The sequence below is a fragment of the Stakelama flava genome (genome assembly GCF_019351405.1).
Classification (GTDB): Bacteria; Pseudomonadota; Alphaproteobacteria; order Sphingomonadales; family Sphingomonadaceae; genus Sphingomonas; species Sphingomonas flava_A.
In genome coordinates, this window is the sequence record NZ_JAHWZX010000003.1 from 1 (window position 1) to 226,566 (window position 226,566).

The 226,566-nt window shown below is 63.9% G+C and carries 220 protein-coding genes, 3 tRNA genes, 1 other RNA gene, 2 pseudogenes and 2 riboswitches (1 of these 228 only partly in view); of the genes and pseudogenes, 121 read left to right on the plus strand and 105 right to left on the minus strand.

The features are described 5' to 3' along the window. Positions 1-811 precede the first annotated feature (811 nt). Positions 812-871 (plus strand): annotated as a pseudogene (locus KY084_RS16265) (helix-turn-helix domain-containing protein); the annotation flags it as partial. A 7-nt stretch (positions 872-878) separates the two neighbouring features. On the opposite strand, the gene KY084_RS03730 reads toward KY084_RS16265, so the two are convergent. Together KY084_RS03730 and KY084_RS03735 are read right to left on the minus strand one after the other, a co-directional pair. Then, entirely contained in the window at positions 879-2,144 is a 1,266-nt protein-coding gene (locus KY084_RS03730; protein ID WP_246586861.1) for a tyrosine-type recombinase/integrase, read from the minus strand. Positions 2,145-2,320: 176 nt separating this feature from the next. After that, a tRNA-Leu gene (locus KY084_RS03735) sits at positions 2,321-2,407 on the minus strand. Positions 2,408-2,539: 132 nt separating this feature from the next. Here KY084_RS03735 and KY084_RS03740 point away from each other — a divergent pair. The 7 genes from KY084_RS03740 (at position 2,540) to KY084_RS03770 (ending at position 12,473) form a co-directional block, all read left to right on the plus strand. Beyond that, a complete protein-coding gene (locus tag KY084_RS03740) occupies positions 2,540-3,466 on the plus strand; it encodes a complex I NDUFA9 subunit family protein (protein ID WP_219237378.1) in 927 nt (308 codons plus the stop codon). A 66-nt stretch (positions 3,467-3,532) separates the two neighbouring features. Then, on the plus strand, positions 3,533-4,345 hold the full coding sequence (locus KY084_RS03745; RefSeq protein WP_219237113.1) for an undecaprenyl-diphosphate phosphatase: 813 nt from the start codon (positions 3,533-3,535) through the stop codon (positions 4,343-4,345). Between the two features lie 164 nt (positions 4,346-4,509). Further along, the gene (locus KY084_RS03750; protein ID WP_219237114.1) at positions 4,510-5,973 is read left to right on the plus strand and encodes an NAD(P)-dependent oxidoreductase; all 1,464 of its coding nucleotides are present in this window, start codon (positions 4,510-4,512) and stop codon (positions 5,971-5,973) included. Continuing rightward, on the plus strand, positions 5,970-6,569 hold the full coding sequence (locus KY084_RS03755; RefSeq protein WP_219237115.1) for a DUF2059 domain-containing protein: 600 nt from the start codon (positions 5,970-5,972) through the stop codon (positions 6,567-6,569). The genes KY084_RS03750 and KY084_RS03755 overlap by 4 nt, the downstream gene beginning before the upstream one ends. A gap of 35 nt (positions 6,570-6,604) precedes the next feature. Next, positions 6,605-11,080, plus strand: a complete 4,476-nt coding sequence (gene gltB, locus KY084_RS03760; protein ID WP_219237379.1) for a glutamate synthase large subunit — start codon at positions 6,605-6,607, stop codon at positions 11,078-11,080. Positions 11,081-11,150: 70 nt separating this feature from the next. After that, positions 11,151-11,828: a glutathione S-transferase family protein gene (locus KY084_RS03765; RefSeq protein ID WP_219237116.1), complete on the plus strand. Its 678-nt coding sequence runs from the start codon at positions 11,151-11,153 to the stop codon at positions 11,826-11,828. Positions 11,829-11,849: 21 nt separating this feature from the next. Next, the gene (locus tag KY084_RS03770; protein ID WP_219237117.1) at positions 11,850-12,473 is read left to right on the plus strand and encodes a YbhB/YbcL family Raf kinase inhibitor-like protein; all 624 of its coding nucleotides are present in this window, start codon (positions 11,850-11,852) and stop codon (positions 12,471-12,473) included. Positions 12,474-12,494: 21 nt separating this feature from the next. Here KY084_RS03770 and KY084_RS03775 read toward each other — a convergent pair. From KY084_RS03775 to KY084_RS03790, 4 genes and pseudogenes are all read right to left on the minus strand, one after another. After that, a pseudogene (locus tag KY084_RS03775) lies at positions 12,495-13,351 on the minus strand (SDR family oxidoreductase). Positions 13,352-13,870: 519 nt separating this feature from the next. Beyond that, positions 13,871-14,899 carry a GGDEF domain-containing protein gene (locus KY084_RS03780; RefSeq protein WP_219237118.1) on the minus strand — a complete coding sequence of 343 codons (1,029 nt, stop codon included), beginning with the start codon at positions 14,897-14,899 and terminating at the stop codon, positions 13,871-13,873. A gap of 131 nt (positions 14,900-15,030) precedes the next feature. After that, a complete protein-coding gene (locus KY084_RS03785; protein ID WP_219237119.1) occupies positions 15,031-15,570 on the minus strand; it encodes a peroxiredoxin in 540 nt (179 codons plus the stop codon). Between the two features lie 35 nt (positions 15,571-15,605). Further along, positions 15,606-16,640: a phospholipase A gene (locus KY084_RS03790; RefSeq protein ID WP_219237120.1), complete on the minus strand. Its 1,035-nt coding sequence runs from the start codon at positions 16,638-16,640 to the stop codon at positions 15,606-15,608. A 105-nt stretch (positions 16,641-16,745) separates the two neighbouring features. Between KY084_RS03790 and hisN the strand changes: the two genes are divergently transcribed. Then, positions 16,746-17,528 carry a histidinol-phosphatase gene (gene hisN / locus KY084_RS03795; RefSeq protein ID WP_219237121.1) on the plus strand — a complete coding sequence of 261 codons (783 nt, stop codon included), beginning with the start codon at positions 16,746-16,748 and terminating at the stop codon, positions 17,526-17,528. Between the two features lie 29 nt (positions 17,529-17,557). Here hisN and KY084_RS03800 read toward each other — a convergent pair whose 3' ends face one another. Together KY084_RS03800 and KY084_RS03805 are read right to left on the minus strand one after the other, a co-directional pair. Continuing rightward, positions 17,558-17,845 (minus strand): HNH endonuclease, encoded by a 288-nt coding sequence (locus KY084_RS03800; protein ID WP_219237380.1) that lies wholly within the window; start codon positions 17,843-17,845, stop codon positions 17,558-17,560. A 118-nt stretch (positions 17,846-17,963) separates the two neighbouring features. After that, complete coding sequence (locus KY084_RS03805) at positions 17,964-19,013, minus strand: mannose-1-phosphate guanylyltransferase/mannose-6-phosphate isomerase (protein ID WP_219237122.1); 1,050 nt, start codon at positions 19,011-19,013, stop codon at positions 17,964-17,966. A 155-nt stretch (positions 19,014-19,168) separates the two neighbouring features. On the opposite strand from KY084_RS03805, the gene KY084_RS03810 reads away from it, so the two are divergent. From KY084_RS03810 to KY084_RS03835, 6 genes are all read left to right on the plus strand, one after another. Next, positions 19,169-20,557, plus strand: coding sequence for a TIGR03013 family XrtA/PEP-CTERM system glycosyltransferase (locus KY084_RS03810; protein ID WP_219237123.1), 1,389 nt, complete (start codon positions 19,169-19,171; stop codon positions 20,555-20,557). After that, the gene (prsK, locus tag KY084_RS03815) at positions 20,554-22,599 is read left to right on the plus strand and encodes an XrtA/PEP-CTERM system histidine kinase PrsK (protein WP_343227947.1); all 2,046 of its coding nucleotides are present in this window, start codon (positions 20,554-20,556) and stop codon (positions 22,597-22,599) included. The genes KY084_RS03810 and prsK overlap by 4 nt, the downstream gene beginning before the upstream one ends. Next, complete coding sequence (prsR, locus tag KY084_RS03820) at positions 22,596-23,945, plus strand: PEP-CTERM-box response regulator transcription factor (protein WP_219237125.1); 1,350 nt, start codon at positions 22,596-22,598, stop codon at positions 23,943-23,945. The genes prsK and prsR overlap by 4 nt, the downstream gene beginning before the upstream one ends. Next, positions 23,929-25,998: a tetratricopeptide repeat protein gene (locus KY084_RS03825; RefSeq protein ID WP_219237126.1), complete on the plus strand. Its 2,070-nt coding sequence runs from the start codon at positions 23,929-23,931 to the stop codon at positions 25,996-25,998. The genes prsR and KY084_RS03825 overlap by 17 nt, the downstream gene beginning before the upstream one ends. Positions 25,999-26,029: 31 nt before the next feature. After that, complete coding sequence (locus KY084_RS03830; RefSeq protein ID WP_219237127.1) at positions 26,030-26,836, plus strand: DUF815 domain-containing protein; 807 nt, start codon at positions 26,030-26,032, stop codon at positions 26,834-26,836. An 82-nt stretch (positions 26,837-26,918) separates the two neighbouring features. Beyond that, entirely contained in the window at positions 26,919-27,962 is a 1,044-nt protein-coding gene (locus KY084_RS03835; protein WP_219237128.1) for a sensor histidine kinase, read from the plus strand. An 8-nt stretch (positions 27,963-27,970) separates the two neighbouring features. Here the strand turns inward: KY084_RS03835 and KY084_RS03840 are convergent, their stop codons facing one another. Continuing rightward, entirely contained in the window at positions 27,971-29,755 is a 1,785-nt protein-coding gene (locus KY084_RS03840) for an ABC-F family ATP-binding cassette domain-containing protein (RefSeq protein ID WP_219237381.1), read from the minus strand. 107 nt (positions 29,756-29,862) lie between these two features. Here KY084_RS03840 and KY084_RS03845 point away from each other — a divergent pair, with 107 nt between their 5' ends. From KY084_RS03845 to KY084_RS03860, 4 genes are all read left to right on the plus strand, one after another. Continuing rightward, entirely contained in the window at positions 29,863-30,168 is a 306-nt protein-coding gene (locus tag KY084_RS03845; RefSeq protein WP_219237129.1) for a hypothetical protein, read from the plus strand. Between the two features lie 34 nt (positions 30,169-30,202). Then, on the plus strand, positions 30,203-30,880 hold the full coding sequence (locus tag KY084_RS03850) for a response regulator transcription factor (protein ID WP_219237130.1): 678 nt from the start codon (positions 30,203-30,205) through the stop codon (positions 30,878-30,880). 109 nt (positions 30,881-30,989) lie between these two features. Continuing rightward, positions 30,990-32,297 carry a sensor histidine kinase gene (locus KY084_RS03855; RefSeq protein WP_219237382.1) on the plus strand — a complete coding sequence of 436 codons (1,308 nt, stop codon included), beginning with the start codon at positions 30,990-30,992 and terminating at the stop codon, positions 32,295-32,297. Positions 32,298-32,388: 91 nt separating this feature from the next. Next, complete coding sequence (locus KY084_RS03860) at positions 32,389-32,568, plus strand: hypothetical protein (RefSeq protein WP_219237131.1); 180 nt, start codon at positions 32,389-32,391, stop codon at positions 32,566-32,568. 93 nt (positions 32,569-32,661) lie between these two features. Here the strand turns inward: KY084_RS03860 and KY084_RS03865 are convergent, their stop codons facing one another. Both KY084_RS03865 and KY084_RS03870 read right to left on the minus strand, forming a co-directional pair. Further along, positions 32,662-33,654 (minus strand): LLM class flavin-dependent oxidoreductase, encoded by a 993-nt coding sequence (locus tag KY084_RS03865; RefSeq protein ID WP_219237132.1) that lies wholly within the window; start codon positions 33,652-33,654, stop codon positions 32,662-32,664. A gap of 48 nt (positions 33,655-33,702) precedes the next feature. Continuing rightward, positions 33,703-36,051, minus strand: coding sequence for a S8 family peptidase (locus KY084_RS03870; RefSeq protein ID WP_246586863.1), 2,349 nt, complete (start codon positions 36,049-36,051; stop codon positions 33,703-33,705). Positions 36,052-36,185: 134 nt separating this feature from the next. Between KY084_RS03870 and KY084_RS03875 the strand changes: the two genes are divergently transcribed. The 3 genes from KY084_RS03875 to KY084_RS03885 all read left to right on the plus strand — a co-directional run bounded on the left by KY084_RS03875 (position 36,186) and on the right by KY084_RS03885 (position 40,195). After that, positions 36,186-36,848, plus strand: a complete 663-nt coding sequence (locus KY084_RS03875; RefSeq protein WP_219237133.1) for a pyrimidine 5'-nucleotidase — start codon at positions 36,186-36,188, stop codon at positions 36,846-36,848. Next, positions 36,849-37,673, plus strand: coding sequence for a 2,3,4,5-tetrahydropyridine-2,6-dicarboxylate N-succinyltransferase (gene dapD, locus KY084_RS03880; protein WP_219237134.1), 825 nt, complete (start codon positions 36,849-36,851; stop codon positions 37,671-37,673). Between the two features lie 113 nt (positions 37,674-37,786). Further along, complete coding sequence (locus tag KY084_RS03885; protein ID WP_219237135.1) at positions 37,787-40,195, plus strand: HAD family hydrolase; 2,409 nt, start codon at positions 37,787-37,789, stop codon at positions 40,193-40,195. Between the two features lie 18 nt (positions 40,196-40,213). Here the strand turns inward: KY084_RS03885 and KY084_RS03890 are convergent, their stop codons facing one another. Together KY084_RS03890 and KY084_RS03895 are read right to left on the minus strand one after the other, a co-directional pair. Further along, complete coding sequence (locus tag KY084_RS03890; protein ID WP_219237136.1) at positions 40,214-40,639, minus strand: CoA-binding protein; 426 nt, start codon at positions 40,637-40,639, stop codon at positions 40,214-40,216. Between the two features lie 5 nt (positions 40,640-40,644). Continuing rightward, entirely contained in the window at positions 40,645-41,637 is a 993-nt protein-coding gene (locus KY084_RS03895; RefSeq protein ID WP_425516715.1) for an Mrp/NBP35 family ATP-binding protein, read from the minus strand. 44 nt (positions 41,638-41,681) lie between these two features. Between KY084_RS03895 and hflK the strand changes: the two genes are divergently transcribed. The 3 genes from hflK (at position 41,682) to KY084_RS03910 (ending at position 45,268) form a co-directional block, all read left to right on the plus strand. Continuing rightward, entirely contained in the window at positions 41,682-42,797 is a 1,116-nt protein-coding gene (gene hflK / locus KY084_RS03900; RefSeq protein ID WP_246586864.1) for an FtsH protease activity modulator HflK, read from the plus strand. Then, positions 42,794-43,651: a protease modulator HflC gene (hflC, locus tag KY084_RS03905; RefSeq protein WP_219237137.1), complete on the plus strand. Its 858-nt coding sequence runs from the start codon at positions 42,794-42,796 to the stop codon at positions 43,649-43,651. The genes hflK and hflC overlap by 4 nt, the downstream gene beginning before the upstream one ends. A 96-nt stretch (positions 43,652-43,747) precedes the next feature. Then, entirely contained in the window at positions 43,748-45,268 is a 1,521-nt protein-coding gene (locus tag KY084_RS03910) for a Do family serine endopeptidase (protein ID WP_219237138.1), read from the plus strand. Between the two features lie 63 nt (positions 45,269-45,331). On the opposite strand, the gene dinB is transcribed toward KY084_RS03910, so the two are convergent. Next, on the minus strand, positions 45,332-46,420 hold the full coding sequence (dinB, locus tag KY084_RS03915) for a DNA polymerase IV (protein ID WP_219237139.1): 1,089 nt from the start codon (positions 46,418-46,420) through the stop codon (positions 45,332-45,334). Between the two features lie 85 nt (positions 46,421-46,505). Here dinB and KY084_RS03920 point away from each other — a divergent pair, with 85 nt between their 5' ends. Continuing rightward, positions 46,506-48,476: an OPT family oligopeptide transporter gene (locus KY084_RS03920; protein ID WP_219237140.1), complete on the plus strand. Its 1,971-nt coding sequence runs from the start codon at positions 46,506-46,508 to the stop codon at positions 48,474-48,476. Positions 48,477-48,564: 88 nt separating this feature from the next. Here the strand turns inward: KY084_RS03920 and queF are convergent, their stop codons facing one another. Beyond that, the gene (gene queF / locus KY084_RS03925; RefSeq protein ID WP_219237141.1) at positions 48,565-49,011 is read right to left on the minus strand and encodes a preQ(1) synthase; all 447 of its coding nucleotides are present in this window, start codon (positions 49,009-49,011) and stop codon (positions 48,565-48,567) included. Between the two features lie 38 nt (positions 49,012-49,049). Between queF and KY084_RS03930 the strand changes: the two genes are divergently transcribed. Genes KY084_RS03930 through KY084_RS03950 form a run of 5 tightly spaced genes read left to right on the plus strand, consistent with a single transcriptional unit; the run spans position 49,050 to position 55,157 of the window. Continuing rightward, entirely contained in the window at positions 49,050-50,597 is a 1,548-nt protein-coding gene (locus KY084_RS03930; protein WP_219237142.1) for a cryptochrome/photolyase family protein, read from the plus strand. Between the two features lie 55 nt (positions 50,598-50,652). Further along, the gene (sseA, locus tag KY084_RS03935; RefSeq protein WP_219237143.1) at positions 50,653-51,492 is read left to right on the plus strand and encodes a 3-mercaptopyruvate sulfurtransferase; all 840 of its coding nucleotides are present in this window, start codon (positions 50,653-50,655) and stop codon (positions 51,490-51,492) included. Beyond that, on the plus strand, positions 51,489-52,688 hold the full coding sequence (gene metC / locus KY084_RS03940; protein WP_425516716.1) for a cystathionine beta-lyase: 1,200 nt from the start codon (positions 51,489-51,491) through the stop codon (positions 52,686-52,688). The genes sseA and metC overlap by 4 nt, the downstream gene beginning before the upstream one ends. Further along, positions 52,685-53,980, plus strand: a complete 1,296-nt coding sequence (locus KY084_RS03945) for a mechanosensitive ion channel family protein (RefSeq protein ID WP_219237145.1) — start codon at positions 52,685-52,687, stop codon at positions 53,978-53,980. The genes metC and KY084_RS03945 overlap by 4 nt, the downstream gene beginning before the upstream one ends. Positions 53,981-54,017: 37 nt before the next feature. Then, positions 54,018-55,157, plus strand: coding sequence for a GNAT family N-acetyltransferase (locus KY084_RS03950; RefSeq protein ID WP_219237146.1), 1,140 nt, complete (start codon positions 54,018-54,020; stop codon positions 55,155-55,157). Here KY084_RS03950 and KY084_RS03955 read toward each other — a convergent pair. The 4 genes from KY084_RS03955 to KY084_RS03970 all read right to left on the minus strand — a co-directional run bounded on the left by KY084_RS03955 (position 55,118) and on the right by KY084_RS03970 (position 59,287). After that, positions 55,118-56,866, minus strand: a complete 1,749-nt coding sequence (locus KY084_RS03955; protein WP_219237147.1) for a hypothetical protein — start codon at positions 56,864-56,866, stop codon at positions 55,118-55,120. The two genes, KY084_RS03950 and KY084_RS03955, sit on opposite strands and share 40 nt — an antisense overlap. Positions 56,867-57,220: 354 nt before the next feature. Further along, the gene (locus tag KY084_RS03960) at positions 57,221-58,063 is read right to left on the minus strand and encodes a MipA/OmpV family protein (RefSeq protein WP_343227948.1); all 843 of its coding nucleotides are present in this window, start codon (positions 58,061-58,063) and stop codon (positions 57,221-57,223) included. 86 nt (positions 58,064-58,149) lie between these two features. Further along, on the minus strand, positions 58,150-58,569 hold the full coding sequence (locus KY084_RS03965) for a DUF2141 domain-containing protein (protein ID WP_343227949.1): 420 nt from the start codon (positions 58,567-58,569) through the stop codon (positions 58,150-58,152). After that, positions 58,490-59,287 (minus strand): sterol desaturase family protein, encoded by a 798-nt coding sequence (locus KY084_RS03970; protein ID WP_219237386.1) that lies wholly within the window; start codon positions 59,285-59,287, stop codon positions 58,490-58,492. Before KY084_RS03970 ends, KY084_RS03965 begins: the two co-directional genes overlap by 80 nt. A 166-nt stretch (positions 59,288-59,453) precedes the next feature. Between KY084_RS03970 and KY084_RS03975 the strand changes: the two genes are divergently transcribed. After that, complete coding sequence (locus tag KY084_RS03975) at positions 59,454-59,915, plus strand: hypothetical protein (RefSeq protein ID WP_219237149.1); 462 nt, start codon at positions 59,454-59,456, stop codon at positions 59,913-59,915. 304 nt (positions 59,916-60,219) lie between these two features. Here KY084_RS03975 and KY084_RS03980 read toward each other — a convergent pair whose 3' ends face one another. After that, positions 60,220-61,749, minus strand: a complete 1,530-nt coding sequence (locus KY084_RS03980) for a S10 family peptidase (RefSeq protein WP_219237388.1) — start codon at positions 61,747-61,749, stop codon at positions 60,220-60,222. Between the two features lie 86 nt (positions 61,750-61,835). Here KY084_RS03980 and pip point away from each other — a divergent pair, with 86 nt between their 5' ends. The 3 genes from pip to KY084_RS03995 are packed head-to-tail and all read left to right on the plus strand — an operon-like array spanning position 61,836 to position 64,107. Beyond that, a complete protein-coding gene (pip, locus tag KY084_RS03985; RefSeq protein WP_219237150.1) occupies positions 61,836-62,786 on the plus strand; it encodes a prolyl aminopeptidase in 951 nt (316 codons plus the stop codon). Between the two features lie 36 nt (positions 62,787-62,822). After that, complete coding sequence (locus KY084_RS03990; RefSeq protein WP_219237151.1) at positions 62,823-63,845, plus strand: phospholipase D-like domain-containing protein; 1,023 nt, start codon at positions 62,823-62,825, stop codon at positions 63,843-63,845. A gap of 25 nt (positions 63,846-63,870) precedes the next feature. Further along, positions 63,871-64,107: a winged helix-turn-helix transcriptional regulator gene (locus tag KY084_RS03995; RefSeq protein ID WP_219237152.1), complete on the plus strand. Its 237-nt coding sequence runs from the start codon at positions 63,871-63,873 to the stop codon at positions 64,105-64,107. Here KY084_RS03995 and KY084_RS04000 read toward each other — a convergent pair. Further along, positions 64,064-64,684 carry a TetR family transcriptional regulator gene (locus tag KY084_RS04000; protein ID WP_219237153.1) on the minus strand — a complete coding sequence of 207 codons (621 nt, stop codon included), beginning with the start codon at positions 64,682-64,684 and terminating at the stop codon, positions 64,064-64,066. The genes KY084_RS03995 and KY084_RS04000 overlap by 44 nt on opposite strands. Before the next feature lie 58 nt (positions 64,685-64,742). Between KY084_RS04000 and KY084_RS04005 the strand changes: the two genes are divergently transcribed. Beyond that, positions 64,743-65,561, plus strand: a complete 819-nt coding sequence (locus KY084_RS04005) for an SDR family NAD(P)-dependent oxidoreductase (RefSeq protein ID WP_219237154.1) — start codon at positions 64,743-64,745, stop codon at positions 65,559-65,561. A gap of 250 nt (positions 65,562-65,811) precedes the next feature. After that, the gene (locus KY084_RS04010; RefSeq protein WP_219237155.1) at positions 65,812-67,437 is read left to right on the plus strand and encodes an RNA-directed DNA polymerase; all 1,626 of its coding nucleotides are present in this window, start codon (positions 65,812-65,814) and stop codon (positions 67,435-67,437) included. A gap of 102 nt (positions 67,438-67,539) precedes the next feature. On the opposite strand, the gene KY084_RS04015 is transcribed toward KY084_RS04010, so the two are convergent. The 15 genes from KY084_RS04015 to KY084_RS04085 all read right to left on the minus strand — a co-directional run bounded on the left by KY084_RS04015 (position 67,540) and on the right by KY084_RS04085 (position 76,912). Next, positions 67,540-68,724: a phage major capsid protein gene (locus KY084_RS04015; RefSeq protein WP_219237156.1), complete on the minus strand. Its 1,185-nt coding sequence runs from the start codon at positions 68,722-68,724 to the stop codon at positions 67,540-67,542. Positions 68,725-68,868: 144 nt separating this feature from the next. Continuing rightward, a complete protein-coding gene (locus KY084_RS04020) occupies positions 68,869-69,702 on the minus strand; it encodes a hypothetical protein (RefSeq protein WP_219237157.1) in 834 nt (277 codons plus the stop codon). 42 nt (positions 69,703-69,744) lie between these two features. Further along, positions 69,745-70,179 carry a hypothetical protein gene (locus KY084_RS04025; protein WP_219237158.1) on the minus strand — a complete coding sequence of 145 codons (435 nt, stop codon included), beginning with the start codon at positions 70,177-70,179 and terminating at the stop codon, positions 69,745-69,747. Beyond that, positions 70,176-70,373 carry a hypothetical protein gene (locus tag KY084_RS04030; RefSeq protein WP_219237159.1) on the minus strand — a complete coding sequence of 66 codons (198 nt, stop codon included), beginning with the start codon at positions 70,371-70,373 and terminating at the stop codon, positions 70,176-70,178. The genes KY084_RS04025 and KY084_RS04030 overlap by 4 nt, the downstream gene beginning before the upstream one ends. Then, positions 70,373-70,600: a hypothetical protein gene (locus KY084_RS04035; RefSeq protein WP_219237160.1), complete on the minus strand. Its 228-nt coding sequence runs from the start codon at positions 70,598-70,600 to the stop codon at positions 70,373-70,375. The genes KY084_RS04030 and KY084_RS04035 overlap by 1 nt, the downstream gene beginning before the upstream one ends. A gap of 10 nt (positions 70,601-70,610) precedes the next feature. Then, positions 70,611-71,105: a hypothetical protein gene (locus KY084_RS04040; RefSeq protein ID WP_219237161.1), complete on the minus strand. Its 495-nt coding sequence runs from the start codon at positions 71,103-71,105 to the stop codon at positions 70,611-70,613. 109 nt (positions 71,106-71,214) lie between these two features. Next, positions 71,215-71,550 (minus strand): HNH endonuclease signature motif containing protein, encoded by a 336-nt coding sequence (locus KY084_RS04045; RefSeq protein ID WP_219237162.1) that lies wholly within the window; start codon positions 71,548-71,550, stop codon positions 71,215-71,217. Beyond that, on the minus strand, positions 71,547-71,777 hold the full coding sequence (locus tag KY084_RS04050; RefSeq protein WP_219237163.1) for a hypothetical protein: 231 nt from the start codon (positions 71,775-71,777) through the stop codon (positions 71,547-71,549). The genes KY084_RS04045 and KY084_RS04050 overlap by 4 nt, the downstream gene beginning before the upstream one ends. A gap of 247 nt (positions 71,778-72,024) precedes the next feature. Beyond that, positions 72,025-73,872 carry an AAA family ATPase gene (locus tag KY084_RS04055; RefSeq protein WP_219237164.1) on the minus strand — a complete coding sequence of 616 codons (1,848 nt, stop codon included), beginning with the start codon at positions 73,870-73,872 and terminating at the stop codon, positions 72,025-72,027. Between the two features lie 57 nt (positions 73,873-73,929). Further along, positions 73,930-74,391: a hypothetical protein gene (locus tag KY084_RS04060; RefSeq protein WP_219237165.1), complete on the minus strand. Its 462-nt coding sequence runs from the start codon at positions 74,389-74,391 to the stop codon at positions 73,930-73,932. Between the two features lie 72 nt (positions 74,392-74,463). Further along, positions 74,464-74,718 (minus strand): hypothetical protein, encoded by a 255-nt coding sequence (locus KY084_RS04065; RefSeq protein WP_219237166.1) that lies wholly within the window; start codon positions 74,716-74,718, stop codon positions 74,464-74,466. Then, the gene (locus KY084_RS16560; RefSeq protein ID WP_219237167.1) at positions 74,708-74,935 is read right to left on the minus strand and encodes a helix-turn-helix transcriptional regulator; all 228 of its coding nucleotides are present in this window, start codon (positions 74,933-74,935) and stop codon (positions 74,708-74,710) included. Before KY084_RS16560 ends, KY084_RS04065 begins: the two co-directional genes overlap by 11 nt. 78 nt (positions 74,936-75,013) lie before the next feature. Then, the gene (locus KY084_RS04075) at positions 75,014-75,460 is read right to left on the minus strand and encodes a hypothetical protein (protein ID WP_219237168.1); all 447 of its coding nucleotides are present in this window, start codon (positions 75,458-75,460) and stop codon (positions 75,014-75,016) included. After that, positions 75,457-76,644 carry a tyrosine-type recombinase/integrase gene (locus KY084_RS04080; RefSeq protein WP_219237169.1) on the minus strand — a complete coding sequence of 396 codons (1,188 nt, stop codon included), beginning with the start codon at positions 76,642-76,644 and terminating at the stop codon, positions 75,457-75,459. Before KY084_RS04080 ends, KY084_RS04075 begins: the two co-directional genes overlap by 4 nt. A gap of 177 nt (positions 76,645-76,821) precedes the next feature. After that, positions 76,822-76,912: transfer RNA gene (locus KY084_RS04085), tRNA-Ser, on the minus strand. A 105-nt stretch (positions 76,913-77,017) separates the two neighbouring features. Between KY084_RS04085 and KY084_RS04090 the strand changes: the two genes are divergently transcribed. Then, positions 77,018-77,896 (plus strand): peptidylprolyl isomerase, encoded by an 879-nt coding sequence (locus KY084_RS04090; protein ID WP_219237170.1) that lies wholly within the window; start codon positions 77,018-77,020, stop codon positions 77,894-77,896. Here KY084_RS04090 and KY084_RS04095 read toward each other — a convergent pair whose 3' ends face one another. The 4 genes from KY084_RS04095 to KY084_RS04110 are packed head-to-tail and all read right to left on the minus strand — an operon-like array spanning position 77,897 to position 81,367. Further along, positions 77,897-78,475, minus strand: coding sequence for an ABC-type transport auxiliary lipoprotein family protein (locus tag KY084_RS04095; RefSeq protein ID WP_219237389.1), 579 nt, complete (start codon positions 78,473-78,475; stop codon positions 77,897-77,899). It abuts the gene before it with no gap. A 14-nt stretch (positions 78,476-78,489) separates the two neighbouring features. Then, on the minus strand, positions 78,490-79,476 hold the full coding sequence (locus KY084_RS04100) for an MlaD family protein (RefSeq protein WP_219237171.1): 987 nt from the start codon (positions 79,474-79,476) through the stop codon (positions 78,490-78,492). Between the two features lie 2 nt (positions 79,477-79,478). Continuing rightward, positions 79,479-80,279: an ABC transporter ATP-binding protein gene (locus KY084_RS04105; RefSeq protein ID WP_425516717.1), complete on the minus strand. Its 801-nt coding sequence runs from the start codon at positions 80,277-80,279 to the stop codon at positions 79,479-79,481. Next, positions 80,270-81,367: an ABC transporter permease gene (locus KY084_RS04110; protein ID WP_219237173.1), complete on the minus strand. Its 1,098-nt coding sequence runs from the start codon at positions 81,365-81,367 to the stop codon at positions 80,270-80,272. The genes KY084_RS04105 and KY084_RS04110 overlap by 10 nt, the downstream gene beginning before the upstream one ends. A gap of 61 nt (positions 81,368-81,428) precedes the next feature. Here KY084_RS04110 and KY084_RS04115 point away from each other — a divergent pair, with 61 nt between their 5' ends. Next, positions 81,429-82,103, plus strand: a complete 675-nt coding sequence (locus KY084_RS04115) for an HAD family hydrolase (protein WP_219237174.1) — start codon at positions 81,429-81,431, stop codon at positions 82,101-82,103. A 4-nt stretch (positions 82,104-82,107) separates the two neighbouring features. Here KY084_RS04115 and KY084_RS04120 read toward each other — a convergent pair whose 3' ends face one another. The 3 genes from KY084_RS04120 to KY084_RS04130 all read right to left on the minus strand — a co-directional run bounded on the left by KY084_RS04120 (position 82,108) and on the right by KY084_RS04130 (position 87,791). Beyond that, the gene (locus KY084_RS04120) at positions 82,108-83,310 is read right to left on the minus strand and encodes a DUF445 domain-containing protein (RefSeq protein ID WP_219237175.1); all 1,203 of its coding nucleotides are present in this window, start codon (positions 83,308-83,310) and stop codon (positions 82,108-82,110) included. Between the two features lie 91 nt (positions 83,311-83,401). Beyond that, positions 83,402-86,599: an efflux RND transporter permease subunit gene (locus KY084_RS04125; protein ID WP_219237176.1), complete on the minus strand. Its 3,198-nt coding sequence runs from the start codon at positions 86,597-86,599 to the stop codon at positions 83,402-83,404. A 4-nt stretch (positions 86,600-86,603) separates the two neighbouring features. After that, the gene (locus KY084_RS04130) at positions 86,604-87,791 is read right to left on the minus strand and encodes an efflux RND transporter periplasmic adaptor subunit (protein WP_219237177.1); all 1,188 of its coding nucleotides are present in this window, start codon (positions 87,789-87,791) and stop codon (positions 86,604-86,606) included. Between the two features lie 230 nt (positions 87,792-88,021). Between KY084_RS04130 and KY084_RS04135 the strand changes: the two genes are divergently transcribed. Together KY084_RS04135 and KY084_RS04140 are read left to right on the plus strand one after the other, a co-directional pair. Continuing rightward, the gene (locus KY084_RS04135) at positions 88,022-88,285 is read left to right on the plus strand and encodes a GlsB/YeaQ/YmgE family stress response membrane protein (protein WP_219237178.1); all 264 of its coding nucleotides are present in this window, start codon (positions 88,022-88,024) and stop codon (positions 88,283-88,285) included. Between the two features lie 77 nt (positions 88,286-88,362). After that, a complete protein-coding gene (locus KY084_RS04140) occupies positions 88,363-89,091 on the plus strand; it encodes an SIMPL domain-containing protein (RefSeq protein ID WP_219237179.1) in 729 nt (242 codons plus the stop codon). A 78-nt stretch (positions 89,092-89,169) separates the two neighbouring features. On the opposite strand, the gene KY084_RS04145 is transcribed toward KY084_RS04140, so the two are convergent. The 3 genes from KY084_RS04145 to KY084_RS04155 all read right to left on the minus strand — a co-directional run bounded on the left by KY084_RS04145 (position 89,170) and on the right by KY084_RS04155 (position 90,179). After that, the gene (locus KY084_RS04145) at positions 89,170-89,430 is read right to left on the minus strand and encodes a GlsB/YeaQ/YmgE family stress response membrane protein (protein WP_219237180.1); all 261 of its coding nucleotides are present in this window, start codon (positions 89,428-89,430) and stop codon (positions 89,170-89,172) included. A gap of 121 nt (positions 89,431-89,551) precedes the next feature. After that, complete coding sequence (gene sciP / locus KY084_RS04150; protein WP_219237181.1) at positions 89,552-89,851, minus strand: CtrA inhibitor SciP; 300 nt, start codon at positions 89,849-89,851, stop codon at positions 89,552-89,554. Between the two features lie 100 nt (positions 89,852-89,951). Beyond that, entirely contained in the window at positions 89,952-90,179 is a 228-nt protein-coding gene (locus KY084_RS04155) for a hypothetical protein (protein ID WP_219237182.1), read from the minus strand. Positions 90,180-90,309: 130 nt separating this feature from the next. Here KY084_RS04155 and mnmA point away from each other — a divergent pair, with 130 nt between their 5' ends. After that, positions 90,310-91,422, plus strand: a complete 1,113-nt coding sequence (gene mnmA, locus KY084_RS04160) for a tRNA 2-thiouridine(34) synthase MnmA (protein WP_219237183.1) — start codon at positions 90,310-90,312, stop codon at positions 91,420-91,422. Between the two features lie 228 nt (positions 91,423-91,650). Here mnmA and KY084_RS04165 read toward each other — a convergent pair whose 3' ends face one another. The 4 genes from KY084_RS04165 to pdxH form a co-directional block, all read right to left on the minus strand. Further along, a complete protein-coding gene (locus tag KY084_RS04165) occupies positions 91,651-92,463 on the minus strand; it encodes a PhzF family phenazine biosynthesis protein (protein ID WP_219237184.1) in 813 nt (270 codons plus the stop codon). 81 nt (positions 92,464-92,544) lie between these two features. Beyond that, positions 92,545-93,357, minus strand: coding sequence for a PhzF family phenazine biosynthesis protein (locus KY084_RS04170; RefSeq protein ID WP_219237185.1), 813 nt, complete (start codon positions 93,355-93,357; stop codon positions 92,545-92,547). Then, positions 93,354-94,289 (minus strand): cation diffusion facilitator family transporter, encoded by a 936-nt coding sequence (locus tag KY084_RS04175; protein WP_219237186.1) that lies wholly within the window; start codon positions 94,287-94,289, stop codon positions 93,354-93,356. Before KY084_RS04175 ends, KY084_RS04170 begins: the two co-directional genes overlap by 4 nt. Then, a complete protein-coding gene (gene pdxH, locus KY084_RS04180; RefSeq protein ID WP_246586867.1) occupies positions 94,286-94,864 on the minus strand; it encodes a pyridoxamine 5'-phosphate oxidase in 579 nt (192 codons plus the stop codon). Before pdxH ends, KY084_RS04175 begins: the two co-directional genes overlap by 4 nt. Positions 94,865-94,962: 98 nt before the next feature. On the opposite strand from pdxH, the gene ku reads away from it, so the two are divergent. The 16 genes from ku (at position 94,963) to kdsA (ending at position 111,574) form a co-directional block, all read left to right on the plus strand. Then, a complete protein-coding gene (ku, locus tag KY084_RS04185; RefSeq protein WP_219237188.1) occupies positions 94,963-95,814 on the plus strand; it encodes a non-homologous end joining protein Ku in 852 nt (283 codons plus the stop codon). Next, the gene (gene ligD, locus KY084_RS04190; protein WP_219237189.1) at positions 95,814-98,246 is read left to right on the plus strand and encodes a DNA ligase D; all 2,433 of its coding nucleotides are present in this window, start codon (positions 95,814-95,816) and stop codon (positions 98,244-98,246) included. Before ku ends, ligD begins: the two co-directional genes overlap by 1 nt. A gap of 228 nt (positions 98,247-98,474) precedes the next feature. Continuing rightward, positions 98,475-100,964: a circularly permuted type 2 ATP-grasp protein gene (locus KY084_RS04195; RefSeq protein WP_219237190.1), complete on the plus strand. Its 2,490-nt coding sequence runs from the start codon at positions 98,475-98,477 to the stop codon at positions 100,962-100,964. After that, positions 100,964-101,851, plus strand: coding sequence for a transglutaminase family protein (locus KY084_RS04200; RefSeq protein ID WP_219237390.1), 888 nt, complete (start codon positions 100,964-100,966; stop codon positions 101,849-101,851). Before KY084_RS04195 ends, KY084_RS04200 begins: the two co-directional genes overlap by 1 nt. Positions 101,852-101,922: 71 nt before the next feature. Continuing rightward, complete coding sequence (locus KY084_RS04205) at positions 101,923-102,891, plus strand: DnaJ C-terminal domain-containing protein (RefSeq protein WP_219237191.1); 969 nt, start codon at positions 101,923-101,925, stop codon at positions 102,889-102,891. 9 nt (positions 102,892-102,900) lie between these two features. Further along, the gene (locus tag KY084_RS04210; RefSeq protein ID WP_219237192.1) at positions 102,901-103,851 is read left to right on the plus strand and encodes a YihY/virulence factor BrkB family protein; all 951 of its coding nucleotides are present in this window, start codon (positions 102,901-102,903) and stop codon (positions 103,849-103,851) included. Between the two features lie 17 nt (positions 103,852-103,868). Beyond that, the gene (fabI, locus tag KY084_RS04215; RefSeq protein WP_219237193.1) at positions 103,869-104,672 is read left to right on the plus strand and encodes an enoyl-ACP reductase FabI; all 804 of its coding nucleotides are present in this window, start codon (positions 103,869-103,871) and stop codon (positions 104,670-104,672) included. An 8-nt stretch (positions 104,673-104,680) separates the two neighbouring features. Next, complete coding sequence (locus KY084_RS04220; protein ID WP_219237194.1) at positions 104,681-105,205, plus strand: GNAT family N-acetyltransferase; 525 nt, start codon at positions 104,681-104,683, stop codon at positions 105,203-105,205. Further along, positions 105,205-105,450, plus strand: coding sequence for a hypothetical protein (locus KY084_RS04225; protein ID WP_219237195.1), 246 nt, complete (start codon positions 105,205-105,207; stop codon positions 105,448-105,450). Before KY084_RS04220 ends, KY084_RS04225 begins: the two co-directional genes overlap by 1 nt. Beyond that, positions 105,447-105,734: a DUF4160 domain-containing protein gene (locus tag KY084_RS04230; protein ID WP_246586868.1), complete on the plus strand. Its 288-nt coding sequence runs from the start codon at positions 105,447-105,449 to the stop codon at positions 105,732-105,734. The genes KY084_RS04225 and KY084_RS04230 overlap by 4 nt, the downstream gene beginning before the upstream one ends. A 22-nt stretch (positions 105,735-105,756) precedes the next feature. After that, positions 105,757-105,960, plus strand: coding sequence for a DUF2442 domain-containing protein (locus KY084_RS04235; RefSeq protein ID WP_246586869.1), 204 nt, complete (start codon positions 105,757-105,759; stop codon positions 105,958-105,960). Beyond that, positions 105,957-107,024, plus strand: coding sequence for a chorismate synthase (gene aroC, locus KY084_RS04240; protein ID WP_219237197.1), 1,068 nt, complete (start codon positions 105,957-105,959; stop codon positions 107,022-107,024). The genes KY084_RS04235 and aroC overlap by 4 nt, the downstream gene beginning before the upstream one ends. 190 nt (positions 107,025-107,214) lie before the next feature. Further along, complete coding sequence (locus KY084_RS04245; RefSeq protein WP_219237198.1) at positions 107,215-108,444, plus strand: hypothetical protein; 1,230 nt, start codon at positions 107,215-107,217, stop codon at positions 108,442-108,444. After that, a complete protein-coding gene (locus KY084_RS04250; RefSeq protein ID WP_219237199.1) occupies positions 108,441-109,427 on the plus strand; it encodes a KpsF/GutQ family sugar-phosphate isomerase in 987 nt (328 codons plus the stop codon). Before KY084_RS04245 ends, KY084_RS04250 begins: the two co-directional genes overlap by 4 nt. A gap of 5 nt (positions 109,428-109,432) precedes the next feature. Beyond that, the gene (locus KY084_RS04255; RefSeq protein WP_246586870.1) at positions 109,433-110,743 is read left to right on the plus strand and encodes an RraA family protein; all 1,311 of its coding nucleotides are present in this window, start codon (positions 109,433-109,435) and stop codon (positions 110,741-110,743) included. Between the two features lie 12 nt (positions 110,744-110,755). Continuing rightward, a complete protein-coding gene (gene kdsA, locus KY084_RS04260) occupies positions 110,756-111,574 on the plus strand; it encodes a 3-deoxy-8-phosphooctulonate synthase (protein WP_219237200.1) in 819 nt (272 codons plus the stop codon). A 192-nt stretch (positions 111,575-111,766) separates the two neighbouring features. On the opposite strand, the gene thiC is transcribed toward kdsA, so the two are convergent. From thiC to KY084_RS04275, 3 genes are all read right to left on the minus strand, one after another. Continuing rightward, the gene (thiC, locus tag KY084_RS04265) at positions 111,767-113,647 is read right to left on the minus strand and encodes a phosphomethylpyrimidine synthase ThiC (RefSeq protein WP_219237201.1); all 1,881 of its coding nucleotides are present in this window, start codon (positions 113,645-113,647) and stop codon (positions 111,767-111,769) included. A 46-nt stretch (positions 113,648-113,693) separates the two neighbouring features. Continuing rightward, positions 113,694-113,808: riboswitch (TPP riboswitch) on the minus strand. Positions 113,809-114,039: 231 nt separating this feature from the next. After that, positions 114,040-115,032 (minus strand): NADPH:quinone reductase, encoded by a 993-nt coding sequence (locus KY084_RS04270; protein WP_219237202.1) that lies wholly within the window; start codon positions 115,030-115,032, stop codon positions 114,040-114,042. 1 nt (position 115,033) lies between these two features. Next, entirely contained in the window at positions 115,034-115,936 is a 903-nt protein-coding gene (locus tag KY084_RS04275) for an NAD(P)-dependent oxidoreductase (RefSeq protein ID WP_219237203.1), read from the minus strand. A 96-nt stretch (positions 115,937-116,032) separates the two neighbouring features. Between KY084_RS04275 and KY084_RS04280 the strand changes: the two genes are divergently transcribed. Continuing rightward, positions 116,033-116,842 carry a helix-turn-helix transcriptional regulator gene (locus KY084_RS04280; protein ID WP_219237204.1) on the plus strand — a complete coding sequence of 270 codons (810 nt, stop codon included), beginning with the start codon at positions 116,033-116,035 and terminating at the stop codon, positions 116,840-116,842. A 100-nt stretch (positions 116,843-116,942) separates the two neighbouring features. On the opposite strand, the gene KY084_RS04285 is transcribed toward KY084_RS04280, so the two are convergent. From KY084_RS04285 to KY084_RS04295, 3 genes are all read right to left on the minus strand, one after another. Then, positions 116,943-117,707 carry an SDR family oxidoreductase gene (locus tag KY084_RS04285; protein ID WP_219237205.1) on the minus strand — a complete coding sequence of 255 codons (765 nt, stop codon included), beginning with the start codon at positions 117,705-117,707 and terminating at the stop codon, positions 116,943-116,945. 214 nt (positions 117,708-117,921) lie between these two features. Then, the gene (locus tag KY084_RS04290) at positions 117,922-118,815 is read right to left on the minus strand and encodes an AraC family transcriptional regulator (protein WP_219237206.1); all 894 of its coding nucleotides are present in this window, start codon (positions 118,813-118,815) and stop codon (positions 117,922-117,924) included. Further along, positions 118,812-119,624: a helix-turn-helix transcriptional regulator gene (locus KY084_RS04295; protein ID WP_219237207.1), complete on the minus strand. Its 813-nt coding sequence runs from the start codon at positions 119,622-119,624 to the stop codon at positions 118,812-118,814. The genes KY084_RS04290 and KY084_RS04295 overlap by 4 nt, the downstream gene beginning before the upstream one ends. 103 nt (positions 119,625-119,727) lie before the next feature. Here KY084_RS04295 and KY084_RS04300 point away from each other — a divergent pair, with 103 nt between their 5' ends. Next, the gene (locus KY084_RS04300) at positions 119,728-120,807 is read left to right on the plus strand and encodes a quinone oxidoreductase family protein (protein WP_219237208.1); all 1,080 of its coding nucleotides are present in this window, start codon (positions 119,728-119,730) and stop codon (positions 120,805-120,807) included. A gap of 27 nt (positions 120,808-120,834) precedes the next feature. On the opposite strand, the gene KY084_RS16660 is transcribed toward KY084_RS04300, so the two are convergent. Further along, entirely contained in the window at positions 120,835-121,386 is a 552-nt protein-coding gene (locus tag KY084_RS16660; protein WP_219237209.1) for a winged helix-turn-helix transcriptional regulator, read from the minus strand. Here KY084_RS16660 and KY084_RS04310 point away from each other — a divergent pair. Beyond that, on the plus strand, positions 121,342-122,223 hold the full coding sequence (locus KY084_RS04310; protein WP_219237210.1) for an SDR family oxidoreductase: 882 nt from the start codon (positions 121,342-121,344) through the stop codon (positions 122,221-122,223). The genes KY084_RS16660 and KY084_RS04310 overlap by 45 nt on opposite strands. Positions 122,224-122,266: 43 nt before the next feature. Here KY084_RS04310 and KY084_RS04315 read toward each other — a convergent pair whose 3' ends face one another. Next, a complete protein-coding gene (locus KY084_RS04315; RefSeq protein ID WP_219237211.1) occupies positions 122,267-123,226 on the minus strand; it encodes an AraC family transcriptional regulator in 960 nt (319 codons plus the stop codon). 143 nt (positions 123,227-123,369) lie between these two features. Here KY084_RS04315 and KY084_RS04320 point away from each other — a divergent pair, with 143 nt between their 5' ends. After that, positions 123,370-124,254 carry an NmrA family NAD(P)-binding protein gene (locus KY084_RS04320; protein WP_219237212.1) on the plus strand — a complete coding sequence of 295 codons (885 nt, stop codon included), beginning with the start codon at positions 123,370-123,372 and terminating at the stop codon, positions 124,252-124,254. A gap of 186 nt (positions 124,255-124,440) precedes the next feature. Here KY084_RS04320 and KY084_RS04325 read toward each other — a convergent pair whose 3' ends face one another. Then, a complete protein-coding gene (locus KY084_RS04325; RefSeq protein WP_219237213.1) occupies positions 124,441-125,526 on the minus strand; it encodes an alkene reductase in 1,086 nt (361 codons plus the stop codon). Between the two features lie 201 nt (positions 125,527-125,727). Between KY084_RS04325 and KY084_RS04330 the strand changes: the two genes are divergently transcribed. From KY084_RS04330 to KY084_RS04350, 5 genes are all read left to right on the plus strand, one after another. Next, positions 125,728-126,399, plus strand: a complete 672-nt coding sequence (locus KY084_RS04330) for a COQ9 family protein (protein WP_219237214.1) — start codon at positions 125,728-125,730, stop codon at positions 126,397-126,399. Between the two features lie 102 nt (positions 126,400-126,501). After that, on the plus strand, positions 126,502-126,774 hold the full coding sequence (locus KY084_RS04335; RefSeq protein ID WP_219237215.1) for a FeoA family protein: 273 nt from the start codon (positions 126,502-126,504) through the stop codon (positions 126,772-126,774). A gap of 20 nt (positions 126,775-126,794) precedes the next feature. Further along, on the plus strand, positions 126,795-128,651 hold the full coding sequence (gene feoB, locus KY084_RS04340; protein WP_219237216.1) for a ferrous iron transporter B: 1,857 nt from the start codon (positions 126,795-126,797) through the stop codon (positions 128,649-128,651). A gap of 12 nt (positions 128,652-128,663) precedes the next feature. Then, the gene (ssb, locus tag KY084_RS04345; protein ID WP_219237217.1) at positions 128,664-129,212 is read left to right on the plus strand and encodes a single-stranded DNA-binding protein; all 549 of its coding nucleotides are present in this window, start codon (positions 128,664-128,666) and stop codon (positions 129,210-129,212) included. Between the two features lie 67 nt (positions 129,213-129,279). After that, the gene (locus tag KY084_RS04350; protein ID WP_219237218.1) at positions 129,280-130,068 is read left to right on the plus strand and encodes a DUF1206 domain-containing protein; all 789 of its coding nucleotides are present in this window, start codon (positions 129,280-129,282) and stop codon (positions 130,066-130,068) included. On the opposite strand, the gene metW is transcribed toward KY084_RS04350, so the two are convergent. Beyond that, positions 130,065-130,655, minus strand: coding sequence for a methionine biosynthesis protein MetW (metW, locus tag KY084_RS04355; protein ID WP_219237219.1), 591 nt, complete (start codon positions 130,653-130,655; stop codon positions 130,065-130,067). The two genes, KY084_RS04350 and metW, sit on opposite strands and share 4 nt — an antisense overlap. Further along, positions 130,652-131,770 carry a homoserine O-acetyltransferase MetX gene (gene metX / locus KY084_RS04360; protein ID WP_219237393.1) on the minus strand — a complete coding sequence of 373 codons (1,119 nt, stop codon included), beginning with the start codon at positions 131,768-131,770 and terminating at the stop codon, positions 130,652-130,654. Before metX ends, metW begins: the two co-directional genes overlap by 4 nt. A 124-nt stretch (positions 131,771-131,894) precedes the next feature. Here metX and hisC point away from each other — a divergent pair, with 124 nt between their 5' ends. Together hisC and KY084_RS04370 are read left to right on the plus strand one after the other, a co-directional pair. Continuing rightward, positions 131,895-132,989, plus strand: a complete 1,095-nt coding sequence (gene hisC, locus KY084_RS04365; protein ID WP_219237220.1) for a histidinol-phosphate transaminase — start codon at positions 131,895-131,897, stop codon at positions 132,987-132,989. Then, positions 132,989-133,897 (plus strand): prephenate/arogenate dehydrogenase family protein, encoded by a 909-nt coding sequence (locus KY084_RS04370; protein ID WP_219237221.1) that lies wholly within the window; start codon positions 132,989-132,991, stop codon positions 133,895-133,897. Before hisC ends, KY084_RS04370 begins: the two co-directional genes overlap by 1 nt. A 21-nt stretch (positions 133,898-133,918) precedes the next feature. Here KY084_RS04370 and KY084_RS04375 read toward each other — a convergent pair whose 3' ends face one another. Genes KY084_RS04375 through ftsE form a run of 4 tightly spaced genes read right to left on the minus strand, consistent with a single transcriptional unit; the run spans position 133,919 to position 136,738 of the window. Continuing rightward, on the minus strand, positions 133,919-134,605 hold the full coding sequence (locus KY084_RS04375; protein ID WP_219237222.1) for a lysophospholipid acyltransferase family protein: 687 nt from the start codon (positions 134,603-134,605) through the stop codon (positions 133,919-133,921). Beyond that, positions 134,605-135,138, minus strand: a complete 534-nt coding sequence (locus KY084_RS04380; protein ID WP_219237394.1) for a YdcF family protein — start codon at positions 135,136-135,138, stop codon at positions 134,605-134,607. Before KY084_RS04380 ends, KY084_RS04375 begins: the two co-directional genes overlap by 1 nt. After that, entirely contained in the window at positions 135,138-136,025 is an 888-nt protein-coding gene (locus KY084_RS04385) for a cell division protein FtsX (RefSeq protein ID WP_219237223.1), read from the minus strand. Before KY084_RS04385 ends, KY084_RS04380 begins: the two co-directional genes overlap by 1 nt. Positions 136,026-136,030: 5 nt before the next feature. Then, positions 136,031-136,738 (minus strand): cell division ATP-binding protein FtsE, encoded by a 708-nt coding sequence (ftsE, locus tag KY084_RS04390; protein ID WP_219237224.1) that lies wholly within the window; start codon positions 136,736-136,738, stop codon positions 136,031-136,033. A gap of 174 nt (positions 136,739-136,912) precedes the next feature. Between ftsE and KY084_RS04395 the strand changes: the two genes are divergently transcribed. From KY084_RS04395 to KY084_RS04420, 6 genes are all read left to right on the plus strand, one after another. Next, positions 136,913-137,662, plus strand: a complete 750-nt coding sequence (locus tag KY084_RS04395; RefSeq protein ID WP_219237225.1) for an MJ0042-type zinc finger domain-containing protein — start codon at positions 136,913-136,915, stop codon at positions 137,660-137,662. Between the two features lie 119 nt (positions 137,663-137,781). Then, positions 137,782-138,672, plus strand: coding sequence for an STAS domain-containing protein (locus tag KY084_RS04400; protein ID WP_219237226.1), 891 nt, complete (start codon positions 137,782-137,784; stop codon positions 138,670-138,672). Further along, the gene (locus KY084_RS04405; RefSeq protein WP_219237227.1) at positions 138,669-139,049 is read left to right on the plus strand and encodes an STAS domain-containing protein; all 381 of its coding nucleotides are present in this window, start codon (positions 138,669-138,671) and stop codon (positions 139,047-139,049) included. Before KY084_RS04400 ends, KY084_RS04405 begins: the two co-directional genes overlap by 4 nt. Continuing rightward, positions 139,027-139,446, plus strand: coding sequence for an ATP-binding protein (locus tag KY084_RS04410; protein WP_219237228.1), 420 nt, complete (start codon positions 139,027-139,029; stop codon positions 139,444-139,446). The genes KY084_RS04405 and KY084_RS04410 overlap by 23 nt, the downstream gene beginning before the upstream one ends. Then, the gene (locus KY084_RS04415) at positions 139,443-140,441 is read left to right on the plus strand and encodes a SpoIIE family protein phosphatase (protein ID WP_219237229.1); all 999 of its coding nucleotides are present in this window, start codon (positions 139,443-139,445) and stop codon (positions 140,439-140,441) included. Before KY084_RS04410 ends, KY084_RS04415 begins: the two co-directional genes overlap by 4 nt. Continuing rightward, positions 140,438-141,604: a sensor histidine kinase gene (locus KY084_RS04420; RefSeq protein ID WP_219237230.1), complete on the plus strand. Its 1,167-nt coding sequence runs from the start codon at positions 140,438-140,440 to the stop codon at positions 141,602-141,604. The genes KY084_RS04415 and KY084_RS04420 overlap by 4 nt, the downstream gene beginning before the upstream one ends. Before the next feature lie 70 nt (positions 141,605-141,674). Here the strand turns inward: KY084_RS04420 and KY084_RS04425 are convergent, their stop codons facing one another. From KY084_RS04425 to KY084_RS04450, 6 genes are all read right to left on the minus strand, one after another. Next, positions 141,675-142,643 carry a winged helix DNA-binding protein gene (locus tag KY084_RS04425; protein WP_219237231.1) on the minus strand — a complete coding sequence of 323 codons (969 nt, stop codon included), beginning with the start codon at positions 142,641-142,643 and terminating at the stop codon, positions 141,675-141,677. Between the two features lie 70 nt (positions 142,644-142,713). After that, positions 142,714-143,613: a hypothetical protein gene (locus tag KY084_RS04430; protein WP_219237232.1), complete on the minus strand. Its 900-nt coding sequence runs from the start codon at positions 143,611-143,613 to the stop codon at positions 142,714-142,716. Between the two features lie 83 nt (positions 143,614-143,696). Next, positions 143,697-145,109, minus strand: a complete 1,413-nt coding sequence (locus tag KY084_RS04435; RefSeq protein ID WP_219237233.1) for an NAD(P)(+) transhydrogenase (Re/Si-specific) subunit beta — start codon at positions 145,107-145,109, stop codon at positions 143,697-143,699. A gap of 113 nt (positions 145,110-145,222) precedes the next feature. Next, complete coding sequence (locus KY084_RS04440) at positions 145,223-145,522, minus strand: NAD(P) transhydrogenase subunit alpha part 2 (protein ID WP_219237234.1); 300 nt, start codon at positions 145,520-145,522, stop codon at positions 145,223-145,225. A 13-nt stretch (positions 145,523-145,535) separates the two neighbouring features. Next, on the minus strand, positions 145,536-146,663 hold the full coding sequence (locus KY084_RS04445; protein WP_219237235.1) for a Re/Si-specific NAD(P)(+) transhydrogenase subunit alpha: 1,128 nt from the start codon (positions 146,661-146,663) through the stop codon (positions 145,536-145,538). A 1-nt stretch (position 146,664) separates the two neighbouring features. Further along, a complete protein-coding gene (locus KY084_RS04450; protein WP_219237236.1) occupies positions 146,665-146,787 on the minus strand; it encodes an aa3-type cytochrome c oxidase subunit IV in 123 nt (40 codons plus the stop codon). Positions 146,788-146,936: 149 nt separating this feature from the next. On the opposite strand from KY084_RS04450, the gene KY084_RS04455 reads away from it, so the two are divergent. Next, positions 146,937-148,364, plus strand: a complete 1,428-nt coding sequence (locus tag KY084_RS04455) for a sigma-54-dependent transcriptional regulator (protein ID WP_219237237.1) — start codon at positions 146,937-146,939, stop codon at positions 148,362-148,364. Between the two features lie 56 nt (positions 148,365-148,420). After that, a complete protein-coding gene (locus KY084_RS04460) occupies positions 148,421-149,401 on the plus strand; it encodes a hypothetical protein (protein ID WP_219237238.1) in 981 nt (326 codons plus the stop codon). An 8-nt stretch (positions 149,402-149,409) separates the two neighbouring features. Here KY084_RS04460 and folP read toward each other — a convergent pair whose 3' ends face one another. The 5 genes from folP to glmM form a co-directional block, all read right to left on the minus strand. Further along, positions 149,410-150,537 carry a dihydropteroate synthase gene (gene folP / locus KY084_RS04465; protein ID WP_246586871.1) on the minus strand — a complete coding sequence of 376 codons (1,128 nt, stop codon included), beginning with the start codon at positions 150,535-150,537 and terminating at the stop codon, positions 149,410-149,412. Then, the gene (locus tag KY084_RS04470; protein ID WP_219237239.1) at positions 150,534-151,667 is read right to left on the minus strand and encodes a site-specific DNA-methyltransferase; all 1,134 of its coding nucleotides are present in this window, start codon (positions 151,665-151,667) and stop codon (positions 150,534-150,536) included. Before KY084_RS04470 ends, folP begins: the two co-directional genes overlap by 4 nt. A gap of 260 nt (positions 151,668-151,927) precedes the next feature. Beyond that, positions 151,928-152,536, minus strand: a complete 609-nt coding sequence (locus tag KY084_RS04475) for a ribonuclease HII (RefSeq protein WP_219237240.1) — start codon at positions 152,534-152,536, stop codon at positions 151,928-151,930. Between the two features lie 42 nt (positions 152,537-152,578). Further along, positions 152,579-153,787 (minus strand): bifunctional hydroxymethylpyrimidine kinase/phosphomethylpyrimidine kinase, encoded by a 1,209-nt coding sequence (thiD, locus tag KY084_RS04480; RefSeq protein WP_219237241.1) that lies wholly within the window; start codon positions 153,785-153,787, stop codon positions 152,579-152,581. 94 nt (positions 153,788-153,881) lie between these two features. Next, positions 153,882-155,219, minus strand: coding sequence for a phosphoglucosamine mutase (gene glmM / locus KY084_RS04485; RefSeq protein WP_219237242.1), 1,338 nt, complete (start codon positions 155,217-155,219; stop codon positions 153,882-153,884). Between the two features lie 72 nt (positions 155,220-155,291). On the opposite strand from glmM, the gene KY084_RS04490 reads away from it, so the two are divergent. Both KY084_RS04490 and KY084_RS04495 read left to right on the plus strand, forming a co-directional pair. After that, complete coding sequence (locus KY084_RS04490; protein ID WP_219237243.1) at positions 155,292-156,557, plus strand: dicarboxylate/amino acid:cation symporter; 1,266 nt, start codon at positions 155,292-155,294, stop codon at positions 156,555-156,557. Between the two features lies 1 nt (position 156,558). Further along, positions 156,559-157,611, plus strand: a complete 1,053-nt coding sequence (locus KY084_RS04495; RefSeq protein ID WP_219237244.1) for an AbrB family transcriptional regulator — start codon at positions 156,559-156,561, stop codon at positions 157,609-157,611. A 17-nt stretch (positions 157,612-157,628) separates the two neighbouring features. On the opposite strand, the gene gor is transcribed toward KY084_RS04495, so the two are convergent. Both gor and pgi read right to left on the minus strand, forming a co-directional pair. Continuing rightward, the gene (gor, locus tag KY084_RS04500) at positions 157,629-158,978 is read right to left on the minus strand and encodes a glutathione-disulfide reductase (RefSeq protein WP_219237245.1); all 1,350 of its coding nucleotides are present in this window, start codon (positions 158,976-158,978) and stop codon (positions 157,629-157,631) included. Positions 158,979-159,056: 78 nt separating this feature from the next. Beyond that, positions 159,057-160,556: a glucose-6-phosphate isomerase gene (gene pgi / locus KY084_RS04505; RefSeq protein WP_219237396.1), complete on the minus strand. Its 1,500-nt coding sequence runs from the start codon at positions 160,554-160,556 to the stop codon at positions 159,057-159,059. 121 nt (positions 160,557-160,677) lie between these two features. On the opposite strand from pgi, the gene lepB reads away from it, so the two are divergent. The 5 genes from lepB (at position 160,678) to KY084_RS04530 (ending at position 163,922) form a co-directional block, all read left to right on the plus strand. Beyond that, on the plus strand, positions 160,678-161,535 hold the full coding sequence (gene lepB / locus KY084_RS04510; RefSeq protein WP_219237246.1) for a signal peptidase I: 858 nt from the start codon (positions 160,678-160,680) through the stop codon (positions 161,533-161,535). Then, positions 161,532-162,203 carry a ribonuclease III gene (gene rnc, locus KY084_RS04515; RefSeq protein WP_246586872.1) on the plus strand — a complete coding sequence of 224 codons (672 nt, stop codon included), beginning with the start codon at positions 161,532-161,534 and terminating at the stop codon, positions 162,201-162,203. The genes lepB and rnc overlap by 4 nt, the downstream gene beginning before the upstream one ends. A 96-nt stretch (positions 162,204-162,299) precedes the next feature. Continuing rightward, positions 162,300-162,611 (plus strand): GIY-YIG nuclease family protein, encoded by a 312-nt coding sequence (locus KY084_RS04520; RefSeq protein ID WP_219237247.1) that lies wholly within the window; start codon positions 162,300-162,302, stop codon positions 162,609-162,611. Positions 162,612-162,664: 53 nt separating this feature from the next. After that, positions 162,665-163,570: a GTPase Era gene (gene era, locus KY084_RS04525; protein ID WP_219237248.1), complete on the plus strand. Its 906-nt coding sequence runs from the start codon at positions 162,665-162,667 to the stop codon at positions 163,568-163,570. A 46-nt stretch (positions 163,571-163,616) separates the two neighbouring features. Further along, entirely contained in the window at positions 163,617-163,922 is a 306-nt protein-coding gene (locus KY084_RS04530) for an alkylphosphonate utilization protein (protein ID WP_219237249.1), read from the plus strand. A 55-nt stretch (positions 163,923-163,977) separates the two neighbouring features. Here KY084_RS04530 and KY084_RS04535 read toward each other — a convergent pair whose 3' ends face one another. Together KY084_RS04535 and KY084_RS04540 are read right to left on the minus strand one after the other, a co-directional pair. After that, positions 163,978-165,267 (minus strand): adenylosuccinate synthase, encoded by a 1,290-nt coding sequence (locus tag KY084_RS04535; RefSeq protein WP_219237250.1) that lies wholly within the window; start codon positions 165,265-165,267, stop codon positions 163,978-163,980. Positions 165,268-165,304: 37 nt separating this feature from the next. Further along, the gene (locus KY084_RS04540; RefSeq protein ID WP_246586873.1) at positions 165,305-168,319 is read right to left on the minus strand and encodes a PAS domain-containing protein; all 3,015 of its coding nucleotides are present in this window, start codon (positions 168,317-168,319) and stop codon (positions 165,305-165,307) included. Between the two features lie 106 nt (positions 168,320-168,425). Here KY084_RS04540 and KY084_RS04545 point away from each other — a divergent pair, with 106 nt between their 5' ends. From KY084_RS04545 to KY084_RS04565, 5 genes are all read left to right on the plus strand, one after another. Continuing rightward, positions 168,426-169,433, plus strand: a complete 1,008-nt coding sequence (locus KY084_RS04545) for a fumarylacetoacetate hydrolase family protein (protein WP_219237251.1) — start codon at positions 168,426-168,428, stop codon at positions 169,431-169,433. 147 nt (positions 169,434-169,580) lie between these two features. Continuing rightward, positions 169,581-170,867 carry a 3-methyl-2-oxobutanoate dehydrogenase (2-methylpropanoyl-transferring) subunit alpha gene (locus KY084_RS04550; RefSeq protein WP_219237252.1) on the plus strand — a complete coding sequence of 429 codons (1,287 nt, stop codon included), beginning with the start codon at positions 169,581-169,583 and terminating at the stop codon, positions 170,865-170,867. Between the two features lie 79 nt (positions 170,868-170,946). After that, the gene (locus KY084_RS04555; protein ID WP_219237399.1) at positions 170,947-171,954 is read left to right on the plus strand and encodes an alpha-ketoacid dehydrogenase subunit beta; all 1,008 of its coding nucleotides are present in this window, start codon (positions 170,947-170,949) and stop codon (positions 171,952-171,954) included. A gap of 34 nt (positions 171,955-171,988) precedes the next feature. After that, complete coding sequence (locus tag KY084_RS04560; RefSeq protein ID WP_219237253.1) at positions 171,989-173,344, plus strand: dihydrolipoamide acetyltransferase family protein; 1,356 nt, start codon at positions 171,989-171,991, stop codon at positions 173,342-173,344. Further along, positions 173,344-173,523: a DUF4169 family protein gene (locus KY084_RS04565; RefSeq protein WP_219237254.1), complete on the plus strand. Its 180-nt coding sequence runs from the start codon at positions 173,344-173,346 to the stop codon at positions 173,521-173,523. Before KY084_RS04560 ends, KY084_RS04565 begins: the two co-directional genes overlap by 1 nt. 120 nt (positions 173,524-173,643) lie before the next feature. On the opposite strand, the gene KY084_RS04570 is transcribed toward KY084_RS04565, so the two are convergent. The 8 genes from KY084_RS04570 to KY084_RS16565 form a co-directional block, all read right to left on the minus strand. After that, positions 173,644-174,480: a DUF4163 domain-containing protein gene (locus tag KY084_RS04570; protein WP_219237255.1), complete on the minus strand. Its 837-nt coding sequence runs from the start codon at positions 174,478-174,480 to the stop codon at positions 173,644-173,646. 62 nt (positions 174,481-174,542) lie between these two features. Beyond that, positions 174,543-175,316, minus strand: a complete 774-nt coding sequence (locus KY084_RS04575) for an SDR family NAD(P)-dependent oxidoreductase (RefSeq protein ID WP_219237256.1) — start codon at positions 175,314-175,316, stop codon at positions 174,543-174,545. A gap of 54 nt (positions 175,317-175,370) precedes the next feature. Then, on the minus strand, positions 175,371-176,567 hold the full coding sequence (locus KY084_RS04580; protein ID WP_219237257.1) for an acetyl-CoA C-acyltransferase: 1,197 nt from the start codon (positions 176,565-176,567) through the stop codon (positions 175,371-175,373). 89 nt (positions 176,568-176,656) lie between these two features. Further along, entirely contained in the window at positions 176,657-177,445 is a 789-nt protein-coding gene (locus tag KY084_RS04585) for a crotonase/enoyl-CoA hydratase family protein (RefSeq protein ID WP_219237258.1), read from the minus strand. Between the two features lie 25 nt (positions 177,446-177,470). Then, a complete protein-coding gene (locus KY084_RS04590; protein WP_219237259.1) occupies positions 177,471-178,091 on the minus strand; it encodes a winged helix-turn-helix domain-containing protein in 621 nt (206 codons plus the stop codon). Positions 178,092-178,131: 40 nt separating this feature from the next. Next, complete coding sequence (locus KY084_RS04595; protein ID WP_219237260.1) at positions 178,132-178,989, minus strand: transposase; 858 nt, start codon at positions 178,987-178,989, stop codon at positions 178,132-178,134. After that, entirely contained in the window at positions 178,977-179,819 is an 843-nt protein-coding gene (locus KY084_RS04600; RefSeq protein ID WP_219237261.1) for a hypothetical protein, read from the minus strand. Before KY084_RS04600 ends, KY084_RS04595 begins: the two co-directional genes overlap by 13 nt. Position 179,820: 1 nt before the next feature. Next, positions 179,821-179,952 (minus strand): hypothetical protein, encoded by a 132-nt coding sequence (locus KY084_RS16565; RefSeq protein ID WP_281421879.1) that lies wholly within the window; start codon positions 179,950-179,952, stop codon positions 179,821-179,823. Between the two features lie 181 nt (positions 179,953-180,133). On the opposite strand from KY084_RS16565, the gene KY084_RS04605 reads away from it, so the two are divergent. Both KY084_RS04605 and KY084_RS04610 read left to right on the plus strand, forming a co-directional pair. Further along, entirely contained in the window at positions 180,134-180,571 is a 438-nt protein-coding gene (locus KY084_RS04605; RefSeq protein WP_219237262.1) for a PaaI family thioesterase, read from the plus strand. Then, entirely contained in the window at positions 180,568-180,963 is a 396-nt protein-coding gene (locus KY084_RS04610) for a PaaI family thioesterase (protein ID WP_219237263.1), read from the plus strand. Before KY084_RS04605 ends, KY084_RS04610 begins: the two co-directional genes overlap by 4 nt. A 5-nt stretch (positions 180,964-180,968) precedes the next feature. Here the strand turns inward: KY084_RS04610 and KY084_RS04615 are convergent, their stop codons facing one another. Then, a complete protein-coding gene (locus tag KY084_RS04615; RefSeq protein ID WP_219237264.1) occupies positions 180,969-182,180 on the minus strand; it encodes a PQQ-dependent sugar dehydrogenase in 1,212 nt (403 codons plus the stop codon). A gap of 209 nt (positions 182,181-182,389) precedes the next feature. Between KY084_RS04615 and rimP the strand changes: the two genes are divergently transcribed. From rimP to KY084_RS04675, 12 genes are all read left to right on the plus strand, one after another. Continuing rightward, positions 182,390-182,935, plus strand: coding sequence for a ribosome maturation protein RimP (gene rimP / locus KY084_RS04620; protein WP_219237265.1), 546 nt, complete (start codon positions 182,390-182,392; stop codon positions 182,933-182,935). A 4-nt stretch (positions 182,936-182,939) separates the two neighbouring features. Beyond that, positions 182,940-184,586, plus strand: a complete 1,647-nt coding sequence (gene nusA, locus KY084_RS04625; protein WP_219237266.1) for a transcription termination factor NusA — start codon at positions 182,940-182,942, stop codon at positions 184,584-184,586. Between the two features lie 46 nt (positions 184,587-184,632). Continuing rightward, entirely contained in the window at positions 184,633-185,325 is a 693-nt protein-coding gene (locus KY084_RS04630) for a DUF448 domain-containing protein (protein ID WP_219237267.1), read from the plus strand. An 8-nt stretch (positions 185,326-185,333) separates the two neighbouring features. Further along, entirely contained in the window at positions 185,334-188,018 is a 2,685-nt protein-coding gene (gene infB, locus KY084_RS04635; RefSeq protein WP_219237268.1) for a translation initiation factor IF-2, read from the plus strand. Between the two features lie 154 nt (positions 188,019-188,172). Further along, positions 188,173-188,583 carry a 30S ribosome-binding factor RbfA gene (rbfA, locus tag KY084_RS04640; protein ID WP_219237269.1) on the plus strand — a complete coding sequence of 137 codons (411 nt, stop codon included), beginning with the start codon at positions 188,173-188,175 and terminating at the stop codon, positions 188,581-188,583. Between the two features lie 134 nt (positions 188,584-188,717). After that, positions 188,718-189,347, plus strand: a complete 630-nt coding sequence (locus tag KY084_RS04645; protein ID WP_219237270.1) for a thymidine kinase — start codon at positions 188,718-188,720, stop codon at positions 189,345-189,347. Further along, a complete protein-coding gene (locus tag KY084_RS04650) occupies positions 189,347-189,733 on the plus strand; it encodes a DUF6491 family protein (RefSeq protein ID WP_246586901.1) in 387 nt (128 codons plus the stop codon). The genes KY084_RS04645 and KY084_RS04650 overlap by 1 nt, the downstream gene beginning before the upstream one ends. A gap of 163 nt (positions 189,734-189,896) precedes the next feature. Then, the gene (locus KY084_RS04655) at positions 189,897-190,751 is read left to right on the plus strand and encodes a sulfotransferase (RefSeq protein ID WP_219237272.1); all 855 of its coding nucleotides are present in this window, start codon (positions 189,897-189,899) and stop codon (positions 190,749-190,751) included. A gap of 33 nt (positions 190,752-190,784) precedes the next feature. Further along, positions 190,785-191,681: a tRNA pseudouridine(55) synthase TruB gene (truB, locus tag KY084_RS04660; protein WP_219237273.1), complete on the plus strand. Its 897-nt coding sequence runs from the start codon at positions 190,785-190,787 to the stop codon at positions 191,679-191,681. A 25-nt stretch (positions 191,682-191,706) separates the two neighbouring features. Further along, positions 191,707-191,976, plus strand: a complete 270-nt coding sequence (gene rpsO, locus KY084_RS04665; protein ID WP_219237274.1) for a 30S ribosomal protein S15 — start codon at positions 191,707-191,709, stop codon at positions 191,974-191,976. A gap of 206 nt (positions 191,977-192,182) precedes the next feature. Further along, complete coding sequence (gene pnp, locus KY084_RS04670; RefSeq protein WP_219237275.1) at positions 192,183-194,471, plus strand: polyribonucleotide nucleotidyltransferase; 2,289 nt, start codon at positions 192,183-192,185, stop codon at positions 194,469-194,471. 105 nt (positions 194,472-194,576) lie between these two features. Beyond that, the gene (locus KY084_RS04675; RefSeq protein WP_246586874.1) at positions 194,577-195,671 is read left to right on the plus strand and encodes a sensor histidine kinase; all 1,095 of its coding nucleotides are present in this window, start codon (positions 194,577-194,579) and stop codon (positions 195,669-195,671) included. Between the two features lie 300 nt (positions 195,672-195,971). Here the strand turns inward: KY084_RS04675 and ssrA are convergent. After that, positions 195,972-196,345: a transfer-messenger RNA gene (gene ssrA / locus KY084_RS04680) on the minus strand. Between the two features lie 66 nt (positions 196,346-196,411). Between ssrA and KY084_RS04685 the strand changes: the two genes are divergently transcribed. After that, a complete protein-coding gene (locus KY084_RS04685) occupies positions 196,412-196,843 on the plus strand; it encodes an RrF2 family transcriptional regulator (protein ID WP_219237401.1) in 432 nt (143 codons plus the stop codon). Between the two features lie 6 nt (positions 196,844-196,849). Here the strand turns inward: KY084_RS04685 and mscL are convergent, their stop codons facing one another. Continuing rightward, entirely contained in the window at positions 196,850-197,296 is a 447-nt protein-coding gene (gene mscL, locus KY084_RS04690; RefSeq protein ID WP_219237402.1) for a large conductance mechanosensitive channel protein MscL, read from the minus strand. 117 nt (positions 197,297-197,413) lie between these two features. On the opposite strand from mscL, the gene KY084_RS04695 reads away from it, so the two are divergent. From KY084_RS04695 to KY084_RS04715, 5 genes are all read left to right on the plus strand, one after another. Further along, positions 197,414-198,007 (plus strand): LemA family protein, encoded by a 594-nt coding sequence (locus tag KY084_RS04695; protein WP_219237276.1) that lies wholly within the window; start codon positions 197,414-197,416, stop codon positions 198,005-198,007. A 97-nt stretch (positions 198,008-198,104) separates the two neighbouring features. Beyond that, positions 198,105-198,899, plus strand: coding sequence for a TPM domain-containing protein (locus tag KY084_RS04700; protein ID WP_219237277.1), 795 nt, complete (start codon positions 198,105-198,107; stop codon positions 198,897-198,899). After that, positions 198,899-199,576: a TPM domain-containing protein gene (locus KY084_RS04705; protein ID WP_219237278.1), complete on the plus strand. Its 678-nt coding sequence runs from the start codon at positions 198,899-198,901 to the stop codon at positions 199,574-199,576. Before KY084_RS04700 ends, KY084_RS04705 begins: the two co-directional genes overlap by 1 nt. Then, on the plus strand, positions 199,573-200,112 hold the full coding sequence (locus KY084_RS04710; RefSeq protein WP_219237279.1) for an NUDIX hydrolase: 540 nt from the start codon (positions 199,573-199,575) through the stop codon (positions 200,110-200,112). Before KY084_RS04705 ends, KY084_RS04710 begins: the two co-directional genes overlap by 4 nt. Before the next feature lie 42 nt (positions 200,113-200,154). Beyond that, positions 200,155-200,646, plus strand: coding sequence for a hypothetical protein (locus KY084_RS04715; RefSeq protein WP_219237280.1), 492 nt, complete (start codon positions 200,155-200,157; stop codon positions 200,644-200,646). 37 nt (positions 200,647-200,683) lie between these two features. Here the strand turns inward: KY084_RS04715 and KY084_RS04720 are convergent, their stop codons facing one another. The 3 genes from KY084_RS04720 to KY084_RS04730 form a co-directional block, all read right to left on the minus strand. Next, positions 200,684-200,965 (minus strand): NADH dehydrogenase ubiquinone Fe-S protein 4, encoded by a 282-nt coding sequence (locus tag KY084_RS04720; protein ID WP_219237281.1) that lies wholly within the window; start codon positions 200,963-200,965, stop codon positions 200,684-200,686. Positions 200,966-201,007: 42 nt separating this feature from the next. Beyond that, positions 201,008-203,470 carry an ATP-dependent helicase HrpB gene (hrpB, locus tag KY084_RS04725; protein WP_219237282.1) on the minus strand — a complete coding sequence of 821 codons (2,463 nt, stop codon included), beginning with the start codon at positions 203,468-203,470 and terminating at the stop codon, positions 201,008-201,010. A gap of 99 nt (positions 203,471-203,569) precedes the next feature. After that, the gene (locus KY084_RS04730; RefSeq protein ID WP_219237283.1) at positions 203,570-204,583 is read right to left on the minus strand and encodes a polyprenyl synthetase family protein; all 1,014 of its coding nucleotides are present in this window, start codon (positions 204,581-204,583) and stop codon (positions 203,570-203,572) included. A gap of 100 nt (positions 204,584-204,683) precedes the next feature. Between KY084_RS04730 and KY084_RS04735 the strand changes: the two genes are divergently transcribed. Further along, positions 204,684-204,965, plus strand: a complete 282-nt coding sequence (locus tag KY084_RS04735) for a chorismate mutase (RefSeq protein WP_219237284.1) — start codon at positions 204,684-204,686, stop codon at positions 204,963-204,965. A gap of 24 nt (positions 204,966-204,989) precedes the next feature. Here KY084_RS04735 and smc read toward each other — a convergent pair whose 3' ends face one another. Genes smc through KY084_RS04755 form a run of 4 tightly spaced genes read right to left on the minus strand, consistent with a single transcriptional unit; the run spans position 204,990 to position 210,387 of the window. Then, the gene (gene smc, locus KY084_RS04740; RefSeq protein ID WP_219237285.1) at positions 204,990-208,397 is read right to left on the minus strand and encodes a chromosome segregation protein SMC; all 3,408 of its coding nucleotides are present in this window, start codon (positions 208,395-208,397) and stop codon (positions 204,990-204,992) included. 40 nt (positions 208,398-208,437) lie between these two features. Continuing rightward, the gene (locus KY084_RS04745; RefSeq protein ID WP_219237286.1) at positions 208,438-209,175 is read right to left on the minus strand and encodes a DsbA family protein; all 738 of its coding nucleotides are present in this window, start codon (positions 209,173-209,175) and stop codon (positions 208,438-208,440) included. Positions 209,176-209,188: 13 nt separating this feature from the next. Continuing rightward, positions 209,189-209,851: a DsbA family protein gene (locus KY084_RS04750; RefSeq protein ID WP_219237287.1), complete on the minus strand. Its 663-nt coding sequence runs from the start codon at positions 209,849-209,851 to the stop codon at positions 209,189-209,191. Next, the gene (locus KY084_RS04755; RefSeq protein WP_219237288.1) at positions 209,851-210,387 is read right to left on the minus strand and encodes a DUF721 domain-containing protein; all 537 of its coding nucleotides are present in this window, start codon (positions 210,385-210,387) and stop codon (positions 209,851-209,853) included. Before KY084_RS04755 ends, KY084_RS04750 begins: the two co-directional genes overlap by 1 nt. A gap of 27 nt (positions 210,388-210,414) precedes the next feature. On the opposite strand from KY084_RS04755, the gene KY084_RS04760 reads away from it, so the two are divergent. Genes KY084_RS04760 through nudC form a run of 3 tightly spaced genes read left to right on the plus strand, consistent with a single transcriptional unit; the run spans position 210,415 to position 213,682 of the window. Further along, on the plus strand, positions 210,415-211,467 hold the full coding sequence (locus KY084_RS04760) for an A/G-specific adenine glycosylase (protein ID WP_343227950.1): 1,053 nt from the start codon (positions 210,415-210,417) through the stop codon (positions 211,465-211,467). Continuing rightward, a complete protein-coding gene (locus tag KY084_RS04765; RefSeq protein ID WP_246586875.1) occupies positions 211,461-212,807 on the plus strand; it encodes a serine hydrolase domain-containing protein in 1,347 nt (448 codons plus the stop codon). Before KY084_RS04760 ends, KY084_RS04765 begins: the two co-directional genes overlap by 7 nt. Further along, a complete protein-coding gene (gene nudC / locus KY084_RS04770; RefSeq protein ID WP_219237290.1) occupies positions 212,804-213,682 on the plus strand; it encodes an NAD(+) diphosphatase in 879 nt (292 codons plus the stop codon). Before KY084_RS04765 ends, nudC begins: the two co-directional genes overlap by 4 nt. A gap of 15 nt (positions 213,683-213,697) precedes the next feature. Here nudC and KY084_RS04775 read toward each other — a convergent pair whose 3' ends face one another. After that, a complete protein-coding gene (locus KY084_RS04775; protein ID WP_219237291.1) occupies positions 213,698-214,588 on the minus strand; it encodes a prephenate dehydratase in 891 nt (296 codons plus the stop codon). A gap of 114 nt (positions 214,589-214,702) precedes the next feature. Here KY084_RS04775 and KY084_RS04780 point away from each other — a divergent pair, with 114 nt between their 5' ends. Then, entirely contained in the window at positions 214,703-215,371 is a 669-nt protein-coding gene (locus KY084_RS04780; protein WP_219237292.1) for a c-type cytochrome, read from the plus strand. 53 nt (positions 215,372-215,424) lie between these two features. On the opposite strand, the gene KY084_RS04785 is transcribed toward KY084_RS04780, so the two are convergent. Continuing rightward, the gene (locus KY084_RS04785; RefSeq protein ID WP_219237293.1) at positions 215,425-216,030 is read right to left on the minus strand and encodes a TetR/AcrR family transcriptional regulator; all 606 of its coding nucleotides are present in this window, start codon (positions 216,028-216,030) and stop codon (positions 215,425-215,427) included. Between the two features lie 49 nt (positions 216,031-216,079). Between KY084_RS04785 and KY084_RS04790 the strand changes: the two genes are divergently transcribed. Continuing rightward, a complete protein-coding gene (locus tag KY084_RS04790) occupies positions 216,080-216,925 on the plus strand; it encodes an oxidoreductase (RefSeq protein WP_219237294.1) in 846 nt (281 codons plus the stop codon). 48 nt (positions 216,926-216,973) lie between these two features. Here KY084_RS04790 and KY084_RS04795 read toward each other — a convergent pair whose 3' ends face one another. Continuing rightward, positions 216,974-217,852: an LOG family protein gene (locus tag KY084_RS04795; RefSeq protein WP_219237295.1), complete on the minus strand. Its 879-nt coding sequence runs from the start codon at positions 217,850-217,852 to the stop codon at positions 216,974-216,976. A gap of 56 nt (positions 217,853-217,908) precedes the next feature. Further along, positions 217,909-218,586, minus strand: a complete 678-nt coding sequence (locus KY084_RS04800; protein ID WP_219237296.1) for an extensin-like domain-containing protein — start codon at positions 218,584-218,586, stop codon at positions 217,909-217,911. A gap of 152 nt (positions 218,587-218,738) precedes the next feature. On the opposite strand from KY084_RS04800, the gene KY084_RS04805 reads away from it, so the two are divergent. The 3 genes from KY084_RS04805 to KY084_RS04815 all read left to right on the plus strand — a co-directional run bounded on the left by KY084_RS04805 (position 218,739) and on the right by KY084_RS04815 (position 222,710). Continuing rightward, positions 218,739-219,911, plus strand: coding sequence for a phosphoserine transaminase (locus KY084_RS04805; RefSeq protein ID WP_219237297.1), 1,173 nt, complete (start codon positions 218,739-218,741; stop codon positions 219,909-219,911). Positions 219,912-220,005: 94 nt separating this feature from the next. After that, positions 220,006-221,583, plus strand: a complete 1,578-nt coding sequence (gene serA, locus KY084_RS04810; RefSeq protein WP_219237298.1) for a phosphoglycerate dehydrogenase — start codon at positions 220,006-220,008, stop codon at positions 221,581-221,583. A 29-nt stretch (positions 221,584-221,612) separates the two neighbouring features. Next, complete coding sequence (locus KY084_RS04815) at positions 221,613-222,710, plus strand: ATP phosphoribosyltransferase regulatory subunit (protein ID WP_219237299.1); 1,098 nt, start codon at positions 221,613-221,615, stop codon at positions 222,708-222,710. Between the two features lie 36 nt (positions 222,711-222,746). Here KY084_RS04815 and KY084_RS04820 read toward each other — a convergent pair whose 3' ends face one another. After that, positions 222,747-223,220 (minus strand): DUF6456 domain-containing protein, encoded by a 474-nt coding sequence (locus KY084_RS04820; protein ID WP_219237300.1) that lies wholly within the window; start codon positions 223,218-223,220, stop codon positions 222,747-222,749. Positions 223,221-223,316: 96 nt separating this feature from the next. On the opposite strand from KY084_RS04820, the gene KY084_RS04825 reads away from it, so the two are divergent. After that, positions 223,317-223,880: a helix-turn-helix domain-containing protein gene (locus KY084_RS04825; protein WP_219237301.1), complete on the plus strand. Its 564-nt coding sequence runs from the start codon at positions 223,317-223,319 to the stop codon at positions 223,878-223,880. A gap of 24 nt (positions 223,881-223,904) precedes the next feature. Here the strand turns inward: KY084_RS04825 and KY084_RS04830 are convergent. Both KY084_RS04830 and KY084_RS04835 read right to left on the minus strand, forming a co-directional pair. After that, a tRNA-Val gene (locus KY084_RS04830) sits at positions 223,905-223,980 on the minus strand. A gap of 118 nt (positions 223,981-224,098) precedes the next feature. Beyond that, a complete protein-coding gene (locus KY084_RS04835) occupies positions 224,099-225,187 on the minus strand; it encodes a PLP-dependent cysteine synthase family protein (RefSeq protein ID WP_219237302.1) in 1,089 nt (362 codons plus the stop codon). Between the two features lie 169 nt (positions 225,188-225,356). On the opposite strand from KY084_RS04835, the gene KY084_RS04840 reads away from it, so the two are divergent. Beyond that, entirely contained in the window at positions 225,357-225,812 is a 456-nt protein-coding gene (locus tag KY084_RS04840; protein WP_219237303.1) for an Lrp/AsnC family transcriptional regulator, read from the plus strand. Between the two features lie 92 nt (positions 225,813-225,904). Continuing rightward, positions 225,905-226,111, plus strand: a riboswitch (cobalamin riboswitch). Between the two features lie 113 nt (positions 226,112-226,224). Beyond that, positions 226,225-226,566, plus strand: partial view of a 5-methyltetrahydropteroyltriglutamate--homocysteine S-methyltransferase gene (gene metE / locus KY084_RS04845; protein ID WP_219237304.1) — the 5' portion only. It continues 1,944 nt past the right edge of the window; the window shows 342 of its 2,286 coding nt (coding positions 1-342); the start codon lies at positions 226,225-226,227; its stop codon lies beyond the right edge, outside the window.

Below are 226,566 nucleotides of genomic sequence, written 5' to 3' on the forward strand. Positions count from 1 at the left end.
GGCTGTAGTCCGATACCGCGCCAACAACACCACGCCCCCAAAAAGACCGAAGATGCCCGCCATCAGGAGTTGATCCGCTGGTCCGTTCAGGAGGTCCGGCGCATCGCCGTCAAACTCGCTCAACGCCGGATCGAGCCTGCCTGCATCATCGCCTGGTCATGCTGAAGGCGAGCTCATCAAGCCGCAGCAAAACGGGCTCACCTCAAAACCAAATTGCAACTGTAATGATAGAAGGGAGCGCCGACCAAACCCGCCGTCAGGGAGAGGCCACTCGAACGACGCCGCCGCGTTAGCGGCGTCCACGTGAACGCCACGCGATCGTTACCGTGAGGCCGAGACCTGCGCGCAGCCGGGGTTCGGCGGCGACGTGAAACGAGCCGTATAGCGCGGTCGCGCGTCAGCGCGAGGCGCAGTGAATCACCCTTGCGATCCCGATCAGGCCTCCGCTCTGCCCAATTTCGCAATAGCCTGAGCAACGCCCGGACCCGCAATCCAGCGCGCCCTTTCGAGATGTGACCGCCAGCAGCGCTGGCAATCTTGCTGTTTTGGATCCAGTTGCATTAGTGTTGCGGCCGCTTTTGCCCAATCCACCCCGGCTGCGTCGGCATCTAGCAGAGCGGCATAGAGCGCTAGATGGACGCGGTCGTATTCGGTTGCTGCACCTCTTGGCGCAGATCGCTGCAGGGGAATTTGCGGCGGCATGCATTCGGTCTCCAAGTGGCCGACTATAACGAATAGGAACGATCGTTCCTAGAAGGATCGTTCCGGTCCGCTGACCATCGTCTTGATGGAACTGAAGGATGTCTTGGCAATGAATCTCCGCCTGCTTCGGCAGGAAAGAGAAATTACGCAGGAGGAGCTGGCTGATCGGACCGGCCTCAGCTCGCGCTACGTCGACTCAATCGAGCGCGCCAGGCCCGCGATCTTTTTGCCGCCTGAAAATCTGGCCGCAGCACCGTTCCGCCATCACGTAACTGATCGAGATAGTCGGACCAGCGTTGCATCATCGCCACGCGCTCGTCCCAGTATTCGCCACGCGCATAGGCGCGGCGGACCTGATTGGTGTCAACATGCGCGAGCTGTCGTTCGATAGCGTCGGGGTTCCACTCGCCCATTTCGTTGAGCAGCGTCGCTGCCATCGCCCGGAACCCGTGTGCGGTCATCTGATCGGTCGTGTAGCCGAGCTTGCGCAAACCCTGATTGACGGCATTCTCCGACATCGCCTTGCGCGGCTTGCCGAGGCACGGAAACAGGTACTTCCACCAGTGCGTGTGCTCGTGAAGCTCCTTGAGCATCGCGATCACCTGCCGTGACAGCGGCACCCGGTGCGGGCGCCGCATCTTCATCCGCTCGGCCGGAATGAACCAGATCGCTTCGTCGAAATCGATGTCGGTCCATTCCGCCTGCCGCAGCTCGCCGGGGCGCAACAGCACATGGGGTGAGAGCCGCATGGCCATGACCGTTACCTTATGCCCGCTATAGCCGTCGATCGCCCTCAGCAGCGTGCCAACCTCGGATGGTCGCGTGATGGCCGCGAAATGCTTGACCTTCGGCACGGCGATCGCGCCGCGAAGATCGGCAGCGACATCCTTGTCGCAGCGGACGGTCGCCACGCCGTAGCGGAACACACGGCTCAGGACGCTGCGCATGCGGCGTGCGCTCTCATAGGCGCCCGTCGCCTCGATCTTGCGGAGAACGGCAAGCACCTCATGCGGCGTGATCTGCGCGATCGGGATAGTGCCGATCAACGGATAGGCTTTGCCAAGCAACCAGCGGATCTTATCGACGGTCACGGGCGCGAGACCGCCCCGTTCGCATTTGACGAGCCATTCCTTGGCGACCGCCTCGAAGGTGTTGGCAGCGGCGTACTTTGCGGCGATCCGTGCACGCTTTTTCTCCAGCGCCGGATCGATCCCGTCAGCGATCTTCTTCTTCGCTTCGTCACGCCGCACACGAGCGTCGGCGAGGCTTATCGTTGGCCAGCCGCCGAGGTGAAGGGTCTTCTGCTTGTCCAAGAATCGATATTTGAAGCGCCAGAGCTTCGAGCCGTTAGGTTGTATCTGGAGATGGAGGCCCTGAGAGTCGCTCAGGGTCCAAGCCTTCTCCCTCGGCTTGGCGGCATTGATCTGGATGTAGGTCAGCATGGTCGTTTTCCCAGCAAAGCCGGGTCGATCCGAGAGCCCCAAAAAGAGCAACATTTGTGGCTGCTGCTGGTGCTCTTAGCCGGATTTCGCCGGACGGTGTCTGGCGATTCTCGGTCAAGAAATGCTGTGAAACCAGCCGCTTACTGTATGCTGCTGGACGTTTCCAGAGCCAGTAGTGGTGCCCAGAAGAGGACTCGAACCTCCACGGCCTTGCGACCGCCAGCACCTGAAGCTGGTGCGTCTACCAATTCCGCCATCTGGGCACGCAACGGTAGGGGGCGCGAACTAGGGGAGGTGTCGGGGCTTGTCAATCGCCCCGTGCACTTTTCATGACGCGCTTGCCGTTTGGCTTCGCAACGGGCATTTGCGGCAGTTGCGAAAGGAAGACGGTGATGATGAAGAACAAGCTGGTCACGCTGTTCGGCGGTGGCGGCTTTCTGGGCCGCTATGTCGTACAGGAATTGCTGCGCGCCGGTGCGCGCGTGCGCATCGCGCAGCGCGATCCGCGCGATGCCTGGTATCTGAAACCCCAGGGCGGCGTCGGGCAGACCCAGTTCGTTGCCGCCGACATCACCCGCCCCGACACGGTGAAGCGCGCGGTCGAAGGCGCCGACGCGGCGGTCAACCTTGTCGGTATCCTGTCGGGTAATTTCGAGAAGATCCATGTCGAGGGCGCGCGCAACGTGGCGCAGGCCGCGCGTGAGGCGGGTTGCACGTCAATGGTGCAGATATCCGCGATCGGCGCCGATGCCGATTCGCCGTCGGCCTATGGCCGGTCAAAGGCGCAGGGCGAAGCCGCGGTGAAGGAATCGTTTGGCGAGGCCACGATCCTGCGCCCGTCGATCGTCTTCGGGCGTGAGGACGATTTCGTGAACCGCTTCGCACAGATGGTCGCCAGTGCGCCGATCGTGCCGGTGGTCCGCGCCCGGACCCGGTTTCAGCCGATATATGTCGCTGATGTCGCGGCGGCGGTGCTGGCCGCCCTGGACGATCGCGAGGCGCATGGGGGCAAGGCCTATGCGCTCGGCGGACCTGACATCATCAGCATGGGTGAGCTGATCCACTGGATCGCCAAGACGATCGGGCGCGAACGGACCATTGTCGAACTGCCCGATTCGATCGGATCGATGCTGGCGTCGCTTCCTGGCACGCCGATAACGAGCGATCAGTGGCGGATGCTTCAGCGGGACAATGTGGTCGGGGACCTGCCCGGCATTCGCGATCTGGGGGTCGATCCGACGCCGATGGCGACGATCGCGCCGGGCTGGCTGGTGCAATATCGGCGCAACGGACGATTCGGACGCCGGACCCAGGCGGCCTGAAGCAATAATTAGGCGATACCAGCGTGCCGGCGACAGGATGCCGGCGGCCGAGGACAGGAAAACTGCGTGACCGAACTTTTGACCATTCTCCTGCTCGGCATTGTCGAGGGGGTAACCGAATTCCTGCCGGTGTCCTCAACGGGGCACCTGATCCTTGCCGGCCGCCTGTTCGGATTTGGTGGCGAAGGGTCGGGCACGTTTGACATTGTGATCCAGGTGGGCGCTATTCTGGCTGTGGTGGTGCTGTACTGGCAGCGGTTCTGGCATGTGCTTGAAGGGCTGTTGCGCTGGGATCCGGGAGCGGTAGCCTTTACCCGCAATGTCGCGCTTGGCTTCCTGCCCTCCGCCGTGATCGGTATCTTTGTTTACAAGGGGGTGAAGACGCTGCTGACCAGTCCGACGCTCGGTCCCGTCGTGGTGTCGATCGCGCTGATCGTGGGCGGTGTGATTATCCTGTTGGTCGAAAAGTTCGTAAAGCATCCGCCAGAAGGCAGTGTCGAGGCGATGACGTGGCGCACCGCACTCGGCATCGGTTTCGTCCAGTGCCTTGCGATGATTCCGGGGGTCAGCCGGTCGGGGGCGACCATCATGGGCGCGCTCGGGCTGGGCACCGACCGCAAGACGGCCGCGGAGTTCAGCTTCTTTCTGGCAGTGCCGACCATGCTTGCGGCATCCGGCTATGATCTGCTGAAAAGCCATGAGGGGCTGGGGCAGACCGGCTGGACCGCGATCGGCATCGGTTTTGTCGTTTCCTTCGTGGTGGCATTGCTGGTGATTCGATGGTTTCTGGGGATCGTTACCCGGCACGGCTTTGCGCCGTTTGCCTGGTACAGGATTGCGGCGGGCACCATCGCGCTTATCCTACTTGCTGCGATATAGGTCCGGATCGGACCTTGAGGCTATATCGCAGTAGTGGTCGGGCGCTCCGAAGCGCGGACGTAAAATTTATTTAGTAAGCATTACTGTCATAACCGAGCTTTTCCGCGTGACTCGGTGCGCATGGGACGGTATGTGCGCCCCATCCGGAAAAGATGGGAAGCGCAATGGCGGAAAATCCGATGCTGAAATTCGTGACCCGGGAGCAGGCTTATCCTGCCAAGCGCCCTGCCGACTCGCGCGCTTCGGATTTTCAGGAAATTTCCGAACGCTATGCGGTCGATTCTGCGGAAGATCAGGCAGCGCGTTGCTCGCAATGCGGTGTTCCCTATTGTTCGGTTCACTGCCCGCTGCACAATCATATTCCCGACTGGTTGCGCCTGACCGCCGAAGGAAGGCTGCGCGAGGCGTATGAACTTTCGAACGCGACCTCCACCATGCCCGAAATCTGCGGCCGCATCTGCCCGCAGGACCGGCTGTGCGAAGGCAATTGCGTCATCGAATTTTCGGGGCACGGCGCGGTCACCATCGGATCGGTCGAAAAATTCATCACCGACACCGCCTGGGAAAAGGGCTGGGTGGAGCCTTTGGTGCCTGGGCCGGAACGCGGCCAGTCGGTCGGCGTCATCGGTGCGGGGCCGGCCGGGCTGACCGCGGCCGAATATATGCGCCGCTTCGGCTATGAGGTGCATGTGTATGACCGGCATGATCGCGCGGGCGGCCTGCTGACCTATGGCATCCCCGGCTTTAAGCTGGAAAAGGAAGTCGTGATGCGCCGCGTCCAGCGGCTGAAGGACGGCGGCATCACCTTTCACGAAAGTTTCGAGGTCGGCCGCGACGCCACGATGGGCGAACTGTGCGAACGGCACGACGCGCTGCTGGTTTCGACCGGCGTGTACAAAGCGCGCAATATCAAGGCGCCGGGTGTCGGCAGCCCCGGTGTGGTGGAAGCGCTCGACTATCTGATCACGTCGAACCGCAACGGCTTCGGCGACGACGTTCCCGCCTATCGCGACGGCAGCCTGAACGCGAAGGACAAAAATGTCGTCGTTGTGGGCGGCGGCGACACCGCGATGGACTGTGTTCGCACGGCGATCCGGCAGGGGGCGAAATCGGTAAAGTGCCTGTATCGCCGTGACCGGGCCAACATGCCCGGATCGCAGCGCGAAGTCGAAAATGCCGAAGATGAAGGCGTCGAATTCGTCTGGCTCTCCGGCCCCCAAGGGTTCGATTCCGCCGGTGTGGGCGAGCGGGTGTCGGCGGTGCGCGGCACGCGCATGCGGCTTGGCGCACCCGACGCCAGCGGGCGTCGTGCTCCCGAACCCGAACCGGACGGCGATTTCACGCTAGACGCCGATCTGGTGGTGAAGGCGCTGGGGTTCGAGGCGGAGGACCTGCCCACGCTGTTTGGCGCGCCGGAGCTCGGTGTCACCCGCTGGGGCACGCTTCGCGTCGATCACGCAACGATGATGACGAGCATGGAGGGCGTGTTCGCCGCGGGCGATATCGTTCGCGGGGCGAGCCTGGTCGTCTGGGCGATTCGCGACGGCCGCGATGTTGCAGACAAGATGCATGGCTGGCTGAAGCAAAAGGCGAAGGCGACGCGCAAGGCAGCGATGGAGACGGCATGAAGACAATGAAAATTCTTTTGCCCTTACTGGCGCTTCTGGCGCCGCTTCCGCTGCAGGCGCGGCCCGTCGCGCCGGTCGGTCAGACAGCGCCTTCCGACGTGAAGCCCGAGCGGCTTGCCGCCGCGAAAGCACTGATCGACGAATTGATGCCGCCGGATCGGCGCGATGCGATGATGGAGAGCATGCTGCGGCCCCTGATGGCCAATATTCAGAAGGGCATGCTCGATAATCCTGAAATCGCCGGGCAATTGAAAACGGTGCCGCAGGCGCGGTCGATTATTGAAGAGTTCCTGCGAAACCAGACCGAAAGCACGATGACCTTGATTCGTCAGAACATGCCCGGGATGATCGATGCGATGGCGCATGCCTATGCGCGACGTTTTGACACCAAGCAGCTCGGCGAACTTCAACGTTTCTTCGCAACGCCGACGGGACGGGCATATGTGGAACAGTCCATGCAGATAATGGGCGATCCGGATGTCGCCGCCTGGCAGCGCGATCTGATGCAGCAGTCGATGAAGAAAACGCAGAAGGATGCGCAGGAACTGGCCGACAAGCTTGCGGCCGCCGCGCAGGACAAAGGCAACAGCCAGTGAACGAAGCAGAACGCAACCGCCTTGCCCGTGAGGGCATGTACCGTCCCGAATTCGAAAGCGATGCGTGCGGCGTCGGGCTGGTCGCGGCGACGGACGGGCGTTCATCGCGCCGGGTCGTCGCGTCGGCGATCGATGCGTTGCGCGCGGTGTGGCACCGCGGCGCGGTGGACGCCGATGGCAAGACCGGCGACGGGGCCGGGCTGCATGTCGATCTGCCGCACCGTTTTTTCGACGACGCGATCGACCAGTCGGGGCACAAGGTGCTGCCCAACCGGCTGGCGGTCGGGATGATCTTCCTGCCGCGCACCGATCTGGGCGCGCAGGAAAGCTGCCGCACCATCGTCGAAAGCGAACTGATCAACGCGGGCTACACCATCTATGGCTGGCGGCAGGTGCCGGTCGATGTGTCGGTGATCGGGCGCAAGGCGCAGGAGACCCGGCCCGAAATCGAACAGATCATGATCGCCGGGCCGATGCCGGAGGACATGGACGCGGCCGAGTTCGAAAAGGAATTGTACCTTGTCCGCCGCCGCATCGAACGCCGGGTGATCGAATCGCAGGTTCAGGGCTTTTACATCTGCTCGCTTTCCTGCCGGTCGATCATCTACAAGGGGCTGTTCCTCGCCGAGAGCCTGTCGGACTTCTATCCCGACCTGAACGACGACCGGTTCGAAAGCCGCGTGGCGATCTTTCACCAGCGTTATTCGACCAACACTTTCCCGCAATGGTGGCTGGCCCAGCCGTTCCGTTGCATCGCTCATAATGGCGAGATCAACACGATCCGCGGCAACCGGAACTGGATGAAGAGCCACGAGATCAAGATGGCGAGCCTCGCATTCGGCGAGCATTCGGAGGATATCAAGCCGGTGATCCCGGCGGGCGCGAGCGATACCGCCGCGCTGGACGCGGTGTTCGAGGCGATCTGCCGTTCGGGCAAGGACGCGCCGACCACCAAGCTAATGCTGATCCCGGAAGCCTGGGGCATGAACGACGACATGCCAAAGGCGCATCAGGCGCTGTATACCTATCTCGCCAGCGTCATGGAGCCGTGGGACGGTCCCGCCGCGCTCGCCATGACCGATGGCCGCTGGGCAGTCGCGGGGATGGACCGCAACGCGCTTCGTCCGCTGCGCTACACCCGCACCAATGACGGGCTGCTGATCGTCGGATCGGAAACCGGCATGGTCGTGGTGCCCGAGGCGCAGGTCGCCGAGAAGGGCCGGCTTGGACCGGGGCAGATGATCGCGGTCGATCTCGATCAGGGCGAAGTGTTCCACGATCGCGCGATCAAGGACCGGATCGCGGGCGAGCGCGATTATGGCGCGATGATCGACCAGTTCCTGACGGTGGAGGACCTGCCGCCCGCGCCGTCCTATGCCACGGTGCGGTTCGATCGCGCCGATCTGGTCCGTCGTCAGGTGGCGGCCGGGCAGACGCTTGAGGATATGGAGCTGATCCTCGCGCCGATGGTCGAAGGGGCCAAGGAAGCGATCGGATCGATGGGCGATGATACGCCGCTTGCCGTCATTTCGGACAAGCCGCGCCTGATCAGCCAGTTCTTCCGCCAGAATTTCAGCCAGGTGACGAACCCGCCGATCGACAGCTTGCGCGAACGGCATGTGATGAGCCTGAAGACCCGCTTCGGCAATCTGGCCAACATCCTTGAATCCGAAGCGCGGCCGGGCAAGGTGCTGGTGCTCGATTCGCCGGTGCTTACCGGTGCCGAATGGGTCAGGCTGAAGGCGCATTTCGAAGGCCAGGCGGCGGAAATCGATTGCACCTTTGATGCCGAGGGCGGCCCGGATGCGCTGCGCAGCGCGATCGTGCGCATCCGCAACGCGGCCGAACAGGCGGTTCGCGAAGGGCGCAGCGAACTGTTCCTCACCGACGAACATATCGGCAGCGACCGGATCGCGATTCCCGGCGTTCTGGCGGCGGCGGCGGTCCATACGCACCTCGTCCGACGCGGGCTGCGATCTTACGCCAGCGTCAATGTCCGCACCGCCGAATGCCTCGACACCCATTATTATGCGGTGCTGATCGGTGTCGGCGCGACCACGGTGAACGCCTATCTTGCGGAAGCGGCGATCGTCGACCGGCACGAACGCGGCTTGTTCGGCGATCTTGCGCTTGAAGACTGTTTCGAACGCCATCGCACCGCGATCAACGACGGCCTGTTGAAGATCATGTCGAAGATGGGGATCGCGGTGATCTCCAGCTATCGTGGCGGGTATAATTTCGAAGCCGTCGGCCTCAGCCGGGCGATGGTCGACGAACTTTTCCCCGGTATGCCGGCAAAGATTTCGGGAGAAGGCTATGCCTCGCTCCACGTCAACGCCAGCGACCGGCACGCGCTTGCGTTCGACCAGACGGTCGTAAACCTGCCGATCGGCGGCTTCTATCGCCAGCGCGATGGCGGTGAGGCGCATGCCTATTCGGCACAGCTGATGCATCTGCTGCAAACCGCCGTCGGCACCGACAGCTATTCGAGCTATCTGCAATTTTCGCGCGGGGTGCGCGATCTGCCGCCCGTCTATCTGCGCGACCTGATGGAGTTCAACTATCCCGACGAAGGCGTGCCGATCGATCAGGTCGAAGCGATCACCGCCATCCGCAAGCGCTTCGTCACGCCGGGGATGAGCCTTGGCGCGTTGTCGCCCGAAGCGCATGAAACGCTGTCGATCGCGATGAACCGGATCGGCGCGAAGGCGGTGTCGGGCGAAGGCGGTGAGGACAAGAGCCGCTATCAGCCCTATGAAAATGGCGACAACGCCAATTCGGTGATCAAGCAGATCGCGAGCGGGCGCTTCGGCGTGACGGCCGAATATCTCAACGCCTGCGAAGAGATAGAGATCAAGGTGGCGCAGGGCGCGAAGCCGGGCGAGGGCGGTCAGCTCCCCGGGTTCAAGGTGACCGAATTCATCGCCAAGCTGCGCCACGCGACGCCCGGCGTGATGCTGATTTCGCCGCCGCCGCACCATGACATCTATTCGATCGAGGATCTGGCGCAGCTCATCTATGACCTGAAGCAGATCAATCCAAAGGCGCGGGTCTGCGTGAAGCTGGTGTCCAGCGCGGGTATCGGCACGGTGGCGGCCGGCGTTGCGAAGGCGCATGCCGATGTCATCCTGATTTCGGGCAATACCGGCGGTACGGGCGCAAGTCCGCAGACCAGCATTAAATATGCCGGAACGCCATGGGAAATGGGCCTTTCCGAGGTCAATCAGACGCTTACGCTCAACCATTTGCGCGGGCGGGTGCGGCTGCGCACCGATGGCGGGCTGAAGACGGGGCGCGACATCGTGATCGCGGCGATCCTGGGGGCCGAGGAGTTCGGCATCGGTACGCTAAGCCTGGTGGCGATGGGCTGCATCATGGTGCGGCAATGCCATTCGAACACCTGCCCCGTGGGCGTGTGCGTTCAGGATGAGCGGCTGCGCGCCAAATTCACCGGCACGCCCGAAAAGGTCATCAACCTGATGACCTTCATCGCCGAAGAGGTTCGCGAGATTCTCGCCCGGCTTGGGTGCCGGACGTTGGACGAAGTGGTCGGGCGCACCGAATTGCTGCGTCAGGTCAGCCGCGGCGCCGAACATCTCGACGATCTCGACCTCAACCCGATTCTCGCCAAGGTCGATGCCGAAGAGGGCGAGCGGCGCTTCTCGCTCAACACCTTCCGCAACGAAGTGCCCGACAGCCTGGATGCGCAGATGATCGCCGATGCCGCGATGGTGTTCGATCGCGGCGAAAAGATGCAGCTTACCTATACGGTGCGAAACACGCATCGCGCGGTGGGCACACGCCTTTCCAGCGAGATCACCCGCAAGTTCGGCATGGATAAGCTGGCCGACAACCATGTTCATGTCCGCCTGCGCGGATCGGCGGGCCAGTCGCTGGGCGCGTTCCTGTGCAAGGGCATTACGCTGGAGGTGTTCGGCGACGCCAATGACTATGTCGGCAAGGGGCTGTCGGGCGGGACGATCGTGGTGCGGCCGATGGTATCGAGCCCGCTGGTGTCGAACGAAAACACCATCATCGGCAATACCGTGCTGTACGGCGCGACCGCCGGACGGCTGTATGCCGCCGGACATGCGGGCGAACGCTTCGCGGTGCGCAATTCGGGCGCGCATGTCGTGGTCGAGGGCTGCGGCGCGAACGGATGCGAATATATGACGGGCGGCTATGCCGTTGTGCTGGGCGCTGTCGGCGCCAATTTCGGCGCGGGCATGACCGGCGGCATGGCGTTCGTCTATGACGCGGACGGTGCGTTTGAACGGCGCGCCAACGGCGCATCGATCACGTGGCGGCGACTATCTTCGTTGCACTGGGAATCGGTGCTGAAGAATCTGGTTGCCGATCATGCCCGCGCTACCGACAGCAAATGGTCGAACGGGCTGTTGGAGGATTGGGACCGGATCCGGAACAATTTCTGGCAGGTGGTGCCCAGGGAAATGCTGGACCGCCTCGACCATCCGCTCGACGATGCTGAAGAAATTGTGGCGGCGGAATGATGCGAAGCGGGGTGGAAGTGGGCAGGAGCGCCTTCCACCCCGGCCGCTTGGCGGCTAAGAGCGGCTGACGATGTGGCTGCTTTATCAATTTCCGCTCTGCCCCTTTTCCCGCAAGGTTCGCCTGCTGCTCGGCGAAAAGGGCGTTCCTTACGAACCGGTGCGCGAATCGCCATGGGAACGGCGCGACGAATTTCTCGACATGAATCCGGCGGGTCAGACGCCGGTGATGGTCCATTCGGACCGGGGGCCGCTGCGCCCGCTGATCGATTCGATGGCAATCTGCGAATATTTCGAGGAAACAGTCGAAAAGTCCGCGATGATCAGCGGAACGGCGGCAGACCGTGCGGAAATCCGCCGCCTAGTCACGTGGTTCGACACCCATTTCTATCGCGACATCACCGGGCCGCTATTGTTCGAACGAATGGAAAAGCGGCTCGTCCACAAAATGGCGCCCGATTCGAAATTCCTGCGTGAAGCGATGAAGGCGGTGGTCGCGCATCTCGATTATATCGACTATCTGCTCGACAATCGTTCCTGGCTGGCCGGCTCGACGATGAGCCTTGCCGATCTGGCGGCGGCGGCGCAGATTTCGGTCGCGGATTATCTGGGCGGCATCGACTGGAAGAGCCACGAACAGGCCAAGCGCTGGTATATCGGCATGAAGAGCCGCCCCAGTTTTCGCCCGCTGTTGGCCGAGCGGATGGAAATAATCAGCCCGCCGGGCGATTACGAGAAACTGGACCTGTAACCGCGCACCGGGAGTATCGCTATGCTCGAACATGTTCCCCGCTGGCTGGGCCAGGCGATGAAGGGGCTTCGGGCGGGCGCGGACAAGCTGTCCATCGCTCGGCCCGAACTCGGCAGTTTCGAGGCGGTCCGGCTGGCCAGCCCCGCGTTCGCCAATGGTGCGCGCCTGCCTGAACGATTTACGCAGGATGGCGAGGGCGTGTCGCCGCCGCTGTTCTGGACCGGTGTGCCGGACGGCACGGCGCGTATCGCGCTGATCGTCGAGGATGCCGACGCGCCCGCGCCCAGGCCGCTGGTCCATGCGGTGGTGTGGGACCTGCCGGGTGTCGATGGCGAGCTGAAGGAGGGTGAAATCCGCGCCGATGGCGAAGGCGTCCATGGCGATGTCGGACGCAACAGCTATTTCGGCGAAGGCTGGCTGCCGCCCGACCCGCCGACCGGGCACGGCGTCCACACTTATGCTTTTCAGATTTTCGCACTTGATGACGGACCTGATACCGGAACGAATCCCGGCCGGTCCGGCATTTTAAAAGCGATGGCCGGGCATGTGCTGGCGGCGGGGCTGCTCACCGGCACCTATTCGCGCGGCGAACGCGCACCCGCGGGAACGGTAAAGGCTGCAAATGCCGGACTGGCGCGAAGCTGAAATCGCGCCGCTCACTCGGCGTCAGGCATTCACCACCACGCCGCCATTCGGGTGAAGCACCTGTCCGGCCATATAGCTTGAATCCTCGCAGGCGAGGAACAGGAAAGCCGGCGCGACTTCGTTGGGTTGGCCGGGGCGGCCGATCGGCGTGCTTTCGCCAAAATGCTTCAGCTTTTCTTTCGTCGCACCGCCCGAGGGATTGAGCGGGGTCCAGATCGGCCCGGGCGCGACGGCGTTAACCCGAATGCCGTCCTTGATCAGATTCTGCGACAGGCTGCGCGTAAACGCGGTGATCGCGCCCTTGGTCGAGGAATAATCGAGCAATTCGGGCGAACCCTTGTACATGGTGACCGAAGTGCAATTGACGATCGCCGAACCCTTTTTCAGGTGCGGCCGCACGCCTGAACCAGGAAGAACATCGAATAGATGTTCGTCTGAAACGTGCGGCGAAGCTGTTTCTCAGTAATGTCGGTGATCTCAGGGTCGGGATGCTGTTCGCCGGCATTGTTCACCAATATATCGATCCGGCCGAATTCGCCCAGCGTCCTTTCGACGACCGATTTGCAGAAATCCTCTTCGCCCAGATCGCCGCGAAGCGTGATCGCATTGCGCCCTTCGCCCCGGACGATCTCGGCGGTCTTTTCGGCATCGGCATCCTCGCACAAATATACGATGGCGATATCCGCGCCTTCACGGGCATATAGCGCGGCAACCGCGCGGCCAATGCCGCTGTCGGCGCCGGTGACGATCGCCACCTTGTCCGCCAGCCTGCCCGAACCGGGATAGCGCGGTTCCCATTGCGGTTTGGGATCGAGCGTCCGCTCTTCGCCGGGAAGGCCGTCCTCGTGAATCTGGTCGATGGTGTCGGGGTCGCTCATCGTCATTCTCCTCGCGCGGAGCGGTTTGATGCGATCCAATCGCGCGAGGCGGGGGCGGGTTCCGCCCCGTTTTGCGAACGGGTTGTTCGCGGGCGGCTCGGGGGTAGGGCCGTCAGATCAGCCCCTGCCCCTGGGTTGCACTGGCCAGCACCATGACGGCGGTCAACGTGAACGAAACGGCACCGATCATGAACGAACGAAGCATGGCAAATTCCTTTGGTAAAAATCGCGTGAATGCGGTTCAGGCGATCGGAAGGACCGGGGTGGCGGCGGCAACGAGAAGCGCGGTCATGGCGAACGCGCCGACAAAAGCGGTGACGTTGCGCTGAAAGGTTGCGAACTGCGTGGTCATGATAAACTCCCTGTGGTTTCGGCATTGTTCGGGACCATCCCGACGCCGATGCTTGAGCGATTGCAGGGAGCGTGCCAAACGGCTCGGTCTATATAAATCAGCAGGTTGCAGAAAATTGCGAGCAGCACAGCGTGAGATATGCCATGCAAATATGGCAATATACGCCATCACATGGCGTTTATTTCACTTACTACGCGGTTACGCCCGTCCGATTTTGCGCGATAGAGTAGCCGGTCGGCGCGCTGATAGATGCCGGCCCAGTCCTCCCCCGGCGCGGCGCGCGCCAGCCCTGCGGAAAAGGAGATGATGCCGAGTGGCTGGTCGTTTTCGCGCAACCGATAGCGTTTGGCGGCGACAGCATTGCGGGCGCTGTTCAGGATCGCGAACGCGTCCCCGGCATCCGGCCCGGTGAACATCACTGCGAATTCTTCCCCGCCATAGCGGGCGACAAGGTGTCCGGGGCATTGTTCGGTCAGCGTCATGGCGATTGCTTTCAGAACGCGATCTCCCACCGCATGGCCAAAGCGATCATTGACCGCCTTGAAATAATCGATGTCGCATATGGCCACCCACGGCGCTTCCCCCGCAGCGATCCGCGCATCATAGGCATCTTCCATCGCCCGGCGGTTGGGAAGGCGGGTAAGCGGGTCGTGACGGGCGTCGTTTCGCGCTTCCTCCAGCTTGGATCGAAGCTCGCTCGCCTCCCGCGTCGCCTTTTCAAGCTGCGTTTCGGCCTGCTGCACCCGTTCCAGCATGCCCGCGGTGATCCGCACGATCGCTTCCAGTTCAATCGGCGCGGTGTCGCTTTGCGTGTCGCGCAGCGCCGCGGCGCTGGCTTTCAAATCGCGCCCGAAGCCAGCGGTTTCGACGCGGATCGCCTGCATCATATGTTCGAAGCCCTCGACCTGTCCCCGGGTCTGCGCGATCAGGCCCTGGGGCGCTTGCCGATTCACTTCGGCATCGATGTTTGCGCCGAGCGATTCGACGTCACGCGGGTTCAACCGCCCGCCGCCTTTGGTCAGCGCGTCGACGGCGCGGGCGAGCGGGCCTTCGGGATTGACCAAGATGTGGAAGGCGAGGGCGTAATTGGTCGGGCTGGGTTCCATCAGATGATGGAGAAGAAAATCGCCGATCCGGCGAAACAGCCGATCGTCGACGCGCGATCCCGCCGGATTGTCAGATGCTGCCGCGAACATCCCCTTGCCTACCCCCTTTGCAAGACATTTGCGGAGGGCGCTATCGCAAAACTGCTAATATCGGATGATGATCGGTTTCACTTTACGTAAACGATAACCGGTGCTGGCGTTGCCGGCTTCGGTCGCGTCGATCATCGCCCGAGTTTTTCCACCGCGGCAAGCGTGTTGGCGATATGCGCCGCCGGCTGCATCGCGGTATAGCGATAGGCGATCCGTCCATCGCGCGCGATCACATAGCTGGTGCGGTTGGTGTAGCCTGTGTTTTTCGCATTCTCGCCGGTCAGCGCAACGTCATAGGCTTTTACGATGGCGGGTGTTGCCGCGGCGACCGGGAATTTGCCCGAACAATGTTTGGCCGAAAATTCGATCAGCCGGTCGGTATTGCCCGCCGTCATCCCGATGACGGTTGCGCCCGCCGCATGAAACCTGTCGATCGACTGCGCGAACGCCGCTGCTTCCGCATTGCAGCCCGACGTGAACGCCGCGGGGAAGAAATACAGCACCACCGGCCCCTTTTTCAGCGCGCGCGACAGCGTGATGGTAATCGGTTTGCCCGCCATCGCCCCTTTGGCGGTGAAGTCGGGCGCCCTCGCGCCCTGCTCGAGCGCGGCCGATGCAGGCACGGCCATCGCCACGCCGATAATGGCCGGGACCAGGAAAAAGGGGCGCATGCGGGCTGTCCTTTCATTTGCAGGCCGGGCACGGATCAGCGGGTAAAGGATATGCCAATCCGGGCATGGCTGTCGCTGCGATCATAGTCCTCAAGTGACTCGCCATAGCCGCTATATAGCTGGCCGAACATATATATGCCGATCGAATCGTCGATCCGGGTAAGCGGATAGGAAACGAACAGTTCGCCCGCCGCTTTGCCGGTTCCCGGATTGCCGGTCAGGTGTCCGGCGAATTTGATGCCGTCTTCCTGTCCCACCGCCAGGCGCAGCCCGGTATAGCCCAGATAGCGTTTTATCGATCCGCGCGGATGCTTGGTCGAATAATAAAGCCATGCTTCGGGCGCGACTTCGGCATACCAGTCGTGCCCAATATCGAACCGCTTCGCGGCGCGAACGAAGAAGCGGTTGATGTCGACCGATGTCGCCGGACCGCCGCCGTTCGAATCATGGTGATAGCCCGCCGCAATCCGCACCGTATCTTCGGGCGCGATTTCGTAATAGATTTCGGGGCTGTATGTCGTGCTGCGGAACGGCGCGGACTTGCGGTCGATCGCCCAGAACATGGTCTGGGTATAGCCAAAGCGTAAGCCGTCGAGCACGCCCGCGCCTTCGAACGGGCGCACCGCGAAGCTGAATTGAAGTTTCGCGCCGGCATCGCCCGCCCCCGCGACACCGTAAACCGGATCGTGCGGTTCGAGCCGCGACAGCAGCCCGTCATGATGTCCGGTCGCGCTCATCACGCCGCTCTCCCGGTCGGGCGGCGGCGGTGCGGATGCAACTGCGGGCGGCGGGGTCGCCGGTCCGGCAAGCGTATAGCGCACGCGGACGAAACCGCGCGCCGCGACGCCGGACGGCAAGGCATCGGGCGCGTGGAGCGTCAGCGTTTCGCCGTTCGCCGCGGTGACGGACAGTTCGTCGGGAAGGGTCATCGTCTCATCCGCGTCGCCTTCGTTGACCACAAAAACATCCACGCCGCCACGAGCCGCTTGCGCACTTGCGGGTTGTTCGGGAACGATCCGGGTCTGCGCGAACGCGGTCAGCGGCGCGGCGGAAAGAAGCGTGACCAGCATGGCGGAAAGCCGTGGACGGGACGTGGGGCGATGCATGGCGATGCCGACTCCGAATTGCGTTTTTGCTGCCTAGCGGGCCGCGCGTCCAATCGCTAGGCAGTGCGCATGGGTTTCAAAGCTTCCGACATCGCGCTCGCCGGGCGTCTGGCCGACGCGGCGCGCGCCGCCATTCGTCCCTATTACCGCGCCGAACACGGGCTGGAGATGAAAGGCGACGATTCGCCTGTCACGCTGGCCGACAAGGCGGCCGAAGCGGCGATGCGCGCGCTGATCGTCGCCGAATGCCCGATGGATTCGATTGTCGGCGAGGAGGAGGATGCGCGCGAAGGGAGCAGCGGGCGCACCTGGGTGCTCGATCCAATCGACGGAACGCGGGCCTTCATCGCGGGGCGGCCCATTTTCGGCACGCTGATCGCGCTGCTCGACAATGGCTGGCCGGTGCTTGGCGTGATCGACCAGCCGATCATCGGCGAACGCTGGATCGGCGCGACCGGACGCCCGACCGTGCTGAACGGGAAGCCGGCGACGACCCGGCGGTGCAGAGATATCAGCCACGCTTTGCTCGCCACCACATCGCCCGCGCTGTTCGACGACGACCAGCTTCACGCGTTCGAACATCTCGATGCGAAGGTGCGCAGCACCGTTCTGGGCGGCGACTGCTATAATTACGGATGCCTGGCTTCGGGTCATCTCGACATTGTCGTCGAGGCGCAGTTGAAGCTGCACGATTTCGCCGCGCTGATCCCGGTCGTCGAAGGTGCGGGGGGGCGGATGTGTGACTGGCATGGCGATCCGCTGCACGCCGACAGCGTGGGAGAGGTCGTTGCGGTGGGCGATCCGGCGCGGATCGACGATATATTGGAGGCGCTGGCCTGTCGGGGGGCTTAGCGTTGCGAATAACTGCGCGTGCTGGATATTCAGTGCCTTTGCCGGGTGGGGGCGTGAAAGTCGGGCGGTTTATCGGCCACCCAGTCGAGAAAACGCGCCATCGCCGGATCGGCGCGGACGGCATCCATCCCGGCATGGCTTGTCGCCAGTTCCGCATTGCTGAGCGTCCCGTGGATCGCACGGTGGCAGATCGGATGCACAGGCACGGTTTCGCGACCGCCCCGGCTTTTCGGCACGACATGGTGATATTCAATACGAAGGCCCAACACCCGACCGCAAAGTGCGCAACGTTCGGACGATGCAGGCTGGTCCTGCATGCGCCGCAGTCCTTCCACGGCGGCCAGTTTGCGGCGGACGCGGCCGCTCATCGATAACGTCGACACAGCGCCTGAACGAAGCCGACGCGCGATGCGCCGACTTCGATGCGCTTAGCCGTCACTTGTCCTTCATCGCTTCGATCAGGCGCTTGACCTCTTGCGAACGGCCGCGCGGAAGCACCAATATGTCATTGCCGCTCGCCACCACGATCAGGTCGGTTACGCCCAGCACCGCGATACGCGGGCCGTCCGAATGGACGAGGCTGCCCGCCGTATCCAGCGCGACGACGTCGCCGCGGCATACATTGGCGTTGGTGTCGCATTCGCTGATCGCGTGAAGCGCATCCCAACTGCCGACATCGTTCCACCCCATGCTGACGGGAACCACCGCCACCTGCTCGGCGCGCTCCATCACCGCATAGTCGATCGAATCGGACGGCGAACGTTCGAACGCGGCGGCGTCGGGCATGATTCGCACACCGTCGCGCCGCGCGGCGGCCATGGCGGACCGGGCGGCGCTCAGCATATCGGGCGCATAGCGTTGCAGTTCCTCCAGATAGCGATCGGCGCGAAACAGGAAGATGCCGCCGTTCCACACATGGTCCCCGCTACGCACCATGGCTTCGGCCTTTTCGCGTGGCGGTTTTTCGACAAAGCGCTCGACTCGCGAAACGCCCGGCGCGACCTGGCTGCCGGCCTTGATATAACCATAGCCGGTTTCGGGACCGGTCGGGGTAATACCGAACGTGGCCAGCCAGCCGTCGCGAACCAGCGGCAATGCCGTCGCGATCGCCTTGTGAAATGCCGCCTCGTCGACGATCACATGGTCGGACGGCATCACCAGCAACGGAGTCGCGCCACCGCCCGCCGCCAGCGCGGCGAGCGCGATGGCGGGCGCGGTGTTGCGCGCCGCCGGTTCGAGGATGATCGATCCGGGGCTGCACCCCGCTTCGGCGAGCTGCGCCTCCACCATATCGGCGTGCGCCGCGCTGGCCACGACGATCGGCGCGCCATAGTCCGCGCCACACGTTCGCCGCGCCGTCACCTGAAGCATGGTGCTGTCTTCGGTCAGCGCCAGCATCTGTTTGGGCCGTTCGCCCCGCGACATCGGCCAAAGTCGCGTGCCAGCGCCGCCGGACAGGATGACGGGCGTGATGGTTTCGGTCATTGAGCAGTCTTTCCCTCGCATGATGGCACGGCGCTGACCCTTATCAACCGACAAGCGCCCTGCGCAGTGCCCGCGTTCAGTTTTTATTTGCCAATTTCTGCCACATGCTTGCCGGTGTCGGTAATATTTACACCGAAAGGCCGCCGCGGCGTGTTATGATCAGGCTGTTCAAACATTATGTGCCGAACGCCGTGCTGCTGCTCGGCCTGCTCGACATCGTCTTCCTCCTCGCCGCCGCCGAGGCGGGGTGGGTTATGCGCGCACATCAGATCGGCATGACGGTGGGACCGCTGAACGCCCGTATGCCGCAGCTAGCCAGTTTCGCGCTGTGTATGGAACTGGCGATGATCGCGGTGGGAGTCTATGGATCGGACGCCCTGCAATCGCTGCGCTTCGCCACGGCGCGTCTGATCGTCGCGATATCGCTGGGCACGATTTTCCTGTCGGTCATGTATTTCCTGATTCCCGCGATCGCTTTCTGGCGATCGAACCTGCTGTACGCGATGCTGCTGGGCGTCGCGCTGCTGGTGGTGCTTCGCATCTTGCTGGGCAAGACGCTGGGCAGTCAGGCGTTCAAACGGCGCGTGGTGGTGCTGGGCGCTGGCGCTCGCGCGGCGCGGATCAAGGCGCTGGCCCGGATGCCCGGTTCGGGATTCGCGGTTGTCGGTTATGTATCGATGAGCGAAGCCAACCGGGTCATTCCCGAAGCGATCGCGCGCGATGCGATCTACAACCTTGCCGACCATGTCGTACTCCTGAACGCCAGCGAAGTGGTGCTCGCGCTGGAGGAACGACGCAACGCGCTGCCGCTGAAAGACCTGTTGCGGGTCAAGACAACGGGGGTGCATGTCAATGAAATCTCGACCTTCCTCGAACGCGAAACGGGCCGGGTCGATCTCGACAGCGTCAATCCGAGCTGGCTGATCTTCTCCGACGGATTTTCATCGGGGCGGATGCTTTCCGCCATGTCGAAGCGTCTGTTCGACGTCATCGCCAGCATCTGCCTTCTGATAGTCACGCTGCCGATCATCCTTGTCGCGGCGCTGATCGTAAAGGCCGATAGTCGCGGCCCCGCTTTCTATCGCCAGCGGCGTGTCGGATTATATTCGGTCGGTTTCGACATCATCAAACTGCGTTCGATGAGCATCGACGCCGAAGTCGCGGGCAATGCGGTATGGGCCGAAAAGGACGATCCGCGCATAACGCGCGTGGGCCGGATCATCCGCAAGCTCAGGATCGACGAACTGCCCCAGTGCTGGAGCGTGCTGAAGGGGGAGATGAGCTTTGTCGGCCCGCGTCCCGAACGGCCGCAATTCGTCGACGATCTTGAAACCAAGCTGCCCTATTATGCCGAACGGCACATGGTGAAGCCGGGCATCACCGGCTGGGCGCAGATCAACTATCCCTACGGCGCATCGATCGAGGATGCGCGCCAGAAGCTCGAATATGATCTTTACTACGCAAAGAATTATTCGCCCTTTCTCGACCTGCTGATCCTGCTTCAGACGATCCGGGTGATCCTGTGGCCCGAGGGCGCGCGGTGAGCGCCGAACTGATCCTGGTGAGCCATTCGCTCGCCGCGCTGCTGTTCGCGATGCTCGCCCTGTGGTCGGCGCGCGCGCAAGCTGCGGGCTGGCCGCGCATGCCCTTTGCGGTTGGCTTCGGCGCCACTGCGCTATGGGCGCTTGCGATCGCGGGAATCGGGCAGAATCAGGCGCCCGGCCAGATCGGAGAGGGCGTGCGAAACCTTGCCTGGCTGATCGCGCTCTATTGCTTCCATCGCGGCAATGAGCGGCGGCGTGCGCCCTTGGCGCTGCCGTTGGTATACGGAGTGGTCGCGGCGGTGATCGTCGCCGAATGCGGATTGTATCTCGCCGCCGATTCGGGGCGCGCCGCCTTTCCCGCGGCGCAGGTCGTGAGCATCGCGCTGCTGCTTCGCATGATCGCCGGGCTTGCTTCGCTGGTTCTGCTTCGCGCCGCGCATGAAGCAGCATCCACCGCCGGACGCGGCATGCTGCTCGCGCTGGCGGGGATGTGGGTCGCCGACTGCGTGGTGTTCGCCTATGCCTATCTTGGCGCGACATGGCCCGACGGGCTGGCGGTGCTTCGCGGCGTGGTCGCTGTGGCATCCGCCGGTATCTTCGCGCTTTCGATGTACCGGCAAAACGGCTGGGTGGTGCAGCTTTCGCGCACCGTCGCGTACCAATCGCTATCGCTTGTCGCGATTGGCGCCTATTTCGTCGTCATCGCGGTCGCGATCAGCGCCATCGCGGCGATTGGCGGCGATCATGCGCGCATGTGGCAGACGGCGTTCATCTTCGGCTGTACCACGGCGATGCTGACGCTTGTCTCTTCCTCCTGGCTTCGCGCCTGGATCAAGGTGAAGCTCGCCAAGCACCTGTTCCGGCATCGCTACGATTATCGCGCCGAATGGATGCGTTTTACTGAGACGCTGGGCAAGGCGGGCGGCGATGTCGCGCTCGATGCGCGGCTGGTGAAGGCGCTTGCCGATCTGGTCGATTCGCCCGCCGGCATATTGCTGGTGCCCGAAGGCGAGGGGGTGCGCTGCGAAGGCGCATGGAACTGGGACGGCGCCGATTTCTCCGCGACCGGCGGGGGGGCTGCGCTGATCGATCATCTGACGCAAACGCGCCGCATCGTCGAACTCGATAGCGTGCGCGGCGGCGGCGATCCGCTTATTCCCGAAGCGGTGCCGGGGCCGATACTCGCGTCGCGTGAGGCATGGGCGATCATCCCGCTGATCCATTTCGACCAATTGGCAGGCGCGATCCTGCTTGCGCGGCCGCCGCTCGAACGCGCGCTCGACTGGGAGGATTTCGACCTGTTGAAGGTCGCCGGACGTCAGGCGGCAAGCTATCTTGCCGAAGCGCGCGCGACCGCCGCGCTGATGGAGGCGCAGCGGTTCGACGAATTCAACCGTCGCTTCGCCTTCATCCTGCACGATATCAAGAATCTGGTGAGCCAGATGAGCCTGGTCGCGCGCAATGCCGACCGGCATGGCGACAATCCCGAATTCCGCATCGACATGATTGCCACGGTGAAGGAATCGGCCAACCGGATGAACGACCTGATCCAGCGTCTTTCGCAACGCCCCGTGCGCGCCGATCCGGTCAGTGGCGTCGATGTCGGGACCATTGCCGCCACGGTCGCGCGCGGCATCGAATCGCATCATCCGGTGCGGGTTGCCGGGGAGCAGGGTCTGGTGGCAAGGGCCGATCCGGTCGCGCTCAAACAGATGCTTTACCATCTGGTCCGCAACGCCGCCGACGCCAGCGCTGCCGACGATCCGGTTCGAATCGATCTGGCGCGAAGTGGCCAACAGGTGGTCATCGACATCATCGATCGCGGTTGCGGGATGAGCGCGGCATTCATCCGCGATTCGCTTTTCAAACCCTTTATTTCGACGAAGCCCGGCGGCTTCGGCATTGGCGCGTATGAGGCGCGCCAGCTCGCACTGGCGATGGGCGGTTCGCTCGACGTCACGAGCCGGGAGGGCGAGGGCACGCGCTTTCGGATCGAACTGGCGGCGAGCAGCGCCGAAGCGTTGGTGGAGCAGGCAGCATGAACATCCCCCGCAAATTGTTGATCGTAGAGGATGATACAGGTCTGCAGCGCCAGCTTCGCTGGGCCTATGACGGGTATGACATTCTGGTCGCCGCCGATCGCGAAAGCGCGCTCACCCAGCTTCGCGCCGAAGAGCCGCAGGTGGTGACGCTCGACCTTGGCCTGCCGCCCGATCCCGACGGGGTGAAGGAAGGCTTCGCTGCGCTGGAGGATATCCGCCGGCTTGCCCCCGACACGAAAGTGATCGTGGCGACCGGTCATGGCGAGCGCGACAGCGCGTTGCGCGCGATCGCGCAAGGCGCGTGGGATTTCTATCAGAAGCCGATCGACATCGACGCGCTGGGCGTCATCGTCGAACGCGCTTTTCACGTCCACGCGATAGAGGCGGAAAACCGTCGGCTGGCGGCGCGTGCCGGGATCGAAAATCCGCTGGGCGGCATCGTCACGGCGTCGCCCGAAATGCTGAAGGTGACACGCATGATCGAACGCGTGGCGGGCGCCGATGTCTCGGTTCTGCTGCTGGGCGCGAGCGGGACCGGCAAGGAAGTGCTCGCACGCGGGCTTTACGAAGCGAGTGGCCGGATCGGCGGCTTCGTTGCGATCAATTGCGCCGCGATTCCCGAAACGCTGCTCGAAAGCGAATTGTTCGGTCATGAGAAGGGCGCCTTTACCGGCGCGGTGAAAACCACACCGGGCAAGATCGAAATGGCGCATGGCGGCACGCTGTTCCTCGACGAGATTGGCGATGTGCCCCTGCCGCTTCAGGTGAAGCTGCTGCGCTTTCTTCAGGAGCGGGTGGTCGAACGCATCGGTGGGCGAAAGCCGATTGCGGTAGACACGCGGATCGTGTGCGCCACGCATCAGGATATCGACGCGATGGTCGCCGAGGGAAGTTTTCGCGAAGACCTGTATTACCGGCTGGCGGAGATCGTGGTGACCATCCCATCGCTTGCCGAACGGCCGGGCGATTCGGTGTTGCTCGCCCGCCATTTCCTTCGCCATCATGCCGACCGGATGCGCCGCCCGGTGACCGGCTTTACCGCCGACGCGCTTGCCGCGATCGACGGCTGGGGGTGGCCGGGCAATGTCCGCGAACTCGAAAACCGGGTGAAGCGCGCGGTCATCATGGCTGATGGTAAACAGGTGACGGCAGCCGATCTGGACCTGTCCGATGATGCGCAGGACGATCCGATCAACCTGAAAGCGGTGCGCGAGGCGGCCGATCGCAAGGCGATACGCCACGCCCTTTCGCGCGCGCACGGCAATATCTCCGGCACGGCGCGCCTGCTGGGGATCAGCCGGCCGACGCTTTATGACCTGATGAAAAATTATGACCTGCAACCCTGAGCGCGTGGGGAAGACCCGCCGATCCTTCGTCGCGCTGACGCTGTTGTCGATTCTCGCGTTGCTGTTCGTGCTCGCGGGCAATGGCGGCGTTGCGCGCGCCGAAACGGGCGAAGCGCGCATGGCGCTCGCGCGGTCGCTGGCGCTGCTGAAAAAAGGCGATTCGACCGGCGCACGATCGCAGGCGATGAAGGCGGTCAAGGCCGCCGATGGCTGGGGGCTGGCGCATGGCGTGCTGGCGCGCGCGCAACTCGATCTGGGTGACGGCATCGCGGCCGAAGCGGAACTCGATCGCGCGGTTGCGGCGGGGCTGGATCGGGCGCGTGTGCAGCAACTCTATGCCGACGCCTATCTGTTGCAGGGCGACCCGGCGCGCGCGCTTGCCACGCTGGAAAAGGCCGATTCGCGCTATGCGCGCTACACCCTGGCCGTTCGCGGCAGGGCGCTTCAGGCGCAGGGCGACCTTGCGGGCGCGCGGGCAGCGTTCGAAGACGCCGTGGTACGCTATCCGGCGAGCAGCGATGCGTGGCAGGCGCTGGCGCAATTCCGCTTCGACATCGGCGACATGGTCGGCGCGATCAATGCTGCAGGCGAAGCGCTGTCGCGCAATCCGGACAATATCGACGCATTGATTCTGCGCGGGCAGCTGGTGCGCCAGCAATATGGCCTTACCGCCGCGCTGCCATGGTTTGAAAGCGCGCTCGCGCACGACCAGTGGCGGTTCGACGCGCTGATCGAATATGCCGCCACACTGGGCGATGTCGGCCGGACGCGCGATATGCTGGCGGCGGTGCGCAAGGCGATGCTGGTCCGCCCCGGCGCGCCGCAGGGATATTATCTGCAATCGGTGCTCGCCGCGCGGGCGGGCGATTACGATGTCGCGCGATCGGTGTTGGCGCGTGCGGGCGATGCGCTGTCCCGGATGCCCGGCGCGATGCTGCTGAGTGGTTCGCTCGATCTTCAGCAGGGCGACTATGCGCAGGCCGTAACCAGCCTGAACGACCTTGTTACGGTTCAGCCGATGAACCTCACCGCACGCAAGCTGCTCGCGCTTGCCTTTCTTCGATCGGGCGACACGGCGAGCGCGCGTCGGGTGCTGACGCCCATGGTCGCGCGGGCCGATGCCGATTCCTATACGCTCGCCCTTGCGGCGCGCGCGTATGAACGCGATGGGGATCGGGCGACGGCGGCGCGCTTCCTCGACCGGGCGGCGTTGCCTGCGGTTGCCGGATCGACCAGCTTCACCGCTGATGACGACCTGAAGCTGCTGGATATCGACGCCGCGAACGCGCCCGATGCGCCGGGTGCCGTTGTGCCGCTGATCCGCGGCATGCTGCAAGCCGGGCAAAGCGCGCAGGCGCTCGCCCGCGCGCAAAAAATGGCCGCCGACAATCCAGGCGCGCCCGAAGCGCGGCTGATGATTGGCGATGTGCTGGCCGCGACCGGAAAGTGGGACGATGCCGCCGCCGCCTATCGCGACGCCGCTTCGGTGCGGTTCGACGAAGCGACGATGCTGCGCATGGTCGATGCGCTCGACCGGGACGGGCATCGCGATCGGGCGCAACAGGTGCTCGCGCTGTTCCTGCAGCAAAATCCCGCCAATGTCGCCGCGCTTCGCCTTGCCGGCCACTGGCAGATCGCGGCGGGCGATTTCGCCGCGGCGGTCGTGACGCTGGAAGGGTTGCGGTTTCGGCTCGGCGATCGCGACGCAGCGCTGCTCGCCGAACTGGCGGTCGCGCATTCGGGGCTGGGGGAGGACGACATGGCGATGCAATATGGCGCCGCCGCCTATGCGCTTGCGCCCGGCAATCCGGCGGTCGCCGACGCCTATGGCTGGAGCGCGTTTCAGGCAGGCTTTCAGACGGCTGCGCTTCAGCTCCTTGGCAAGGCGGTTGCGCTCGCGCCCGATCATTCCGGGCTTCGCTGGCACTATGCCCAGGCGCTTGCCGCGGGTGGCGACAAGGCGGCGGCGGCGCGCAATACGAAGGCGGCGCTCGGCGATCCCGGTTTTGCTGATCGCGACGCGGCGAAGGATTTGCTCGCCCGCCTCGTTTGAGAAGCGCTGCGCCCCCGCTATAGCGCGTCCCATGACCGATCCGATGACCCGCATCGCCGAAGCGCTCGAACGGCTGGCGCCGCCGCCGCCCGAAGCGGCGGACCCGCAAGCGCATCCCGCCTATCTGTGGCATGGCGAAGCGCTGGTCGCGGCGCGATCCTTCCGCCCCTTGCCACTCGACCTGCTGCGCGGCGTAGATGGCCAGCGCGATGTGCTGCGCGCAAATCTGGACCGGCTGGCGCATCGACACGCGGCGCAGGATGCGTTGTTATGGGGCGCGCGGGGGACCGGCAAATCGGCGCTGGTCAAAAGCGTTGTCGGTGCGCTGCAGGCACAGGGCCGCTCGATCGCGCTGGTCGAGGTGGTGGCACCGCTCGCGACCTTGCCCGCGCTGTTTTCCACGCTGGCCGGTGTCGATCGCGCCTTTGCGGTATTCGTCGACGATCTCGGCTTTGAAGCGGCAAGCGAAGGGCGCGCGCTGCGTTCGATGCTGGAGGGCGGAGCCGACGCACGACCCGACAATGCGCGGCTGATCGTAACGGCGAACCGGCGGCATCTGCTGCCCCGCGACCTTGCCGAACAGGAAAGCGCGATCAATCCGCGCGATTCGATCGACGACAATCTGGCGCTCGCGGACCGGTTCGGGCTTAGCCTTGGGTTCCATGTCGTCGATCAGGATGCGTATCTGGCGATCGTACGCGGATATGTGCAGGCGCACGACCTTCCCTTCGATGCCGACGACGCATTGCAATGGGCGACGCGGCGCGGCAGCCGGTCGGGCCGGGTGGCCTGGCAATATGTCGTCGACCTGGCCGGACGCGCCGGCAAGCCACTCTGATCGAACCGAAAAAGCAACGCTTTGGCGCAATCGGACCAGTATCCGCCGCGTGGGGGCGATATGGTGCGCAATCGCGCTTGACTTGAAGGCGAAGGCCCAGCCACATCCGATTGTGGAGAATCTGGGGGAGCTGGACCTGTCCGAACGGCTGCGGCCGTTCATGCCGCGCTGGGTGGCGCAACTGGGCATCGGACTTGCTTGTGCGGCGATCGCTGCGCTTGTTCGCATGCTTCTTGACGCGGTGGTCCCCGGCGGCGCCGTTTTCGCGCTGATCTTTCCTGCCGCGATGCTGGCGACGTTCTTCGCACGCTGGCAGGCGGGCGCGGTGGCCGGTTTGGTGCTGATCCTCTACACTTGGTTCTTTCTGTACCCGGTGCGCAGTTCGTTTCGCTTTGCTGAAGCTGCCGGATCGCTCAGCGTTGCGTCGGTGGCGATTTCGGTAATCATCACGGTCGCCATCGCCGAACTGTTCCGCGCGGCGGCGCGACGCGCCACGCGCGAGCGCGACCGCCAGATCGCCGAGCGCGACCTGTTCCTTGCCGAATTCGATCATCGCGTGAAGAATAATTTCGCCGTGGTTGCCAGCCTGCTCGACATGCAGCGTCGCCGCGCGCGCGAACCTGCGACGGCCGATGCGCTGGGCGCGGCGCTCAACCGGGTGGACAGCATCGCTCGCGCACATCGTCATCTGTATCGCGGCGACAGCGGGCCGACAGCGGTCGATATGGCGACCTATCTGGGCGAACTGTGCGATGCGCTGTCAAAGGCGCAGATGCTGTATGGCGCGGTCCATCTTGAATGTCACAGCGATACGATCCGCATGCCGCGCGATCGCGCCGTGTCGATCGGGCTGATCGTCAACGAACTCGTCACCAACGCATCGAAACACGCTTTTTCAGGGCGCGCCAGCGGAACGATCGAGGTTTCGCTGCGCAGCGAGGGGGCGGGCTATGTGCTGACGGTCGCGGACGACGGCATCGGCATGCCTACCGGCCCCGTGCGCACGCGCGCCGATGGCGGGTTGGGACAAAAGCTGATCGAGGCGTTTGCGCGCCAAGCACGCGCGACGATGACGATGCAATCAGGCGCGAACGGCACCAAGGCGGTTTTTCACCTCGACCCGTGATCGTTTGCTCAGCCGAGCGATTCGGCCTGTTCAGCAAGTTCCAGCCAGCGGATTTCGGCCGCTTCCTTTTCGGCGCGAAGTTTTTCCAGACCGGCGGTCAGTGCCTGGAACCGCGCGGGGTCGCTGGTGAACAGATCGGGGTCGGCGAGCGCGGTTTCGTCGCGTTCGATCTCGCGATCGATTTCCTCGATCCTGCCGGGCAAACGGTCGTAATCGCGCTGATCCTTGTAACTTAGCTTCGCCGCCTTGGTTCTGGGCGGGCTACCTGTGCCGCCACCGCCTGCTTTCGCCTTCGCCTTTGGCTGCATCTTGGGTTTGCGCTTGGCTTCCCAATCGGCATAGCCGCCGGCGATCACGTCAACCGTGCCCGATCCATCCAGCCCCAGCGTGATCGTAACCGTGCGGTCGAGAAAGTCGCGATCATGGCTGACGATCAACACCGTCCCTTCATAATCGGCGATCACTTCCTGAAGCAGGTCGAGCGTTTCGAGGTCGAGATCGTTGGTCGGTTCGTCGAGTACCAGAAGGTTGGACGACCGGGCGAATTCGCGCGCCAGCAACAGGCGCGACTGTTCGCCGCCCGAAAGCGTGCCGATCTTCGCCTCGATCAGCGAGGGATCGAACAGAAAATCCTTCAGATAGCCCTGAACATGCTTTCGCGTACCGCGCACATCGACCCAGTCGCCGCCCTCGGCCAGCACGTCGCGCACCAGCTTGTCGGGCTGCATCAGGCTGCGCTGTTGATCGATGAAGATGCCGTCGAGCGTCTTCGCGCGCGTGATGGTGCCCGAATCGGGTTCGATCTCACCGGTCAGCAGCTTCAGTAGCGTCGTCTTGCCCGCGCCGTTCGATCCCACCACGCCGATCCGGTCGCCGCGCTGCACACGAAGCGAGAAATCGCGAATGATGGTGCGGTCGCCATAGCCTTTGGTGATCGTATCGGCGTCGATCACGATCTTCGTCTTGCTGTCGTCGCTCTCTACCGCCAGCTTCGCGGTGCCGGCGGGACCGACCATCGCGGCGCGGGTGGCGCGCATCTGATGCAGCTTTTCCAGCCGCCCCTGGTTGCGCTTGCGCCGTGCGGTGACGCCGCGTTCCAGCCAGTGCGCCTCTATCTTCAGCTTCGCGTCGAGCTTTTCGGCCGCGCGCGCCTCTTCGGCATAGACCTGCTCGGTCCAGGCTTCGAACCCGCCAAAGCCCACTTCGTTGCGCCGGATCGACCCGCGATCGAGCCACAGCGTCTGGCGGGTCAGCCGGGTGAGGAAGGTGCGGTCATGGCTGATGACGACGAATGCGCCGGTAAAACGGCCCAGCCAGTCCTCCAGCCAGTCGATCGCGGCAAGGTCGAGATGGTTGGTTGGTTCGTCGAGCAGCAGCACATCGGGTTCCTGCCCCAGCGCGCGCGCGATCGCGGCGCGCCGCCGTTCGCCGCCGCTGGCGGTTTTCGCGTTTCGCGACAGGTCGATGCCAAGCTGGTCGGCAATCGCTTCGGCGGCGTATTTCTCCGGCGCGTCGTCGCCCGACAGCACGAAATCGAGCAGCGTGTCGTATTTCGCGATGGCCGGTTCCTGTTCCAGCATCACCACTTTCGTGCCGGGGCGAATCGTCCGGCGTCCCGCATCGGCTTCAATCTGCCCGGCGATCAGCTTCATCAGCGTGGTCTTGCCCGCGCCGTTGCGGCCGATCAGTGCCAGCCGGTCGCGTTCGCCGATGAACAGGTTGAGATCGCGAAAGAGCCAGCCAGCGCCTTGCTGGAGCCCCAGATTTTCATACGCCAGAACAGGTGCCGCCATGGCGGGTGGAGGTAGGCGGAGCATGGCCGCTGCGCAAGCGGTGTGCTTGCATTCCCCTAACTGCGTCATTCACAGGCTGTTCAACGCGGGCAAGCTATGCCAACCCGATGCGAATGGTCGTCATCGCCCTTATGGCCGCCTGCGTGGTGTTCACAGGCCAGGCCCCCGCCGACGCGCAGTCGCGTCACAGCGACCAGAATGCGGCGCGTGAGGCGCGGCAGGCCGGGCGAATCCTTCCGTTGCGTGAAATTCAGCGCCGCGTCCTGCCGCAAATGCCGGACGCGCAATATCTGGGCTTCGACTTCGAACCGCCCACCGCCACCTATACGTTGAAGTTCCTGCGCGAAGGCGCGGTGATCTGGGTGGATGTCGACGGCCGGTCGGGCCATATTCTGCGCCGAACCGGCGGATGAACCACCGGTTCGGGCACAAGCACAGGGAAAGCATATGCGCGTTCTGATCGTCGAGGACGAACCCAATCTTCGTCAGCAGCTCCAGTCGACGCTGGAAGGGGCGGGCTATGCCGTCGATGCCGCCGCCGATGGCGAGGAAGGGCATTTTCTGGGTTCCACCGAAAGCTATGATGCAATCGTGCTCGACCTCGGCCTGCCCGAAATCGACGGGCTGACCGTGCTAGACCGCTGGCGCAAGGAGGGCAAGACAATGCCGGTGCTGGTGCTTACCGCGCGCGACAGCTGGTCGGACAAGGTTGCGGGGCTGGACGCCGGCGCCGACGATTATGTCGCCAAACCGTTCCAGACCGAGGAACTGATCGCCCGGCTGCGCGCGCTGATCCGCCGCGCCAGCGGCAATGCCTCGGCGGAGCTGACCGCGGGCGACATCCGCCTCGACACCCGGTCGGGCAAGGTGACCAAGGGCGGCGAGCCGGTGAAGCTGACCGCGCAGGAATACAAGCTGCTTTCCTATCTGCTCCATCACAAGGGCAAGGTGGTCAGCCGCACCGAACTGATCGAACATATCTATGACCAGGATTTCGATCGCGATTCGAACACGATCGAAGTGTTCGTGACCCGCATCCGCAAGAAACTGGGCGCCGATACGATCACCACCATTCGCGGGCTGGGCTACAGCCTGGACGAAGAGGGAGAGGCGGCGGCGCAGTAACGTTTCGCCCACCGACGCCCTGACTTCGCGCCCCGCCTTGGCCGCCGACCCCGCCCCCAGCCCGGCACCGCGCCCGCATGTGCGGATCACCGGTTCGCTCAGCCGCCGGATGATCTTCGTCGCGGCGGCGTGGATCATGCTGCTGCTCGCCGGTGGCGGCTTCGCGCTCGATCGGGTGCTGACCAGCGCGGTGACCAAGAATTTCGACGACCAGCTCGAATATCTGCTCAATTCGATGATGGTTTCGGCGGAGATCGGTCCCGATGGGGAGGTGATGTTCAACCGCCCGCTGGGGGATCAGCGGTTCCTTGAACCCTATTCGGGGCTGTATTGGCAGGTGTCGGGTCAGGGCTATGAACCCTTTCCCTCGCGCTCTTTATGGGATCGCCTGCTAAAGACCGACCGGGCGCATCAGGACATGCGCGTCCACGCCTATGACAGTAACCAGTTTGCCGACCAGAAATTGCGCGTGGTCGAGCGCGATCTCAAACTGCCCGGTTCGGAAGTTCTGTGGCGGTTTCAGGTGGCGCAGGATCGCGAAACGCTCGATGCGCAGATCGCGGCGATGCGCCGGACCATTGTGCGCAGCTTCCTGCTGCTGGGGCTTGGCCTGATCTTCATGGCGACGTTGCAGACCTGGTACGGGCTGATCCCATTGCGCAAGCTGAGGATCGCGATCGCACGGCTTCGCGCCGGCGAACTGACCCGGATCGAGGGCGACATGCCCGGCGAAGTCGCGCCGATGGTGGAGGAATTGAACGCGCTGGTGGCGCATAACGATCGCCAGGCGGAAGAGGCGCGGCGCCATGCGGGCAACCTTGCCCATGCGCTGAAGACGCCGCTTACCGTCATCATGAATGCCGCCAGCGCGCAGTCGGGCGAATTGTCCGAAACCGTGGTCCGCGAAGCGCGCACGATGCGGCGGCAGGTCGATCATCACCTTGCGCGCGCGCGCGCCGTCGGGCGACGCGGGTCGTCGCACAGCCGCTGCGACATCGGTGCGGCGGTCGATGCGGTGGAGCGCGCGGTGTCACGGCTCTATCCGCATGTCCGTATCGACGCGGACGCGAGCGAAGGCCTGATCGGGCATATCGAACGGCAGGACCTTGAGGAAATTCTTGGCAATCTGGTCGAGAACGCAGCCAAATACGGCGGCGGCAGCGTCTTCGTGACGGCGCGCGCCGATTCGGGCTTTGTCGAGATTCTGGTCGAGGATGACGGACCCGGTATCGCCGAAGCGGATCGCCAGCGCCTGTTCGAACGCGGCGTCCGGTTGGATACCGGCAAGCCGGGGACCGGGCTGGGTCTCGCCATCGTCCGCGACGTGGCAGAGATTTACGAAGGTTCGGCAAGCCTGGAAGAGAGCGAGGATCTGGGCGGTCTGCTGGTCCGCCTGCGCCTGCCCGCGGCGGGCTGAACGCTTTTCACTCGCGGCTTTGAGCCGACATTTGCGCGAAACATGCGCTGGTCAAAGGCTCGTTCGGCAGGGGGGAGCAGGAGACCGAATCATGCCCCCATTTTTCGACCTTCCTTCCCTGTCGCGGCGCGCCGAACAGGAAGCGATCATGGCGATCGCCTCTCCCTGTTCGGCCGCCGCTGACGCGCATGACAGCATATGTCGAAGCTATTGCGCCCTGTTTCGCAGCGCGATGCGCGCGCCCGCCGATCCGGTGGACGCGATCGCATGAAGCCGCCACGCGACCTGAAAATCGGGCTGCTTTCCTTTTGCGCCATCTGCGTCGCGATGCTGATCGTGCACGCGCTGTGACGACATTCTTCTATTATCTGTCGAGCGCCGCCATTGCCTCGGCGGCGATGGCGAAAGAGCGTTTGCGCTTTTCGGGATCGTGAATGCCGCCGGTCAGCATCAGTTCGTCGGCCCCGGTGCGCTCGATAAAAGCGGCGAGCCCGCGAGTTACGGTATCGCGCGAACCGATCGCTGAACATTCAAGTACCTGATCCAGAATGGCATTTCCCTGCGCGCCCAGTGTGGCGCGATAGTTTTCGACTGGGCGGGGAAGCGGCATGGGGCGGCCGGTGCGGATCGCGACAAAGGCCTGTTGCTGCGAACTGGCGAGATAGTCGGCCTCTTCATCGGTATCGGCGGCGATGACGTTGAAACCCAGCATCACATGCGGTTTGTCCAGCTGCGCCGATGGTTTGAAGTCGCGCCGATACAGCGCGATCGCCTGATCGAGTGCGGCAGGCGCGAAATGCGAGGCGAAGGCATAAGGAAGGCCAAGCGCCGCGGCGAGCTGCGCGCCGAACAGGCTGGACCCCAATATCCAGATCGGAACATTCGCGCCCGCGCCGGGAACCGCGCTGATGCCCGTTTGCCCGTCATCGGCGAAATAGCTTTGCAGTTCCATCACGTCGCGCGGAAACGCCTGCGGATCGCTTTCCAGCGTCCGGCGAAGCGCGCGGGACACCTTCTGGTCCGATCCCGGTGCCCGGCCAAGCCCAAGATCGATCCGGCCGGGATAAAGCGCATCGAGCGTGCCGAACTGTTCGGCGATCACCAGCGGCGAATGATTGGGCAGCATGATGCCGCCTGCGCCGACGCGAATGCTGCTGGTCCGTCCGGCGACATGGCCGATTACGACCGAGGTTGCGGCGCTGGCGATTCCAGGCATGCCGTGATGTTCCGCCACCCAATAGCGGGTATAGCCGCTTGCCTCCGCCTGGCGGGCAAGGTCGGCGGCGTTGGCAAGGGCGCTCGCCGCATCGCCGCCTTCGACGATGGGGACGAGGTCGAGCATGGAATAGGCAGTCATGCGCGTTCAGATGGTGGCGAGATGGCCCGCCTTCCAGTGCGCCGCCGGTCAGAAGTCCACCGAGAAGCGCAGCGCCATCCCGTAATCATCGGGAAGCGTTGCGATATTTCCAGGATCGCGGCGGTAGAAGAAATTGCTGGAAACGGTGCCGCCGATCCATGGCCGAGTATAGCCAAGCTCGGCGTTGACCTCCCGCCCGCGCGGGGCGAGGTTCAGCCGCTGGGTGCGAAACGCATCGACGCTTTCGCTGTCATAATCCCAGTTCGCGGGCAGGGTGAGGTCGATTCCCCCCGATGATACGCGCAGCGGCTGGCTGAGGCGCAGTGCGATCCGGTCGCCGCGGGTCCAGGCATCGCGCCTGCCGATATCGACCGCAAAGCCGCTGGTGCGGATCGTGCCGTCGCCGGCGATCGCGGCGTTCAGGTGCGCGCGGGTCCAGCCACGTCGCATGCTTGCGCCCGCTGACCAGCCTTCGCCCAGATCGGCACGGGCGGAGAGATCGGCGAACCAGCTTGTCGCGCTTGCCCCGCCCAGCGACCCTTCGAAATGCGCGCCGAGCACGGTGTCGCTTTCGTCTAGGCGGGTGATCGCGGCGCTTGCGCGTACCGGCCCGACCGCACGGTCGATCGCCAGCGTAGTGCGGTTATAGTCATAGCGGTCCCATCGCCCGCGCGCGGCTTCGATCGCTTCGTTCGCGCGGTCCAGCGCCGAACCGCGCTCCGCGGCCGCCGTCACGCCCCATTCGCCGAAAACCTGACGAATTGCAGCGGCGGCATCGATATCGGCGGCAAAACCAGCCACGCGCGTCGGATCGTCGGCGATCAGGAAGGCGGGTTGCGCCTGCCCGGCAAGACCGGCGGCAAGCGCCGTCCCGCTTTGCGATGTGGCGATGGCGAAGGACAGGTGCTTGCCCAGCTGCGTACTGACGCTGGCGGCGATGCCGCGCGCGGCGCGCATGTCGCTTTGCGCAAGGCCCAGTGGTTCATAGCCGCTGTTCGACATGCCCGGCGCGATCGTCACCGCAATGCCGGTGGCTCCGGCATCCACGCCGAGCGTACGCCGCCCGGCACCCAATGCGGCGGCAAGCATGGTTTGCGGTCCCGAATTGCGGATCGTGCCCGCAAGGTCGAGCGTATAGGCGCGATCGTATCGGTCGAGCGCCACCGTCTCCAGCGCGCCGGTCGCCGCATCGCCCATCGGCGCGGAAAGCGTCGCATTTACGTCCATCGACGCCACCGCATCGGTGCCCGCGACCGACATGGTTCCCTGCGGCTGGAATGCCTCTGTCAGGTCGAGGACGCCGTTGCCGTATACGCTGTCGACGCCGCTCTCCCCGGCATCGCGCGCGGTGCGAAAAAGCAGGTCGACGATCTGCTTGCCGGTCAGATTGGGGAAGGCCTGGGCGAGAAGCGCGATTGCGCCCGAAATCTGCGGCGCGGAAAAGGAGGTTCCCGCCCATCGATAGGTGGTGCCGTCAAGCCCGGGGGCGAGCACGCCTTCGCCCACGGCGGTCAGATAATGCGCTGCGCTTGCCCCCGCCCGATTGCTGAAGCTGGAAATGGTGTCGGATGAATTGACCGAACCGGCGATGATGATCAGTCCGTTGGACAGCGACGGATCAAGCGCCGGATCGGTAAAGCCGTTCGGATTGGCCTCGCCGTCATTGCCCGCGCTCATCACCAGAATGATTCCGGCCGCGGTGGCATCGGCGATCGCCTGTTTCATCCGCGCGCCGGGCGCATCGCCGCCAAGCGACAGGTTGACCACGCGCGCACCCGCCGCGCGCGCAGCGTCGAGCCCCTTCGCGATATTGCTGTCGAGGAACGAGCAGTCGCCGCCATCGTCATCGCTTTCCGCGGCGCAGCTGGCGGGGGTGTCCGCGCGCACCACGAGCAGCGAAGCATCGAACGCCACGCCCTGGCCCGGCAGCGTCTGGCCATCGCGCCCGCCGGCAAGCGTGAATGCGACCGCAGTGCCATGGCCGTCTTCATCCTCGATCGTCGATCCGCCCGCCACGTTCAGCGAAGCGGAAAGCACCCGGTTGCCGAACTGCGCGCTGTCGGTGTCGATGCCGGTGTCGATGACCCCTGCGATAACGCCGCTTCCCGTCGCTCCCGCCTGATACGCGGCGAGCGCGTTCATCGAGACGGGGCCGGCCGAGCCGCGATATTCGGCGGTGTCGTAATTGGTGGCGGGCGGCGTCGGGGTCGGAGTCGGGGGGGTCGGAGTCGGGCTGGGCGAAGGCGTCGGGACAGGCGCGCTGCTCGCGGGCGGCGGGGTGGTCGATACGCCGCCACCACCACCGCCCCCGCTGCACGCGGCAGTGGCAAGCGCGATGGCCAGTGCGCCCGTGCGCTGAAGCAATATGGTCGCTTGTCGGGTCATCCTGTCGGTCATTATAGGCCGTCCCCCTGTCTGCGGTTCGCGGCCAGCATAGTTTTTAAGCTATTGAATTGGTCTTAATGGACTTTTCGTACGCGCATATGTCGGCCATTGCCGGGCGCGCGATCGCCGCCTAGAGCGCATGTCGCATGATCGACCGCCTGGCCCATATCGACACCTGGATCTTCGATCTGGACAACACGCTGTATCCGGCAAGCGCGAACCTGTTCGCCCGGATCGACGCGCGAATGACCGATTATGTCGCCCGGTTGCTGGGCTGCGATCGGGACGAAGCATTTCGTGTGCAGAAGGAATATTTTCATGCGCATGGCGCGACGCTGTTCGGCCTGATGGCCGATCACGGCGTCGATCCGCACGATTTCCTTGAGTATGTTCATGACGTCGAAATGGACGTGCTCGAACATGACGCGCCGCTCGCCGCTGCTATCGCGAAGCTGCCGGGAAGGAAGCTGGTCTTCACCAATGGCGATGCCCCTTATGCGCGGCGCGTGCTCGACCGGCTGGGGCTTGGCGAAACATTCGAGGCGATCCACGACATTCATGCGACCGGCTATCGTCCCAAGCCCGATCCGTCGGGGTATCGCGGCTTTTGCGACGCCTATGCGGTCAGGCCGGAAACCGCGCTGTTCGCGGAGGATATGGCGCGCAACCTGAAACCGGCAAAGGCGATCGGCATGGCGACCGTGTGGGTGGACAACGGGTCCGAACAGGGCGTGGAGGCCGAACGCGATTTCATCGATTTCACGACCGGCGATCTGCGCCGATGGCTCGAAGCGATTCAGGAGGCATAATTGAGCGAGCAACTGCAAGCGATCATCGATGCGGGCTGGGAAGACCGCGCGTCGATCGGGCTGGGTACCAAGGGCGAAATCCGTGATGCGGTGGATGCGGCGCTGACCCTGCTCGACACCGGGCGCGCACGCGTCGCCGCGCCAGACGGCGCGGACGGCTGGCAGGTGAACCAATGGCTGAAAAAGGCGGTGCTGCTGTCGTTCCGGCTCAACGACAATGTCGAAATGAGCGGTCCGGGCGGTACAAGCTGGTTCGACAAGGTGCCATCCAAATTCGAAGGCTGGGGCACCGACCGGTTCCGCGAAGCGGGGTTCCGCGCGGTGCCCGGCGCAATCGTCCGGCGCGGATCATTCGTCGGCGAGGGCGCGGTGCTGATGCCCAGTTTCGTCAATATCGGCGCCCATGTCGGTGAAGGCACGATGGTCGACACCTGGGCCACGGTGGGCAGCTGCGCGCAAATCGGCCGGAATGTCCATCTGTCGGGCGGTGCCGGCATTGGCGGCGTGCTCGAACCGCTTCAGGCCGATCCCGTCATCATCGGCGATGGCGCGTTTATCGGTGCGCGATCCGAAGTGGCGGAGGGTGTTCGCGTGGGCGAAGGCGCGGTGCTTTCGATGGGCGTGTATCTGGGAAAATCGACCAAGATCATCGACCGCGAGACCGGCGAGGTCACCCGCGGCGAAGTGCCGCCGTTCGCCGTCGTCGTTCCCGGTTCGACCGGCGGTGGCGAGGGCAGGCCCGCGCTGTATTGCGCCGTCATCATCAAGAAGGTGGATGAGGGCACCCGCGCCAAAACCAGCATCAACGAACTGCTGCGCGACTGACCGCAGGCGTCGCGCGGGCGGCAGGCGGCCCGCGCATCCCCGGACCGACAGTTCGGACGGCGACCGCCTTTGGCCGCGCCATCCTATAAAACTATCGGTCCAGGGGAGCAAAGATGACCGATATGACGATCCTGCCGCATGCCTTGCCCGACGCGCTGGATGCGCATGGCGGCGCGAAAATCCTTTCGCTCGACTGTTTCGACACCTTGTTGTGGCGCGATTGTCACGCGCCGCAGGATCTGTTTCACCTGCTCCCCGGCCTCACCCGGCAACAGCGCATCTGGGCGGAACAGCATGCCCGCCGATCGGCGATCCTGCGCCATGGGCGAAACGAAGCGACGATCGAGGAAATCTACGCGCACGCCTTCCCCAATGCGGATGATGGCGCGCGCGCGGCGGGCGTTCGCGCCGAGATCGATATCGAGGCACGCCATTGTTTCGCCTTCGCCCCCACGGTGGCGCTCATGCGCAAGGCGAAGGCGGCAGGGATGAAGGTGGTGATCGTCAGCGACACCTATTTCAGCGCAAGCCAGCTTCGCGACCTGATCGCACGCGCGGCCGGCGAGGCGGTGACCGACCTGATCGACCGTATCTTCGCTTCGTCCGAGCATGGCAGGTCGAAGGGAGAAGGGCTGCTCGGCATCATGCTGAAAGCGATGAAGAGCAAGCCCGGACGCGTGCTGCACATCGGCGATAACCCCAATGCCGACCTGAAAGCGGCCCAGACGCTGGGCATCCCGGCGCTTCATCTTGTCCAGTTTTCGCCCGCAACGGTGCAGCGGCTTCGCCTGGAAGCGGCATCGGGCGGCATCGTCGAATCTGGGCGCGCGCCGTTCCAGCCGCACCGCGCGACGCTGGCCGCGGGCGAACCCGCGATCGACGATCCCGCGGCGGCGCTGGGCTATTCGGTGCTTGGCCCGGTGTTCGCGCCCTTCGCCCGCTGGGTAAAGGCGGAAGGAGAGACGCTGGCGCAGCGCGGCGGGCGCGTTCATCCTCTTTTCCTGATGCGCGACGGGCATTTGCCGCACCGCGTGTTCGATACGCTTTTCCCCGATACGCAAAGCCATGCGATCGAGATGAGCCGCTTCACCGCCATCGCGGCGAGCCTCGACAGCGAAGCGCGGATACGCCGCCATGTCGAGGCAGAGATCGGCAACGGCACCCCCGCCGAGCTGATGAAGCAGTTGCTGTTCACCGAAGCCGAAATTGGCGAGGCGGAAGCTGGTTTGCCGTCCGGTGCGAAGCCGGTGCGCGCCCTCCATCGCCTTGTCCTGTCGCGAGAGCGGATCGCGACCACGATCGCGCGCGCGCGCGCCTTTGGCGACCGCTTGGAGGCGTATCTTCGCCGCGAAGTCGATCTTGCGCCCGGCGACACGCTGATGCTGATCGACCTTGGCTATAACGGCACGGTGCAGAATCAGGTGGAGCCGGTGCTGCGCGAACGGCTTGGCGTCGATGTGGCGGGCCGGTATCTGGTGCTGCGCGAACAGGATGCCAGCGGTCTCGACAAGGCGGGGCTGATCGATGGATCGACGCATGACGCCGATATGCTCGAATCGCTTGCCGCCAATGTCGCGGTGCTCGAACAGCTATGCACCGTCTCGCAAGGATCGGTGATCGATTATGACGATGACGGCGAACCCGTCCGCCGCGCGGCGAGCATCAAGGGACGCCAGAGCGATACGCGCGAGGCGGCGCAGCGCGGGTGCCTCGACTATGCGCGGTGCGATCGCGACGCGGTGCTGCGCACTGACGACAGCGGTTGCAGCGCGCTCGAACGACGCGCCGCCGCTGCGGTTCTGGCGCGGCTGATGTTCCTGCCGCAGTCCGAGGAACTCGCCGTGCTCGAACGGTTCGAACATGACGTCAATCTGGGCGGCGACGATGTCGTCAGGCTGTTCGACCGGGATGTCGCGGCGAGCGGGCTGAAGGAACAGGGGCTGTTCTATCTGAAGGATGCGGATCGCATGTATCTGCCTGCCGAGCTTCGCGGGCACGGGCTGCCGCTCAATCTGACGCTGTTCGCGCAGCGGCGCTTCGGGCTTGATCTGCGTCAGGCGGATTTCTGCGACAGCGGCGTGGATGTGCCGCTGCTACTCGCCGATGGGCGCGACGTCACCCAGTCGAGCGTTCGCGCAAAGCCGACGCATGACGGCCATTTCGTCGCCACCGTGCCAGTGGGCGCTGGGCAGTTCGCAGTCGGCCTGCAATTCGGCAAGGCATATGAATGGCTTCAGATCGTGTCGGCGCGCTTTCTGCCGGTCGAATATTTCGACAGCGGACGCGACGCAGGGCCGGCAAAGCCGGTCGATGCGGTGCCCACGCTGGAAGGCATGACCCAGGTCGCGCCCTATCTGTTCAGTTGCGAGGCGGAGGGCTTCCTGATGGTTCCGCCGGTCGCAGAGATCGTCGGAGGGTCGCCAATGGTGCTGTGCGTTGCGTTCCGCCCGCTGGTCGAGCGGGAATGCGCGCCAGTGCCGGTCGAGCAGGCAACGCATATATTGGCTACTGAGCGCCGCTAATCCGGCTGCCCCGGCGGTTCAGGCGACGGCGGCGATGCCCAGCCGCGCAATCTCTATCTTGGGGCAGCGGTCCATGACGACTTTAAGGCCCGCCGCCTCGGCGCGTGCGGCGGCGGCTTCGTTGATGACGCCAAGCTGCATCCACACCGATTTCGCGCCATGGGCGATCGCCTGGTCGACCGCTTCGCCGGCGGCGTCCGAATTGCGGAAAATATCGACCATATCCACATTTTCGACCTGATCGAGTTCGCGAAACACGAATTCGCCATGGATATGTTCGCCGGTGATCGACGGGTTGATCGGAATTACGCGATAGCCGTATCCCTGAAGAAATTTCATCACGCCGTTCGATGCCCGGTCGGGCCGGTCGGACGCACCGATCATGGCGATGGTGCGCGTTTCTTCCAGCAGCGTCCTGATATCCTCGTCGCGGGTCAGCGGCATATCCCTTATCCTTTCAGCGTGCCCAGCCAGTCGGCGACCTTTTCGCCTATTTTTCCGAACGCCCGCGCCTGCGGCCCGTTCCCGCTTGCCGGTGGCGTGCCCGCGTCCGACTGGGTGCGAATCGCGATGTCGAGGGGAATGCGGCCAAGAAAAGGGACACCCATTTCCTGCGCCGCCGCTTCGGCACCGCCGCGTCCGAACGGATCGGATATCGCGCCGCATTCGGGACAGGCATAGCCCGCCATATTCTCGACAATGCCGATGATCGGGACATCGGTCTTCGCGAACAGGTCGATCGCACGGCGCGCATCGATCAGCGCAAGGTCCTGCGGCGTGCACACGATCACCGCACCGGCAGGCTTGTGCTTTTGCACCATGGTGAGCTGAACGTCGCCGGTGCCCGGCGGCAGGTCGAGGACAAGCGTATCGATCTCGCCCCAGTCGGCGTCGATCAACTGGCCGAGCGCGCCTCCGGCCATCGGCCCGCGCCAGGCGAGCGCCTTGCCCGGATCGACGAGCTGGCCCATCGACAGCAGCGGCACGTCATAGGCGGTGGGCACCGGGATCAACGTCTTGTCGCGCGCTTGCGGCCGGGTGCCCGCCACGCCCATCAGCACCGGTTGCGAAGGTCCATAGATATCGGCATCGACCAGCCCGGTCGCACGGCCGCCCTTTGCCAGCGCGACCGCCAGATTCGCCGATACGGTCGATTTGCCCACGCCGCCCTTGCCGCTGGCGACCGCGATCAGCTTTCGCCGCACCCGGCTCTGGGTGCGCGCGATGCGCACTTCGGCCACCCCGGCCACGGCGGCAGCCGCCGAGCGGACATCTTGTTCCAGCGCGTCGCGCGTGGCTTCGGGCAGGCCGGTCACATCGAGAATGATATCGACGCGCCCTTCCTTGGCCCGCGTGCTCGCCCGACCCGCCGCCACGGGGGCGAGCGCGGCGTCCAGATGCTTGGTATCGATCATGCCGGGCCAGATAGGAGGAAATCGCATTCTCGCCACTATAAATCGGCGCGCATCTGCCTATAAAGGCATGCATGGCCTATTGGACGGGGTGGATGACGCGCATCGGCGCGATCCTGAAGAGCGACAGCAAGGGTCCCTGGGGAAACGGGGGCAATGGTGACGGCGGCGAATCCGGCGGCAACGGGGGCGGTCCGCGCAATCCGTGGCAATTCCCGCCGGAGGGGCGCAGGCGCGGCGGCGGCAGCGTCACCTCGCTTGACGACTTCCTGAAACGCGCGCGGCGCGGCGGCGGCGGTCCCGGCGATACCGGCGGCGGCGGCGGATTTCAGGCGCCGGGCGGGCGCGGAATCTGGCTGATCGGGATCGGGCTGATCCTGCTCGTCTGGCTGGTTTTCACCAGCTTTCACGTCATCGGTCCGCAGCAGCGCGGCGTGGTGACCATGTTCGGCAATTATTCGCGCACGCTCAGCCCCGGCATCCAGCCCACGCTGCCCGCCCCGATCAATTCGGTCCAGAAGGTCGATGTCGAAAAGATTCGCGAAGACAGCTTCCCGCAGGGCGGTGGCGAGAATCTGGTGCTCACGGGCGATCAGAATATCGTCGATCTGAGCTATCAGGTCCGCTGGAACGTTTCCAATCCGCAGAATTTCGTGTTTCAGATTCGTAATCCCGAAGACACGGTGCGCGCCGTGGCGGAAAGCGCCATGCGCGAGGTGCTGGCCGAAGTGACGCTGGATGAGGCGATCGGTGCCGGCCGTTCGGAGATTGAGGGCCGTGTCGCGCAGCGCATGCAGCAATTGCTGAACGAATATCAGGCCGGCGTCGCCATTCAGGGCGTGGCGATCAAGAATTCGTCGCCCCCCAGCGAAGTGGACGAAGCGTTCAAGAAGGTGACCGCGGCGCAGCAGGATGCACAGGCAAACATCAATCAGGCGCGCGCCTATGCCCAGCAGATTCTCGCCGGTGCGCAGGGCGAGGCGGCCGAGTTCGACAAGATATACGCCCAGTACAAGCTGGCCCCCGATGTGACCCGGCGGCGGCTTTATTATGAAACGATGGAGAAGGTTCTGGCGAAGTCCGACAAGACGATCGTCGAACCCAAGGGCGTTGTTCCCTATCTCCCGATGGCGCAGGGCGGGAAAGCCAATACCGCCCCCGCGACCCAGGCGCAGGGAGACGGCCAATGAACCGAGGTTTCTGGCGTAATCCGATGACCCTTGCCGTCGCGGCGCTGGTCGTCGTGATCATCCTGCTCAACACCTTCACGATCGTCCCCGAATACCGGCAGGCGGTGGTGTTCCGTTTCCAGCAGCCGATCAAGACGGTGAACCGCTGGAAGCCCAATACGCCGCTGGGACGCAGCGGTGCGGGCGTGATCGCCAAAATTCCGTTCGTCGATCGCGTGGTATGGGTGGACAAGCGAGTCCTCGACCTCGAACTCGACAATCAGCCGGTGCTCTCGACCGACCAGCTCCGGCTGGAAGTCGACGCGTTCGCGCGGTTTCGAATCACCGATCCGCTGCGCATGGTCGTGACCGCCGGTTCGGAAGACGCGGTGCGAACCGCGCTTTCACCGCTCCTTGGTTCGGCGCTTCGCAACGAACTGGGCAAGCGCGAATTCGCGGCACTGCTCAGCCCCGAACGCGGCCAGGTGATGGAAAATATCCAGGTCGGACTGAACCGGGTCGCCAGGCAATATGGCGTCCAGATCGTCGATGTGCGGATCAAGCATGCCGATCTGCCGTCAGGAAGTCCGCTCGACAGCGCGTTCCAGCGGATGCGCACCGCGCGTGAGCAGGAGGCGCTGACGATTCGCGCGCAGGGGCTGAAAACGGCACAGATCATTCGCGCCGATGCCGATGCGCAGGCGGCGAAAATCTATGCCGACAGTTTCGGAAAAGACCCGAAATTCTATGACTTCTGGCGTGCGATGCAGTCCTATCGCCATACCTTCGGCGTGGACGGCACGAACCCGGAAGGCAAATCGACGATCATCCTTTCCCCTGATAATGAGTATCTGAAAGAATTCATGGGGCAGTAAGGCGCTGTCGTTTCGTTCATATTCAATCGAGGTTCAGCATTTTTGCGGCATAGGGCGGCATCAATGCTCCCCATGTAACTGAGAGGACCGATATCCGTGCGCTACGCTTACGCGATCACCACCGCACTTCTCCTCGGCGGCGCTGCCGCGTCCATGACGCTTCAGCAGCCCGCGGGCGCCCAGACGGCGCAGAATGACGACAGCAATATGGCGCAGGTCGCGCCTCGCAACGGCGCGCCCTCCAGCTTCGCCGACATGGTAGAAAAGCTGCAGCCCGCCGTGGTGAACATCTCTACCACGCAAAAGGTGAAGGTGCAGGCCAACCCGTTCGCAGGCACGCCGTTCGAACAGTTTTTCGGTCAGCAGGGCGGGGGCGGGCGTCCGATCACGCGCGAAGCCGAATCGCTCGGATCGGGCTTCCTGATCTCGCCCGATGGCTATGTCGTCACCAATAACCATGTCATCGCGGCGGGAAGCGCCAACGCGGTCGTTCAGACGATCACCGTGACGCTGACCAATGGCAAGGAATACAAGGCGAAGCTGATCGGAAACGATCAGGCGTCCGACCTTGCGGTGCTGAAGATCGAGGGCAACAACCTGCCCTTCGTGAAGTTCGGCAATTCCGATTCGGCGCGGGTGGGCGACTGGATCATCGCGATCGGTCAGCCCTTCGGCATCGGCTCTTCGGTCACCGCCGGTATCATCTCCGCTGTGCACCGCGTCACCGGTGGTGGCCCCTATGACCGCTTCATTCAGACCGATGCCGCGATCAATCGCGGCAATTCGGGCGGCCCGATGTTCGACATGCAGGGCAATGTGATCGGCATCAATTCGCAGATTCTCTCGCCGTCGGGCGGCAATGTCGGAATCGGTTTCGCGATTCCCGCGACCGAGGCGAAGCCGATCGTCGACACGCTGATGAAGGGCGGCACCGTCAAGCGCGGCTATCTGGGCGTCCAGATTCAGCCGATGACCGACGATATCTACGATGCGCTTGGCGTCGAAAAGGGCAAGGGCGAACTGCTCGCCGCCGTCGAACCGGGCGGCGCCGCCGCCAAGGCGGGCATGAAGCAGGGCGACCTGGTCCTGAAGGTCGATGGCAAGGACGTCACCCCCGACCAGTCGCTCAGCTATCTGGTCGCCAATGTGAAGCCGGGCCAGACGGTTCCGTTCGAACTGCTTCGCGACGGCAAGCATATGACGGTGCGCGCGACGCTGGATCAGCGGCCGCCCGAGGACGAGCTGACCCCGCTCAATCAGGACGATGACAGCGGCATTCCTCAGGGTCCCGATTCGCAGGCCGAAAGCCCGACCGCGTCGCTGGGCATCAGCGTGACCCAGCTGACCCCGCGCATTGCGCGCCAGCTTGGTGTTTCGGCCGATACCAAGGCGGTTGTCGTCCTGGGCGCCGACCCTTCGAGCGACGCGGCGCAAAAGGGCCTTAGCCGCGGTGACCTGATCTATTCGGCCAATCGTCAGCCGGTCACGTCTGCCGAGGAACTCGGCCGCGTAGTGGCGCAGGCCAAGGTCGCAGGGCGTAGCCAGGTGCTGCTGTACGTGCGGCACGATACGGTCAGCCGCTACATCGCGATCGGCATCGATAACGACGACGAATAAGAAGCGTTTTTTCAGCGCTTCGCATCGAAAAACTCCCGTCCGGATGACCGGGCGGGAGTTTTTTTACAGCGGCAAGCCGGGTTGAACCTCTGCTTCCCCCTCGCCGGGACGGAAGATTCCCGACAGCGTCAGTCCGAGCAGACGGATGCCGAGCCGGGTAGGCAGGAACTGGTCGAGAAGCTGTTCGCCGATCGCCAGAAAGGTCGCGCTGCCGTCCACTTCCTGCGCGAAGCTGATCGCGCGGGTGCGGGTGGTGAAATCGGCGAAACGGATTTTCAGCGTCACCGTGCGTCCGCGCGTATCGCTGCGTTCGACCCGTTCCCATGCCGCGTCCGCCACCCGTGCCAATGCGTCGCGCAGCGCCGCACGGTCGCGCAAATCCTCTCCGAACGTGCGCTCGGCACCCACCGACTTTCGCGGCCGGTCCGGACGCACGGGCCGGTGGTCCTCCCCCCGCGCCGCGCCATACAGATAGTCCGCGCTTGAACGGAAATGGGCTTTCAGAAAATCCAGGCTCTTGCCCGCAAGGTCCGCGCCGGTACGGATGCCCAGCCGCTCCATCTTCGTCGCGGTCACCGGCCCGACGCCATGGAAGCGTCGGATCGGCAGCGTGGCGACGAAAGCAGCGCCCTTTGCGGGCGGAATGATGCACATGCCATCGGGCTTGTTCTGGTCGGACGCCAGCTTCGCGATGAACTTGTTGTACGACACCCCGGCCGAAGCGGTGAGGTGCGTTTCTTCGCGGATGCGGGCACGGATCTGCTGCGCGATCGCGCTTGCCGAACCAAGGCTGTGCCGGTCCTCCGTCACGTCCAGATACGCTTCGTCGAGCGAGAGCGGTTCGATCAGGTCGGTATAGTCAGCGAAGATATCGCGAATCTGCTGCGACACCGCGCGATAGACGTCGAAGCGCGAGGAAACGAAGATCAGGCCGGGACAGCGGCGCTGTGCGGTGACCGACGGCATCGCCGACTTCACCCCGTATTTGCGCGCTTCGTAACTCGCCGCCGCCACCACGCCGCGCGCCTTTGCGCTGCCCACCGCCACCGGGCGCCCGCGAAGCGCGGGATTGTCGCGTTGTTCGACGCTGGCGAAAAACGCATCCATATCGACATGGATGATTTTGCGGATGGGGGGCGGATCGTCGGCCATGCTGCTATATGTTTCCGCCATAGCGCGGCTAGCGCGAACATGCCATGAACGCCTGCAGGATTGCGGCAGTAAAGCGGGGAACGGGATGAGCGACACGAAGCGGGCCGGGACGGCCAGCGGATCACCGGCGGAACTGACGCTACGCGGTATCTTGCTGGGCGGGGTCATCACGCTGCTGTTCACCGCCGCCAATGTCTATCTGGGGCTGAAGGTCGGGCTGACCTTCGCCACGTCGATCCCCGCCGCCGTCATTTCGATGGCGATCCTGCGCGGGTTCAAGGATTCGACCATCTGGGAAAACAATATCGTCCAGACGGTGGCGAGCGCCGCCGGAACGCTCGCCGCGATCATCTTCGTGCTCCCCGGCCTCGTCATGATCGGCTGGTGGCAGGGCTTTCCCTATTGGACGACCGCGGCGATCACGGGCACCGGCGGCATATTGGGGGTGCTGTTCTCGGTGCCGCTTCGCCGCGCGCTCGTCGTCGATACCGACCTTCCCTATCCCGAAGGCAAGGCGGCGGCAGAGGTGCTGAAAGTCGGGTCCGAATCGCGTGAGGGCGCTGCGGAAAGCGCCAAGGGATTGTCGGTGCTGCTGTGGAACGGGCTTGCCAGCGCCGGCTATGCGATATTGACGCAAACGCGGCTGTTCGCAGGCGAAGCGGCGACCTGGTTCCGCGTCGGTGGCGGCGCGACGGGGGGTGGATTCACGCTATCCTTCGCGCTGCTGGGCGTAGGCCATCTGGTCGGTATTTCGGTTGGCCTCGCCATGTTCGTCGGCGTGATCGTCAGTTCGGGTATCCTGCTTCCCATCCTCACTGCACAGAACCCGCTTCCCGGCGGTCCCGAAGCCTGGGCGGGGCAGATTTTCGGCGACGATGTCCGCTTTTTCGGCGCAGGGGTTATCGGCGTCGCCGCGATCTGGACGCTGCTTCGGATCGCAGGGCCGGTAATCGGCGGGGTGCGCTCCGCGATGGCAGCAAGCCGCGCGCGCCATGCGGGCGAAGCGCTGTCGGTCGAGGAGCGTGATCTGCCGATCGCGATCGTGGGCGCGGGGTCGCTTGTCATGCTGCTGGCGATCGGGTGGCTGCTCTATTCGGTGATCGCGTCGGGACCGCTTGCCGGGTCGGAGGTGTCGCTGATCGCGGGCGCAGTCATTTTCGTGGGCGTCATCGGCCTGCTGATCGCGGCGGTTACCGGTTATATGGCGGGGCTGATCGGCGCATCAAATTCGCCGGTTTCGGGAATCGGCATCCTGTCGGTGGTTGCCGCCGCGCTGATGCTCGCCGGGATGTTCGGCCGTGACACTGGCCCCGACACCACCGCCGCGCTGGTCGCCTATGCGCTGATCGTCACAGGCGTGGTGTTCGGCGTTGCGACGATTTCGAACGATAATCTTCAGGATCTGAAGACCGGGCAACTGGTTGGCGCGACGCCATGGAAGCAGCAGGTGGCGCTGGTGATCGGGGTGGTGTTCGGTTCGATCATCATCCCGCCCGTGCTCGACCTGCTCAACACCGCGTTCGGGTTTGCAGGCGCACCGGGGGCGGGGCCGAATGCGCTGCCCGCCCCGCAGGCCGCGCTGATTTCGGCACTGGCCAAGGGCGTGCTGGGCGGCGACCTCAACTGGGCGATGATCGGCTGGGGCGCGGTCGCAGGCGTGATCTTCGTGATGCTGGACGAAGTGCTTGGCGCGGCGGGGCGGATGCGCCTGCCGCCGCTCGCGGTTGGGATCGGCGTGTACCTACCGATGTCGCTGATGCTGCCGGTATCAACCGGCGCGCTGATCGGCTGGTTCTACGATCGCTGGGCGGAGAAGCGGCGCGACAGCGAATTCGCGCTTCGCATGGGCGTGCTCACCGCGACCGGCATGATCGTTGGCGAAAGCCTGTGGGGCGTGGTGTTTGCCGGGATTGTAGCGGGGTCGGGTAGCAGCGGCGCGATGGCGCTGGCGGGCGATGGCTTCCAAACCCCCGCGCTGCTGCTCGGCGTCCTGCTTTTCGCGGGCCTTCTCGCCTTCCTCTACCGCCGCACCCGGCGATTGGTGGTGAGCGACTGAGCCACCGTTGTTCTCTCTTGTTGTCAGAAAGAAAGACCACCCTTCGACAAGCTCAGGGTGAACGGGGGTAAGAAATGACAGTGTCGGCTTACCCCCGCCCGCGATATCCCGGCACGCCCTGATCGGGCAGCCATAGCCCCTCGGGCGGCGGGCCGCTCTGCCAGAACACGTCGATCGGGATGCCGCCGCGCGGATACCAATACCCGCCGATGCGCAGCCAGTGCGGCGCCATTTCGGAGAACAGCCGCTCACCGATGCCGACCGTGCAATCCTCGTGAAATGCCGCATGGTTGCGGAATGCGCCGAGGAACAGCTTGAGCGACTTCGATTCGACGATCGTTTCCTTCGGCGCGTAATCGATCACCAGATGCGCGAAATCGGGCTGTCCCGTCACCGGGCAGAGCGAGGTGAATTCGGGCGCGGTGAAGCGCACCAGATACGGCTTTCCGGTGCGCGGATTGGGAACATAATCGAGCTCCGCCGCTTCGGGAGAGGCGGGTAGCGGGCTTTCCTTGCCAAGATGCTTGGGTGTCATGTCCCGCGATGTAGGGATGAAAGGCGGCCAAGGGAATAATGACGACAACGCTCATCCCCATTCTTGGCGACCAGCTTACCCCTGATATCTCCTCGCTCGACGGCGCTGACCCCGATACCAGCGTCGTGCTGATGATGGAGGTTGCGGACGAAACGACGTATGTCAGTCATCACAAGGCGAAGATCGCGTTCATCCTGTCCGCCATGCGCCACCATGCCGCGCGGCTTCGCCAACTCGGCTGGACGGTCGAATATGTGAAGCTCGACGATCCCGACAATTCGGGCAGCTTCACCGGCGAAGTCGCGCGCGCGGTGGAACGCCATTCACCGGACCGCATCGTCGTGACGGAAGCCGGCGAATGGCGGGTCGCCGCAATGCTCGACCAATGGGAAACGCGGTTCGAGGCGGAGGTGGAGATACGGCCCGACACCCGCTTCATCGCCACCCATGCCGATTTCGACGACTGGGCAGAGGGGCGCAGTCAGCTTCGCATGGAATATTTCTACCGCGAGATGCGGCGCAAGACCGGGCTGCTGATGGATGGCGACAAGCCTGAAGGCGACAAATGGAATTATGACAAGGCGAACCGCAAGCCGCCGCCGGGCGGCACGCTCGACATGCCGCGCCCGATCGAGTTCCAGCCAGATGACGTGACGCGTGAGGTGATAGACATGGTCGCGAAACGTTTCGCCGACCATCCCGGAAGCCTCGATTCCTTCCATTTCGCGGTCACGCATGAAGAGGCGATGCGCGCCAAACGTCAGTTTCTCGATCACGCGCTGCCGTGTTTCGGCGACTATCAGGATGCGATGCTGACCGGCGAACCGTTTCTGTGGCACTCGATCCTGTCGCCCTATATCAACTGCGGCCTGCTCGATCCGCTCGACCTGTGCCGCGACGTTGCCGAGCGATATGCCGACGGCAAGGTGCCGCTCAATTCAGCCGAAGGGTTCATCCGACAGATCATCGGATGGCGTGAATATGTGCGCGGCATCTATTGGCGCGAAGGCCCCGATTATGTGGCCCGCAACTTCCTGAACGCGAAGCGCGACCTGCCCGGTGTCTATTGGACCGGCGACACCGACATGCACTGCCTGTCCCAGGCGATCGGCCAGACGCTCGATCACGCCTATGCCCACCATATCCAGCGGCTGATGATCACCGGCAATTTCGCGCTGCTGATCGGTGCGGACCCCAAACAGGTGCATGAATGGTATCTGGAAGTGTATGCCGACGCCTATGAATGGGTCGAGCTTCCCAACACGCTGGGCATGACGCAGTTTGGCGATGGCGGGCTTCTCGCATCCAAACCCTATGCGTCGTCGGGCAGCTATATCGACCGGATGTCGGACTATTGCACGCACTGCCGCTATGACGTGAAGCAGCGCACGGGCGAGGATGCCTGCCCGTTCAACGCGCTGTACTGGGATTTCCTTGCGCGCAACGAGGACAAGCTGGGCGACAATCGTCGCCTTTCCATGCCCTATCGCAGCTGGGAAAAAATGGATGCCGACACGAAACGCAGCTTGCGGGCTTCGGCGCGCGCGTTTCTCGACCGGCTCGACGGCGCGTCCGGCGCAGATTAGAACTGTTCCCGACTGCGGCGGGGCGAACGGGTTTCACAGCATGGAGGAAGCGGTCATGGAATCACTTGTGTCGCCGCAATGGCTTGCGGACGAAACGGGCGCAGCGGATCTGCGCATCGTCGATGCCAGCTGGTTCCTGCCCGATATGGGCCGCGATGCGCGCGCTGAATATGAGCGGCGGCATATTCCCGGTGCGGTGTTCCTGAACCTTGCCGATGTCAGCGACAGCGAAAGCAGCCTGCCGATGATGCTGTCGTCCGCCGATATGTTCGCGGATCGCATGAGCGCGCTTGGGCTGGGCGATGGCTGCCGGATCGTGGTCTATGACAATTCGCCCTTGCATACTGCGGCGCGCGCATGGTGGATGCTTCGCCTGTACGGCGCGCAGCGGGTCGCGATCCTCGACGGTGGCCTTGCCCGATGGGAGGCGGAGGGCCGCCCGCTGGAAAGCGGAGCCGATACCCTGCCGCCGCGCCGCTTCGCCGGGGCGAGGGACGATCGCGGCGTTCGCGATCTGGCCGCGATGAAAGCCAATCTTTCCAGCGGGGCGGAGCAAGTGGTCGATGCCCGCTCGCCCGCGCGGTTTGCCGGAGCCGAAGCGGAAAGCCGCCCCGGCGTCGAACCGGGTCACATACCGGGCGCGAAAAATGTCTATTACGCCGATCTGTTCCGCGAAGACGGCACATGGAAGCGCGGCGCGGACCTGCGCCAGGCGTTTGAAGATGCGGGGGTGGAAATTGATCGGCCGGTCGTCACCACCTGCGGTTCGGGCGTGACGGCGGCGGTGCTGCTTTTCGGCCTGCACCTGCTTGGCAACGAAGCGGCGCTGTACGATGGAAGCTGGACCGAATGGGGTGCGGACCCCGACACGCCCAAACAGACGGGGATCATGTGAGCAGCGAACACGCGAAGAATATCGAAACGGCGACGCGGCTGGTAACGGCGGGGCGGCGCAAGGAATGGACGCAGGGTATCGTCAATCCGCCGGTCTGGCGCGCATCGACGATCCTGTACGACAGCGTCGCCGATATGCGTGCCAACGCCGCGCGCGACACCCATCATCGCCTGTTCTACGGCCGGCGCGGAACGCCCACCCAATGGGCGCTTGCCGACGCGCTGACCGAGCTGGAACCCGGCGCGGAGGCGACGTTCCTGTATCCCAGCGGCGTTGCGGCGATTTCAGCGGCGCTGCTGTCGGTGCTGTCGCCCGGCGACGAATTGCTGCTTCCCGACAGCGTGTATGATCCCACCCGCGGCTTCGCGACCGGCATGCTGAAGCGGTTCGGGATCGAAACGCGTTTCTACGACCCGCTGATCGGGGCGGGCATCGCCGATATGATCGGGGAAAATACCCGCGCCATCTTTATGGAAAGCCCGGGCAGCCTGACGTTCGAGGTGCAGGACATTCCAGCGATCGTCGCGGCCGCGAAGGCGCGGGGGATCGTGACGCTGCTCGACAATACCTGGGCGACGCCGCTTTATTTTCCGGCGATCGAAAAGGGCATCGACCTGACCATCCTTGCCTGCACCAAATATGTCGTGGGCCATTCCGACGCGATGCTGGGTTCGGTGACGACGACCGCGCAATATTGGCACCAGCTTCGTTCGACCAGCTTCGCGCTGGGGCAGGTGGTGAGCGCCGACGACGCCTATCTCGGCTCGCGCGGGTTGCGCACCATGGGGGTGCGGCTCGCGCATCACGGCAAAAGCGCGCTGGAAATCGCCCAATGGCTGAAAACCCGGCCGGAGGTTGCGCGCGTCCTTCACCCCGCGCTCGACGATTGTCCGGGAAGCGATATCTTCCATCGCGATTTCAAGGGCGCGTCGGGGCTGTTCGCGTTCGTGCTGAACGGCGGCGACGATGCCGGGCGGGTGGCGTTGCTCGACGGGCTGGAATTGTTCGGAATGGGATATAGCTGGGGCGGTTTCGAAAGCCTTGCCACGCCAATGGATCCCGACCGCATCCGCACCGCCACGACATGGCAGGCCGAAGGGCCGGCGATCCGGCTGCAGATCGGGCTGGAGGACACCGGCGATCTGATCGCGGACCTTGCCGCCGGGCTGGACCGGTTCGCGGCGGCCGGCGGATGACGCGCCAGGCGCTCGACTGGCTGGCGCAATACGGCATCACCCTGCCGCCGACGCCGTATCTGATCGAGGCAGGGGTCGCCTGCATCTTCGCGATCGCCGGACTGGTCGCCGGGTGGTATATCGGTCGCCGCTTCGGCCCGCGTCTCAGCGAATTCTGGAAGGAGCGCGTGGGCGGTGCCGAAGGGCTGGGCGACCGGATGGGCGTCATCCTTCGTCACGGGTCGGCGGCGCTGATCCTGTCGTTCGTTTCAGCACTCTGGCCCTGGCACCTGCTGGCGGCGACAGGCGTGGGACTGGCGCTGGGTGCGGCGACGGCGCTGGTCGCGATAGAGGTGCTGCGCGGGCTCAGCCTGCCGCGCTGGGCGGCGTGGATCGTCGGCGCGGTGTTGTTCGTCGCGATCTTCTCCAACGCCATTGGCGGGCTGGAGGTCATTACCGCGGCGATGGAGCGGATCGGCTTCGCGGTCGGATCACGCCGCTTCACGCTGATGTCGCTGGTGACGATCATTCTGGTTTCGACACTGCTGTTCGCCGGTGTCCGTCTTGCCAACCGGGTCATCGGCCATTCGGTGCAACGGACGAAAGGGTTCGATCCGGCGCAAAAGCTGCTGGTGCAGAAATTGTCGGGCATCGCGGTACTGGTCGCAGCGTTCTTTATCGGCGTCGATTTCCTCGACATCGACCTCACTACCTTCGCGGTGTTTTCGGGCGGCCTCGGCCTCGCCATCGGTTTCGGGTTGCAGAAGACGGTGGGCAATCTGTTCGCCGGAATCATCCTGCTGATGGACCGTTCGATAAAGCCGGGCGACGTGATCGTAGTGGGCGACAGCTTCGGCTGGGTGAACAAGATCGGCGTGCGCGCGGTCAGCGTCATCACCCGCGATGGCAAGGAGCATCTGATCCCGAACGAAAACCTGATGACGCAGGAGGTGGAGAACTGGTCCTACTCCGATCGCAACGTGCGCGTGCGCATCCCGGTGGGGGTTTCGTATAACGCCGACCTTAAACTGGCGCAGGAACTGATGCTGAAAGCGGCGCAGGACAGTCCCCGCGTGCTGAAGACGCCGAAACCCAATGTGTGGCTGGCCGGCTATGGCGAAAGCTCGGTCGATCATGAAATCCTCGCCTGGATCAACGATCCCGAAGGCGGGGTGGGCAATGTCCGTTCGGATGTTCTCAACCGGCTGTGGCATTTGTTCAAGGAAAACGGCATTGAAATCCCGTTCCCGCAGCGCGACGTGCATGTGAAGAGCTGGGCGGACGCGGCGAAGCCGGGAATGGATCGCGCCTGACCTTTCCCCCGGCCAGATCGCGTCCTACATTGCCCGGGTGAATTCGCAGCCGATCACTGCCCGCATCGCCGAGGGCGTCCAGTCCGTCCCCGCCGCCGACTGGGACGCGTGCGCCGGGCCGGACAATCCGTTTTTGTCGCACGCCTTTCTTTCGATCCTTGAAAAATCGGGATCGGCGAACGCGCAAACCGGGTGGCAGCCGCTTCCGGTGATCGTCGACGGACCGGATGGAAAGCCGGCGGGAATCGCGCCCGCCTATGCCAAGGGGCACAGCCAGGGCGAATATGTGTTCGACCATGCCTGGGCGGATGCATGGGAGCGGGCAGGCGGCGACTATTATCCCAAATTGCAGGTCGCGGTCCCCTTCACCCCGGTGCCGGGACCGCGCCTGTTGCTGCGCGAGCGCGATTCGGCACCCGCGCTGATCGCCGCGCTGGAGGCGGTGACCGATAATAACGGGCTATCCTCTGCGCATGCCACGTTTATCGCCCCCGATCAGGTCGGCGCGTTTCGAGATGCCGGCTGGCTGATCCGCCGTGGCAACCAGTTTCACTGGGCGAATGACGGCTATTCCTGCTTCGACGATTTCCTCGGCGCGCTCGCGAGCCGCAAGCGCAAGGCGATCCGCAAGGAACGTGCGCGCGCCGTAGAGGGGCTGACCATCCGGCATTTGACGGGCACGGCTATTACCGAGGCGCATTGGGACGCCTTCTGGCAATTCTATCAGGATACGGGCGCGCGCAAATGGGGGCGGCCCTATCTGACCCGGCCTTTCTTCTCGATGCTGGGCGAAGCGATGGCCGACAAGGTGCTGCTGCTCTTTGCCGAGCGCGACGGCGCGCCGATCGCGGGCGCGCTCAACCTGATCGGCGCCGACGCGCTATATGGCCGCTATTGGGGCTGTATTGAGGACGTGCCGTTCCTGCATTTCGAACTGTGCTATTATCAAGCGATCGATGCTGCGATCGAACGCGGGCTGGCGCGGGTTGAGGCGGGCGCGCAGGGGGAGCACAAGCTGGCGCGCGGCTATGTCCCGGTGCCCACCTGGTCGGCGCATTACATCCCCGACCCTGGCTTTCGCCGCGCGGTTGCCGACTATCTGGTTCGCGAGCGCGAGGCGGTCGAGCAGGAACAGGATTATCTGGGCGAACTAGCGCCCTTCAAACGTTCGGGCTGAGGCGCGTCGCCGACAAGCATGGCAGCGCTCTTCACGCCGTCGCCGGGAAGCGGGTTGCCATATCCCGCCAGCATGCGCGCGATCCGGCGGCTGTGCCGGGCGCGGGCGAACATTTCGGGGCCATAGGGGCCAAGGTCCTTCATCCGGATGCGCGGCGCTGCGGCGTCATGATCTACGCGGAACAGCGCGCTGGTGCCGCTGCGCCAAACCGGCGTCAGCCCCTGTTCCAGATGGTGGTCGTATTTCGGCGGGTCGACGATCCACACATAATCGAACGCCGAGCGCGGGAAACCGGCCAGCGCGCCGGCGATCGGCCGCCACCATTCGCGCGGGCATTTGACGTCGCTGACGATCTGCGACGGATCGTGGCGATAGCCGCGTCCTTCGGGAAAGCGCACGGTGAGCAACTGACCGCCCTCCATCGACCATTGGTCGTTGGCGAAGGCGAGGCGGCGTTCCAGTGCGATGCCCGGCAGATGCTGAAGCCGCGTCATCTTCCATTCGTTATAGCAGGTTTCGCCGATAAAGGTGACGAGCCGCGCGCCCACCGGCACATGGTCGAGCGCGGCGAGATTGCGGTCATATGTCTTGTCGTAGAGGTAGAAGCTGGCCGTTGTCGCGGCCATGCGCACGCCGAAAAAGGCAAGGCCGATTGCCGCGATCACGCCCGCCCGGCGGATTGGAAGTCCGGGGCGCGGCCGGATCGCGATCAGCGCGATCATGAAGATGAACGGCACGAGCCGCATATCGGCATAGGCGGAGCCGAACACCACGCGCGGCAGCAGCAGATAGACCGCGAGCAGCAGCAGGGCCGAAAGCGTCAGGTTGCGCGAATATTGAATGTTGGGATCGCGAACGCCCTTGAACAATATCAGGTACAGCACCGCCAGACAGGCAAGATCGAACAGCTGCCAGCGGTCGCGAAAGACCTGGGTCACCCACAGCATCTTCGCGCGAAAATTGAACCAGTCAAAGGTCTGTCCCGAAACATGGCCGGTTCGCCACGCCACCATCAATATCGCCGGCGCGGCGAGCACCAGACAGTGAAGACCGGCGTAGATCGCAGCGAGAAGCCAGTTGTACCACGAGCCGCCCAGACGGTCGCGCTGGCGCACCAGTTCGCCCGAAAAGGCGAGCAGGCCAAGCAGTCCCCAGCCATAGGTGTGCGTTACCCATATAATGAAAGATAGCGGCACGAAGATCGCGGCGCGCAGGCCGATGCGTTCCAGCCGCCCAAGCCGCAGCCACAGCGCGAAGGCGTTGAGCGCCAGCGCCATGGCGAGCGCGAAATTGACAAAGCCGAAATGAAACGGGAAGCTGTAGACCAGCGGCAACGCGAACAGCGCGGTTGCGGGGATTTTTCCGTGCACCTCGCGCGCAATCCACAACAGGCCGATCGCGGTGAGCATCGGGATCGCGATGACGATCAGCTTTACTGCCGCTTCCAGCCCCAGCAGCGCGCCAAGCGGGATGATGAGCAGATCGATGCCGAGATTGCCGATCAGGCTCCAGTGAAAATCGTACCAGTCCTTGAGCCAGGGAACGCTGCCATAGGCCTGTTGCACGCGATACCGGCCCATATGCCCCGGCAGGTCGACCAGCGGCGGAATATCGGGCCAGATCAGCGGCACAATGGCCAGCAGGGCCATGGCAAGCACAAACCAGCGCGTTTGCCACCAGAATTTTTGGTTCGATCGGTCGTCCTGCATCGAACCGCGTTTAGAATGGCGTTGCCGCAGCGCACAAGTCGATAATGGCGAAGCGACCTGAACTCAGGCGATGGCCGGTCGTAGCCCCTTTACGATGAAGACGGGACGTTCCATCCTGGTCGCGATCCTCCCCGCGACATGCCACAGACCGATCTCTGCGGCCTGCCGCTCGCCATCGCTTTGTGCATCGCGCTTTGCCCTGCGCGGCCATCAGGTCCTGGACGAGCGCGTCACGGCGATCGGGCGAGAGCGCAGGATTGCTCATCCGCCACAACCGGCCACGCACGACGAAATAGCGTCCGTCGGGCGTGACCGGGTGGCCGCCGGCGGTGCCGGTCGGCGCGGTTTGCGGCATCAGAAGGTGTAGGTAAGTCCGGCGCCTACCGTAAACTGATCGGCATCGCCGACGTCCGAAACGATCGGGCTGTCCTTATATTTGCCCAGCATGCGCGTGTAGAACACACCGCCACCAATGCCGAACCCGTGGAGCAGGTCGCCGCTGATGCTCTGTATACCGTACAGGCCGAACGAAGCGCTTTTGAACCCGCTGTCGCTAATGTCGTACGTGCGCAGGCCGCTCACCACCGAACCCTCCGGCGTCACCGAGAAATAGGTGCGGCCATAGCCCTTGCCCACATAATCGGCTGAAGCCGACAGGCCGACCAGTGTTTGGCGCGAAAGCGGCGTGGTGTAGCTGATCTGCGGCGTGACAACATAGCTGTCATACGCCCCTGCGACATCGGCCACGACGGCGACGCGCGCCGAAAGCGTGTCGTAATCGCTCGTGATCACGCCGGTGCGCGAAATGCCGACGAACCCGCCCAGTTCATACGCGGTGTCGAGCTTGCCCAGTGCCGCAACCTGCGGATTGTCGATATCGCCGGTACGGTTCAGGCGAACGCCGGCGATCGGTCCGGCGCTGAAATTGGTGCCCGGTCCGGGCGCGTCGGGGACGAGGTCGACATAAAGTTGCGTGCCGCGCGACCAGAAATCAATCCCGCTGACCTTCCCGTTGACGAGCGCCGCCGGATTCCAGTTGTTGGTATCCGCGCCTTCATAATCGGGAACCGACGCAGCCCCGATCCCGACGGTCACCCGGTCGCCCGCAAGACTGTCCGCCGGATCGGCGGTTTGCGCGAGCGCCGGGTGAAGGGTCGCCGCGGCAAGTCCGGCAGCGCAGAAAAGACGAATCAGCACGAAATTAAACCTTTCGGTATGGAGATTGGCGGCCCAACGCACCGGTGACATTTCGGGTCCCGCAATATCGCAGCAACATGGCGTTGTCACAGAATATATTGGATCTTTATGTCCTGATTTGCCGTATCCGCACCGAGCACGAACCGGACGGCGGCGAAACGCGGCGGGCCGAAATGCACCGCCGGATTGCGCGAAAATCCAAAGCCTTCGCGCGGAATGCCGGCAAAGGTATCGAGCCGCGAATTGCCGTTTTCGTCATGGATTACCGACACTGCATAGGTGCCGGGGGCGAGCGCGTCGAACCGGATGACGTGCTGCGCCGCGGGGACCGAGCGCCGGATCGCATTCGGATCATCCGCACAATCGGGGAAATGCGCGGCGCTTGCGGTCAGGCACAGCAGCACCTGTCCTTTTTGCGAACGAAGATTATCGATCCGAACCGTTAGCGGCGAAGGGGCGGACGGTGCCGCCGCGCCGGTCAGCGCCGCCACCACGATCAGCGCCACCCCCAGCCGCCGCAGAAACCGTTGGACCGGCCCGGCGCTGGAAACTTCCAAGGCCATCGTCCGTGCGGCATAGGCGATCCCAGAACCGGAAATAGAGGCCATAATTGCATCCATAGCGTTCGTGATGGCGTTGATGGTGGCTGGCAGTGATTAGCCAGCGCCCCAATGGCCCGTCCCAGATGAACCGCGGGAAAACCTCCCACCCCATATGGTTGGTGACCCCCATAACCGTCATCACGGCAAGCACAAAGCCGAGCGCGCCGATATGGATCGGAAGGATGAAAACCAGCGCCGGGATGACGATCGCGCCGGTAAGCGCCTCGATCGGGTGAAAGCTCATCGCCGCCCATGCGGTCGGCGGGCGGCTGGCATGATGGACGGCGTGTGCGATGCGAAACCATCTGGGGACATGCATCCAGCGATGCGTCCAGTAGAACCAGGTGTCGTGCGCGAAGAGATAGGCGAAGACGCTGACGGGAATGTACCAGATCGGCATGGCGTGGATATCGGCATAGATCCGCGTCCAGCCGCGATTATGCCACCCCCATGCGACGATCCCGGCAGGCACGCCATAGATCGCGGCCGAATACAGGCTCCAGCGGATTTCGCGCAGCATCTGTTTGTCGAGCCCGGCATATAGCCCCGGATGCCTGATCCGCGTGGCAAGCGCGAACCCGCCGCTGGCGATCAGATAGCGCACGCCCACGATCAGCGTCATGGCGATGGCCGAGACAAGAATGGCAAGCGCAATGGTCACGGTCCGGGTTTAGCGGATCGCGCGGGCGGTGGCGAGATGGGTTACGGGGCGGGTATAGGGGAGACGGTATCGTCAGGTATTGGCGATAGCCGGTTTCTTGTCTGCAAATAAAGCGGAGTTGCGGATAGTGATCAGCGAACCTTTGGCAATTTCGGTTCGAGCGGCGGGCAATATGATGCGCGCTGCGCACGAACCGTGGTGGATTATCGCTGGTGCCGCGGTTGCGCTGCACGGGGCGGATGCGGGGCAAGTTTCGGATGTTGATGTCCTGTTAAGCGTTGGCGATGCCGAGCGCCTTTTCCCGACTTTCGGATTGGAGCTCCGGCGCGGACCAAGCCATGCGAATTTCCGATCGGGTATTTTCGGGACTTTTACCGAGGCACCGCTCCAAATCGAATTTATGGCGAATTTTCGCTATCGCGTCGGCGGCAATTGGTTGCCGGCCAACCCGCGGACCCGGGAAGCCGTCGAATTTGGCGAGACAACTGTTTTCGTTCCCGGTTGTATAGAGTTGCAACAGATGCTGCGCGGCTTCGGCAGGCCGAAGGATATCGAACGCGCTGAACAACTCTCTGTGCTTCAGAGCTAAACCCTTCAGCTTTGCGGCGACCATGTTTAAAGCCCCCCCCCCCGGCAAGTCGTCATCCCAGCGAAAGTTGGGATCGGCTTCCGTTGAACGAGACATCGAATATCAAATAGCCGCAAGTGTGACTCGCTCACTGTATCGTCATCGCGAGGAGCGCAGCGGCGCGGCGATCCAGCAGTCATCGGCATGATGCGCACATCTGCATCGTCGCGCCCTGCGGGGCTCGCAATGACGATATTGCCATGGGTTCCGATGACGCGGGGCTGGGGCGACCGAAACGGTCGTCCTTTAACGCTGGGCCGCCCCGTCAGCGGTGGAACAGCGCCCTTGCGTCTGCCTTGAAGCTCGCGCCGCTGTCGGAGCGCGAATAGAACATATGGCCGCCGGGATAGACGTCGAGCTTCACCCGGTCGGCCATGCCGAAATCGGGCATTTGATCGACGATCAGGCGCGATGCCATGAATGGGCAGGACAGATCGTCCCAGCCATGCGCGATCATCACCGCCATGTTGGGATCGTTCGCAATCGCCTTGCGCAAATCCTGCACCGGGGTGTCGTCGGGCTTTCCCCGGTCCCATGCCTGATTCACTTCATAGGACAGCGCGTGATAGCGCGCGGTCGTCTTCCACCCCACGGTGCGGGTGACGAAATCGACCATCGCGCTGGTCGTCGGCGCGATCAGCGCGTCGAGGATCGGATCGTTCGACTGGCGCTCGGCCGACCAGGGAAAGGGATCATAGGCGGTGACATTGCTGTCATAGACGCTGCCGATCTTTCCTTCGGCGCGGTGCACTTCGCGCAAATAGGTGCCGGCATCGACCCGCCCGCCCAGCTTCGCGACCAGATCGCGGTCAAGTCCGGTAAGTTCGGTCACATGATCGACCAGTCGGTTGACCGCCGCCGGGTCCGACCGCCCCTGAAGCAGATCGGTCGCGAACTGGCCGCGCGTATAGGCGACGACGTCCTGCATCGCCTGCGGGGTCAGCCGCCCTTGGCGTTCCATATGCGCCGCCGCCATCGAGGGCAGGTCGATCATCCAGGGAAGCGGCGAAAGCGCGGTCGACCCCGCGCCCGACGCCGGGTCGAGATAGGGCGAGACGAGCACGATGCCGCTGACGCCAACGCCGATTTGCGACTGAAGCTCGTACGCGATGCGCGGCACGCGATACCCGCCATAGCTTTCGCCGACCAGATATTTGGGCGAGCGCAGCCGCCCTTCCTTCACCAGCCAGTCGAACACCACCTTCGACAGATATTCGATGTCGGGATCGTTGGCATAGAAATGCTTCTTCGTTTCGTCGGGATCGACAAGGCTGCGCGAAAAGCCGGTTCCGACGGGATCGATGAACACCAGATCGGTGAAGTCGAGCCAGCTATTGGCATTGTCGGTGGTGACCGGCGAATCGGACGGCGCATTGCCCTGCGCGCCGAACTGAACGCGCTTCGGCCCGATCGCGCCCATGTTGAGATAGACCGACGAAGCGCCGGGGCCGCCGTTGAAGGCAAAGGTTACCGGCCGGTCCGTCCCGCCGCCGGGCACGGTATAGGCGGTATAGACGACCTGGCCGATCTCCTTGCCCTTGTCGTCGCGCACGGAAATGGTTCCGACCGTTGCCTTGTACCGGATGGTGCGGCCGCCGATATTTGCGCTCTGATCGATGCTTTTGTCGTCGGGCAGTGGGGGAAACTTGCTGTCATCCTCGCTCTTCTTCTCGCTGGTCGTCGTGGTGACCTGCTTGTCCTGCGCGATGGCTGGCGTGGCGGCGAGTGCGATGGCGAACGCGGCGAACAGCGGTTTCAGCTGCAAGAATATTCCCCCGATGATATGTTGCCACATCAGCCTTAGGGTGGCGGGCAGGTGCGCGCAATAGCGCTTGTCCGCCATGCTCGACCCGCGACCTTGCAAGGCGTAAGGCGGTGCGCATGACGACGTATCGCACCCTCTATCCGTCCATCGAACCCTATGACAGCGGCATGCTGGACACCGGCGAGGGGCACAGCGTCTATTGGGAGCGGGCGGGCACGCCCGGCGCGAAACCTGCGGTTTTCCTGCATGGCGGCCCCGGCGGCGGATGTTCCCCCGCGCACCGGCAATTGTTCGACCCGGATCGGTACGACGTCCTGCTGTTCGATCAGCGCGGGTGCGGGCGTTCAACGCCGCATGCCTCGCTGGAGGCCAACACCACCTGGCATCTGGTCGCCGATATCGAAGCGCTGCGCGAAATGGCGGGCGTCGAACGATGGCAGGTGTTCGGCGGGTCGTGGGGATCGACACTGGCGCTCGCTTATGCCCAGACGCATCCCCGCCGGGTGAGTGAACTGGTGCTGCGCGGTATCTATACGCTGACGAAGCGCGAAATGGACTGGTATTATCAGTTCGGGGTGAGCGAGATGTTTCCCGAAAAGTTCGCGCGGTTCCTGGCGCCGATCGCCCCGGAAGCGCGCGGCGACATGATCGCGGCGTATCACGCGCTGCTGACCGGCGATGACGAGGCGGCGAAGCTGGAAGCGGCAAAGGCATGGTCTGTCTGGGAGGGTGAAACGATCACCCTGCTCCCCGAACCGGGAACGTCGGACCAGTTCCATGACGGCCATTTCGCGCTCGCCTTTGCCCGCATCGAAAACCATTTCTTTTATAACAAGGGCTGGCTGGAAGAGGGGCAGCTGCTCCGCGACGCGCCGAAGCTGAACGGGATTCCCGGCGTAATCGTGCATGGCCGGTACGACATGCCCTGCCCGGCGCGCACCGCGTTCGAGTTGAACGAGCGCTGGGCGGACGGCGAATTGATGCTGATCGACGGCGCTGGCCATGCCTATAGCGAGCCGGGCATTCTGGATGCGCTGATTCGCGCAACGGACCGTTTCGCACAATGACCGGAACCGCCGGGTGCATCCGGCGATTTTGTCCCCATGACAGGCGAATCCGCGTGCCCGCCAGTGCTTTTCGGCGGACCTGACCGACCCGAACGTTTCCTTCGCGACACATTGGCGATGCTGGTGGACCAGGCTCCGGCCGGTTCCTCAATCGCGTGGGCGACCTATTATTTCCGCGATCTCGACCTTGCAGAGGCGTTGATCCGCGCATCGGATCGCGGCGTCGATGTGCGGTTGGTGCTGGAAGGCGACACGCGAAGACCCCATGTCAATGACGCGGTGATCGCGCGGCTGGGCGCGCATGGCTTGAACGGCGGGCTGACGGTGCGCCGCCGGGGGCATGGGTTGGGCCATCTGCACGCCAAAATCTATGCTTTCAGTTCGCCCGGTGTTGCGCTGGTCGGATCGTTCAACCCGTCGGGGAATGATCCTGAGGACCCGGAGGTAATCGCAGAGATCGGCGATCAGGATCGCGGCTATAACCTGCTATATCCCATTCGCGACAGGGCGGCGGTAAAAGCGCTGGGACGCCATGTCCGGCGGCTGGCATCGACGCGGCCGTCGCTGCTCGACCGCTTCCGGCGCGGGTTTCGCACGCCGGTCCTGTCGGGCAATGTGGGGCTGTGGTTCTTTCCGCGCACCGATACGCTGCTGGTCGAGCACGACCTTGCCGGGGTTGGGCGCGGGGACGAGGTTCTGGCAGCGGTATCGCATCTCAAATCCGGCACGTTCCTGTCTGCGCTGGAAGGCGCGGCGACGCGCGGAGCCGACGTGCATCTGTTGTTGAGCGCGACCGAACGGCGGGTTCCGCAACGGGTTGTCGACCGGCTTGCCGCGCATGGCGTCGATGCCCGGCGGATCGGCGATGGCGGCGGGGTGCCGATGCACAACAAATTCACCGTGGTGCGCGGCGGCGAAGGGCCACATGCGTGGTTGGGAAGTTACAACCACAATCTGAAATCGCGCCTGCTGAACGATGAAATACTGGTGCGCACCGGCGAAGCTGCGGCGGTGGAAGCGCTGGCCGGGCGGTTTCATGCGATGCAGGCCGCCGCCTGAAGAGTAAGGCGGGGTCGCCTGTAAAATGGCCGCGAAGCCACGGGACGTCGATCGCTTCGATATCCGCCGGCGAAATACTTGCCTGTGCGGAAGGCCTTTGCGCGAACTTGAGGAAGAGGGGCCGGTCGTACGCAAGGTCTACGCTCAGGTCCCCCCAAAGGTCGAATACAGCGGGTCTCCGCTTGAGCGCTCGCTTGCGCCGAGCCTTGCCGCCCTGATCAATCGCACATTCCCAGGTCCAGGCGATCGAAGCTCAGATTGATACAGGTAGCGAGCGATGATCCGCCCTCGCCTGCCCTCCAGTCGTCTAAGGCCAGCCGGACTGCGCCCATGGCGACCATTGCGGCGGTTCGTAAGACACCTGTCTTCTCCAAGTCGGGCCACAGCTCTGCCATGGCATCCGCCAGCGCCTTTTCCATTTCGACGAACAGAGCCGCCTTTCGCAGCCGAAGAGCTTCGGTCGATCGCAAGAGCCGGTCGGCGGCTATGGCGTCAGGCCCCTCGTATTGAGGCGCCAGTTCCAGAATGCATTTCCGGACGGCCATCAACGGCGGTTGTCCTGGCGACTGGCGAAGCATTGCGGGCCGCAATGCCTTGGCGAAGTCACCACCTTCATGTGCAAGAAGCACATCTTCCTTTGACTCGAAATAGTAGAAGAACGTCCTGCGCGAGATGCCCGCTGCCTCGGCGATCTCGTCCAAGGTCGTCGCGTCAAAGCCTTTTTCGATGAAAAGCCGCAATCCGACTTTTGCGATGCGCTTCAGTGTCTCACGGCGCTTTACCGCGCGCTTGCCATCCGATGGGCCGACGTCTGGGGATTCGTCTGCTGCGCTTGTCAATTTACACCGAGTGTAATAAATATTTTGCACTGAGTGTGATTTTACAGGACAGAATGCAATGTCTCAAGACCGGGTTTGGTTCATCACAGGAGCGTCGCGGGGTTTCGGGCGCATCTGGACCGAGGCCGCGCTCAAGCGCGGCGAGAGGGTGGCGGCGACAGTACGAGACCCGAGCAGCATGAAAGATCTCGCTTCGGCCTATCCGGACACGTTGCTGGTCCTGACGCTCGACGTCACCGACCGAAAGGCCGTGTTCGAAGCGGTTGGCCGGGCTCACGATCATTTCGGTCGACTGGATGTCGTCATATGCAATGCAGGCTACGCCTATATGGGGGCGGTTGAAGAACTGGATTTCGCAGCAGCGAAGGCGAATTTCGAGACCAATGTCTTTGGCACGCTTTCCGTCATCCAAGCCGTGCTGCCCCTGCTTCGGGCGCAGGGGAGCGGTCATATTATTACATTGTCCAGCATTGGCGGCGTGGTCGGCTTTCCTACCGGCGGAAGCTATGTCGCTAGCAAGTTCGCGGTTGAAGCCTTCACCGAGGCGCTGGCCGGTGAAGTTGGGAGTTTTGGTATCAAGGTGACGATGCTTGAACCTGGCAGCTATGCAACCAGCTTTCGCTCATCGACGACCGCAGCGCCCGCCATGGTGGAATACGATACGCTGCGCCAGTCCATGCGCGCCGGTTTCAAGCCCGAAGACACGGGTAATCCGCTGGCGACGGCCGACGTGATCGCCCGTCTTGTTGATACTCCGGAACCGCCGCTTCGCCTGGTGCTCGGTTCAACCACGATCCCGGTCTTCCGATCCGCTTACGAACAACGGCTGAAGGATTGGGATGAATGGACGGAACTTTCCAACGCCGCCCAAGGATAGCGCAATTTGTTTGCAAGGCCGCGACTGCGGCCCGCCCTTTCAGCCGCCCCATGGGAGCCGTGAGGGAAGCAAACCGGCGTGAGATCAAAAAATGGCGGAGCGGGAGGGAGGCAAACTAGCACGCAAAACATGGGTTAAATGGCCAAAGTCGGGTGAAGGCTGCGGTTTATCCCCCGAGACGACAGCCTAGGCCCTCCATCAACGCATCACAACGGTGGCGCTCGATTTGAGAGGACGATACACAACGAGAATGAGCACGGCTGCAATAAAGAAGCGCGCCGCAGAGATGCGGCTACGTAAACTGCTACGTCGCGGTTATCTGCCAGCCGAGTTGCCACCACCATTCACTTCGGACGATTTCGCTGCTTCGGCTGTATCGTTTGCAGGGAAATGGGATGCGGTTCAAATACGCAAATATTGGACCGCGCCCGAGGCTTATAGCATTCCTCGCTACGGAGACGCTCGACGAAAGCTTGCGCTAGTTAACCCAGTAAACCAGCTCTACGTTTCTCATATAATCGCTGAAAACTGGCGCGATATTCGCGCTCGCGTAGCACGTTCTAAAACAAGCGAATTCAAACCAGAATTCTCAACGCATAGCGGTGGACGAGCTATCACTGGGGTTGATTTCGACGGTGTCGCGCGCCGTCGCGCCCGCCTGCTCTCGACCTTCGGGCGATATGTGAAGACCGACATCACCCGTTTCTATCCTTCGATCTATACGCATTCGATTGCTTGGGCGATCTTGGGAAAGGCTCACGTCAAGACGAATCATCACTCCATGGCATTCAAATCCCACTTCGCTAACCATTTGGACAAGGCTGTGGGAGCCGGACAAGAAGGTCAAACGATAGGAATTCCCATCGGACCAGACACCTCCCGGATTATTGCGGAATTGATCGCTGTAGAGGTCGAGGAGATAGCGAAGCTTCACATCCCGGATTTTGAGAACCGCGCCGTCCGTTATGTTGATGACATGCTAATCGGTCTGGACGAACACGAAACATCTGCAGCCGTTCTGTCCGGTCTGTCGCTCGCCTTATACGAATATCAGCTTGAACTGAATGCAGACAAGACTGGCACATTCGGCTTGGGGTGTCCGCATACGCCCGAATGGATCCATTTTGTGCGGACGTTCTCGCTTACGACTCGCGCAAGTCAGCAGCGGGATGATTTGGACTCGTTTTTTGAGCATGCGATCTTTTTAGCGGATCAGAACAAACGAGAGAATGCACTACTATTTGCTGTCAAACGCGCAGCAAGCTTCAACTTACAGTCTCAGAACACCGAGCACCTGGTGAGGTGGATGCTTTACTGCGCGCGTCGATCCGCAACATGTCTCAGCTTCGTCGCGGAGCATTTGGCGGCGGTTCATGGCTCAACACCCCTACCTGACGCGGAAATTCATGCCTACATTCTGCAACAAATTCCGATCAAGGCAGCAGCGGGCCATACCAACGAACTAGCGTGGCTGCTTTTTTGGGCGCGAGAGATCAGTCTTACCGTGCCCGCTTCGGCCATGACCCATGTGATGGCGCTGCGAAGCTCGGTCGTTGGTATGCTTACTCTAGACCTGTGGCACAAGAGCCTAATCAGTGGTGCATTGGATTTCTCATTCTGGCAGGGTTTTGCCAATGAAGCAGGGCTGAAATCGGAGATGTGGCTGATAGCCTATGAAGCCACGCGCAAGGGGTGGTGGCCGAAGTCGCAAAATACGGACTTCATAACGACGCACCAGTTCTTTGCCGATCTCTGGAATGCGAATGTGGAATTCTACGATCCGAGTAAGAAGGCTAGGAAGCGTGTCACTCCGTCTGTGCTCGCGGCAAGTTTCGATCAAGGGCAGAGCCTAGGATCGTCCGAATACCCTTTCTGATTGCCTCCCTGCCACCAGCGCTGGCCAACGGCCACAATAAGAAGGGCGAGCGTCCGTTGATGCTGGACGCCCGCCCTCACGCTTCTCTGGCCACCGTAGCCGTTAGGCGGCGACCCGCATCAGCCGGATGGCGAACGGGTCGAGCACACCCGCGCCCACCCGCTTCGTCGCGTAGAACATGATGAACGGCTTATTGGTGTAGGGATCACGAAGGATGCGCGTCCCGATGCGGTCATTGATGAGGTAGCCCGCCTTGAAATCACCGAAGGCGATTGCGGTGTTGCCAGCCACCGGCGTCGGCATCCCCTCGTCAATCTCCACCGGACGCCCCAGCAGCGTGGGCGGCTGATCCGCGATCAACGCTTCGCGCCACAAAGGACGCCCATCGGCATCCTTGAGCTTGGCGATAACGGCGGCGGTGAGGCTCGACATCAGCCAAGACGAATTCTGGCGATAGGGCGCGTCGAGCGAATAGAGGAAATCGACCAGCCCGTCATAGTCGATGTCGCCTTCCACCACGGTCAGCGGCCCGCCGGGATGCCGCGTCTCGTTCACCGCGCCGGGAGCGTAGGTGAGGAGGCCGTGCGGCTTCGATACGCCGTTGCCCGAAAGGAAGGCGATGTTTTCCTGCCGGTTGAACTCGCGTTCCAGCGACTCAGCAAGCCACTGGTCGATGTTGACGGCGGAGTCATCGAGCAGGCGCTGCGTGATCGCCGCGTTGGCGTAAATTTCGCCCGAAGCGAACGGCACCTGTGCCAGCGTCGGCGTGGTGGTCTGCGGACGGGCGGCGGTTTCGCCCACCCAGCCGGTGCCCCATTCGTCGCCGTTCCAGACAGTCGTGTATTCGCCCACCGACGTAACCTGCACCGTCGCGAGGCGACGCATGGGCGACGTGAGGCGCTGCCGCTGGTGCAGCTTGCGATCCCATTCGACCGGCGCGAGATAGCCGCCGTCCGTGGCCGATCCGCTCGACATGGCCGCCTGAACCGTGGCCCGCTCACCCGTCGCGTTCGCGCCCTTGAGCACATCGACCGCATCGCCGCGCCGCGCGTAGGAGGCGAAGGCGCGAGTGTATTCAGCGTCCACCGGCAGCGGCATGGCGCGATCCTGGGTGATGCCACCGTCCACCTGCCGCTGGATGGCGTCCACCGACGCAGTGAGGTTGCCGATCGTCTCGTTGATGTCGGCCACGCGGCGGTCCTGCCGCTCGGTGAAGCCCGCGAATTCCGAATGCACCTTGCGGATGAGCGCATTGGTGTCGTCGTCGCCCGCGTTGCGGAGCGGCAAACCGGCGCGTTCCAGCGCGCGCGGAGTGGCGGCGAATACCGTGCCAGCGAGGGCGCGGGGGAAAGTGGTATGCTTCATAGGGAACCTCCTTATTGACGGAGGGAGGTTCGCGCTTCCTGACTGCCCGTTACCGGGTTTAGAACATCAGAAAGAAAAAAGATGGCGGATGAGCGCCGCTAGATCGTCTGCAATGCCCAATGCGAAGGCGGCAACGGTTCCCCAAGCAGTCGCCCTTACCGTCGCCTTGATTGTTTCATCGACCGCCAAGTCTAGCTTTGCGCCGATCCATTTCGCGATTGCGGTGCCGACGCGACGAAAGGCGCTTTCTGCTTCGGCTAGAACAGGTTCGCTAGGCTCGGTTTTGCCGACCTCCGCGCGGGTTTGCCGGATGGCAACTTCAAGTTCTTGCCTACTTTCATTATCATATGGCGGCAGCCCCACGTCATCGGGAGGACTGTTGTGGCCAATAGACGCGGGGGCAGAAGGCAGATCAGCTAAGCGTGCTTCGAGATCATCCAGTCGTTGCAGAATTCTGCTGGAAATTTCCTCTTTTGAGAAATCTGACGGATTAGCATGCTCTTCGTCGCGCTCCGGGTGTTCGTAGTAGTCGCTACCCGTTCTAGGGGCCCATTCAAAAATTCCGGTCGCTTGAAGCTGCTCCACCGCAGCCTCGATCCACTCCTGCTTGTAGTCCGAGCTGAACTGATCGCCTAGTACTTCACCTGCGTCAAACGGCCCTCCAAAAACATACACATATTCCCCATCCTCTGAATCGAATGGGGTTTCATTCTGTGGGTCTTCGAATTGTTCTTCGAACCAGGTGACCATGCTCTCGATAGCATCTTCACGGTTGGAGGCTTCCTCTTCTTCAGCCTGCCGCTGCCGATATTCATCCTCCGCATACCACGCCTCTTCCTCTTGGGCGGCAAGCGCCGCCCTTCGGCGGCTTTCCTTTTCGTCGTCAGTGAGTTCAGCCATCAATCGATTATGATTGGTTATGCAAGCAGAGTGAATATTAAATCAGCGCAACGCTTTGAGGTAGCGGCGCCAAAGAGTTTTCTGCACCCCGGCCCATAGCTCGCCGCATTCCGCTTCATCATCTTGAGACGGGATCATCCGGCCCTGCCGCGCCTGCAAGCGTTGGACGCGCGCCGCGACGAAAAGGCCCAATGTATCAATCGTCGCGTCGGTCGCGAGCGTGTCGAAGGGGCACCCTTCCAACCGCCGCTGCGCCTCTTTGAGCGCCGCCACGAATGGATCCATTTCCTCATCGAGATAGGCTCGCGCCGCTTCCACCACGCGCCGCGCGATGATCGAGGCGACCGGATCGGCGGCGGTGAGGCCGGTTTCGGCGCGCACCGCGTCCGCCGCCTCTCGAACCGCCGCCGTCTCCTCGCGGGGGCGAGCCGGTCGCGCCATCGCCATGACGGGGGAGCGGAGAGCGCGGGGGATCATTTCCGCACCAGCGCCACGACATACAGGTGCTTGAGCGCAAGCGTCATGCGCCGCGCCTGCGACCGGGTGAAGCCTTCGCCCTGAAAGGCGCTGTCCAGCTCACGCGCGTTCATGGGACTGCTGATCTCGTCCAGAAGCTCCAGCACGTGCGCGCGCACTGGCGGCGCGGCGGCGAGGCGTTCCTGCGCGGTCATTACATGGTCTCCATGATGCGCGCTTCCATCTGGTCGAGATGGGTGCGGAGGAATTCGATGGCGTTCGCGCCGTTGCCCGTCACACCCTCGGCAATGTCGAAGGCGCTGTAGATCGCGGCGGTGGCGATCTGTTCGGCGGGGACGCCCTGTTCGGCGTATTTGATCGCCGCCGAACGGTTGATCTGGCGGCACAGGTCGATTGCAGTGGTGCGCGGATCGTCGGTCATGTCAGCCTCCTCAATGGATTTGGGGCTTGGCAATCAGCCCCTCGTCATCGTCCAGCCCATTGCCTTCGTTCTCGCGCTGGATTTCGCGGCGGCGGGACAGGACGCGGTTGTCCATGCCCGCCTTCGCCCGGCAGTGGATCGACAGCGAGCGCCGGGTGGCGAGGATGCGGCGCAATAGTGCGCTGGTGATGGTGACGCGGGGGTTCTGGACGGGACCGCCGCCCGCGCCAGACACCACGCCCCCTTCGTCGCACAGGCTCGCCATTTCGCGGGCGTAGGCTTCCATGTCGCGCGCCAGCCCCGCCGCGACGCGGATCATGTGTGGAGTCCATTCGCCGCGCGGAAGCTCGATGACGATTTCATCGAACGCGACAAGCTCCGCCGCCGTGAGCATGAAGTCGGCGGGCGGGTGAATATCACGCTCGGCATTGAGCATGTCCTGTACCGCTGCCTCCTTGCTGTCGGCACGGCGACGGCGCGGCTTTTTCATTTCATCAGTGGCCATAACTGCCTCCAAAATGGGTGTTTGCATTTTTATTCGATGCCGCCGCCGATCTGGGAGGGTGGGCCACAAATACTTTTTCACCCCCCGTCCGAGTCATTGGCTATCCTGCTCAAGAAGTGTTCCACGGATGATTGGGATCGACCGGGAAGCCGTCACCGTCGCAGCCCCGGATGCGCCCGCCTTTCTCTTGCGATTGCTTGAGGCTGTTGTGGTGGTGGTCGCACAACGTCTGTAGCTCGCTACCGAAGAACAGGGTTTCGTCGCCGCCATGAGGCTTGACGTGATCGGCCACGCGACCGGATCGCGTCTTTCCTTCACCCAGGCACATCACGCACAGCGGGTTCGCGGCGATGTGGGCGGCGCGATGCTTCTGCCAGCGGTGCGTCTTGTAGAGCTTCTGCGACGCTCGCCCGGTGGCGCTGCGGCTGTCGGCGCGGCGGGTCATAGCGCATCGCCCTGAGAGCGCTTGCGCCGACGATAGCAGTGATTGTCGGCGTCCCATTCGAGCGCCGGGTCAACGGCTGCGGCCTGCCGATCCTCGCGGCTGAGCTGCACAGCGGGGCGGGAAGTGACGAAGTAACGGAACTGCGCCACGGCGTTGATCGGCCCGGTGTTCGCCATGAAGCCGCGCGGGTAGTGGCGCTGTCCTGCGGGATGGTCGGGGTATCTCACGTGAAACTCCTTCGGTTCGGGAAGGAGGGGCGGCGGGCCTACGGGCCGCCCCTACCTTTCTTTAGAAAGGGGGAGGTCTGAGGCGAGGCTCGGGCGAAGCGAAATCAATAACTTAGCCCCCTCTCGGGCGACCTCGGGCGAAGCTGAGGCGAGGGGTCTCGGGCTAAGCGTTTTCAATGACTTAGCTGGAACTCCGGGGGTCTCGGGCGAAGCTGGGGCGAGGCTGAGGCGAGTGTGAATACCGCGATCAGAAAGGCTCATCGCTGACCTCCACCGTTCCGATTTTTGCCAGCCCTTCGGCCTTGTGACCGGGTGAATTCGGCTTGTCGTATGGCAACCCGACTTGCCCGATCACCCCTGCCGCCAGCAGGCGCTCCATCGCTTCCTCAAATTGGTCTTTGGTCATCCCCTTCGCCTGCGGCATTTTGGCGAAAGCGAGCGGTGCATAGGTGGCGCGAGCTTGCGTGTGCATCGACACCGGACGCTCGGCCTCATTCCGCGCATCGAGGCACGCAAGGAAGCGTTGATCTTCAAGCTGCGCACGACCGCTTGCCTCGCGATCTTCTTCCGGCACCATCGCGTCGAGGCGGAAAGCGCCCCGGTGCCAGCGCAACCGCAATGGTTCCTCCAGCCGCGCATAATTGGCCTTCGCTAAGGTGAGTTCTCTCGCGTCGGGATCGTTCGAGTCGGTTTCCAGATGGATGTGGGACCGAACCTGGTTCTGAAAGGCAGTCGAGCCGGAATAGCTGTCGCCATTCTTGTTCGGGTGGCTGATGAGGATAATCGCGCAGGCGGTTTCGAGCGCGAGCGCGTTCAGCAACCCGAGGAAAGCGGCCACGTGTGCGCGGATATTCTCGTTGCCCTCGAACAGATGCGCGACGTTGTCGAGCACCACGAAGCGCGCGCCGACTTGCAGGATGCTCGCCCGAAGTTCGTGGAACAGCGGCAGCACGACCATCTTATTCGTGTTCAGGTCAATGCGGACCAGCCCCTTGTCGCGCCGGTCAACGAGAGACACTAAATAGAGCTTTCTCCCGAATGCTTCGAGGCCAACGCCGTGCGCGTTCGCAACCCCGATGAGGCGGCGATGATTTTCGGCATCATTGTCCTCTGCCGTCGCGTAGATCGCCGGAGCCTGCGTCGTGGCGAAGCCGTAGGCCCGCGCACCCAGCGCAACACTGGCAGCCATCGAAAGCGAGATGTAGGACTTACCGCCGCCGCCCCGCGCCGTGAACAGCGTCACGAGATTGGCGGGTGCGAGCTTGGCGATGGCGAACTCCATCGGTTCGACCGCCTTGCCCGCGAGCGTTCCCGCGTCGATCAGTGCGAGACCAGCCGCTTCCGTGGCCGCCTGTGGCCCAGGAGCGCAATCAGCGCCGTCGCCAGCGTTAGACCCTGCGCCGTAGTCCTCCGCCTCCCGCACTGCCGCTAGAAGATCGTCGCGTGTGTGTCCCGCTTCGAGGTAATCGGTGACGTCGCCATTTTCCGGCAGGTTCGGGAGCATGACCGCCTTGACCGTCGCGTATCGCGACAGCGCGGCGCGAACGATACCGGCGCGAGCACGTCCGTTCGGATCGTTGTCGAGCAGCGCGACGACATTGCGGCGCGTGAAATAGCGGGCGATTTCGGACGGGAAGTGCTTCGCGCCGTTCGCGGCGGTTGTCGCGATCAGGCCGAGCGCACGGAGGCTTTCAGTGTCCTTCTCGCCTTCCGTCAGAAAAACCGGATCGTCGGGCCGCGCCGCCATGTCGGCGAGCAATTCGGGCAGTCGGTAGGGAACGTGGGGCGCGTTGCCTTTGCCTTTCCGATAGAACTTGAGCGGCTCCCAGCCGTAGAACTCGTGCGGGTTGTCGCGTCGGTCGCGGTCGATCAGGTCTAGGCTTCCTTCGGGTTGATGCCCGAGGACGAAAGTCTTGCGATTGTCGGCCCGCCTACCTTTGATGACGGTGAATAGCGTGCGACCCCGTTCGTCCTGATAGTCATATTCGGCTTCGATGCGCGTGGACGCATCCCAAACCGGGCGGTCGGGATCGTCCTCGCTAGAAGAGCCTAGGTTTTGGATTGGATCGGTCCCAGACGGGGGAAGCTGACTCATCGGTATCTCCGGCACCGGTCACGATCCTTCCGCGACCGGTGCTTTTGTTTTCTGGGATCAGTCGGCGATCACGCGCGGCGCGTCGGCAATCGCTCGCTCCACCCGCTCGGCATACAACCGCAGGTCGATCACCAGCGCGAACGCGAGACGCGCACCGCTGATGAAGCCCGAACGAAGCTCGGTGCTGTTGTAGGGGAGCGTGGAGACGTTGCCGTTTTCCAGCACGACGATGGACCACTGTTCGACGCTGGCGTCACGATGGTGGGCGTCCATGACCCGGCGCGCGATCCTCGCGGCCAGCGGCCCCTTCACCCCCGAACCCATAAGGTCCGCCAGAAGGCAGAACATGCCGAACTGGAGGCCGCTGAACAGGCGCGGCTTTCCGGTATGCTCCGGCTTCTCCGGCAAGATCGCGAGCGTGTGTTCGTCGGTGCGGTGATAAATGTCGGTGACTTGATTGTCGCTCAAGCGCGCTTCGGCAGCGACGATCTTGGTTGGCACAAGAATATTTTGAAACATTGGGCTTCTCCTTTACTGGCGAAGCGTCTTCTCCTCTGCGCTTCCTTCACTAGAAACAGGAAAGCGCGCGGCTTATTCTTCGGCGAATTTCTTGGCGTTGTGGTTGCCGAAGTGGCCTTCGGTTTCGTCGCGAAAGGGCAAGCGCAGGTCCGTCCACAGCGCGCGAGCCGCGCCCCAGCCGCTATCCTTGTCGCTATAGGTGCCGGAACGATCCGCGCCGTCCGCTAGAGGCGGCTCCACCGTGACGAGATAGGCGAGGCCGACAGGGCGCAGCACGACGAAGCTGCCGGCGTTGGGTGGCCCATAGTCGTGCGGATCAGGCCGCATCTCGCGCGGCCTTGCGCTGCTCGACCCAATCCTCAATCTCGCTGACCAACCAGCCGCGAGCCTTCGGCCCCAGCGGGATCGGCTTGGGGAATGTCCCGGCGCGCATCGCATCTTCGCGAGCCTTTCGCGAAAGGCTCGTAACGGCTTGAAGATGGCGCTCGCGATAGATCAGCGGCTTGGGAAGCTCGCGGCGCGGTTCAACATTCGGGCTGGCCACTTTCGTCTCCTGTGCGTTGTTCGACGCACGCAAGGAGACTGGAAAAAGCGAATAGGATCGCCGCCCGAATATCAGCGACTATTGGGCGGCTTTTCTGTCCATGCGGCGCTCATTGGAACGCTTCATCTGCTCATCAAGCACTTGGCGGCTCACGCCGTGCCGTTCGGCAGCGATTTGGTGCGGGTGGAGTGGAGGGCGGGAGCGGGGGGTGTCGGTGTGGTTATCGCGCCACCAATCCTTGATTCGATCGGCATCTTTTGCGGCTTTCCACAACGGTTCGGCTGCGCGTGTAGTAACGGATCGCTTCGGCCTACCCCGTTGCCCCTGTCGGCTTCGCTTTGCCTCAAGCTGGCCAAACTCCTCCCACGTCATGCCGGGGAATGCTTCTCGCGCATGGAGCCAGCGGACGTGGGCCGCCGCAAACCATTCGGCATCAGGTTGTTCGCGCGCCCATTGTTCTATGTCGCGCTCGTCGCACTGTTCAAGATGCGCGGGCGCAGCAGCTTTGAATTCGTCCTCCGTCACTCGCCTGCACTCCGACAATAGTCAGCCCACCGCTCCATGAGCGACCGGCGAATGTTGAAGTAGTCGCCGCGCTGATATGCGCCTTCGACGCCGCCAACCGTATGCGCCAGCGCCGCTTCGGCAATTTCGCGCGGAACGTCCAAACACTTCTCCGCAACCCAGGTACGGAAGGTTGAGCGGAAACCGTGGATGGTGGCGCCTTCTTTCCGGCCCATGCGCTTGAGCACGGCGGTCATCGCCATGTTGGACATCGGCTCGCCGCTACGCCCACCAATGAACACGAACCCATCATCGCGGTCGCGCGGCATCGCTTTCAAGATCGCGACTGCATCCGGCGATAGGGGGACGCGGTGCGGGCGACCGGCCTTCATGATTTCCTCCGGGGCGTTCCACACGCTTTCGTCCAGATCCATTTGATCCCACTTCGCCATGCAGACTTCTTGCTGACGGGCGGCGGTGAGGATGAGAAAATCGAGCGCGGCGGCAGCTGTGCCTTCGCGCTGACGAAGCTCCGGCACGAACTCGGGTATCTGCTGGAACGGCATCGAGTCATGCCCCTTCACAACGTGCACACGCTTCGCCTTTGGCAAGAGCTTGTCGAGCTTCCCTCCGGTTCGCGTGAGGTCCACATCAGGGCGCAGATCGAGTGCGGCGGCGTAGGCGAGCACAGCGCCGATCCGCCATCTGATCTTCTTGGCGGTCGGATGCTTGCTCAACCAGATCGGACTGAGGACGGCATGAACGTCCTTCACGTCGATGTCCTTCACATCCTTTTCGCCAATGATCGTATAGGCGTGGTCCCGAAGGCTGTTGCGCCAGAGGCTTTCGGCCTTGGCCGGGTTGCGCCAACTATCCTTGTGCTCGGCTAGATAACGTTCATTGAGCTGCGCAAACGTCCGGCCTTCGTCCTTCTTTTTCACCGCCCCACGACTCACTGGCGGCTCGATCCCTTGACGGAGCATCGCGCGAAACTCTGCGGCCTTCTCCCGCGCTTCATCGAGGCTCACGTGCCGATAGGAGCCTAGCCCACGCATCTTGTCCTTGCCCAAGCGCCGGTAGATGAACAGCCAACTTTTCGAGCCGTTTGCCCCCACATGGAGATACAGATTGCGCCCGTCGCTGTATTTTCCCGGCTCCTTTAGCCGGTCGATCATCTTGACGTTCAGGCCATCACGCTTCGCCATCGCCGTTCCTCACTCATCTATCACCCGAGTATCCCCCGAGATGGACAAAAAAGGAACAGAAATCTCACAGGAGCGAATAGGGGCCATCGAGCCTGCTTAGTCGGCCCGTAACACCAGCATTTCTGCCGTTTTGAAGAAGCGCGAAGGCACGCAAAAAAGCCGGTCAGAAAGGTGTGGTGGCGGAGCGGGAGGGATTCGAACCCTCGATACGGTTTTGCCGTATACTCACTTTCCAGGCGAGCGCCTTCGACCACTCGGCCACCGCTCCGCATATCCTGGCAAGGGGCGATCCCCTAAGCCGGAATGCATGGCTTAGCAAGCCGTTGCGCGACAAAGCATTGCCACCCCCATTGCACTGTGCCAGCTTGCGGCGATGTCGATCCTGTTTTCGCTGGCACTCGCGCTTGCCCAGACATCGCCTGCTCCGGCGGCACCGGCGGTGCACGCGGAACCTTCGGACGCGATTGCCGCCGACTGGAAAGCGATACCGGCGGACGAATTGCTGGTGATGCGGCTTGCCGATGGCGGAAGCGTGGTCATCCGGCTCGCGCCGCAATATGCGCCGCGCCACGTCGCGAATATCCGCGCGCTGGCACAGACGCACTGGTGGGACGGGACCAGCGTCTACCGGGTGCAGGACGGCTATGTCACCCAATGGGGGGATGTCAGCGAGAAAAAGCCGTTGCCGCACGGTGTCGCCGATGATCTGCCGCCGGAATATGAATGGCGAGCGACACCATTGGCGGCGACGCTCTCGCGCGGCGATCCGTATGCGCGCGTTGCCGGCTTCAGCGCGGATGGCTGGCCGCTGGCAAGCGACGGGACCGCGCAATGGCTGCCGCATTGCTATGCCATGGTCGGCGTCGCGCGCGACCTTGCGCCGAGCACGGGCAGCGGTGCCGAACTCTATACGGTCATCGGGCACGCTCCGCGCCATCTTGATCGCAACATCGCGCTGGTCGGACGCGTGATCGACGGGATGGAATATCTTTCGTCGCTGCCGCGCGGGCGTGGGGAAATGGGCTTTTACACCGATGCGCAGCATCCCACCGGCATCGTCAGCGTTCGGCTGGCTTCGGACATGCCGGCGGGCGAACGGCCGGCATATCAGTATCGCGCGACCGACAATGCCCGTTTCGCCGCCTATATCAGCGCGAAGGAGAACCGGCAGCCGCCCTTCTTCACCGTTCCCGCGGATGGCGCCGATATCTGCAACGTCCCGGCGCCGGTGCGAAAGACGCCGGGCAAATAATTATCGGCCCACCCAATCGGCGACCTGCGTCGCGACCTGATTTGCCGCCTGGTTGAGCGCGGGGCCGACACTGTCGCTGGCGATCGCCGACACCGGCACGCGCGCTTCGAAACGGCGGGTCTCCACCGTTTGCGTATCGCCGCGGATCAGCGATGCGTCATAGGTCACCACCGCTTCCATCGTGGCGGCGTCAATGGTGAAGTTGCGCAAATTTCCGGCCAGCATCGCACCGGGATTTATCGCCGCCTGACCGCCCAGCACCACACGCCCGGTGCGCGCGGCGATCGTATCGCCCAGCAGCCGGGCGAACAGATTTGCCGGCGGTTCGACCCATTGCGCGTCCTTTACATAGGCGATCGAGGTATCGCTGGAGCGGACAGGAACGCGCTGCACAGCTATTTCCTGGCTCGCAAGCGGTGTCGCGACCGCGATCGTCGGACTGGTCGCAGAGCTTTGCGTGTCGCCGACTGTTACCGCAGCGCTACTGTCGAGTACCAGCAGCGACGGCGGCGGTTTGCTTCCGAAGCTGACGCACCCGGCCAGAAGGGCAGCGGCGGCGATGGCGGGCAGGGTCTTCATGGCGCGCACTGGCCTTACTCCTTGGGTTTCGCTGAACGGTCGGGATTGTAATCGGGCAGTTTCTGCCCGCCGATAATCGATCCGGCACCCTGCCGGTCGACCTTTTGCGCGACCGAACTGAGCGCCTCTGTCATGTTGCGAAGATCATGGACCAGCTGGTTGACCTGCGGCACCGTCTGCTTCGAAAAGGTCTTCAGCCCCGGACGCGCATCGCCGATCGCGTCGTCCAGTGTATTCATGCTGTGCTTGGCCGAATCGATTGCCTGGTTCAGGTTGGCCATCGCCGGCTGGACATCCTTGTCAATCACCCGATTGGTGGTGTCGGCCAGTTCGCCGATCTGCTGCGCCGCGGTGCCCGCCTTTTCGATGGCGATGCGCGTTTCGGCCAGCGTCGCGGCGATTTCAGGCCCGCGATCGGCCAGCGCATCGGTCAGCCGGTTGGTGTTTTCCAGGATGCCGGCGATCGAGGCCTGGTTCTTGTCCGACAGCAATTCGGTCAACCGCTCGGTAAGCGTCGTCAGCCGTTCGAGCAGCTTCGGCGCGGAACTCAGCAGCGCACCCAGCCCACCCTGTTTGGTGGGGATAACCGGGACGCCCAGGGGACAGGCGCTTCGCGAATTCTGTTCGGGGCAGGTGATCGGCGGCGCGCCCTTGACCGCGCCGTCAAGCTGGATCTGGCTGACCCCGGTGAACCCGATCCCCTCGATCGTGGCGGTCGTGCCCTGCAATACGGGGACGTCGTTCTTTACCGTCACGCGCACCCGGACGAATTCGGGATCGGGCTTGAACAGCGCGATTTCGCTTACCTGTCCGACCGGAACGCCCGCAAAGGCCACGGGCGAACCTTTGTTCACCCCGTCGACCGCTTCCTTGAAAAAGATGTCATACTGCTTTTCCGACCCGCCGTTCAGGCGTGCCAGCCACACGGTGAACAGCGCGAGTACGGCAAGCAGGATCAGCACGACGGCGCCTACCAGCACATGGTTTGATCTGGTTTCCATCGTTAGACCTTCATTTCCTTGTTCGCGTTGGCGGTTGCCACCGCCGCCCGCCCGCGCGGTCCGTTGAAATATTCCTGTATCCACGGATGATCCGTGGCGAGCAATTCATCGATCGTGCCCACTGCGGTAACCTTTTTGTCGGCAAGCACCGCCACCCGGTCGCAGATCGCGTATAGCGTATCGAGGTCGTGGGTGATCAGAAATACCGTGAGGCCAAGCGTTCGCTGCAGCGATTTGATCAGTTCGTCGAATGCCGCGGCACCGACGGGATCGAGCCCTGCGGTCGGTTCGTCAAGAAACAGCAGATCGGGATCGAGCGCCAGCGCGCGCGCCAGCCCGGCGCGCTTTTTCATGCCGCCCGACAATTCGGCGGGATATTTGGGGCCTGCGTCGGGCGACAGGCCCGTCATCACGACCTTGTAATTGGCGATTTCGTCCATCAGGTTCAGGTCGAGATCGGGATAGAATTCGCGCAGCGGAACCTGAACATTTTCGGCGACGGTCAGCGTGGAAAACAGCGCGCCGCCCTGAAACAATACGCCCCAGCGTTTGCGGATATCGACCGTATCGTCCTCCGAACGGCCAAGGACATGCTCGCCGAAAACCTCGACCTCCCCCTCGGTCGGCGGCTGGAGGCCAATGATGGAGCGCATCAGCACCGATTTGCCCGTGCCCGAACCGCCGACGACGCCCAGAATCTCACCACGGCGCACATCAAGGTCGAGGTCTTCGTGCACCACCTGTTCGCCGAAAGCGTTCTTCAGTCCGCGGACCTGAATGATCGGACTATCGCTCATATCCATCCGATCCATGTGAAGAAGACCGCGAAAAAGGCATCGAGCACGATGACGAGGAAAATCGCCTGAACCACCGCCGCCGTGGTGCGCAGGCCCACCTGTTCGGCATCGCTTTCCACCAGCATTCCCTGAAAACAGCCGGCGATCGCGATGATCGCGCCGAATACCGGCGCCTTTACCAGCCCGACATACAGATCGGTCAGCGGGACGACTTCGTGCAGCCGCTGGATGAAGGTGACGGGCGGAATGTCGAGCGACACCCAACATAGCAGGCCGCCGCCGATGATGGCGATGATCGAAGCGTAAAAACCCAATAGCGGCATCAGCATCACCGCGGCGAACACGCGCGGCAGCACCAGCGCCTCCATCGGCGATACGCCGATCGTGCGCATCGCATCGATTTCCTCGGTCAGTTTCATCGTGCCGAGCTGCGCGGCAAAGGCGCTGCCCGAACGGCCCGCGACCATGATCGCGGTCATCAGCACGCCCAGTTCGCGCAAGGTGATTCGGCCGACCAGATTGATCGTGAAGACTTCGGCGCCGAACTGGCGAAGCTGCACCGCGCCCTGTTGTGCGATGACGATTCCGATCAGGAAGCTCATCAGCCCGATAATGGCGAGCGCCGACACGCCGACCACTTCGAAACGGTGCACGGTGGCATTGAAGCGAAACCGGCTTGGGTGGCGAAGCACCTTCAGAAAGGCCAGCGTCGTACCGCCCAGAAAGCCGAGCAGGCCAAGCAGGGTGGTGCCCGCCGCCGCGGTGGCTTCGCCGATTTCGGCCAGTACCCGCGTAAAGGCCGATCCGGGACGCGGCGGCTTGGCCACCGGGCGGTCGGCTTCGCGTACCTGACCGAACAGGCGTTGCTGATCTTCGTTCAGGCCAGTGATTTCAGCGTCATGTTTGTCGGCGAAACGGTAGACGACCCATGCGCCGATCGTGTCCATTCGATCGACATCGCTCAAATCGATGGTGCGCACACCGTCTTCCACCGCATCCAGCGAATCGGGAAGATCGCCGAGATGCGCCAGGACCAGTGCGCCAGTCAGGTGAAGCGTATCCCCTTGACGGGAAAAGTCGGCCGCGTCGTTCATCACATACGCCCATCCCGCATTTGGACTGGAACAGCAAGGGTGTTGGCGATTAGATGCTTCAATGCGTTACCTCGCCATTTACGACATGGACCGCACGATCACGCGCGAGCCCACCTGGACACCGTTTCTGATTCATGCCGCCCGGCGAATCGCGCCGTGGCGGCTTGCCCTGGCGCCGTTCGTCGTCGGTGGAGGAATCGCCTATAAGCTGAACCTGATCAGTCGCGGACAATTGAAGCAATTCACCCAGCGGCTGATTCTGGGAACCTCGATCGAACCGGGAACGCGAACCCGGCTTGCCGAGGCGTTCGCCGACACGATCGACGAAAGCGGAATCCTGAAAGGCGCGCGCGAGAGGATCGCCGAGGATCGGCAGGCTGGCTATGAACTCGTCCTCGCAACAGCCTCGTACCGTTTCTACGCCTCTGCGATCGCCGGAAAGCTGGGTTTCGACGCGGTTATCGCCACCGAATCGCGCTTTGCCGAGGATGGCGACCTGCTTCCCAAGATCGAGGGAGAGAATTGCTACGGGGAAGCGAAGCTGACCATGATCAAGGCATGGATGGCGCGCGAAGACATTCGGCGTGAAGAGGCGCATGTCCGCTTTTACAGCGACCATGTGTCGGATGCGCCTGCACTGGAATGGGCGGACGAACCGTTTGCGGCGAACCCGCATGATGCGCTTCGGCGGCTGGCGGCGCGGCGCGAATGGCCGGTGCTCGACTGGCGCGGATAGTGCGTCACAACAGCCGGTCGACCAGGTGGATGGCAAGTCCCACCATGCCGCCGACCAGTGTGCCGTTGATCCGGATATATTGCAGATCGCGCCCGACCGCGTTTTCCAGCCGCCGGGTGATCGTATCGGCGTCCCACCCCTTTACCGTATCGGACACCAGCCGGACGATGCCGTCGCCATAATCGGCGGCCGCCCCCACGGCGGTTCTGCGCGCGAACCGGTTGATCGTCCGCTTCAATGACGGGTCGCGCTGCAACGTGTCGCCAAGCTGGCGCAGGGCTTCGCCAAATTGCCCGGCCAGCGCATCGCCTGGATCGCGCACCAGCCGCAGCATCCCGCGCCGCATCTGTTCCCACACGCCCATCCACCAATGTTCGATCGCGGGATTGTCGAGTAATTCTGCCTTTAGCGCGAATACCCGCGCGCGCATTTCCGGATCGTTCTGCAGATCGTCGGCCAGCCGCTCCAGCCCCTCCTCCGCACGCAGACGAAGCGGGTGGTCGGGCTGGTCTATCATATCGACGAGCAGCCGGTGAAGGCCGTCGATGATCTTGTTGGCCAGCGTTTCGTCGAGGCCCGTCCAGCGCATCAGCTTGCCCGCCCGGTCGTGGATCATCTGCCGCATCAGTGGTTCGTTCGACGCCAGCGTGGCGCTTGCCCAGCGGATCGCCGAATCGAGCAGTGGCGCGTGTCGTCCCTCGGCAAGCGCGGCGCGCAACGCCTGACCCAGCATCGGCGCGATGTCCAGGTCGCGCAGCCGCTTCGCCAGCGCACCCTTCACCATGCCGCCCAGCCGGTCCTGATCGAGCGATTCGAGCATGTCGGCGGCAAGGCGCGAGGCACCGCGCCACAACCGGCCGCGTTCGGGCGGATTGGCGAGGAAGTGGCCCATTGCGCCCGCGACATCGACGCGCGCCATGCGCCGGGCGACCACGGCGGGTATAAGGAAATTGTCGCGCAGGAAGTTGGCCAGGGTGGTGCCGATCCGGTCCTTGTTGCGCGGAATGATCGCGGTGTGGGGGATGGGCAGGGCAAGCGGATGGCGGAACAGCGCCGTTACCGCGAACCAGTCGGCCAGCCCGCCGACCATCGCGGCTTCCGCGAATGCTTGCACATAGCCCCAGCCGGGATGCGCCGGGGCCATTACGCGCGCGACGAGGAAGAGCGCCGCCATCGCGAGCAGCAGCCCGGTCGCAAACCTGCGCATCCGGCGAAGCGCTTCGGGAACGGCGTCACCCGTTGGGGATTGCCGGGCAAATGGGTTCATAGCCGGAACAATCCGCGAGCGCTGCGAAGGTTCACTCCGCCGGCTGCGCCGAATCTCCGTCGGGATCGTATCCGATACGGCCGCCGTGCTGATGCTCGATCGCCGCGGTGTCGTCGCCGGGACGATAGGTCAGCAGGCGGCGCGACAGCCGCGGCCCGATCCAGCGTTCCAGACCGACCGCAAGGCTGAACCCGGCCGGTACGATCAGCAGGGTAAGCGCGGTCGAAAGGATCAGGCCTCCGATCACCACGATGCCCATTGGTGCGCGCCACGACGAATCGCCGCCGCTCAGCGACAATGCGGTCGGCACCATGCCCGCCACCATCGCGATGGTGGTCATCAGGATCGGTTGCGCGCGCTTGTGGCCGGCATCGATGATCGCGACCGTTTTCTCGACACCGTTGGCCATTTCCTCCAGCGCGAAATCGACCAGCAGGATCGAGTTCTTGGCAACGATGCCGAGCAGCATCAGCAGGCCGATGAATACGGGCAGCGAGAGTGGATTGCCGGTGACGAGCAGCGCCAGCCCGCCGCCCAGCGGCGCAAGCGCCAACGAGCCGAGATTGACGAAGGGCGGCATCACCCGCTTGTACAGCAGCACCAGCACCGCGAAGACCAGCATGATCCCCGATGCCACGGCGATGAAGAAATTCTGAAGCATTTCGGCCTGCCATTTGGCTTGGCCCAGCGTCATTTCATGCACGCCCAGCGGCAGGTTCTTCATCGCGGGCAGGTTGTGGATCTGCTCCATCGCCTGGCTGGAAACTACCCCTTCGGCAAGGTCGGCGCCAAGCGACAGCTTGCGTTCCAGATTGGTGCGCTCGATCTTGGTCGGCCCCGCGCCGAAGCTGATCTTCGCGACCACGCCCAGCGGCACCGATCCGCCGCTCTGGGTAGGGACGGGAAGGTTCTCGATGGTCGAAAGGCTGCTGCGCGAACTTTCGGCCAGCGCCACCCGGATCGGAATCTGGCGATCGCTCAGCGAAAAGCGCGCGCTGTTCTGATCGATATCGCCCAGCGTCGCGACGCGGATTGCACTGGACAGCGCGGCGGTCGTCACGCCCAGATCGGCGGCAAGGTCCATATTGGGCTGGATGACGATTTCGGGGCGCTGCAAATCGCCGCTGATCCGCGGCGCTACCAGCGATTTCAGGCCCTGCATCTGTTCGATGATCTTGAACGCGGTACTTTGCAGCAATGCGGGGTCTTCGCCGCCCAGCGTGATGGTAAGGTCACGTCCGCTCGACCCCCAGCCCTGATTGCTGTTGAACGATACGCGCGCGTCCGGGATTTTATTGAGTTCGCCTGCCATCGACCGCTGGAACGTGTTGCTGTCGACTTTGCGGTCATCTTTCAGCATCGCGACGACGCGACCATTGCCGACATAGGTGCGAGCATAGGTGTTTTCGACGATCGGCTGCGCGCTCAGAATCTTGTCGACCCGGTCGACCACCGCCTGCGTCTGTTGCAGCGTGGTACCCGGCACCATGTCGATCGACGCGGTGACCGAATCCGAATCATTCTCGGGCGAAAAGGTCATGTTCAGGCTGCCGAACGTCACCACCGTCGCCACCATCGCCAGGACGCCGCACCCCATGATCCACATGCGGTGATCGAGAAATTTCGCCACCACGCGGCGCCAGCCGCCCTTCGCCGCAACCGTCTTCGCGCGGCGATTGTCGAGCGACCAGTGCAGCAGGCGAAGATACAGGTTCATCGCCCGGCCGCCGCCATGTTCGGCATGGCCCTTCGCTTCCAGAAAATAGGCGGCGATCATCGGCGTGATAAGGCGCGCCACGGCAAGGCTCATCAGCACCGCCGCAACCACGGTCAGCCCGAAATTCTTGAAGAATTCGCCCGAAATGCCCGGCATCAGCCCGACCGGCAGGAATACCGCAACGATCGACATGGTGGTGGCCAGCACCGCCACGCCGATTTCGTCAGCGGCGTCGATCGCTGCCTGATAGGCGGATTTGCCCATCCGCATATGGCGAACGATATTTTCGATCTCCACGATGGCATCATCCACGAGCACGCCCGCGACGAGGCTCAATGCCAGCAGCGTCATCTGGTTCAGCGTGAACCCCATCATGTCCATGAACCAGAAGCTGGGAATCGCCGATAACGGGATCGCGAGCGACGAAATGATCGTCGCACGCCAGTCACGCAGGAAGAAGAAGACGACCACCACCGCCAGGAACGCACCCTCGATCATCGCGTCGATCGCGGTATGATACTGTTCCTCTGCATATTTGGACCGGTTGACCAGCAGTTCGAAATGCACCTTCGGATTGCGTTTTTCGAGCTTCTCCAACTCATCCTTTGCGGCGTGATATACGGTGACGTCCGACGCGCCTTTCGTCCGCTTGATGTCGAACGAAAGCACTTCGCGGCCGTTATATTTCGCCGAAGAGCGTTTCTCGGCATAGAGGTCCTTCACCGTCGCGATGGAGTCGAGCCGGACGGTGCGGCCGTTGCCGATCGCGATCTGCTGTGCGCCGAGATCGCGTGCGCTCGCCGCGTTGCCCAGCACGCGGACCGCCTGTTCGGAACCGGCGATTTCCGCCCGCCCGCCCGCGGCGTTCAGATTCACCTGGCGAAGCTGCTGGTTCACTGCGCTTGCTGTCAGGCCATAGGCCTGCAGCTTGGCGGGGTTCAGGATCACGCGGATTTCGCGATCGACGCCGCCGCCGCGATCGACCGAGGAAAGCCCCGGAATCGTCAGCAGGTCCTTGGCAACGGTATTGTCGACATACCAGCTGAGATCCTCCAGCGTCATGTCGCTGCCGATCGCGGTGAAGCTGGCTATATCGCTGTCGGACGTGTTGGCGCGGCCGACCTGCGGCTCCAGAATGCCGTCCGGAAGGTCGCCCCTGATCTGGCTCACCGCCTCGCGCACGTCGTTTACCGCGCGGTCGATCGGCGTGCCTAGGTCAAGCTGCACGATCGTCTGCGAATTGCCCTCGGTCACCGTGGAATCGATCTGGTCGATCCCCTGAATATCGCGCACGGCCGCTTCGACCCGGCGGGTGATCTGGGTTTCCAGTTCGCTGGGCGCTGCGCCCGGCTGCGTGATCGAAACCCAGACGATCGGGAATTCGATGTCCGGGTCCTGATTGACGTCCATCCGCGAAAAGCTCACCAGCCCGGCGATGGTCAGCGCCAGGAACAGGACAATCGGCGGCACCGGGTTGCGGATCGCCCAGGCGGAGATTCTGCGGAAGCTCATCGCGTCATTTTCCTAACGTCTTGAGGACGGGATCGACCTTCTGTCCCGGGTTGAGGAACGCGCCCGCGCTCAACACCACCCGCTCGCTGCCATTCAGGCCATTTGCGATCGAAACGCCTTCGTCGGACACGTCGCCGACCTTCACATTGCGGCGCACCGCCTCGTTCTTGTCGTTGAGGACATATACGAAGTTACCGGTATTGTCGCTCATCACCGCTGATTCGGGAAGCAGCGGCAGGCTGTTCGCCCCGGCCATGATCCGCGCCGAGGCAAATCCGCCCGGCCGCAGCGCCGCGTTGTAGGACAGCGCGATACGCGCAATGCCCTGGCGCGTCTGTGGATCGATCACGGGTGAAACCTGCCACACCTCACCCTTGAAGCTCTCATCGCTGCCGACGGGCGTCACCTGTGCCGGCACGCCGACCGAAACCTTGTCGAGATCGCCCTCGCCCATTTGCGCCAGCATTTCCATCTCGCCGCCCTTGGCGATGCGGAACAGCACGCCGCTTCCCGAACTGATGATTTGTCCCGGTTCGACGCCGCGGGTCAGCACCAGACCCGCCTCGGGCGCCTGAATGTCCAGCCGTGCGTTGCGCGCGCGGGTTTCCTGAAGCTGTGCCTGCGCCACGCGGACGCGGGCCTGCGCCGATTCGGCGGCGGAGCGTTTCTGTTCGATATCCGCCTTTGAAATGAACCCGCGATCGACAAGCTGTTCGGCACGGTCGAGTTGCGATTTCGCCAGGTCGGCATCGGCCTGCGCCGCGCGGACCTGCGCCGCCAGCGATTCCGCCGTCTGCTGCTGCACCGAATTGTCGACGGCGGCGAGCACCTGCCCCTTTTTGACCCAGTCGCCCGGTTCGACCAGCACCCGCGTAACCCGGCCGCCCTCTCCGGCAACGCCGACCGGCATTTCGCGACGTGCGGCGAGCGATCCGGTGGCGCTGATCACGTCGCGCACCGTGCCGCGCCCCGGTACGGCGACCGAAACAGTCGGTATCTGAGAACCGGACTGGGCGGCCGCCTGTTCCGGCGCAGGATTGTGGCCACCCCTGAAGAACCAGAGCGCGATTGCGATCGCGCCGGCAATCACCAGTGCGGCGATGATCCAGCGCCGGCGCGATGAACGCGGCTCGCTGCCATCTTCCAGCAAATAGGTATCGCCGCGGTCCGCGCCGCCGGGTTCGTAGTTCATGTTCGGCACTTTCGGTCCTGGCCCCTGTAAAGAGCAGCGTTGCTTTCGCTGTGTTATAGGAATAACTCACCTGCGGCAAGCTATCCTTTTCTTTGAACTTCCTGCCCGTTTTGGCCGGGGCGGGCAAGCAAGGCTGTGCGGTTTGCGTGCGCGATGCAAAGACTTGTAATCGGACGATTTCGCAGCGACGGTCGCGTCGCGCTGTGCTTCATGTTCGACAGGAGAGACCGATGCCCGAACGCTCCATTCTCGGCTGGCTGCTTATCGGCCTCGTCGCCGGCGTGCTGGGCAAGGTCATCATGCCGGGTCGCGATCCCGGCGGGGTGATCGTCACCATGCTGATCGGTATCGCGGGCGCACTGCTGGCAGGATTCGTCGCGCGATCGATGGGTTTTGCCATGGAAAGCGCCTGGGCAAGCTATGGCGCGGCGACTCTGGGCGCGGTGGTCCTGCTGGCGCTGTACCGGGTGGTGGTCGCGCGCCGCATCGGTTGAACGCCGCTCGTTCATTTCGCGTTCGCATCGGTGCTGCTACGGCAGGTGGCACCGTTCACCAGCCAGGGAGAGGCTGAATGCGAAACATTCTGATTACCGCCGGCGCGGCCGCCGCACTTGCCGCGATTGCACCGGCCATGCCCGCTTGCGCGCAGGAACTGACGACGCCGGTGCCGCTGCCGGCGGGAGCAACCATCCTCGATATCAGTGCGCAGGGCAGCGTCACACGCACGCCGGACATCGCAACGATCCGCGCGGGCGTCGTGACCGAAGCGAACGACGCGGCGGGCGCGCTGTCGGCCAATGCCACGCGGATGAACGCGGTGCTGGCTGCACTGAAGAAAGCGGGGATTGCCGAGCGCGATATTCAGACGGCTGCGATCTCGCTCAACCCCAAATATCAGCATGATGACGACCAGCCGCCCCGCATCACCGGCTATCAGGCGACCAACACGGTCACGATCCGGTTTCGCGATATAAAGCGCAGCGGGGCCATACTCGATGCGCTGGTGGGCGAGGGCGCGAATCAGATTCAGGGGCCTGACCTGTCGGTCGACGATATGGAAGCGGCGCAGGACGAAGCGCGAAGCGATGCCGTGAAAAAGGCGCGGGCGCGCGCAGAGCTATACGCCAGGGCCGCCGGCCTTTCGGTCGACCGGATCGTATGGATTCGCGAAAGCGGTGTCGTCAGCGCACCGCGCCCGGTGATGGCGATGCGCACGATGGCGGTAAGTGATTCCACCCAGATTCGGCCCGGCGAACAGGATGTCAGCATCAACGTGGATGTACGCTTCCTGCTGAAATAGGCTGGTCCGGCATTGCACATGAAAAAGGGGCCGTCCTTGCGGGCGGCCCCTTTTTTAATGTCTGGCATCAATGGGGCGTTAACGCACCGAACCGCGCCGCACCAGATTAACGATCGCGAGCAGAATGATCGCGCCGACCAGCGAGGTGATGAAGGTCATCACGGTAATGCCGTTGTTGATCGATCCGCCGAACAACAGGCCGCCGATAAAGGCGCCGACGATACCCACGACGATGTTTAGGAGAATACCCTGCTGCGCATCGGTGCGCATGACGAGGCTGGCAAGCCAGCCGACGATGCCGCCGACGATGAGCCAGATGATGAAACCGACAATGCCCATTATTACGTCCCTCCGTTGACTGGACCCGTCTGCTGGGCCGTGCCGGAAAGACTCGCGAGAGGCGGAGTTTGTTCCGCCTGCGATGCGATCGGCGCGGCTGCATCAGCCGCGCCTCGCGGTGTCAATAGCGCTGCTGGCGTTCGTACAGCGAACGATAATGCTGAATGCGGGTCACGCGCAGGCCCGGCATGCCCGACCGGTCGATCGCGCGCTGCCACCCGGCGAATTCCTCCACGGTAAGGCCGTAGCGTTCGCACACTTCCTCGATTGTGAGCAATCCGCCGTTGACGGCAGCGACGACTTCCGCCTTGCGCCGGACGACCCAGCGCGTGGTATCGGGCGGAGGGAGGGTATCCAGCGTGAGCGGCTCTCCCAACGGGCCGATCACCTTTTCAGGGCGGATTTTCTGGTTCTCAATCATTGCCATCCTCGATCGGGGCGCGGCCCCCCTCTCAAACACTGTCCCGGCAAATGGCAGCGGGGGTTGAACATCCTATAAAATGGGAGGGTAAACATCCCGTTCACTCCCCCAGCCATGCGGTCAGCGCAGCCGCGACGCCGCCGTTGAACGCGCCGTCGGCGGGCGTGGTCAGCGCATCGCCCGCGTCGGTCCTGATCAGAAGCGCGTTGATTTGCGCGGTGCGGCTGGCGGCCTGGCGCGCCACGAACACCGCCATTAGCACCGCCAATGCGGTCGGCAGTGCGGTAACGACCGCGCCGTGTTCCTGCGATGCGTAACTCAGGTCCAAAATACACGCCCTTGCGTCAATGCGAACTTGCTTCAGATCAATGACGCTAGAGGGTAAAGTTGAAGGCGCGGTAAAGGCGGCGGGGATTTTTTGCATCGCGCGCGCAAAGCCACTATCTGCGCGTACGATCATGAACGAAGCCGATTTTCAACTTCGCGCGCCGATCGGGCAGCGCCGGATCGTCGTTGCCATGTCGGGCGGCGTCGACAGTTCCGTGGTGGCCGCGCTTGCCGCACGCAGCGGCGCGGAGGTTATCGGCGTTACGCTTCAGCTATACGATCATGGCGAAGCGGTGGGCCGCGCGGGTGCATGCTGCGCGGGACGCGACATTCGTGACGCGCGCGCGGTGTGCGACCGGCTGGGCATCGCGCATTATGTTTTCGACCATGAAAGCCGGTTTCGCGACAGCGTAATCGACGATTTCGCCGACGAATATATGGCGGGACGAACCCCGATCCCTTGCGTCAAATGCAATATGGGGGTGAAATTCACCGATCTGTTTCGACTCGCCCGCGAACTGGGCGCCGATTGTCTGGCGACCGGTCATTATGTCCGCCGGGTAGAGGGGGCGGGCGGTCCCGAACTGCACCGCGCCGCCGACCCCGCGCGCGACCAGAGCTATTTCCTGTTCGCGACAACCGACGAGCAGCTGGCGTTCCTGCGCTTTCCATTGGGCGGGATGCCCAAAACGCGGGTCCGCGAAATCGCGAAGGAACTGGGCCTGATCGTTGCGGGCAAGCCCGACAGTCAGGATATCTGCTTCGTGCCCGACGGGGATTATGCGTCGCTGGTGAAGAAGCTGCGCCCCGAAGCCGGAACGGTCGGCGACATCGTCGATGAAGCGGGCGCCAAGCTGGGCGAGCATAAAGGCCTGATCCATTTCACCGTGGGCCAGCGGCGCGGGCTGGAAATCGGCGGGCAGGCCGAGCCGCTTTACGTCATCCGGCTCGATCCCGAACGGCAGCAGGTGGTGGTCGGCCCAAAGCGGGCGCTTGCCGTGAAAGCGGCACGGATCGAGGGGCTGAATCGAATCGGCGTCGCGTATTCGGGACCGCTGACCGCGAAGGTGCGCTCGCTTGCCAGGCCGGTCCCCGCGCGGCTGGAGGGCGACCGGGTAGTGTTCGAAACGCCTGAATATGGCGTCGCGCCGGGGCAGGCGGCGGTGCTGTATGCGGGTGACCGCGTGCTGGGCGGCGGCTGGATCGCCGAGACGGAGCGCGCCGAAACTGCGCTTGCCGCCTGATTCGCTGCGAATCGGCGGATCGGCCGAACCTGCTTAGGTTCGCACGTTTCGCGTAAATCGCGAAAGAAAGTTTCGTGTCCGCGTATCGATAATACGCGAAATGTGTGACGGCGGACGATGCGAAAAAGCGGCTCGGATCATGGCAGGGCAGCCCGGCGTAGGACAGCGTTTTTTGCTTGCGCCCGGTGTTCCGGTGCTCGCCCGCGATGTGCGAAATCGTCGCCGCGATCAGTCCGGCAATAGCAACGCACCCTCGATCACGGTGATGCAGTTCCCGGTCAGCACGACGTGCCCGCCATCGAGTCGGCAGCCCAGAAAGCCGCCCCGCTTGCTCGCCTGATACGCAGTCAGCGTTTCGCGGCCCAGCCGCTTTGCCCAGTAAGTGACGAGCAGCGAATGCGCCGATCCGGTCACCGGGTCTTCGGTGATTCCCGCCCCGACGGCGAAAACGCGGCTAATGATGTCGGTTTCGGTGCCCGGCGCGGTGACGATGGTAATAATCTCACCGGTGGCGGCGAGCGCGCGGAAGCTGGGGTCGAGGGCGGTGACGATCGCGGGGTTCTCCACCACGACCAGCGCATAGCCGCTCGAATGGCGCAAGGTAGCAGTGACATCCGCCGGCGACAGGCCAAGCGCCTCAACGGTATCGGTTATCGCGGCATGCTCCCCCCACCATGCAGGCAACGTCATGGCGTATCCCGCGCCGCTGCGCGCGACCGTCAGCACGCCAGCGCGGCGAGTGCGGAAGCGGACTTCCTGCCGGTCCGGTTGGCGCGACAGGATGTAATGCCCGGTCGCCATCGTGGCGTAGCCGCACAGTTCGACCTCGACTGTAGGACTGAACCAGCGCAGTTCGAAATCCGCATCGTCACCGCTGTCGGATACGAAAAAGGCGGTTTCCGACAGATGATTTTCCATTGCGATATTCTGAAGCAGCGAATCGTCGGGCCACCCGCTCAGCGGCACCACCGCCGCCGGGTTGCCGCTAAAGGGCCGGCGAGCGAAAGCATCGATCTGAATGATCGGAATGCGTCGTGCCATCGGCGGTGTCCTTTTATACCTGTTCGATACCAGCGGAGCGGGCGGCGGTGGTTGGTTCAAACGAGTTCATCGGCAAATCGATCAATCCGGCAGCAGGAAATCACCCTTCAGCACTGTAATGCAGCCGCCGGAGAGCGTCACCGATTCACCGTCGATCCGGCAGTCCAGATACCCGCCGCGCTCGCTCGCCTGATAGGCGGAGAAGGCGTCGCGGCCCAGCAGTTCGGCCCAATAGGGGGCGAGCACGGCATGGGCCGAACCGGTCACCGGATCCTCCTCCAGCCCCGCCCCCGTCGCGAAAACGCGGCTGACGATGTCGGTTTCGCCGCCCGGTGCGGTGACGATGGTCACTATGTCACCGGTTTCGCGGAGCGCGCGGAAGTCGGGGGCAAGCCCGGTGACGAGCGAGGCATCCTCCACCACGACCATGGTATAGCCGCTGGCATGGCCGAACCCGGCCGAAACCTGATCGGGCGACAGGCCCAGCGCGGCAAGGCATGGCGTCATGTCCTTCGGCTCGGCGCGCCATGCGGGAAGCGTCATGGCGTAGCGATCGCCATCGCGCGCAACCCGAAGCACGCCCGCGCGGCGGGTGCGAAACGTCACCGCGTCCAGCGCGGGATCGCGCGACAACAGATAATGACCGGTCGCCAGCGTGGCATGTCCGCACAGTTCAACCTCGCTTGCGGGGGTGAACCAGCGCAGTTCATAGTCCGCCTCGCCGCTGTCGTCGGGAAGGAAAAAGGCGGTTTCGGAAAGGTTGTTCTCCTTCGCGATGCTTTGAAGCAGCGAATCGTCGGGCCATGCGTCGAGCGCGACCACTGCCGCCGGATTGCCGGTGAACGGTGCGTGCGCAAAGGCATCGATCTGTGCGAAGGGGCAGGGGCGGGTCATTGGCGGTTTTCCTTGAACTGTTCGATCAAGTCGGTCTCGACCATCGGATTGTCGGGCTGATCCACCTGTCCTTCGGGGTCGATATGGATCAGGATGTCGGCACCGGGAAATTCGCGGCGAAGCTCGTCTTCAAGCCGTTCGACCACGTCATGCGCCTGCGCTACCGTCATCGCCGGGTCCATCCAGATATGGAACTGGACGAAATCGTTCGCGCCACTGGTTCGTGTGCGAAGATCGTGCAGGCTTTTTAGTTCGGGATGGCGGCTGGCGACCTCGACAAAGCGCATGCGCTTTTCCTCCGGCCATTCCTTGTCCATCAACTGATCGATCGCGGCGATCGAGGCGCGCCACGCGCCGAAGAGCAGCCACAACGCGATTCCGACGCCGAGCACCGGATCGGCCCCCGCCAGCCCGACATATTGTTCGAGCGCGAGCGCGACGATCACCGCGGCGTTGAGCAGCAGGTCGGACTGGTAATGCACGCGGTCCGCGCCGATCGCTACCGATCGCGTGCGTTCGACCACGAAGCGCTGATAGCGGGTGAGTGCGAATGTAACCGCGATGGCAACGCCCGATATGGCGATTCCGTATTCGGCATTGGCGCTGACATCGCCGACAGTGAGTCGGCGTATCGCCTGCACCAGAATGGCGATTGCCGATGCGGTGATGACCGCGACCTGGAACAGCGCGGCGAGCGATTCCGCCTTGCCGTGTCCGAACCTATGATCCTCATCTGCCGGTTGCGCCGCGATATAGACGCCGAACAGCGTGACCAGCGATGCGACGAGATCGAGAATGCTGTCGGCGAGCGACCCCAGCATCGCGACCGAGCCGGTTTTCCACGCGGCATAGCCCTTCAACGCGCCGAGCAGCAGCGCGGTGGAAACGCCGGCGATCGCGGCGTTGCGGGTCAGCCGGGCGGCGCGGTTCACGGGTACAGCATGCCTTCGCGCCAGCCATCGCCGTCGCGATCGAAAACATGCCGTTCGTGCAGGCGGTGCGCGCGATCCTGCCAGAATTCGATGCGAAGTGGCGTGACGCGATAGCCGCCCCAGTGCGGCGGGCGATCGACATCGCGGCCTTCGAAGCGTGCCTTCACATCCTCGAACCGTGCTTCGAAAGTGGCGCGCGCGTCGAGCGGGCGCGATTGTTCGGATGCCCATGCGCCAAGTTGCGAATCGCGGCTGCGCGAGGCGAAATAGCGGTCCGATTCCGCTTCCGACACGCGGCTCACCGGGCCTTCGATGCGAATCTGGCGGCGCAGTGATTTCCAGTGAAAGAGCAGCGCGGCGCGGGGGTTCTGCGCAAGTTCGCCCGCCTTGCGGCTTTCCCCGTTGGTATAGAACACGAAACCGTCGGGGTCGTGCCCCTTCAACAGCACCATGCGCACGGAAGGCTGCCCTGCCGCATCGGCGGTGGCTAGCGCCATCGCGTTCGAGTCATTGGGTTCGCTGTCGCGCGCCTGCGCATACCAGCGGTCGAACAGGGTGAAGGGATCGTCTGCCATGGCCGTGCGATTTAGGGCGGACGGCGGCGGGTGTCGAGCGCGCGGGAACGAGTTGCACCTCCAGGGATTGAATCGGCTCCGCAACGAGGAAGATGGGCATGGCCGCACGCGCATATTGGCAAGGGCAGATTCGGCTGGCGCTGGTGTCGATTCCGGTGGAAATCTATCCGGCGGTCAAATCGGGCGCGCAGATATCCTTTCGCCAGATTCACGAACCATCGGGCAAGCGGATCAAATATGAAAAGGTCGTTCCCGGCATCGGTCCGGTCGATACTGATGAGATCGTCAAGGGATATGAGGTCGAAAAGGGCAGCTATGTCCTGCTCGAACCCGACGAGATCGATGCGGTGAAGCTGGAATCGAAAAAGACGCTGGAACTGACCCAGTTCGTCGACGCGCATGAAATCGACGTGCTGTATTACGAAAAGCCCTATTTCGTGGTGCCTGCCGACGACCTGGCCGAAGAGGCGTTCATCGTGCTGCGCGAGGCGCTTCGCAAAACGAAAAAGGTGGGGCTGGGACAGCTTGCGCTGCGCGGGCGTGAATATGTCGTCAGCCTGAAACCGTGCGGGCGCGGGCTGATCCTGGAGACGCTGCGCTATGCCGACGAGGTGCGCCGGGCACAGGGTTATTTTCGCGACATCCCTGACGATACGCCCGATGCGGAATTGCTCGACCTTGCCGAAAGCCTGATCGAGAAAAAGACCGCCCCATTCGATGCGAGCGAATTTCACGACCGCTATGTCGATGCGCTGACCGCGTTGATCGAGAAGAAACGCAAGGCGAAGGGCAAGAAAATCATCGAGGAGGAAGACAGTGATGCGCCGGCGGGCGGATCGAACGTCGTCGACCTGATGAGCGCGCTGAAAAAATCGCTCGAAAAGCCCGAGGGCGGTAAAGCCAAGGCCCCGGCGAAGAAATCGTCGGCGGGCGCGAAGAAGCGCGCGTGATGGCGAAGGCCGCCGATCCGCTTGCCGAATATAACGCGAAGCGCAACTTCGCGAAAACGCTCGAACCGGCGGGAACGCTGGCGCCGGGGCACGGCAACCGCTTTGTCGTGCAAAAGCATGACGCGACGCGGCTTCACTGGGACTTTCGGCTGGAAATGGACGGGGTGCTTAAAAGCTGGGCAGTGACGCGCGGACCGAGCCTGAACCCCGATGACAAAAGGCTGGCGGTCAGGACCGAGGACCATCCGCTGGATTACGGCGATTTCGAGGGGACGATCCCGCAAAAGGAATATGGCGGCGGGACGGTGATGCTGTGGGACAGCGGCACATGGTCGCCGATCAAGGGCAAGAAGGCGAGCGACGTCGAGAAAGGGCATTTGCACTTCGTGCTCGATGGCGAGCGAATGAAGGGCGAATGGTCGCTGATCCGGCTTCGGGGGAAGAAGAATGACAAACGCGAGAACTGGCTGCTGCGCAAGATCGACGATACTTTTTCGGGCGGGTCGGACCTGCTTGTCGAAACCGCGCTGACCAGCGTGAAGACCGGGCGATCGATGCAGCAGATCGCGAACGGTGAAAAGGGCGAGACGCCCAGGCCAAAGCGGCCTGCGCCGAAGCTGACCAAGGCCGCGCCGAAGTTTCGCGACGTTCAGCTCGCGACGCTGGTCGATAGCGTGCCGTCGGGGCGGCAATGGCTGCACGAGGTAAAATATGACGGCTACCGCGCGCTGATTTCCACCGGCAAGGGCGGCGCGCGGGTGTTCACCCGGTCGGGCCTCGACTGGAGCGAAAAATTTCCGGGCGTCGTCGAGGCGGCGAACGCGATCCCCCATGCCGCGCTGATCGATGGCGAAATCGTCGCGTTCAAGGACGGCAAGCCCGATTTCTCGACGCTTCAGGCGGCGATCTCGGACGGCGGCGATATGACCTGTTTCGCGTTCGACCTGCTGGAGCGCGACGGCGAGGACCTGACCGGCCTGCCACAGGTCGGCCGCAAGGAGGAACTCGCCACGCTGCTGTCGGGCATTGCCGACGAACGCATCCGCTATGCCGAGCATGTGCTTGGTGCGGGCGAAAAGCTGTTCGAGGCGATGTGCGCAGAAGGGCTGGAAGGCGTGGTGTCGAAAAAGGTCGACGCGCCCTATCGCGGTACGCGCTCCAAAAACTGGCTGAAGATCAAATGCACGAAGCGGCAGGAATTCGTCATCGTCGGCTGGTCGCAAAGCAGCGCGAAGGGGCGGCCCTTTTCTTCGCTGCTGCTCGCGGTGAACGCGGGCGGTGACCTTCGCTATGCGGGCCGTGTCGGCACGGGGTTCGATGCGGACACGCTGGACGACCTGTCCACGAAGATGGAGCGGATCGGACGCAAGACACCGGCGGTCGAGGTTCCGAAAGCGGCGGCGAAGGGCGCGCATTGGGTGACGCCGAAGCTGGTCGCCGAAATCGCTTTTGCCGAGTTCACGGCGGAAAATGTGGTTCGGCACGCGAGCTTTTTGGGGCTGCGCGGGGACAAGGACGCGGAAGATGTGGTTGCCGAAACCCCGGCGAAATCCCCCGGCGGCAGCGAAGCTACCGGCGTGAAAATAAGCCATCCCGACCGGGTGACTTTCCCCGATTCGCAGATCACTAAGGGCGAGCTTGCCGATTATTATGCCGATGTCGCGGGGCTGATGCTGCCATGGATCGCGCGCCGTCCGATCAGCCTTGTCCGCTGCCCGCAGGGACGCGCCAGGCAATGTTTCTTCCAAAAGCATGATGCGGGCAGCTTCGGCAAGGCGGTCCATGCGGTAGATATCGAGGAGAAGGACGGCAGGACCGAGGCATATCTGTACATCGATGATGCCACGGGCCTGCTGCAATGCGTGCAGATGGGAACGATCGAGTTTCACGGCTGGGGAAGTCTTGCCGAGCAGGTTGAAACGCCCGACCGCATGGTGTTCGACCTCGATCCCGACGAGGGACTTGATTTCGGCGACGTCAAAAAGGCGGCGGAGGATATCAAACAGCATCTGGCCGATATCGGGCTGACCAGCTTTGCGATGCTGACGGGCGGCAAGGGTATCCATGTCATCGCGCCGATGAGCCCCGGGGCCGAATGGCCCGAAGTCAAATCCTTCGCCGAACGCTTTTCGCGCGCGCTGGCGCAAGCAGAGCCTGATCGTTTCACCGCCACCATGTCCAAGGCGAAGCGCAAGGGGCGCATCTTCATCGACTGGCTGCGCAACCAGCGCGGCGCGACCGCGGTGATGCCCTATGTCGCGCGCGCTCGCGAAGGCGCGCCGGTGGCGGCACCGATAAGCTGGACCGAGTTGAAGGATATCAAGCGCGCGAACCGATGGCATATCGGTGACGTCGACACGCTGATCGAACGCGCCAATGGGCGCGCGCTGGCCGGATGGGGCGTCGCCGATCAGGTGCTGCCGGACGTTTGACGGTGCGAAAGGCAGGTGCTTCTTTAACTTGCTGGTAGCAATGCCAAAAAGAACGGCACTTCGACTTCGCTCCGCGCAAACGGAATGAGGCGACAGGGCGGATTTGCCCGGCCGTCAGAATTGAAAATGAACCTTCTGCGTGGTTCGCCGGTTTTCGCGTCCGGCCAACTTTTGGGTGACAAGCAGCGATGGTTGGCGGCAGAGACGGGGCAATGATGTTTCGATTCCATGGCTAGTCGGGCGCAATCCGCGACGTCCGATCCGACCGCGATCGCGCAGCGGTGGATCGCGGAATATTGCGCGCATTCGCCGGCAGCGGACAGCCTGTGCGCGGCGCGCGGAGAGGCGCACACCGCATGGCAGGCGATGTTCGAGGAACTGGCCGCGATCAACGGCGACAGCCTGAACCGCGCACATGAACGCGCGCAGCGTCAGGCCGACGATATCGGCACGGGATATCGCATCGCGGGCGAAAGCGAGGAACGCCCCTGGCCGCTGTCGCCAATCCCGCTGATGATCGACGGGGCGGAATGGGAGACGATCGCGCAAGGCGTGGCGCAGCGCGCGGCGCTGATGGAAACCATCCTGTTCGATATTTACGGCGAGGCGCGGCTGGTCGAGGGCGGGCACATCCCGGCGTCGCTGGTCACCGGCAGCCCGTTCTTTCTGCGCGCGATGACCCATCTCGACCCGCCGGGTGGATATCAACTGCATTTCTTCGCTGTCGATCTTTGCCGCGGGCCGACCGGCGAATGGCGCGTGCTGGCGGACCATCTGCGCGCGCCGACGGGCGCGGGCTATGCGCTGGAAAACCGGCTGGCCATGTCGCGCGCGCTTGGCGGATTGCAATCGCGGCTGAATGTCGAGCGGCACGCGCCGTTCTTCGCCGCGCTTCGCGACGGGCTGACCACGCTGTGCCGCCGTGCCGATCCGCGGATCGGCCTGCTGACCGCCGGTCGGTTCAACCCCAGCTATCCCGAACAGGCGCATCTGGCGCGCTATCTGGGCTTTCTGCTGGTCGAGGGGGCCGATCTGGCGGTGATCGAGGACCAGCTTTACGTACGCACCATTGCGGGGCTGAAGCGGATCGATGCATTGTGGCGGCGGCTCGATCCGCGCCTGCTCGACCCGCTGGCGTTCGATTCGGCATCGCAGATCGGCGTGCCGGGCCTCGCCGATGCGATGGCGGCGGGCAATGTCGTCATTTCTAACGCCCCCGGTGCGGGCGCGGCGGAGGCGGCGGCGTTTTCAGCCTTTCTGCCGCGCCTGTCGGTTCGCCTGACCGGCAGCGAGCTTCGCCTTCCCAATATCGCCACCTGGTGGGCGGGGCAGGACGATGCACGCGATTATGTGCGCGACAATCTGGATCGGCTGGTCATCGCCCCCGCCTTTGGCGGCGCACCGCTGGGCCTGCCCGGCGGCAAGCCGGTGCTGGGCGCGGATATGACGCCGGGCGAGCGCGACGCGCTGATCGCCGAACTGGAGCGGCGCCCGCAGGATTATGTCGGGCAGGAGATCGTGAAGCTGTCGACCATGCCGGTGGTCGCCGACGACGCGCTGACCCCGCGCCCGTTCACGCTGCGCGTATTCGCCGCGCGCGGGCCGGACGGGGACTGGACGGTGCTGCCCGGCGGGTTCGCGCGGATCGGCGAGCATCCCGATCCGCGCGCCGCGCTGATGGGACAGGGAAGCTGGTCGGCTGATGTGTGCGTGACGAGTTCGCGTGCGGTCGAACCGGTGACGTTGCTGCCGCGCACCGACGCGGTTCGGCTTCGCCGCAATCCGGGCACGCTACCCAGCCGCGCGGCAGACAATCTGTTCTGGCTGGGCCGCTATCTGGAACGCGGGGAGGCGCTGCTGGCCGTGCTTCGCGTGCTCTTGGGCAATTCGATCAGCGCTGATACCGGCGCTGCGTTGCCGCAGGCGACGCTCGACCGGCTGATCGCCCTGGTGACGTCGGGCAATGCCGCTCCGCCGCCGCCGGGAACCGGCCGGTCCGACCTGATCGCTTTTGCCCGTACGGCGCTGGAGGACGAAGGCGGGTGGTATTCGGTGCGCGCGATCAACCGGCAGGCGCGCGCGATCGGCGATGTCATGCGCGACCGTCTGGCCGCCGATATGATGCGCCTGCTCGATGCGCCGTTTCCGGCCACCGGTGGGTTGCTGGAGCGGGCGGGCATGTTGCAGCGCCGCTATGCCGCGATCGCGGGGCTTAGCGCCGAGCACATGGCGCGCACCGACGCTTGGCGCTTCGTCGATCTGGGGCGGCGGCTTGAGCGGGCGATGGCGGTCAGCCGGACGCTGCGCGCGTTCATCGATGACGATGCGAGCGGCGACGACCTTTCCACGCTGCTCGACCTTGCCGACAGCCAGATCAGCTATCGCCAGCGATACATGGCGGGACTGGCGCGCGTACCGGTGATCGACCTGATCGCGTTCGATCCGGGCAATCCGCGCGGGCTGGCGTTCCAGATCGCGTGCATCGCCGAGCATGTATGGGCGCTTCCGATATTGTCCGACGACGGGCTGGCCGAACCGCAACAGGCGCGCGCGGACGAAATCGCGGCGATCGTGAAAACGGTGAACGCGGCCGATCTGGATGCCGCGAAGCTGGACGAGATCGATGCGCGGCTGGCGGGCGTTTCGGACGCCATCGCGCGCCGCTATTTCCTGCATGGCGGCGAACCGCTGCGTTCGGGGGGGCTGACGCTGGGATGATGCGCTATGCGATACGCCACGTCACCCGGTTCGAATATGGCGATGCGGCAGCGTTTGCGCGCTGCAACCTGCGCCTGAAGCCGATCCTGTGGTCGGGCCAGACGCTGGAGGAATATGACCTTTCGGTTGAGCCAGGGGGGCATTTCGTCCCCGCCCGCGCGCCTGCCGGCCTTGCCAATGTCGTGCGGTTAGTGGTCGATGAACCGACACGCATGCTGACCATCGACAGCAGGGCGCGGGTCAGCGTCGACCGCCCGGTGCCCGTGCCCGGCGACGACGATCCGACGCTGGAGGACGTAGCCGCGATGGCGCGCGCGAGCCGCGACCTGTCGCCAGCCGGGCCTGCCGCGTATCTCTACCCCTCGCCGCGCATTCCGGTGGACGGCGCGATCGCCCGCTGGTGCGCCGAACAGCTTGACCCGGCGAGTGGGGTAATGGCCGCGGGAATCGCGCTTGCCCGCCGGATTCAGCGCGATTTCGCCTTCGATCCTTCGGCGACGCTGGTCGATACCGCGCCCGCCGACGCCTTCGCCAAGCGCGGGGGGGTGTGTCAGGATTTCGCGCAGATCATGATTTCGGGGCTGCGCGCGGCGGGGCTTCCGGCGGCCTATGCCTCCGGCTATCTGCGCACGCTGCCGCCGCCGGGCGAGGAACGGCTGGTCGGCGCGGACGCCACCCATGCCTGGGTATTGCTTTGGTGCGGCCCGCAAAAAGGGTGGGTGGGCGTCGATCCGACCAACGGAATCTGGATGGCGCAGGACCATATCGTCGTGGCGATCGGGCGCGATTACAGCGATGTCGCGCCGATCGACGGCGTGATGCTGGGATCGGGGGCGCAGCGGCTGGACGTATCGGTCGATGTCGAGCCGCTGGACGAGGCGGGGTGACGCGCCACTTGCGCCCGCGCGCTTCGAAGCCGATGTAGCGGGCCAAGGTTTTTGAGAATTTCGGGATAGCAATGGCCGATCCATATGCAACATTGGGCGTCGCGCGCGGTGCGGGCGAGGCTGAGATCAAAAAGGCGTATCGCAAGCTCGCCAAGGAGCTTCACCCCGATCGCAACCAGGACAATCCAAAGGCGGCCGAGCGGTTCAGCCAGGTTACCCAGGCCTATGACCTGCTGACCGACAAGGACAAGCGCGCCCGGTTCGACCGCGGCGAGATCGATGCCGAGGGCAATCCGACATCGCCCTTCGGCTTTGGCGGCGGCGGTGCCGGCGGTCCGGGCGGCGGCGGGTTCCGTTCGGGCGGGTCGCAGTTCGATTTCGGCGGCGGTGAAAACGGCGACCTTGGCGATATTTTCGAAGGGCTGTTCGGCATGGGCGGCGGGCGCAGCCAGGGCGGCGGGGGATTTCGCAGCGGCTTTGGCGGTGGCGGCTTCGGCCGGCGTCAACAGCCCCAGCCAAAGGGCGCGAACGTCGCCTATCGCCTGCGCGTGCCGTTCGAAGACGCCGCCGCGCTGAAGCCGCAGCGCATCACGCTGTCCGATGGCAAGACGATCGACCTGAAACTGCCCGCCGGGGTGGAGGACGGGACGCAGATGCGCCTGTCGGGCAAGGGGCAGCCGGGACCCGGCGGCAATGGCGACGGCATCGTCACGATCGAGGTTGCGCCGCATTCGTTTTATACGCGTGAGGGCGACAATATCCGCCTCGACCTGCCGATCACGCTGAAAGAGGCGGTGCTGGGCGCGAAGGTGCGCGTGCCCACCGTCGACGGCGCGGTGATGCTGACGGTTCCGGCGGGGTCGAGTTCGGGCAAGGTGCTTCGCCTGAAAGCGCGCGGTTTTCATAAAAAGGGCGGCGGGCGCGGCGACCAGCTCGTCACGCTGATGGTGGAGATTCCGGCGAACGATGCCGGGCTGAAACAGTTCGTCGAAAACTGGGACGGGGCAGGCGCCGACCCGCGTTCGGGACTGGGCGTTTAGGGCAAGGGCGTGACGGACGACGTCTCCCCCGAATCGCCAGAGGCCCGGCGCAAGGGGCTGGGCGGGCGAATCCATCGGCGGCTCGACGATCTGGGGATCAGCGATCGCGCGGTGGAGGTGACTAAGCGCGTGGTGATCGGCGTGTGGAACGACGGGTTCATGCATGCCGGCAACCTTGCCTATCTGTCGCTGCTGACGCTGTTTCCTTTTTTCATCGTCGCAGCCGCCATCGCGCAGCTGGTGGGGCAGACGGGTGACGGGCTGAACGCGCTCAACGCCTTTTTGCGCACTGTGCCGCCCGATGTCGCGAGCGTGCTGCAAAAACCGATCAGCGACGTGCTGGCCGCGCGGTCGGGCGCATTGCTGTGGCTGGGCGCGCTGGTCGGCCTGTGGACCACGGCGAGCTTCATCGAGACGGTGCGTTCGATCCTTCGCCGCGCCTATGGCACGTCGTCGAGCCGTCCCTTCTGGGAAGACCGGCTGGGGTCGATCGGGCTGATCATCGCATCGGTGGTGCTGGTGATGGCCGCGTTCAGTTTTCAGGTCGTGCTGACCGGCGTCGAACAGTTCATCCTGCGCGTGCTTCCGTTTGCCACCGGCTGGGCGCAGGCGGTGTCACTGACCCGGATCGCGCCGGGGATCGCGCTGTTCGGCGCGCTGTACATGCTGTTCTATACGCTGACCCCCGGCCGATATCGGCGCAGCCACTGCCCGAAATGGCCCGGACCGCTGTTCACCACGATCTGGTGGCTCAGCGTGACCGCGCTGTTGCCGGTCACGATCAGCCAGCTGGGCGGATACGATCTGACCTATGGCAGTCTGGCGGGCGTGATGATCGCGCTTATCTTCTTCTACATCGTCGGGCTTGGCCTGGTGATCGGCGCCGAATTGAACGCGGCACTGGCGGAAGTGCCGCTTGAAGAGCTAGACGACCTGGCAAGGCCGGAACGGCAGGAATAACAAGGAGCAAGTCGGACGTGACGGGATTGATGCAGGGCAAGCGGGGGCTGATCATGGGCCTGGCCAACGACAAGTCGCTGGCCTGGGGCATCGCCAGGCAGCTTGCCGAACAGGGGGCCGAACTTGCCTTCACCTATCAGGGCGAAGCGCTGGCCAAGCGCGTCCGGCCGCTTGCCGAACAACTGGGCAGCGACCGGCTGATCGAATGCGACGTTTCCGACATGGACCGGCTGGACCAGGCGTTCGCGACGCTGGCGCAAGATTGGCCGACGATCGATTTCGTCGTTCACGCCATCGGCTTTTCGGACAAGAGCCAGCTTCGCGGGCGCTATTACGACACCAGCCTCGACAATTTCCTGATGACCATGAATATCTCGGTCTACAGCTTCACCGCCGTCGCCAAGCGTGCACAGGCGATGATGCCGAACGGCGGCAGCCTGCTCACCCTGACCTATTACGGGTCGGAAAAGGTCGTGCCGCATTACAATGTCATGGGCGTCGCCAAATCGGCGCTCGATACGTCGGTTCAGTATCTGGCGGTCGATCTGGGGCGCGACAATATCCGGGTGAACGCGATTTCGGCCGGGCCGATCAAGACGCTGGCTGCGAGCGGGATCGGCGATTTTCGCTACATCCTGAAATGGAACGAACTGAACAGTCCGCTGAAGCGCAACGTGACGATCGATGATGTTGGCGGGGCCGGGCTGTATCTGCTTTCCGACCTTTCGCGCGGGGTAACCGGCGAAATCCACCATGTCGATGCGGGCTATAATGTGATCGGCATGAAGGCCGAGGACGCGCCCGATATCGCGCTGAGCTGAACTGCGGCGTGGCAATAGCGATTCAGCCCGCGCGCCCCGCCGATGCGGCCGACATCGACCATGTGCTGACGACCTGCTTCCCGCGTCCGGCAGAGGCGAAGCTGGTCAGGCAACTGGCGATCGACGGCGAACTGGTGCTGGTGCTGATCGCGCGCGATGAAGCAACGAATGCGGTTCAGGGGCTGGTCGCGATCAGCCGGATGGACGTGGCGATCGGCGGCGACCCCGCCCCGGCGGTCGCGCTGGCGCCATTGGCGGTGCTGCCCGACCATCGCGGCGGCGGCGTGGCCGAGGCGCTGGTCACTGCGGCGATCGACCATATGCGACGGGCGGGCGCGCTGCTGATGTTCGTTCTTGGCGAACCGGGGTTTTATCAGCGGTTCGGTTTCACCACTGATGCGGCGCAGGGATTCGATTCGCCCTATGCCGGGCCGTTTTTCATGGCGCTGGAACTGCAGGGCGGCCTGCCATGCGGCCCACGCGGGGTCGCGCACCATGCCGAAGCCTTTGCGGCATTGGCGCAGGGCGCGTGATGGCAAGCCCTGCCGCCAACTTTATTGATGGCATTGTTCGCCCGATGCTGCGCTGCTTCGGCATTGTCGCGATCTGTTTTGCGGTGGCGCTCCTGATAGGCATGTGCACCGGGAACGACCGCTTTGTCGCTTGGACGCTGATTGCGGCGATACCGCCGATGATCTGGATCGAAAACAGGCGTAAAAAGGCGCGCAGCCGAGAGCAGCGCGCGCGCAACGCGTTGTTCGGTTTGGGAAAATCATGAATTTCAGCACGTTCGGGCGGGGGGGGTGCGTAATGCCGGTCGTGTTTCGCGAAGCTGGATTCCGGTTTCACTTCTATTCCAGTGAAGGAGACCCGCTGGAACCCGCGCACATTCACGTGGCAAGACCCGGCGGCGATGCCAAGCTATGGCTGTATCCCGACGTTCGGATCGCTTATAACCGGCGTCTGAACCCGCGAGAATTGCGGTTGGTGCAGGAAATCGTGATACGACGCCGACAGGAAATCAAAGATGCATGGGACGCCTTTTTCTCCGGAAGCCACTGATGTTGAATTTGACGAAGATTCGATGTGGGTGAAGCTTGAGGACGGCCGCACGATCGGCGTTCCGCTTGCCTGGTTCCCACGACTGCTGAACGGTAGCGAAGCCGAGCGCAGGGCGTTTTTCCTGTCGCCGAGCGGTATTCACTGGGAAGCGCTGGATGAGGATATCGCGATCGCGACGCTGCTTGCCGACCGGATGGAAACCGCTTCGCCGGCGCAAGCCGCATGAGTTTCAACACGTTCGGGCGGGTTTTTCGTTTCACCACCTGGGGAGAGAGTCACGGGCGGGCGCTGGGCGCGGTGGTTGACGGGTGCCCGCCGGGGCTGACCCTTTCCGAGGGCGATATTCAGCCGTTTCTCGACGCGCGGCGTCCGGGCACGTCGCGCTTCACGACTCAGCGGCGCGAACCCGATGCGGTGCGCATCCTGTCTGGCGTGTTCGAAGGGCGCACCACCGGTACGCCGATTTCACTGATGATCGAAAACACCGACCAGCGATCAAAGGATTATTCAGAGGTCGCAAAGGCATATCGCCCCGGTCATGCCGATTATGTCTATGACGCCAAATACGGCTTTCGCGACTATCGCGGCGGCGGGCGCAGCAGCGCGCGTGAAACCGCGGCGCGGGTCGCAGCCGGTGCGGTGGCGCGGGCGGTTATCCCCGAAGTTACGATCACCGCGTGGGTAGAGGCGATCGGCGGCGATTTCATCGATCCCGCGAAGTTCGATGCTAACGAAATCGGTGGAAATCCCTTTTTCTGCCCCGATGCCGATGCGGCGAAACGCTGGGAAACATTGGTCGACAATGCGCGCAAGGCGGGGTCGTCGCTGGGCGCGGTGGTGGCGTGTGAGGCGGTCGGCGTTCCGGCGGGATGGGGCGCGCCGCTCTATGCCAAGCTCGATAGCGAACTGGCGGCGGCGTGCATGAGCATCAATGCGGTGAAGGGCGTGGAGATCGGCGACGGCTTCGGTGCGGCTTCGCTGTCGGGCGAAGGCAATGCCGATCCGATGCGCCCCGGCGATGCTGGACCCGAATTCCTCGCCAACCATGCGGGCGGGATCGCGGGCGGCATTTCGACCGGCCAGCCGCTGCGGCTGCGCGTCGCGTTCAAACCGACCAGCTCGATCCTGACGCCCGTGGAAACCATCACGCGCGAGGGCGAGGCGACGACGCTGGCCACTAAAGGGCGGCACGATCCCTGTGTCGGCATCCGCGGCGTGCCCGTTGTGGCGGCGATGGTGGCGCTGGTGCTCGCCGACCAGAAACTGCTCCACCGCGCGCAATGCGGGTGAGGCCGTCCCAGCAGGTGCGCGCAATGCAGCGTAATGCCGGCATCCTTATTGAACGGCGTTGGCCAGCCGCATGGATCCGGACGGACGGCATTTGCCGCCGTCGCCTTTCCGGTTGCGCGACGGCCCACTAGGCAATTTTTTCCTACCTCGCCGCCGGGCCAGGCCCGCGCCTTCTATAATGCCCCTGACGATGTCGCGCTTATCCGGCGGCATCGCCTTGCAACCAAGCGAGCTGGGGCAATCGGTGCGCATACTTTTCTACCTGCCGGTCATCACGCCATGGTGGTTCGACGCCATCGTTGCGCCGATGGTCGAACGGCTCGCCGAGGGGCATGAAGTGCACATACTTGCCCCGGTGCCGTGGAGCGGCACGGGGGTCGGCCCGGATCAGATCGGTCGTTGTGCGCATCTCTCGCAATTGCACTGGCATATCGTCGACGGCCCGGATCATCCGACAATGCGATGCGAACCTGCGGACCGGGCGGGGATAATCGAATTCGTTCACACGCTCGCCCCCGATTATGTGCTGTGCCGTTCCGCCGATTGCGAAACGGTACAGGCCTTTCCCGGAACCGTCCGCCATATCATGGAGGGCGGCGCCGCCCCGCTTTCGATCCCGCCCGAATGGGTGATCTTTCAGCAAGCGCCGTTCGATCACGGCCTGTTGCCCGATCTGACCGAAGCAGAGGCGGCGCGGCTCGATGTGCTGTTCGCGCCCGAATGGGAGCGGCTCTCCGCAGAGCGCCGGACAAGCCGCCACATGCGCAAGGCGTTTCGCGAATGGGCGGAACTTCCCAAGGATCGCGCGGTCCTCACAATCCCGCTGGAATATGAGCATGAAGAGAATTTCTTCGCCATGCACCGGATCGGCGCGCGCCCCAATGCGGCACTCGTCGCAGAGCTGGCGGAGCGCATCGACGATCGCTTTTTCCTCGCCTTCACCAACCATCCGCTGAACGAGAAGCATGTCGATAACAGTGCGGTGATTGCCGCTATCGCCGCGCATCCGGAGCGAATGCGACTGCTGCCGGGTATCGATCCCGAAGACGCAAGCACCACGATGACACTCGCCCGCGATGCCGATGGCATGATGATCGGGGATACAAAGGCGTTCGCGCTTGGCGCCTTTTACGGCACGCCGATGTTGCGCCGGACGCATTTTCGGACTGGTGAATGGCTGAACGCGTATAATGATATGGATGATTTCCTGCGCGCGGTTGAGGAAGGTCGGGCAGCGGTGCCGGACGATGATTACGCGCGGCGCTGGTTCGCCTATCACGTCGCGAACAACGTGTTCGATCCGAATGATCCGGACCTGATGGGCGCTGACATCCTCGCGCGGATCGACATGCCGCACGATCCGGCGCGCTGGGAAAACGGTATCGCCCGCTATCGTGCCGCGATGGAGGTGGATGCATGAACGTCCTTGCTGCAATCACCGCCGCGCCCGATCCGGCAATCGCATGGTTTCGCGACGTCATCGAGGCGGAGCGCGACGCGCTTTCGGCGTTTCTCGACGGACCGCTGCCCGGAATATCCGAAGCGATCGCGCTTCTTGCGCAGCAGGAACGCCAGATCATCCTGATCGGCGTGGGCAAATCGGGCCATGTCGCGGCAAAGCTGGCCGCTACCTTTTCCAGCCTCGGCACGCCCGCATTGTTCGTCAATGCAGGGGAGGCGGCGCATGGCGATCTGGGCGCTGTCCCCCCCGGCAGTGCGGTGCTGCTGCTGTCGAACAGCGGGGCTACCGAGGAGATCGTTCGCATCCTGCCGCTGCTAAAGGCGCGCGGCTGTATGCTGATCGGCATTATTGGCCGCGCCGATTCGCCGCTTGCCCGCGCCGTCGATCACCTGATCCTGGCGGAGGTCGAGTGTGAGGCGGACCATATCGGCATGGCACCGACGTCCAGCACCACGCTGCACCTGACCATAGGCGACGCGCTTGCCGTCGCGGTCAGCCGCAGCCGCGGATTCACCCGCGCCGATTTTCTGCGCCACCATCCCGCCGGACTGCTGGGGCGGCAGATGATTCCGGTCGCCAGCATCATGCGTCAGGGCGACGACCTGCCGCGCGTCGAACCGGCGACGCCGCTGGTCGAGGTGCTGACCGTGATGTCGCGAAAGCGGCTGGGCGCGGCGTGCGTGGTCGATGGCAATGACAGGTTGATCGGCCTGATCGTCGATGGCGATGTTCGCCGCCACCTTCAGTCCCATGGTGCGCAGGAAGCCACCGCCGGCGTGATGATGCGCCGCGATCCGCAGGTGGCGGCGGCGGATGCGACGATCGGCGATATTCTGCTGATGCGCAATACGAAGGGCGGCGCGTGGCTGGTCCTTCCCGTCGTCGACAGCGCCGGGCGTTTGCTCGGCATGATTCACACCAATGATCTGTTTCAGGGCTGAATATTTTGAAAATCGTCGCATTCGTACCGGCCAAGGGGCATAGCGAACGGGTTCCGGGGAAGAATCTCGCCGTGCTGGACGGGGAGCATCTGTTCAAACGCAAGCTGCGTCAGGCATTGGATTGCCCAGAAGTGAGTGAGGTCTGTCTAGACACTGAAAGCGAAGAGATCGCCGCAATGGCGAGCGACCTTCCCGTCGCGCACCTTGTTCGCCCTGCCGCGCTCGCCAGCAATGCGACCGATGGGCACGAGATGTTCGCATGGGAATGCAGCCAGCGTCCCGATGCCGATATGTGGGTGCAATTGTTGTGCACCGCGCCCTTTGTGTCGGCGCAGACGATCGGCCGCGCGATCGACGCGCTGCTTGCCGATCCGGACGCCGACAGCCTGATCGGGGTCAGCCGGGCGAAGCAATATTGCTGGGAGGGGCAGGTTCCGGCCTATGGCACCGGACGCATTCCCAACAGCGTAGACCTGCCCGAAACGGTGATCGAGGCGATGAGCCTGTATATCGTGCGCCGTCCGCAATCGGGTGCGACGCCGACGCGGCGTTTCGGCATCCGGCCGATCCTGTTCGACCTCGACCCGATCGAGCAGATCGATATCAATCGCGGTTCCGATCTGGTGATCGCGGAAACCGTCGCCGCCGGGCAACGCGCGGCGGAGGTGACGCGGTTTCGCGCGATGATTTCGCACCTGTCCTCGACCGTGCTTGCCGACATCTGCAAGGAAAAGGGGATTGCGGCGGTCCTGCCGCCCGCGCTGCGTCCGACCAGCGGCGGCAAGCTGCTGGGCCGTGCGAAGACGCTAGAACTGGGCGCGATCGGCCCGAACGATCCGCCCGATGCGTGGAAGGGGATTTACGACGCGCTGCAATCCTATCGCTTCGTGCGCCCCGGTGATGTCATCATGGTCGCGACCGATGTGCCGGATCGCGCCTATTTCGGCGATCTCAACGCCAATCTGGCGATCCGGTCGGGCGCGGTCGGCGCAGTGATCGACGGTACGACGCGCGATACCGCCGATGTTCGCGGGCTTGGCTTTCCCGTGTACGCGCGGGTCAGCCATTGCAACGATATCAAATTCGACGGCACGATGCGCGCGATGAACCGGCCCGTTACGATGGGCGGTGTCACCGTGTGCAACGACGATGTAGTCTTTGCCGATGAAGACGGCGTGATCGTCGTTCCCCGCGCGCGCTGGGCAGAGGTGGAGACCGCCGCCTGGGACGTGATGGGCAATGAAGCGCGCATTCGCATGTACGCCGCGCGCGGCCGCGGCGTGTCGGAAATCCTCGCCGAATGCGGTGCGTTTTAAAGGGCTATGGCTATGAAAACCGTTTCGATCGGCCCGCTGGAAATCGCCAATGACCGGCCCTTCGTACTGATCGCGGGGCCCTGCGCGATGGAAAGCCGCGACCATGCGATGGAGATGGCGGCGGCGCTTACCGAAATGTGCGGGTCGCTGGGCATCGGGCTGATCTACAAATCATCCTACGACAAGGGCAATCGCACCTCGATCGACGCGCCGCGCGGCATCGGCATGGCAAAGGCGCTCGACGTGTTCGCCGAGATCCGCGAACGGTTCGGCTGCCCGGTCATCACCGATGTGCATGCGGCGGAGCAGTGCGCGCCGGTCGCCGAAGTCGCCGATGTTCTGCAAATCCCCGCCTTTCTGTGCCGCCAGACCGACCTTCTGGTCGCCGCCGCGAAGACGGGCCGCGCGATCAATGTCAAAAAGGGCCAGTTCCTTGCCCCCTGGGACATGAAGAATGTCGCGACAAAGCTGGTGGCGAGCGGCAATGACCGGGTGATGCTGTGCGAACGCGGGGCGAGCTTCGGCTATAATATGCTGATCAGCGATATGCGCTCGATTCCGATCATGGCCGAAACCGGCTTTCCGATCGTTTTCGATGCGACCCATTCGGTGCAGCAGCCCGGGGGTCAGGGCGACCGGTCGGGCGGTCAGCGCGAATTTGTCCCCGTGCTTGCCCGTGCGGCGATGGCGGTGGGCATTGCCGCGCTGTTCGTCGAAACGCATGAAGACCCCGATCGCGCGCCGAGCGATGGCCCCAATATGGTCCCGCTGCGTGATATGCCCGCGCTGCTGAAGACGCTTCAGGCGTTCGATCGGCTCGCCAAGGGCTGAACCTGCCCGGCGAGCGTCGCCTTCGCAGAAGTGCCTCGATCAACGGAAAGACGCTTCGGAACCTGTCGCGCCCAGCCTTTGCACGGACGACAACCATCGTGGGCGAAGATGCCATGATGTTCGCCGCCGCACCTCGCAAAGGTCATGCGGAAAGAAGGCGCAGCTCCGGGGGGTTCCGGCGCTGGAATACCCTCACTCCCCTGCGGGGACGTAAAGGTTGCCGCCTTCCTTTTTGAACTTCTCGCTCATTTCCTCCATGCCTTCGCGGGCGTCTTCTCGCTCCGCCGGCGGGGTTTCGCGGCGGATGTTTTCGGATGCCAGATAGCTGTCGCTGTTCTGCTTTGCGGCGAAGTCGCGCACTTCCTGCGTGATCTTCATCGAGCAGAACTTTGGCCCGCACATTGAACAGAAATGCGCGGTCTTTGCGCCTTCCGCCGGGAGCGTCTGGTCGTGGTACTGCTCCGCCGTGTCGGGGTCGAGCGACAGGTTGAACTGATCGCGCCAGCGGAATTCGAAGCGGGCGCGGGACAAGGCGTCGTCGCGCAACTTGGCCGCCGGGTGCCCCTTTGCCAGGTCGGCGGCATGGGCGGCGAGTTTGTAGGTGACGACGCCGACCTTCACATCGTCGCGGTCGGGAAGGCCCAGATGCTCCTTTGGCGTGACGTAGCAAAGCATCGCGGTGCCGTACCAGCCGATCATCGCGGCGCCGATGCCGCTGGTGATATGATCGTATCCCGGCGCGATGTCGGTGGTTAGCGGCCCCAGCGTGTAGAAGGGGGCTTCGCCGCAGCTTTCTAGCTGCTTGTCCATATTCTCCTTGATCTTGTGCATCGGCACATGGCCGGGGCCTTCGATCATCACCTGAACGTCCTGATCCCACGCCTTTTTGGTGAGCTCGCCCAGCGTGTAGAGTTCGGCGAACTGCGCCTCGTCATTGGCGTCGGCGATCGAACCGGGGCGCAGGCCGTCGCCCAGCGAATAGGCGACGTCATAGGCCTTCATGATCTCGGTAATCTCGTCGAACTTCTCGTACAGGAAGCTCTCCTTGTGGTGCGCAAGGCACCATTTGGCCATGATCGACCCGCCGCGCGACACGATGCCGGTGACGCGCTTTGCGGTCATCGGGACATAGGGCAGACGGACGCCGGCATGGATGGTGAAATAATCAACGCCCTGCTCCGCCTGTTCGATCAGCGTGTCGCGGAAGATTTCCCAGGTCAGGTCTTCGGCCACGCCGCCGACCTTTTCGAGCGCCTGATAGATGGGAACGGTGCCGATGGGGACGGGCGAATTGCGCAGCAGCCATTCGCGCGTGTCGTGGATGTTGCGGCCCGTCGACAGGTCCATGATGGTGTCGGCGCCCCAGCGGGTGGCCCAGACCATCTTGTCGACTTCGGCCGCGACGTCGCTCGCCACCGCGGAATTGCCGATATTGGCGTTGATCTTCACCAGGAAGTTGCGGCCGATCGCCATCGGTTCGGATTCGGGGTGGTTGATATTGTTGGGGATGATCGCGCGGCCACGGGCGATTTCGTCGCGGACGAATTCGGGGGTGACGTGATCGGGGATCGCCGCGCCCCAGCTGTTGCCGTCGCGGGTTGCGGCTTCGTGCATCGCATCGCGGCCCATATTTTCGCGGATCGCGACATATTCCATTTCGGGGGTGATGATGCCTTTGCGGGCATAGTGCATCTGGCTGACATTCGCGCCGGGACGCGCGCGCAGCACTTTCTTGCGCACGTTCGGGAAGGGCTGGACGCCGCCACTACGGTCGGGGCCGGACATGCCGTTGTCTTCGGGCTTTACCTCGCGCTGGTCGACTTCTTCCACGTCGCCGCGGCCGCGAATCCAGTCGCGGCGAAGTTCGGGCAGGCCCGCCATGATGTCGATCTTCGCATCGGGGTCGGTATAGGGGCCGGAGGGATCGTAAACGCGCAAGGGCGGTTCGCCGCAGCCGGGTTCGAGGTCGATTTCGCGCATCGCGACATTCAGCGGGCCGACATGGACCTTTCGGCTCCCACGGATCGGGCCGGTGGTGACTTTCATTTCGGTACGTGCGGGAATGTCGGCCATGGAAACGTGCCTTTCTTTGCGCTTCATCGCGGAGAGGCCACGGATTTCGGGTGAAAGCCGCCCTCCCTACGCCGGTTTCAACCGGATCAGGTTCTGCGGGTCGAAGGCTGCCTGCCTTCCTCTCAAGCGCGGATCGGTAAAGCGCTCCCCCGGGGATATGGCGGCGAGTCTAACCGGTTTGGCGACCGGGCGAAAGAGGGGGGCGTGAAAGCGGGCTTGCGTCAGGCTCGGCCCATGGCGGAACTGCTCATCATCCGAAGGCGGCGTTGGCCCGGCATCAGGCGGACGCGCACGAGGTGGCCCCCCCTTGATCGAACCATTGTCGTAGACCGGCAGCGGTTTGGAAGGAGTGAAGTCCGCGGATATTTCGGTTCTCTGAGATGGTCTTCGCGTCAATCCGCCGTCCTTAGCAATATTTTGCCGACAACCTGCCCGCTTTCCTGTGCGGCATGGGCCTGCGCTATCTTTTCCAAAGGCAATTCCAGGCCGATATGCGGTTCATAGGCGCCCGCGCCCAGACATGCGGTCAGGTCCTTTATCGCGAGCCGGAAAGCCGCATCCGGAATGACGGTGAAGAATATGAAGCGAAAGGCGTAGCCGCCCATCATCGTCGCGCGAAACGGCATGACGAGCTTCGCGTCGGCGTCTTCGGTGGCATAGGCCGCGACGGCACCATTGGGCGCCAGACAGGCGATATCGACCGCGAAATTGGTCACCAGATCGACCTCGATGATCCTGTCGACTCCGCTGCCCTTCGTCGCCTGCCGGATGGTCGCGGCGACGTCCTCGTCATGGCGGTTTATGACGAGGTCGGCTCCGGCGGCGGACGCCACCTTTGCCTGTTCGGGGCGGCCGACCGTCGCGGCAACCCAGGCGCCGGCCCATTTGGCGAGAAGGATGGCCGCCGTCCCGACGGCGCCCGCCCCGCCCTGGACGAGGATGCGCTGGCCGCGGATGTCGCCGTCAGCGAAGAGGCAGCGATGCGCCGTCATGCCTGCAATGCCAAGGGTCGCACCGACAGGGAAGGATGCGTTGTCAGGAAGCGGAACCGCAAGATCGGCGGGTATCACCGCATATTCCGCCGCCGTACCGAAGGCCCGTCCATATTGCGCCTTGTAGAGCCAGACCCGTTCGCCGATCCGATCCGGCGAAACGCCGGGACCGACCTTTTCAATGGTTCCGGCGCCATCCTGATGCGGGATGACGCGCGGAAAGGGCATCGCCATCCCGGCAAAGCCGCTTCTCGCCTTGATGTCGGTCGGATTGAGACCGGAAATCGCGATCCTGACCTTGACCTCGCCGGGGCCTGGTTCGCAATCCGGGACGTTTCCGACGATAAGCACGTCGTCGGCCGACCCCTGGCGATCATAATAGGCTGCTCGCATTTCAACGCTCTTTCGATACCGATTGTGAATTTCGGGACATGTCGGTTTGACGCCGGGCAAGACGGCTGAGGGCCACCGACCAGTCTTCCCTTCCCAACCCGTTGTCCCGGGCCAGTGACAGGTTGCCGAGCATGGCCCGGAGCAGCCCCGTCGGAACGTTCCGCCTGTCCGCAACATGCGCCAGCAGCTCCAGGTCCTTCAAGGGAAGGTCCAGTCCGCTCGCGGGAAGCGGACGGACGCCAAGGATCGACGGCGCGTAGTTGCTATAGATGGGCGAAGAAAACAGCGTCTGCGTCATCATCGCCAGAAAAGCCTCTGCATCGCCCTGCTCGGCGGCCATGATGCCCGCTGTCTCGGCCATGGCGCCGATCGCCGCCCCGATCATGAAATTACCGCACAGCTTGGCGACGCTGGCCAGTCGCGGATCCTCTCCGATATTCCAGACGCGACCGAAGCTTTCGAGCGCGGCGCGACCCGTTTCAATATGCGATCGGTCGCCAGCGACGCAGATATTCGCTGCCCCGGCCGCGACCGCTTCGGGCCTGCCGAAGAGCGGCGCTGCGACGTAACCCGCCCCCGCATCCCTGTGCGCCGCGGCCAGCTCCTGCGTCAGACCGGGGCTGAGCGTCGAAAGGCATATATGCAACGCGCCGTTGCGACCGAGGAGCGAAATGGCGTCCGGCGTGACGATATCGCGCACGGCAGCGTCATCGAACAGCGCCGTCAGCACAATGTCAGCGGCGAAGGCCTTAGCGGCGTTCTTGACCGGATGCGCGCCCAGCGCCGCCGCCCTTTCCATCGCGTCTGACGACCGGTTCCAGACTGTGATCTCTTGATTCAGGCAAAGAAGGCGCGGGACGAGGGCCGATCCGATTTTTCCAAGGCCGACAACTGAAACTGACATAGATCTCTCCTGCTTGCAGAAGAGGTAATCACCGCTTTATGGTGTTGCTATATGACTTTTATCCTGTTGCCAAAGTAACCTTTTCAGGACCCGGCGATGACCACGAAACGATTGGCGCGCACGGCCGAGCGGCAGGAATTGTCCGATTTCGTTCGCCACTGCCGGCAACAGGCTTCGCCGGAGAGTTTTGGGCTTCAGGCAACCGGACGCCGTCGCACCAGCGGCCTGCGGCGCGAAGAGGTCGCCACGCTCGCGGGGGTGGGCCTGACCTGGTACACCTGGTTCGAACAGGGCCGTGCGATCAACGTGTCGGACGACTTTCTGAGCCGCCTGGCGCGCGGGTTGAGGCTTGATCGCGCGGAACGGGAGCATCTGTACGCGCTTGCGGGGCACGTTCCCCTTTCCCGAGGCGAGGAGCAGGGCGGCGCGCCCCCGGCTGTCGTTTCGATGATCCGCACCCTGCCGGACCCGGCCTATGTCATGAATTCGCGATGGGATGTGCTGGCGTTCAATGACGCGGCCGCGCGGCTGTTCCCCGCCATGCGAGAAGACGATCCGAACATGCTGCGGATCGTCTTCTTCTCAGCCCGCTACCGCGAGATCGTTCGCGACTGGCGGCATTCCGCGAAGCTTATGTTCCTGAAGGCGAGGCACGACTATCTGACCGGCGGGCGGGACCCGCTGCTGCGATGCCTTCTGGACCGGATCATGGACGATTTTCCGGTAGCGCGCGACTGGTGGAGAGAGCCGGAAATCGTAAGGATCGGCAACACCGAAAAGGAATTGTCGCAAGCATCGGGCGGCTGGCGCCGATACGACCTCAGCGTGCTCCTCTACGAAGGGCGGCCGGAGATTCGGATCATCGTTTACGCCCGAAAAGATACCGATGCTGTATTGATGTCCTGAACTGGAAATCGCGGTATCCGGGGCTCGCCGAACTCAGCCGCATGATGACGGCTCGGCGTGGGTTTGCGCATTTTTCATCGCGTCCTTCCCGCGTTCTTCCTCACCCGGCCTCGCCCATCTTCCCGGCAGCCGCCTGCGCCAGCACCATCTTCGCGCGTAGCCGCCCCATCAGGCGCAACGCGCGAGCCTGCCCCGGCAGGATTTCGTCGCGGTCCTGCTCCATCCCCCTGATTGCCGCCTCGGCCACCTTTTCGGGGCTCATGCGATTGGCGGTGTTCATGTCCTCCTGCCCCTTGTTGAATTCGGTGTCGGTGGCAGGCGGCGCCAGTTCGAACACCCTGACGCTGCTACGCGCCAGTTGTGCCCGCAAGGTCATCGAATAGCTGTGCATCGCGACCTTGGTGGCGGAATAAAGCGGTTTGAGTGCCAGCGGCACGAAAGCCAGCCCCGAGGTGACGTTGACGATCGCCGCGGCCTTCTGACGCTTCAGCGTCGGCAGGAACTGGTGGTTCAGCTGGATCGGTCCGATCAGGTTGGTGCGGATTTCGCGTTCCAGATCCTCGATCGGCACGGAAGCGTCATTCAGGTTGCGCTTCAGCCCGATCCCGGCATTGTTGATCAGCATGTTCAGATCGGGAAAGCTGTGCACCATATCGTCGTGCAGCCGGGCGATGGCGTCGGGATCGGACTGATCGCATACAAAGCAATGAACGCCGGGCAGGTCCGCCCGGGCTGCATCCAGCCGCGCCTGTGTGCGCCCCGTGATGATAACGGTGTTGCCGAGCGCAAGCAGCTGGGCAGCCAGCGCCTTTCCGATGCCGCTTGTGCCGCCGGTAATCAGGATCGTGTTGCCGGTCATGTCCATATCAGGTCTTCTCCGTGCTGGAGGGATGCCCGGATCAGCACGGAAACGGGCTTCCCGTAAAAAGAGCATCAGCCGATGATGCGGAGCGCAGTCCGGTTTCAGCTTATGGCCGCCGGTTTGCGCAAATATGTGGACCGATCTCGACAAATTGAATGTCCGAACCTGTCGATTTCCTGCCTGATCCTGTCGCGGGTCGCGACGCGATCGGCAGAGGTTACAGCATTGCCCGATCCGCCATTATCGTGCGCATATCCCGTTTCGGAGGGGCGCCGAACAAGCGCGCATATTCGCGGCTGAACTGGGATGCGCTTTCATACCCCACTTCATACGCCGCCGTCTCGACCTTCAGCGCATTCACAGCCATAAGCCTGCGCGCTTCGAGAAGCCTCAGCCGCTTGAGATACTGCATCGGCGAAAGCGCCGTCAGTTCCTTGAAATTGCGATGGAAGACCGACGCGCTCATCTGGGCAATTTCTGCAAGTTCCTCCACCAGCATCGTCTTCTGGTAATTGGCGCGCATTGCATGCAGCGCGGCAATTACCCCCCGTGACGGATTCGCGGTGGCCAGTCGTGCGACTTCATCGCCTTGCGGACCCGCCAGCAACCAGAAACAGATTTCCTGAAGGATCAGCGGGTGGACGACAGGGATCGCCCCGGGCCGGTCGAGAAGATTCACAAGACGCAGCGCGCATTCGGCGAGTGGATCGTCGACATTGGCGATGAACACTCCGCGCCCGCGCACGCCGCCGGGCACGGGCGGGGCGGGCATGCGTTCCAGCACGCTGCGCAGCACCGCCAGGTCAAGCTCCATGGCCAGCACGAGGCAGGGCGCATCCGGGCTGGCCATCCGGACCCGCCCCACCGACGGCGTCTCGATACCGACCAGCAGCGCCTGCCCGGCCCGGTATTCCAGCCGGGTATTCCCGATGCTTGCCCATTTCGCGCCCTGGGCGACGATGCAGAGCGATGGACGGGAGATCATGTGCAAGGGTGGTCTGGGATGATCGGAGCGGAGTATCCCGACGCCCTCTATCGCCGTCAGATAGGGGCTGTGGCCCTGCTGGCGCTGCGTATATTGCAGAAGCGCGTCCGCCAGTCGCGCAATCATTTCCCATCTCCGGCCTTGGCGCGCCCGGACCGGCAGGCGGCGCCGGACATATAAAGAGCAAGCTTTAGCGCCGGATCGTCATTGGCCTGAAACGTGGCGTAATCGTAGCGAACCAGCCCTTGCGTCGGATGGTGAAGCCATTTGACGCCCGATATCGGCGCGCCGATTCCGTGCTCGGTCCACCACCCCTCGAATTCCGGACAACGTTCGCGGACCTGATCGACAAGCGCAATGAATGTCGGATCGCCTGGCCAGAGATCGTAGGAAGCACGAAACAGGGACACGATGCGATGCGCCTCATCCGGCCAGCTTTGCCCGAAAACCTTTTTTGCCGCCGGATCGGTTAGCATCCAGTGCATGACGTTGCGATCGTCGTGCGCGATTCTGCCGAAATCGCCGAAAAGCGCGGTAGTGGCATCGTTCCAGGCGAGAATGTCGAAGCGCTGGCCGGTAATATAGGCGGGACCCGGCATGTCAGAGACGATGGCGCGCAATATATCGGGCGCTTCCTCCCGCCGAAATGGCTGCCTGCCGCCCGCCACGGCAAGCGAATGCAAATGCGCGCGTTCTATCCGGTCGAGGCGAAGCGCATCCCCGAGCGCCTCGACCGTTTCGCGCGACGGCGTAACCGCGCGTCCCTGTTCCAGTTTGACGTACCATTCGACGCTGATGCCCGCGCGCTGGGCGACTTCCTCGCGCTTCAGGCCGGAGGTCCGTCGCCGCTTGCGCGCTTCGTCCGACAGATTTTCGGGGCACAGGCGCGTGCGACGCGACCGCAGAAAATTTCCAAATGGACGATTGCTTGCCATGCGGTGCTCAATGGGTGGTAGTGCACAAGGCTGGTATCGTACCAGCTCTTCCGGCGTCGGCGAAGGGTAAATATCTTCGGCTTTTGGCCATGGGAGTTGCCGTATGAAAGCTGCCGTTTTGCCCGAATTCGGTTCGGCGTTGCGCGTCGAGGACGTTGCCGACCCGGACATCGGCACCGGTGAAGTGCTGGTCGACGTCGTTGCAGCGCCGGTTTTGTCCTACACCGGCGAGGTCCTGAGCGGTGCGCGGCGCTATCTGCTGCCGACGCCGGTGGTGCCGGGCGCCGGTGCGATCGGCCGGGTTCGCGCGGTCGGTCCCGATGCCACGCGGCTGCAGCCGGGCGACTGGGTATACTGCGATCCCACGGTGCGTTCGCGCGATGGCGGCAATATTCCCGACATCACCTTGCAGGGCGCGAGCGCCAGGGGCGAAGGCGGGCAGAAGCTGCAGCGCTATTTCCGCGACGGCACATTCGCAGAGCAGGTTCGCATTCCGACCGAGAACGCTGCCGCGATCGGCCCGATCAAGCCGGAGGACGCGGGCAAGTGGTGCGCGATCGGCACGCTGTTGATCGCCTATGGCGGTTTGCTGGCGATGAACTTTCAACCCGGCGAGACATTGCTGGTGAGCGGCGCGACCGGCAATTTCGGTTCGGCGACGGCGGCGTTGGCATTGGCGATGGGCGCGCGGCGCGTCGTGGCTGCAGGGCGCAATACGAAGGTGTTGAATGATCTGCGCCGGCGTTTCGGCGACAGGCTGGTTCCCGTTACGCTATCGGGCGATGCCGCTGCCGATACCGAGGCGATGAAACGAACCGCCGGCGTGCCGATCGACGCGGTGCAGGATTTTCTGCCGCCCGAAGCAAGCGCCGGTGTCGCGCGCGCCGCCATCATGACGCTGCGGCAGGGCGGAAGGGCTGTGCTGATGGGGGGTGTCGGCATGCTGGGCGGGGAAGACCTTGCGCTGCCCTATCCATGGATCATGCGCAATCTGATCACGGTTCGCGGACAGTGGATGTACGACGCCGAAGCCATTTCAGGCCTTTTGGGGCTGATCCGAAGCGGCCTTATCGATCTGGGGCTCTGGACGGTCAGCGAATTTCCGCTGGCAAACGCCAATGAAGCGGTCGCGCATGCCGCGGACAATGCGGGAGCGTTCAAGATGACGGTGCTCAAGCCATAGTCGGACCGTCATTTGGGTGAGCAGTGCCTAATTTGATGCGTCATATGCCGATCGCGCCGCCTTTATGGCGGCGTGCTTTTCATCCGCCCATTGTACCAGCGCCCCAAGCGGTTCGAGGATCGTGAAGCCGAGTGGGGTGAGCCGATATTCGACGCTGGGCGGTTTTGTCGGGAACACTGCGCGCGCGATCAGGCCGTCACGCTCCAGGCCGCGCAATGTCTGCGTCAGCATCCGCTTCGAAATATCGGGGATAGCGCGCTGAACCACACTGAATCGATGCGGTCCCGAAGCAAGGGTTCCAAGGGTCAGCGTCGACCATTTATCGCCGATACGATCAAGCACGTCGCGCAAGGGGCAATCCGAAGCCGGCGGACGCCCGGCCAGGTCGGGCGCCGTCGCGCGAACGATCGCGCTATCCGACGTCCGGGTGGTTACCGCTGCCTCACCTTGTCCCAAAATACTGCCTCCTTCACGACGCCTATGGTCTCTTTTAGTAACCTTGTAGCAGTCAAATCCACAATATTGAGACAGATCATGAATGAGACACCAAAACTGTTCGTTACCGGCGCTACCGGCCATCTGGGCGGGCTTGTCATCGACGAATTGATCGCGATGGTGCCTTCGGCCCGCATTGTGGCGGGGGTTCGGGATACGGCCGGCGAAAATGCGATCGCGCTTCGCGACAAGGGCATCGAAATCCGGATTGCCGATTATTCCGATCCGCAGACGCTGACAAAGGCGTTCAAGAGTGTGGATCGGCTGTTGTTCATCTCCGGCAGCGAGATCGGGAAGCGAGTCACGCAACACCGCAATGTGATAAATGCGGCCCGGGATGCCGGTATCGGTTCGATTGCTTATACCAGTATTCTACACGCCGACACATCGCCATTGTTCCTGGCGCAGGAACATCGCGATACGGAGGCCGCCCTGGCAGAAGCGAACATCCCCCACACGCTGCTGCGCAACGGATGGTATACGGAGGTGTATACATGGCGTCTGCCGCTTGCTCTGAAGCATAATGTCCTGATCGGCGCGGCGGGGGCGGGGCGCGTGTCGTCAGCCGCGCGTGTTGATTATGCGAAAGCTGCGGCGACGGTTCTGACAAGCGACGACCATATCGGCAAAACGTACGAACTGGCCGGAGATGATTCCTTTACGATGGCGCAGCTTGCCAATGTCGTCGCTGATGCCACAGGTGCGCCCATGGAATATCAGGACATGGCGGCGGAGGATTTCCGAAATGCGGCTATCGAAGCCGGGGTGCCCGAAATGTTCGCCAGCGTCCTGTCGGATACCGATGCAGGCGTAGCGCAGGGCGCCTTGTCCGAAAATGGCGGCGACCTAGCCAAACTGATCGGGCGGCCGACCACGCCTTTCTGGACAACCATCACCGACTTCCTCCGACAATCAGCATAATCCGGCACGCGATGTGCGATTCGGCGTGGCCGGATCGCACACGCTATGCCAACACGCCAGCATATGCTTTTCGCTCGGAAGGGGCATCCATAGCCGGTCTCATCCGGCAATAATCACGCGGCGAACACCCGACGATCCGCTTGAACGCGGTGCTGAAGGCGCTTTCGGATTCATATCCCGTCCCGATGGCGACGCTGGAAACGCTGGCGCCTTCATTTTCGAGCCGGTCGCAGGCGAGCATCATTCGCCACCGGGTCAGATATTGCATCGGCGTTTCGCCCACGATTTCCCTGAACCTCTGGGCGAAGAGCGAGCGGGACATGCCTGCGCGTTCAGCCAGTTCCTTCAAGGTCCAGCGCCGATCAGGCTCATCGTGGATTGCACTGATCGCCCCGTTCAATCGCGGGTCAGCCAGCGCGAAGAACCATCCCGCGCCCTTGCCGACACCTTCTGCAAGCCGCACCCGCAGCGCCTGAATCAGCATCATATGGGCCAGATGCTGTGCGATCAGATCCCCGCCGGGTTGCGCGTCACGCAATTCCTGCATCATCCGGTCGACCGACCATCGGATCGCCTCGCGCTCTTTCTCACCCCGCAAATGCACGATCGGCGGGAGTAGTCCCAGCAGCATGGCCGACTGATTGCCGCGTACCGCGAACCGGCTTCCGATAAGACTGAACGAGCCGCCGCCATTTACCGTCACCATGCCGCCATCGCGTGCGCCGGGAAAAATGGTCGAAGCCGGGATGGGTGTCAGGGCGAGATTGCTGGCAAGGCGAAACGGGCGGCCGCGCGGCAGGACGAAGCAATCGCCCGCCTGAAGCAGCACCGGGCTTTCGACGCCTTCGACCGCAAGCCAGCACTGGCCGCTGGAAATCGCATAGCATTTGATCTGCTTGCGCTGATCGTCAAACGCGATCGCCCAGTCGCCGCCGGCGTCGAAGCCCGAGGAAATGGTGGCCGCAGGTTTGAGCAGGGTAAAGAGCTGGGAAAGGGGATCCATGGGGCCTTTTCGGACGATTGCGAAGATATATCGGACCCTACAGCATGGTTCGTCCAACGCGCAAGCTTTAGCACGCCCCTTACTGACGCGTTCGCCGGATCTTGCTGCAGATGCAGCGCTTGCGGGCAGCAAAGGAGTATCGAATGATTGTTATCAGCGCGCCCACAAGCGGCATCGGAAGCCGGCTTCTCGACCATCTGCTGGAGGCGGGCGAGACCGTTCGCGTGATTGCCCGCGATTCATCCGGTCTCCCCGCGGCGACCCGCGAAAAGGTCGAGGTGATCGAAGGCTCGCATTCGGATGCGGAAATCATCACCCGTGCCCTGGAGGGCGCCGACGCCCTGTTCTGGCTGGTCCCGGCCAATCCCAAGGCTTCGAGCGTGATGGAGGCCTATGTCGAATTTTCACGCCCGGCAGTCGATGCGATCAAGGCGCAGGGTGTGGGCCGGGTCGTGAACATCTCGGCGCTTGGCCGGACCACATCGCTTGCCGATCATGCCGGATATGTCACTGGATCGCTTGCGGTCGATGACATGTTCGCAGACACCGGCGTCAATTTTCGCGCGCTGACCATGCCGTCCTATATGGACAATATGCTGATGCAGGCCGACCCGATCCGCGAAAAGGGCATGTTCTTCTCCCCGATTTCCGGCGATCTGAAACTGCCGAGTTGCGCGCGCAGGGACATCGCGGCGGTTGCTGCGCGGTTTTTGCGGGATACGCAGTGGACGGGGCAGCAGGAACAAGCCGTTCTGGGGCCTGAAAACATTTCATTCAATGACATGGCGGAAATCATGTCGGCGACACTCGGCAAGACGGTCCGGTTCCAGCAGATCCCGCTGGACGCATACAAGGATCAGTTCCTTGGTTTCGGTTTTTCCGACGCGATGGCGCAAGGCATGACCGACATGGCCGACGCCAAGAACGAGGGCCTGGACCTTGGCGTCGAGCGGACGCCGGACAACACCACCCCGACCAGTTTTGCAGATTGGTGCGAGACGGTGCTGAAGCCCGCCCTTGCGAATTGAGTCAAGGCACGCCCGTCCTATGTGGCATGATGTCGCATAGGACGGGCAATTGCACCGGCGAGCGCTGTCTTCATCGTCAGCATCGCCGTCGCCCTGTCTGGCTTCACTGGCCCTGGATGCTCTTGCCCATCGCCGTGATGTGCATCAGCGGCACGTGGATATGGACCCGGCCGGAACGGTGACCGATCACTCCGCCGCCTGCACCTCAAGCGTGGGATAATCGGTATAGCCTTCGGGGCCGGGGGCGTACCACGTAGCCATATCGTCCTCGTTCAACGCGGTGTTTTTCGCGAAACGCGCGGGCAGGTCGGGATTGGCCAGGAAAGGACGGCCGAACGCGATCGCGTCGGCGACGCCCGAATCGAGTGCTGCCTGCGCGCTTTCCCTGTCATATTCCTGATTGAGCACGAGCGGGTTGGTGAACACGTTGCGAATCTTCGGGCTGAGCTTGGGAACGTCGGTGCTGCCGAAAGTGTCGTTCGGACCGACTTCGCGTAGTTCGAGGAAGGCGATGCCGAGGTCGTTCAGCGCCATTGCCGCAGGCAGGAAGACCGATTCGGGATCGCTGTCATCGCACCCTTGCGTTTCGCCGTTGGGCGACAAGCGCACGCCGACCCGGTCCTTGCCCGCCACCGCGACCAGCCGCTCGGTCGCTTCGCGCAACAGGCGGATCCGGTTTTCGGGCGCGCCGCCATATTCATCCTCGCGCTTGTTGGTGCCGTCGCGCAGGAACTGGTCGATCAGATAGCCGTTCGCGGCATGCAGCTGAACCCCGTCGAATCCGGCGTCGAGCGCGTTTTTGGTCGCTGCCGAATAGTCGTCCAGCACGCGGGCGATATCGTCTTTCGTCGCGGGCCGCGCCTCGACATAGGGGTTGCGCCCGCTGTTGTTGCCGCGCGGGGGCGCCAGCGTCGCTGACGCGGAAATCGGCTGCATCCCGATGATATCGGGTGGGCAGAGCCGCCCCATGTGCCAGATTTGCGCAACGATGCGCCCTCCGGCCCGATGCACCGCCTCGGTCACGGGCTTCCATGCCTCGATCTGCTCGTTCGTCCACAATCCCGGTGCCGAGGGCCAGCCAAGCCCTTCGCGGCTGATGCCGGTGGCTTCGGTGATGATCAGACCTGCAGAGGCGCGCTGCGCATAATATTGCGCCATGATCGGCGTCGGTACATGTTCCGGCGTCGCGCGACCGCGGGTCAGCGGCGCCATCAATATGCGGTTGGGGGGGTGAATTGCGCCCAAGTCGATCGGATCGAACAGGCTCGGCATGATGTGCTTTCCTCAGCTTTTTCGTGTTGGCCGCGAGATAGGAGCCGAAGGCGGTGCGTGCACGGCCCTGGCGGGACAGGAAAAACTTTATGCCCGCAAAGCATCCTGTACCGGTGTCGCCGCCAGGGCGGTGAGCGATCTTCGCCAACGCTTGCGTGTGCGGGCGAGGACATTAGATCGGACAGGTGAAGGAGAGGCGTGATGGCCGCAAAGATTGCCGACGATGCGACGCTTGATGAAATCCGCGCAGGGCTTGCCGCCGAACTACCGATGAATGCGGCGTTCGACGGGTGGAACGATACCGCGCTTGCCGCTGCGGCGCAGGCGGCCGGGATCGATCTTGACGTGGCGAAGCTGGCCTTTCCGGGCGGTGCGGTCGATATGATCGATGCCTGGTTCGCGCATGTCGACGCCGAGATGGCGACAGCGCTGCCGCCGGAAAAGCTTTCCGCCATGAAGATACGCGAACGGATCACCGCGCTTGTCGAACAAAGGCTGGCGACGCTGGCCGGTGAGCGCGAGGCGCTTCGCCGTGCGCTGGCCGTGCTCGCCATGCCGCAAAACGCGTTGAAGGCGGCACGACTTGGCTGGCGCTCCGCCGACCGCATGTGGCGGCTGGCGGGCGATACCGCGACCGATTACAACCACTATACCAAGCGCGCGATGCTGGCGGGGATTTACGGCGCGACCATCACGGTTTTCCTCGACGATGAGACGCCCGAATGGGCCGATACCCGTGCGTTTCTGTCTCGCCGGATCGATGGGATCATGCGATTTGAAAAGGCAAAGGCGAAGCTGACCGGGCGAATGGGCAGCGAAAACCGGCTCAGCCTGTCGCGTTTCATCGGTCGGCTGCGGTATCCCGCCACCTGACCGGTTCGCCCGCTCGCGACCGCGACGCCCAATCGGTTTTTTACGCATCCGCGGGAGATTAGTCCTAGAATTGCCTCCCGCTTATTGCTATTCACTTGCAATATGAACGCTCCAGCAACCGTGTCCGTACCGCTTTGCCTCTCCGAAATGCCCCGCCGCAAAAGCGGACGCGTTGCGGGCGTTGACTGGGACACGCTGGCGTTGCCCGAGGCGCGGCGCTTGCGCGAACTGGGTCTGGATGAAGGCGTAACGGTCGAACTGCTTCATCAGGCGACATTCGGTCGTGGTCCGCTGGCCTGTCGGATCGGCCGGATGACGGTGGCGCTTCGCCGCCATGTGGCCGGCGCGATTCACGTTATGCCCGACGCCGCCTGAACCAGGGGCCGGATCGAGCGATGAATCAGGCGCCTCTCGTCGCATTGGTCGGAAATCCCAATGCCGGTAAGAGCGCGCTTTTCAATGCATTGACCGGCGCGCGGCAAAAGGTCGGCAATTATCCCGGCGTTACCGTCGAACGCCATGCCGGGCGGCTGGCGCTGGACGACGGGCGTCCGGTCGAACTGGTCGATCTGCCCGGCGCGTATAGTCTTGATCCATCCAGTCCCGATGAACAGGTCACTCGCGACGTAGTGACCGGATCGCAGGCGGGAGAGCGGCTGCCCGATGCGCTGGTCGTCGTGGTCGACGCCGCCAATCTCGACAATCATCTGCGTTTCACGCTCCAGCTCGTGTCGCTGGGGCTGCCGGTGATCGTCGCGCTCAACATGATCGATCTTGCCAGGCGCGATGGACTGGAACTCGATCCGGCTATCCTTTCGCAAGAACTTGGCGTGCCGGTCATCCCGACAGTGGCTGTTCGCCGGCGGGGACTCGACGAATTGAAAAAGGCGCTGACCGCGACGCTTCAGGCGGGGCCGGTCGTTCGGCCGGGCGGCGGCGTGGTAGAAGATATCGTGACGTTGCAACGGCGCGCGCGGGTTATTTCGGAAAAGGCGACGATATCCGAAACGGCGGTGCGGCGCTGGACGCATCGGCTCGACGCCGTCGCGCTTCACCCGGTGTTCGGCTCGCTATTGCTGCTGGGGCTGTTGTTCCTGATGTTTCAGGCGGTGTTCGCCTGGTCCGAAGCCCCGATCGGCTGGATCGAAACCGGGGTGGCGGCAATCGGCGACCTTGCCACGTCGGCGCTGCCGCCCGGATTCGTCCGGTCGCTGATCGTCGACGGGCTGATCGCCGGGGTCGGCGCGGTGATCGTCTTCCTGCCGCAGATACTGATCCTGTTCCTGTTCATCCTGCTGCTTGAGGCGTCGGGATATATGGTCCGCGCCGCGTTCCTGATGGACCGGCTGATGGCCACGGCGGGGCTTTCGGGGCGCGCGTTCATCCCGCTGCTGTCCTCGTTCGCCTGCGCGGTGCCGGGCATCATGGCGACTCGCACGATCGATGACGAAAAGGACCGGCTGACCACCATCCTGATCGCGCCGCTGATGACCTGTTCGGCGCGCCTGCCGGTCTATTCGATCATGATCGGTGCATTTATTCCCGCGCGGCAGGTGCTGCCGGGGGTGGGGTTGCAGGGGCTGGTGCTCTTTTCATTGTACGTCGCCGGCATCGTCGGTGCGTTCGTGGCGGCCATCGTTCTTCGGCGGACGGTGACGAAGGGCGAATCGTCGGGCTTCATGATGGAAATGCCCAAATATCAATGGCCGCGGCTGAACGACGTTCTGCTTGGGCTGTGGCAGCGCGCGCTGATCTTCCTGAAACGCGCCGGGACGATCATTGCTTTCACCACCATCGTGCTTTGGGCATTGCTGAGCTTTCCCAAACCGCCCGCCGGGTCGGACGCTTCGCCGGTCGATTATTCGGTCGCCGGGCGGATCGGCCATCAGATCGAAAAGGTCGTCGCGCCGATCGGGTTCAACCGCGACATTGCGCTCGCGCTGCTGCCCGCGATGTCGGCGCGCGAAGTCGCTGTCGCGGCGATCGGCACCGTGTATTCGATCGACAATCCCGATGAGGATTCGGGCGAGAACCGGCTGGTCGACAAGCTGCGTTCGCGATGGACCCTGCCGACCGCACTCGCTTTTCTGATGTGGTTCGTGTTCGCGCCGCAATGCATTTCGACGATCGCGATTACCCGGCGAGAGACGAATGGATGGAAATGGCCCGCCTTCATGGTTGGCTATTTGTTCGCACTCGCCTACATCGCCGCAGGGGCGACATACTGGATCGCCATAGCAATCGGATTGTAGGGAGAAACGGCGATGGCCGGCAGCGTCAACAAGGTGATCCTGGTCGGGAATCTGGGCCGCGATCCCGAAAGCCGCAGTTTTCAAAATGGTGGGAAGGTGTGCAATCTGCGCATCGCCACGTCGGAAAACTGGAAGGATCGCAACACCGGCGAGCGGCGCGAAAAGACCGAATGGCATTCGGTTGCGATCTTTAACGAAGGCCTTGCCAACATCGCCGAACGCTATCTGCGCAAGGGATCGAAAGTTTATATCGAGGGTCAGCTTCAGACCCGCAAATGGCAGGACCAGTCTGGCAACGACCGCTATTCGACCGAAGTCGTGCTGCAAGGCTTCAACGCGGTGCTGACCATGCTCGATTCGCCCGGTGGCAGCCAGGGCGGCGGCATGGGCGGCTCGCGCGGTGGCGATGACTGGGGCGGTGGCGGCGATGATTTCGCCGGTCAGTCCTCGGGCCGTGGCGGCGGCTTCAACTCCGGCGGCGGTCGGTCGGGCGGGGTGAAATCGGGCAATGACGATTTCGGGGGCTTTGCCGACGATCTGGACGACGACGTCCCGTTCTGACACCGGAACAAGCGGGGGCGTCGCGCGCTGGACCGGTTCAACGGTCGGGAGGAAGCGCGTGGAACGATTGGCAAGATTGGAATATTTCGCCCGGGCGGGATATCTGGCCCGGGCGATCGTCTATTTCCTGCTCGGCTATCTGACCTTCGTCACCAGTCGCGCCGAAGGCACGGCGAGCGTGCTGGAGGATATTCAGGACCTGCCCGCGGGCACCATCGTGCTGGCAGTTACGGGACTGGGGCTGGCCGGATACGGTTTCTTCCGCATCTATGGCGCGCTGATCGATATTCAGGACGATGGGCATGGCGCGAAGGGTCTGGGCAAGCGGTGCGGCCATGTCGCCAGCGGCATCGCGCACCTGATCCTCACCTATCTCGCGTTCAAGGTCGCGTTCATGGGCGGTTCCTCCGGTGGTGGCGGCGGCAACGAAGCGACTCAGAAAATATTGTCCTTCCCCGGCGGATCGATCGTCATCGCGATCGTCGCGATCGGCTTTCTGCTCGCCGGGTTCAACCAGGCGCTGAAGGCGATCACCGGCAAATTCGAACGCCTGCTCGATCCCGACGTGCCGCATTGGGGCGTGCTGATGGGCCGGGTCGGCTATGCCGCGCGGTCGGTGGTGTTTCTCGTACTCGGCTGGCACCTGCTTACCTCCGCCTGGTCGAACAATGCCAATCAGGTGGGGTTTCAGGCGGCGCTCGACGCGCTTGGCGAAACGCCGTGGCTGTACGACGCGGTGGCATTGGGGCTTCTGATCTTCGGATTGTTCAGCCTGGTGATGGCGCGATATCGCACGATCCGCGACGGCGCGCTGAAGGATCGTATCCGCGCGGGGAAGGTGAAGCTGCTTTTCTAACGGTGGAGCAGAAAGACGGCGTGTTCGGCGAAGATATTCGCCCCCGCCGGCCGCGCACGCTTGTCGCCCGATAAAAACCATTCGGCATCGATTGCAATGCCGCGTTCGGCCACCATCGCACGGAAATCGTCGATCGTTACATGGTGAATGTTGGGCGTGTCGTACCAGCGTTCGGGCAGCAGCCGGTTGACCGGCATCCGTCCGCCGAACAACAACGATGCGCGCACCCGCCAATGCGCGAAATTGGGGAAGGAAACAAAAGCCTGACGCCCGATGCGCAGCAGATGGTCGAGCACGCGGTCCGGCCTGCGCGTCGTCTGCAGCGTGCGGCTCAATATCGCATAGTCAAACGCCTGATCGGGATAGCCGGCAAGATCTGTGTCGGCATCGCCCTGAACCACCGAAAGGCCGCGCGCGACGGCGGCGGAGACATTGGCGGGATCGATCTCCAGCCCGCGCGCATCGACGCCGTGCCGGTCGCGAAGCGCGGCCATCAACGCGCCGTCACCGCACCCGATATCGAGCACCCGCGAATCGGGCGCGACATTGCGCGCGATGATCGCCAGATCGGGCCGAAGGTCGATCATCGTCCGTTCCCCAGAAAACCCGCGACCACGGCGTTCAGCTGGGGCGATTCGAGCAGAAACGCGTCATGGCCAAAAGGACTCGACAATTCGACGAAACTGACCCGCTTCGCCGCGGCATTCAGCGCCTGAACGATCGCGCGCGATTCGGATGTGGGATACAGCCAGTCTGTGTCGAAACTCACGACGCAAAAACGCGCGTCGGTGGCACGAAACGCGTTGGCGAGCAGCCCGCCATGCTCTTCGCCAAGATCGAAATAATCCATCGCGCGGGTGATGTAGAGATAGGCGTTGGCATCGAACCGGTCGGTAAAGCTCAACCCCTGATAGCGAAGATAGCTTTCAACCTGGAAATCGGCATCGAATCCGAAGGTCTTGGCTTCGCGCGCCTGTAGTTTGCGGCCGAACTTCTCGGTCAGGCCGGCTTCGGAAAGATAGGTGATGTGCGCCGCCATGCGCGCCACGGCCAGCCCGGCCGCGGGCGGATCGGCGGCGGCGTAATAATCGCCCTCGCGCCATTTGGGATCGGCCATGATCGCCTGGCGTCCGACCTCGTGAAAGGCGATGTTCTGCGCCGAATGCCGCGCGGTCGAGGCGATGACGACGACCGCCTCTATCCGCTGTGGAAAGGTCGCGGCCCAGCTCAGCGCCTGCATGCCGCCCATCGAGCCGCCAACTACGGCGTGCAGCCGCGAAACGCCCAGATGGTCGAGCAGCATCGCCTGCGCGCGGACCATGTCGCGCACCGTGATGACGGGGAAGTGCATCGCAAAGGGCGCGCCGGTTGCCGGGTCGATCGTCGCCGGGCCGGACGATCCCATGCAGCTTCCCAGCACATTGGTGCAGATGATGAAGTGGCGATCGGGGTCGATCGGCTTGCCGGGGCCGACCATGCGGCTCCACCAGCCCGGCTTCCCCGTCACGGGATGATCGGACGCGACATACTGATCGCCGGTCAGCGCGTGGCAGATCAGGATGGCGTTGGACGCATCGGCATTGGGCACGCCATAGGTTTCATAGCCGAATTCGACCGGCGTCAGCGCCGCACCGCTGTCGAGCGAAAGCGGCCCGGACAGGGTGACATGGCGCCTGAGGCCGTAACGCGCATCGTCGGGCATGGCGCGCTGGTTACGGCCGGGCGGGCGCTGGTTCAAGCCGGTTGGCTGCGTCGGCGTCGCCAATCTCCTTGCCAATCGCCAATCTCCTTGCCAATCGACTGCCGCTGCGTCATTTCGCGGGGCCATGAGCGCACCCGAACCCAAATCCTGGGTCATGGACATCGCCCCCTATATTCCGGGCAAGTCCACGACCGACAGCGGCGCAAAGGCCGCCAAATTGTCGTCGAACGAAAATCCGCTCGGCACGTCGCCCGCCGCGCGTGAGGCGTTTGCGAGCGCTGCCGGCGAACTGGAGCGCTATCCCGACGCGTCGGGCGCGATCGTTCGCGAAGCGATTGCGAAGAAATACGACCTTGATCCGCAGCGCATCATCTACGGCACCGGTTCGGATGAAGTGCTGCACATGGCTGCCAGCGCCTTTGCCGGGCCGGGGGATGAGGTGATCTTCGTTCGGTACGGCTTCGCGGTGTACGAAATCGCGACCCGGCGCGTGGGCGCGACCCCCGTGGTGGCTTCCGATAGCGACTATGCGAGCGATGTCGACGCGATCCTGGCCGCAGTCACCGATCGGACGCGCATCGTGTACGTCGCCAATCCGAACAATCCCACGGGCACCTATGCCGGCCGTGAAGCGATAGCGCGGCTCCATGCCGGACTGCCCGGCCATGTGCTGCTCGTCCTCGACCATGCCTATGCCGAATATCTGCAACCGGGCGAGAACGATGGCGGCATGGCGCTGGCCAAAACGGCGCCCAATGTGCTCGTCACGCGCACCTTTTCGAAAATCTATGGTCTTGCGGCCGAACGGATCGGCTGGGGCTATGGCGCGATGGATCTGATCGCGGCGATGCATCGCATCCGTCAGCCGTTCAACATCACCATCGCGGGGCAGCGCGCCGCCGTCGCCGCGCTGGAGGATGAAAATTTCGTCGCGAAAAGTCGCGCGCACAACGCCGAATGGCGCGGCTGGTTCGTCGATCAAATCGCGGCGCTTGGTAATGCGGGGCTGCGCGCCGTACCGTCAAAGGCCAATTTCGTGCTGGTGCTGTTCGAAGGACAGGTGAGCGCCGAACAGGCGTACAAGGCGCTTCAGGATCGTGGCTATATCACGCGCTGGCTGCCGGGACAGGGGCTGGGCAACGGGCTTCGCATCTCGATCGGGACCGAAGCCGAAATGCGCGGTCTGGTCGCGGCGCTGCGAGAGGTGGTCGCGGCCTGATGCTTCCTTTTTCGCGCGTCGCCATTATCGGACTGGGCCTGATCGGCTCGTCGATCGCGCGCGCGGTGAAGGACGCGATGCCGGGTGTCGCGCTTTCCGGCTTCGACGCCGATGCGGATGTGCGCGAACGGGCGCGCGCGCTTCGCCTGTGTGATGACATCGCCGACAGCGCGGGCGCGGCCGTGACCGATGCCGATTTCGTCATCCTGTGCGTTCCGGTGGGGGCGATGGCGGCGGCGGCGCGCGATATCGCCCACGACCTGCCCGATGATGCGGTGATCAGCGATGTCGGGTCGAGCAAGGGAAGCGTCGTCGCGGCGCTGCGCGAAGCCTTGCCCGATGCCGCCATCGTCCCCGCCCACCCCGTCGCGGGGACCGAGCGCAGCGGGCCGGAGGCGGGCTTTGCCGCGCTGTTCCGCAACCGTTGGTGTATTCTTACCCCTCCCGAAGGAACAGACCCGCTCGCGATCGAGCGGGTGGGCGAATTCTGGAAGCGGCTGGGCGCGAAGATCGAGACGATGGAACCGGCGCATCACGACCGGGTGCTGGCGGTGACCAGTCATTTGCCGCACCTTATCGCCTATACCATCGTCGGCACCGCGTCGGACCTTGAAGAGGTGACGAGCAGCGACGTCATCAAATATTCGGCCGGCGGGTTTCGTGACTTTACCCGGATCGCCGCATCCGATCCGACCATGTGGCGCGATGTCTTCCTGTCGAACCGCGAAGCGGTGCTCGACATGCTGCAACGTTTTTCGGAGGACCTGTCCGCGCTGCAACGTGCCATCCGCTGGGGCAAGGGCGACGAGCTGTTCGATCTGTTCACCCGGACGCGCGCGGTGCGCCGGTCGATCGTCGAACAGGGGCAGGACGATGCGCGAGAGGATTTCGGCCGGTCGCACGAATAACGGTTGCGAACCGAACGGGGCTCAGCCGGGTTCCATCGCGTTGATCGCGCGATGCACCGCCGCTTCGATTTCCTTGCGCGGCAACCCCGGCGCGATCGGATCGCCGAAGCGAATGGTAATCGTGCCCGGTCGCTTCGCGCCGTGGCGCGGACACAGATGCCCGCTGTCGAGCGCGATCGGAACGACCGGCAGGGCAAGGCTGCGATACAGGCCAGCAAAGCCGGGGCGCAGCGGCGGCGTTTCGCCGGGTGTCACCCGCGTTCCTTCGGGAAAGATCAGCACCGGCCGCCCTTCGGCCTGCGCAGCCTTTGCATCGCGCATCATCGCGCGCAATGCGGTGGCAGATGCGGCGCGGTCGATCGCGATCACGCCATAGCGCTGCGCCGCCCAGCCCCAGACGGGGATTTGCGCCAGTTCGCGCTTCATCACGACCGCCGGTGAATCGAGCAATCGCGCCAGTTCAAGCGTTTCGAACATCGCCTGATGCTTGGCGGCGTACAGCACCGGCTGCGCGCTCGGCATGCCCTCCACGCGAACATGGATGTTCAGAAATATGCGCGCGCACCAGGCGTGAAACGCGGCCCAGCGGCGGGTGTAGCCGCGCAGCGCGCTGCGTCCGAACAGCGACACCAGCGGGGCAAGCGCGACAATGACCACCGACGCGCCGTAAAAAACCACGCTGAACAGGAAAGAGCGTAGCCGGTTCATCACCAACCCAGCCAAAGCGCCACGCGGCGCACCAGATATTTGTTATATTCGCGAAACAACATGCCCAGCCCGGCTTCGCTGGGCACCGGATCGCCGACCAGCGCGACATCGTCGTTCAGCGCATGGCCAAGTTCCATCCGTGCGCGCGGCATGTGCCAGCTCGATGTGACCAGCCGGACGCTGTGATAGCCGTGGGCCGCGACCCACCGGGCGGTTTCCTCTCCGTTCGACCGGGTATCCACCGCTTCGCGCCCCAGATCGACGCAGCAGGTGAACAGGCGCGGCGACACACGATATTCGATCGCCAGTTCGATCGGGCGAACGTCGCGGTCCACCCCGGTGATCAGCATCCGCTTCGCCGCGTTGCGCTGCATCAGCGCCAGTCCGCGATCGATCCGGCCCGCGCCGCCCGTCGGCACGACGATGGCGTCGGTATGCGCCGTCCGGTCGTGTGAGCCGCCGAGCGAAAGCATGAACACGGCAAAGCCAAGCGCATAAACGAGCACGGCAAGTGCCAGAAGGCGGCGGAAAATCACAGCGTTCGCCCCAATGCCCGCTGAACCGAAAGGCGTGCCGCCAGCATGGCGAGAAGGGCGAAAAGAAACGGTATCGCGGCAAGGATCAGCCAGTCGCGCGGCTCCAGCACCATCCCGGAAATCGCGCCGCTGCCCAGCAGAGCGAGCCGCATCTGAAGGAACCAGCACAGCGCGAGTGCAGCGAGCGTCCCGATGACCCCGCCGATCAGCGTTTCGAGCGCAATCCTGCGCTGGAACAGGCGGGCGACCTGAATATCGGTGGAGCCGAGCATGTGCAGCACTTCGATCGTATCGCGATGCGTGTCCAGCCCGGTGCGCGCGGCGAGCAGCACCACCGCCCCCGTCGCGATCAGCATCAGGATAATCAGCGCAAGCGCGAGCAGCATCAGCGTCGTCAGAAAATCGCGCACCGGTGAAAGCCAAGTGGCGTGCCGATCGACCACCGCATGATCGCTTGCCTGCCGGGCGATGGCCGATATTCGCGCCACCATGGCGTCGCTTGCATCCGAAAGATCGACATCGATCATGGTCGGCATCGGCAGGTCGGCGTCCAGCCCCGCTTCGCCGAGCCAGGGTTTCAGCAGCGCGTTCAGCCGTTCGGGCGGCACCTGTTCCACCCGTTTCACGCCCGGAAATCCTTCAAGTCGGTCGAGGATCGCCGCGGTGGCGGCATCGCGCGCGGCGGTGTCAGCCTCAACCACCTGCACCGTCAATCGGCCGGCCAGTTCGTTGTCCAGCGATGTCGCGGCGTGAACGGTGCCGAGGCCAAGCCCGGCGGCAAGTACGGTCAGGAAGATCATGATCGCCATGATCCAGACCATGACCAGCGTGCGCCGGTTATCGTCGAGCAGGCGGCGGGCGGGAGCGGAGGGGCCGAGTGCCATTGCGGTTATTCCTCGACCCGGCGCGGGGGGTGGCGCAGCAATCCGGTGGGATCGCTGATCCGTCCGTTGTCGAGCCGCATCATCTGCGCATGGCCGACGCGGTTGATCAGGTGAAAATCATGCGTCGCGACGACGATCGTCGTGCCGAGCCGGTTGAGCGATTCGAACAGGTGGAGAAGCCGCTCCGCCATGGCGGGATCGACGTTGCCGGTCGGTTCGTCAGCGACCAGAATTTCAGGGCGGCCGATCACGGCGCGCGCGATCGCGATGCGCTGCTGCTCGCCGCCCGACAGGGTGGGTGGTTTGGCGCGGCCGCGTTCGGTCAGGCCGACCCAGGCGAGCATTTCGCGCACCGGCGCCTCGATCTCGCTTTCGGGCATGCCGGCGATGCGCAGCGGAAGCGCGATATTGTCATAGGCCGAAAGATGCGGGACAAGGCGGAAATCCTGGAACACCACGCCGATTCGGCGGCGAAAGCCGGGCAGCCGTTTGCGCGGCAGCGTCACCGCATCCTCCCCGAACAGGCGGATCACGCCGCGCGTCGGGCGCCGTGCGAGATAAAGCAGCTTCAGAAGCGATGTCTTGCCCGCACCCGACGCGCCGGTAAGGAAATAGAACGCGCCGGCCGCCAGCGTAAAGCTGACATCCGACAGCGTTTCCGGTCCCGTGCCATAACGCAGGCCGACATTTTCGAATTGAACGATATTCGCCATTCGCGGCTCTCGGCGCGCTTTCCCGTGACCTGTGCTACCCGCGACATGCCTTCGCACGTCCGGCCCGCGCGCTCAAGCAATGGCCGACAACTCTTGCCAGCACAGCCCTTTGCGTGCTTAGAATCATCGCACCCGCCCCCTGCCAGAACTTCTGCCCGCGAAAAGACCGGTTCGATGATCCTCGAATGCGCCGAGTGCCACACCCGCTATCAGGTTCCCGACAATGCGATCGGTCCCGAAGGGCGCACCGTGCGCTGCGCCAGTTGCAAGCATAGCTGGTTTCAGCCGCCGCCGCTTGTCACCGACCGGGTGGCCGTGCCGGAAAAGCGCGTTGCCGCGCCTGCCTCTGCTCCCGCGCCGGTTCCGGCCGCTCCCGCTTCGCCGGCGCCGGTGCATCGCTTCGTCGATGACGCGGTCGCGCCGCGTGGTCCCGGTTCGTCGGTCGGCTATGATCCCTTTGCGCAGGAACCGCTGTTGCGCGCGCGGCGCAATCCGGCGCGGCGCTGGACGGCGGCGGCGCTGCTGGCGGGGATCGTGATGCTGCTTGCGACCGGCGCGCTCTTCTATTTCGACGCGCCGGGAATAGCGGCGCAGCTCGGCCTGTCGACCGGCGATGCGCAGACCCCGCTTCGCTTCAGCGGCACGAAGATCGATCGCGGCATGCTGTCGAGCGGCAACGAATTGTTCGCCGTGTCGGGCCGGATCGAAAACCCAAGTGCGCAGCGCCAGCGCGTCCCCGACATCCGGGCGGAACTTCGCGACGATCAGGGCGATCAGGGGCGGCTTGTCTATAGCTGGACGATCACCCCGCCGCAGCGGACGCTGGGTCCGGGGCAGAACCTGTCGTTCAACAGCGCGAAGCTGGACGTGCCGGCGGCATCCAAGACGCTGGAGCTGAGCTTCGTCGGTGAAAACGGGCAATAGCGCGCAAGATCGGCGGCAACGTTGCGGCTGGCGGACCGTGCCGAGCCCGACAGACCGATTGATCTGCGCTCCGGCTTGGCTAAAGGTCGAACGCGAAACGAAAATGCCGAGGAAAGTTGATGTCGCAGGTCAATCTCAAGACTGTGTTGAATATCTTGCAGGACGAACGCAACGCGGTTCTTCGCGAATGGGTTGAACAGGCGGGCGAAGACGGCGGCAAGCGCAGCGACCTTTTTTCCGAAAAGGAAGAACGCGATCAGGCGGATACGCTGTTGCGCGCCTTTGCCAGCGGGGTGCGCGACGGGTATCGCGACGGCAATTTCGATCTTCAGGACGAATATTGGACCGACCTGCGCGGCATCCTGTCCGAAATAACGCATGAGCGTGTCGAGCGCGGCGTGCTTCCCGGTGAAATGGCCGCGCTGGTCCTCGCGCTGAAAACGCCGTTGTTCGAACGGTTGAAGACCCGGCTGGGGGACGAACCCGACCGGCTGGTCGATGAAATCCTGCTGATCACCAAGGCGATCGACGCCTTCGCCATTTATACGAGCGAGGTGTTCATCGCCGAGCGCGATGCGGTGATCGAGCGCCAGCGCGACGAGATGCTGGAACTGTCCACGCCGGTGGTCGAGCTGTGGGACAAGGTGCTCACCCTTCCGCTGATCGGAACGCTCGACAGCCTGCGCGCGCAGGAAGTCATGGAAAGCCTGTTGCAGGCGATCGTCGACCGGCAGGCGGAGGTCGTCATCGTTGACATCACCGGTGTGAAGACGGTCGACACGCAGGTCGCGCAGCACCTGTTGCGCACGGCGGCTGCGGTCCGCCTGATGGGCGCGCAATGCCTGGTGAGCGGCATCAGCCCGAAAATCGCGCAGACCATGGTGCAGCTCGGCGTCGATGTCGGAGAGGTTCGCACGCGCTCGTCGATCCGCAACGCGCTGACCGATGCGCTGACCGCGGTAGGTGTCGAAATCCGGCCGATCGAATCGCATGGCGGACGGCGCGGATGATGAATCCCGCGTCGATCTATCTGGTTGAAGGGATATTGCTGGTTTCGATCCGGCAGGATGTCACCGATACCGACATCATCGATCTGCAGGACGTGCTTGCCGGCCGGATCGCCGAAACCGGCGCTGCCGGCGTCGTGATCGATATTTCCGAACTGGAAATCGTCGATACCTTTGTCGGCCGGGTGCTGGCGCAGGTCACCGGCATCGCACGACTGCTGGATGCGGAGACATTCGTGGTGGGAATGCGCCCGGCCGTCGCGATGACGCTGGTCGAACTGGGCATGTACCTGCCCGAAAACCGTACCGCGCTGACGCTCACCCATGCGCTGGAAATCATGAAAAGGGCGCGGCCTGGTGATCCTGACGGGCGGGCGTAAGGTTTTTTCGGTGGAACTGCGATCGGACCGCGACGTCGCTATCGCCAGGCGCAGGGTTGGCGATTTCATGAAGGAACAGGGCAGCCGCGAACTGATGCAGGCTCGCTTCGTCACCGCCGTCAGCGAAGTCGCGCGCAACGCCGTCGTGCATGGTGGCGGCGGTTCGCTTGGCGTCTTTTCATTTCCCGACAGGCGGCTTGTCGGGGTCGAATGCCGCGATTCGGGACGTGGCATCGCTGATATCGACGCGGCGATGGTGGACGGCTTTTCGACGCGCAACAGCCTGGGCCGTGGCCTGGGCGGTGCGAAGCGGCTTTCCGATGCGTTCGAGATCGAAAGCAGGCCCGGCACCGGCACCGTCGTCCGCCTGACCGGCCTGTTGCAGACGCGGCGATGATCGGCTGGCTGAAGATCGGCGATCCCAGCGCCGTGGCGGAGGCGCGCCGCCGCGCGCGGCGCACCGCTTCGCTGCTCGGTTTCGATCCCTACAGGCTGGAAAATATCGCCATCGTCGCAACGGAGATCGCGCAGAATATTTTGCGGCACGGCGGCGGCGGCAAGATGCTGGTGCAGCTGTTCGGCCCGCCGGGCGACGAAAAACTCTATCTGATCGGCATTGATGAAGGCCCCGGCATCCGGCGGGTGGACCGGATGCTGGAGGACGGGGTGAGTACCGGGGGATCGGCGGGCACCGGTCTCGGCGCGATCCGGCGTCTGTCCGACCGGATGGATATCGACACCGCGCCCGGTGCGGGGACGGTGGTGACCGCCGAATTCACAAGCGACAGCGCCGATCCGGCATGGGACCATACCGGCCTGCGCATTCCCTATCCGGGCGAACAGAAATGCGGCGATGCCGTGGCGGCGCGCGTCGCGGGCGCAAAGGCCTGGTATCTGGTGTGCGACGGGCTGGGCCATGGCGTGAAGGCGGCAAGCGCTGCTTCGGCGGCGAAGGCGCGCTTTCTGGAAACACCGGCGGATGATCCGGTCGCCATCCTCGACACCATGAACGAGGCGCTGGAGGGAACGCGCGGCGCGGTTGCGGCGGTGGTCCGCATCGACCGGGCGAGCGCGCGGCTCGATTACGCCGCGATCGGCAATATCACGACCATGATCGTTCAGGATCGGGTGTCGCGGCGTCTGGCGGTGCGCGACGGTCTGTTGGGCGGGCGTCGCACCTCTCCACATGAAGAATCGGCGGAAATCGGGGCCGATGCGATGGTTTTGATGCATTCGGACGGACTGGCGACCCTGCGGCGGGTGTCGGAACGTCCCACGCTTATGCAGCGAAGCAGTACGGTAGTCGCGGCGCGATTGCTTGCCGAGGCGACGCGCGGGCGCGATGATTCGAGCATATTGGTGACGAGAATGCGGGCGGCGAGGGCGCTTTGACACTGGAAATCGTCACGATCCGTATCGGCGTTGAATCGGATATTCCGCGCGTCCGCCAGGTTGCGGACCTGATCGCCCGCTCGCTGGGACGCGACCGGTTCGCCCACACCCGCCTGGTGACCGCGGTTCTGGAAATCGCCCGCAACGCTTTGCAATATGCAGGGGGCGGGCAGGCCAAATTCTCGGTCGCACAGGAGCGGGGAAAAGCGATCCTGACCGTTCGGATCATCGATCAGGGCGCCGGCATTGACGACAGGGACGCTGCCCGCGATTCGCGCCGCGACCGGGGCATGGCGAGCGGCGGTCTGGGCCTGGGGCTGAGCGGGGTGAAGCGTCTTGCCGACCGGTTCGACATTACCTCTTCGCAGGAGGGAACGCGCGTCGATCTGGGGTTTTTCGTGCCTGTCGACCCCGATACGCTTGCCGATCATGTCGCGAAAATCGACAGGGAACTCGTCGCGCTCAGCGCGGTCGATCCGGTCGCCGAACTGGCCCGGCAGAACCGCGAACTGGCCGAAGCGATGGCCGAGCGCGAATTGCTGATCGACGAAATTCACCACCGGACGGGAAACAATCTCGCGCTGATCGCCAGCTTCATCCAGATGAGCAGCCGCACCGCGCAGCTTCCCGAAACGAAACAGGCGATGGCCGAACTGGAAGCGCGCGTACATGCCGTCGCGCGCGTTCATCAGGAATTGCAGCGTTCGCATCGCGCCGATCGCGTCGACCTGATCCCCTTGCTCGAAAATGTCGCGCGGCATGCCAAGGATGCGTTCAGCACCGATGCGCGCAACATCGCCATCGATGTCGATGGCGCGCCTGCGATGGTGGCGAGCAACACCGCGATCGATCTTGGCCTGATCACCGGCGAACTGATCACCAATTCGTTCAAGCATGCGTTCAGGGACCGGCGCGAGGGGAAGATCACCATCCGGTTCGCGCAAATCGACGAACGGGACCGAACCTCCGGGTGGCGACTGACCGTAGGGGACGACGGCGCGGGCTTTACCGGCGCGGAGCGGCCGGAGCGTCCCGAATCGCTGGGCTGGCGCATGATCCGGGCGATGAGCGCGCGCCATGGCGGTACGATCGCCACCGATGGTTCGGCGGGATTCGTCACCACGTTGACGTTCCCGCCCGAATTGGTGGTCGCCGGCGACTGATCGGGATCCATGGGGCGATACGTCGCTCGCCGCCAAACCGCCGACCGGTTCGGCGCGATGCCGGTATGCGTCAGGCGCGGCCCGGCGTTGTGGGGCCGAGCGCCGCGAAATAGTCGCGCATCGCCCGGCTGGCCTTCGGCGTCAGCGCGATGAAGACGCGCCGACGATCGAGCGGATCGGCTTCGCGGCGCAGCAGCCCCGCCTCGGTCAGGTTCGTGATCCAGCGCAGCGCGGTGGTCGGCGGCACGGCGGCGGCGATGCACAGGCTGGACACCGATACCTGATTTGCGTCGAGTTCGGCGGCGAACAGGTCGAGCAGCATGTCCCATGCCGGATCGGCGAACAGTCCGTTGACGAAAAACCGGTCGCGCAACCGTCGCGTGCGAATGACGTCGCGCACCCGCGCTGCATCGACTTCGGGTTCGTGCGTCGGTTTTTGCAGCGGTGGCGCGTCATAGGCGGTGCTGCGATCGCCCACCGCGCCGTTGTTGCCGCCCGAATCGTTGCGCGTCAGCCGCGAAAGCGTTTCGGCGATCCGCGCCACTTCCTGATTGAGTCGGGCGAGTCGCTGGCTTTCCGAATCGCGCGCGGCGTCGTGAAATGCCATTGGCATGCGGCGTCCGGCAACCGCCAGCGCGGATACCTGTTCGGCGAGCGAGGGGTCGCACAGCAGATGCGCGCCATGGCCGAACAGGCGGGCGGCGATGATGTCGATCTGATCGGGCGTGAACACGGCAACGATCTGCGCGCCCGTTTCCTCGGCACAGCGGACCGCCGCGTCCAGCGTAGGTTCCAGCGCCCCGTGGGCGACCTCCTGCGCGTCGATCAGGATGACATCGAGCGTCGCCTGACGCGCCAGCCTTTCCTCCGCATCGGTGAAAGCAAGCATTGCACTTATCCGCGCGCCTGCCAGCGTCGCAGCCTCACGCGCGCGCCGTTCGGCCGCGCCGCAGCCGCACACCGCCACGACAGCGGCGGAAATCCGTCGTCCCTCATCCCCTTCGAAACTCGCGCCCGGCATGCCGTACTCCAGGTTCATTTCCCGCTTCCTGTTGCCTGATTAATCCATTCCGGGGCAGTCAATTCGTATCCGATCCGGACCATTCCGGTCATCGCCATATTTCCTCCAGCGCTTCTTCGCTGTCGGGCGCCAGTTGCAGCGCGGCACTGGCCAGCCCGCATGCCGAAAGCGCGACCCAGAACGTGCCGGTGATTCCGCTGGCGATCCAGCCGAGGATCATAAACACGGTGATGCCGTTCGCCTGACGCGCGAGCTGCTGCTCTCCCAACTGGCGCAGTCGGTCGGGGTCGAACAGGCCGCCCATCGCCCCCATGCCGCCGCCGGTGATCAGGCTAACCATCACCGCTGCGATCATATAGATCAGGAATACGACGATGAAGGCGCCCAGCATTGCCCAGAAATGGCCTCGCGACAGGCGCCATGCATCCCCGATGACGATCTTGCGGCGAAGCACCGTCAGCGGCATGGCGAGTGCGAAGCGGACCGACAGGAAAATCCACAGCGCGAAAAAGCCGAGCCCGAGCAGCCCGAAAAGCGCGATGCTGCCTGGGCCGGGCGTCCCGCTTCCTCGTCCGGGACCGAAGGCCATGCCGACGCCCGCCACCATTGCGATGATCATGCCGAGCACCGCAAAGACGATCACGAACAACAGGCCGAGCGCGAACACCCGCAATTCGTCCATCCCCAGACGCAGATACGCGGCCCTCGAATCCGCGGGCCGCAGGATCGCGCGGAATGCCGCATTGTTCAGGATCAGCAGCGCCAGCATCAGCAGCGGGTAAAACAGCGCCATTCCGCCAAGCCGGGCGAAAACCGCCTCCGGCGCGGCACCGGTCTCCTGCGCGGTCATCAGACCCTGCAGATCGGGCATGAACAACAGGCCCATCGCCACCGTGACCACGATATAGACCGCCGCCCAGACGGCGAACGCGCCCGGACGTTCGCGGATGACGCGAAAGCCCGCGCCGATAACGGCACCCATGTCCATATGATTTCCCCCAATCTTACGGGGTGGAAGCTGCCATGGCGCGGCTGCCATTACCAGCCCCGCAGGGAGTGGGCGATGCTATGTCAGTCGATCGCCTTGACGATGTCCTCTACCATCTTCTTGGCATCGGCGAGCAGCATCATGGTGTTGTCGGCATAGAATAGTTCGTTGTCTACCCCGGCATAGCCTACCCCGCCCATCGACCGTTTGCAGAACAATACGGTTTTCGCCTTGCCGACATCCAGAATCGGCATGCCGTAAATGGGGGAGGACTTGTCGGTCTTTGCTGCCGGGTTGGTGACGTCGTTCGCGCCGATGACGAAGGCGACATCGGTCTGAGCGAACTCGCTGTTGATGTCTTCCAGCTCGAACACCTCGTCATACGGCACGTTCGCTTCGGCAAGCAGCACGTTCATATGCCCCGGCATGCGCCCCGCGACCGGGTGGATGGCGTATTTTACGCGCACGCCCTCCGCCTTCAGCTTGTCGGCCATTTCCCGAAGCACATGCTGCGCCTGCGCGACCGCCATGCCATAGCCAGGGACGATAATGACCTGTTCGGCCTGGCTCATCAGGAATGCGGCATCCTCCGCCGATCCGCGCTTCCACGGTCGGTCGATCTTTTCGCCGCCCGCACCGCCGGCCGAATCCTCCGCGCCGAATCCCCCCGCGATCACCGAAAGGAAGCTGCGGTTCATCGCATTGCACATGATATAGGACAGGATCGCGCCCGATGAACCGACCAGCGCGCCGGTGATGATCATCGCCGTATTGTGCAGCGTGAAGCCCATCGCGGCCGCTGCCCAGCCCGAATAGCTGTTCAGCATCGACACGACGACCGGCATGTCCGCGCCGCCGATCGGGATGATGAGCAAAAAGCCGATCGCGAAGGAAAGGACGGTGATCGTCCAGAATATCCACGGCGCCTGATCCTGAGTGAAATACGCGACCAGCGCGATAATCGCGGCCAGCGTGCCGAGGTTGATGACATGGCGTCCGGGCAGCATGATCGGCTTGCCCGACATATTGCCGTTCAGCTTGGCAAAGGCGATCACCGATCCCGAAAAGGTGATCGCGCCGATCGCGATGCCCAGCCCCATCTCGATCCGGCTCACCGGGAAGATGATGCCCGCCTCTGCAATACCGAACGCCGCGGGGTTCAGATACGCCGCGCACCCCACCAGCACCGCGGCAAGCCCGACCAGCGAATGGAACGCGGCGACAAGCTGCGGCATTGCGGTCATCGCGATACGCCGGGCAATGACGAAACCGACCCCCCCGCCGATGAGGATCGCAATCGCTATTTCGGGCAGGCTGGCGATTTCATGCGTCACCAGCGTCGTGATGATGGCCAGCCCCATGCCGATCATGCCGAAGCGGTTGCCCCGGCGGCTCGTCTCCGGGCTGGAAAGTCCGCGCAGCGCGAGGATGAAGCAGATGCCCGCGACCAGATAGGCCAGCGCCACCCATGGATTTACCGGTGCTGCCTCGTGCATCTGCTATCCTTCCCCCGCTATCGTCATCGCGAGCGAAGCGAAGCAATCCAGCGACGCGGCCCGCAACATGGATTGCTTCGTCGCTGCGCTCCTCGCAATGACGGCAACCTCCATCATTTCTTCGCCGCTGCCGGGCGTTCCTTCTTCTTGTACATCGCCAGCATCCGCTCGGTAACGGCAAAGCCGCCGAAGATGTTGATGCTCGCCAGCACCACGGCGGCAAGGCCGAGCCATTTTGCGGTCGCTTCTCCTGCGGCGGCGCTTGCGATCAGCGCACCGACGATGATGACGCTCGATATCGCATTGGTCACCGCCATCAGCGGCGTGTGCAGCGCGGGCGTGACCGACCAGACGACATAATAGCCGATGAAACAGGCCAGCACGAAAACCGACAGGATGCTGATAAAGTCCATCGTGCGTCTTCCCCTATCCGGCTGCGAGCAGCCTTTCGTTCACCACCTTGCCGTCTTTCGTCACGCGCACCGCATCGCCAATTTCCGTGTCCAGCACCGGTTTGCCGGCGTCCTTGTCCCAGAAGGCGGAAAGGAAATTGAACAGGTTGCGCGCGAAAAGCGCGGAAGTGTCGGCGGCCAGACGACTCGGCACGTTGCGATGCCCCATGATCTTCACGCCGTGGACGGTCACGATCTCTCCGGGCACCGCGCCTTCGACATTGCCGCCCTGTTCGACGGCCAGATCGACGATGATGCCGCCCGGGCGCATCGTCGCGATCTGCGCATCTGATATCAGGCGCGGCGCGGGTTTGCCGGGGATCAACGCGGTGGTGATGACAATGTCCTGTTTGGCGATGTGGCTGGAGACGAGTTCGGCCTGCGCCTTTTTATATTCGTCGGACATTTCGGTGGCATAGCCGCCGGTGCCCTCACCCTCGATGCCCTTCACGTCTTCAACGAAGATCGGCTTCGCGCCCAGCGACTGTATCTGCTCTTTGGTCGCGGCGCGGACATCGGTGGCCGAAACCTGCGCGCCCAGTCGCCGCGCGGTCGCGATCGCCTGAAGCCCGGCCACGCCGACGCCCATTATGAAGACGCGCGCAGCCGACACGGTGCCCGCGGCGGTCATCATCATCGGAAAAGCGCGGCCATATTCCGCCGCGGCGTCAATCACCGCCTTGTACCCCGACAGGTTCGACTGGCTCGACAAAATGTCCATCGATTGCGCGCGCGTGATGCGCGGCATGAATTCCATCGCCAGCGCCTCGATCCCCATTTCAGCATAGCGATCCATGCGCGCGCGCTCGCCAAAGGGGTTCAGCCCGGCGACAAGCCATGACCCCGGTTCGATGCCGTTCAGGCTGTCGGGGTCCGGCCCCTGTACGGCCAGCACGATTCCCGCACCGGCAAGGACATCGGCGCGCGAGCCGACATTCGCGCCCGCATCGCGATACGCCGCATCGGAACAGCATGCCGCCTCGCCCGCGCTTTGCTCGACCGCGACATCGGCGCCCAGCGCAACGAATTTCTTCACGGTTTCGGGGGTTGCGGCGACGCGGCGTTCGCCCGCCGCCTGCTCTTTCAGGACGGCGATCTTCATATCAGGAGATCATCCACACGACCGCGACGACGATAATCACCACCGCCAGCAGGCCCCATCTGAACAGCTTCGTGAAGACATTATATGTCCCCATATGCGCTTTCATGTCGCTGCTGTCGGTCATGGCGAAGACATCCCCCGATCCTGTTTTTACAAATACTAGCCGCCTGCCGCGCCACGCTCAAGCATGATCGCGGATAGGGGCTTTAAGCGCGCCTTTACCCATTACCGCTAAAGCACTGACCTGATTTGGGACAGCCAGGGACTTGCGGGATGACGCGAAACGGCCAGCGCCTGTTGATGCTGATCGACGACGAACCGGCGCAGCGCCGTCTGGTCGCGGCGATCGCGGCACGGCGACAATGGCGCACGGTGCATGCGGGCGACGCCGAAACCGCCTTGGCGACGCTGGGCACCAATGACGGCATGGCGCTCGACGCCATCGTCATCGATCACTGGGCGCCTGATTCGGACGCCGCCGCGCTGATCGGTGAGCTTCGCTGCAACCGGCCCCGGCTTCCCATCCTGATGCTGACCGCCAACAGTTCGGTCGCCGCCGCGGTCAGTGCGATGCGCGCGGGTGCGACCGATTTTCTTGTCAAGCCGCTTGCCCCCGAACGCCTGCTCGCCGCGCTGGAAGCCGCAGTGGGTGAGGAGGGCAAGGGCGAACTTCGCCCATTGAGCGAAAAGATGTCGCAACCGCTTGGCTTTGACGAAGTGGTCGGATCGGCACCCAAATTCCGCGCCGCGCTGGCGATCGCGGCAAAGGCGGCGCGCGCGCGCGTCCCTGTCCTGATCGAAGGCGAAAGCGGGGTGGGCAAGGAAGTGCTCGCCGAGGCCATTCACGCCGCCTCGCCACGACACGCCAAGCCGATGGTCCGCGTCAATTGCGGTGCGATCCCCGCCAACCTCGTCGAATCGGAATTGTTCGGCCACGAAAAAGGTGCCTTTACCGGCGCTTTCGAACGCAAGGTCGGTCGTTTCCGCGAAGCGGACGGCGGCACGCTGTTCCTCGACGAAGTCGACGAAATGCCGCTCGATGCGCAGGTGAAGCTGTTGCGCGTCCTGCAATCGGGTGAAATCCATCCGCTGGGCGCACGCCATTTTCATGGCGTCGATGTCCGCGTGATCGCGGCGACCAACAAGCGGCTGACCGACGAGATAGAGGCGGGGCGGTTTCGCGAGGATCTGTATTACCGGCTGAACGTGGTGCAGGTCGCGGTGCCGCCGCTGCGCGACCGGACGGGCGATGTCGCGCCGCTGGCCCGCCACCTTCTGGCGCGGATCGCACGGCAGCCGGGGCTGCGCCCGCTTGGCATCACCGAAGAGGCGCTGTCGCTGCTCGGCGGCTATGACTGGCCCGGCAATGTCCGCCAGTTGCACAACGCGCTGTTTCGCGCCTCGGTACTTTGTGAGGGCGATGCGCTGACCCGGTCCGATTTTCCGCAGATCGCCGAACTCGCCAGCCGGGGCGGCAAAAGCACGGCCCCGCCGCCGCCGTCCACCGGGCATGCCGGGGTCACGCTGTTCCATGCCGACGGCAATCTGCGCGCGCTTGCCGATATTGAAGCCGACGTCATCCGGCTGGCGATCGGGCATTATCGCGGCCGCATGACGGAGGTCGCCCGACGGTTGGGGATCGGCCGTTCGACCCTGTACCGCAAGCTGAGCGAACTGGGCATCGATCAACACGCCGCATAACCCGTCGCCCCCATGGAACGCCTCGCTTTGCCGCGCTTTGAAGAGGCATGCGACCCATGGCGATTTTATTCGTGGCGGCGATCGCTGGATCGACCGTCGCGTGCAACCAATCGACTTCCGGTCCCGCCTCTGGTGGGCAGGGGACGAAATCGGCCATGTCCGGAGCGGCGGCGTCTGGATCGGAATGGATATCCTATACCAATACGCGCTTTGGCTATCTGATCCGGGTGCCGCCGGGATTCGTTTCGGAAAAGGCGCCGCAGAACAAGGACGGTCGCGTTTTTCGAGATAAGAACGCGGCACTGCGCATCTTCGGCAGGCACAATGTGCTCGACACCAACTTTGCCGATCAGATCGCCCAGACGCGGGAAGATATGAGCGATGTCGCGGTAACGTTTCGCAGTGCCACGATGTGGCGGGCAAAGGCGCATACCAGCGATGGCTGGATGGTTCATGTCCTGCTGATCCGTGCCCCGCCCGACGATCTGATCGTGGCGCGTTTCAGCTATCCGGGGCGGAAGGAAGAAGCGTTCGGCGATGCTGCGCAGCGGGCGCTGGATTCGGTCCGTCTGACGGGCGCGGCAGGGCCGGTCGCCTATCGCTACCGTCCCGACCGCCTGACGGCGGTGCGCACCACGATATCGCTTCCGCCTGACCATGACCGGGCGCTGCCCGCCACCAAATTGGTTCCGGTCGAACGCGCCGCCCGGATCGGGAAACCGGGATGCTCTTACGGTCTGTCGGGGCAGGCAGAAACCTGCAGCGCCGACAGGGAAGCCGGCCTTGCCTTTGCGCTGGTTTCCCGGCCAATCGCCAATTTGCGGAATTCGTTCGACGCGCAGCGGATCGAGGCGAGCCAGCTTGCCGGACGCCCCGGTTTCCGCATCACCCAAAGTGCCGAAGGGGAGGGGGCAACGTACAGTTTCATTCCCGCCGGCAAGGATACGGTGGTGGTCGAGAGGCTTTGGCGTTCGAACAGCGATTGCACTGCCTGTCGCGCGGTGCTGAAAAACCTGACCGTCACGCCCGATGCCTGATCCGCGTTTCAGCCGCGCTGCCCGATCAGCGCCGCATCCTTCATGCCGCGCCAGACGCGCAGTGCCTGCACCGTTTCAGGCACATCGTGGACGCGCAGGATTTGCGCGCCCAGTTCCGCGCCGCGAAGCGCCAGCGCAATGCTGCCGCCCAGCCGCTGATAGGCGGGCGCTTCGTTCGACAGCGCGCCGATCAGCCGCTTGCGACTCGCTCCCAGCACGATCGGGCATCCCAGTGCATGGAACAGCGCAAGCCCGTTGAGCAGCGCCAGATTATGCTGCATCGATTTGCCGAAGCCGATGCCCGGATCGATCAGGATGCGTGCACGCTCCACCCCCGCCGCTGTCACCGCCGCGATCCGCTGTTCCAGCCAGTCGAACACTTCGATCAACGGATCGGCATATCCCGTGCCGCCGTGCGGGCCAGACCTGGGATCGGGCGAATGCATCAGCACTACCGGGCACGCCGCCTTCGCGACCACTGGCAAAGCACGTTCGTCCCAGGCGAGCGCCGCGACATCGTTGACGATATGCGCGCCGGCGGCCAGCGCCGCCTCCATCACCGCCGCCTTGCGCGTGTCGATTGAAATCGGCGTACCGGAAGCCGACAGCCGTTCAATTACCGGGACGACGCGCTTTACTTCATCGCCTTCCCACACCGCCTCTGCACCCGGCCGAGTCGATTCGCCGCCGATATCGATGATGCTTGCCCCGGCCGCACCCATGTCGAAGCCGGCGCTGGCCGCCGCCCCATCGTCATCGATATGCCTGCCGCCGTCCGAAAAACTGTCGGGCGTCCGGTTGAGGATGCCCATGACAAGCGGCTGATCGAGGCGAAGCGTGCGTTCGCCCGCGACGATCGGCGCGCGCGGCGAAGCGATATGTTCGGCCAGCCCGTATAGCCGTTCCGCCTGTGGCGCAGGCAAGGCTTCGGCAAATGCGCGCAGTTCGGAAACCGCCAGCGTCGTCTGTGCGATTCGCGCGCCACGCGCAACCGCGATCAGTTCATAGGCGCTGAACCACAACAACCCGCCGGCCAGCCGCGTGACCTCGCCATCGCGCTCGATCGGCGAATCGGCGAATTGCACGGGACGAAGATACAGCCGCGCATCGGCGGGGATGGCGGCGGAGTCGATCAAGGTTGCGTGGCGAGCAGATAGGTCTGGCGCAGCGTGTCGATCGGCTGCAGCGCGCCCTCGCTCTCGATATGCCAGAAGGTCCAACCGTTGCACGACGGCGCGTTCTGCACCGTCGACCCGACCTTGTGGATCGATCCCGAAACCGTATCGCAGGTGAGCGATCCGTCGGCGCCGACCACCGCCCGCCAGCGCCGCTTGGTGTCGGTCAACATCGTGCCGGGGGCAAGATAGCCGTTTTCGACAAGCTGGCCGAAGGCGACGCGTGGCGGTTTTTTCGTATTCGCCTGCATCGTTTTGAGCTGCGATTCGTCGAGCGGGAGCGCGGCCTCGATCCGTTCTTGCGCCGCCTCGACATAATTTCCCTCACGCTCGATGCCGATCCAGTGGCGGCCCAGCCGCTTGGCGACCGCGCCGGTCGTGCCGGTGCCAAAAAACGGATCGAGGATCACATCACCCGGCTTAGATGCCGCCAGCATCACGCGATACAGAAGCGCTTCGGGCTTTTGCGTCGGGTGAACCTTGTGCCCGTCCTTTTTCAGCCGCTCCGGTCCGCCGCAGATCGGGAATTCCCAGTCGGATCGCATCTGAAGCTCGTCGTTCAGCGTCTTCATGCTGCGATAGTTGAAGGTGTATTTCGCCTTTTCGCCCATCGACGCCCAGATCAGCGTTTCGTGTGCGTTGGTGAAGCGCGTGCCGCGGAAATTGGGCATCGGGTTGGCCTTGCGCCACACAATGTCGTTGAGGATCCAAAAGCCGGTATCCTGAATCGCGGTGCCGACACGAAAGATGTTGTGATAGCTGCCGATCACCCAGATCGAGCCATTGTCCTTCAGGATGCGGCGCGCTTCTTTCAGCCATGCCTTGGTGAATGTGTCATAGGCGGCGAAGCTGTCGAACTTGTCCCAGTCGTCGGTAACGGCATCGACCTGACTGCCATCGGGGCGGGCGAGGTCGCCCCCGAGCTGAAGGTTGTAGGGCGGATCTGCGAAGATCATGTCGATCGATTTGGCGGGTAGCGACTTCATCGCTGCGATGCAGTCATCCATCAGGATCGTGTCGAGCGGGAGCGGCGCCTGCGGCTTCGCCTTTGCCACGCGCGGACGCGCCGCGACCTTTTCCAATACCCCCATTTACCATCCCCTTTCATCAAGAGCGGCGGATTTCTGCGGATTCCAGCGAATCCGTCAAGCGCTGAATAGTTAATGCGCGTCGCTTAACATCGGGTAAGCGTCCGGAACATTCGGGCATCGGGGAAGATGTAGAGTCCTGAAGTTATCCACAGGCACTAGGGATGGGGTGTGGCGCAAAAGACTCACTTTTTTCGTTCATGCCCGCGCCATTTGCGCTGGGCGAAGTCGAAGCGACCAAAGAACTCCCTCACGATGCGGGTTCAACCACCACCTGCCAGCGGCAGTTCGGCCTGCGCTACGGGAGCGAAGCTGCGGCGGTGCAGCGGGGTGGGGCCGTGTTCTCGCAGCGCGCGGAGATGGTGCGGGCAGCCATAGCCCTTGTTCGAATGCCAGTTGTAGTGCGGGTGCGCCTCGGCATGGGCAATCATGATCGTGTCGCGGGTGTGCTTGGCGATGATCGAGGCCGCGGCGATGCACATGGCATGGCCGTCGCCGCCGACAATGGCGGTGGCGGGGTAGGTCCAGCGCGGCAGACGGTTGCCGTCGACCAGCACATGGCCGGGCGGACATCCCAACGCGTCCACCGCGAGCGTCATCGCCTTCATCGTCGCCCAATAGATGTTGAGCCGGTCGATCTCTTCGGGCTCGACGATGCCGATGCCGACGATCGCGCGCTCGCGGATACGCTCGTACAGCGTGGCGCGGGTCGCCGCGTTCAGCTTTTTCGAATCGTTCAGGCCGCGCGGGCAGCCGCGTTCGGGCAGGATAACCGCAGCGGCCACCACCGGACCGGCCAGCGGGCCGCGCCCCGCTTCATCCACGCCGCACACGGGCGCGGGGTAGAGTTTTTCATGTTTGCGGCTGGGCATGGTTGGGCAACTATATCGGGATGGCGCAGGTGGCGAAAGCGCTTAAGCATCGGGGTCTTTCTCCGGCAGCCGCCAGGGCGGGTAACGGCGCATCTCGCCAGCCTGATAGAGGCAGACCATGTTTCCGCACGGGTCGCTCAGCCGCGCCTCGCGCCAGCCCCATTTTTCATCGCGCGGTCCGGAAGCGAATTTCAACCCGAGCAGCTTGAGCGTTTCGACCGTGACGTCAAGGTCTCCGCATTCGAGATAGACGACCGGTTTGCCGTCGATTTCCTGTGCCGCCTCGATCGACAGGGTCGCGCCGCCTTCGCTTTCGAACCGGGCATAGCGGGGCGAGGATCGCACGATCTGTTTGAGGCCGAGCAGGCGGTAGAAATGTTCGGATGCGGCGAAATCGCTGGTCGGCACCGTCACCTGATTGAGCATCGGCGCCCAGCGCGTTTGATTGAGGTCGAGGCGCACCGCCTGTTGCCCCATCGGGCCATGGCCGGTGCCAATACCGGGTGCCTCGCGCATCGCAAGGCGGACAAAGGCGCGCGCTCGCCCGATTGCTTCAGGAAGCGTCCAGTCGCCGGCAAGTTCGGTCGCGATCGCGGTGGACAGGGTGCAGCCGGTGCCATGGTTCTGATCGGTGTCGATGCGCGGGTCTTCCCACGCTATTTCCGGCGGATGATCGGGGTTGGTGCCGAACAGCCGGTCGGTGACCGTGTCGCCCGTGCCATGCCCGCCCTTGACCAGAATGGGACAGCCAAGCTGGTCGGCAAGCGCGCGCGCGGCTTTCGACCGTGCGGTGGCGGACGCGGTCTTCTGGCCCGACAATGCCGCGAGTTCGGGAAGGTTCGGCGTTGTCAGGCTCGCGACGCGGATCAGCCGTTCGAACGCCGCGATTGCTGCGTCATCGGCAAGCGCGGCACCGCTCGACGCCACCATGACGGGATCGAACACGATCGGCAGGTCGGGCAGCGTTTCCAGCCGGTCGGCGAGCGCGTTGGCCGTCCGGAACGATCCGATCATCCCGATCTTGATCGCATCGACGCCGATATCGTCAAGGACAGCGTCGATCTGCGCCATCACGATGTCGGTGGGTACGGCATGAACATGGGTTACCGCGCGCGTATTCTGCGCGGTGATCGCGGTAATCGCCGTCATCGCATGGCCGCCGAGCATGGTCGCGGTCTTGATATCGGCCTGAATCCCCGCGCCACCGCCCGAATCGGACCCCGCGATGATCAGGATGCGCGGCACGGTCATGGCGCGGCCCGCATGGAGGGAGCGTTTGGAACGTCGCTCCGCCCGTCGCGCAAAACGGGGCGGGCAGACGGGAGCGCGGCGACCATGCGAACGATCATGCCGCCGAGCGGACCGCGTCGCAAATGCGGTCGACCACCGCCTCCACCTGACGCTTGTCGTCGCCTTCGGCCATCACGCGGATGACGGGTTCGGTGCCCGAGGGGCGGATGACGAGGCGTCCCGATCCGTTCAGTTCTTCCTCGGCCTTTGCAATCACCGATTTCACATCGTCGTTTTCTAGCGGCCTGCCGCCCGAAAAACGGACATTCTTCAACAATTGCGGGACGGGGGCGAAGCGGTGGAGCACCTCGCTCGCCAGGGCGTTCGCGCGGACCAGTTCGGCAAGCACCTGAAGCGCGGCGATCAGGCCGTCGCCGGTGGTGGCGTAATCCGAGAGGATGATATGGCCCGATTGTTCGCCGCCGACATTGTGCCGCCCCTCGCGCATCGCTTCCAGGACATAGCGGTCGCCCACCCTGGTACGCACCAGATCGAGGCCGAGTCCTGACAGATGCCGCTCCAGCCCGAGATTGGACATGACCGTCGCGACCAGCCCGGCCCGGTTGAGCCGTCCCGAATTCGACCAGCCTTCGGCAATCACCGCCATCAACTGGTCACCGTCGACCACGCGGCCGGTTTCATCGGCGACGATCAGTCGGTCGGCGTCACCGTCCAGCGCGACGCCGATATGCGCGCCGCTCGCCACCACGGTTTCGCACATCGCCTCAGGCGCGGTGGAGCCGCAGCGATCATTGATATTCTTGCCGTTTGGCGTGACGCCCAGCGTGACGACCTCCGCCCCCAATTCCCAAAGTGCGGTCGGCGCGACCTGATAGGCGGCGCCGTTCGCGCAATCGACGACGATTTTCAGACCTTCCAGCGTCAGGTCGTCGGGAAAGGTCGTTTTTGCAGCGTGGATATAGCGGCCGCGCGCATCCTCAACCCGGCGCGCGCGGCCGATATCGGCGGCGGCGGAAAGCACCGGCTCGTTTTCGATCAGCGCTTCGATGGCGTGTTCGTCGGCATCCGACAATTTATAGCCGTCTGGGCCGAACAGCTTGATCCCGTTATCGGCGAACGGATTGTGGCTGGCGGAGATCATCACGCCCAGATCGGCGCGCATCGACCGGGTCAGCATCGCGACCGCGGGGGTGGGCATCGGGCCGACCAATGTCACGTCCATTCCCATCGATGTGAAGCCGGCAACCAGCGCATTTTCAAGCATATAGCCCGAAAGCCGCGTATCCTTGCCGATCACCACACGGTGGCGATGGTCGCCGCGGCGGAAATGCGCGCCGGCCGCCATTCCCACCTTCATCGCCATATCGGCGGTCATCGGATGCAGGTTGGTCGCCCCGCGAATTCCGTCGGTGCCGAAATATTTCCTTGTCATCGCGTAGTCCATGGTCACGTTGTCAGGTCGGTTCGGAGCGTGTGATAGCGCCGAAAGCAACAAAGGGCGAGCATGTCACAAGCAACGCGTATCCTTCTTTCGCTGATTGTGGGCCTTATCATCGGCGTCGGAGCGGCAGCTCTTGCGCCCGATCGTGCGCAGGGCGCTATCGGATGGGTTCAGCCGATCGGAACGGCCTGGCTGAACGGCCTTCGCATGACGATCGTGCCGCTGGTCGTCTCGTTGCTCATCACCGGCATCGGTCAGACGGCGGCGATCGCGCGGGCAAGCACGCTGGCGACGCGAACGATCCTGCTGTTCATCGCGCTTTTGTGGCTTTCCTCTGCGCTGGGCGCGATACTCACCCCGACCTTGCTCGCCTGGTTCCCGCTGCCTGCGGATTCGGCGGCGGCGCTGCGCGACACCTTTTCGGCGGCCAAACCGGTCGGCGACATTCCGCCATTCGCCGATTTTCTGGTCGCGATGGTGCCCACCAATCCGCTGGCATCGGCGGCGCATGACGATTTCCTGCCGCTGATCGTGTTTACCACCGTTTTCGCCTTTGCCGTGACCCGGCTTCCCGAAGGGCCGCGCGACACGCTGCTCGCCTTTTTCCAGGCGCTGGCCGACGCGATGCTGGTGGTCATCAACTGGGTGTTGCTGCTCGCGCCGATCGGGGTTCTGGCGCTCGCCTATGTCGTGGGGGCGAAGACGGGGACCGCGGCGGTGGGTGCGCTGTTCCACTATATCCTGATAATCGCCGGGGTCGGCGCGCTGCTTTCGCTGCTTGCCTATCCGCTGGCGCTGATCGGCGGGCGGGTGCCGCTGGGCATGTTCGCGCGCGCAACCGCGCCGTCGCAGGCGGTGGCGATTTCGACGCAATCCTCGCTCGCCTCACTGCCCGCGATGCTGCGCGGGGTGGAGAAAGTGGGGCTGCCGGTTTCGACGAGCGGCGTGGTGCTGCCCATGGCGGTGGCGATCTTTCGCTTCACCGGCCCGTGCATGAACGTTGGGGTTGCGATCTATATCGCGCACGTCTTCGGCATCCATCTCGGCCCCGCCCAATATGCCGCAGGAATCGCGGCCGCGGCGATCACGACGATGGGCGCGGTAAGTTTGCCGGGGCAGATCAGCTATGTCAGTTCGATCGCGCCGATCGCCATAGCGATGGGGGTGCCGATCGAGCCGCTGGCATTGCTCGTCGCGGTGGAAACCATGCCCGATCTGGTTCGCACCATCGGAAACGTGACGATGAATGTCGCGGTAACGACGGTGGTAAGCGAACGGATCGGGGGCACGCGAAGCGAAGCCGACGAATTGCTGGACCACGGCGCGTGAGGTGCAGGGTTTGACCATCCGCGGCATGCGCTGGGCGCTGCTGGTCGCGCTGTCGGTGCTGCTTGCCGCCGGCTTCGAACTGGCCGGACTTTCCGCGGGATTGCTGCTCGGCCCGATGGTCGCTGCGATTATCTTCGCACTGCGCGGATCGGCGATGAAGGTCCATACCCGCCTGTTCCAGGCGGCGCAGGCGCTGATCGGGATATTGATCGCGCATTCGATCACCGGTGACATCGCCGCGACCGTGATCGCCGACTGGCCGATATTCCTGGGCTGCACGGTCGCGACATTGTCGGCCAGCGCGTGCCTGGGCTATCTGCTCAGCCGGTGGCAGGTGCTGCCCGATACGACCGCGATCTGGGGATCGATGCCTGGCGCGGCGTCGGCAATGACGATCATGGCCGACAGCTTCGGCGCGGATTCGCGGCTGGTCGCGTTCATGACCTATACCCGCGTGGTGTGCGTGGCGGGCGTCGCCTCGGTGCTTGCCGCGCTGTTGACCGGAACCGCCCATGGCAATGTGGTGGCCGAACTGTTCGCGCCGGTTTCCTGGACGGTGACCGTCGTTTCGCTGGGCGTCGCGATAGTCGGCGCGGTGGGCGGCGTCGCGCTCGGTGTGCCGGCGGGGGCGCTGGTCGGAACGCTGCTACTGGGCGCAGCGCTCAACCTGGCCGGGCTGGCGGCGGTGGCGCTGCCCGGCTGGTTGCTCGCGATCGGCTATGCGCTGGTGGGATGGCGCATCGGGCTGAACTTCACCCGCGAAACAGTGCGCATGGCGAAGCGGGCGCTGCCGCGCGTACTGATGGCGGTGGCCGCGCTGCTGTGCTTCGCATTCGCGATCGCGTTGGCGCTCACCCGGCTTGCCGATATCGACCTTTTGACCGCCTATCTGGCGGTCAGTCCCGGGGGGATGGATTCGGTGGCGATCATCGCCGCTTCGATCAAGGTCGACCTGCCCTTCGTCATGGCGATGCAGTTTCTTCGCTTCGCCGTGGTGTTGATTGCGGGGCCGGCGGTGGCGCGCATCGCCGCCCGCCGCTTTGTCGGCGAATAGGCCTGCCGGTCCGCCACTTATTTCAGCAGCACAAGCTCCTCGGCCATGCTGGGATGCAGCGCGACCGTCGCGTCGAAATCGGCCTTGGTCAGCCCCGCCTTCACCGCCACGGCCGCCGCTTGCAGGATTTCGGGCGAATCGGGGCCGATCATGTGAAGACCGACAACCTTGTCGGTCTCGCCGTCGCACACCATTTTGTAGAGCGCGCGTTCGTTGCGCTGCGCCAGCACGTTCTTCATCGCGCGAAAATCGCTGGTATAGATTTTCACCGACCCAAGTTTCCGCTTCGCCTCGCTTTCGGTCATGCCGACCGAGGCGATCGGGGGGTGGCTGAACACCGCGCTGGGGATGCAGGCGTAATCGACCGTTGTCGGTTTGTCGCCGAAGACGCTGTCGGCAAATGCCTGGCCTTCGCGGATGGCCACGGGAGTGAGTTGCACCCGGTTGGTGACATCGCCCACCGCATAGATCGATTCGCAGGTCGAGCGGCTGTGTTCGTCCACCTTCACCGCGCCCTTTTCATCAAGCTCGACGCCTGCATTTTCAACGCTCAGCGAATGCGTGTTCGGCACGCGTCCGGTGGCGAACAGGACGCAGTCGACATCGATCGGTTCATGTTCGGACATCGCGACTTTCAGCGACCCGTCGTCATTCTTTTCGATGCGTTCGAATTCGGCGTGAAAGCGGAATTCGATCCCCTTCATCGTCGAAATCTGCAGCAGCCGGTCGCGCACCGAATGGTCATAGCCGCGCAGGATGACGTCGGTGCGGTTGATCAGCGTCACCTGACTGCCGAATTCGTTGAAGATACCCGCGAATTCGTTAGCGATATAGCCGCCGCCCGCGATCAGGATGCGCCGGGGCAGGGTGTCGAGGTGGAATACCTCGTTCGAGGTGATGCCCAGTTCGTGTCCGGCAAATTGCGGAATATGCGGCGTCGCGCCGACGGCGATCAGGATTTTGCCGGCGCTCACCGTCTTTCCGCCCGCCAGCTTGACCTCGTTCGGGCCGGCGATGGTCGCGCGTTCGTGGATGATCTCCACCCCGTGATTGGTCAGCGTCTCCTGATACGCACCGTTCAGCCGGTCGACCTCGCCCAGCACATTGTCGCGCAGGCACTGCCAGTCGAACTGGCAATGTTCGGGCACTTTCCACCCGAACCGGATCGCATCGCGAAGGTCCTCGGCGAAATGCGCGCCGTATACCAGCAGCTTTTTGGGCACACAGCCGCGAATGACGCACGTGCCCCCGACGCGATGCTCCTCGGCGATGGCGACCTTTGCCCCGTGCGCTGCCGATACGCGCGCGGCGCGCACGCCGCCCGATCCGGCGCCGATGACGAACAGGTCGTAGTCGTAGCTGGTCATTGAAATCTCCGTGGCGCTGAAATGAGGTCGAAGCGCCGTCGCTTATCATGCGCTGAAGGAAGTACCGACAGGCGGGCTTCAGTCCGATCCGAAGGCGCGGGCGATCAGGTCGTTCGTCGAAGCGTCGAAATCCTGACCGCCCTGATCGGCGGCCTTCGCCATTTCCTTGCCCAGTTCGACGCCGAACTGGTCGAACGAATTGATGCCCAGCAGCACGCCGTTCACAAAGGTGCGATGTTCGTAAAACGCGATCAGCGCGCCCAGCGTGCGCGGATCGAGCGTGTCGAGCAGCAGCGTCGAGGACGGGCGATCACCGGGATAGGCGCGCGCCGGATCGTCATTCGCGCGCCCCTTCATCAGCGCGGCCCCTTGCGCGAAGGCGTTGATGAGCAACTGGCGATGATGATCGGGGTCGAGCACGTCGCCCGGTTCGATCACGGCAAGGAATTCGACCGGCACGATATGCGTGCCCTGATGAAGCAACTGGAACACCGCATGCTGGGCATCGGTGCCGACCCCGCCCCAGGTGATCGGCGCGGTGGGATAATCGATCGCTTCTCCGGTGTCCGTCACCCGCTTGCCGTTCGATTCCATTTCGAGCTGCTGGAGGTAGCTCGGCAGCAGCCGCAGCCGTTCGTCATAGGCAAAGACCGCCCGCGTTTCGCACCGCCGTGCCTGAGTATAATACAAGTCGGCAAAGGCGGCGAGCACAGGGGCGTTGGCATTGAAATCGGTGAAGCGGAAATGGCGGTCCATTTCGGCCGCGCCCTCCAGCATTTCCTCGAACACATCCCAGCCGAGGCCGAGTGCTGCGGGAAAGCCGATCGAGGACCAGAGCGAATAGCGCCCGCCTACGCTTTCGTTGAACGGAAGGATGCGGGTTTCATCGACGCCCCATTCGGTCGCCTTGTCGGGCGAGGCGGTGAGCGCCACCACCTGACCATAGGGGTCTTCGACGCCGCCTTCGGTCATCCACTGGATCGCGCTGTTGGCGTTCAGCATGGTTTCGGTGGTGGTGAAGGTCTTTGACGCAATGACAAGCAGTGTCGCGGCGGGGTCGAACCCCTTAATCGCCTCTTCCATCGCCACGCCATCGACATTCGATACGATTGCGACGTCATAGCGGTCCGAATCGCGGCCCAGCGCATCGACCAGAAGGTCGGGGCCAAGCGCCGACCCACCGATCCCGACATGCAGGATGTGGCGAATCGGCCCCAGCGCCTCCGCCTCGATCGCGTCGATCAGCGCGCGCATACGGGCGTGGAAGTTTTTGGCCATCGCCACACTGTCCGATGCGCCTTCGCCGCGCTCGGCGGTATGTTCGACCGCGCGTCCTTCGGTGACGTTGATCGCTTCGCCCGCGAACATCGCTTCGCGCTTTCCGGCAAGGCCGGCATCGCCCGCCAGCTTAACGAATGCGTCGAGGGCATCGGCGGTGAGATGCGTTTTCGACCAGTCGAAATGGATGCCCGCCACGTCGAGGCTGAGCAGCGAGACGCGCTCGGCATCGACGGCGAACAGATCGCCCAGCGACTTCGTTTCAAGGGATCGGATCGCGCTCCAGTCACATGCTGCCATCATTTCGCTCCATTATTGCCCTCGGCGGGTGCTGATATGTCCCCTATCGTGCCGATGTCGGGATCGCCAGCGCCAACGCGCGGCTTGACGGGCAGGTCCCCCCGCCGCACAGGAAGATGCCATGGACGACAGCGCGACGCACGATAACGAATCCGGTAAACCGATCGGCAGCAGACAGGGTGAAGCAAAGGGTGGCGGCGCGGCTTCGGAAGTGCGCGAAACGCTGTCCTTCCTGCTGAAACTGGCGCTTGCGGTGTTCATCATCCGCAGCTTCCTGATCTCCCCGTTCGTCATCCCTTCCGAATCGATGCTGCCGCGCCTGCTGGTCGGCGACTATATCTTCATCACCAAATGGAATTACGGCTATTCCAAGCATTCGCTGCCCTGGAGTCTGCCGCTGATTCCCGGCCGCATCTTCGCGGGCACGCCCGCGCGCGGCGACGTGGTGGTGTTCAAGGCGCCGCCGACCAATGATCAGGACTGGATCAAGCGGGTGATCGGCCTGCCCGGCGACACGGTGCAGATGAAGAACGGCCAGCTTTTCCTGAACGACAAGCCGGTGCCCAAACAGCGGATCGCCGATTTCATCGAACCGGTATCGCCCAACACCCATTGCGAGCCGGCGTATCAGGATACTGCCGACGATGGCAGTGCGATCTGCCGCTATCCGCAATATCGCGAAACGCTGCCCAACGGGAAAAGCTACAACGTCCTCGACCTTGGTCAGACGATCGCCGACGATACGCAGGTGTTCAAAGTACCCGAAGGGCATGTGTTCCTGATGGGCGACAATCGCGACAATTCCGAAGACAGCCGTTTCCCGCAAATGGCGGGCGGCGGCATCGGCTTCGTTCCGATCGGCAATCTGGAAGGCAAGGCGGTGGTCAATTTCTGGTCCACCGACGGCAGCGCAAGCTGGGTCCTGCCCTGGACCTGGTTCAGCGCGGCGCGCTGGGAACGGATCGGGGAAGGCTTTTGAGTTCGGATGGCCTTGCCGACTGGATCAGCGAAACCTTCGGCCATACGCCAGACGATATCGAACCCTATGCCCGCGCGTTGACGCATGGCAGCCAGACGGCGGCCAATTATGAACGGCTGGAATTTCTGGGCGACCGGGTTCTGGGCCTGATCATTGCCGGCTGGCTGTACGAACGCTTTGCGAACGAAGCGGAGGGCGCGCTTTCGAAGCGGCTCAACGCGCTGGTCGCGGGCACGGTATGCGCCGATGTCGCCCGCGAAATCGGGGTCGCGCCCTATCTGCGTCTTGGCAAGCAGGCGCGCGAAGACGGCGCGGCGCAAAGCGACAATGTGCTGGGCGATGTGATGGAGGCGCTGCTCGGTGCGCTGTACCTCGACGCTGGGCTGGATGCGGCGCGCGCGTTCGTCAGGCGCGCCTGGGGGGAACGGATCGACAGCCAGACAAAAGCACCTCAGCATCCCAAATCCGCGCTTCAGGAATGGGCCGCCGCGCACAATCGCCGCCCGCCCGAATATTTAGTGATTGACCGCAGCGGCCCGCAACATGCGCCGCGTTTCACCGTGAAGGTCACGATCGGTAAGCTCGCCGAAGCGACCGGCGAGGGCGCATCGAAACAGGAAGCCGAAACCGCCGCGGCGAGAGCGCTGCTGGCCGCAGTGAAGGCGTAGGGGGTAGGCGCGGCCAGATAGGGTCGTTGCGGCGTCCCCTTATCTCCGTTTGCACTGAGCTTGTCGAAGTGCGGTCTTTCTTGTCTACCGGTTCGAATGACCTTCTGGGCCTATATGCTTCATTGCCGTGGCGGCGCATTTTATGTCGGCCACACCGATAATCTGGAACGGCGAATCAGTGAGTATGAAAGCGGATCGATCGCCGGCTTTACCGCCGATCGCTTGCCGGTTTCGCTGGTATGGAGCGAGGTCTTCCAGACCCGCGATGATGCGTTGGCGACGGAACGTCGAATCAAGGGATGGGGCCGTGCGAAAAAGCTGGCGCTGATCCGTGGTGATTGGAATGCGATCAAGTGCCTTGCGAAAAAGAAGGGCGGGCCTTCGACAAGCTCAGGCCAATCGGGGTAGGGGCGGAATATCGGTTTTGGCGCTGCGGCGCGAATTTGGTTTGTACGGGACAAATGGCAGAAGAATCTGAAATGAAATGCGGGCTTGTCGCGGTGGTCGGCGCGCCCAATGCGGGCAAATCGACGCTGGTCAATGCGCTGGTGGGGCAGAAGGTCGCGATCGTCAGTCCCAAGGCGCAGACGACGCGTGCCCGGTTGATGGGCATTGCGATGGCGGACGAAGTGCAGCTTCTGCTGGTCGACACGCCGGGTATTTTCGATCCGCGCCGCCGGCTGGACCGCGCGATGGTCGCCGCCGCTTGGGAAGGCACCGACGGTGCCGATGCCGTCGCGCTGGTCATCGACGGACGGCGCGGGCTGGGTCCGAAAGTGATGGACGTGGTCGAAAGCCTGAAAGGTCGCAGCGAACCGCTGATCGCGATTTTCAACAAGGTCGATATCGCCGACAAACCGCGCCTGCTCGACCATGCGGCGAAGCTGAACGACGCGCTTTCCTTCGCCGAAACCTTTTTCGTTTCAGCGCAGACCGGCGACGGCGTGGCCGAACTGAAGGCGGCTCTTGCCGCGCGGATGCCCGAAGGGCCGTGGCATTTTCCCGAAGATCAGGTGTCCGACGCGACTGACCGGATGCTCGCCGCCGAAGTGACCCGCGAACAGCTATATCATCAACTCCACGCCGAACTGCCCTATGCCAGCGCGATCGAGACCGAAAAATATACCGAGCGTGAGGACGGATCGGTCGAAATCCATCAGCAGATACTGGTCGAACGCGACACCCAGCGCGCGATTGTGCTGGGCAAGGGCGGCAGCCGAATCAAGGAGATCGGCGCGAAGGCGCGGGCCGAGCTGCAGGAACTGATGGGCGTGCGCGTGCACCTGTATCTGCATGTAAAGGTCCGTCCCAATTGGGAGGAAGATAGCGACCTGTACCGCGAAATCGGGCTCGATTGGGTGCAGTGACGGCAGGGGCGCGGGCGGCCCGGCGAATGTATCGAAAGGATAGGCGATGAGCGACGACGACAGCTATGTGTATGACGAGGCGAGCGGCGAATGGATCAGCGCCGCCGAAGCCGCCGCAAAGGCGGAAGGCGGCGAGGCTGTCGAGGTGCGCGACGCGGTCGGCAATGTGCTGAGCGACGGGGATCAGGTTACGCTGATCAAGGACCTGACGGTAAAGGGCGCTGGCCAGACGCTGAAGCGCGGCACGTTGATCAAATCGATCCGGCTGACCGGCGATGCCCAGGAAATCGATTGCAAATATGAAGGGATCAAGGGGCTGGTTCTGCGCGCCGAGTTCGTGAAGAAACGCTAGCCGTTGGAGGGTAACGGCCGGATTCAGCCATGCTGCCGGCCGTATCGTCCCCGCTTCAGTCCGCGAAAGGATCGCGGACCAGGATCGTGTCTTCCCGTTCTGGGCTGGTCGAGACCAGCGCGACGGGGCACTGGATCAATTCCTCGACGCGGCGAATATATTTGATCGCCTGTGCGGGAAGGTCGGCCCAACTGCGCGCCCCGGCGGTCGATTCGCTCCAGCCCTCAATCTCTTCATAGATCGGTTCGACGCCCGCCTGATCGGCAGCATGGGCGGGGAAATAGTCGTATTCGTCCCCGTTCAGGCGATAGCCGGTGCAGATTTTCACTGTTTCGAACCCGTCAAGCACGTCGAGCTTGGTGAGCGCGATTCCAGTCACGCCCGATACCGCGACCGATTGGCGCACCAGCACCGAATCGAACCAGCCGCAGCGGCGCTTGCGTCCCGTCACCGTGCCGAATTCATGGCCGCGCTCGCCCAGCCGCTGGCCGGTTTCGTCGTCGAGTTCGGTGGGGAAGGGGCCGGAGCCAACGCGCGTGGTGTACGCCTTTGCAATGCCGAGTACGAAGCCGACCGCGCTGGGGCCGAGACCCGATCCGCCCGCTGCCGTGCCCGCGATCGTGTTCGACGACGTTACGAACGGATAGGTGCCGTGATCAATGTCGAGCAGCACGCCCTGCGCGCCTTCGAACAGGATGCGCCGCCCGCGCGCGCGCGCTTCGTTCAGCGTGCGCCATACTGGCTGCGCGAAGGGCAGGACGAAGCCCGCGATTTCGCGCAATTCGGCGATCAGCGCGTCGCGATCGATCGGTGCTTCGCCGAACCCGGCGCGCAGCGCGTCGTGATGCGCGCTAAGCCGGTCGAGCTGCGGCCCCAGATCGTCGAGATGCGCAAGATCGCACACCCGGATCGCGCGGCGGCCGACCTTGTCCTCATAAGCGGGGCCGATGCCGCGCCGGGTGGTGCCGATCTTGCCCTGGCCGCTCGCATCCTCGCGCAGGCCGTCGAGATCGCGATGGAAGGGCAGGATAAGCGCGCAGTTCTCAGCGATCATCAGCGTATCCGGGGTGACATCGACGCCTTGTTCGCGCAGCCGGGCGATCTCCGCCTTCAGCGCCCAGGGATCAAGCACCACGCCGTTGCCGATAACCGACGGCGTTCCGCGCACGATGCCCGACGGGAGCAGCGACAGCTTGTAGACGGTATCACCCACGACCAGCGTATGGCCGGCATTGTGACCGCCCTGAAACCGGACGACCATGTCGGCGCGCTCGGCCAGCCAGTCGACAATCTTTCCCTTGCCCTCATCGCCCCATTGGGCGCCGATCACCGCAACATTGGCCACCTTAGACTATCTCCCGCGTTCAGGGTGCGAGGGGGCACTAGTCGTCCAGCGCCTCCGCGTCCACGCTCTTGTTGACCGGCGCTTCGTCAAGCGCATGGCGGATCGCGCGGGCAAGGTCGTTCACCCCGAACGGTTTGGGCAGCACCAGTGCGGCGGGTTCGATGCTGCGCGCCTGATCCATCGCGTCGCGGGTATAGCCGCTGGTGTAGAGCAGTTTCAGGCCGGGAAGCCTGCGGTGCGCCTGTTCGGCGAGCGCGCGGCCGGTCATCCCCGGCATGATGACGTCGGTGAAAAGCAGGTCCGGCTCCGCACCGCCTGCGATGATACGCAGCGCCTCTCCGCCATCGCCCGCCTCCAGGACAGTATAGCCCAGATCGCGCAATGCTTCGGCCGAATAGGCGCGGACCCGGTCTTCGTCCTCGACCAGCAGCACGGTTTCGCTGCCGCCCGTCGCGGGGCCGGGTTGCACGCGCGCATCACCGCCGCGATGCGCGGCGCGCCGGTCGCGCGGCAGGAGCAGGCGGATGCTGGTGCCTTCGCCCGGTTCGCTGTCGATGCGGACATCGCCGCCCGACTGGCGCGCGAAACCGAAAATCTGGCTGAGGCCAAGGCCGGTCCCCTTGCCTACTTCCTTGGTCGTGAAAAAGGGATCGAACGCGCGCGCCGCCACCGCTTCGGCCATGCCGCAGCCGGTGTCGGACACACAGATTTCGACATAATCGCCGGGCGGCAGATCGCGTCCGGCGCATTGCGTCTCGTCCATCCGGCAATTGGTCGCGGCGATGCGCACCAGGCCGCCCAGCGGCATCGCGTCCCGAGCATTCACCGCCAGGTTGACGATGCTGTTTTCAAGCTGGCTGGGATCGGCGATCACCGACCAACTGTCGGCATCTATGGCGGTTTCGACCCGGATCGATTCGCCCAGCGTCCGGGTGAGCAGGTCGGCCATACCGTCAACCATCGCCGCCACGTCGATCGATTGCGGGGCAAGCGGCGACTGGCGCGAAAAGGCAAGCAGCCGCCGGGTCAGCGACGCCGCGCGCTCCGCGCCGTCCTGCGCCGCCGCGACATAGCGCCGGACATCGCCTTCGCCGCGTTCGATCCGACGTTGCATCAGGTCGAGCGCACCGATGACGACCGCGAGCATGTTGTTGAAGTCATGCGCGATCCCGCCGGTAAGCTGACCAACCGCCTCCATCTTCTGCGCCTGGCGCAGCTTGGCTTCGGCATCCATCAACTGGCGTGTACGTTCGCCGATCGCTTCTTCCAGTTCCTCGCGCGAGCGGGCGAGCACTTCGCGCGCATCGACGATTTCCTGAATGTCGGTGCATGTCCCGAACCAGCGGGTGATCGCGCCGCTGTCGTCGCGCATCGGCTGGGCGCGGCCGAGCACCCAGCGATACTCGCCATCGTGATGCCGCAACCGATATTCGATGTGATACGGTTCGCCCGTTTCAAGGCAGTGCTGCCATAACCGCCATGCGCGCGGCTGATCTTCGGGGTGGAAGACGCCGTTCCAGCGTTCGCCATCGGTAGAGCCATAGGGGACGCCGGTAAATTCGTACCAGCGGTCGTTATAAAAGTCGTGATAGCCGTCGGGACGGGTGGACCAGACCATATGGTCGATCGAATTCGTGATTGCGCGGAATTTCGATTCGCTTTCGCGCAGCGCCTTCACCGCTTCGACGCGCTCGACCGAATCCCACGTGGTTTCGGCCACCGCCTCGACCAGCGCGATTTCGTCCTGCCGCCATTCGCGCGGTGCCGCCTGGCTGACATACAGGCTGGCCACCCAGCGGCCGCCGCGCATCAGCGGCACCGCGATGCCCGCAGGCGACAGGCCAAGGCGCGCCCGGCCCACCAGGTCGCTCTGCCGTTCGACATCATGCACGACCAGCGTGTCGCCGCGGCGAAACCGCCCCAGCGCGAGCGGGCTGATCGAATCGGCGGCGACCGAGCCGGCCAGTACGGGCAGCCGTTCGTTGGTCCAGCCGGCGGGAAAATCGAGCTGTTCGTCCGGTTCGGTCACGCGCAGAAACCCGGCGCGGTCCGCGCCGATCTGACGTGCGATCGCGCGCGCGGTGAAGTCCATCACCGTTTCGGCGCTGTCGAGGTCGCGCTGATGTTCGGACAGGGCATGGACGAAGCGTTGCGTTTCGTTCGCTTCGCGCAGCGCCTCGACCGCCTCGATCTTCTCGGTCACGTCATTGGCTTCGATAAAGATATCGGTGACCTTACCGCTCGAATCGATCAGCGGCTGGTAGAGGAAGTCGAGGATGCGGCGTTCGGGCGGGCGGTCGGGGCCGCGATCGAACTCAATCGGAACCGAATCGCCGCGATATGCTTCACCAGTGCTGATGACCCGGTCGAGCAGGTCGACGAACCCCTGCCGTTTTGTTTCGGGCAGAACCTCTCCCACGCTTCGCCCGATAAGGTCGTGGCGACCGGTCAGTTCGCAATATGCCTCGTTGGCGAGTTCGAAAACATGTCCCGGTTCGTGGAGCAGCGCGATCGCGCCCGGCGCCTGATCGACGAGCTCGCGAAATCGTTCGATCTCAGCCACCCGGAGTTGCTGGGAGACGACCGTCTGCGTCGTTTCGTTGCCCTGATGCAGGATGCCGACGACCTTGCCATATTCGTCGCGGATGGGCGTGAAGCTGTAATTCCAATAGGTTTCGCGCGGCTCTCCGCCGCTTTGTATCGGCAGCATCCGGTTATAGGCCGAAAAGCCCTGGCCCGTTTCCATGACGCCGGACAGTTGCGACCCGATGATGTTCCAGATATCGGCCCATATCGCCTGTGCCGGACGGCCCAGCGCGTCGGGATGCCGATCGGCAAGCACCCGCGCCCAGGGGTCGTTGTACAACATGATGAGTTCCGGTCCCCAATAGATTGCGGTGGGGATATTTGACCCGAGGCACAGATTGAGGGCAAAACGCAGCGGCTGCGACCAGCCCTTTATCGGGCCGAGCGGATGACCGCGCCAGTCGGCCGCGCGGACCAGCTGTGCCATTTCGCCGGGATGATCAAGAAAGCGTAAGCCAGAGAACATGAATCCGATGCGATGCGTGGGGTTGTGATGGCTGTCAACCGCGCAGCCGCTTGCCGTGTTCCCTGTTATGTGGGAGCGAGGAAACAAACAGAAAGAGGATGCCGCAATGAAGCTCGCCAGCCTGAAACAGGGACGCGACGGTCGATTGGTCGTCGTTTCGGATGATCTGGCGTGGTACGCCGATGCTGGCCATATCGCGCCCACGCTTCAGGCGGCGCTCGATGATTGGGACAGGCACGAACCGGCGCTTCGCAATCTGGCAACCGATCTGGCGCATGAGGTTATCCCGCGTGAGCGGTTTCACGAACATGAGGCGGCGTCGCCACTGCCGCGTGCCTATCAATGGGCGGACGGGTCCGCCTATGTGAACCATGTCGCGCTGGTCCGGCAGGCGCGCGGGGCGCAGATGCCCGAAAGTTTCTGGACCGACCCGCTGATGTATCAGGGCGGATCCGACGCGTTTCTGGGCCCGCGCGACGCAATCCCGCTGAGCGATGAAGGCTGGGGCGCTGATTTCGAGGGCGAGGTCGTGGTCGTGACCGGCGACGTGGCGATGGGGGCAACCCGGGAAGAGGCGCTTTCGGCGGTCCGGCTGGTCGGGCTGACCAACGATGTGTCGCTGCGCGGGCTGATTCCGGGCGAGCTTTCCAAGGGGTTCGGCTTTTTTCATTCGAAACCTGCCAGCGCCTTTTCTCCCGTATTCGTCACCCCTGATTCGCTGGGCGAGTGGTGGCGGGAGGGCAAGCTCGCCCGCCGCATGATGATCGAATTCAACGGCGAACCGTTCGGCCATCCGCTGGCGAGCGAGGACATGACCTTCGATTTCGGCATGCTGATCGCGCATGCCGCAAAAACGCGCAGGCTGGGTGCGGGTACGATCGTGGGATCGGGAACGGTATCGAACCGTGACAGCGATGGCGGGCCGGGGCGCCCGGTCGGCGAAGGCGGGGTCGGCTATACCTGTCTTGCCGAGTTGCGCACCGTCGAAACGATTCGCGGGGGCAGCGCAAAGACAGGCTTCCTGAAACCAGGCGACAGCGTGCGAATATGGATGGAGGATGACCGGCATCATCCGATTTTCGGCGTGATCGAACAGCAGGTCGTCTCTGCCTGAATACGAGCGCGGATCACTGCGCCGCCCGGCATTGCCGCTTTGCCGATCGACATGGGTCTCGCCAAGTCGTTTGAAATTTTATAACAAGCGCAGGAACCGAGTCCGGGGCACCGCTTTGAAGGACTCGCACATAAGTTTGGAGAGACGATGACCGGCGACCATCAGCGCGCCAACCGACCGCAGCTATCGCTGCACGTTCCTGAGCCGAAATTCCGGCCCGGCGATGATGTCGATTTTTCGGATATTGCGGTTCCCGCCGCCGGAACCGCGCGGCGCCCCGAACCGGGCGATTCGCCCGACGGGTTTCACGAGCTTGCCTATGGCCTGGTCCGCGTGCTCGATGAAGACGGCAGGGCGGTGGGGGCGTGGGACCCGCGTCTCGACCCTGACCGGCTTCGCGTAATGTTGCGCAACATGGCGATGACGCGCGCCTTTGACGAGCGGATGTTCCGCGCGCAGCGTCAGGGCAAGACCAGCTTCTATATGAAGTCGACCGGCGAAGAAGCGGTGTCGGTTGCCGCCGCGATGGCGCTGGCGCGCGACGATATGTGTTTCCCCAGCTATCGCCAGCAGGGCATTTTGATCACGCGCGACTATCCGCTGATCGAAATGATGAATCAGATCTATTCGAACAAGGGCGACAAGCTGCAAGGCAAGCAGTTGCCGATCATGTATTCGTCACGCGAGGACGGGTTCTTCTCGATCTCGGGCAATCTCACCACCCAATATCCGCAGGCCGTGGGATGGGCGATGGCGAGCGCCGCGAAGGGCGACAGCCGGATCGCCGCGACTTGGTGCGGCGAAGGATCGACGGCGGAGGGCGATTTTCATTCGGCCTGCACCTTTGCCAGCGTCTATCGCGCGCCGGTCATCCTGAACGTCGTCAACAACCAATGGGCGATTTCAAGCTTTTCGGGATTTGCGGGTGCTGAGGCCACGACCTTTGCCGCGCGCGCCATCGGATACGGCATTGCCGGGCTTCGCGTCGACGGCAACGATCCGCTCGCCGTCTATGCCGCGACGCTGTGGGCGGCGGAGCGCGCACGCACCAATCAGGGACCGACGCTGATCGAGCACTTCACCTATCGCGCAGAGGGGCATTCGACCTCGGACGATCCAACCGGCTATCGCAGCGCGCAGGAATGGACGAGCTGGCCGTTGGGCGACCCCGTAAAGCGGCTGAAAGATCATCTGATCGGCCTTGGCGCATGGGACGAGGATCGTCAGGCGGCGATGGACAAGGAATGCGCCGATCTGGTCCGCAAGACGCAGAAGGAAGCCGAAAAGAACGGCATTCTCGGCCATGGCCTGCACCAGCAATTCGAAACCATGTTTGAAGGTGTGTACGAGGAAATGCCCTGGCACCTGAAGGAACAACAGGCGCAGATGATTGCCGAGGAACAGGCCTCTGGCCGTCCCTGGGACGCGAAGTGAGGGCCGGGCAATGAACGATATCACCAGCGAAGAAGCGCGCATCGCCCCCACCCCGGAGCGCGAGGGCGACACCGCACGGATGAACATGATTCAGGCGGTGAACTCCGCCATGGACGTGATGATGGGCCGCGACGAGAATGTCGTCGTGATGGGGGAGGATGTTGGCTATTTCGGCGGCGTTTTTCGCGCGACCGCGGGGTTGCAGAAGAAATATGGCAAAACCCGCGTGTTCGACACGCCGATCACCGAATGCGGCATTATCGGCGTGGCGATCGGCATGGGCGCGTATGGCCTGCGCCCCGTTCCCGAAATCCAGTTCGCCGATTATATCTACCCCGCGCTCGACCAGCTGGTCAGTGAGGCGGCGCGGCTGCGCTATCGCTCTGCGGGCGAATTCATCGCGCCGCTGACGGTGCGTTCGCCGTTCGGCGGCGGTATTTTCGGCGGGCAGACGCATTCGCAGTCACCCGAAAGCATCTTCACCCATGTTTCGGGGCTGAAAACGGTCATTCCGGCGACGCCTTATGATGCAAAGGGACTGCTGATTTCGTGCATCGAGGATAATGACCCGGTCATCTTCTTCGAACCCAAGCGCATCTATAACGGCCCGTTCGACGGTCATTGGGACCGCCCGGCGAAGAACTGGTCGAACCATCCGGGCGGCGAAGTCCCGACCGGCTATTACCGCATCCCGCTGGGCAAGGCGTCAGTGGTGCGCGAAGGCGATGCCGTCACCATCCTTTGTTACGGCACGATGGTACATGTCGTCGCCGACAGCGTGGCGGATGCCGGCATCAATGCGGAGATTATTGATCTGCGCACGCTCGTCCCGCTCGACATCGACACGATCGTCGAAAGCGTGAAGAAGACCGGCCGGTGCATGATCGTGCATGAAGCGACGCGCACGCAAGGGTTCGGCTCCGAACTGTCCGCCACGGTTCAGGAACGCTGCTTCTATCACCTGGAGGCACCGATCCTGCGCGTCACCGGGTTCGACACGCCCTATCCGCACAGTCTCGAATGGGCCTATTTTCCCGGCCCGGTTCGCATCGGGCAGGCGCTCAAGGAAATCATGAAGGACGCATGACGTCCTCATCGCAAAATTTCAGGATGATAGTCTGATGGCACGCTTTACGTTCAAACTGCCCGATATCGGCGAAGGCATTTCGGAAGCCGAAATCGTCGCATGGCACGTCAAGGTCGGCGATACCGTCGAGGAAGATCAGCAGCTTGCCGACATGATGACCGACAAGGCGACGGTCGAAATGGAAAGCCCGGTCGCAGGCACAATCGTCGAGGTCGCGGGCGAGGAGGGCGATCAGGTTCCGATCGGATCGATGCTCGTCGTCATCGAAACCGACGAGGAAACGGCGGCCGAAGCCGAAGAAGAACAGGTCGCGGCCGAAACGCCGGGCGTCGAGGCAGAAGGCGAGGTTGAGGCAAGCGCGACGACGCACGCGCAGGACGCCGAAATTCGCGAGGAAGCGGAAACGCTGTCCAAACCCGCTCGCGCTGAGCCTGTCGAAGCGCCGTCCTCTTCTTCGCGATCGGTGGAAAGGCAAGAGCCGGGCTTCGACAAGCTCAGCCCGAACGGGGGCGAGGGTTCGGGGCAGGACCGTTCCGTCCTCGCTTCGCCAGCGGTGCGCAAGCGCGCGCGCGACCTCAACATCGACCTTGCCGATGTCGCGACCGACGCCGACCGCGTGCGCCACGGCGATCTCGACGCGTATCTGCGCTATAATGGCGCGCAGGGGTATCATGCTCCGCATGCCGAGCGGGCTTGGGCCGACGAGACGGTCAAGGTCATCGGCATGCGCCGCCGCATTGCCGAGAACATGGCCGCGTCGAAGCGCAACATCCCGCACTTCACCTATGTCGACGAAATCGACGTGACCGAGCTGGAGGCGATGCGCGCAAGCCTTAACGCCAATCGCGGATCTCGGCCAAAGCTGACGGTGCTGCCGTTCATCATCGTCGCGATTTGCCGCACGCTTCGGGATTTCCCGATGCTCAACGCGCGCTATGACGATGAAGCGGGCGTGGTGACGCGCTCCGGCTCGGTTAACATGGGCATGGCCACGCAGACCGATGCCGGGCTGATGGTGCCAGTGCTTCGCGATGCGCAGGACATGAATGTGTGGCAGCTTGCGAGCGAGATCGGCCGCCTTTCCGAAGCCGCGCGCAGCGGCAAAGCGAAATCGGAGGAGATGCAGGGCGGCACGATTACGCTGACCTCGCTCGGCCCGCTTGGCGGCATTGCGACCACGCCGGTCATCAACCGCCCCGAAGTCGCGATCATCGGCCCGAACAAGATCGTCGAACGCCCGGTATTCCAGGGCGACGATATCGTTCGCGCCAAGCTGATGAACCTGTCCATTTCGTGCGATCACCGCGTTGTCGATGGCTATGACGCGGCAAGCTATGTTCAGGCGCTGAAGAAACTGCTCGAAACGCCTGTCCTGCTGTTCGCCGACTGATGGGAGAGGTCGTCAACCTGCGAACCGCGCGCAAGCAACGCGCGCGGGCCGCAAAGGCGGCGACCGCCGAGACCAACCGCGCCGCGTTCGGCCGCACCAAAGCCGAACGCGCGCGCGACGAAACCGAAAAGGCGAAGCGCGAGGCGCTTCTTGATGGCGCAAAGCGGGAAGACGACTGATACCAAGGTGCAGAGAGCATCACTCAGCGCCTGTACCGTAAGGAGCGCAGCGATGCGGCGATCCGGCAACCATCGGTTATCATGCACGCATCAGATTTCTCCCGCCCCCGCGGGGCCGCACTAGTCGATGGTGCCGGGAAAGGACGCGGCGTAATCGTCCTTTACCAGCGCGGCCATCGCCTTGGGGATAACGAGATCGAAGCTGTACGAGCCCTCGGCATGCGACCCTGCGACATCGGCGGGAATCCACACGCCGATCCTTGCGAACTTGCCGCCGACGGTGCGCGCGGGTGCAAGCGTAATCATCTTGTCAAAGGGCGGGCATTCGGTTTCCCAGCCGCTGCCAATGCCTTCACCGCCGCGTCGTTTCGCGCGTTCTCGGTTCAGCGTGTCGCAAAAAGGTTGGCGAATGGTTGCGAGCGCCTTGTCCTTGTCAGTGAACAGATCGCCGAAGGATACCCGGCTGTCCTTCGTCTTGTCCCAGACCAGCGGTTCGTAAAAATCCCCGCCATGCGCCCCGCCCATATAGCGATACCCTTCCGCAACCAGCACTAGGAAACGATTGGTCTGGGCGACGGTTTTCCACGTGGTGGTGAGGCCATAGGGGTGCACCGGAAACCCGCCCTTGCGCATTTCGCTGGCATAGTGCGCATGATCTTTGGTCATTTCGGTCTTATCGGATTTTGCCCGGTCCAAAAGGCGCTGGCGCAGGGCGGGAATCGCCGCGGCTTCTGCGGGAACGGTATAATCGAAATCGAGCACCGAATCGTCTTGCGAAAGCCTGATCGGATCGGCGGTCGGGGTTGGGGTCGCGCCCGCCGCGATCGCGGTGATATTTATCGGCGCAACCAGGTTCGCAGCGTCGCTGTCCGTATCGGCGATGTTCGCGCCGTCATCGCTTCCCTGACAGGCGGCGAGCGCGAGCGGCAGGGCGATGAGCGGCAGGGCAATACGCATTTGCTTTCCTTTTCAAACGGCCGGACAAACTAAAACCAGCGAGGGGTGCGGCGCGTTCCGGTTCAGCGCGATCGTTGCAGCGATGCGGCGGTACGGCGGACGAAACCGCGCGGGGCGAAGCGAACGGAAAGCGCAACCATTCGGTTGCGCCAGCCCGAAATGCGGACCGCGTCGCGCGCATCGAGCGCATTCAGACCGTCGCGCACAACGCTTTTCGCATCGCTGGCAAAGCGTTCGAACAGCGCATTGTCGCCCATGCCGGCGATGTCGAAAAATTCGGTGCGGACCGGCCCGGGGCATAGCGCGGTGACGGTGACGCCCGATTCGCGCACTTCTTCATGCAGCGCTTCGGACAGGCTGAGCACGAACGCCTTGGTCGCGTAATAGAGCGCCATCCACGGCCCCGGCTGAAAAGCGGCGGTCGATGCGACGTTTAGAATTGCGCCCGAACGCATCTGTACCATGCCGGGAAGGACAAGGCGGGCAAGGTCCATCACCGCGCGGCAATTAAGGTCTAGCATCGCGTCGAGCTTCGCCGGGTCCTCGCCTGCGAACGCACCATTCGCGCCGAACCCGGCATTGTTGATCAGCACATTGACGGCAAGATCGCGCCGGGCGATCTGGTCGATCAATGCCGCCGCCGCTCCCGGTCGCGCCAGATCGGCGGGAAGCACGGTGACGGCGACGCCGTGGCGATCGGTGATGGCGGCGGCGAGGTCGACAAGCCGGTCGCCGCGCCGTGCGGTAAGGATCAGGTCGTGGCCGCGCGCGGCGAGCGCATGCGCGAATTCGACGCCAAGTCCGGCCGACGCGCCGGTGATGAGTGCGGTGGTCATGCTTCACGCCTTCCGTTCGTCCGGCGGCGGCGCCGAACCGGTTGCTTCGCCATCCTACACGATTTCAAACAGGCCGGCCGCCCCCATTCCGCCGGCGGTGCACATCGACACTACCGTCCAGCGCACATCGCGCTTTCGCGCCGCGATCAGCGCATGGCCGACCAGACGGGCACCGGTCATGCCGAAGGGATGGCCGACCGCGATCGCGCCGCCGTCGACATTGAGCCGTTCCGGATCGATGCCCAGCGCATCGCGGCAATAGATGCACTGGCTGGCGAACGCTTCGTTGATTTCCCACAGGCCGATATCGGACACCGACAGTCCCGCCCTGTCGAGCAATTTGGGCACCGCGAAGACGGGACCGATACCCATTTCATCGGGGCTGCACCCGGCCACCTGAAACCCGCGATAGATGCCCAGAATGTCGCGGCCTTCCGCCTCTGCCATTTTGCGGTCCATGACGATCTGCGCCGCCGCGCCATCGGACAACTGGCTGGCATTGCCGGCGGTGACGTTCCTGCCTTCGCGGATGACCGCGCCATCTTTCCATACTGGTTTCAGGCCCGACAGGATTTCAGCCGTGGTGCCGGGACGGATGCCTTCGTCCGCGTTCAGCGTCACGGTTTCGCTGCCGGTACGGTTGCCCTGTTTGTCATACACCGCCTTTGCGACGGTGATCGGCGCGATTTCCTCAACAAAAGCGCCGTTTTGAAGGCCCGCTGCCGCGCGCTGCTGGCTGATCGCGGCGAATTCGTCCTGCGCGGCGCGACCGATGCCATAGCGTTCGGCAACGATTTCCGCCGTTTCGATCATCGGCATGTATGCGTGCGGTTCGTTCGCCAGCACCGACTTGTTGGCATGGCGCGGCGCGTCCTTCGTGACCGTATGGCTGATCGATTCCATGCCGCCCGACAGCGCAACATCGATTTCGTCGCACATGATCGATCGTGCCGCGAGCGCCAGGCTGGTGAGGCCCGAACCGCATTTGCGGTCGAGCGTGAAGGCGGGAATCGTTTCGGGCAACCCTGCCGCGAAGATCGCCATGCGTCCGGCATTGCCGCCGCTGGTGCCCCATTGGTTGCCAGCGCCCCAAAAGACATCGTCGATCCGCGCCGGGTCGATTCCTGCCCGTTCGATCGCCGCGTTCATGACATGCGCGCCGAGCACCGGCGCTTCGGTTTCGTTGAACGCGCCACGATAGGCCTTGCCGATGCCGGTGCGGGCGGTGGCGATGATTGCAGCTTCGCGCATGACGGTCCCTTCAGGAAGACTTTGAACATTCGGTATGGAAGGTGCAGCCTAGCGTGGCCTGATGGCGTTGCAACCGTTCGGCGGGCGGATCAGTCGGTGAAATCGGGCGCGCGCTTATGCATATTGGCCATTACCGCCTCCATCTGGTTGGGCGATCGCAGCAGTTTTTGCTGTTCCGCGCTCTCCGCGATCAGAATGTCGGCGGCGCGCGCTTCGGGGGCGAGGTTCGCCAGACGCTTGGCCGCGCGAATCGCATGCGGGTTGCGGTCAGCGATCTGGCGGGCGAGCGTCAGCGCCGCTTCATGCGGGTCATCGGCGACATGGGTGACGAAGCCATAGGTTTGCGCCGACGCTGCGTCGAATTCGCGCGCGGTATAGACCATTTCGCGCAGCACATCGTCGCGAACCAGCCCGCGCCACAGCGCAAATCCGCCCATATCGGGGACGATGCCCCATTTCATCTCCATGACCGAAAAGCGCGTGTCGGGCGCGGCGAAGCGGATATCGGCGCCCGACAGGATTTGAAGCCCGCCGCCGAACGCAACGCCCTGCGCCGCTGCGATCACCGGCACGGGCAGCTTGCGCCAACCCCAGGCGACCTGCTGTGCCAGATTCGCATCGCCATGGTTGCGCGCCAGCAGGGCGGCGTCCGATCCGCCCTGCGCCATGCTCGCCATGTCCAGCCCCGCGCAAAAGCCGCGTCCTTCGCCCGACAGGACGACGGCGCGCAGTGCCGGTTCGTCGGCCAGTCGGTCGATCGCCCCGGCAAGCGCCGAGAACATGGCGGGATCAAGCGCGTTCAGCTTGTCCGCGCGGTTCAGCCGGACATCGGCGATGCCGTCCGCAATCGCAATCGAAACCCGTTCTTCGCCCATCATCGCCTCCATTGCGGTAAAACCGTGGTTATGCCGCGTGCTGCGCGGCGAGGCGATACCCTTTCCCGATATCGGTATGCAGCATTGGCCTGTCGAATCCCCGGTCGAGCCGCGAACGCAGGCGGGAAACATGCACCTGAACCACATTGGTGCCGGGATCGAAATCCATGTTCCACACCGCAGAGAGGAGCGCGGCACGGCTGACCGTTCGTCCGGCATGTTCGGCGAGATAGGCGAGCAGCGCATATTCGCGCGGCAGCAACGCGAGCGGGTGGCCGCCGCGAAATGCCCGCTTGGCGATAATGTCCAGCGTCAGGTCGCCGACACGCACCGTGCCGGGGGGATTGCGCCGCGCGAGCCGTGCCAGCCGGGCAGCGATTTCACATGCGCTCGCACTGGCTACGACGGCGTCGTCCGCCCCCGCGTCAAGCGCATCGGGAAGCGCCATGCCGTTTTCGGCGACCAGCATCAGCGGACCGGCCCATCCCGTTTCGCGCAACACCCTGATCCGTGCAGCGGCGCATTGCGCGGCCTGATCCCATCGAGTGAGCAAGGCCGACCGGCGGCAGGCGGTGCGTGCGGGTACGGGGTCGAGATCGCGCGCGAGTGCCGCGCCGAACAGGCCGGGAAGATTCACGTCGATCGCCACCGCCCTGACCATGCGCGCAGGGCTTACGCACGGATACGGTTTAGCGCAGCCGGGATCGCGTCCGTTCCGGAGGGATTGCGGCGTCCGACCGTTCGGCCAGCCGTATCGCGCCGGGAACATTGGCGGCGATGCAGGCGGCGAGCGCGCCGGCGCGCATCCGGGCGCATGGGTGGCGCGCGGCGAAATCCATCGCGAGGTCGCGACCGTTATCCGAACAATGCGCGGCCAGCGTTACCAGCGCTTCGGAAGGAAGCACCGCCATCTGCCCCGCGATGCTGTCCGTGTCGACATCGAACAGATACTGATCGCGCCAGTTTGCGCCCGGTGCGCGCGCCAGGATATTGAGCGATACCGAAAAGGCGGCGGGTGCAAGCTGGCGGTGCACGTCGCGATGCGCGAAGGTGAGCATCGTCGTTCCCGGCGCAAGTCGTTCGCGCCCCAGAAAGCGCAGCCCGGCACGCTCGCCGGGCTCGCCGCCGGGATCGAACGCCCAATAGTCGCTTTCATAGCCGGGGCCGAGATAGCCATGTGTCAGAAAGGCGAAATTATGGTTATGCGCGACGCCGTAGAAAAAGCTTTCCGGCCCGCTCGCGCGCATCACCGCATCATCGGCTGCGGGCCAGAAATTGGCGCGCAGCACGAAGCGTGAATCGGGCGGGCGCAGCAGCAGGACCTGCGGGCCGTATCGCTGTTCGGGCAAGGCGACACTGTCCCGCTTCAATGCCTCAAGCGCGGCGTCGGCAAGGAAGTCGCGATTATTGCCCAGCGCGGCGAGCAGCGGCGCGAGGGTGGCGAACGCGGCTTCGTCGGCGATGTCGATCGTGCTTGCATCCAGCGCGTCGGTGAAAGCGTCGAAGTCGATTGCGGGCGTATCGCTGGTGTCGATCAGGCGGGGCACGATGCTTCCGCCAGTCGCGCCTCCACCCGCCGTGCCATTTCACCGGCCGAGGCGCGCAGCATCGCTTCGGGGTCGCTTGCCGCCATCTCCCGAAGCCGGGGCAGCGCGGCGCGTGCGTCATGGCCCAGCCATTCGCGCATCGCTTCCCACCGCAGGAAACAAGCATCGTGGCGACTGGCATGGTCGAACGCTTCGTCTGCGCGGTTATCCCCGGTAGCGCGAAGCAGCATCAGCAGCATTTGCCTTCGGGAAGCGTCGCTGTCGGCGGTGCCGGTGCGAAGCAGATGACCGTCACGGCGCGAATATTCGCGCAGCACGGGCAGCGCCCCGATACGAATCGCCGCGGTCAGCGCGACGATCTGCCCATGCGCGGCCGGTTCGACAAAATGCCCTTCGCTCCGACCGTCGCAGCGAACGATATCGCCATCGGCGAGGGGGAAGCGCCCCGCATGCGCCAGCCGGTCTCCGCCCAGTCGCCAGCGATGAAGGGTTGCGCCCGCCGCTGACGGATAGGCGGTAACCTGTACGCGTCCCGAAAGCGTGATGGTGCGGGCCGGTTGCGGCGTAGCGCCGTAATGGCCGATGGTCGCCGACACGATCAGTTCGGGACTTTCGAACAGCAATAGCGAGGTTCGCGCGGCATCGCGCTTCGCCGAAAGCGGTGGCTGGTAAAGCGGATCGGTGCGCAGCCGCGCCAGCATTGGGTCGAGCCATTGGCCGATCCGGCCGGGGCGAGCGAATTCGGCTTCGATCAGCGCCGCCGCCTGTCCGGCATCCGCCGCATCTGCAATGCGTTTAGCAAGCGCGCCCAGCGGCGCTGACGCGATCATGTCAGGCGGTGGCGACCGCCACGATGATCTCAAGGATGCTGTCGCCCATCACGCCGTCGGCGATTGCCCCCGAAAGTGCAATGGGGACCGGAAGGTCAACGACGTCGCTTCCGGTCAGGGTCAGGCGCTGCATGGCAAGTTCCTTCGTGGGGTTTTGAAACACGCTTTCGCCTATGGCGCTGCGCCGGACGAACGAAGTTACAAATGGTGTAATATCACCGTGCGATGACGGTGCTGCGAAGGGTTCGGACCAATGGAGGCGGCATTTCGGGCCACGCATTGCGCCCGTCCGGGTCGGGGGGTAGGCATGGGCGATGCCTGAGGCGAAGCCAGTTCCGTTCGATCCGTCCGCGCTGTTCGCCATGCCCTATGCCTGGCACGGCAATGCGATCGGCACGCGCTATTGTGCGCACGGGCCGGACTGGTGCGAACTCGCACTTCCCTATGACGCCCGGCTGATCGGCGATGAAGCGAGCGGCGTGATCGCGTCGGGACCGATCCTCGCGCTGATGGACATGGCGTGCAGCACTGCGGCCTGGCTGAAGCGCGGCGGGATGGTGCCGCATGCGACGCTTGACCTGCGCATCGATTATCTGCGCCCCGCGCGGCCGCGGGAAACCGTGACCGGTCGCGGCGAATGCTATCGCCTGACACGGTCGATAGCGTTCGTGCGCGGCCACGCGCATGACGGTGATGACGACGATCCGATCGCGCATGTCGCGGGAACCTTCATGCTGACGGGGGCGGCATGAAGCTGCCGCCCTATGCCGAACTGCTTGGCCTGTCGATCGAGGCGTGCGGGGATAGCCCGCCGGTGCTGGTAATGCCCTTCGTCGCTGATGTCGTCGGGCGTCCCGGCTTTGTCCATGGCGGTGCGATCGGCGGGCTTTTGGAAATGGCGGCGATCGCGGCGCTGTATCATGCGCTGGGCGATGATGGGGGCGACCGCGATGGTGTGCGGGTGAAGCCGGTCAACATAACCGTCGATTATATGCGTGGCGGACGGGAAAAGCCGACCCGTGCGCGTGGCAGCGTGATCCGGCTGGGAACGCGGATCGCCAATGTCGAGGCGCGCGCGTGGCAGGAGGAAGCCGACCGGCCGATCGCGGGGGCACGGATGAACCTGCTGATCGACCGGGGCTGACGCCCTCAGCCTTTGGGTACGAGCTTCATCAGCTTGCCGTCATCGCCGTCCTGAAGCAGCCACAGCGATCCGTCGGGCGCCTGCGCCACGTCGCGAATGCGCATCCCCATATCCCATTGATCGGCCTTGGCCGCGCTGGTTCCGTTGAGCGATGCGCGCACCAGCGCCTGACCCGACATTGCGCCCAGAATCGCCGACCCTTTCCATTGCGGGAAATCGCTGCCCGAATAGATCACCAGCCCGGCGGGCGAGATCGAGGGATTCCACCAAAGTTTCGGCGCTTCGAATTCGGGATGCGTGTCGTGATCGGGGATCGGCGAGCCGTCATAATTGTCGCCGTTCGAAACGACCGGCCAGCCGTAATTTTTGCCCTTCAGGATCAGGTTGAGTTCGTCGCCACCCTTCGGCCCCATCTCGATCTCCCACAGATTTCCTGAGGAATCGAAGGTCAGGCCATAGGGATTGCGATGTCCGCTTGACCAGATATAGGCGCGCTCGCCGCCGTCTGAGGCATAGGGGTTGTCGCTCGCCGGCCGTCCGTCCAGCGTCATGTGCAGTATCTTGCCCATCGCGCTGTTCGGGTCCTGCGCCGGGGTCTTTCGCTGCCGCTCGCCGGAGGAGAGGTACAGCGACTGTCCATCGGGCGCGAAGGCGATGATGCTGCCGAACTGTCCGCCGTCGCCGGGGGGCTGTTGGTGGAAGAGCACCTTCAGATCGGCAAGGCGGGGCGTCCCGCCGCTTTCGTCCAGCGTCGCATGGGCGAGCGCGAGCGCGCTGCCGCCGTCGCCCGGTTCGGAATAGCTGAGATATATGCCGTGATCGCGTGCGAAGGTCGGCGCCGGGGCGATGTCGAGCAGCCCGCCCTGGCCGCCATATTCGACGGCAGGAACGCCAGCGACATCGACCGGCTGACCGCCGGGGCCAAGCAGCTTCACCTTGCCCGGTTTTTCGGTGACCAGCGCGCGCCCGTCGGGAAGAAAGGCAACGGCAAAGGGATTATCGAATGCGGCATAGCTTTGCAGCGTGAACGGGGCATCCGATGCGGGGAAGGATACCGGCGTTCCGGTCGCGTCGGGGGCCGGGGTTTGCCCCGTCGCCGGAGTGGGAGTGGGGGTCGCCACGCTGCCCTGTCCGGACGAAGTGCCCGACGAGCAGGCAGCGAGCGCGAACAACGAGGCGTGAATCAGGTGCGTGTGGGTCGCGCGGGTGGCGCGCATGGCATCCTCCGGGGCAACGGGCTGATAACAGGCGAAACATATGGCAGGACGGATCGTATCCCAATCTCTTTTGCATTCGCGCATGGGGGCTTGCCGCGCGATGCGCCATGGCCTATATGAATACCGCGCTTCTCTACATCGGTGACGTTGATAGAGGCCGCAGGCCAACCGGTCTGCGGCGGCGCCGACGCTATGTATTCAGGAGCCGCATGACCGATATCGCCCGACTGACCGCCTTGATCGAACCGGAGGCAAGCGCCCTCGGCTTCGACCTGGTGCGCGTGACGATGTTCGGCAGCGAATCGGATTCCACGTTGCAGGTGATGGCGGAGCGGCCCGAGACGGGGCAGCTCACCATCGATGATTGCGCCGCGCTTTCGCGCCGCGTGTCGGACATGCTCGACGCGCTGGAGGCCGAAGGGCGCGATCCCATCGACCATGCCTATCGGTTGGAAGTATCGTCGCCGGGCATCGACCGGCCGCTCACCCGGCTGAAGGATTACGAAGCCTGGCAGGGGCATGACGCGCGAATCACGCTTGCCGAAAAACGCGACGGGCGCCGCGCCTTTAAGGGCGTGCTGGCGGGAGTCGAAAACGGCGCGGTGAAAATTACCGATGCCGATGGCGGCGAGCATCTGCTGCCGCTTTCGGATATCGGCGATGCCAAGCTGGTGATGACCGACCGGTTGATTGCCGCCGCGCAGCCGCTCTCCATGGAGGGCGCGGACGAATTTATCGAAGAAGGACAGGACTGACCCCATGGCCACCGCGATTTCCGCCAACAAGGCTGAGCTGCTCGCCATCGCCGACGCCGTCGCGCGCGAAAAGCTGATCGACAAGGCGATCGTCATCGAGGCGATGGAAGACGCCATCCAGCGTGCGGCGCGCGCGCGCTACGGCGCGGAAAACGACATTCGCGCGAAACTGGACCCCAATAGCGGCGACCTTCGCCTGTGGCGCGTGGTCGAAGTGGTCGAGGCGGTCGACGACTATTTCAAGCAGGTCAGCGTCAAGGACGCGCAGAAACTTCAAAAGGGCGCGGCCGTCGGCGATTACATCGTCGATCCGTTGCCGCCGATCGAATTCGGCCGGATCGCGGCGCAGGCATCGAAGCAGGTCATTTTCCAGAAGGTCCGCGACGCCGAGCGCGAACGGCAATATGAAGAGTTCAAGGATCGTGCCGGCGAAATCATCACCGGCGTCGTCAAGCGGGTTGAATTCGGCCATGTCGTGGTCGATCTGGGCCGGGCGGAAGGCGTTATCCGCCGCGACCAGCAGATTCCGCGCGAAGTCGTCCGCGTCGGCGATCGCGTGCGTTCGCTGATCCTGAACGTTCGCCGCGAAAATCGCGGGCCGCAAATTTTCCTTTCGCGCGCGCATCCCGACTTCATGAAGAAGCTGTTCGCGCAGGAAGTGCCCGAAATCTATGACGGCATCATCGAGATAAAGGCGGCGGCGCGCGATCCGGGCAGCCGCGCCAAGATCGGCGTGATCAGCCATGACGGATCGATCGACCCGGTCGGCGCGTGCGTCGGCATGAAGGGCAGTCGCGTTCAGGCAGTCGTGCAGGAAATGCAGGGCGAGAAGATCGACATCATTCCCTGGTCGGAGGACATTGCGACCTTCGTCGTCAACGCGCTTCAGCCCGCCAATGTGGCGCGCGTTGTGCTGGACGAGGAGGAAGAGCGGATCGAGGTGGTGGTTCCCGACGACCAGCTAAGCCTCGCCATCGGCCGTCGCGGGCAGAATGTGCGTCTCGCCAGCCAGCTTACCGCCAAGGCGATCGACATTCTGACCGAAGCCGATGCCAGCGAGAAGCGGCAGAAGGAATTTGTCGAGCGCTCGGCGATGTTCGAAAAGGAACTCGACGTCGATGAAACGCTTGCCCAGCTGCTCGTCGCCGAAGGGTTCGGCGAACTGGAAGAGGTCGCCTATGTCGAGATCGACGAACTGGCCGGTATCGAAGGGTTTGACGAGGAACTGGCGCAGGAACTTCAAAGCCGCGCTGCCGAAGCGCTTGAACGCCGCGAAGAGGCGAATCGCGAGGAGCGCCGTTCGCTAGGCGTCGAGGACGATCTTGCCACCATGCCTTATATGACCGAGGGAATGCTGGTCACGCTGGGCAAGGCGGGGATCAAGACGCTCGACGATCTGGCCGATCTCGCCACCGACGAACTGGTCGCCAAGAAGCGTGCGGAGCCGCGCCGTCGCAATGAAAATGCGCCCAAGCGCGCCGAGGACAAGGGCGGCGTGCTCGCCGAATATGGCCTTAGCGAAGAACAGGGCAACGAGATTATCATGGCCGCGCGCGCGCATTGGTTCGAAGACGAAGACGCGGCTTCGGCCGACGATCAGCAGACGCCGGATACGGCGGAGGAGGACGCAGTTGCGGACTCCGACCAATGATGCGGCCCTAAGCCAACACGAACGCGTGGGTGATGACGGTGGTGGCATGAGCACCCCCGTCCGCACCTGCGTTCTGTCGCGCGAGGAGGCTCCGCGCGAGGGGCTGATCCGGCTTGCCGTATCGCCCGAGGGCGAGGTGCTGCCCGATGTCCGCGCCAAGGCGCCGGGGCGCGGCGCGTGGATCGGCGTGTCGAAGGTCGAGCTGGAAATGGCGCAGGCCAAGGGGAAATTGCGCGGCGCGCTTGCCCGCGCCTTCAAGGGCGCGAAGCTGTCGGTGCCCGGCGATCTCGGCGATCGGATTGCCGCGGCGCTGGAACGCGGCGCGCTCGACCGGCTGGGGCTGGAAGCGCGTTCGGGGCATCTGGTCACGGGATCCGAACGGATCGAAAAAGCGGCGCGCGCGGGCAGGCTGCACATGTTGTTGCATGCTGGCGATGCGCGGGCCGACGGGGCGGCAAAGCTGGCCCAGGCATGGCGTGTCGGATCGGAATCGGAAGGTTCCGGGCTGAAGGGATTGGCATTGCCCGTGTCACGCACCATATTGTCCTTGGCCCTTGGCCGCGAGAATGTGGTACATGCCGGGCTGACCGACGCCCAGGCGGCGAGGCGGGTGCGCGAGGCGCTCGATCGCTGGCTGCACTTTATCGGACCCGAATGCGCGACCGTCCCTTGCGAAACAGGCTCGCAGGGCGCATCGGCATTGGGGGCCGCTGGCGTTAAAGAAAACGAAGGATTTTGAGTAACCGGATGAGCGATACGGACAACGAAAAGCCGAAACTGGGCGCACGCACGCTGGGCCTCAAGCGCACCGTCGAGACGGGCAAGGTGAAGCAGAGCTTCAGCCATGGCCGGTCGAACACGGTCGTGGTTGAGGTGAAGCGGCGCCGCGTGCTCGGCCGTCCGGGCGAAGAGCAGCAGCGCGATGACGCGGCGCCGACGCCCGCGCCCGCTCCCCAGGCGAAGAAGCCGACAGCGCCGGCGCCTGCCCCGACGCCCGCGCCCAAGCCGGCGGCGGACGCGGCATCGCGCCGCGAACTTCAGGAAAAGCTGCTTCGCGAGGCCGAGGAAGCGCGGATGAACGCGCTTGAGGAAGCGCGCCGCCGTGAGGAGCAGGAAAAGCAGCAGGCGTCCGAGGACGAACGCCGTCGTGCCGAGGAAAAGCGCAAGGCCGAAGAGGACGCCGCGCGTCAGGCCGAGGAAGCGAAAAAGGCCGAAAAGGCGGAGCAGGATGCTGCCAAAACGGCGCAGCCTGCCGCGAATGCCGAAACGCCGAAGCCGGCCGAAGCGCCAAAACAGGCAGAACAGGCCAAGGCGGCGCAGCCCGCTGCTCCGGCCGCGCCCGCGCAGCCGCAGCAGATCAATCTCACGCGCGATCCTGACCTGCCCGCGCCGCGCAGGTTCACCCCCGTTCAGCGGCCTGAAATTCCCAAGCCGAAGCCCAAGCCGAAGGCAGAGGCCGCGCGCGACAATGCGCCCAAGCGCGGCAGCGAAACCCCGGCCAAGGAGAGCCGTGGGCGAAAGGAGCGCGAGGATCGGCGTTCGGGCAAGCTGAGCGTCAATCGCGCGCTTGGGGGCGAGGAAGGTGCACGGGCACGCAGCCTTGCCGCGCTGAAACGCGCGCGTGAAAAGGAAAAGCGGTCGCACACCGGCGGTTCGCGTGGCGAACAGCAAAAGCAGGTGCGCGACGTGCAGGTGCCCGAAGCGATCACCGTTCAGGAACTTGCCAACCGCATGGCGGAAAAGGGCGCAGACCTGGTCAAGGCGATGTTCAAGATGGGCATGGCGGTCACCGTCAACCAGACCATCGATCAGGATACCGCCGAACTGCTGGTCACCGACTTCGGTCATAATGTCCGCCGCGTGTCCGACGCCGATGTCGAGCTGGAACTCGACACGACCGAAGATAATGAAGCGGATCTGAAGCCGCGCGCTCCGGTCGTCACGATCATGGGCCATGTCGATCACGGCAAGACCAGCCTGCTCGATGCGCTGCGCGGAACCAGTGTAACCTCTGGCGAAGCCGGTGGCATTACGCAGCATATCGGTGCCTATCAGGTAACGCTGAAGGACAAGTCGCAGATCACATTCCTCGACACGCCGGGTCATGAAGCCTTTTCGGACATGCGCGCACGCGGTGCGAATGTGACCGATATCGTGGTGCTGGTGGTTGCCGCCGATGACGGGCTGATGCCGCAGACGATCGAGGCGATCAATCATACCAAGGCCGCCGGCGTTCCCATGATCGTCGCGATCAACAAGTGCGACAAGCCCGAGGCGAATCCGCAAAAGGTGCGCGAGCGCCTGCTGGAGCATGAAGTCATCGTCGAGGAAATGTCGGGCGACGTTCAGGACGTGGAAGTATCCGCGCTGAAAAAGACCGGTCTTGACGATCTGCTCGACAAGATTCAGCTTCAGGCCGAACTGCTTGAACTGAAGGCCAATCCCGACCGCGCCGCCGAAGGCACGGTGGTCGAGGCGAAGCTCGACAAGGGCCGGGGTCCGGTCGCGACGATTCTGGTCAATCGCGGCACGCTGAAGGTTGGCGACATCTTCGTCGTCGGCGCCGAAAGCGGCAAGGTGCGCGCAATGATCGACGACAAGGGCAAGCAGGTGAAAAAGGCTGGCCCGTCGACACCGGTCGAAGTGCTCGGCCTGTCGGGCGTGCCGATGGCGGGCGATCAGCTTCAAGTCGTCGATACCGAGACCAAGGCGCGCGAGATCGCCGAATATCGCCAGGGCGTGATGCAGCAGAAGCGCACGACCCAGGCCCCGGCAAGCCTGGAAAGCATGTTCAGCGCGCTGAAGGACAAGCAGGCGATTGAATATCCCCTCGTTATCAAGGGCGATACGCAGGGCACGGTCGAAGCGATCATCGGTTCACTGAACAAGATTTCGACCGACGAAATCCGGGTGCGCATCCTGCATTCCGGCGTCGGCGGGATTACCGAAAGCGACGTGTCGCTTGCCGGAGCAAGCGGAGCACCGATCATCGGCTTCAACGTTCGCGCCAATGCAAAGGCGCGCGAAATCGCCGAACGGCAGTCGGTGGCGCTCAAATATTATGACGTCATCTACGACCTGACCGACGATATCCGTGCCGGGATGGCGGGCGAGCTTGGCCCCGAAGCGTTCGAAACGGTCGTCGGCCGTGCGGAGATCAAGGAGGTCTTCTCGGCAGGCAAGCACGGCAAGGCTGCCGGCCTGCTGGTCACCGAAGGGTCGATTCGCAAGGCGCTCAAGGCACGCATCACGCGCGACGATGTCATCATCTACAGTGGCGAAATCGCGTCGCTTCGCCGCTTCAAGGACGATGTCCCCGAAGTGCGCGCAGGGCTCGAATGCGGTGTGACGTTCACCCAGAACTTTACCGACATCAAGCCGGGCGATTATCTCGAAACCTTCGAAGTCGAGATGCGCGAACGCACGCTGTAAAAGGTTCGGGCGCAAGCGGTACTTGCGCCCGGATTTTGATCGCCGTCGTTGTGAAGCGGGTAAAGCAGGCCAATGCGCAACACGCGCCGCTGGATCACTTCGTCGCCTTGGCTCTTCGTAATGACGCGTATTTTATCGTGGGTGGATGAAAGACATGGCTCACCAATCCTCTTCTGCGGAATCGCAGTCGGTTCGCACGCTTCGCGTCGGGGAGCAGGTGCGCCATGTGTTGAGTGAAATCCTTTCGCGCGGTGACGTGCATGACGAGACCTTGGCCAGGTATATGGTCAGCGTCACCGAGGTACGCATGTCGCCCGATCTGCGCCATGCGACGGTGTTCGTGAAGCCGCTGCTGGGCAAGGATGAAGACGCGGTGCTCAAGGCGTTGCGTACCAACACTGCCTATCTTCAGCGCGAAGTCGCGCACCGCATCCGCATGAAATACGCCGCGAAGCTGAAATTCCTCGCCGATGAAAGTTTCGAGGAAGCGAGCCATATCGAGCAGCTTCTGCGCGACCCCAAGATTGCGCAGGACCTCGACGATGAGGACGGCGACAAGGGCTGACGCTGCCCGCCGAGCGCAATGTAGCCTTTGCACCTCCTCGTCATTGCGGGGCGAGATTGATGGGCAGGTAGGCGGGACATAGTCTGAACTTTGACAACTTCCGCGCATACTCTGCGCGCGCTAGCAGGCGGAATATGGCAAAGCTCTATTTCTACTATGCGTCGATGAATGCGGGAAAATCGACCACGCTGTTGCAGGCCGATTTCAACTATCGCGAGCGCGGCATGACGACGATGCTGTGGACCAGCGCGATCGACGATCGGGCGGGTGAAGGGCGTATCGCATCGCGAATCGGGCTGGCCGCCGCCGCGCATGTGTTCGCACCCGATACCGACCTGTTCGCCGCGATCGCCGCCGACCGGAAGCAGCGCGCGACCGGGTGCGTGCTGGTCGATGAGGCGCAGTTCCTTACCGCCGGACAGGTGGGGCAGCTTGCCCGGGTGTGCGATGATCTGAACATCCCCGTGCTTGCCTATGGCCTGCGCACCGATTTTCAGGGCGAACTGTTTCCCGGCTCAGCCCGGCTGCTGGCGATCGCCGACGCGCTGGTCGAACTGAAATCGGTGTGCCGCTGCGGGCGCAAGGCGACGATGAATCTTCGCGTCGACAGCCGGGGGGAACCGGTTGCCGAGGGCGCACAGACCGAGATCGGCGGCAACGACCGCTATATCGCTTTGTGCCGCCGCCACTTTTCCGAAGCGCTCGCCGGGACGAGTCCCGGTCAGCCGGGGTTCAGCACAGGGCGTATAGAAGAAGCGTCGTGATGATGTTCGCCCTGTTGCTCGCATTCGCGCCCGCGCAGAATGCCCAGTCGCCGGTTCCGGTCGACAAACGGCCGCAGGTCAGCATCGCCTTTGCGAGCAATGGCGGCCTGCGCAACTGGACACGTGGAACCGACGATTCCTCGCTCTATGTTCAGGACAGCAGGTTGCGCTGGTATTACGTCCGGTTGAGCGGGCCGTGCCTCAAATACATGACCAGCATGTCGATCGGCTATACGACCGACAGTAACGGCAGTTTCGACCGTTTTTCGCATGTTTTCGACCTGTCGCAGCCGGAGCGGGTATGCGGTGCCGAAAGCATCGTGCGCAGCGCGAAGCCGCCGCAATATGGCGGTAAAGGCATCGCTGAACCCGTTTCGGGCACGTAACGACGCGGACCATTGGCAATATAGGGGAAATAGCCGCGACTATCCTTTCCCTATGGACCCAACACCTGCTTCCCTGAGACCCGTCGTCCAGATCGGGTATCACAAAACCGCGACGACATGGTTCCAGCGATCGGTCTGGCCCGGCGCGCGAAGCCATGAATTCGTGCCGCGCAAGCTGGCACGGTCAGCGCTGCTCGATCAGCCGGGACTGTGCTTCGATGCGCAGGCCGCTCGCCGGGAGCTGGGATGTGACGCCCGCAACCGCCCGGTCGCGATCTGCGAAGAAAATCTGAGCGGCTATATCCACAATGCCGGGTTGCACGGGCTGATGGGGCCTGAAGTCGCCCGGCGACTGCATGCGGTGTTTCCCGATGCCCGGATCGTGGTGTTCATCCGCAATCAGGTTGACCTGCTGCGCGCGACCTATGCCCAATATGTCGCCGGCGGCGGGACGCATGGACCGCGCCGCTATCTGTTCCCGACCGAACATCGCCGTGGGGCGCTGCGCTATCGCTACAAGGCGCCGGGTTTCTGCTTCAGCCATTTCGAATTCGACCGGCTGATCGCTTATTATGATTCGCTGTTCGGGCGCGAAAACGTGCATGTCTATCTGTATGAGGAACTGCGCAGCGATCGCGCGGGCCTGCTCGCGCGGATGGAACGCGAACTGGGCGTGGAATTCGATTTGCAGGCGGCTCCGGCCGGACGGCGCAATGCATCGATGGGCCGGACCAGCCTGTGGCTGCTGCGCGGCGTGAATCTTTTCACGCGCCAGTCGGTGGTCGACAAGACGGTGGCGATCGACATTCCCGGCTGGACGGCGATGCGCCACGCGGTGAAGGCGGTGCTGCCATCGGGCAGGCCGGGACAGTGCCCCGGCGCTATCCTGGGGCATGATACGGTTGCCTATGCCCGCGCCCGCTACGCCGCCAGCAATGCACGGCTGGCGCGGCTGCGCGACCTGCCGCTTGCCCGCCATGGATACTGTCTTGTCCCACCGGGGAAAGAAGGAAGCTGACGCCGCGGCGAAGAGGCGTTAGGGCCGCGGGCCATGCATGGCTGGATCATCCTCGACAAGCCGGTGGGCCTAGGTTCCACCCAGGCGGTAAGCGCGGTCAAGCGCGCGCTGCGCACCGGCGATTATCCCCGGCGCAAGGTCGGGCATGGCGGAACGCTCGACCCGCTGGCGAGCGGCGTGTTGCCGATCGCGGTGGGGGAGGCGACGAAGCTGGCCGGACGGATGCTCGACAGCGACAAGGTATATGATTTCACCCTGCGCTTTGGCACACAGACCGATACGCTGGATGGCGAGGGGCAGGTGGTCGCGACGAGCGATCGTCGCCCGACGCGCGCCGCGCTCGAATCGATGCTGCCAAGCTTCACGGGATCGATCGATCAGGTGCCGCCTGCCTTTTCGGCGCTGAAGGTGGAGGGCAAGCGCGCTTATGACATCGCGCGCGCGGGCGGTGCGGTGGATCTGGCGACGCGGCGGGTGACGGTGCATTCGCTGCGCTGTTCGCTGTCCCGTGGCGGGGAGGCGCAGCTTGAAAGCGTCACCCTCACCGCGCATGTTTCCAAGGGCACCTATATCCGCAGCCTGGCGCGCGATATCGCCCATGCGCTTGATACCGTCGGCCACGTCACCATGTTGCACCGGGTAAAGGCGGGCGCATTCGACCTCAAATCGGCGATTTCGCTGGACAAACTGGCTGAAGCCGCTAAGGCCCGCGCCCTTGAGGATATTTGCCTGCCGATAAGGACAGGGCTGGACGACATCCCGGCTCTTGCCCTCGACCCCGATCAGGCGGGGCTGCTCCGACAGGGGCAGCAACTGGACGGGATCACCGCAGACAACGGCCCTGCCTTCGCGATGCTGGACGATGTGCCGGTCGCGCTGGTGGAGGTTACGGACCGAACGGTCCGGGTCGTTCGCGGGTTCAATCTGTAACGCGATGTCGAAGGAATGAATTGATATGTCGATTACGCAAGAGCGCAAGGACGCGCTGGTCAAGGAACATGGTCGCGGCGAAGGCGATACCGGTTCGACCGAAGTTCAGGTCGCGATCCTGACCGAACGCATCGCCAATCTGACCGAACATTTCAAGACGCATGCGAAGGACAATCATTCGCGTCGCGGCCTGTTGATGCTGGTCAACAAGCGGCGCAGCCTGCTCGACTATCTGAAGAAGAAAGATCATGGTCGCTATGCCGATCTGATCGCGAAACTGGGTATTCGCAAATAACCAGTCGAAAAGGGGCGCCCCACCGGGCGCCCTTTTGTCATCGGGGGCATTCAATCATATGCTAATGCCCCGCTATCCGGCGCTGAACGATCGGCGCCGCATCATCGAGGGGCGGGCAATCCGGCCCATCCCCGAAAAGAGCCGATCCGGCTCGCATCCGTGTATGCCCCGGAGCGCATAGGGCGCCCCGGTACGAAGGAAATGCAATGTTTGACATGAAGAAAGTGGAAATCGAGCTGGGCGGACAGACCCTCAGCCTCGAAACGGGCCGCGTTGCGCGGCAGGCCGACGGCGCGGTGCTCGCGACGCTCGGCGATACGGTAGTGCTGTGCGCCGTCACGGCCGCAAAGTCGGTGAAGGAAGGCCAGGACTTCTTTCCGCTGACCGTCCATTATCAGGAAAAATTCTCGGCCGCCGGGCGCATTCCGGGCGGCTTTTTCAAGCGCGAGCGTGGCGCGACCGAAAAGGAAACGCTGACCAGCCGCCTGATCGACCGTCCGATCCGTCCGCTGTTCCCCGAAGGGTTCTACAACGAAATCAACGTGATCTGTCAGGTACTCTCCTATGACGGAGAGAATGAACCCGACATCGTCGCAATGTATGCGGCGAGCGCGGCGCTGACCATCTCGGGCGTGCCGTTCATGGGCCCGATCGGCGCGGCGCGCGTCGGGTACAAGGATGGCGAATATCAGCTCAACCCCTCGCTCGAAGCGTGCAAGGAAGGCGATCTCGATCTGGTCGTCGCCGCAACGCACGACGCCGTGATGATGGTCGAATCCGAAGCCAAGGAGCTTTCGGAAGATGAAATGCTGGGCGCGGTGATGTTCGCGCACGACGCTTCGAAAAAGGTCATCGGCGCGATCATCGATCTGGCCGAACAGGCCGCCAAGGAGCCGTGGGAACTCGCCGAGCAGGGCGACGGTTCTGCGATGAAGAAGAAGATCAAGGACCTGGTCGGCAAGGACATCGCGGCTGCGTACAAGCTGACCGACAAGTCCGACCGGTCGGCCGCGCTCAACGAAGCGCGTGCCAAGGTGAAGGCGGCATTCGCCGATGCCGAGGGCCAGGAGCAGATGACTGCCGGCAAGACGGTCAAGAAGCTGGAAGCCGAAATCGTCCGCACCGCCATCCTGAAGGACGGCAAGCGGATCGACGGGCGCAATACCAAGCAGGTTCGCCCTATCGAGGCGATGGTCCACTTCCTGCCGCGCGCGCACGGTTCGGCGCTGTTCACCCGCGGTGAGACTCAGTCGATCTGCACCACGACGCTGGGCACCAAGGACGCCGAACAGATGATCGACGGCCTGCCGGGCCTGTCGTATCAGCGCTTCATGCTGCACTACAACTTCCCGCCCTATTCGGTCGGGGAAGTCGGCCGCTTCGGCGCGCCGGGCCGTCGCGAGATCGGTCATGGCAAGCTGGCATGGCGCGCGCTGCATCCGGTCCTGCCCGATGCCGAGGAATTCCCGTACACGATCCGTGTTCTGTCGGACATCACCGAATCGAACGGTTCGTCGTCGATGGCGACGGTATGCGGCGGTTCGCTGTCGATGATGGATGCAGGCGTGCCGTTGAAGCGCCCCGTTTCGGGCATCGCGATGGGCCTGATCCTCGAAGGCAAGGATTACGCCATCCTTTCCGACATTCTGGGTGATGAAGATCATCTGGGCGATATGGACTTCAAGGTCGCAGGCACCAGCGAAGGCATCACCTCGCTTCAGATGGATATCAAGGTCGCCGGCATCACCGAGGAGATCATGAAGGTCGCGCTGGCACAGGCGAAGGAAGGCCGCGCGCATATCCTGGGCGAAATGGCCAAGGCGCTCGACCATACGCGTGAGAGCATCTCCGAACATGCGCCGCGCATCGAAACGATGCAGATCGACAAGACCAAGATTCGCGAAGTTATCGGCACCGGCGGCAAGGTGATTCGCGAGATCGTCGCCACCACGGGCGCGAAGGTCGACATCGACGATGAGGGCCAGATCAAGATTTCTTCGTCTGACCCCAGCCAGATCGAAGCCGCGATGAACTGGATCAAGGGCATCGTCGAAGAACCCGAAGTCGGCAAGGTCTATAACGGCAAGGTCGTCAACATCGTCGATTTCGGTGCGTTCGTGAACTTCATGGGTGGCAAGGACGGTCTCGTCCACGTTTCCGAAATGAAGAATGAGCGCGTCGAAAAGCCTTCGGACGTCGTGTCCGAAGGCCAGGAAGTGAAGGTCAAGGTTCTTGAAATCGATCCGCGCGGCAAGGTTCGCCTGTCGATGCGCGTCGTCGATCAGGAAACCGGCGAGGAGCTGGAGGACACCCGTCCGCCGCGCGAACCGCGTGGTGACCGGGGCGATCGCGGTCCGCGCCGCGAACGCGGTGACCGGGGCGGCGATCGCGGTGGCCGTGGCGGGCGCGGCCCGCGGCGTGATCGCGGCGACAAGCCCAAGGGCGATGACGATGGCGGCGATATCGGACTGCCGTCGTTCATCACCGAGGACTGATCGCCCCGTCGATCGTTCGAAAACGCGAAAGGGGTCGGCGATCCGCCGGCCCCTTTTTCGTTTTGGAGAACCGCCCAAAACACTTTCGTTGCGCTGCGCCAATGTTTGCGTCAGACTGCGGCGCAGCTCGGCCGGCTTTTATGTTTCAGCGTATCGAAAAGGGGCGCGGCTATTTCTGACATTGCATCGCGAGACGCAGGTGATCGCGTCCGCTTTCTGGAACGGCTGCCACTGGCGCGCGGCCGGCCGCTGCTGGCGGGCTGCGTGGTTGCGGCGCTGGTGGCGTTTGCCCTGTTCCTTCGCTTCGCGGTCGATCGTGGGCTGCCGCCGGGCTTTCCCTATGTCACTTTTTTCCCCGCAGTCGTTATCGCCTCCTTCCTGTTCGGATCGCGTTGGGGCGCGGCCGTGGCGGCGGTTTGCGGTCTGTGTTCGTGGTACTTCTTCATCCCCGTGTTCGACAGTTTCGCGCTGCTTCGCGGCGGCGGCGTCGCGCTTGGCTTCTATATCTTCGTCGTCGCCACCGACATCGTGATCATCCACTGGATGCAGCGCGCCAACGCGAATCTGGCGAAGGAGCGCGAAACCAGTCGCCAGCTTGCCGAAACGCGCGAATTGCTGTTCCGCGAGTTGCAGCACCGCGTGTCGAACAATCTGCAGGTGGCGGCGGGCCTGCTGTCGCTGCAGAAACGGCAGGTGGGCGATGAAGCGGGGCGCGCCGCGCTGGATGAGGCGTCGCGCAGGCTGGCGTTGATCGGCAGGATCAGCCGCCAGCTCTATTCGGCCAGTGGCGCGACGCGCACGATTCGAGAATTTCTGGAACCGCTCTGCGCCGATGTGGTCGAAGCAAGCGGGCGCACCGGCATCCGCTGTACGATCAATGTCGCGGACGATGCCGCGCTCAATCCCGACGCGGCGGTGCCGCTGGCGCTGATCGTTGCCGAAGCGATGGCGAACGCGATCGAACACGGGTTTCGCGATCGCGATGCGGGACATATCGAAGTGCATCTGGCGCGTGACGGCAACGATCTGGTGAAGGTGGAGGTGCGCGACGACGGCCACGGCCTGCCCGAAGGATTTTCGATCGAGGCGAGCGACAGCCTGGGCCTGCGCATCGCCGCGATGCTGGCCGAACAGCTGAACGGCACGTTCGATCTGCTGCGTGAAGACCGCACCACCGCGCGGCTGTTGCTGCCCGCATAACAGCAAGACGCGTTAAGCCTCAGGCACTGACTGTGTCGACATCGTGAAGAGGGCGGTAGCGACGGCGCGATGCGCCTTGCATGGACGGCCCTCGACACGGAGTAACACCGGTCGCGTCTGGATTGCCGTGCCCCGACGGGGCGCGCAATGACGATATTTCGATGGGTTCAGGTCAATTCAGCGCGGCATTAGGCGCTCGCCGGCGGATGACAGGAAATGGGGGGCTTCCTGTTGCCCGATGCGCCGCATGGCAAGGAAAGTCCGGGGGGTTTCTGTTGCTCGGCCCCCCCGGCGGCCGCCGGAATCCGCTTCTGTTGCCCGGTGCGGTCCAACCGCGCATTTTAGAGTAATCCTTGGCCGTTAGGCCGTTGGATTACGCCGCAATAGCGAGTGCTTCGTTATCGTTGGCACTTGTGAATATGGGCCGTCGCGGTGGTCCCATTCCGAGCGAAAACAATGCTTTTCAACACACGTCGATCCTGGTTCGGCCCCATCAGCTGAGCCGCTCGATCGGTACGCTTCATGCGTGCTGATCGACGGTCTCGGCGCAGATGGTGGAGCCGCCGGGTACTGCCCCCGGGTCCGCTGTGCCTATTGCACATCATGATTTATCGCCATAGCCGGCCGAAACCGACACCATCCCATATAGTGATTTCACCGTCGATGAAAAGGCGGCGCATGCGAAAAGCCGGGCTTCGGTCATTCGTTGGCCACAATGCGGGTGCAGGTGCGCGGTGACCATGTTGACCCAACGATCCCGATACGCCCTTCGCGCGATGCTTTATCTGGCCCGGCACCCGCTGGGCAGCGCACCGATCCCGATGAAGCGGATTTCGGCGCAGGCCAATGTGCCGCGCAAGTTCCTCGAACTGATCCTGGCCGATCTGCGCACCGCCGGGATGATCCATTCGCATCGCGGCAAGATGGGTGGATATTGCCTGTCGAAACCGACTCACCTGATTTCGCTGGGCGAAGTGATCCGGGTGATCGAAGGGCCGCTCGCGCTGGTCCCGTGCGTCAGCCGCACCGCCTACAAACCCTGCAAGGATTGCGCGGATGAGGCGAGTTGCGCGATCCGGATCGCCATGGCGCGGGTGCGCGACGAAACGGCGCGGATTCTGGATGGCACCAGCCTGGCCGATGCCAATGCGGAAGATCTCGCCGCCGCCTGACGCGCGTTATTCGGCCGGGCGTTTGCGCAATTCGTCACGGATTTCGCGCAGCAGCACGACATCGGTCGGTTCGGCGGCGGGTAGTTCGGGCTTCTGTTCCTCGAACGCGGCGAGCATCCGGTTCACCGCGCGCACGATCAGGAAGACGATGAAGGCGAGGATCAGGAAGTTGATCAACGTCGTGGCGAATTTGCCATAGCCGAACAGCGGCACCCCGGCCTCCTTGAGCGCGGCATAGTTGGACAGCGAACCGTGATATCCCTCCGGCACCGGGCCGAGCCGGATGAAATAGCTCGAAAAATCGAAACCGCCGAAAATCCAGCCGACCACCGGCATGATGATATCGTCGGTCAGCGATTTGGTGATCGTGGCGAACGCGGCGCCAATGATGACGGCGACGGCAAGGTCGAGGACATTACCCCGCATCACGAATTTGCGGAATTCGGCGAACATCGGCGGTATCGTCTCCTGCAAGGCGGGCGGCGGAGCCAGTTTTCCGTCGCCTCGGCGATCCTGCGTCGTTACAAGGGGCAAAGACAAGGTTTGTTTTTTCCGGGAGGCGATTCACCCATGCGGCTGAAAGCGGTGATGGCACTGGCCATGGCGGTAACCCTGACGGCCTGCGGGCTGAACAGCGTGCCGACGGCCGAAGAGAATGCGAAAGCGCGCTGGGCCGATGTGCAGGCCGATTATCAACGGCGCGCGAACCTGATCCCTAATCTGGTGTCGACGGTGAAGGCATCGGCGCAGTCGGAGGACAAGATCCTGTCCGATGTCGTCAATGCGCGCGCGCGGGCGACTCAGGTGAATGTTTCGACCGGCGACCTGACCAACCCGGACAAGATGCAGCAGTTCGCGCAGGCGCAGGGCAATCTGAACGGATCGCTCAGCCGGTTGCTCGCGACGGTCGAATCCTATCCCGACCTGAAGAGCCAGGGCAATTTCCAGACGCTGATGAGCCAGCTTGAGGGGACCGAAAACCGCATCGCGATCGCCATTCGCGATTATAATTCGGCGGTGCAGGACTATAACACCACCATCCGCACCTTTCCCGATGCGATCGGTGCCAAGGTGTTTTACGGATCGAAGCCGATGGTTCCGTATCAGGCGACGACGCCCAATGCCGATGTCGCACCGACGGTCGATTTCGGGAATATGAATTGAGGCCGGGATGATGGCCGAACGTCACGTAACGGTCCCGGACGGAGATAGAGTTGCGCGCCGGTCAGGCGCGGCCCGGAGGAACTGCTTTGTCGTCGCGATGGCGGCCCTGATCGCACTGCTGGTGATGGCGCTGCCCGTATCGGCGCAGACTTTTCCCAAGCTGACCGGCAGGGTGGTCGATGCGGCGAACCTGCTGACGCCCGCGCAGGAACAACAGCTTGACCAGCTTTCCGCACAAATCGAACAGGCGTCGGGGCGGCAGTTCGTGGTCGCGACGATTCCCGACCTGCAGGGCTATCCGATCGAGGATTACGGATACCGGCTGGGCCGCGCGTGGAAGATCGGGCAGGCGAAGGCCAATAACGGCATCATCCTGATCGTCGCGCCCAAGGAACGGCGCGTGCGGATTGAGGTCGGGTACGGGCTGGAACCGATCATGACCGATGCGTTGTCGAGCATGATCATTCATGACGACATTCTGCCCCAGTTCAGGAAAGGCGACATGGCGGCCGGGATCATGGCCGGATCGGCGGCGATCGCGCAGCAGATGAAATTGCCGCTGGAGGCAGCCGAACAGCGCGCCAAGCAGAAACTGGACGCCAGACAGCAAGCGAGCGGCAGCGGCGACGACGGATCGGGCTGGATCGTCGGCCTGTTCTGGATCGCCATATTGTTCTTCGTGGTGATGCCGATGCTGTTCGGTCGTGCGCGCGGGCGGCGCTATCGCCGCGGCATCGGGCCGGTGGTGATCTGGGGACCGGGCTTTGGCGGCGGCGGATCGGGCTGGGGCGGCGGTTCCTCCGGCGGCTTTGGCGGCGGTGGTTTCGGTGGCGGCGGCTTTTCGGGCGGCGGCGGTTCGTTCGGCGGTGGCGGCGCGTCGGGGGGATGGTGATGGCGCGTCGTGCGCTTAGCGGCGAAGACCATGTCCGCGTGGCGAGCGCGGTTGCGTCGGCCGAAACCGGCACCGATGGCGAGATCGTGACGATCATCGCGCGGTCTTCGCACGAATATCGCGACGTCGCGCTGCACTATACGCTGCTCGGCGTGCTGCTGGTCCCGGCGCTCTTCGCGTTGTTTCCGGGCCTGTTGCAGGCCAAGCTGAGCTGGTTCACCAGCGGATGGGAAGCGCCGAGCCTTCCCGAAATGCTGGTCGTGGTGCTGATCGTACAGGCGATCGCGTTTCTGATCCTTCGCTATGCGCTGGAATGGGGCCGGCTCCGCCTCGCGCTCACCCCGCGCGCCACCCGTTCGCGCCGGGTGCGACGGCGCGCGGTCGCGCTGTTCCGCGCATCGGCGGAGAAACGCACCGCGACGCGCGTCGGCATCCTGCTGTACCTTTCGCTAGACGAACATATGGCGGAGATTGTCGCCGATGAAGCGATCCACGGCAAAGTGCCCGCCGAACGCTGGGGCGATGCCATGGCGGCGCTGGTCGATCATGTGCGAAGGGGCGATACGGCGGGCGGCATGATCGCCGCAATCGCCGCGATGGGCGAGGTTTTGTCCGAGACTTTCCCCAAAAGCGCGGGCAATCCCAATGAACTTCCCGACAGGTTGATCGAACTTTGAACAATCACGACGCCGACAAGCCAATCGAGATCAAATGGCAGGGCGACTGGATCACCGCGAAGAAACAGGGGCGATGGGAGTTCGTAAGCCGGTCGCGCGGGATTCGCGCCGCAGTGATTCTGGCGATTGTGGAGGGCGATGTGCTGCTGGTCGATCAATATCGCGCCCCGCTGGGTCGCCGCTGCCTTGAACTACCCGCCGGGCTGGTGGGCGATGAAGGCGATAATGAGGCGCCCGAGGCGGCGGCGGCGCGCGAACTGGAAGAAGAAACCGGCTATCGCACCGGAAAGATCGAAAATCTTGGCGAATTCTTCTCATCCCCCGGCATGGCGTCCGAAGGGTTCACGCTGGTGCGCGCAAGCGAACTGGTTCGGGTTGGACAGGGCGGCGGCGTTGCGGATGAGGATATCAACGTGCATCGCGTGCCGCTTTCGGACATCGCCGATTATGTCGCTGCACGCCGGAAGGACGGATTCGCGATGGACGTGAAACTGCTCCTGCTGCTCGGCGCGGGCATGCTGGGTGAGCGAGATTAAGGAACATCGCGGCGCGCCGTGGCATTACCCCCGGCAATGGCGATGAACACACGAAACTGGGCATGGATCGGCGCGGTCGCGACATTCCTGCTGGCGGCCGGCGCATATTATGCGGTGGGGCAGGTATATTCCGATGCGAAGGCGATCGACCTGATCAACCAGCTTTCGCGGGCCGGGCTGTATTTCGGGTCGGCGATGGCCACCGCATCGGCGACCACGCTGGCGCTGATGCTGACGCTGATCGGCATGGCGCACCGGGCGGAGGCCGAATTCGGACCCGATTTCTATCGCAACATCTATCGCATTTCGCGGCTGGCGACGGCGACGTTGCTGGGATCGGTCGTGCTCCTGCTCCTCCTCACCTTGCCGGTGGGTGAATTTCAGGGATTGAGCGATATGTGGTTCATCTGGCTGTACCGCGTGCTTTTCGCGCTGATCGGTACGCTTTCGGCGCTATTGGTCGCTACCGTTCTGCTGGTCTTCACCACGGTGCGCGACGTGATCATCAACATCACGCCGTCCGACATGATCTGACGCGGCGGCGCGGCGTGATTACCGCGCCGTCACCGGATCAGCGGAAATTGTCGGCATAGGCCTGAAGCTTCAGCGTTCGGGTGGGCGAGGGCACGACGTGGAATTCATGCCCTTCGCGCATGGCATAGTCCTTCGCGGCCTCCAGTGTGGGGAAGTTCATCCGCACCTGCGTCCGCGTATTCGCATGGCCGGCCCAGCCGGTCAGCGGATCGGGTTCCTGCGGCGATGTCTGTTCGAATTCGACCACCCATCGGTCGGTGCGGGCGCGGCCCGACTGCATCGCATTTTTCGGGCGCTGATAGATTCGCGCGACAGCCACGATGGTATTTCCCTTTATCCTGTTCGATCGATCAACGCCCGATTAGCGCGATTCGCTTCGCCTTGCATCCGCCTTTTTGGTGCGCAGCGTCGCCGATGCGCCCGCCGGGTCGTCCGGCCAGGGGTGTTTGGGGTAGCGGCCGCGCATTTCGCGCGCCACCGCCTGCCAGCTTCCCGCCCAGAAACCCGGCAGGTCGCGCGTCGTCTGAATCGGCCGTCCGGCAGGCGAGGTGAGGCTGAGCACCAGCGGCACCCGGTTGCGCCCGATCACCGGATGGTCGGCCAGCCCGAACAGCGCCTGAACGCGCAGTTCGACCCGCGGCCCGCCATCCGCGGTATAGTCGATTTCATGACTCGAACCGGCGGGCGAGGTGAACTGACGCGGCGCGATCCGGTTGACAGCCTGCAGCGAGTCCCAGCCAAGCAGCGCTTCAAGCGCATGGATCAGCGCCTGTGGCTCGATCCGGTCGAGGCGTCGCTTGCCCGTGACGAGCGGCGGTAGCCATTCGTCGATGCGATCGATTAGCGCCGCGTCTTCCAGCGCGGTTTCCCCGGCAAAGGCGGCACGGGTACGCAGCGCGGCGGCGGCCGGGGGCCAGGGCAGGAGGGCGAGGCCATGATCGCGCACGCCCGCGACCAGCGCATCGGCGATTTCCGCCGGGTCGGCATCGCTGTCCGGCCCCGCCAAAAGGCGGATCGCGCCGAGCAGCCTTGCCCGCTCTGCCACAACCGCACCCGATGCAGGATCGAATCGGACATTCCGGCGCGTTTCGATGCGGTCGGCGAACAGCGATTCGATTGCGTCCGCGTCAAACGGCGCGGCCGACAGGATGCGCGCGCCCGCCGCGCTCCCCTGCGTTTCCGCCACCGCCAGCCATTCGCTGCGCGCCAGCGGGGAAGCGGGATCGAGCCGGAAGCCGCGCCCGCTGACCGACAACCAGCGCTCACCCGATGCGTCGCGCCGCCGCGCCACCCGGTCGGGAAAGGCAAGCGCGACCGACAGCGCGAGCGAATCGTCCATGGGAGCGGCCTGGCGTTCGCGCTTGCCATCGGCCAGTCCGGTCCAGCGCGCCGCCAGCTTGCGCGCCGCCGTTGCGCGGCGTCCGCGCTCGCCGCGCCATCGCCGCATCCGCTGTTCCAGATCGGCGTCACTGCCGCCAAGCCCGCGTTCGCCGAGCAGAACTGCCACTTCCGCCGCCACGTCCGCGAACCCGCCTTCGCCGGCGCGCACCAGCATATGGGCAAGCCGGGGCGGCAGTGGCAGGCGCGCGATCCGCGCGCCGTGCGCGGTCGGCCTGCCATCGCCGTCGAGCGCACCCAGCGTAGCCAGCCGCTGGCGTGCCTCTGCCACCGCCGCTTCGGGTGGGGGATCGAGCCAGCACAGGCTTCGCGGATCGTTCACCCCCCACAGCGCGCAATCGAGCGTCAGCGCCGACAGGTCGGCTTCAAGAATTTCTGGCGGGTCGAACGGGGGAAGGCCGGCAGTCGCCGCCGCTTCCCACAGGCGATAGGCGATCCCCGGTCCCTGCCGCGCGGCACGGCCAGCGCGCTGGGTGACCGCCGCCTGGCTCGCGCGTTCGGTGACCAGCCGGGTCATGCCGCCCGCCCGGTCATAGCGCGGGCGGCGCGCCAGCCCCGAATCGATCACCACGCGAATGCCGTCCAGCGTCAGCGATGTTTCGGCAATCGCTGTGGCGAGCACCAGCTTGCGCCGCCCCCCGTCATCGGGCGCGATGGCGGCGCGCTGCGCGGCGGGGTCCAGACTGCCGTGAAGGCGGTGAAGCGCGATCGCATCGTCAAGGTCGGTCAACCGCTCGGCCGTGCGTTCGATTTCCGCCACGCCGGGCAGGAAGGCAAGGATGCCGCCATCGGTTTCGCCAAGCGCGCGACGAATCGCGGCGGCCATCAAATCCTCGATCCTGTTTTCGGCGTTTCGCCCGACATGGCGCAGGTCGAGCGGATAGCTGCGCCCTTCGCTTTCGATCACCGGCGCTTCGCCCATGAGCTGCGAAAAGCGCGCGCCGTCGAGTGTCGCGGACATCGCCACTATGCGCAGATCGGGCCGCAGTCCCGCTTGCGCATCAAGCGCGAGGGCGAGGCCGAAATCGCTGTCGAGGCTGCGCTCATGCACCTCGTCGAACAGCACCGCAGAAACGCCGGTCAGTTCGGGATCGGCCTGAATCCGGTTGACGAAAATCCCTTCCGTCACGACCGTCACGCGAGTCGCGGCCGACCGTTTGCTGTCCATTCGCGTGGAATAGCCGAAGGTTGCGCCCGGTCGCTCCCCGGCAAGCGCCGCCATGCGTTCGGCCGCCGCGCGCGCCGCGATCCGGCGCGGCGAGAGCAGCAGAATCTCGCCACCGCACCAGTCTTCGTTGAGCAGCGCGGGCGCGACCGCGGTCGTCTTTCCCGCCCCCGGCGGCGCGACGAGCACGGCGTTGCTCGCGGTGCGAAGCACGTTCAGCAGGTCGGGTAAGACCGCATGGATGGGAAGCGCGTCAGGCATTGCCTGCTCCGGAGCTAAGGCCGGCGACATACCGCGTGCCCCGTTTCCGGCGTACCAAAGGCGCAATACCCGTTATTGGGTCGAAAGGGACCGACGCGGTTAAAACGCCCGCGCCACCGCGAATTCGACCGCTTCGATCATCGCATCACGGGCCGCGCCGGATGGGAAACCGCTGATCGCGTCGATCGCGCGCTGGCCGTAATGCCGCGCCCGGGCCAGCGTGTCGTCGACCGCGCGGGTATCACGCACGCGTCCAATCGCTTCGGCAAGGTCGGCATCGGTGTCGCGCCGCCCCTCGACCGCGTCCTTCCAGAATTTGCGCGCATCGTCGTCGCCGCGCGCATAAGCGAGGATCACCGGCAGCGTCATCTTCCCCTCGCGGAAATCGTCGCCAGCATCCTTGCCCATCGTCCCGGCATCGGACGTATAGTCGATCGCGTCGTCGACCAGCTGGAACGCGATGCCCAGATTGCGGCCATAGGCGTCGAGCGCCGCTTCATCGGCTTCGCTGCGTTCGGCGACGACCGCGCCGATGCGGCAGGCGGCGGCGAACAGCGCCGCCGTTTTCGCGCCGATAATTTCTAGATAGCGTTCTTCGGATGTTTCGATGCGGCGAACGGCGGTCAACTGATTGACCTCGCCCTCGGCAATCACGGCCGATGCGTTGGCAAGGATTTTGAGCGCTTTCAGGCTGCCGTCCTCGACCATCAGTTCGAAGCTGCGCGAAAACAGGAAGTCGCCGACCAGCACGCTGGCCGAATTGCCCCAGATAAGGTTCGCGGTACGCTTTCCCCGGCGAAGGTCGGAGCCATCGACGACATCGTCGTGCAGCAGCGTCGCGGTGTGGATGAACTCCACCGCCGCCGCCAGCTTGTGATGCCGCGCGCCCGAATAATCGAGCAGTCGTGCGCTCGCCAGCGTCAGCATCGGGCGAAGGCGTTTGCCGCCCCCGGCGATCAGGTGACCGGCAAGTTCCGGGATCAGCGGGATTTCCGACTGCATCCGGTCCAGAATTACGCTGTTGACCAGATTCATGTCGTTCGCGACGAGGCTGATCATCGGATCGAGCGTCGGTTTGTCGCTTGGGGCGAGGCGGAGAACGGTTGCGGTCATCGAATTGGCGATGTGGCGGCAAGCCGCGACAAACGCAAGTGTTGCCGGGGCCTCTCGCTATGGATAAGCGGCTTTTCGTACAACCGGAGGGACGCGCCGAATGACCGATGATGTGCTCGCACGCTATCGCCAGAGCATCGACAATATCGATGCGGCGCTGATCCATATGCTTGCCGAGCGGTTCAAGATCACCCAGGCGGTCGGGGCGTACAAGGCGGACAAAGGGCTGCCCCCCGCCGATCCGGGGCGCGAGGAGCAGCAGATAGAGCGGCTGCGGCGGCTGGCGAGCGCTGCCGATCTGGACCCTGAATTTTCCGAAAAATTCCTGCGTTTCGTGATCGATGAGGTGATCCGCCACCATCAACGGGCGCGCGGGCAATAGTCGCCAGGGGATTGTCGCCGGCGGCTATTCGGCCGCGACCAGTTCCTCCGCCGTGCCGAGGTCGACCGAGACAAGGCGGCTGACCCCCTGTTCGACCATCGTCACGCCGAACAGGCGATGCATGCGGCTCATCGTCGCTGCATTGTGCGTGACGATCAGATAGCGAGTGCGCGTTTCGCGCGTCATCCGGTCGAGAAGGTCGCAGAACCGGTCGATATTGGCATCGTCGAGCGGCGCATCGACTTCGTCCAGTACGCAGATCGGCGCGGGGTTGGTCAGGAACAGGCCAAAGATCAGCGCAACCGCGGTCAGCGCCTGCTCGCCGCCCGACAGCAGCGTCAGCGATTGCAGCTTCTTCCCCGGCGGCTGCGCCATGATTTCCAGCCCCGCTGCGAGCGGATCGTCCGAATCGACCATTTCAAGATGCGCCGCGCCGCCGTTGAACAGCGTGGTGAACAGGCGTTGGAAATGGCCGTCCACCGCCTCGAACGCGGCGGTCAGGCGCTGACGCCCTTCGCGGTTCAGCGTGCCGATCGATCCGCGCAGGCGGTTGACCGCCTGACCCAGTTCCTCGCGCTCGGCAAGGTTGGACTGCGCGGCGTCCTCCAGTTCCTGCAGCTCGCTTTCGGCGACCAGATTGACCGGGCCGATACGTTCGCGTTCCAGCGTCAGCTTTTCATGCCGCGCCGATTCTTGCGCCGGGGTGGCGACATCGGACGAATCGAACCCTGCTTTTTGCGGCAGCAGCGGTGGCGGACATTCGAAGCGTTCGCCCGCCACGCGGCCCATCTCGATCCGCCGCGCCTCCTGATTCTCCGCGCGCGCCGCCGCCCCCGCGCGCGCTTCGCGTGCTTCGGAAAGCGATTCGGAAGCGATGCGCGCCTTTTCCTCGGTATCGCGCAACGTGTCGGCAGCGCGCTGTTCGGCGCTTGCGGCTGCCTCGGCATCGACCGTGCCGCGTTCGACCGCGTCGTGCGCTTCGCCGATCGCGGTGTCGAGTGCGGCGGGCCTGTCGGCCAGCGCTTCGCTCTCGCGCCGCAACTCGCCCTCGCGCTTGTCGATCTGCGCGATGCGGCGTGTGGCTTCGCCGGCGCGCGACTTCCAGCCGCGACTATCGGCGGCGGCGACGGCGGCCCGTTCGCGTGCCTGCGCGATATCGGCGTCGAGTCGCTGCCGTTCGGCGCGCGCGCTTGCGACTGCGCCGCGTTTTTGCTGTGCCGCTTGCGACAGATGTTCGACGCGTTCGGATGTGGCGCTGCCATCGGGAAGCGCCGCCACCGCGCGTTCGGCCGTATCGAGAGCCTCGTTCGCCTCCGCCAGTTCATTTTCCGCGCGCTCGCGCCGCTGGTTCAGGTCGCTGCGCTGCCCCGCCAGCCGTTCCAGCGCGGCCGATGCGCGATCCTCGCTACGGGCGGCCTCGCGCGCCTCACGCTCGCTTGTTTCAATCATGCCTCGGGCTTCGGCAGCGTCGCTGCGCGCCTTTGCGATACGGTGTTCGATTTTCGCGCGTTCGGCATCGGCTGCCTCGACGGCGGCAAGCGCGGCGGGGCGGGCCGCTGCGATCGCGCGCAGCCGGTTGATGCGTTCGAGCCGTTCGGCGGCGGCCGCACCCTCCGACCTGGCGATATAGCCGTCCCAGCGGCGCAGCGTGCCTGTGCGCGTCACCAGCCTTTGCCCGACCGAGAGCGGTTGGCCGTGATCGGTGTCGGCGACCAGAATCTGCGCCAGCCGCCGGGCGAGCGCGAGTGGCGCTTCGACATGGTCGGCCAGCGGTGACGTGTCGGCCGCGGCGTCGGGATCGCCGGCTTGTGGCTCCGCGCCCGCCCAGTAGCGATCCGCCTGACCATCCAGCCCCGCTTCCAGATCGTCGCCCAGCGCGGCGGCAAGTGCGCGTTCATAGCCCGGTTCGGGACTGACATGATCGATCAGCCGGTCGCCCGAATCGCGCTTGGTCGCCTTGGTCAGCGCGGCGGCCTCGCTGTCGAGCGCGGCGAGGTCGGCATGGGCGGCCGCGCGAACCGTTTGCGCCTGTTCCTGTTCGGCGAACGCCGCAGCCTCATCCGCATCGGCGCGATTCAGGCGCTCGCGGGCGGTTTCCGCATGGTCGAGCGCCGCCACGCGCGCCTTTGCCGAGCTATCGCGTTCGGCGGCAAGCGGTGCTTCATCGGCGAGTGCCGCGATCTCGTCCGCGATCCGGCTGACGTCGCGCTGGTGTCGCTGGTGGCGTTCGCGCGCTGCGGAAAGTGCCGCTTGCGCGACCCGCGCATCGGCAGTCTCGCTCGCCTGCGCGGCGAGCGCCTGTGCGAGCGCCACCTCGGCATCGCGCGAATCGCGTTCGGCGGTGGCCAGCCGCGCGTCGAGTTCGGGTATCCGCGCCGTCGCCGCGGCGATCCGCTGGTCGAGTTCCTTTGCTTCGGCGGTCAGTCGCGTAATCGCCTGACTGGCATCATTGGCGAGTTCGCCCTCGCGTTCGCGATCGTCGGCGATACGCGAAAGCCCCGTTTCCAGTTCGCCCAGACGGCGGCACAGCGTGTCGCGCTCGGTCTCCAGCGTTTGCAGCTTGTGGCGCGCGGCATTCGCGGCATCGCGCGCGGCAAAGGCGGCGGATCGTGCGGTGCCCAGCGCATCGGCGGCGGCGCGTTGATGCGCTGCCGCGGCGGCCTGCGCTTCGGCGCGCTCGGTCACCAGCGCTTCTGCCGCTGCCGCTTCGGCCTTGGCGGTTTTTTCCGCCTCTGCCGCGTCGCGCCAGCGCGCGAAGATCATCCGCCCCTCGGCAATGCGGATTTCGTCGGACAGGCGGCGATATTTCTCCGCCTGCCGTGCCTGGCGCTTAAGCGCGGCGGCGCGGGCGTCCTGATCCGAAATAACCTCGTCCAGCCGGGCGAGATTGGCTTCGGTCGCGCGCAGCCGCTGTTCGGCGTCCTTGCGCCGGACATGCAGACCGGCGATCCCCGCCGCTTCCTCCAGCATCTGCCGCCGCTCGGCGGGCTTGGCGGAGATGACTGCGCTGATCCTGCCCTGGCTGACCAGCGCGGGCGAATGCGCGCCCGTCGCCGCATCGGCGAACAGCAGCGCGACATCCTTTGCACGAACATCGCGGCCGTTGATGCGATATGCGGACCCGGCGCCGCGTTCGATACGGCGCACGATCTCTACCTCGTCCGCGTCGCCGACATCCTCGGCCAGGATCGACACTTCGGCGAAATCGCGCTGCGGCCGGCTGCCCGTGCCGGCGAAGATCACGTCCTCCATCCCCGAACCGCGCATCGATTTGGGGCTGTTCTCCCCCATCGCCCAGCGCAGCGCTTCGAGCAGGTTGGACTTTCCGCAGCCATTGGGGCCGACCACGCCGGTCAGCCCCGGTTCGATGCGCAGGTCGGCGGGTTCGACAAAGCTCTTGAAGCCCGAAAGCCGGAGCCTTTTTATCTGCACCCGTGCATCCTTATAGGCACCGAAACGCCGTGCGGCGGTATCAGGCGCCCGCCGCCTTCAGCTTCGGTTCGAGCTGCGACCAGGTGACGGCGTCGTCAACCTGTTCGCCGTTGATGAAGAAACTGGGGGTGCCGCTGACGCCCTTCTGCCCCGCCTGCTGCATCTCTTTGCTCAGCCGGTCGATCGTCGCCTGATCGGTGAGGCACGCGCGCGCCTTGTCGGCGGTCATACCGCGTTTCTGCATGAAATCGATCACGCCCATCTTTTCGCCCAGCATGACCGCGATTTTTGTCGGCTCCATCGTCTGCATCTGCTGCTTGGCAGAATCTGGCATGCTGGTGAACTTGTCGGCGAAGTCAGGCTGCGCCTGGAACATCTGTTCGAGCACCGGGAAGAAGGCGTCGTCGTCAACACATTCGCCGAGGATCGTGGTCGGCAGATCGAGCGCGCCATGGACCAGGAAGTCGCGGAACTCGAAGCTGACCTTGCCGCTGTTCACATAGTTTTCGATCAGCGGATCGAACCCGTCCTGTTCGAACTTGCGGCAGGTCGGGCACATGCGCGAACCATACTCCACCAGCTTGATCGGTGCATCGGGATTGCCCATTCGGTGGCCCAGATCGGTTTTTGCAACGACGTCGCGCCATTGCTTGCCCGCAGGCGCGGTTGCCGACGCAACCGGAGAGGCGGGCGTGCTGGCGGCGGCATTGCCCGCATCGCCGCCACCCGAACAGGCGGCCAGCGCCAGCAGGGGCGCAATCAGGAACCACAAACGCATCGAAACCAGTCTCCTATTTTGAATCCTGCGCGGCCGCGATGCGCGCTTGCACCGAGGGCCAGTCATTTACATCGAGCAGCGCGCCGTTGACCGCGAAGCTGGGCGTGCCTTCGATCTTAGTCCACACCTGTTTCGCATTTGTCGTCAGCCGGGCAAGCGCCGCGCCGTTAACGGTGCACGCGGCCAGTGCCGCCTTATCCATGCCTGCCTGTTCGACGATTGCGGGAAGCGGGGTCGCGGCGACCACCGCCGCAATATCCTTGCCCGTCAGTTCGGGTACGCGCGTGTAAAAAGCGGGGTCGCGGCGAGCGGCGTTGTACAGTTCCTCCTGCCGGGCGAAAAATGCCCTGTGCAGCGAAAGTGCGAGATCGGGCGGGGCGCAGCGCACCAGCATCGCCTCCGCCACGTCGAGCGGGTCGCGCACGGCGGGGATCAGCCGCACCCGCAGCGTGCCGCTGGCGGCCATCGCCTCGATCGCGTCATCGGCCTCCTCGGCGAAATGCGCACAATGCGGGCAGGTATAGCTTAGATATTCGTCCAGCGTGACCGGTGCCGAAGCGGCGCCGAACACCAGATCCGCCCCCTCTTGCGAAACCGCCATTGGCGTGACCGGATGGCCCTGCGAGAGCGCGGGGGAAACCAGCAGCGCGGCAAGCGCCGCGAAAAACAGACGCATCAACTGATCTTTCCAAGCTTGGGAATGTGGACCACCGGTTGTTCGACGCTCATCGCCAGCGCGCCCAGAACCTCGCGAAGTTCGGGATCGGCGATGGCGCGCAATCCTTCGCCCAGTTCACCGGGGCGGGTGGGGGTTGGCGATGGCGGGGCAGGGCGTCGGGGGCGGCTGACCACGCCCTGACGAAACTGGACGCGCGCGACGGCGGGATAGCCGAAAAACCGGTTCACGCGTTCGATGATTTCCGGCGCGATATGCTGCATCATCGTGCCATGCGCGCCCGCCACGGTCAGCGCGAGCACGCCTTCGCTGCGTTCGCCGCGCGGAAAACGGATCGATTCGGGGCTGGAAACGCGCGCATAGCGTTCGCCGACGATTTCGGGCCAGCGGCTGACGATCGCGCTCTGTACGAAGCCATAGCGGCGGAATGCCGCGCGCCCGACATCAGGCAGCAGTTCGGAAAGCGCGCGCGCATGGCCATAACGGCGCTCGCCCGCTTTCGCTTTTCCCGGATTTCGATTCCCGCTCTTCGTCATCGCGTCCACTCATGCCATAGGCGGCGCGTGCCCGCCAAGCTTCCTTCGACCATCGCCCCTTCGCTTCTTGCCTGGTATGATCGTCATGCCCGCGATCTTCCCTGGCGCAGTCCGCCCGGAAACGCGCCCGGCGATGCGTATCGGGTGTGGCTGTCGGAGGTAATGCTGCAACAGACGCAGGTCGCGACGGTGAAACCCTATTTCGACGCCTTTACACGCCGCTGGCCCGATTTCGCCGCGCTCGCAGGTGCACAGGATGCCGATGTCATGGCCGCATGGGCTGGACTGGGCTATTATGCCAGGGCGCGCAACATGCTGGCCTGCGCGCGCGCAGTGGTATGGGAACATGGCGGTAAATTGCCCGATAGCGAGGCGGGGCTTCGTGCGCTGCCCGGTATCGGCGATTACACCGCCGCCGCGATCGCCGCGATCGCCTTTGAACGCCGCGCGGTTGTGGTCGATGCCAATGTCGAACGCGTCGTCGCCCGGCTTGCCGCGCTGCAAACACCGCTGCCGCGCGGCAAGGCGGAGGTTCGCGCGCTCGCCGATCAGGTAACGCCCGATGCGCGCGCCGGCGATTTCGCCCAGGCGATGATGGACCTTGGCGCGACGATCTGCATCGCCCGGCGGCCGCAATGCATGCTCTGCCCGCTGTCGGCGGATTGTCGCGCGTGCGCCACGGGCGAACCCGAAGCCTATCCCCGGCGCGAAGCCAAAAAGGCGCGGCCGCATCGTCACGGCACGATCTTCTGGCTTGAACGCGCTGGCAAGGTGCTGCTGGTGCGTCGCCCGGACAAGGGGATGCTGGGCGGGATGCGCGCCCTGCCCACCGGTCCGTGGCAGGCGGTGCCGCCGGGACTGGACGGCGCACCGGTGGAGGGCGACTGGGCGATGACCGGAAAATCCGTTCAGCATGGCTTCACCCATTTTACGCTCGATGCTGCGCTTGCGGCGTGCAGCGTCACCGGGCACATCGGGGATAACAGCGGCGAATGGTGGGACATCGACGATATCGAATCGGCCGGTCTGCCAACGCTTTTCGCCAAAGCGGCCAGGATTATGAGGAGCTACGAATGCTGAACAAGCGGCTTGGAATCGCGCTGGCGGCGATGGCCGTACTGGCGGCCGGCCAGCCGGTGCTCGCCGGACAGGGCGTAGTCGGCCGGGGGGGCGGGCAGGGGATGTCCGAACATTCGGGCGAAACCGCCAAGGCGATTGAACTGCCGAAAACCGCCGCCTTCGCCAGGCAATTCGTCACCGACGATCGCGCACCGGGAATCGTCGCCGCGATCGGGGCCGACGGCAATGCCGCGACCTTTGTCGCCGACGGAACCATCGCCGACGATTCGGATGCCAAGGCTGGCCCGGACACGCTGTGGCGCGTCTATTCGATGACGAAGCCGATCACTGCGATGGCGGCGATGACGCTGATCGAGGACGGCAAGATGTCGCTCGACCAGCCGGTGAGCGACTTTCTGCCCGCGTTCAAAAATATGAAGGTGCTGGTGAAGCCGGACACCGAGAGCCTGGAAAGCCGCCCGGCGAAAAATCCTATCACCATCCGCAACCTGCTCACCCATACGGCGGGCCTTGGCTATTCGATCATCACCAAGGGCGCGCTGTTGAAGGAATATGAAGCAAACGGCATTCTTCCCGCGACGATCAGCCGGGGGTATGAAAAGGGCGTGCGGGCGACCCGCCCCGCTTCGCTTGCCGAATTCGCCGACCGGGTCGCCAAGCTGCCGCTGATTGCCGATCCCGGCACCAAATGGAGCTATTCGATCGGGCTGGACGTCATGGGCCGGGTGATCGAGGTGGCGAGTGGCATGCCCTTCGACCAATATGTCAATCAGCGCATTCTGACCCCGCTGAAGATGGAATCGACCTGGTGGACGGTGCCCGCCGATCAGAAGAACCGGCTGGCCACCAACTATATCTGGATGGGCGATACGCGCGTTCCCGTCGATCCCGGTGCGACGTCGGTGTTCCTCGATCCGCCAAGCTTTCCCTATGGCGGGGCGGGGCTGGTGATGTCCGCGCGCGATTACGACCGCTTCCTGCACATGCTGCAAAATGGCGGGTCGCTCGACGGGGTTCAGGTGATGAAGCCCGAAACGGTGAAGCTCGCCATGTCGAACCTGCTGCCCAAAGGCGTGACCTTCACCGGGGTCGACGGATCGACCGGCGGCGCGGCGGGACCGAAAATGGGTTTCGGTGCAGGGGGTTCGGTCTATCTGGACGATGTTCCGGGCGGGCCGGGCAAGGGCACCTATGGCTGGGGCGGCGCTGCCGGCACCATCGCATGGGTCGATCCGGAGAAACAGGTGCGCGGCACGATCATGGTCAATTACATTCCCGCCGACAAATGGCCGCTGCGCCGCGAAATGGTTTCGCGAATCTATTCCGATCTGGGCAAGTGATCGCGCCCGGCCTTACCGGCGGCCAGCTTGACCGCGCCGACCCTGTTCGAACCGATCCGGAAGCGATTGCGGCGGCGCTGCGCGACCCGCATGCGCGGCTGTTGCGGCTCGACGGACTGGCGCCGGTTACTGATGCGGCCGGGGGACTACAATGGAGGCCACTGTCCGATGCAGGGGAGGAAGAGGCACTCGTACTGCTCGGATTCGACGGCGATGTGCCGCATTTCGTCGCGGTTCCGCCGCGCAGTGTACCGGGCGGCGGTATGGCGGATGTGGCGCAGCGTATCGCCACACTGCCGCGCGAGGATGCCGCACATTATGCGGCGGCGCGCAGTCTGGTCGCCTGGCATATGCGCCACCGATTCTGTTCGGTGTGCGGCGGCGCGACCGACATGATCCGGGCGGGATGGGCGCGAAAATGCACCGCATGCGCTGCGGAGCATTTCCCGCGCACCGATCCCGTCGTCATCATGATTGCCGAACATGACGGTCGCGCGCTGCTGGGGCGGCAGGCGGCGTGGCCGCAAGGGCGCTGGTCGGCGCTTGCCGGTTTTTTGGAGGTCGGCGAATCGATCGAGGAAGCGGTGGTGCGCGAAACGCATGAGGAAGCGGGAATCCACGTCGGCGCGGTCCGCTATGTCGCCAGCCAGCCCTGGCCCTTCCCCTCGTCGCTGATGATCGCGTGCATCGCCGAGGCGAAGGACGATGCCATCACGGTCGATACCAACGAACTGGAAGATGCGCGCTGGTTCACGCGTGAACAGGTCGCCGCCGCGCTTGCCGGGGGAGCGGACGCCGCATTCCTGCCGCCGCCGCGCCACGCGATCGCGCATACGCTGTTGTCGGTCTGGCTGGAACGGCAGGGCGAGCGCTGACGGCTGGCGAGCGTCCTACCCGCGTCGGCGCGCCTGCGGATAGCTGCCCAGCAGGCGCAGCCATTTGGTCTGAAAACGCAGTTCCTCCAGCGCGCGGTCGATCGCCGGATCGCCCGGTGCGCCTTCGATATCGCAATAGAATTCGGATGGGGCGAAGCTGCCTTCGCGCTGATAGCTTTCCAACTTGGTTAGGTTCACCCCGTTGGTCGCGAAACCGCCCAGCGCCTTGTACAGCGCGGCGGGGACGTTCTTTACCGCGAACATCAGCGTCGTCATCATCGCGCCTTCGGGTTGCGTCACCGGTGCTTCGCGCGCCAGCACGACGAAGCGCGTGGTGTTGTGATCGGCATCGGCGATGCTGCTTTCGTGCAGCGTAAGGCCATACAACTCGGCCGCCATCGGCGGGGCAAGCGCGGCGACATGCGGGTCGCACAGTTCCTTTACCCGCGCGGCGGCGCCCGCCGTATCGGCATAGGCGATGCCGGCTATTCCCTGATCGGCAAGCCAGTGGCGGCACTGGCCGATCGCCTGCGGATGGCTGATCGCCTGACGAATGTCGGCGCGCGCGCCGGTGCTCATCAGCGCATGGCGGATGGGCAGGAAATGTTCGCCGGTAATCACCAGCCCCGATTCGGGCAGCAGGAAATGCATGTCGGCGACGCGACCATGCTGCGAATTTTCGATCGGGATGATGGCGCAATCGGCGCGGCCGTCGCGCACTGCGTCGATCGCATCGCCGAAACCGAAACAGGGCAGCGGCAGACAGTCGGGAAACGCCTGTAGCGCCGCGATATGCGAATTGGCCCCCGGCGCGCCCTGATACGCGACGGCACGATGCGGCTCTTGCGCCGCCGCTTCAGTCATCCGCGCGATCAGGGGCTGCGCGGGGGCCGGAAATTCCTGCATGGGAGCGGCGGATTAGATCGCCGCGACTGGTTAGGCAAGCGCGGCTTGCGGCGCGGGCGCGCTGGCTTTAAGGCTTTTACCTTCAAACACGGCAATAAAGGTCGGGCGGGGACTATGGATAATCGCACGAATACAATCGCGGGCTGGGTCCTGGCGGGCTGCGTCGCCGCGCTTGGCCTGTCGATCGCAAGCGGCATGGTGTTCGAGCAGGAGGCCCCCGAAAAGTTCGGCTATCCGGTGGAGGGCGTCGCGACGGGCGGCGATGAGGGCGATCAGGTCGCGCCGATCGCGACACGGCTTGCCGCCGCCGACGCAGCGGCGGGTGAGAAGGTGTTCAACAAATGCACCGCCTGCCACACTGTTGCGCAAGGCGCGGCCAATGGCATCGGCCCCAATCTGTGGGGTACGGTTGGTGAGGAGATCGGCCATGGCAAGCGCGGCTTTGCCTTTTCCGATGCGCTTGCCTCGCACGGCGGCAAATGGACGTTCGAAAATCTGGACGAATGGCTGACCAGTCCGCGCAAGTTCGCCGCCGGAACGAAAATGACCTTTGCCGGGCTATCGGACCCGCAGGACCGAGCGAATGTGATCCTCTACCTCAACCAGAACGGGTCGAACGTGCCGCTTCCCGCACCGCCTCCGCCCGAAGCGACCGGCGGCGACAATGAAGGGGCTCCGGCGAATGCGGCGGGCGCCGCCAACGAAACCGGGGCGCAGGAAAACGCGGTCGAAATGAACATGCCGCCCGCCAAGACGGGGCAGCAGCCTTCGCCCGACCAATAGGCGCGTTTCCGCCGATTACGAGGCGGAGGTGATTTCAGGCTCGGTCCGACATGTCAGCCATACTCACCCGACGCCCCGGCAAAGCCCAGCAACAGGGTTTGCCCCGCCTCACGCGCATTGGCGGCGAGCGCATCGTCGGCAAGTTCGCCCGCAGTCCAGAAAGACAGTACCCCGCGAAAGACGAAGGCAAGCTGCCGCGGCAGGCAGCGAAGCGCTTCCTCTCGTAGCACTTCGATCAACCCTTCGCCGTCGCCCAGCGCCAGCGTCCACAGCGTCGTTGAGTGCGCGAGCACCTGTCCCGGCCCCTCAGTGCCGACCCAGCTCATGACGGCGCGGTTGACCTCCGGCTCCTCGATCATCACCGCCACAGCAATATCGATGGCCAGCAATACGCGGCTTCGCGTGTCGCGCAGCGCCGGTGCGGCGGTGAAACGGCTGGCCATCGTATCGATCCGCCGCTTCGAAAGCGCGTGCATGATCGCAGCCTTGCTTCCGAACTGGTTGAACGGGGTGGCGAAACTGACACCCGCCTGAGTGGCCAGCTCGCGCATGGAAAAACCCGCTTTTCCTTGACGCAGCAAATGTTCGGCGGCGTCCAGCACGCGACGGCGAAGTGGTTCGCCGCGAGGTCCGGATTGTTCGGTCTTGCTGTCGGTCATGTCGCAATCTATATCATGATATACTTAAAGGCTATCCCGGAGTTAGACGATGACGACCGCCAGTCCCAAAACCTTTCTGATAACCGGGGTGAGCTCGGGCCTTGGCCAGGCTTTCGCCGAGGGCGCGCTTGACGCCGGGCATGTTGTGATCGGAACCGTTCGCCGCGAAGACGATGCCGAAGCCTTCGCCGCGAAGGCCGCCGGGCGCGCGCATCCGCTGCTGCTCGATGTGACCGATTATGCCGCCATTCCCGCCGCCGTGGCCGGTGCCGAGCGGCAGGCGGGACCGGTCGACATTCTGGTGAACAACGCCGGCTATGGGCATGAAGGCGTTATGGAGGAATCGTCGATGGACGATCTCCAAAGGCAGTTTGCAGCCAATGTGTTCGGCGCGGTCGCGATGACCAAGGCGGTGCTGCCCGGGATGCGGAAAAGGCGGGCCGGGCACATCATCAACGTAACATCGATGGGCGGCTTCATCACCATGCCCGGCATCAGCTTTTATTGCGGCAGCAAGTTCGCGCTGGAGGGCATCAGCGAAGCGCTGCGCAAGGAGGTGGCGTCGCTGGGGATACGGGTTACCGCGCTAGCGCCAGGCCAGTTCCGCACCGACTGGGCGGGCCGGTCGATGGACCGCACGCCGCGCAGCATCGCAGACTATGATTCGGTGATGGACCCGATCCGCGCGGCGCGAAAGGCGAAAAGCGGGCAGCAGCCGGGCGATCCGGCAAAGGCCGCGCAGGCGCTGCTAGCCATTGTCGATGCACCCGATCCACCGGTGCGGCTGTTCCTTGGCGACGACGCGCTTTCGCTCGTCGATGCAAAGCTCGATGCGATGCGCGCTGAAATAACCGAATGGGAAACACTGTCGCGATCGACCGGTTTCGCTTCGTGATCGACACTGCGGTCGCGTCGGGATAATCGCCCGGCGCGCCGCCTTGGATCACTCCAGCTCGACGTCGTCGCGGTTGCGATAGAAATCGCGAATCCGTTCCCAGCCTTCTTCGGCCGTTTCGACGAAGTGGAACAGGTCGAGGTCGCGCGGGGAGATGACGCCTTCGTCGCACAGCGCTTCGAAATCGATCACGCGGTTCCAGAATTCCTTGCCATAGAACAGCACCGGCATCGGGTCGATCTTGCCGGTCTGGATCAGGGTCAGCAGTTCGAAACTTTCGTCGAACGTGCCGAACCCGCCGGGGAAGACCGCCACCGCGCGCGCATGCAGCAGGAAGTGCATCTTGCGGAGCGCGAAATAGTGGAACTGCATCGACAGCGACGGGGTAACATAGGGATTGGGCGCCTGTTCGTGCGGCAATACGATGTTGAGGCCGATCGATTCGGCGCCGACATCGGCAGCGCCGCGATTGGCCGCTTCCATGATCGACGGTCCGCCGCCCGAACATACCACGAAATGCCGATTGCCTGCTTCGTCGGCGGGAAATTTGCCGGCGATGCGGCCGAGTTCGCGTGCGACCTCGTAATATTTCGACTTGGCGATAAGCCGCTCGGCAATCCGCTTCGCGCGGTCATCCTCGGCAAGGTCGAGCAGCGCCTGCGCCTTTTCGGGTTCGGGGATGCGCGCCGAACCGTACATGACCAGCGTGGAGGCGATCTTCGCCTCATCCATGATCAGTTGCGGTTTGAGCAGTTCAAGCTGGAACCGGACGGGGCGCAGATCCTCGCGTAGCAGGAAATCCATGTCCTGAAAGGCGAGGCGATAGGCCGGATGTTCGGTTTGCGGCGTATGGCCATGGGTTCGGGCAGTCTCCGCTTCCTGCTGCGCAGGGCGGAACACGCGGGACGGTACTCGGGTATCTTTCATTCAGAGGGGCTTAGCGTTTCGCGTCGCGCGTGCAAGCCATGGCGGGCATGCCCGCGCTATCGGCAGAAATGGCCGCCGCCCATGTCGATGTGGAAATGGTTGTAATGCGCCGCGTTGTAATCGGGGCTGAGCACCGTGTCGAAGCGCTTGCAGGCCGAGGCATGGATGACTTCCATAAAGCGGTGGATACGCGAATCGTTCGTGTCCCAGTCCTTTTCGACCGTGATATGACGCCCGTCAGCCAATACGAAGCCCGACACATCGACCGCATTCGCCTTGGCATGCTGCGACAGCTTGCCCGATGCCGATGCGTTGCCGCGAATGTTGCGGCAGGCATAGGTGCCATAGGTTTCGACCCGCACCACGTCGCTGCCCAGAATCTGGATCGCCGCCGGGCGCACGCCATGGGTGATCCATGCCGTGAACTTGTCGGCAAGCCCGCATTGCATCGCCTTGATCCCGGTGACCGGCACGCCGATGTCGAGAAGCTGCACCGCGCCGCGAACCTCGCACCCGCCGCCATAATCGCGGTCGGGCAGCGGGCGGAACTGATACCCTCCCCGGCTGAGGTCGGCATAGCATTGCCGCGTTTCGCGATTCGTCGGCGGCGCGGCAACGGTCTTGTGCGCGCTTTGCCGCGGCGCGGGGCGATCCTTTTCGCCGCCGCCGAAAATGCAGCCGGCGAGCAGCGAGGCGAGCAACAGGGCGGAAACCGGACGGAAAATGGCACGCATATCCGCCTTCATAGCAAAGCATGCGTGAATTGCATCCCGATGCGACGGACGGTTCACCGAACTTGGCTTGACAGATGCCGGGCCATCGCTAGGGCCGTCGGCGGGCCACGCTGTCCCAACGCAGCGCGAGCTCTCTGCAAGGAGAGACTGACATGACCGATACGACCGTACCCGGCGCCACAGTTGCGCCCGCGAAACCCGCCGAAAAGCCGGCGCGCCCCCATTTCTCTTCCGGACCCTGTGCAAAGCCGCCCGGCTGGTCGCCCGAAAAGCTGGCCACCGATTCGCTTGGCCGCTCGCACCGTTCGAAGCTGGGCAAGGGCCGCCTGAAACACGCGATCGACCTGACCCGCGAAATCCTGAACGTTCCCGACACGCATCGCATCGGCATCGTTCCCGCCTCCGATACCGGCGCGGTGGAAATGGCGATGTGGTCGATGCTCGGCGCGCGTCCCGTCACCTGCCTCGCCTGGGAAAGCTTCGGCGAGGGCTGGGTGACCGATGCGGTCAAGCAGCTTCGGATCGATCCGGTTGTGATGAAGGCCGAATACGGCGCGCTTCCAGATCTCGCCGCGGTCGATCAGAGCCATGACGTGATCTTCACGTGGAACGGCACCACCAGCGGGGTTCGCGTGCCGGACGGCGAATGGATTCGCGAGGATCGCGAAGGGCTAACCTTCGCAGATGCGACCAGCGCGGTTTTCGCGATGGAGCTTCCCTGGGACAAGCTCGATGTCACCACCTTTTCCTGGCAGAAGGTGATGGGCGGAGAGGGCGGCCACGGCATCCTGATCCTCGGCCCGCGTGCGGTCGAGCGGCTGGAAAGCTATACCCCTGACCGACCGCTGCCGAAAATCTTCCGTATGACCAAGGGCGGCAAGCTGATCGAGGGCATTTTCGAAGGTGCGACGATCAACACGCCGTCGATGCTGGCGGTCGAGGATTATATCTTCGCGCTGGAATGGGCGAAATCGATCGGCGGGCTGAACGCGCTGATCGCGCGATCAACCGCGAACGCCACCGCGCTTGGCCGGATCGTAGAGGCGCGCGACTGGCTCGATCACCTTCCCGTCGAACACGCGATCCGGTCGAACACCAGCGTGTGCCTGAAACTCGTCACCGATGCCGATGCCGATGCGCAGGCTGCGATGGTGAAGAAGATGGCCTCGCTGCTCGAAGCCGAAGGCGCCGCCTATGACATCGCGGGGTATCGCGATGCACCGCCGGGCCTGCGCATCTGGTGCGGGGCGACCGTGGATACGAGCGATATCGAAGCGCTCGGCCCCTGGCTCGACTGGGCCTGGGCGCAGGTGGCGCCGCGCTGAGCGGCGTCATCCCGGACGTGATCCGGGATTTCGCGCAACATTCTCCAAGATCAAAGAGATCCCGCTTTTCGCCGGGATGACGAGGTACAAAGACATGCCCAAAGTCCTCATTTCCGACAAGATGGACCCCAAAGCCGCCGAAATCTTCCGCGCACGCGGAATCGAGGTAGATGAGATCACCGGCAAGACGCCCGACGAGTTGAAAGCGATCATTGGCGAGTATGACGGCCTCGCCATCCGCTCCGCGACCAAGGTGACGAAGGACATTCTCGATTCCGCGACAAACCTGAAGGTCATCGGGCGCGCCGGGATCGGCGTCGACAATGTCGATATCCCCTATGCATCGTCCAGGGGCGTGGTGGTGATGAACACGCCGTTCGGCAATTCGATCACCACCGCCGAACACGCAATCGCGCTGATGTTCGCGCTTGCCCGGCAATTGCCCGAAGCCGACGCCTCCACCCAGGCGGGCAAGTGGGAAAAGTCCAAATTCATGGGCGTCGAGCTGACGTCGAAGACGCTTGGCCTGATCGGGGCAGGCAATATCGGTTCGATCGTTGCCGAACGCGCGCGCGGGCTTCGCATGAAAGTCATTGCCTATGACCCGTTCCTGACCGAAGAACGCGCGATCGAAATGGGTGTCGAAAAGGTCGATCTCGACACGCTGCTCGGCCGCGCCGATTTCATCACGCTGCACACGCCGCTGACCGATCAGACGCGCAACATCCTGTCGAAGGAAAATCTCGCCAAGACGAAGAAGGGCATTCGCATCATCAACTGCGCGCGCGGCGGGCTGGTCGATGAAGCGGCGTTGAAGGAAGGGCTCGATTCGGGCCATATCGCGGGCGCCGCGCTCGACGTGTTCGTTGCCGAACCGGCAAAGGAAAGCCCGCTGTTCGGCACGCCCAACTTCATTTCCACGCCGCATCTGGGCGCTTCCACGACGGAAGCGCAGGTCAATGTCGCGATCCAGGTCGCCGAACAGATGAGCGATTTCCTGTTATCGGGCGGCGTTACCAACGCGCTGAACATGCCCAGCCTGTCGGCGGAGGAGGCGCCGCGGCTGAAGCCCTATATGGCGCTTGCCGAAAAGATCGGGTCGCTGGTCGGGCAACTCGCCCATGGCGCGCTTTCCAGCGTTGCGATCGAGACCGAGGGCGCGGCTGCCGAGCTGAACCAGAAACCGATCACCGGCGCGGTTCTCGCCGGGCTGATGGGCGCGTATTCGGATTCGGTGAACATGGTCAACGCCCCCTTCCTCGCGAAGGAACGCGGCCTTGACGTGCGCGAGGTGCGCCATGATCGCGAGGGCGATTATCATACGCTGGTGCGCGTCACCGTGCGCACCGACAAGGGCGAACGCTCAGTCGCCGGGACGTTGTTTGGCGACAACAAGCCGCGGCTCGTTGAATTGTTCGGCATACAGATGGAGGCCGATCTGATCGGTCATATGCTGTATGTCGTTAATGAGGATCAGCCCGGTTTCATCGGCCGTCTCGGCTCGCTGCTGGGCGAAAAGGGGGTCAATATCGGCACCTTCCATCTCGGTCGGCGTCAGGCGGGCGGAGAGGCGATCCTGCTGCTGTCGGTCGATGGAACGATGGACAAGGCCTTCCTTGATACCGTACGCGCGCTACCCGGCGTCAAGACGGCGATGGCGCTGGAGTTCTGAAGGAAGGCTGACATGCGGGGAATCGACGGGTGAGCGGCGGATTGTTGCCCGAGGGGTTTCATGACCGGTTGCCGCCGGTGGCGGGCGCTGCGTCCCGGCTGGAACGCACGGTGCTCGATGTCGCGCACGCCCATGGCTATGAACAGGTCGATCCCCCGCTGGCCGAGTTCGAGGAGAGCTTCGCCGCGCGGTTGAAATCGGGGAGCGCGCGCGACGCCGTTCGCTTCGTCGATCCGGTGTCGCAGCGCACGCTCGCCATTCGGCCGGACATGACCGCACAGATCGGCCGGATCGCCGCGACGCGGATGGGGCATCACCCGCGCCCGGTTCGGCTGTGCTATGCCGGGGCGGTGGTGAAGCTGCGCGCCAGTGAATTGCAGCCCGAACGCGCGCTTCGCCAGATCGGGGCGGAACTGATCGGCCTCGATTCGGTCGCCGCCGCGCGCGAAATCGTCACCGTCGCGGTAGAGGCGTTACAGGCGGCCGGGGTTTCGGGAATCGCGATCGATTTCACCTTGCCCGATCTGGTCGACACGCTCGCTGGCGGCGCGTTGGGCGGGAACGATCTCGCGCAGCTTCGCGACCGGCTGGATGCGAAGGACGCGGCCGGAGTGGCGGCGATCGACCCGGCCTATCTGCCGCTGATCGAGGCGGCGGGGCCGTTCGAACGGGCGAGCGAAAAGCTGCGCGCCGTGGCGGGCGACAGCATGACGAGCAGGCTGGACGGGCTGGCGGAGATTGCGGGCGTGCTGGGCGGCGATATCGCGGTGACGCTCGATCCGACTGAGCGGCACGGCTTCGAATATCAGCGCTGGTTCGGCTTTTCGCTGTTCCTCGCCGGCGGGCGCGTGCCCATCGGACGCGGCGGGGCGTATACCATCCTGCGCGGCGATGGCGGGGAAGAGCCCGCGGTCGGCTTCTCGCTCTATGCCGACGCGATCCTTGCGCTGGGTGCGGGGCAGGACGGTCGGCGGCGTCTGTTCCTGCCGCTGGACAGCGATCCGGAACGCGGCGCGGCGCTGCGGCGCGAAGGCTGGGTCACGGTACAGGCGCTCGATGCCGAAGATACGCCGGGCGCCCAGCTTTGCACCCATGTGCTGACCGACGGCGACCCCCGACCGCTGTAAAGCCCGGCTGGGCCGCGTGCGGACGAAAAATCGCGGTTACCGGATGCGGTAAAAGGCGGCGATCCGGTCAAGCGCGAGGCACAGTACCAGCTTACCCGCGCGGCTGGGCCAGCCAAGTGCCTTTTCGGCGGTAGGAAGCCCTTCGCCCGCGCAGATGACCCGCCATAGGATGTCGGACAGTCCCGGCCCCGCTTCTTTCAGCGCGCCATCAAAGCGGCGCTTGGCCGAAATCTGCACATGAGTAGCATCGCCCGGATCGGGCGCCGCGCCGCGCGCACGGCCGCTTGGTGCCGGGTCCCAGCGCATCGTTACGCGCGGGCCGATCGCGGCGGTTTCGTAATCGGCGCGCAGCCGCTCGCCCGCCTCGAACTGCGCATCGCTGATCATGCCGCGCGCCTTCAACCATCCAAGCGGCGATTCAGCCATGTTGACCGTCATGCTGCGCCCGCGTCGCCCGGCGGGACCGCGAACCTGTCCGTCCCGAAATTCACGCTCTTCCAATTGCCGCATCGCGGGTCCCTCCGTCGCTTCGATTCGGCCGACACTTGCCATAGCGAGTATTTTGTAGGACAGAAGAAAAACCAATATGGTTCAAAAGAGGGCGCAATGATCACAGCGATCCGTGATGTCAGAAAGGCAAAGTCGCTTACGTTGGAAGAGGTGGCGCAGCGATGCGATCCGCCGACCACGGCACAGACGATCGGGCGGCTGGAAACCGGAACGCGAACCGTGTCGGTAAAATGGCTCAACCGGATCGCCGATGCGCTGGGGGTTGAGGCGGCGGACTTGGTGAAGCTGCCCGATCAGGCGGAACTGCCCGTGGCGGCCGTTCTCGACGGGGGAGAGGCGCGCGCGCCGCGCCGACCCGCCACGGTGGTTGCCCCGCGCGCCGAACCGGGCATGGTTGCGGTGACGGTGACCGGATCGAGCGGTGATTACCGTGCTGGCGACGAGCTGTGGTGCCGCAGGATAGCGCCTGACGGCTTTGCGGCGGCGGTGAACCGCGATGTCCTCGTCCCGCGTCCGGCGGGGCGTTATATCTTTGGCAGGCTGATCGACATGGATGGCGGCAGGCTGCACCTGCTTCCCTCGGGTGCGGGGCAGCGGCAATTGGTGGTCACCGATCCGGCATGGCTGGCGGTCGCGGTGCGGCTGGTGCGCGCGCTGTAGAATCGGGAGAGGCATGGCGCGCGATGGTGGGCGGTGACGGGTTCGAACCGCCGACCCTCTCGGTGTAAACGAGATGCTCTACCAGCTGAGCTAACCGCCCCGATGCGCGTTGCGCGGCGATAGCGCCACTTTCGCCTTCTGCAAAGAGGGTATCTGAACGCGGCGTTCGGCTTTCGCCCTAATCGGTTGGGCGGCGTTAGGCCACAGGGCCAATCGCATCAGCCGGCGAGCGGCAGATAATGTTCCAGCCGGGCATGGCCGGCATCGTCGCCGAACCCCTTTTGCGCGCACCAGTCTGCGTCGAAACAGGTCGAGGCATAGCGTTCGCCCGAATCGCACAGCAGCGTGACGATCGAACCGCGCTCGCCGCGTGCCACCATGGCGTCGATCGTATCCAGACAGGCATGAAGGTTCAGGCCCGTCGAAGGACCGCAGCGGCGCCCCAGGACCTGGCTGAGATGCTTTGCCGCGGCGATCGCGGCGGCATCGGGAACCGCGATCATCCGGTCAATCACGTCGGGCAGGAACGATGGTTCGACCCGTGCCCGCCCCACCCCTTCGATCCGCGACAGCGCGCCCGATACCGTCCTGATCGTGCGGTCGATGAAATGGCGATGAAAGACGGAGGCTTCCGGATCGGCGACGCACAACCCGGTCGGGTGGCCGCTATAGCGGATGTAGCGGCCGATCGTGGCCGAGGTGCCGCCGGTTCCCGCGCCGCAGACGATCCAGCGCGGAACCGGATTGGGTTCATCGCGCATCTGTTCGAAAATCGACTGGGCGATATTGTTGTTGCCACGCCAGTCGGTCGCCCGTTCGGCAAAGGTGAACTGGTCGAGATAATGGCCGCCCGTTTCGTGCGCGATGTTCGCCGCGACATCGTACACGGTACGTGCGTCCTTAACCTTGTGGCAGCGGCCGCCCTGCGCCTCGATCAGCGCGATCTTTTCCTGTGCGGTGTCGGCGGGGATCACAGCCACGAAGGGCAGCCCCAGCATTTTCGCGAAATACGCCTCCGACACCGCAGTGGAGCCGGAAGATGCTTCGACGATCGTGCACCCCGGTGCAATCCATCCGTTGCACAGCGCATAGAGGAACAGCGAGCGCGCGAGGCGGTGTTTCAGGCTGCCGGTCGGGTGGCTCGCCTCATCCTTCAGGTAAAGCTGGATATCGGGCGCGTTGGTCAGCGGAACGGCGATCAAATGGGTGTCGGCGGAACGGGTCTGTTCGGCGTGCAGCATGTGTAACGCCTGCCGGTGCCAGTCCGATCGCGAATGGGCATGATCGGCAGGGGGGAGTGGCGGCATGCTGCAAAGGTCCGTTTTTAAAAATGATGTGCTGATTGTAGCGCGTCTGGCACGCTAAAAGGATGCAAAGCGAACCGCGATTTTATCGGATCATGCGTTCAAAATGCATGCCGGCGGAATTAAACGCGATAAGTTTGTGCAAACGGGTTGAATCGCGCATAGAGGGCGAATGAGCCTCAACCCGCGCGATCGCGCTATCCTAGATATGCTTCAGCACTCCGCCGATACGCCGGTTTATGAAATTGCAGCACGCGTGAATCTTTCTTCCTCCGCCTGTTCGCGGCGAATCCAGCAGCTTCGCGATCAGGGATATATCAAACGTACCGTCGCGCTGCTCGACCGGGGCAAGCTGGACGTTCCGATGACGGTGTTCGTGATCGTGCACGCCCGGCACAGCGATGCCTGGCTGGACCGGTTTCGCGAGGTGCTCTCGGCAATCCCCGAAATCGTCGAATGCCACCGCCTGGCCGGCGATTTCGATTATCTGATGAAGGTCATCATTCCCGATATCGGCTGTTATGACCGCGTGTATAAACGGTTGATTGCCGAAATCGAACTGGCCGACATATCCGCGTATATCTCGATGGAAACGATCAAGGAATCCTCGGTTTTGCCACTTCGGTGAGGGTGTGTCACCGCTCGGCCGGCCGACGACCGGCGCGGACGAGACATAAAGAATTCTTTATATGGCGCTTGACGTGGCTGCCCGTCCCGCGCGATAGGGTCAGCGTCGAAGGTTCTCCGGCCGGGCATGGTTCGCGCCGGAGCTAAGACGGGAAGCCGGTGTGAAACCGGCGCTGCCCCCGCAACTGTAAGCGGCGAGCGGCGATCCTCGATGTCACTGTAACCGCTATGGTTCCGGGAAGACGGATCGTACGCTTTGACCCGCGAGCCAGGAGACCTGCCTTTCGACGCGATAACGTCCACCGGCGGGGTGCCCGGTCTGGTCGCCTGACGCGAACGCGGCCGGTGTCGATTCCGGCCGTGCGTGCCGGTGTCCGGTTCTTGTCCCCGCCCTTTCTTCGGGGATGAAGAATATGACCGTCACGACTGCAACGCTTGGTTTCCCGCGTATCGGCCCGCGCCGCGAACTGAAATTCGCGCTTGAAAGGCACTGGTCGGGAAAATCCGACGAAACCGAACTGCTGGAAGCGGCAGCGGGCCTCAAATCCGCGGCCTGGGCGCGCCAGCGTGCGCTTGGCGCGGACTGGCTGCCCTCCGGCGATTTCTCGCTCTATGACCATGTGCTCGACATGAGCCTGATGCTCGGCGCGGTGCCGCAACGCTATGGCGCGCAGCCGGGCACGGCCGACCTTGCCACCTATTTCGCGATGGCGCGCGGCACCAAAGGCACTGGTGGCGAAAGCCTGACCGCATGC

Excerpts from the sequence above, each read along its gene's own strand:
- gltB (WP_219237379.1), top strand. The coding sequence starts at position 6,605 with ATGTACCGTCCCGAATTCGAAAGCGATGCGTGCGGCGTCGGGCTGGTC.
- KY084_RS04520 (WP_219237247.1), top strand. The coding sequence starts at position 162,300 with ATGACCTTCTGGGCCTATATGCTTCATTGCCGTGGCGGCGCATTTTAT.
- KY084_RS03800 (WP_219237380.1), bottom strand. The coding sequence starts at position 17,845 with ATGCAGGACCAGCCTGCATCGTCCGAACGTTGCGCACTTTGCGGTCGG.
- metX (WP_219237393.1), bottom strand. The coding sequence starts at position 131,770 with ATGCCCGACGATGCGCGTTACGGCCTCAGGCGCCATGTCACCCTGTCC.
- KY084_RS04280 (WP_219237204.1), top strand. The coding sequence starts at position 116,033 with ATGACCACGAAACGATTGGCGCGCACGGCCGAGCGGCAGGAATTGTCC.
- KY084_RS04060 (WP_219237165.1), bottom strand. The coding sequence starts at position 74,391 with ATGTTTCAAAATATTCTTGTGCCAACCAAGATCGTCGCTGCCGAAGCG.
- KY084_RS04245 (WP_219237198.1), top strand. The coding sequence starts at position 107,215 with ATGTCGCGCTTATCCGGCGGCATCGCCTTGCAACCAAGCGAGCTGGGG.
- KY084_RS03805 (WP_219237122.1), bottom strand. The coding sequence starts at position 19,013 with ATGACCGAAACCATCACGCCCGTCATCCTGTCCGGCGGCGCTGGCACG.
- KY084_RS03755 (WP_219237115.1), top strand. The coding sequence starts at position 5,970 with ATGAAGACAATGAAAATTCTTTTGCCCTTACTGGCGCTTCTGGCGCCG.
- metW (WP_219237219.1), bottom strand. The coding sequence starts at position 130,655 with ATGATCGACCTTCGGCCCGATCTGGCGATCATCGCGCGCAATGTCGCG.
- KY084_RS04840 (WP_219237303.1), top strand. The coding sequence starts at position 225,357 with ATGAGCCTCAACCCGCGCGATCGCGCTATCCTAGATATGCTTCAGCAC.
- KY084_RS03995 (WP_219237152.1), top strand. The coding sequence starts at position 63,871 with ATGGCCGCGAAGCCACGGGACGTCGATCGCTTCGATATCCGCCGGCGA.
- KY084_RS03945 (WP_219237145.1), top strand. The coding sequence starts at position 52,685 with ATGACGCGCCAGGCGCTCGACTGGCTGGCGCAATACGGCATCACCCTG.
- kdsA (WP_219237200.1), top strand. The coding sequence starts at position 110,756 with ATGAAAACCGTTTCGATCGGCCCGCTGGAAATCGCCAATGACCGGCCC.
- KY084_RS04010 (WP_219237155.1), top strand. The coding sequence starts at position 65,812 with ATGAGCACGGCTGCAATAAAGAAGCGCGCCGCAGAGATGCGGCTACGT.
- KY084_RS04100 (WP_219237171.1), bottom strand. The coding sequence starts at position 79,476 with ATGGAAACCAGATCAAACCATGTGCTGGTAGGCGCCGTCGTGCTGATC.
- glmM (WP_219237242.1), bottom strand. The coding sequence starts at position 155,219 with ATGACAAGGAAATATTTCGGCACCGACGGAATTCGCGGGGCGACCAAC.
- KY084_RS04580 (WP_219237257.1), bottom strand. The coding sequence starts at position 176,567 with ATGCGCGAAGCTGCAATCATCGCCACCGCCCGCACCGGCATCGGCAAG.
- KY084_RS04825 (WP_219237301.1), top strand. The coding sequence starts at position 223,317 with ATGATCACAGCGATCCGTGATGTCAGAAAGGCAAAGTCGCTTACGTTG.
- KY084_RS04750 (WP_219237287.1), bottom strand. The coding sequence starts at position 209,851 with ATGCGTCTGTTTTTCGCGGCGCTTGCCGCGCTGCTGGTTTCCCCCGCG.
- KY084_RS04475 (WP_219237240.1), bottom strand. The coding sequence starts at position 152,536 with ATGCCCAGCCGCAAACATGAAAAACTCTACCCCGCGCCCGTGTGCGGC.
- KY084_RS04140 (WP_219237179.1), top strand. The coding sequence starts at position 88,363 with ATGCGAAACATTCTGATTACCGCCGGCGCGGCCGCCGCACTTGCCGCG.
- KY084_RS04800 (WP_219237296.1), bottom strand. The coding sequence starts at position 218,586 with ATGCGTGCCATTTTCCGTCCGGTTTCCGCCCTGTTGCTCGCCTCGCTG.
- infB (WP_219237268.1), top strand. The coding sequence starts at position 185,334 with ATGAGCGATACGGACAACGAAAAGCCGAAACTGGGCGCACGCACGCTG.
- KY084_RS04375 (WP_219237222.1), bottom strand. The coding sequence starts at position 134,605 with ATGAACCGGCTACGCTCTTTCCTGTTCAGCGTGGTTTTTTACGGCGCG.
- KY084_RS03865 (WP_219237132.1), bottom strand. The coding sequence starts at position 33,654 with ATGACTGCCTATTCCATGCTCGACCTCGTCCCCATCGTCGAAGGCGGC.
- thiD (WP_219237241.1), bottom strand. The coding sequence starts at position 153,787 with ATGACCGTGCCGCGCATCCTGATCATCGCGGGGTCCGATTCGGGCGGT.
- KY084_RS16660 (WP_219237209.1), bottom strand. The coding sequence starts at position 121,386 with ATGGCCGGTAGCGCCGGTAACGAACAGTTTTGGTGTCTCATTCATGAT.
- KY084_RS04055 (WP_219237164.1), bottom strand. The coding sequence starts at position 73,872 with ATGAGTCAGCTTCCCCCGTCTGGGACCGATCCAATCCAAAACCTAGGC.
- pnp (WP_219237275.1), top strand. The coding sequence starts at position 192,183 with ATGTTTGACATGAAGAAAGTGGAAATCGAGCTGGGCGGACAGACCCTC.
- hisC (WP_219237220.1), top strand. The coding sequence starts at position 131,895 with ATGAGCGCACCCGAACCCAAATCCTGGGTCATGGACATCGCCCCCTAT.
- thiC (WP_219237201.1), bottom strand. The coding sequence starts at position 113,647 with ATGGCCGACATTCCCGCACGTACCGAAATGAAAGTCACCACCGGCCCG.
- KY084_RS04335 (WP_219237215.1), top strand. The coding sequence starts at position 126,502 with ATGAACGCTCCAGCAACCGTGTCCGTACCGCTTTGCCTCTCCGAAATG.
- hflC (WP_219237137.1), top strand. The coding sequence starts at position 42,794 with ATGAACCGAGGTTTCTGGCGTAATCCGATGACCCTTGCCGTCGCGGCG.
- KY084_RS03885 (WP_219237135.1), top strand. The coding sequence starts at position 37,787 with ATGACCGATATGACGATCCTGCCGCATGCCTTGCCCGACGCGCTGGAT.
- KY084_RS04330 (WP_219237214.1), top strand. The coding sequence starts at position 125,728 with ATGGCCGCAAAGATTGCCGACGATGCGACGCTTGATGAAATCCGCGCA.
- KY084_RS03870 (WP_246586863.1), bottom strand. The coding sequence starts at position 36,051 with ATGACCGACAGGATGACCCGACAAGCGACCATATTGCTTCAGCGCACG.
- KY084_RS04705 (WP_219237278.1), top strand. The coding sequence starts at position 198,899 with ATGGCGCGTCGTGCGCTTAGCGGCGAAGACCATGTCCGCGTGGCGAGC.
- KY084_RS04300 (WP_219237208.1), top strand. The coding sequence starts at position 119,728 with ATGAAAGCTGCCGTTTTGCCCGAATTCGGTTCGGCGTTGCGCGTCGAG.
- queF (WP_219237141.1), bottom strand. The coding sequence starts at position 49,011 with ATGACACCCAAGCATCTTGGCAAGGAAAGCCCGCTACCCGCCTCTCCC.
- pgi (WP_219237396.1), bottom strand. The coding sequence starts at position 160,556 with ATGGCAGCATGTGACTGGAGCGCGATCCGATCCCTTGAAACGAAGTCG.
- KY084_RS04775 (WP_219237291.1), bottom strand. The coding sequence starts at position 214,588 with ATGCAGGAATTTCCGGCCCCCGCGCAGCCCCTGATCGCGCGGATGACT.
- KY084_RS04235 (WP_246586869.1), top strand. The coding sequence starts at position 105,757 with ATGTGGGTGAAGCTTGAGGACGGCCGCACGATCGGCGTTCCGCTTGCC.
- KY084_RS04530 (WP_219237249.1), top strand. The coding sequence starts at position 163,617 with ATGAGCGACGACGACAGCTATGTGTATGACGAGGCGAGCGGCGAATGG.
- hrpB (WP_219237282.1), bottom strand. The coding sequence starts at position 203,470 with ATGCCTGACGCGCTTCCCATCCATGCGGTCTTACCCGACCTGCTGAAC.
- KY084_RS04615 (WP_219237264.1), bottom strand. The coding sequence starts at position 182,180 with ATGCGCGCCACCCGCGCGACCCACACGCACCTGATTCACGCCTCGTTG.
- rpsO (WP_219237274.1), top strand. The coding sequence starts at position 191,707 with ATGTCGATTACGCAAGAGCGCAAGGACGCGCTGGTCAAGGAACATGGT.
- KY084_RS04585 (WP_219237258.1), bottom strand. The coding sequence starts at position 177,445 with ATGATGGGCGAAGAACGGGTTTCGATTGCGATTGCGGACGGCATCGCC.
- pip (WP_219237150.1), top strand. The coding sequence starts at position 61,836 with ATGACGACGTATCGCACCCTCTATCCGTCCATCGAACCCTATGACAGC.
- KY084_RS04170 (WP_219237185.1), bottom strand. The coding sequence starts at position 93,357 with ATGACCCGCCCCTGCCCCTTCGCACAGATCGATGCCTTTGCGCACGCA.
- KY084_RS04765 (WP_246586875.1), top strand. The coding sequence starts at position 211,461 with ATGCTGAACAAGCGGCTTGGAATCGCGCTGGCGGCGATGGCCGTACTG.
- KY084_RS04685 (WP_219237401.1), top strand. The coding sequence starts at position 196,412 with ATGTTGACCCAACGATCCCGATACGCCCTTCGCGCGATGCTTTATCTG.
- KY084_RS04125 (WP_219237176.1), bottom strand. The coding sequence starts at position 86,599 with ATGAGCTTCCGCAGAATCTCCGCCTGGGCGATCCGCAACCCGGTGCCG.
- sciP (WP_219237181.1), bottom strand. The coding sequence starts at position 89,851 with ATGATTGAGAACCAGAAAATCCGCCCTGAAAAGGTGATCGGCCCGTTG.
- ftsE (WP_219237224.1), bottom strand. The coding sequence starts at position 136,738 with ATGGCGAATATCGTTCAATTCGAAAATGTCGGCCTGCGTTATGGCACG.
- KY084_RS04630 (WP_219237267.1), top strand. The coding sequence starts at position 184,633 with ATGAGCACCCCCGTCCGCACCTGCGTTCTGTCGCGCGAGGAGGCTCCG.
- KY084_RS04310 (WP_219237210.1), top strand. The coding sequence starts at position 121,342 with ATGAATGAGACACCAAAACTGTTCGTTACCGGCGCTACCGGCCATCTG.
- KY084_RS03970 (WP_219237386.1), bottom strand. The coding sequence starts at position 59,287 with ATGACGCTGATCGTGGGCGTGCGCTATCTGATCGCCAGCGGCGGGTTC.
- KY084_RS04135 (WP_219237178.1), top strand. The coding sequence starts at position 88,022 with ATGCCCGAACGCTCCATTCTCGGCTGGCTGCTTATCGGCCTCGTCGCC.
- KY084_RS04320 (WP_219237212.1), top strand. The coding sequence starts at position 123,370 with ATGATTGTTATCAGCGCGCCCACAAGCGGCATCGGAAGCCGGCTTCTC.
- KY084_RS04370 (WP_219237221.1), top strand. The coding sequence starts at position 132,989 with ATGCTTCCTTTTTCGCGCGTCGCCATTATCGGACTGGGCCTGATCGGC.
- prsR (WP_219237125.1), top strand. The coding sequence starts at position 22,596 with ATGAACATCCCCCGCAAATTGTTGATCGTAGAGGATGATACAGGTCTG.
- KY084_RS04790 (WP_219237294.1), top strand. The coding sequence starts at position 216,080 with ATGACGACCGCCAGTCCCAAAACCTTTCTGATAACCGGGGTGAGCTCG.
- KY084_RS03845 (WP_219237129.1), top strand. The coding sequence starts at position 29,863 with ATGCGAATGGTCGTCATCGCCCTTATGGCCGCCTGCGTGGTGTTCACA.
- KY084_RS04250 (WP_219237199.1), top strand. The coding sequence starts at position 108,441 with ATGAACGTCCTTGCTGCAATCACCGCCGCGCCCGATCCGGCAATCGCA.
- hflK (WP_246586864.1), top strand. The coding sequence starts at position 41,682 with ATGGCCTATTGGACGGGGTGGATGACGCGCATCGGCGCGATCCTGAAG.
- KY084_RS04120 (WP_219237175.1), bottom strand. The coding sequence starts at position 83,310 with ATGCGCAGGTTTGCGACCGGGCTGCTGCTCGCGATGGCGGCGCTCTTC.
- KY084_RS03730 (WP_246586861.1), bottom strand. The coding sequence starts at position 2,144 with ATGCTGACCTACATCCAGATCAATGCCGCCAAGCCGAGGGAGAAGGCT.
- serA (WP_219237298.1), top strand. The coding sequence starts at position 220,006 with ATGCCCAAAGTCCTCATTTCCGACAAGATGGACCCCAAAGCCGCCGAA.
- dinB (WP_219237139.1), bottom strand. The coding sequence starts at position 46,420 with ATGGCCGACGATCCGCCCCCCATCCGCAAAATCATCCATGTCGATATG.
- KY084_RS03875 (WP_219237133.1), top strand. The coding sequence starts at position 36,186 with ATGATCGACCGCCTGGCCCATATCGACACCTGGATCTTCGATCTGGAC.
- KY084_RS04415 (WP_219237229.1), top strand. The coding sequence starts at position 139,443 with ATGATCGGCTGGCTGAAGATCGGCGATCCCAGCGCCGTGGCGGAGGCG.
- era (WP_219237248.1), top strand. The coding sequence starts at position 162,665 with ATGGCAGAAGAATCTGAAATGAAATGCGGGCTTGTCGCGGTGGTCGGC.
- KY084_RS03895 (WP_425516715.1), bottom strand. The coding sequence starts at position 41,637 with ATGCGATTTCCTCCTATCTGGCCCGGCATGATCGATACCAAGCATCTG.
- KY084_RS04425 (WP_219237231.1), bottom strand. The coding sequence starts at position 142,643 with ATGAACCTGGAGTACGGCATGCCGGGCGCGAGTTTCGAAGGGGATGAG.
- KY084_RS04600 (WP_219237261.1), bottom strand. The coding sequence starts at position 179,819 with ATGATCGCGTCAGCGCCGCTGGGCGCGCTTGCTAAACGCATTGCAGAT.
- KY084_RS04130 (WP_219237177.1), bottom strand. The coding sequence starts at position 87,791 with ATGAACTACGAACCCGGCGGCGCGGACCGCGGCGATACCTATTTGCTG.
- KY084_RS04030 (WP_219237159.1), bottom strand. The coding sequence starts at position 70,373 with ATGACCGCGCAGGAACGCCTCGCCGCCGCGCCGCCAGTGCGCGCGCAC.
- KY084_RS03990 (WP_219237151.1), top strand. The coding sequence starts at position 62,823 with ATGACAGGCGAATCCGCGTGCCCGCCAGTGCTTTTCGGCGGACCTGAC.
- KY084_RS04490 (WP_219237243.1), top strand. The coding sequence starts at position 155,292 with ATGTCACAAGCAACGCGTATCCTTCTTTCGCTGATTGTGGGCCTTATC.
- KY084_RS04405 (WP_219237227.1), top strand. The coding sequence starts at position 138,669 with ATGATGAATCCCGCGTCGATCTATCTGGTTGAAGGGATATTGCTGGTT.
- rimP (WP_219237265.1), top strand. The coding sequence starts at position 182,390 with ATGACCGATATCGCCCGACTGACCGCCTTGATCGAACCGGAGGCAAGC.
- KY084_RS04575 (WP_219237256.1), bottom strand. The coding sequence starts at position 175,316 with ATGACCACCGCACTCATCACCGGCGCGTCGGCCGGACTTGGCGTCGAA.
- KY084_RS16565 (WP_281421879.1), bottom strand. The coding sequence starts at position 179,952 with ATGCAGCGCCTGACCCTGACCGGAAGCGACGTCGTTGACCTTCCGGTC.
- KY084_RS03850 (WP_219237130.1), top strand. The coding sequence starts at position 30,203 with ATGCGCGTTCTGATCGTCGAGGACGAACCCAATCTTCGTCAGCAGCTC.
- KY084_RS04650 (WP_246586901.1), top strand. The coding sequence starts at position 189,347 with ATGATGTTCGCCCTGTTGCTCGCATTCGCGCCCGCGCAGAATGCCCAG.
- KY084_RS03840 (WP_219237381.1), bottom strand. The coding sequence starts at position 29,755 with ATGGCGGCACCTGTTCTGGCGTATGAAAATCTGGGGCTCCAGCAAGGC.
- KY084_RS03825 (WP_219237126.1), top strand. The coding sequence starts at position 23,929 with ATGACCTGCAACCCTGAGCGCGTGGGGAAGACCCGCCGATCCTTCGTC.
- KY084_RS04570 (WP_219237255.1), bottom strand. The coding sequence starts at position 174,480 with ATGCGTATTGCCCTGCCGCTCATCGCCCTGCCGCTCGCGCTCGCCGCC.
- KY084_RS04735 (WP_219237284.1), top strand. The coding sequence starts at position 204,684 with ATGACCGATGATGTGCTCGCACGCTATCGCCAGAGCATCGACAATATC.
- KY084_RS04545 (WP_219237251.1), top strand. The coding sequence starts at position 168,426 with ATGAAGCTCGCCAGCCTGAAACAGGGACGCGACGGTCGATTGGTCGTC.
- KY084_RS04315 (WP_219237211.1), bottom strand. The coding sequence starts at position 123,226 with ATGGATCCCCTTTCCCAGCTCTTTACCCTGCTCAAACCTGCGGCCACC.
- KY084_RS04805 (WP_219237297.1), top strand. The coding sequence starts at position 218,739 with ATGACCGATACGACCGTACCCGGCGCCACAGTTGCGCCCGCGAAACCC.
- KY084_RS04040 (WP_219237161.1), bottom strand. The coding sequence starts at position 71,105 with ATGGCCACTGATGAAATGAAAAAGCCGCGCCGTCGCCGTGCCGACAGC.
- KY084_RS04455 (WP_219237237.1), top strand. The coding sequence starts at position 146,937 with ATGACGCGAAACGGCCAGCGCCTGTTGATGCTGATCGACGACGAACCG.
- KY084_RS03765 (WP_219237116.1), top strand. The coding sequence starts at position 11,151 with ATGTGGCTGCTTTATCAATTTCCGCTCTGCCCCTTTTCCCGCAAGGTT.
- KY084_RS04290 (WP_219237206.1), bottom strand. The coding sequence starts at position 118,815 with ATGATTGCGCGACTGGCGGACGCGCTTCTGCAATATACGCAGCGCCAG.
- pdxH (WP_246586867.1), bottom strand. The coding sequence starts at position 94,864 with ATGGCAGACGATCCCTTCACCCTGTTCGACCGCTGGTATGCGCAGGCG.
- KY084_RS04080 (WP_219237169.1), bottom strand. The coding sequence starts at position 76,644 with ATGGCGAAGCGTGATGGCCTGAACGTCAAGATGATCGACCGGCTAAAG.
- KY084_RS04225 (WP_219237195.1), top strand. The coding sequence starts at position 105,205 with ATGGCAAGCCCTGCCGCCAACTTTATTGATGGCATTGTTCGCCCGATG.
- KY084_RS04700 (WP_219237277.1), top strand. The coding sequence starts at position 198,105 with ATGGCGGCCCTGATCGCACTGCTGGTGATGGCGCTGCCCGTATCGGCG.
- KY084_RS04020 (WP_219237157.1), bottom strand. The coding sequence starts at position 69,702 with ATGGCTGAACTCACTGACGACGAAAAGGAAAGCCGCCGAAGGGCGGCG.
- ssb (WP_219237217.1), top strand. The coding sequence starts at position 128,664 with ATGGCCGGCAGCGTCAACAAGGTGATCCTGGTCGGGAATCTGGGCCGC.
- KY084_RS04165 (WP_219237184.1), bottom strand. The coding sequence starts at position 92,463 with ATGGCACGACGCATTCCGATCATTCAGATCGATGCTTTCGCTCGCCGG.
- KY084_RS04295 (WP_219237207.1), bottom strand. The coding sequence starts at position 119,624 with ATGGCAAGCAATCGTCCATTTGGAAATTTTCTGCGGTCGCGTCGCACG.
- KY084_RS03810 (WP_219237123.1), top strand. The coding sequence starts at position 19,169 with ATGATCAGGCTGTTCAAACATTATGTGCCGAACGCCGTGCTGCTGCTC.
- ligD (WP_219237189.1), top strand. The coding sequence starts at position 95,814 with ATGGCGAAGGCCGCCGATCCGCTTGCCGAATATAACGCGAAGCGCAAC.
- sseA (WP_219237143.1), top strand. The coding sequence starts at position 50,653 with ATGGAATCACTTGTGTCGCCGCAATGGCTTGCGGACGAAACGGGCGCA.
- KY084_RS03780 (WP_219237118.1), bottom strand. The coding sequence starts at position 14,899 with ATGTTCGCGGCAGCATCTGACAATCCGGCGGGATCGCGCGTCGACGAT.
- KY084_RS03980 (WP_219237388.1), bottom strand. The coding sequence starts at position 61,749 with ATGTGGCAACATATCATCGGGGGAATATTCTTGCAGCTGAAACCGCTG.
- KY084_RS03855 (WP_219237382.1), top strand. The coding sequence starts at position 30,990 with ATGATCTTCGTCGCGGCGGCGTGGATCATGCTGCTGCTCGCCGGTGGC.
- KY084_RS03930 (WP_219237142.1), top strand. The coding sequence starts at position 49,050 with ATGACGACAACGCTCATCCCCATTCTTGGCGACCAGCTTACCCCTGAT.
- mscL (WP_219237402.1), bottom strand. The coding sequence starts at position 197,296 with ATGTTCGCCGAATTCCGCAAATTCGTGATGCGGGGTAATGTCCTCGAC.
- KY084_RS04460 (WP_219237238.1), top strand. The coding sequence starts at position 148,421 with ATGGCGATTTTATTCGTGGCGGCGATCGCTGGATCGACCGTCGCGTGC.
- KY084_RS04275 (WP_219237203.1), bottom strand. The coding sequence starts at position 115,936 with ATGTCAGTTTCAGTTGTCGGCCTTGGAAAAATCGGATCGGCCCTCGTC.
- KY084_RS03770 (WP_219237117.1), top strand. The coding sequence starts at position 11,850 with ATGCTCGAACATGTTCCCCGCTGGCTGGGCCAGGCGATGAAGGGGCTT.
- KY084_RS04645 (WP_219237270.1), top strand. The coding sequence starts at position 188,718 with ATGGCAAAGCTCTATTTCTACTATGCGTCGATGAATGCGGGAAAATCG.
- KY084_RS04560 (WP_219237253.1), top strand. The coding sequence starts at position 171,989 with ATGGCACGCTTTACGTTCAAACTGCCCGATATCGGCGAAGGCATTTCG.
- KY084_RS04795 (WP_219237295.1), bottom strand. The coding sequence starts at position 217,852 with ATGAAAGATACCCGAGTACCGTCCCGCGTGTTCCGCCCTGCGCAGCAG.
- KY084_RS03920 (WP_219237140.1), top strand. The coding sequence starts at position 46,506 with ATGAGCGACACGAAGCGGGCCGGGACGGCCAGCGGATCACCGGCGGAA.
- KY084_RS04205 (WP_219237191.1), top strand. The coding sequence starts at position 101,923 with ATGGCCGATCCATATGCAACATTGGGCGTCGCGCGCGGTGCGGGCGAG.
- KY084_RS04745 (WP_219237286.1), bottom strand. The coding sequence starts at position 209,175 with ATGCGTTTGTGGTTCCTGATTGCGCCCCTGCTGGCGCTGGCCGCCTGT.
- KY084_RS04835 (WP_219237302.1), bottom strand. The coding sequence starts at position 225,187 with ATGCCGCCACTCCCCCCTGCCGATCATGCCCATTCGCGATCGGACTGG.
- KY084_RS03740 (WP_219237378.1), top strand. The coding sequence starts at position 2,540 with ATGAAGAACAAGCTGGTCACGCTGTTCGGCGGTGGCGGCTTTCTGGGC.
- KY084_RS04440 (WP_219237234.1), bottom strand. The coding sequence starts at position 145,522 with ATGGACTTTATCAGCATCCTGTCGGTTTTCGTGCTGGCCTGTTTCATC.
- KY084_RS04450 (WP_219237236.1), bottom strand. The coding sequence starts at position 146,787 with ATGACCGACAGCAGCGACATGAAAGCGCATATGGGGACATATAATGTC.
- KY084_RS04785 (WP_219237293.1), bottom strand. The coding sequence starts at position 216,030 with ATGACCGACAGCAAGACCGAACAATCCGGACCTCGCGGCGAACCACTT.
- KY084_RS04090 (WP_219237170.1), top strand. The coding sequence starts at position 77,018 with ATGTCGATCCTGTTTTCGCTGGCACTCGCGCTTGCCCAGACATCGCCT.
- KY084_RS03785 (WP_219237119.1), bottom strand. The coding sequence starts at position 15,570 with ATGCGCCCCTTTTTCCTGGTCCCGGCCATTATCGGCGTGGCGATGGCC.
- KY084_RS04115 (WP_219237174.1), top strand. The coding sequence starts at position 81,429 with ATGCGTTACCTCGCCATTTACGACATGGACCGCACGATCACGCGCGAG.
- KY084_RS04435 (WP_219237233.1), bottom strand. The coding sequence starts at position 145,109 with ATGCACGAGGCAGCACCGGTAAATCCATGGGTGGCGCTGGCCTATCTG.
- KY084_RS04605 (WP_219237262.1), top strand. The coding sequence starts at position 180,134 with ATGCCTGAGGCGAAGCCAGTTCCGTTCGATCCGTCCGCGCTGTTCGCC.
- KY084_RS04540 (WP_246586873.1), bottom strand. The coding sequence starts at position 168,319 with ATGTTCTCTGGCTTACGCTTTCTTGATCATCCCGGCGAAATGGCACAG.
- KY084_RS04145 (WP_219237180.1), bottom strand. The coding sequence starts at position 89,430 with ATGGGCATTGTCGGTTTCATCATCTGGCTCATCGTCGGCGGCATCGTC.
- KY084_RS04550 (WP_219237252.1), top strand. The coding sequence starts at position 169,581 with ATGACCGGCGACCATCAGCGCGCCAACCGACCGCAGCTATCGCTGCAC.
- KY084_RS04035 (WP_219237160.1), bottom strand. The coding sequence starts at position 70,600 with ATGACCGACGATCCGCGCACCACTGCAATCGACCTGTGCCGCCAGATC.
- KY084_RS04065 (WP_219237166.1), bottom strand. The coding sequence starts at position 74,718 with ATGCGGCCTGATCCGCACGACTATGGGCCACCCAACGCCGGCAGCTTC.
- KY084_RS04610 (WP_219237263.1), top strand. The coding sequence starts at position 180,568 with ATGAAGCTGCCGCCCTATGCCGAACTGCTTGGCCTGTCGATCGAGGCG.
- KY084_RS04695 (WP_219237276.1), top strand. The coding sequence starts at position 197,414 with ATGCGGCTGAAAGCGGTGATGGCACTGGCCATGGCGGTAACCCTGACG.
- ku (WP_219237188.1), top strand. The coding sequence starts at position 94,963 with ATGGCCGCACGCGCATATTGGCAAGGGCAGATTCGGCTGGCGCTGGTG.
- KY084_RS04565 (WP_219237254.1), top strand. The coding sequence starts at position 173,344 with ATGGGAGAGGTCGTCAACCTGCGAACCGCGCGCAAGCAACGCGCGCGG.
- KY084_RS04230 (WP_246586868.1), top strand. The coding sequence starts at position 105,447 with ATGAATTTCAGCACGTTCGGGCGGGGGGGGTGCGTAATGCCGGTCGTG.
- feoB (WP_219237216.1), top strand. The coding sequence starts at position 126,795 with ATGAATCAGGCGCCTCTCGTCGCATTGGTCGGAAATCCCAATGCCGGT.
- KY084_RS04715 (WP_219237280.1), top strand. The coding sequence starts at position 200,155 with ATGAACACACGAAACTGGGCATGGATCGGCGCGGTCGCGACATTCCTG.
- KY084_RS04820 (WP_219237300.1), bottom strand. The coding sequence starts at position 223,220 with ATGCGGCAATTGGAAGAGCGTGAATTTCGGGACGGACAGGTTCGCGGT.
- KY084_RS04025 (WP_219237158.1), bottom strand. The coding sequence starts at position 70,179 with ATGATCCCCCGCGCTCTCCGCTCCCCCGTCATGGCGATGGCGCGACCG.
- KY084_RS04270 (WP_219237202.1), bottom strand. The coding sequence starts at position 115,032 with ATGCGAGCAGCCTATTATGATCGCCAGGGGTCGGCCGACGACGTGCTT.
- KY084_RS03790 (WP_219237120.1), bottom strand. The coding sequence starts at position 16,640 with ATGCTGGTCACGCTTCTTTCCGCCGCGCCGCTGACCGCGTTCGCGCAG.
- truB (WP_219237273.1), top strand. The coding sequence starts at position 190,785 with ATGCATGGCTGGATCATCCTCGACAAGCCGGTGGGCCTAGGTTCCACC.
- KY084_RS04395 (WP_219237225.1), top strand. The coding sequence starts at position 136,913 with ATGATCCTCGAATGCGCCGAGTGCCACACCCGCTATCAGGTTCCCGAC.
- KY084_RS04105 (WP_425516717.1), bottom strand. The coding sequence starts at position 80,279 with ATGGATATGAGCGATAGTCCGATCATTCAGGTCCGCGGACTGAAGAAC.
- KY084_RS04005 (WP_219237154.1), top strand. The coding sequence starts at position 64,743 with ATGTCTCAAGACCGGGTTTGGTTCATCACAGGAGCGTCGCGGGGTTTC.
- KY084_RS04045 (WP_219237162.1), bottom strand. The coding sequence starts at position 71,550 with ATGACCCGCCGCGCCGACAGCCGCAGCGCCACCGGGCGAGCGTCGCAG.
- KY084_RS03955 (WP_219237147.1), bottom strand. The coding sequence starts at position 56,866 with ATGCAGGACGACCGATCGAACCAAAAATTCTGGTGGCAAACGCGCTGG.
- KY084_RS03830 (WP_219237127.1), top strand. The coding sequence starts at position 26,030 with ATGACCGATCCGATGACCCGCATCGCCGAAGCGCTCGAACGGCTGGCG.
- KY084_RS04555 (WP_219237399.1), top strand. The coding sequence starts at position 170,947 with ATGAACATGATTCAGGCGGTGAACTCCGCCATGGACGTGATGATGGGC.
- KY084_RS04730 (WP_219237283.1), bottom strand. The coding sequence starts at position 204,583 with ATGACCGCAACCGTTCTCCGCCTCGCCCCAAGCGACAAACCGACGCTC.
- KY084_RS03750 (WP_219237114.1), top strand. The coding sequence starts at position 4,510 with ATGGCGGAAAATCCGATGCTGAAATTCGTGACCCGGGAGCAGGCTTAT.
- KY084_RS04470 (WP_219237239.1), bottom strand. The coding sequence starts at position 151,667 with ATGGGGGTATTGGAAAAGGTCGCGGCGCGTCCGCGCGTGGCAAAGGCG.
- KY084_RS04400 (WP_219237226.1), top strand. The coding sequence starts at position 137,782 with ATGTCGCAGGTCAATCTCAAGACTGTGTTGAATATCTTGCAGGACGAA.
- KY084_RS04755 (WP_219237288.1), bottom strand. The coding sequence starts at position 210,387 with ATGACGAAGAGCGGGAATCGAAATCCGGGAAAAGCGAAAGCGGGCGAG.
- rbfA (WP_219237269.1), top strand. The coding sequence starts at position 188,173 with ATGGCTCACCAATCCTCTTCTGCGGAATCGCAGTCGGTTCGCACGCTT.
- KY084_RS04110 (WP_219237173.1), bottom strand. The coding sequence starts at position 81,367 with ATGAACGACGCGGCCGACTTTTCCCGTCAAGGGGATACGCTTCACCTG.
- nusA (WP_219237266.1), top strand. The coding sequence starts at position 182,940 with ATGGCCACCGCGATTTCCGCCAACAAGGCTGAGCTGCTCGCCATCGCC.
- KY084_RS04200 (WP_219237390.1), top strand. The coding sequence starts at position 100,964 with ATGCGCTATGCGATACGCCACGTCACCCGGTTCGAATATGGCGATGCG.
- KY084_RS03860 (WP_219237131.1), top strand. The coding sequence starts at position 32,389 with ATGCCCCCATTTTTCGACCTTCCTTCCCTGTCGCGGCGCGCCGAACAG.
- aroC (WP_219237197.1), top strand. The coding sequence starts at position 105,957 with ATGAGTTTCAACACGTTCGGGCGGGTTTTTCGTTTCACCACCTGGGGA.
- KY084_RS04095 (WP_219237389.1), bottom strand. The coding sequence starts at position 78,475 with ATGAAGACCCTGCCCGCCATCGCCGCCGCTGCCCTTCTGGCCGGGTGC.
- KY084_RS04385 (WP_219237223.1), bottom strand. The coding sequence starts at position 136,025 with ATGGCACTCGGCCCCTCCGCTCCCGCCCGCCGCCTGCTCGACGATAAC.
- KY084_RS04325 (WP_219237213.1), bottom strand. The coding sequence starts at position 125,526 with ATGCCGAGCCTGTTCGATCCGATCGACTTGGGCGCAATTCACCCCCCC.
- KY084_RS04430 (WP_219237232.1), bottom strand. The coding sequence starts at position 143,613 with ATGGACATGGGTGCCGTTATCGGCGCGGGCTTTCGCGTCATCCGCGAA.
- KY084_RS04195 (WP_219237190.1), top strand. The coding sequence starts at position 98,475 with ATGGCTAGTCGGGCGCAATCCGCGACGTCCGATCCGACCGCGATCGCG.
- KY084_RS04780 (WP_219237292.1), top strand. The coding sequence starts at position 214,703 with ATGGATAATCGCACGAATACAATCGCGGGCTGGGTCCTGGCGGGCTGC.
- mnmA (WP_219237183.1), top strand. The coding sequence starts at position 90,310 with ATGAACGAAGCCGATTTTCAACTTCGCGCGCCGATCGGGCAGCGCCGG.
- KY084_RS03890 (WP_219237136.1), bottom strand. The coding sequence starts at position 40,639 with ATGCCGCTGACCCGCGACGAGGATATCAGGACGCTGCTGGAAGAAACG.
- lepB (WP_219237246.1), top strand. The coding sequence starts at position 160,678 with ATGGACGACAGCGCGACGCACGATAACGAATCCGGTAAACCGATCGGC.
- KY084_RS04445 (WP_219237235.1), bottom strand. The coding sequence starts at position 146,663 with ATGAAGATCGCCGTCCTGAAAGAGCAGGCGGCGGGCGAACGCCGCGTC.
- KY084_RS04285 (WP_219237205.1), bottom strand. The coding sequence starts at position 117,707 with ATGGACATGACCGGCAACACGATCCTGATTACCGGCGGCACAAGCGGC.
- hisN (WP_219237121.1), top strand. The coding sequence starts at position 16,746 with ATGGGTTTCAAAGCTTCCGACATCGCGCTCGCCGGGCGTCTGGCCGAC.
- gor (WP_219237245.1), bottom strand. The coding sequence starts at position 158,978 with ATGACCAGCTACGACTACGACCTGTTCGTCATCGGCGCCGGATCGGGC.